Source organism: Enterobacter sp. UPMP701 (assembly GCF_053709515.1).
The window spans coordinates 114,672-345,357 of the sequence record NZ_JBSKJN010000002.1 but is presented as its reverse complement, the minus strand read 5'-3'; the positions used below and the strand labels follow the sequence as shown (position 1 = coordinate 345,357).

Genomic DNA, 230,686 nt, shown 5'->3' with positions numbered 1-230,686 from the left:
CCCATGCCGTTCAGCCGGGAAGCCGCGTCACCTGGCGCTACAAGTTTGGCGGCACGCCTGCCCAGCTGGAGGCGTATGAAAAATGGCTTCTGCCGCAGCTCAAGCCGGAGCACCGCTGGTACGGGCTGGAGCAGGATGACGGGGCGCTGGGTAAATCTCTTGAACGTTCTCAGCAGTTCCTGCTGCTGTCTGCGCTGTTAACTATGCTGCTGGCGGTGGCGGCGGTTGCCGTGGCGATGGGGCACTACTGCCGCAGCCGCTACGATCTGGTGGCGATCCTCAAAACCCTCGGGGCGGGGCGGGCACAGCTGCGCAAGCTGATCGTCGGCCAGTGGCTGATGCTGCTGGTCCTCTCTGCGCTTACCGGCGGAATAATAGGGCTGCTGTTTGAAAAACTGCTGATGGTGATGCTGAAACCGGTGCTCCCGGCCGCATTGCCCCCGGCAAGCCTCTGGCCGTGGCTGTGGGCGATGGGCGCAATGACGGTGATCTCGGTGCTGGTGGGGCTGCGACCTTATCGGCTGCTGCTCGCCACGCAGCCGCTGCGCGTGCTGCGCAACGATGTGGTGGCGAACGTCTGGCCGCTGAAGTTTTACCTTCCGGCGATCGTTGCGGTGGCGGTAGGGCTGCTGGCCTGGCTGATGGGCGGCAGCACGCTGCTGTGGGCAGTGCTGGCCGGCGCGGTGGTGCTGGCAATGCTGTGCGGCGTGCTGGGCTGGCTGCTGCTCAACGTTCTCAGAAAGCTGACGGTCAAATCGCTGCCCGTGCGGCTGGCGATCAACCGCCTGCTGCATCAGCCGTGGTCAACGCTCAGCCAGCTGTCGGCCTTTTCGCTGTCGTTTATGCTGCTGGCGCTGCTTCTCGTGCTTCGCGGGGATCTGCTGGATCGCTGGCAGCAACAGCTTCCGCCGGAAAGCCCAAACTATTTCCTGATCAACATTGCCCCTGAGCAGGTGACGCCGCTGAAGGGGTTCCTGTCGGAGCACCACATTATCCCCGAGTCGTTCTATCCCATCGTTCGCGCCCGCCTGACGCAGATCAACGGGCAGTCGACGGAGGGAAATAAAGATGAGTCGCTGAACCGCGAACTCAACCTGACCTGGCAGGAGAAGCGCCCGGATCACAACCCGATAACCGCCGGCACCTGGCCGCCGAAAGTGGGTGAAGTGTCGATGGAGGAGGGGCTGGCAACGCGCCTTAACGTGAAGCTCGGCGACAGCGTGACCTTCACCGGCGATACCCAGGATTTTACCGCCAAAGTCACCAGCCTGCGTAAAGTGGACTGGGAAAGCCTGCGGCCGAACTTTTTCTTTATCTTCCCGCCGGGCGCGCTGGACGGACAGCCGCAGAGCTGGCTGACCAGCTTCCGCTGGGAAAATGGCAACGGCATGCTGACGCAGCTTAACCGGGAATTCCCGACGGTCAGCCTGCTGGATATCGGCGCGATCCTGAAACAGGTGGGACAGGTGCTGGAGCAGGTGAGCCGCGCGCTGGAGGTGATGGTGGTGCTGGTAACGATCTGCGGCGTGCTGTTGCTGCTGGCGCAGGTGCAGGTGGGGATGCGCCAGCGTCATCAGGAGCTGGTGGTCTACCGCACGCTCGGCGCGGGTAAGCGGTTGCTGCGAATGACGCTCTGGAGCGAGTTTGCATTACTGGGGCTGGTGGCAGGGCTGGTCGCGGCGATAGGTGCAGAGACGGCGCTGGCGGTGCTACAGACAAAGGTCTTTGACTTCCCGTGGGAGCCTGACTGGCGTCTATGGTTGATCCTGCCCCTTTGCGGCGCGGGGCTGCTCTCGCTTTGCGGGGGCTGGCTTGGTACGCGGTTGTTAAAGGGCAAAGCCCTTTTCCGCCAGTTTGTGAATTGATTTAGTCTGGTGATAATTACGCGCCGGTTTTTGTGCCGGTGCGTAGCATTTAAATAGCACAAAGTGATAACGCCAGAGTGTTTAGTAGCACAAAACATTAAAAAACCGTCCACACAGCCCGATTATTTCCAGTTAATATTCACCCGCTAAATATTTAGCAGCGTGTCTATTAAGGAAAAATAATGACTATAAAAAAATCAGCGCTGGCGGCAACGATCGGCGCGGCAGTGGCATTGACTACTTTTGCATCTCAGGCAGAAATCACCGTACTTAAGCAGGATCCTCAGGCGGGTAACCCGCTGAGCCGCCTGAACTTCACCGTTGGCGGCAGTATCCGTCCTCAGTTCCAGAACATGACCGGCGACGACGGTAAAAACAGCTACAAGCGTAACGGCTTTGACGGCGGCACCCGTTTCCGTTTCGCGGCTGATTACTACCTGTTTGATGACATCAGCTGGATCAGCTACTACGAGCTGGGTGTGAACATTCCCGCGCAGTTCAACTGGGATCACCACTACGCCGACGGCGCACACGACACCACGCGTCGTATGCTCTATACCGGTCTGAAGAGCGACACCTGGGGTACGCTGACCTTCGGTCAACAGAACAGCGTTTACTATGATGTGGTGGGTGCGAAAACCGATATCTGGGACTACGACATGATCGGTCAGGCGCCGGGTAACGGTATCAATGGCGACTACGACGGTTCTTATCGTTCACGCCAGATGCTGAAATATAAGAAAACCGTGGGCGATGCCGACATCTACGCATCTTACCTGTTTGAAGACAGCGAATACCTGCCGGGTAACGGCCTGCGCTACAAGCGTAAAGGCGGCGGCTCGCTGGGTCTGGATTACCACCTGACCACCGACCTGACCTGGGGCGCAGCGTGGAACTACACCCGTGCAGATATGCGTAACCCGGACAACGGCGACAGCAAAACCTATGACCAGAACATCCTCGGTACTGCGCTGAGCTGGACGCCGGACAACTGGACCTTCTCCGCGGGCGGCGGCTGGTACCAGAACTTCCTGACCACCAAAAAAGTGTCAGTTAACGACTACTTCGCCGGTGATGCATGGGGTATTGAATACTTCGCAGGGTACAAATTCCCAGTCGGTCAGTACGCGGTGAAATCCATCCAGCCTTACTTCATGGGTGACCGCATTGAGTACGTGAACGGCCGTAACTACCAGCGCATCGACAACGGCGTGGGTATCAGCTTCCAGCTGGATTACGGTTTCCGCGTGGATTATGAACACGTGTTCACCTCCAGCACCGACAACCTGGGCGACATGAACCTGGTGCGTCTGCGTTACGACTTCTAAGCCGTTGCGGCCTGATGCCCTCACCCTGACCCTCTCCCACGGGGAGAGGGAACAAACATTAAAAACGGCAACCCGGGTTGCCGTTTTGCTTTTACCTCGCCACCCGGCTTTTTTTAGCGATTAAGCCAGTCGGCGACCTCGCCATACGTTCCGCGATAGACAATCTTCTCCGCCTTTTTTTCCAGCTGATAGCCGTACATCGGGTCGTAATAGTCCTTCAGCAGCGGTGCAAGCCAGCTGAAGTGCGCGTCAGTGCTGCCAGAACGTTGCTGTTCCAGCAGCGCGGAATCTAACAGCGCCGTAAATTCTGCAAAACGCTGTAGCCCAAGGCGACGGCGAATGGCGAACAGGCCGTGATGCAGATACTCGCTGTACTCTTTCCAGCCCGCTTCCTCGCCGTAGGCAGCAGAAAAATCGGCCCACATATGGTCGAAATACTCTTCGCGCAGGCGCTCCAGGCGGACGTCAAAGGGGTCTTCGACGACAACGACAGGGGCGTCAACCATGCGGTCGCGCAGACACTCCGGCAGGTGGTTGGAGCCAATCATCCGGCCTTCATCTTCCAGCACCCAGCGCGCGGCGTCTTTTTTTAGCAGTTCGACGGCAAGGTGATTTTCAAAGCTGGCCTGGGAAAGCTGCGGCGTGAGCGTGCGGCCAAACGACGAACCGCGATGGTGAGCCAGCCCTTCCAGATCGATACCCTGCTGATGCTGTTTCACCAGCAGGGTTTTACCATTTCCGGTGCAGCCGCCAATAAGCACCATCGGCTTTTGCGACTGCTCAATGGTCACCTGAATCGCCGTCTGACGCAGGGCCTTATAGCCGCCGCGGATCAACGGATAGTCGACGCCCGCCTCTTTCAGCCAGGCCTGTGAGATATGTGAACGCTGGCCACCTCGCGCGCAGCAGAGATAGCCCTCAGGATGGGCAAGGCTGGCTTTCCGCCAGGCGTTAATGCGTGTCTCACGCGTCTCGCCGCTCACCAGTTGATGGCCGAGCGTTAGCGCGGCCTCGGGGCCCTGGCGTTTGTAGCAGGTGCCGACGGCGGCGCGCTCGTCGTCGTTCATTAAGGGCAGATTGAGTGCGGCGGGCATCGCACCCTGGGCAAATTCGATCGGCGCGCGAACGTCGATTAAAGGGGTATCAGATGCGAGGATCGCGCGATAGTCCGTTCCATCGTTCATGGTTATTCCAGAAGAAAACTCAGCAGCAATGGGCGGGGATTGTACGCCGGGGAAGGGGAAGGTCAACTCCCCGGCGTGGATGTCTTACTTAAGCTTTGACTGTGCCCAGACAATGCCGCTCGCATATTCCGGCGGCAGGAGAGGGATCATCGCTTCGAGCGTGGCGCTCAGACGGTCGGTATCGCTGTCGTTCAGATTGAGGTGACCCACTTTACGACCCGCGCGAACCTCTTTGTCATACCAGTGCAGATGCACCAGCGGCAGCTTCAGCCAGTCATAGTTCAGATCGGTACCGATCAGGTTGATCATCACCGACGGGCTGTTCACTACCGGCTGCGGCAGCGGCAGGTCGGTGATGGCGCGCAGGTGCAGCTCGAACTGGCTGATGGACGCGCCGTTTTGCGTCCAGTGGCCGCTGTTGTGCACGCGCGGTGCAAGTTCGTTGATCAGCAGGCCGGACGGGGTGATAAAGCACTCCATCGCCATCACGCCCACGTAGCCCAGTTCGTGCATGATAGCAGAGAGCATCTCTTCCGCCTGCGCCTGCTGGTCAGCATTGGCGTGCGGGAAGGCGACGCTGGTGCGCAGAATGCCGTCCTGGTGCAGGTTATGTGTCAGCGGATAAAACACCGTGCGGCCATCGTGCCCGCGGGCGCCTACCAGCGACACTTCGCCGCTAAAGTTGATGCCCTGCTCAACGATGCATTCACCGTAGCAGTCGTCCGGCAGCTCGGCGGTGTCGTTCGCGCGCAGACGCCACTGGCCGCGGCCATCGTAGCCGCCCACGCGGCGCTTCACGATTGCCAGCTCGCCCAGCATGGCGAAAACGTCATTCCACTCGTTTTTATCAGACAGGAGCTGCCACGGCGCGGTCGGCAGACCGAGCTTGTCGAACAGCTGCTTTTGCGTCAGACGGTCGGCGATGATCGGGAACACGTCGCGGTTAACGAAGGCGTTATGTCGCGCCAGCTCGCGGGTCAGCGCGGTTTCCGGCCAGCGTTCAATTTCGGCGGTGATCACGCTCTGGTGGAACGGCACCGCTTCCGGCTCGTCGTCCAGCCCGACGGGCCAGACGGCAATTCCCAGCGGCTCACCGGCCTGACGCAGCATCCGGCCCAGCTGGCCATTACCGAGAACGCAAACCTGCTTCATGCTGCACCCCGCGGGTCCGGATTGTCCAGCACTTCGTCGGTCTGGGCTTTACGCCACTCTTCCAGACGCTGATGCAATGCTTTATCGTGCGTCGCAAGAATTTGTGCTGCCAGCAGGGCGGCGTTCGCGGCACCCGCTTTGCCAATTGCCAGCGTGCCGACAGGAATACCGCGCGGCATCTGGACGATGGAGTAAAGGCTATCAACCCCGCTTAACGCGGCGCTTTGCACCGGAACGCCCAGAACCGGCACCAGCGTTTTAGCGGCAATCATGCCCGGCAGATGTGCTGCGCCGCCCGCACCGGCAATGATCACCTCGTAACCGTTCTCTTCGGCGCTTTCGGCGAAGCTGAACAGTTTGTCCGGGGTTCGGTGCGCGGAGACCACTTCAACGTGGTGCGGAACATTCAGGATTTCAAAGATTTCGGCGGCGAACTGCATGGTAGCCCAGTCGCTTTTGGACCCCATCACGATGGCGACACGCGCCGGATTATTGCGGGAAGACATGTGTCTTAAAACTCCTGTGGTGCGAAACACACTGCTTTCGAGGGCACAGAGAATAGCATGTTATACGGGCAAGGGAAACGGTTGCGTGGCTGAGAAACAGGCGAAACGACGAGAAAACGTTAAAACGGAAAAGCGATCAGTTCGACACCTTCGGGGGTGACTTTGACCATCGAACCCTCAGTGTGCCACGCGCCTAATACCACGCGATGGGCCGGTTCACCGTTGGCAATAAGAGAATGCACGTCAGGGCGATGGGTGTGACCGTGGATCAGCCATTGAACGCCATGCTTTTCCATCACGCTCACCACGGCCTGAGGGTTGACGTCCATGATGGTCATAGATTTGCTGCTGTTGGCGGCCTTGCTGCCCGCACGCATTCTGGCGGCGATGCGGTTGCGGATAAACAGCGGCAGGCCAAGGAACACCTTTTGGATCCACGGCGTGTGGACTTTGGCGCGAAACGCCTGGTAGCCGGTATCGTCGGTGCAGAGCGTGTCGCCGTGCATGATCAGGACTCTACGGCCATAGAGGTCGAGCACCTGCTCTTCCGGCAGCAGCGTCATACCGCTCTCGCGGGCGTAGCGCTGGCCGATCAGGAAATCACGGTTGCCGTGAATGAAATAGCAGGGGACGCCGGAATCCACCAGCGTTTTAATGGCCGCAGCCATTTCACGGTGCAGCGGATTAGGATCGTCGTCGCCAATCCAGGCTTCAAAGAGGTCGCCCAGGATGTACAGCGCATCGGCGCTTTTCGCTTCACCGCGTAAAAAACGCAGAAAACCGGCGGTTATCGCCGGTTCTTCTGTTTGCAGATGCAGATCCGCAATAAAGAGTGTCGCCACCAATTACTCGCTGACGGTCACGCTTGTGATCACAACGTCTTCTTTAGGAACGTCCTGGTGCATACCGCTGCGGCCAGTAGAGACGGCTTTGATCTTGTCAACCACGTCCATACCTTCAACCACTTCTGCGAATACGCAGTAGCCCCAACCCTGCAGGCTTTCGCCGGAGAAGTTCAGGAAGTCGTTGTCAGCCACGTTGATGAAGAACTGCGCGGTGGCAGAGTGTGGTGCCTGAGTACGCGCCATTGCCAGCGTACCGCGGGTGTTTTTCAGGCCGTTGTTCGCTTCGTTTTTGATCGCTTCTTTGGTCTCTTTCTGGCGCATGCCAGGCTCGAAACCGCCGCCCTGGATCATGAAACCGTTGATCACGCGGTGGAAAATAGTGTTGTTGTAGAAACCTTCGCGGCAGTAGTCCAGGAAGTTTTTAACTGTTTCAGGCGCTTTGTCATCAAAGGTCTTGATTACGATATCGCCATGATTAGTGTGGAAAGTAACCATTTTTGCATCCTGTTCCGTTATTGTGGTACGTCGACCCGCCTTCGGGTCATATATAGGGGCTTGTTATAGCATAACCACAGGACGCGATCACCTTGCATTGTGTGCTGATCCTATTCCGAATTATGGGTATTATAGGGAACAAACAACTCACACACGTGTTTACATGGAATCTTCGATGTTAAAAATCTTTAATACAATGACGCGCCAGAAAGAGGAATTTAAACCTATCCATGCCGGGGAAGTCGGCATGTACGTGTGTGGTATTACGGTTTACGATCTCTGTCATATCGGCCATGGCCGTACCTTTGTTGCGTTCGACGTGGTCTCTCGCTACCTGCGCTTCCTGGGCTATAACCTGAAGTACGTGCGTAACATCACCGACATCGACGACAAAATCATCAAGCGCGCTAATGAAAACGGCGAAAGCTTTGTTGCGCTGGTGGACCGCATGATCGTTGAGATGCACAAAGATTTTGACGCCTTAAATATTCTGCGTCCGGACAGCGAGCCGCGCGCGACCCACCATATTCACGAAATCATCGAGATCACCGAGAAGCTGATCGCACGCGGTCACGCCTACGTGGCGGATAACGGCGACGTGATGTTCTCCGTGCCAACGGACCCAACCTACGGCGCGCTTTCCCGTCAGGATCTGGATCAGCTGCAGGCCGGTGCGCGCGTGGACGTGGTGGACGTGAAGCGTAACCCGATGGACTTCGTGCTGTGGAAAATGTCCAAAGAGGGCGAACCAAGCTGGCCATCCCCGTGGGGCGAAGGCCGTCCGGGCTGGCACATTGAATGTTCCGCGATGAACTGCAAGCAGCTGGGCAACCACTTTGACATTCACGGCGGCGGTTCGGATCTGATGTTCCCGCACCACGAAAACGAAATTGCGCAGTCCACCTGCGCCCACGGCGGCGAGTACGTGAACTACTGGATGCACTCCGGGATGGTGATGGTTGACCGCGAGAAGATGTCGAAATCGCTGGGCAACTTCTTCACCGTGCGCGACGTGCTGAAGTATTACGACGCGGAAACCGTGCGCTACTTCCTGATGTCCGGGCACTACCGCAGCCAGCTGAACTACAGCGAAGAGAACCTGAAACAGGCGCGTTCGGCGCTGGAGCGTCTGTATACCGCCCTGCGCGGGACCGACAGGTCTGTTCCTGCTGCAGGCGGCGAAGCGTTTGAAGCCCGCTTCATAGAGGTGATGAACGACGACTTTAACACCCCGGAAGCCTACTCCGTGCTGTTCGACATGGCGCGCGAAGTAAACCGCCTGAAGTCAGAAGATATGGCTGCGGCGAATGCGCTGGCGTCTCATCTGCGCAAGCTCTCTTCCGTGCTCGGCCTGCTGGAGCAGGAGCCGGACGCGTTCCTGCAGAGCGGCGCGCAGGCGGACGACGGTGAAGTGGCGGAAATTGAAGCGCTGATTAAAGCGCGTCTGGAAGCGCGTCAGGCGAAAGACTGGGCAGCGGCGGATGCGGCGCGTAACCGTCTGACCGAGATGGGCATCATTCTGGAAGATGGCCCACAGGGAACGACCTGGCGTCGTAAGTAATTTTCCCCTCACCCTAACCCTCTCCCGCAGGGAGAGGGAATTGTTAGGTTTTCTCCCTCTCCCCGTGGGAGAGGGCCGGGGTGAGGGCATCAGCGCGCACGTTTTCGCCACCACAGCAACCCCATCAGCACTACCCCCGGCAGCCACACCCACAGCAGTTCTGAAACGATCACCTGATGCCCGTACGGCGTGGTGTAGCGCGACAGCGCAAACGGCGCGACTTTAATCACCTGCCACGGCGCAAAGAAGCGTTCATCCGACCACGGCCACAGCCAGCCGACGCCTTTCCCGCCGGTGGTGATCGAATCCAGCAAACTGTGCGACAGCAATGACACGGTTAAAAACAGCCAGCAGCGGGTCAGGCTGGCCCGGAACCATCGTCGTCCAGTCAGCACGCACAGTATCGGCACCACAAAGGCGAACAGCAGGGAGTGGGTAAAGCCGCGATGGCCAAAAATATTCCCGTAGGCGACGCCGAATTTGAACGCCAGCACGTCGGCGTCCGGCAGCATGGCGAGCACGATACCGGCAAACAGCAGGCGGGGAGGGATGACCTTGGTTCCCAGACCTAAGCCCAGGCAAAGGGGAACAGCGGCGTGCGTAATAACGGTAGGCATTGTAATTTTCCATGGTAAATCATGGCAATATAGCAGCGAATTCGCTGCAGCAAACCTGTGTTAAATTCTGATTTTACGCCGACTCGCGCGCGATAAGCTGTCCGGAGAGGGTGATGCGCTGGGTTTGCAGATCCGGCTCTTTCAGCTTGCGGATAATCAGCCCCGCCGCCTGTCGCCCGGTTTCGTCACTGGCCGATGAGACGTAGGTGAAGGACGGGGAGGTGAGGTTAACGTGGAGCATATCTTCAAAACCGATCAGCGCTACCTGCTGGGTCAGGAACACGTCTTTCCCCACGGTGCGGCCCACCTGGTGAATGCCGGAAATAGAGCCGATCATCGCATCCGGCGAATGGCAAAGCAGGGCGGTGATGGAGCTGTTTTTCTCCAGCAGCTGGCGCGTCGCCATCGCGGCGGCCTGCGTATCGTCGCTGCAGGCCGGTGAATAGTCATCGCGCCAGACCAGCCCGTTTTGCGTCATTGCACTGCGAAAGCCGAGCAGGCGCTGCTCGCGGATAAGGCAGCCTTCGCGTCCGCCTATATAAGCGATTGAGCGGTGTCCGCGCTCGATAAGATAGCGCGCGGCCAGGTTCGCCGCCTGGCGATTATCGCGCATCACCAGATTGCATTTTTCATCGAGCAGAGACTGCGAGACCACCACCAGCGGCAGAGGGCACTGGCGGATCTGCTCCGGTAACGCGGCGTTACGGGTGTCGGACGCGAGATAAATAACGCCCGCGACGCCCTGCTGCTTAAACGACAGCAGGGTCCGTTCCAGGTGCTCTTTGTCGTTCAGCGGCTGGCCGAGAAAAACCATATAACCCTGCTTCTCCAGTTCCTGAACGATGCTCGCCATCACCTTGATGGAAAAGCTGTCGCTGAAGTCGCGCAGGATCAGGCCGATTAAGTTGGAGGTGTTGGCGCGGAGGTTGGCAGCGGCGACGTTATGAACATAGCCCAGCGTCGTGATGGCGGCATTGACCTTCCCGATCGTCGCCTCTGAGATTTTCCCTTTCTGGCGCAGCACCAGCGACACGGTAGAGACCGAGACGCCCGCATGCTTTGCGACATCAATGATGCTGACTTTCTTCAAAACCGCTCCCTGAAATTTACCGATTATCAGCCAGATAAGACACGTCCCCCAGCGTACAGGAGACGTGTCGTTCAGGCATCTTATTATTTGCCGATCATGGTGGACATGGTCTGGGCGATAAACTGTGCTCTGGCACCGAAAATCACCTGTATACCGTTGTCGCCGACGAAGACTACGCCGCGCGCGCCGAGCCCGTTCAGCCCGTCTCTGTCCACCGCATCGCTCTTCGCCACTTCCAGACGCAGGCGGGTGATGCAGGAGCCGACGGAGTCAATGTTCTGCGCGCCGCCCAGCAGGCCGATGATTTCGGTGGCAAGTTCGGAATCGGACTTGTCATTCGCGCTGGCGGTCACTTCCGTACGGCCCGGCGTCTTCACGTCGAAGCGACGGATCACGAAGCGGAACGTGAAGTAATAAATCAGCGCCATTGGGATACCGATGATAATGGCGCTCAGGAAGTTAGTCTGATAGCCGTTAAACGACGGCAGGATCCCGAACGACAGGTAGTCGATAAAGCCCGCCGAGAACGACTTGGCGATATGCGCATGCAGCAGATACATGGTCATGTACGCCAGGCCCGCCATGATGGCGTTGAAGACGTAAAGGATCGGCGCCACGAAGATAAAGGTGAACTCTACCGGCTCGGTGATGCCCGTCAGGAAGCAGGTGAGGGCAGCGGAGAAGAGAATACCGGCCGCGATTTTCTTATTCTTCGTGTGCGCTTCGTGGTACATCGCCAGACACGCCGCAGGCAGTGCGAACAGCATCAGCGGGAATTCACCCTGCATGAACTTACCGGCATTCTGGTAGGTGTCGCTGCTGAAGGATTTCACCCCTTCTTCCAGCATCTTGAACCAGATGGTCTGGTCGCCGTGGATCACCTGTCCCGCCTGGGTAGTGTAATCCCCGAAGGAATACCAGAAGGACGGATACCAGATGTGGTGCAGGCCGAGCGGGATCAGCGCGCGCTCGACCAGACCGAAGATAAAGGTCGAGGCCGCCTGGTTGTCGCCGTTCACCACTACGGAGAGCGCGTCGATCCCGGACTGAATGTGCTGCCAGACGTATGGCAGCAGCAGCCCCATCAGGAACGAGAGGAACGCCGTTGCAATGGCCACGAAGCGCTTACCGGAGAAAAAGCCCAGGAATTCCGGCAACTGCATGGTGTGGAAGCGGTTGTAGCACCAGGCCGCGAGGATCCCGCAGATAAGCCCGCCGAAGACGCCCATCTGCAGCGTCGGGATGCCGACCACCATGGCGTATTTCCCGCCCTGAGAGGCCATTTCCGGCGTGATGCTCAGCACGGTGCTGATGGTGATGTTGGTGACAAACACCGACACCGCTGCAGAGAGTGCCGCGATGCCGGATTCGGACGCCAGACCCACGGCGGAGCCAATAGCAAACAGCATCGGCAGGTTATCAAAGATAACCCCGCCCGCATTCATCATCAGCGGCAAGTGGAACTTATCGCCGAAGGCCAGCAGCAGGCCCGCAGCGGGAAGCAGTGAAATTGGCAGCATTAAGGCGCGACCAATCATTGATAACTTAGACAGCGATTTAACAAACCCTGATATCAGACTCATGCTGATTTCCCCCGAGTAGCGCTTTTTTTGCGCTGTTATTGTAAGTAGAACGTTTTAGTAGAACGTTCTACTTATCGTGGGGAAAGAGTGAAAAACGCGCAACTGAAATCTCACCTTTCAACAGATGAAATAGTGATTATTTGAAGTTGATCGATAATTAACCGTGATGGATGTGGGGGGATTTTTGATCCCCTCTCCCCTTTGGGGAGAGGGTTAGGGTGAGGGGAGACTCAGGCCGTAACGGTCACGCTCTGCCCTGCAAAGCTCACGGTCTGGCCCGCGACAATTTTGCAGCGCTTGCGGGTTTCCACCGCGCCGTCTACTTTCACCTGCCCGTCGGCGATAACGATTTTCGCCTGCGCGCCGCTTTCGCTCCAGCCTTCCAGCTTCAGCAGATCGCACAGCTCAACGTGGGGGTGTTTACCTAATGAAAAAGTCGCCATCTTACGCTTCCTCTACGTCGTGGTACTCTTCGCATGCCTGCAAAGTATTCTGGATCAGTGTTGCTACGGTCATCGGGCCAACGCCGCCCGGTACGGGGGTGATGTAAGAGGCGCGCGCGGCGGCATCTTCGTACACCACATCGCCGACCACTTTGCCGTTTTCCAGACGGTTAATCCCGACGTCCACGACAATCGCGCCCTCTTTGATCCACTCGCCTGGGATAAAGCCCGGCTTGCCGACCGCGACGATCAGCAGATCGGCGTTCTCGACGTGGTGACGCAGGTTTTTGGTGAAGCGGTGGGTCACGGTGGTGGTGCAGCCGGCCAGCAGCAGCTCCATGCTCATTGGACGGCCCACGATATTGGACGCGCCGATGACCACGGCGTTCAGACCGTAGGTATCGATGTTATAGCGCTCCAGCAGCGTCACGATGCCGCGCGGGGTGCAAGGGCGCAGGCGCGGCGCGCGCTGGCACAGACGACCCACGTTGTACGGGTGGAAACCGTCGACGTCTTTGTCCGGCGCGATACGCTCCAGCACCTTCACGTTGTCGATGCCCGCAGGCAGCGGCAGCTGAACCAGAATGCCGTCGATCTCTTTATCGGCATTCAGGGTGTCAATAAGTTCCAGCAGTTCCGCTTCGCTGGTGGTTTCCGGCAAATCGTAAGAGCGGGAGACGAACCCCACCTCTTCACACGCTTTGCGCTTGCTGCCGACATAAATCTGCGAGGCCGGGTTGCTGCCAACCAGCACAACGGCCAGCCCGGGGGCGCGAAATCCTGCCGCTTTACGCGCCTTCACTTTTTCAGCGACCTCAGAGCGCACCTGCTGCGCAATCGTTTTACCGTCAATAATCTTTGCTGCCATCAGAGAGAAGATTCCGTCTGTAACGTTTGAAAGGGGGGATGGCCTGTATTTTGTCAGAAGCGAGCGCCGCTGTCAGTCACCCTTTACGAGTTTTCATCCGTGAGGCGCAAAAACCCTTCTTAAGTGATGGTCAATTTCTTAGGTGGGATTAGGATGTGACCTGGCGAAATGGCAGCGTTTTGACATATTTAAAAATCGCGTCCTGAGCTACTTTGTCTCCTCCGAAATAAGCTTTCAATGAATCAATTGAACGTATTTCTTATTCCCGCTTTCACGCGGGAAGGGTTATTTACATTTTAAAGGAATAGACATGAAACTCAGCAACATTGCTTCTACTGTTATTGCTTCACTGGCCCTGGTCGCGGGTGCCGCTAATGCTGCCGATCCTGCTACGCCGGTTTCCGTAAATGGCGGTACCGTGCATTTTAAAGGTGAACTGGTTAATGCTGCTTGTTCAGTAAATACCGATTCTTCCGAGCAGACGGTTAATCTCGGCCAGTATCGTACCGCGAAATTCACCAAAGTGGGCGACACCACCTCTAATATCCCATTCAACATTGAACTGAATGATTGCGACCCGCAGGTAGCCAAAACCGCAGCGGTTGCCTTCACCGGCCAGATCGATGCGACCGACAATACCCTGCTGGCCGTGACGTCCGGTAACAACGACAACACCGCGAAAGGCGTGGGTATCGAGATCCTCGACAGCAAATCCAGCGTGCTGACCCCGGACGGCGCGACCTTCTCTGCCGCGCAGACCCTGATCGAAGGGACGAACACCCTGAAATTCACCGCGCGTTATAAATCAACGGCGGCGACCACCGCACCAGGCCAGGCGAACGCTGACGCCACTTTCGTAATGAAATACGAATAATTCCCGCGCACAGGGATGTTCAGGCCTCACGGACGAGGCCCGTCATACGCTACTGCCAGGAACGAAGGATGACAAGGACTGGACTATTACTGCTGTTAACCCTCGCGATGGCTTACCCGGCATCGGCGCATACCGTGGTGATCGAAGGTGGCAAAGTACATCTTCGCGGTGAGCTGGTGAACGGCGGCTGTGCCGTGGCGCCGGACAGCCAGAACATGCGCATCGACATGGGGCAGTACCGAACCAATTCATTTTCCGGTGTGGGCAGCTTTTCAACGGTTAACGTGCCTTTCACCGTGCGGCTGCTGGACTGCAGCGTGGATGTCTCGCGCACCGTGGGGATCCAGTTTCAGGGCGTAACGCCTGCGGAAGATCCGCAGGTTTTTCTGGCGACATCGCGGCCAGGAGAAACCCCTGCCAGCAGCGGCGTGGGGCTGGCGCTTTTTGATGAGCAGCAGCGCCAGATTATCCCCAATGCCACGGCCGTCAGCTGGTTGCCGGTGAATACCAGCGAGCTCGCGTTTCATTTTAGCGCCCGCTATCGCGCTATTTCCGAACACCTCGTGCCAGGCAATATTCAGTCAGATGTCTGGTTTACGTTGATTTATCCATAACACCTGCGAACACATTATTAAAGGTACGGTTTTGATGAAGACATTAATTAAACCAGGACTGATTTTATCGTTTATTTTAATGATGGTTTCCGCATGCGCGAATGCTTCCGGCGGTATTGCGTTGGGGGCCACGCGCGTTATTTACCCGGCGGATGCAAAGCAAACGTCGCTGGCGATCACCAACAGCAATAAACAAGAACGCTATTTAATTAACGCGTGGATCGAAAATGCCAGCGGGCAAAAAGAAAAAACTTTTGCCGTCACCCCGCCGCTGTTCGTCAGCGAGCCGAACAGTGAAAACACGCTGCGTATTATTTACGCCGGGCCCGCGCTTCCGGCCGATCGCGAATCGCTTTTTTACATGAACGTGAAGGCGATCCCGTCAGTGAACAAAGCGAAAACGGAAAACAATAACGTGCTGCAGCTGGCGATCCTCTCGCGCATCAAACTGTTTGTGCGCCCGAACAACCTGGCGATGCAGCCGGAGGAGGCGCTGTCTCAGCTGCGTTTTGAGCGCGTGGGCAACCATCTCAAAGTCAGCAACGCCTCTCCGTATTACATCACGCTGGTCAATCTGAAGCTGGGCGGGCAGACGGTAGATAACCTGATGATTGCACCAAAGAACTCGGCGCAGCAGATCCTTCCGGCCGGTGCCAGCGGTACGCTCTCCTGGCAGAGCGTAAACGACTACGGTGCCATTACACCGGCGCGTAGCGTCAACCTGTGAGCAGAGTCAGGGCGATGAAAAACCACCAGGGGCGTTACTGCCCGGTTGCACTGGCGCTGATGGCTGCGCTCTGGCCACAGGCTGGCTGGAGCGAAAGCTATTTCAACCCGGCCTTTTTGTCCGACGATACCGCCAGCGTGGCGGATTTGTCGCGCTTTGAACAAGGACACCAGCAGGCACCTGGCGTTTATCGCGTGGATATCTGGCGTAACGATGAATTTATCGGCACCCAGGACGTGCGCTTTGAGCAGGCCGAGAACACGCCGCCGGTGGCGGGCGGTTTGTCGCCCTGTATTACGCGCGCGATGCTCGATCGCTTTGGCGTCAACGTTGCGGCATTTCCCGAGCTGGCTAACGTGCAGGGCGAAACGTGCGTGCCGTTGACCACGGCGATTCCCGGCAGCGAAACGGCATTCAACTTTGCCTCGCTGCGTCTGAATGTCAGCCTGCCGCAGGTGGCGATGCAGAACAGCGCCCGTGGCTATATTCCACCAGAACAGTGGGATGAAGGCATCCCCGCCGCGCTGTTGAACTATAGCTTTACGGGCAACCGGGGAAGCGAAGACGACAGCTATTATCTGAACCTGCAGAGCGGGCTGAACTACGGCGCCTGGCGCTTACGTAACAACGGCGCATGGCGTTATACGCAGAATAACGGGCAGCGGCACAGCGAGTGGCAGAATATTGGCACCTGGGCGCAGCGCACCGTCATTCCGCTTAAAAGTGAGCTGGTGCTGGGCGACAGCAATACCGGAAATGACGTTTTCGACAGCGTCGGCTTTCGCGGCGGGCGGCTCTTCTCGTCTGACAGCATGTACCCCGACAGCCTGCAGGGCTACGCCCCGACCGTGCGTGGCATTGCGCGTACGCCCGCCAAAGTGGTGGTTCGCCAGAACGGCTACGTTATCTATCAAAGCTACGTCCAGCCGGGCGCATTTGCGATTACCGATCTTAACCCGACCTCCTCCAGCGGTGACCTGGAGGTCACGGTGGAAGAGAAGGACGGCAGCCAGCAGCGTTACACCGTGCCGTACTCCACGGTGCCGCTCCTGCAGCGCGAAGGGCGCTGGAAATATGACCTGGTGGCGGGGGATTACCGCAGCGGTAACAGCGACCAGGACACGCCGTTCTTCACTCAGGGAACCCTGATTACCGGTCTTGCCAACGGTTTTACGCTGTATGGCGGCACGCAGCTGGCATCACGTTATACCGCCGTGGCCGTCGGGGCCGGGAAAAACCTCGGGGACTGGGGGGCGGTCTCGCTCGATATCACCCACGCCCGCAGCCAGCTCGCGGACGACAGCAAACATGAGGGGCAGTCGCTGCGTTTTCTCTACGCAAAATCCCTTAACGGATTCGGCACCAACTTCCAGCTGCTGGGCTACCGCTACTCCACAAAAGGCTTTTACACCCTGGACGATGTGGCCTGGCGCTCAATGGAGGGCTATCAGTACGCCGACAGCAAGGACGATAACGATGTCCCTGATGTGCAGAGCTATCACAACCTGACGTGGAATAAAAAAGGCCGCTTCCAGCTTAACGTTTCTCAGTCCCTCGGTGACTACGGTTCGGTCTATATCTCCGGTAGCGAGCAGACCTACTGGGGAACTGACGAGACGAACCTCTGGTATCAGCTGGGCTACGCGGGAGGCGTGAAGGGGATCAACTACTCCGTCTCGTGGTCGTGGAACAAATCCGTGGGGATAGACGGTACTGACCGGATCGCGTCGTTTAACGTCTCCGTGCCGTTCAGCCTCTTTACCCGTCAGGGCTATCGCCGTGACAGCGCGATTGACCGCGCCTATGCCACCGCATCCGCCAGCCGAAACAGCGATGGCGACACAAGCTGGCAAACCGGCGTCAGTGGAACGCTGCTGGAGGACCGCAACCTGAACTACAGCGTGACTCAGGGGCATGCCAGCACCAATGGCTCAAGCGGGAGCGCCAGCGCCAACTGGCAGGCGACCTACGGCACGCTGGGCGTAGGCTACAACTACTCCCGCGATCAGCACGATCTCAACTGGCAGCTCTCCGGCGGGGTGGTCGGCCATGCCGACGGCGTGACCTTCAGCCAGCCGCTGGGCGACACCAACGTGCTGATCAAAGCGCCGGGGGCTTCGGGCGTCAGCGTGGAAAACCAGACCGGCGTGAAGACCGACTGGCGAGGCTACGCGGTGATGCCGTATGCCACCGTCTACCGCTATAACCGCGTGGCGCTGGATACCAACACCATGAGCAACAACACCGATATCGAAAATAACGTGAGCAGCGTGGTGCCGACCAAAGGCGCACTGGTCCGCGCCAGCTTTGATACCCGCATTGGCGTGCGTGCCCTGCTGACGGTGACGCGCGGCAACCAGCCTGTGCCGTTCGGCGCGGTGGTGCGTGAGACCAAAAGCGGCGTCACCAGCATGGTGGGGGATGACGGACAAATTTACCTGAGTGGGCTGCCGCTGGAGGGCGAACTTCTGGTCCAGTGGGGCGACGGGGCGCAGTCCCAGTGCCGTGCGCCGTACAGCTTGCCTGAAAAGAGCCTGCAACAGGCGATCACACTTAAGGGGATCCGCTGTGAATAAAATCCACATTTTTGCCTTGCCGCTGCTGGCGTTACTGCCTGCGACAAACGCGTTAGCGACCGTGTGCGTCAATGAAAAAGGCGTGCCGACGGAAGTGCACTACGACCTGACGGATAAATTCAACAGCTCGAATAACCAGGTCGGGCAGGTTGTGACCCTCAGCGAGAAATCGCAGTGGGTGGGGGTGAATGCCGTCTGCCCGAAGGGCACCGTCGGGAATACCACCAAACGTAGCTATGTTACCGATTACCCGATCACCGGGACCAGCGATGGCTACCAGTACCTGAAGCTTAACGACTATCTGGACGGGGCCATGAAAATCACCGACAGCTATGCGGGCGTGTTCTATCCGCCAAAAAGCTATATCCAGATGGGAAGCCACCCGAATGTCTCCAAAAACAAACCGTTTGGCGTGCAGGATTCGAGCCTTGTTTTCCGTCTCAAGGTGACGCGACGCTTTATTAACATGGTGGTGATCCCGCGAGCCACCATGTTCCGCGTTTACGTCACCACCACCTCCTCCGATCCGTTAACCACGCCGGTCTATACCATTAGCTACAGCGGAACCATTCAGGTGCCGCAAAGCTGCGCCATCAATGCCGGTAACGTGGTGGAATTTGATTTCGGTGACATTGGCGCCTCTTTGTTCAGCAAAGCGGGCGTGGGTAACAAGCCGGAGGGGGTTTCATCGCAGAGCAAAACCATTGCCATTAAATGCACCAACGTGGAGGCAAACGCCATGCTGACGATGCGCGTCGAGGCGGAAAAAGTCTCTGATAATGTGCTGGTCTCGGATAACCCGGACGTGGGCTTCATCATTGCTAACGAGAGCGGGGCGCCGCTCACGCCTAACAACCTGACGAGTAAAATCCCGTTCCGTCTCGATGACAGCGCGCAGGCGCAGGTGGGGATCCGGGTCTGGCCGGTGAGTGTGACGGGCAATAAGCCAGCGGAAGGGCGTTTCACCTCGCGCGGCTACCTGCGTGTGGATTACGACTAAGGAGCAGACATGCGAAACGGGATCCGTTTTATTACCGTAGCGCTCTTTGCGCTTTGCACTCAGGCTCGGGCGGAGACCGCATTGGGCGAAATTAACATTCGGCTCTACGGCAATATTGTCGATTTCACCTGCGTGGCAGAGGGTAACGATAGCGACAAAACGGTCACGCTGGGCACCTGGCCCACGAAGCAGCTCAACACCACGGGGAGCCGCACGCAGCCTATGCCCTTCACGCTGAAGCTGACCGGCTGTCCGCCTGGCGCGGCATCGATTACGTTTTCAGGTAAAGCAGACGGGAGCAATAACGGCTTGCTGGCGCTGAATGATGCCAGCACCGCGAGCCACGTCGCCGTGGAGATCAGGAATGCGGATAAAACGCGTCTGGCACTGCAGCAGGCCAGTCAACCGGTCACGGTTGATGCGCAGGGGAATGCGGTACTCTCGTTCTATGCCAATTATATTGCCACTGCCGATAACCCTCAGCCCGGGCGGGCCGATGCGGATGCCACGTTTATGATTAATTATAATTAGCACTGACCGCACTCCCTGCAGCTCGGATAAACTGCAGGGAGTGAATTCAGGTTATAGCAACTCGTGTGCTTTGGCGTAATCAATTAATTCCACAATGCTTTGTACGCCCAGCTTGGAGTAAATATTGGATTTGTGCGCGCTAATGGTCTTATTGCTTAACAGTAGCTGTTCAGCAATCTCTTTATTGGATAATCCATTCGCCAGGTAACGTAATACCGTGACTTCGCGATTCGATAATGGCATATCCACTGCCATCCCTTTTCCTGAACCCAGGTGGTTTATAAAGTTCAGCGTTTCCGACGGGAAAAAAGAATAGCCCATCAGGATCATCTCTACGGCATTGTAGATCTCACCCAAATCTTTTCGTTTACTGACAAAGCCATTAGCTCCGGCGCGAATCGCACGCCCCGCGTAAAATAACTCTGATTTAGATGAGAGGAACAGAACCTTAATGTCTTTATTTAAGTTCCTGATTCTCTTAAGTAAAGAGAAGGCATCTGTGCCCGTGAGTTCGATGTCAAGGATCACCAAATCAATAGGATGATTGCGAATACAGTCTAGAACTTCATGGCTATCGCCAGACTTAAGCTTGACTGTGATATTTTTATTTTTCTGTAGCAGGACTTCTATCGACATTCTGACGATAGGATGTTCGTCCATAATGATAACGGATGCCGGTTTCATTTTTAATGCCTCAGATTGTTAAAAGCGTTATGCAGAGTTTTGTAAAACTCTCGAAATGCCGGAAGGATATAAAGTGCAGATCCCTATACCGTAGTATTTCCCTGGAAAGAGCGAAAGCATCCTTGTTTACGTAATGAAAAGAACGGTGCCTCAGCGCGGTCATCTCATTTGGCTGGTGTTGGCAAAAAGGTTTTTCTTATTCAGATTTGGTACGCATCTTATTATACAGAGTAAGTTTTTTCCGAAAACCCTGTAAATTATATGTCCCTTATTGGTTTATATTATCTTCTGGATCTGAATGGCTAACTTTTTAAATTTAGCTGAAATATCCTGTTATCCCATTTACTGCATCTTTTCATCTTTATGTAATAACAAAAAATAACAGATGTCTCTTTATGTTGCTTAATTGTTAACAAGTGAGAGCGTTGTTTTGCCGCCCGAATCCTCAACAATGAGACGAAAAATTGCTCTCGCAGGCTGCCAGCCCTTCATCTGAAAGACCGCAGGATGTCCCCGTGCCGCACCATACTCATACAGGAGAAGATGCTATCCGCTTCGCTTTCCGCTCCAGGAGAGTGAAGCGAAGCTGCTTGTTTTTACATCATTATCATTTTATTAACGCCTTCTGCATTCGCTTAACGGATGGAGGAAAGTGCTGCCGTTTATTCATTCTGTGATATTTCGCGTGGTACAAGCCCATAAATTAGGAATAGTTATAAATTCGATTTTATTGTTAAAAATTAACAAGGCAGTAACAATAAAGATAAGTAAATTCCTAAAGTGCTTTAGGAAATAAGGGCTTAGGGTGTCAATTAAAACGGGCAGTCTGAGAGGTTATTAAGAAGGTGTAACAATTCCTGGCGATGGCTCAGCCCAAGCTTCAGCAGAATGCAGCTGAGACGGTAGATAATGCGGCTGTAGGGGCGATTCTGCAGAAGGGCAATCTGACGTAACGTCCTGCCTCGGGCAAGCTCCTGGAGGATGGGCCATTCGTTGCGGGAGAACCACTCTTTTTCGGAACCCAGCGGAGGGCGGGTGTCCATCAGGCTGTGCTGAAGTCCTGCGGCGTTGATCTGGCGTTCGAGCACGTGGAAAGGACCTGCCGCCCTGCAGAAGAGGCGGGTGTCATAATTATCAGCCCTGACCAACAGCCACGGCGTCAGGAAAGGGGGATACAGGCTATGCCTTCTCAGCTGGTCCAGTTTCTCCAGAAGCCCGGTGGAACGGCTTTCAACATCCACAACCAGACGGGCCGAAGGCCATTGTGTCTGGGCGCTCAGCGCATCCTCCAGCGTCGCGTAGTCGCAACAGCTGCTCAGGGGAAACTGCCCGTTGAGAAAACCGGTGCGCAGGTAATGATCCTCCGTCACCAGAATGATAAACGGGGCATCAGTTTTGCGAGGCTGGCTGATGGACTGGCTCAAAAATTCGAGTCGGTCGAAAAAGGGGGGAGCAAAAGGCGAGTGCGTAAATCCCAGCGCATCACTTCCTGTACGACGCCGCCGGTAACGGCGCACTGTCATTCGCATGGTCTCCCTCCTGGAAATGGCGTTTTAATCCTCCGGCCATGTCCAGGACGGCCAGTAATACCCCTGGCCGAGATCTGCGCCTGCCAGCAGTGCCAGGGTACGATCGCGTTCAGTCTCAATACCTTCGATGAGCACCTTCCCGGCCAGCCGAAAGCAGTGTGCAACCAGTTGCCTCAGCGCGGGTGTGGCACGCAAACGCCAGAAAGCGTTCTTATCAATTTTGATGCCGCTTAACGGTAATCGACAGGATAGAAACGGTTGCACGACGATTTCGTCAATGTCATCCAGCCAAATACGGTGCCCCTGTTCTTTTAGCTGGTGCAGGTTCTGAATAACGCTCTGCTTTTGTGCGGCAGGGAACGTCATAAAGACAGGAGAGTCGACCAGTTCGATATTCAGCGGCCCGGTTTTCAGAGCGATGAGCCGCTGAAAAGACGCGGGCTCTGTCAGGACCGTTATCGGCAGATTAATAAAAAGATTATTACCGTGCGGGGTATTTTTTAAAGCCGCAAGCTGTGCGTCGAGCAGCGTCATCGACCAGCCTGCGGACTGGTGGCGGAAAAAATCTTCGCTGCACTGGGTTTCGGACAGGATGCTAAGCACCTCCATGCCAACCTGACGCTGTGAGGAGAGGGCGACGATGGGCTCGAGTTTGATGCCGACGATGTCCTGCGAAAAAGAGTCTAACCAGGGGGGCGTATCGATCAGGTTTTGCGCTGTCACTCCATTGTCCTGTTAACTGTCAGCCTTCACGCGGCCGGGAAACCTCACGCTAGTGTGACGGGCCGACGCTCAGGAAAACAGCAGGCGTTACTTAAATGCAACTAAGCCTTTTCGCAGCGCTGAATTTTACGGTGAAACAGCAAGAAATGCTGAGAAAATAGCCGTATTTACAATCGGCTAGCGGTAATTGGCCCTGAAAACGGAAAAGGCATTGACTCACCTGTCATTGACCGTATAATTCTTCGCGTTTCACCACCGCGAAGTACACTCTTCTCAGTGCGCCCTTAGCTCAGTTGGATAGAGCAACGGCCTTCTAAGCCGTAGGTCGTAGGTTCGAATCCTACAGGGCGTGCCATTTAAAAACAGGCACTTACGTCTCGTTCTCTTCCTCCTTATTTCCCGTGTGGGACATATTTGGGACATCCCCCCCAAAAATTGAGTCAATTTGCTTCGCATGCTCAGTTAAATGGTTAGGTGCTAAGTGGGCATATCGACGGACCATTTCGATACTTTCCCAGCCACCTATTTCCTGCAGAACAGATAACGGAACGCCAGATTGAATTAACCAGCTTGCCCAGGTGTGTCTCAGGTCATGAAAACGGAAATCCTCAATACCTGCACGACGACATGCTGCATTCCATGCGCTCTGGTCATCAACCCACATATTTCTAACTGAGGGAGTCTTTTACCATCAGGACGAACACCCATTTATGATGATTGCCAATATGATCGCACAGTACCTTACAGGCGGTATCATTCAGTGCTACGCCAATAGCTCTGTTTTTCAGGGTCCACCCAGGCAACCCGACGCTGCATGTCTATCTGTCGCCATTCCATATTGATGACGTTCGAACGACGAAGGCCGGTTGCCAGCGCAAACTTAACAACCGACTTCAGCAGCTCCGGGCATTCCTCAATAAGCCTCTTCGCTTCCTCATGTTCCAGCCAGCGCACCCGCTTATTCCTTAGCCCACTACCTGGATTTGAGTTCTTTGATACACAACTTGGACTGCCTATCTTTTGAAATCCTACCACTAACCATTGGATAAGAGCAGATGGAACAAGAGTGTAAATGAGTTACAGGCATGCATAGCGCCATACCCTACCCACATGACCAACTTGTATTTCATTGTAGGTAGGGTTGTTTAGAATTACATATTCTTATTAAATCCTTTTCCGTATTTTGATAGATACACTCTACAAGGTTTCTCTATACAGTGATATGTAAGCATGGATATTAATATCGAGGCGACAAATATTAACGCGGTTCTCCATTGCTGTGATCCATCAAAAATAAAGCTTAGTTGATTAATAAGCAAGGAATGCACCAGATATAGAGAGTACGATATTTGGCCTAGATAATGAATCGGTTTAATTGATAGTGCCCTGGAAACAACATTGCTTTCATCAACGAGCGAAGGTATTATTAATGCGCACAATGCTATTATATAAACATCAACCTGCCTAAACACCAAGAACGCTGCAAGAATGAAGCATAAAGCATAGGAAATTCTTTTACTTATGACTTTCCCATTTGCAAATAAAACATATGATGTCACACCTAAAGCATAATCAGCAAGACATCTAAGTACGGATCTTAGGCCTCCCGATGCATTTACAGAAAAGGCCAGTATCTCATTGCTCACTGAAAGATAAATCAATGAAGCCAACGCCATAATTACTATTGGTATAATGAACTTTGTTTTAGATATAGTCATTAGCATTACCGGGAACAGCAAATATGCAAACATCTCAGTAGAGATTGACCATGACGAAGCAATGTAATTAAAACCAAATAATGATTGAAGCAGCAATCCATTTATCAAAAATGACAACGGACTCTCAGTTATTCCATGTTCAATGCTTGCGAGTAAGACAGATGCAACATAAAGGAATATGTATACTGGATATATCCGTATAAATCTCTTAAACATGAAGTAAGAGTAGTTTCCAGAGCCCTTTGTGGAAAATTCATTATGAACCATGCTCATAATGAAACCAGACAGGATGAAAAAGAAATCAACAGCAAGGTATCCGTTGGTTAGAAAATCATCTATGCGGCCACCAAAATTGCGCTCAACCAAATGAAATGTAACAACGTAAAAAGCAGCTACACCACGCACCCCTGTTAATGACTTTATTTCCATTGTATCACCAGTAGTATATATAACGTTAATTTAATAGGCAGAATTACCGCCTCTATTAAGAAAATCTTTTCCCAAGCCTAACGCCTGGTTTCTCTATTAGTCTGTAACAGATCCATGAAAATATTACGCTAATAACCATTCCTATTATCACAATCGGGTAGCCTCGCACCGGCTCCATCCAAACTCTATCCAGATGTCGAACTATCCACACGTAAATAATAAAGTGAGTTATATAAAGGGAGTATGATATATTTCCAAAGAAATCCAGAAATCCATTGTGCTTTATAGTGTATGTTTTATCTCTGAAGAAAAAAGACAAAAATAGCACTATTGATGGCAAGAAATACCCTTGCAGTCCGAACTCTGAAATCTGATCACTATTTACCATTAGTATGGCAATAGTAAGCAATACTCCTGAATAGAATATTAATGTTGACGATGTTATAGTTATATCAATCTTTCTAACCTTTTTGAAAAGTACCCCTAAAGCTATACCTATAGCAAATTCGAACATTATAGTACTGCTCGCCATCCTGATAAGACCATACAGTAGGATGTTTTCATCAGCTTTTGCAAACGCGGAACTACGTATTGAGAAAGAATCGTTGAATGCTATCTGTAGAAATGTTGGAATAAAAATCAGAAGTAAAATCGATATCAAAGCTCTATGTTTATGGGTAATTGATAACACCAGGACAAATAAACCATAAAATAAAAACTCATACGCCAGAGTCCAGGGCGTACCCATAGCATGAGTCCCGAACTTAGGAGCAATGCCGTCATAATTCTGGTAAATGAGAATTAGTGGCGAGAAAAACCCCCACACCCCTTGATAATCGAAGACAAAAGACATGCCAATAAGCCATGCTACAATCATTAAAGGATATATTCTGAATAGTCTCTTTATTATAAAATGGACCGGCGTATTAAGTGATTTATTTTCTGAAGAAATGTAAATTATAAATCCGCTAATAATAAAAAAGAGGTCAACACCAAACCCGCCTCTTTCAAGGTATGGTATTGGATTCCCATTTATTATCAGAAGACCAGAAAAATGGTCAACTAAAACAGCAATGCAAGCGACAGCCCTAAGGTAATGAACTGATAGAATCTTACTATTCATCCTGCATTACTCTTTATGTCGTTTAAAAAATTTATGTTTGGGTAATCCATTTGTAATAAAATGACCACCATGACGATTTCTAAAAAAATCATTACCGGATAACCGGAGCTATACCCCGTAAAAAAAGCAATAACACTCATCAGCACCACAAAGCGGACAAGATTATTAGAAATGGAGCTCAACATAGCTCACCCCTCGCGATTAATGAAATAAACAGGTCACTTCGAAATAAACTAAACATATGATTAGTCAATAAGAATTATGATGCCGCTGAGTTTAGCACCGGGAGGCAGAGAGATCACGCATTGATAAGCCTCACTCCTTTTTGTACTGTGTATGCATACAGTAAAAATCAAATGTGCATCATGGGATTCGCATCACAAGACTACGTAGAGCAACGCATATCACTTGATAATCGCATCATAACCAGGCCAGCGGCTACCTACTTCATGCGAGCCGGGGCAACGCATTATAGAGAAGTAATAATCAACGGTGCTCTGCTTGTCGTTGATGTTTCACTGACACCATGTGACGGTTCACTGCTAGTTTGCAGAATGGAAAGCGAACTGAGGATTAAGCGATATCGGAAATCGCCTAAGCCTCACCTGGAGGATTTGCAGACGGGAAGGCCGGATACTTACAGAGGGAGAGGCGAAATGGTCGAATCGAAGCCAAATTTTACGAACGCTGGAACTACTGCCTGTAAAAATGATCTAAGGCGCGAGTGAGGATAATAGTATGAAGGGAATCATATTTTCCTCTGGTCAGCCTCGAACGTTTTCATTTTTCTCTTTCAGATAAATAAAATCTTAATAAATAGAAGGCTAAGTAAGTTTTATAATTTTCTGTCTTAAGGTTTTTTTAATCTTTAATTTTTCTCTCACGCCATTCTGGATTTTTATCACTATAACCCCCGATATAAAGGAATTTTACACTTTTACGATTAAACTGGATTGATACTAATTATCATTAGCGTTTTTGTATGCTTTAATCCTTTCCCACAACGCTATGCTTCATTTTTCCCGTTGCTCTACTAAGGATATGTTCATGAATTCTCGCCTGCTGTCCTGCTTCTCGCTTGCCTTGTTGTCTTCATCACTTTTCCTTTCCACACAATCGGTTGCCGCAGATAACAACGACGGTATCGTTGTCTATAACGCGCAGCATGAAAACCTGGTGAAGTCGTGGGTTGATGGTTTTACCAAAGAAACCGGCATTAAAGTCACGCTGCGTAACGGCGATGACAGCGAGTTGGGTAACCAGTTGGTTCAGGAAGGCAGCGCATCACCGGCAGACGTATTCCTGACGGAAAACTCGCCGTCCATGGTGCTGGTGGATAATGCCAATCTGTTTGCGCCGCTGCAGGCAGAAACCCTGAAGCAGGTGCCTGCACAATATCGTCCGGCGCACGGTCGCTGGATTGGCATTGCGGCCCGCAGCACGGTGTTTGTGTATAACCCGCAGAAACTGAACGAACAGCAGCTGCCAAAATCGCTGATGGACCTGGCGAAACCCGAGTGGAAAGGCCGCTGGGCGGCATCACCGTCAGGCGCGGACTTCCAGGCCATCGTGAGCGCAATGCTGGCGCTCAAAGGCGAAAAGGCCACCCTGGAGTGGCTCAAGGCAATGAAAACCAATTTCGTTGCTTATAAAGGCAACAGCACCGTAATGAAAGCGGTCAACGCCGGTCAGATTGATGGTGGGGTGATTTATCACTACTACCGCTTTGTCGACCAGTCCAAAACCGGTGAAAACAGCAAAAACACTCAGCTCTATTACTTCAAGCACCAGGATCCGGGCGCGTTCGTAAGCCTTTCCGGCGGTGGCGTTCTGGCATCCAGCAAGCACAAAGCGCAGGCGCAGGCGTTCATCAAATACATCACTGGTAAAGAAGGTCAGGAAAGTCTGCGCACCAACAACGCTTTTGAATATGCGGTGGGTGTCAACGCGGCCTCTAACCCGAAACTGGTTCCGCTGAACGATCTCGATGCGCCGAAAGTTGAACCTTCAACGCTCAACAGTAAGAAAGTTATCGAGCTGATGACCCAGGCTGGCCTGCTGTGATTTTGAGAGTAAAGTGAACGACTTATGTCTGGTCTGAGTCTCGACATCGGCAAAAACAGCGTGCGGGAGACTGCGCGCAGGCGTCCTGCGCTGCCGATGGTTGCGTTAGCTGTTCTGTTTTCATTACTGGCGCTTCTGCCTCTGGGTTTTATCATTGCCATTGGCATTGAGACCGGCTGGGAAACCATTAAGGCGCTGGTGTTCCGCCCGCGTGTTGCCGAGCTGCTCAGCAACACGCTGTGGCTGACCGCCCTGGCAGTTCCGCTGTGTATTGTCACCGGCGTGGCAATCGCCTGGCTTACCGAGCGTACACAGCTTGCCGGGCGGAGCATCTGGTCTGCTCTGGCGGTCGCCCCGCTGGCTATCCCGGCGTTTGTACAAAGCTATGCCTGGGTGAGCGTGGTTCCGTCCATGCACGGGCTCTCTGCGGGCGTGTTCCTCTCCGTGTTAGCTTACTACCCGTTTATCTACATGCCGGTTGCAGCGGTACTGCGCCGACTCGATCCGACGCTGGAGGATGTGGCCGCATCGCTCGGCACGCCGCCTTGGCGGGTCTTTTTCCGCGTGGTGCTGCCTCAGCTTAAGCTCGCCATCTGCGGTGGCGCGCTGCTGGTGGCCCTGCACCTGCTGGCGGAATATGGCCTGTACGTCATGATCCGCTTTGATACCTTCACCACGGCAATTTACGACCAGTTCCAGTCGACCTTCAGCGGCCCGGCAGCCAATATGCTGGCGGGCGTGCTGGCCTTGTGCTGTCTGGCTATCTTAGTGCTGGAAGGCGTGACGCGCGGAAAGGCCCGCTACGCGCGCATTGGCGCCGGTGCCGCGCGTGAACAGAAGCGCTGGCCGCTGAAGCCTGCGGCGGCGGCTTTGGGGCAGCTATTTTTTCTCGTGCTGATCGTGCTGGCGCTGGGCGTGCCGTTGGGCGTCCTGTGTCGCTGGATCTGGCTCGGCGGCGTGCAAAACTGGATGAGCGCCGATCTCTGGCACTCCCTGCGCCAGACGTTAATGCTCGGCGTGGGCGGGGCGCTGCTGACGACCGCGTGCGTGATCCCGATCGCGTGGCTTGGGATCCGCTACCCGCGCCGCATCTTCCGGATGCTGGAAGGGTGCATCTATATCACCAGTTCGCTGCCGGGCATTGTCACGGCGCTGGCGCTGGTCACCGTCACCATTCATTACGCTCGTCCCATTTACCAGACGGAAATTACCCTGTTCCTGGCCTATCTGCTGATGTTTATGCCCCGCGCGCTTATCAACCTGCGGGCGGGGATTGCGCAGGCGCCGGTCGAGCTGGAAAACGTGGCGCGCAGCCTGGGCAGCACGCCCGCCAGGGCATTGTGGAGCGTCACTATGCGGCTGGCCGCGCCGGGTGCAGCGGCTGGGGCCGCGCTGGTTTTCCTCGGCGTCAGCAACGAATTGACCGCCACGCTGCTGCTCTCGCCGCTGGGAACCCGCACGCTCTCTACCGGTTTCTGGGCGCTGACCAGTGAAATTGATTACGTGGCTGCCGCGCCTTACGCGATGCTGATGATCCTGATTTCACTTCCGCTGACCGCCATTCTCTACGTTCAGTCGAAAAAAATTGCAGGGCTATGACATGCTTGAATTAACCGCCATTTCTAAATCGTTTGCTGGCGTGCAGGTGCTCGACAGCTTAAACCTGAGCGTTGCGCCGGGGAGCAGGACGGCGATTGTCGGGCCGTCCGGGTCGGGTAAAACGACGCTGCTGCGCATTCTTGCGGGGTTTGAGACGCCCGACACCGGGCGCATTGCCATGCAGGGGCAAACGCTGTTTGATGAAAACCATTTTGTTCCCGCTCACCTGCGCGGGATCGGTTTCGTGCCTCAGGAGGGCGCGCTGTTCCCGCACCTCAATGTGGCAAATAACATAGCCTGGGGGCTGAACGGTACCCGCCACGAAAAACGCCAGCGCGTTGAGGCGCTGATGGAGATGGTCTCTCTGGACAGGCAGCTTGCGACGCACTGGCCGCATGAGATTTCCGGTGGTCAGCAGCAGCGGGTAGCGCTTGCCCGCGCGCTGGCCCAGCGCCCGTCGCTGATGCTGCTGGATGAGCCGTTCTCGGCGCTGGATACCGGCCTGCGCGCCATGACGCGTAAGGCAACGGCCGACCTGCTGGCGGAAGCAGGCGTGGCCTCGATTCTGGTCACCCACGATCAGAACGAAGCGTTGTCCTTTGCCACGCAGGTTGCGGTCATGCGTTCTGGTCGTTTCACTCAGGTGGGCACGCCTTATGAGGTCTACACCCGTCCCGTTGACGAAGAGACGGCGCTGTTCCTTGGTGATGCCGTGATCCTGCCCGCTCAGCTGGCTGCCGGCTATGCCGTCTGCGCACTGGGTGAAGTACCGACGGACGACCAGCAGGCGACAGGGCAGGGCAGAATAATGATGCGCCCTGAGCAATTGCACGTGACGGCATGTGCGCCGCACGAAAGCCAGATTGCGATCCTTGACGTGGACTTCACCGGCCAGTTGTCTACGCTCACCCTTGGGTTAGCCGGGCATGAGCAGCCTGTTATCCTCAGGACCGTCAGTCAGCCCGGCTGGAACCCGGGCGCGGCGGTGCGCATTGATGTTGCAGGTATCGCGCGCGTTTTATAAATGCCACCGCCCCGAAACGGGGTGGTTGTTCCCCTTTTTTTCTACCACGCCCTCTTATGTACGCGGTTACACTTGCTAACACATAGATAATGCGTATAGTTCTCATTTGCATTGCGCCCAATACATTCTAAGGCCCGACAACGGGTCATTTTTGCGCGCACTTTAAAATGAGTTAACTATGAACAACACCATCATGCACAAAACGCTGCTGGCGCTCGCCGTTGGCGCGGCGACACATTCCGTTCACGCGGCGGAGGAAAAAAAAGAGGACACCATCGTCGTGCAGTCAGCACCCGCCAGCGACTTTAAGCCCGGCGGCGACCAGCTGGTACCGGCCTTCCTTGACGGACAGGTGGCGAACGGCGGGCGCATGGGGATGCTCGGCCAGCAGAACGCCATGGACGTGCCGTTCAACATCATTAGCTATACCTCGAAGCTGGTGGAAGATCAGCAGGCGAAAACCATTGCCGATGTGGTCGCCAACGATGCGGGCGTGCAGTTCGTTCAGGGGTACGGCAACAGCGCAGAAACCTTCCGCATTCGCGGCCTGAAATTTGACGGCGACGACATGACCTTTGGCGGCCTCTCCGGCGTGCTGCCGCGTCAGGTGGTGGATGCCCAGATGGTCGACCGCATCGAGATCTTCAAAGGCGCCAACTCGCTGATGAATGGCGCGGCAAGCTCCGGCGTGGGCGGGATGATCAACCTTGAGCCGAAACACGCGGGCGACACCCCGCAGGCGAAAGTGGGCGTGGACTACACCTCGGATTCCCAGATTGGCACTACGCTGGATGCGGGGCGTCGCTTTGGCGATAACGACCAGTTCGGCGCGCGTGTGAACCTCGTGCATCGCGAAGGGGAAACCGGCGTACCAAACGACCGCCGCCGCACCACGCTGCTCTCCACCGGCCTGGACTACAAAGGCGACCGCTTCCGTACCTCGCTGGACCTGGGCTATCAGAAAAAAACCTTCCACGGCAGCCCGACCAGCGTAAATATCTCGGCGGTGGATTTTGTGCCTGAACCGCCGAAGAACGATCGTAACTTCTCTCAGAAGTGGGCCTACAGCGATATCGAAAACGAGTTCGGGATGTGGCGCAGCGAGTACGACATCACCGATAACTGGACGGCGTATACCGGCCTTGGCGCGCAGCACGCGCACGAAGAAGGGATCTACAGCGCGCCGAAGCTGATGGACAAAAGCGGTAATGCGGTGGTCAGCCGTCTTGATACTAACCTCATCAGCGATTCCGTCAGCGGCATGGCGGGCATTCGCGGTAGCTTCACTACCGGCTTCGTCTCGCACAAGGTCAACGTCGGGTACTCCGCAATGACCAAAAACGAAAAAATCGCGTGGAAAATGTCGGCGACGAAGGATAACCCGACCACCAACATCTACCACAATACTGGCGTTGAGATGCCGGACAGCACTAACCTCAACGGCTCCGGCGGCAAATACAGCGATCCGCTGACCAGCGGACGCACCCGTACCCAGGGCTGGCTGCTGAGCGACACGCTGGGTGTGCTGGACGACAAATTGCTGTTCACCGCAGGCGCGCGCCATCAGAAAGTGGTCGTTCGCGGGTATAACAAAATTACCGGCGAAGAGAACGACGCGGACGGTTTCGACGGTAGCCGCTGGATGCCCACCTACGGCGTGGTCTACAAACCGTGGGAGGAAATTTCCCTCTACGCCAACCACACCGAAGCGCTGCAGCCGGGCAAAACCGCACCTAACACCGCTACTAACTACGGCCAGAGTACCGGCATCGTTCACTCTAAGCAGAACGAAGTGGGCGTGAAGGCGGACTTCGGGCGCGTGGGCGGCTCTCTGGCGCTGTTTGAGATCAAAATGCCGTCGGCGATCCTCGATGCTAACAATCACTACGGCCTGGATGCGGAGCAGCGTAACCGTGGCGTGGAGCTGAACGTCTTCGGCGAGCCGATGCTGGGGATGCGCCTCAACGCCAGCGCCACCTGGCTGCAGGCCGAGCTGACCAAAACCAAAAACGGCGTGAACCAGGGCAACGATGCAGTCGGTATTCCGAACTTCTACGCCGTACTGGGCGCGGAGTACGACATCAAGCCGGTTGACGGCCTGACGGCGACCGCGCGGGTGAACCACTCCGGCACCCAGTATGCCGACCTGGCGAACAGCAAAAAGCTCGACAGCTACACCACGCTGGATCTGGGCATGCGCTATCGCTTCGCGGTGAACCACAATGCAAACCAGATGACCGTGCGCGCGGGCATCGACAACGTAACCAATGAGAACTACTGGGCCAGCGTCGACGACTCCGGCACCTACATCACTCAGGGCGAACCGCGCACCTTTAAGGTCTCGGTTGGCTACGAGTTCTAAGCGTTCCACCTCGTTATCCGGGGCACGGATGCCCCCATCCTACCGTCACTGTGTTATAAAATTGTAATAAAAGCTTCTTACACTGGTCGCCAACTCTTTACCTCTTGGCCAATGACAGGAAGCCGCTATGGGCAGACCCCTCAAATCCGTTTTTAAAAAAGAACATCGCGACGACATTACTAACCGCAGCGCCAACCCGGTTTTCTCCGAGGTTGCAGAGGTGTTCCTCTCCCGCCGCCGTTTTCTCCAGATGGGCGCCGTGGCGGGGGCTGCGGTTTCATTCCCCTTTTTGATCAAACCCGAAAATGCCATTGCCGCGGTATCGAAGCCTTCCGCGCTGGCAAAAGCGGTTTCCCTGGGCTTTACCAGCATCGACGTCTCCACGGAAGACACGGTCAGAGTGCCGGAAGGCTATATTGCCCGCCCGTTCTATCGCTGGGGTGACGCGACGGGGATCAAAAACAATATGCCGGCATTTAAGCCGGACGCCAGCAACACCACGGACGAACAGGCCGTGCAGGCGGGCATGCACCACGACGGTATGGCGTGGTTTAGCCTGCCGCAGGGGGCGCAAAACCCGGAGCATGGCCTGCTGGCAATGAACCATGAATACATCGACAACGGGATGCTGTTTACCGACGGTACGGCTAACTGGAGCCTCGACAAAGCCCGCAAGGGGCAGAACGCGATGGGCGTGTCGGTGGTGGAAGTGAAAAAAACCGGCAGCGACTGGCAGGTGGTGCGCCCGTCTTCCTATGCCCGCCGCATCACCGTCAATACGCCAATGCAGCTTACCGGCCCGGCGCGTCATCAGGACTTAATGAAAACCGCCGCCGACCCGAAGGGGGAACGCGTGCTGGGCACCATGCAAAACTGCGCCAATGGCCATACGCCGTGGGGCACCTATCTCACCTGCGAGGAGAACTGGTCGGATATTTTTGTCAAAAAAGCCGATCGCAACCCGCTGGAAAAACGCTACGGCATCAGCGACAGCGATGAATCCTACCGCTGGAACGAGGTAGATGAGCGATTCAGCGTCGATAAAACCCCTAACGAACCCAACCGTTTCGGCTGGGTCGTGGAGATCGATCCGTACAACCCGACCTCCACGCCGCGCAAGCACACCGCTTTGGGCCGCTTCAAGCATGAGGGGGCCGCCGTCACGCTCGCCGCCGATAACCGCGTGGTGGTCTACATGGGGGACGATCAGAAGTTTGAGTACATCTATAAATTTGTCTCGGATAAAAAATACGATCCCGCGAACCGTGAAGCCAATATGCAGCTGCTGACCTCCGGCACGCTGTACGTCGCCAGGTTCAACGAGGACGGGAGCGGCGACTGGCTGCCGCTGATCTTCGGGCAAAACGGTCTGGATAAAAGCAACGGCTTTGAAAGCCAGGGCGACCTGCTGATTAAAACCCGCCTGGCGGCCGACGCGGTGGGGGCAACGAAGATGGATCGCCCCGAGTGGATTGCCGTCGATCCGCACGCCAGCGGCAGCGTCTACTGTACACTCACCAACAACAGCGATCGCGGTAAAGAGGGCAAGGCGCCGGTCGATGCCGCCAACCCGCGCGCCAACAACGTGTTTGGGCATATTATGCACTGGCACGAAGACGGCGCCGATCCTGCCGCCGCACGCTTTAAGTGGGATATCCTGGTTATGGCCGGGCGTACCGACGGCGACGATCCGAAGGCCAAAGGCTCCATGCAGGGCGCGGCATTCGGCAGCCCGGATGGGTTGTCATTCGATCACCAGGGCGTCCTGTGGATCCAGACCGACGTCTCCTCCAGCACCATCAATAAGAAAGCGTACGAGGGGATGGGCAATAACCAGATGGTCGCTACCATTCCGGGCACCAACGAGTATCGCCGTTTCCTGACCGGGCCGCGCGGGTGCGAAATCACCGGCATTGCGTTTACGCCGGACAACCGGACGCTGTTTATCAACATTCAGCATCCGGGGGAGGGCGGGGATGATATTACCGACCCGGCCAATCCGCGCGCTGTTTCCAACTGGCCAGATGCCAGCCCGAACGGACGTCCGCGTTCGTCAACGGTGGTGATTACCAAAGCGGACGGCGGCATCATCGGGTCGTGACGTTAATCAGCCGGGCGCATGCGCTGGCCCGGCGTTAAACTTGCTACCACCAGCATGAAGTGTTAAAACGTGCCCCTTCTAAAAAAGAGACAGGGGTAGGGCGTGAAAGACGCGTCATCCGCTTCAGGCCATGGTAGCACTGAAGCCACGTCGGATCAGAATCCGACGCTGCAACGTGGTTTGCAAAATCGACATATTCAGTTAATTGCCCTCGGCGGCGCGATCGGGACCGGGCTGTTTCTCGGCATCGGCCCCGCCATTCAAATGGCCGGTCCGGCGGTTCTGCTGGGTTACGCTATCGCGGGGATTATCGCTTTCCTGATCATGCGCCAGCTCGGCGAGATGGTCGTTGAAGAGCCGGTGTCCGGCTCCTTCGCACACTTTGCCTATAAATACTGGGGGCCGTTCGCAGGCTTCCTTTCCGGCTGGAACTACTGGGTGATGTTTGTGCTGGTGGGCATGGCAGAGCTGACCGCCGCCGGCATCTATATGCAGTACTGGCTCCCGGACGTGCCCACGTGGATTTGGGCGGCGGCCTTCTTCATCATCATTAACGCCGTTAACCTCGTCAACGTGCGCCTGTATGGCGAAACCGAGTTCTGGTTTGCGCTGATTAAGGTGCTGGCGATTATCGGCATGATCGGCTTTGGCCTGTGGCTGCTGTTCTCCGGCCACGGCGGCGAGCGAGCCACTATCGATAACCTGTGGCAGCACGGCGGCTTCCTGGCGACCGGCTGGAAGGGGCTGATCCTGTCCCTGGCGGTGATCATGTTCTCCTTCGGCGGACTGGAGCTGATTGGCATTACCGCTGCTGAAGCGCGCGACCCGCACAAAAGCATTCCGAAAGCAGTCAACCAGGTGGTGTACCGTATCCTGCTGTTCTATATCGGCTCGCTGGTGGTACTGCTGGCGCTCTACCCGTGGGTGGAAGTGAAGTCCGACAGCAGCCCGTTCGTGATGATTTTCCACGATCTGAACAGCAACGTGGTCGCTTCGGCGCTTAACTTCGTTATCCTCGTGGCGTCGCTGTCGGTCTACAACAGCGGGGTTTACTCCAACAGCCGCATGCTGTTTGGCCTCTCCGTGCAGGGTAACGCGCCGAAGTTCCTTACCCGCGTCAGCCGTCGCGGCGTGCCGATCAATTCGTTGTTCCTTTCCGGCGCTATCACCTCGCTGGTGGTGCTGATCAACTATCTGCTGCCGAAAGAGGCGTTTGGCCTGCTGATGGCGCTGGTTGTCGCCACGCTGCTGCTGAACTGGATCATGATCTGCCTGGCGCACCTGCGTTTCCGTGCGGCGATGCGCCGCAAGGGACGCGAGACGCAGTTCAAAGCGCTGCTTTACCCGGCAGGGAATTACCTCTGTATCGCCTTCCTCGGGCTGATTCTGGTGCTGATGTGCACCATGGATGAGATGCGTCTCTCGGCGATGCTGCTGCCGGTGTGGGTGGTGTTCCTGTTTATTGCGTTTAAGCTTTCGCGAAGGTAAAAGCAAAACGGCAACCTGGTTGCCGTTTTTAGTGTTTGCACCCTCTCCCTGTGGGAGAGGGCCGGGGTGAGGGCACCAGGCCGCACCAGACCAGACCGCACCCGCCTTCACGCCCGGTGGCGCAGCCGTCACCCGGCACCTTCCCTTTACCTTTATCGTGACCCCTCTCCCAATTCTGTTTCGATCCACAGGATCTTTAATTTGTAATCGATTACTTTTTGTTTGTTCTGTTTGTAATCGATTACTTTTTCCGGGTGAGGCTTATCATGGTGTCAACTGAAAGTAGTGAAAAGGCAATAGTGCAGCACCGGCTGCTGGTGCCGCGTCTGTCGCTGATGATGTTTCTGCAGTTTTTTATCTGGGGTAGCTGGTCGGTCACGCTCGGCCTGGTGATGACACAGCACAACATGTCTTTGCTGATTGGCGACGCGTTCTCCGCTGGCCCAATTGCCTCCATACTCTCGCCGTTCGTGCTCGGGATGCTGGTGGACCGCTTCTTCGCCTCGCAGAAGGTGATGGCGGTGATGCACCTCGCGGGCGCGGCGATCCTCTGGTTTGTGCCGGGGGCGTTGATTGCCGAGAACGGCGCGCTGCTGATTGGCCTGCTGTTTGGCTACACGCTCTGCTACATGCCGACCCTGGCGCTGACCAACAACATCGCGTTTCACAGCCTGGCGAACGTGGATAAAACCTTCCCGGTGGTGCGCGTGTTTGGCACCATCGGCTGGATCGTGGCGGGCATTTTCATCGGCGTCACCGGCGTGGCGTCCAGTGTCACCATCTTCCAGGTGGCGGCGATAAGCTCTGTGCTGCTGGCTCTCTACAGCCTGACGCTGCCGCATACGCCCGCCCCGGCGAAAGGCCTGCCGGTGAAGGTGCGCGATCTCTTCTGCGCGGATGCCTTTGCACTGCTCAAAACCCGCCACTTCTTCGTCTTCTCCGTCTGCGCGATGCTGATTTCCGTCCCGCTCGGCACCTACTACGCCTACACCGCCTCGTATCTGGCGGATGCCGGCATTGCCGACGTCAGCACCGCCATGTCGTTCGGGCAGATGTCGGAAATCTTCTTCATGCTGGTGATCCCGCTGCTCTTCCGCCGTCTGGGCGTGAAAGTCATGCTGTTGATCGGCATGCTGGCGTGGTTCGTACGCTATGCCATGTTCGCGCTGGGCGTGAGCGAGGAAGGGCGCATCCTGCTGTACCTCGGCATTCTGCTCCACGGCGTCTGCTACGATTTCTTCTTTGTCGTCGGCTTTATCTACACCGACCGCGTGGCGGGCGAAAAGGTGAAAGGCCAGGCGCAGAGCATGATCGTGATGTTCACCTACGGCATCGGCATGCTGCTCGGCTCGCAGATTTCCGGCGCGCTTTATAACCGCCTGGTGGCAGGACAAACCGTGCCGCAGGCGTGGGTCACATTCTGGTGGATCCCGGCGGTAGCTGCCGCGGCGATCGCGCTGATTTTCCTTCTCACGTTTAAGTATGACGATGACAAGGCGTAACGTTCAGGAGGTGGTATGAGGACAATGAAAGGACCGGGCATTTTTCTGTCGCAGTTTATTGGCACAGAAGCACCGTTTAACACCCTCGACGGGCTGGCAGGATGGGCGGCGGCGAAGGGTTACAAAGCGGTGCAGATCCCCTGCAACCATCCGCACATTTTTGATGTGGAGAAAGCCGCAGAGAGTCAGGCCTACTGCGATGAAATCGCGGGCAAGCTGGCCGCGCACGGGCTGGTTATCAGCGAACTGTCGACCCATCTGGAAGGGCAGCTTGTGGCGGTAAACCCGGTTTACAGCGAGGCGTTTGACCATTTCGCCCCTGCGTCCGTGCGCGGTAACGAGGCGGCGCGTCAGGCGTGGGCGACGGAAAAGCTGAAGCAGGCGGCGGTCGCCTCGGCCCGATTAGGCCTGAAAGCACACGCCACCTTCTCCGGCTCGCTGGCGTGGCCGTTTTTCTACCCGTGGCCGCCGCACAACGAGCAGCGTTTTCAGGAAGCGTTCAGGGAGCTGGCAACCCGCTGGCGACCGATTCTGGATATCTTCGATGAGCAGGGCGTGGACGTCTGCTTTGAGCTACATCCGGGGGAAGATCTGCACGACGGCGTGACCTTCGAGCGTTTTCTGGCGCTGGTGGATAACCATCCGCGCTGCAACATTCTTTTTGATCCGAGCCATATGCTGCTGCAGCAGATGGACTATCTGGCCTTTATCGATATCTTCCATGCGCGCATTAAAGCGTTCCACGTGAAGGACGCCGAGTTCCGCCCCAGCGGGCGCAGCGGCGTCTACGGCGGCTATCAGCCGTGGATCAACCGCGCCGGACGCTTCCGCTCGCCCGGCGACGGACAGATCGACTTTAAGGGCATTTTCAGCAAGCTGACCCAGTACGACTACGACGGCTGGGCGGTGCTGGAGTGGGAGTGCTGCCTGAAGGATGGCGATACCGGCGCGCGCGAAGGCAGCGAGTTTATCCGCCGCCACATCATTCCAGTCTCCGGGCGCGCGTTTGACGACTTCGCGGCAGGAGACAAGCATGATTAAGGTCGGCATTATCGGCAGCGGGTTTATCGGTCCGGCGCATATCGAGGCGCTCAGGCGTCTCGGGTTTGTGCAGGTGGTCGCGCTCTGCGGCGGCTCGCTCGTTAAAGCGCAGGAAAAAGCGCGCCAGCTTAACGTGCCGCACGCCTGTGCCAGCGTGGAGGAACTGCTCGCGCACCCCGATCTGCACGTGGTGCACAACTGCACGCCGAACCATCTGCACGCGGAGATTAACCGCCAGATCCTGCGCGCGGGCAAGCATGTGTTTTCCGAAAAACCGCTGTGCATGACACCGGACGAGGCGCGCGAGCTGGTGGCGCTGGCGGAGCAGGCGGGCGTGGTGCATGGCGTGAGTTTTGTCTATCGCCAGTTTGCGATGGTGCGCCAGGCGGCGAGCATGATGCGCGCGGGCAGCGTCGGGCGGCTGTTTGCCTCGCACGGTAGCTATCTGCAGGACTGGATGCTGCTGGAAACCGACTACAACTGGCGGGTGGATGCCGCGCTCGGCGGCGCATCGCGCGCGGTGGCGGATATCGGTTCCCACTGGTGCGACACGGTGCAGTTCGTCACCGGGCGGCGCATTACCGAGGTGATGGCCGATCTCGCCGTCGTCTGGCCGACGCGGAGAGCCAGCAAGGGCGGGAATCAAACCTTCTCCCACGACGAGCAGGCGGAATATGAAGACAAACCGGTCACCACCGAAGACTTTGGTTCGGTGCTGTTCCGCTTTGACGACGGCAGTAAAGGCAGCTTTAACGTTTCGCAGGTGAGTGCGGGGCGCAAAAACCGCCTGACGTTTGAGATCAACGGCAGCGAGCGGTCGGTGGCGTGGGATCAGGAGAACCCGCAGCAGCTGTGGATCGGCCAGCGCGCACAGGCGAATCAGACCCTGAGCGACGATCCCGGCCTGATGAACCCTGACGTGGCTGACAGCGCCCACTTCCCCGGCGGGCATATTGAAGGCTGGCCGGATGCCTTCAAAAATATGATGGCGCAGTTCTACCGCGCCGTGCAGGCGGGCGCGATGCCGGAAACGCCGCAGTTTGCGACCTTCCACGAGGGCGCGAACGTGATGTATATCATTGATGCGATAGTGAAAAGCCATCAGCAGCAGCGCTGGGTGCGCGTGGCGTAATGACGCGTTGCCCGGTTCGCCGGGCAACCAATTTATGGTAGCCTGCACAAAACGTTAACCGCAGGATGTGTCGTCGCTATGTCAATTCAGAAAATCGCTCAGCTTGCCGGGGTCTCCGTGGCGACGGTCTCCCGCGTGCTCAACAACAGCGACACGGTGAAGGCGAAAAACCGCGAGCGCGTCCTGCAGGCGATCCAGGAGAGCAACTACCAGCCTAACCTGCTCGCCCGTCAGCTTCGCACCGCCCGCAGCTATATGATCCTGGTGATGGTCTCGAACATCGCTAACCCGTTCTGCGCCGAGGTGGTGAAGGGCATTGAAGAAGAGGCCGAGAAAAACGGCTACCGCATTCTGCTGTGCAACTCCGGCTCGGACATTGAGCGCTCCCGCTCGGGCTTAAGCCTGCTCTCCGGCAAAATCGTCGACGGCATTATCACCATGGACGCCTTCTCAAAGCTGCCTGAACTGGCCGCGCTGATTGGCAACGCGCCGTGGGTGCAGTGCGCCGAATATGCCGATGCGGGCGCGGTCTCCTGCGTCGGCATCAATGATGTGGACGCTTCACAGCACGCCGTCAGCCAGCTGGCCGACGGTGGCCACAAACGCATCGCGATGATCAACCACGATCTCAGCTACAAATATGCCCGTCTGCGCGAGCGCGGCTACAAGAGCGTGATCCATCTGAAGGGTCTGGAGTATCAGGTGGTAGAATACGCGAGCGATCTCAGCTCGCGCGCCGGGATGGCCGCGATGCAAAATCTGCTGAAAGAGAACCCGCCGGACGCTGTGTTTGCCGTTTCCGATACCCTGGCCGCAGGCGCGCTGCGGGCCATTCAGCAGGCCGGGCTGCGCGTGCCGGAGGATATCGCGGTGGTGGGCTTTGACGGCACCGAGCTGGCGGACATGATTTCGCTGACCACCATCGAACAGCCGTCGCGGGATATCGGGCGCAAGGCGGTCGATCTGTTACTGAACAAAATCGACAACCCAGATGCGCCCACGGAAAGGGTGATGATGGACTGGCGCTTTATTTCCCGCGCCAGTACCTGATTATTTCGCGATGACGCCCGCCAGGGAGCGAATATCGTTCCCGGTTGGTGACTGGTGAATACGCAGCCCAAATTCATCCACTACCGCAAAAATATGGTCGAAAATATCCGCCTGTATCTCTTCATATTCCGCCCAGATCACCGTGTTGGTGAAGGCGTATATTTCAATTGGCAGGCCGTTGGCATCCGGCGCGAGCTGGCGCACCATTAGCGTCATATCTTTGCGAATGCGCGGGTGATTGCGCAGATATTCATTCAGGTAGGCGCGGAAGGTGCCAATATTGGTCATCTTGCGCAGGTTTAATACCGATTCCCCTTCACCGTTCTGCTGATTCCACAGGTTAATTTCCTCATGACGCGCGGCCAGATACGGCTTCAGCAGCCTCGCCTGAATCAGCTTCTGCTGCTCTTGCTCGTCAAGAAAATGAATGCTGGTGGTATCAATATTCAGGCTGCGCTTAATGCGTCGCCCGCCGGAGGCGGACATCCCGCTCCAGTTGATAAAGGCGTCGGAGACCAGCGCCCACGTCGGAATGGTGGTGATGGTGTTATCGAAGTTGCGGACTTTAACAGTGGTGAGACCAATGTCCGTCACCGTGCCGTTAGCGCCATATTTCGGCATCTCCAGCCAGTCGCCGAGCTTGAGCATATCGTTGGCGGAAAGCTGAATGCCCGCCACAAGTCCAAGTATCGGGTCTTTAAAGACCAGCATCAGAACAGCGGCCATGGCACCCAGACCGCTGATCAGAATGGCAGGTGACTGACCGATCAGCAGGGAGATAATCAGAATCCCCACCAGAATGGCGCTCACCAGCTTGATGCCCTGGAATATCCCTTTCAGCGGGAGCTGTGACGCGGTGGCCATTTTCTGCGACAGATTGAATATCACATCCAGTAGAGAGAAGAAGGAGAGCAGGGCATACACCATCACCCACAGCTTCGCGCAGGTGGTGAGCATTTCCGCCGCTTCGCTGCCTTTTTGCAGCCACAGAACCGCCTGAACATTGACGATTATCCCCTGGAGGGTAAAGGCCAGACGGTGAAATAACTTATTCTGGGTAATGATCTGCAACCATAAATGGCTGCTGGCCTGGGCGCGTTTCTCGAATGTGCGCAGCACGACTTTGTGCAGAATAAAATGAATGATGAGGGCAGTAAGAATAATAATACCAAAGATAATCACTAAAGAGGTGGTGTGATTAATTTCAATCCCTAACTCTTCAACCTGAGCAATTAATTCCTGCATAACGTCTCCTGTATTGATGCAGCCCCATAATGGCGGCTGCGGATCTATTATGCAAATTCACAGGGTTATTTGGCGGCCTCACAGACCTTCACTACCGGCAGGCAGAGACGATGACGCATGCGCAGCGTCGCCAGCGCCAGAATAACCATCAGGCCGGTTTCCACCACCAGGAAGAGGTTAATCGCCTGCGTATAATCCCCATGATAATTCTGTAGCCCGTGCAGCAAAATCGCGCCGAAAATGGCGGGGCCAAGCCCCAGCGCGGCCTGCTGCAGCGTGCTGAGAATGGCGCTCGCAGCCCCCGCGTCATCAGGCTGAATATCACGCATCCCGATGCGGTAGAAGCTGTTCACAATCAGCGCCTGCCCGTAGCCGACCAGTCCGGTCGCCGGAGCCAGCGTCAGCGCGGTGTTGTTCACGCCCCAAATCCGGAACGTCGCGATGAGCGCCAGCAGGCCGATAATCTGGATCGTCAGTCCCGTCAGCAGGATGGTACTGGTGCTGTAGCGAGCGATCAGGCGCGGGGCGAACCAGGCTGAAATAAAATAGGTCACGCCCAGGGCGATGAAGCTGTTCCCGGACTGCCATGGCGCCATCCCCAGGCCGGTCTGCATGGTCAGCGCCATGCAGAACATAAACCCGGACCAGACGCTGAAAAAGAGCATCGCAATCAGTACGCCAAAGCGAACGCTGCGAAGCGAAAGCAGGCGCGGCGGGATCAGCGGGTGAGCATCCTCACGTTCTTTTTTACGCGCGTTCAGCACCATTAAATATGCCAGTGGAATAATGGCTATCAGCGCGGCATTCAGCGGCCACGACCAGTGCCACTGCGGGCCAAGCGCCATCGGGAACAGGAGGCAGCAGAGGATCATCGCCAGCAGCACGGTGCCGGTCCAGTCGATGCGCGACGGGGTATCGCGACGGGTTTCCGGCACGTAGCGACGGCTCAGCGCCAGCACCACCAGACAAATCGGCACGTTAATAAAGAAGGCGTTACGCCAGCCCAGCCCGGCGATATCCGCCGATACCAGCCAGCCGCCGCCCATCTGGCCGACGATAAACGCAATCCCGCCGATGCCGCCGAACAGGCTAATGGCTTTAGCATGAGCGGTCCCTTTTAACGTGACGTGCAGCGTGGCCAGGATCTGCGGCATGATGAGCGCAGCCCCCGCGCCCTGAACGATGCGCGCCGCCAGCAATTGCTCAATGTTGCCCGCCATGCCGCACAGCAGCGAGGCCAGACCAAAGCTCGCTACGCCCCACATAAACAGGCGACGGCGACCTAAGTTATCCCCCAGCTTGCTGCCGAGCGCCAGACAGACGGCGAAGGCTACGCCGTAAAGGGCGACAATCAGTTCCAGCTCGGTGGCGCTGGCGTGCAGCGAGTGGGTGATGGAATCCAGCGCCACGTTGGTGATTGAGGTATCAATCAGCGGCAGCATCTGGCCGGTTAACAGCAATATCAGGCCTGCGCGGCCCGGTGAAACAACTGACGTATTCATGGGAACTCCATTGCGTCATTCATCAGATGGTCGTAGCATCAACCATCTGATAAACGGGTACCAGTTCTTGCTTATACTGGTACTGGCACTACCATGCAGGGGGATTTATGGCCTTGATGTCAGAACCCGTCACCTCACTTCAGGATGACACCCGAAAACAGCTGGGGGCATTTTTGCGCGCGCGGCGTGAAAGCCTCGATCCCCAGCGTCTCGGCCTGCCGCGCAGCGGTCGCCGCCGCACGCCGGGTCTGCGCCGGGAAGAGGTGGCGATGCTCGCGGACGTGGGCGTCACCTGGTACACCTGGCTGGAACAGGGCAGGGACGTCAACCCGTCCAGCGCGGTAATGGCCGCCATCGCGAAAGCGCTGCAGTGCACGCCAACCGAGTCCCGGCATCTTTTCGTGCTCGCCGGCCTGCCGCCGGGAGAAGCCCCGCAGGCGGTGTGCTGCGAGGGGATCAGCGAAGGCACGCGACGTCTGCTGGATACCCTGATGCCGAAACCCGCCAGTATCCAGAAACCGAATTTCGATATCGTGGCGTGGAACGACAGCTTCGGGCACCTGATGGGCGTCGATTTCAACGCGATTCCACCAGAAGACCGTAACTGTATTTACCTGTTCCTCACCCATCCGGCGTGGCGCGCGCGGCTCGGCAGGCGTGACGACGTGCTGCCGATATTTGTCTCTTATTTCCGCGCGGCGATGGCTGAGCACCGTGGCGATCCGCTGTGGGAAGCGAAGCTGGCGCGCTTCTTTGCGGTGTCTGAAGAGTTCAAAACCCTGTGGCACCAGCGCAACGACGTGCGCGGCGTGGAGAACCAGCTCAAGCTGTTTACCCATCCCGAGCTGGGGGATTTTACGCTGCAGCAGATGTACTGGTACTCCGCGCCGCGAAACGGGTCGCGGCTGCTGGTGTATCTTCCGGTGGATGAGGCAGGGGAGAGGGCGATGGCGTGGCTGGCGGCGCAGGGGAAATAAGTTTTTTGCGAGGGGCTTTCAGGTAATCAAAGCGGATCCGGTTCTTCCTGTTAAAAATGGGTAAGGTGGGACACGAAAAGCTAAATTAGCCTTTAATGCAAATTGCCTTATATGCTAATATCATCAGGGATGAAATATCGTGTTCAGACTTATCGTTCATGAGGCGGTAAGGGAAGAGATTCTCTTACTGCCTGCTGGGGTGAAGGCGAAGCTGATTCGCCAGCTTGATAAATTGCGCATAAACCCGACGGCTCTTCGGGAACCTGACAGCAAACCATTGCCGCATGGCCTGTTTGAAATAAGGACCGTTGGGCTGATCCATACCCGAGGTATCTATGTTTACCAGCGGGAAAAGACGATTTTTCTTTTGCGCGTGTTTGTTAAGAAGACGCAAAAAACGCCCTCAGCTGAACTCCGTCTGGCACTGAAACGACAACAGGAGATGTTGGATGAGCAAGAAGATTATTGACTGGGATGAACTCAGGGCTGAACTGTTAAGCGATTCAGAGGTTCAGGCTTCCTTTGATGCAGAAGAGCGCAAGGAGCGTTTGCGGGAGATGCTGGCGCAATGGCGCAATCATGCTGGCCTGACGCGCGCCCAGGTGGCGGAGCGGATGGGCGTCAGCGCACCAACGGTATCAAGAATGGAAGCGAATATTACCCGGGCGAGTCTCGATACATTAACGCGTTATGCGCTGGTGTGTGAGGTAAAGCATCCGCAGATTACGCTCTATTAATAACTTGCACGCCGGAACCCGGCGTGCAAGAAGCGATCAGCACTCAGTCACAATCGTGCTCAGCGGCAGGCGGGATTTCGGTAGCGTGGCGTTGAAATCTTCCACGCTGTGATGCCCAACCGGCACCACCACCAGGCTGGTGAAGCCTTTCTCTTTCAGGCCAAACTCTTCATCAAGGATGGCGGCGTCAAACCCTTCGATTGGCACCGCGTCCAGGCCCATCGCGCCCACGCCCAGCAGGAAGTTACCGACGTTCAGGTAAACCTGCTTCGCCATCCACTGATCGTCATCTTTCAGATCCACGCGGTGCATGTCGGCGAAATAGGTGCGGCCCTTGTGGTTCGCGGCTTTGGCTTCAGGCGTATTGAAACGGCCATCGGCTTCTTCCTGGTCGACAACGCGCTCAAGCCAGGCATCGTCCATCGCGGTTTTCGCGCAGAACACCACCACGTGAGAGGCATCCAGCATTTTGCGTTCGTTGAAGACGTAAGTGCCCGCAGCAGATTTTGCCACGCGCGCTTTCCCTTCCTCGGTGCTGGCGATAATAAAGTGCCACGGCTGGGAATTGGTGCTGGAGGGGCTGTACTGCAGCAGGGTTTTGATGTTTTCCGCTTCTTCAGCGGTCAGTTTTTTGGTTGGGTCGAACGCCTTGGTGGAGTGGCGTTTCAGGGCGACAGAAATGATATCCATAACAACTCCTGGTGATGAAATTCGCCCGCTCGCGGGCGCGAAAGGAGAGCAGATTACCGCGCGAAACGGCAAAAGATAAGTGCAATTCGAGCGCTTAAACTGTTCGGCACAGACGAACAATCAGGCCGGGCGTATCCACTTTTGATCTTTTTTCGGTAGCTTATCGACGACCAGATTCCACGAATCCGCGATCAGGTCGCTGACCAGTTCAGGCGTGATGTCCTCGGTGCCGTAGAGCGAAATCCAGTGTTTTTTATTGAGGTGATAGCCCGGTTCAACGCCACGATAAATCTGCTGGTTTAACAACGATTTTTCCGGGTCGGATTTCAGGCTTACGTGGGGGCGTCCGTGTGCGGTGGCCATCAGCATAAAAATTTTCCCGCCCACTTTAAACACGTCATACTCCGGGCCAAACGGCCAGCAGTGTTCGGTGAAAGGCATCTCCAGCGCCACGCGTTTTGCGTGTTCCTGCAGGGATTTACTGTCCATCGTTATCTTCCTGAGCAAGCCCGCGCCACATTGCCTCAAAACCCAGCGCTTTAAAATTGGCGGCACGGGACGGATCGCGGGTGGCAAATTCCATGGTGGTTTCCGCCAGCGATAAGAAAAGCGCATCGCCAAACGTTTTAAATTCATCTGACATAAACACCGGACGCACTGAACGGCGGCACAGCTCATGGAGTTCCGGGAACATCTCTTTCACTGCCTGTTCCGTTTCGGCGCTCAGCTTTTCACTGACGCCAATCTGGCGAATGGCTGCATGTGCGACAGGGTGGCGAATGCCCCAGTCCACATAGCTGTTCCAGATATTACGGGTATGCTCTTTTGGCTCGGTGATGGTTCGATCGAGGTTCGTCAGCATGGTATGGCAGAGATCCTGCTTCAGGTGCAGGTAGAGGGCATTCAGCAGATCGTCTTTAGTAGCAAAGTAGCGAAACAGAGTGCCTTCAGCGACGCCTGCGTTCCGGGCAATGAGCGCCGTTGAGGCCGCAATCCCTGACTGCGCAAACGCAGCGGTTGCTGCTTCCAGTAAGGCCTGTTTTTTATCTTCACTCTTCGGACGTGCCACTCAATTCTCCCCCTTGTCAATTGTAAAAATACGTATTGAAGCATGCGGTTCATACCGCTGCAACGCGGAATGTCAAAGATCGAAAACGTCTTGACGATATATTCATCATATCTAATAATGAGTGCTTACTCACTCATAATCAAGTTCAACCCGCGTAAACCATCGGATGGGTCGCGTACTCGGGTCAGGAAATGAAAAAGCCTCTATTCATCTGCGTGGTGTTTGTCATGATTATTGCTTCAGCTGCGAGTTTACCTTTTATTCTAAACGCCGGATTTGGTCAGCCACCGCAGGGTGAGCAGCTCTCCGGGGTAAAAGCCTCCCCGCACTATCGCGACGGGAAGTTCCACAATACGCTGCCGACGCCGGGCTTCACGGGTGAGCAAAATATGCTGGTGGCGTGGTGGCAGTTCCTGACCCGTAAAACCGAAAATGCCCGCCCGGCGCAGCCGCTACCGCTGGTGAAAACCGATCTCGCCAGCCTGCCGCTGGAGCAGGATACGCTGGTGTGGCTCGGCCACTCCTCGTGGTATATGCAGCTGGCAGGTAAACGCATCCTGATCGATCCGGTCCTTGGCAACTACGCCGCACCGTTCTCGTTCCTCAATAAAGCGTTTGCGGGGGAGTATCCGTGGCGCGCGGAGAGCATGCCCGCGATTGACCTGCTGATTATCTCGCACGATCACTACGACCATCTGGATTACGCCACCATCAGGGCGCTGCTGCCGAAGGTAAAGCGCGTGGTCACGCCGCTCGGCGTGGGTTCACATCTGCGCTACTGGGGCATGAACCCGGAGATTATCGACGAGCGGGACTGGAACCAGTCGGTGCAGATCGGCGATGCGCTGACGGTGCACGTGCTGCCCGCGCGCCATTTCTCCGGGCGCGGCATTAAGCGCGACCAGACCCTGTGGGGCAGCTTCATGTTTGTCACGCCAGAGCAGAAGGTTTACTACAGCGGTGACTCCGGCTACGGCCCGCACTTTAAGGCCATCGGCGAGCAGTTTGGCGAGGTGGATTTAGCCATCATGGAAAACGGTCAGTACGACCAGGACTGGAAGTACATCCACATGCTGCCGGATGAGACGGCGCAGGCCTCGGCGGATCTCAACGCGAAAGCGGTGGTGCCGGGGCATAACGGACGTTTCGCGCTGGCGAAGCATACGTGGAACGATCCGCTGATCCAGCTGGCGCGGGCCAGCAAGGACAAAAATTATCGGCTGCTGACGCCGGAGCTGGGCGAACCGGTCCGGGTGAGCGATAGCACCCAACAATTTCGCGAGTGGTGGGAATAATGTTGAACCGAGAAGCAGAGGGGGAGAGCAGTATGACGATTTCCGCTCAGGTCATTGATACAATTGTCGAATGGATCGATGACAACCTGCACCAGCCGTTACGTATCGAAGAGATTGCCCGCCACGCGGGATATTCGAAGTGGCATTTGCAGCGGCTGTTTATGCAGTACAAAGGTGAAAGTCTGGGACGCTACATCCGCGAACGCAAGCTGCTGCTGGCGGCACGCGATCTGCGTGAATCTGACGAACGCGTGTACGAAATCTGCCTGCGCTACGGCTTTGAATCGCAGCAGACGTTTACACGCATCTTTACCCGCACCTTCCATCAGCCGCCCGGGGCGTATCGCAAAGAAAACCACAGTCGGGCGCACTGAAAAACATCCCCTCACCCTAACCCTCTCCCCAAAGGGGAGAGGGGACTAAAAACACCCTCTCCCCTTTGGGGAGAGGGCCGGGGTGAGGGGATCAGACCGCACCATGCTTACCAGCGATAATTCACTGTCGCCGTCACCGTACGGCCAATCCCATAGAAGCACGCCGTATCGCTTGCGCATGACGCTACATATTTCGTGTCCGCCACGTTATTCACGTTAAACTGCACGCTCGCCCCTTTCAGGCTGCGGTTCATTTCGCCCAGATCGTAGCTCACCATGGCGTCATACAGATCCACCGACGGCACCTTGAAGGTGTTTTTCGCATCGCCGTAGCTGGTGCCGATGTAGCGCATCCCCACGCCTGCGGTCAGGCTCTTCAGCGCGCCGCCCGGAACGGTATAACTGGCAAACGCCGAGGCCATATGCGCAGGAATACGCGCGGGCGTTTTGCCTTCGGTGCCCGCCACCGTGGTGCTTTTGGTTTTTGCATCGGTGTAGGTGTACGAGCCAATCAGGTTGATGTTATCCATCAGCGTAGAGTGGATTTCCGCCTCAACGCCTTTTGAACGCACCTTGCCTGCGTTCTCGAACCAGCCTTCGGCGCTGTTGTAGGTCGCCACGTTGTCCTGGGTTAAATCGTACAGCGCGAGAGTCATCAGCGTGGTGTCGACCGGCTGATACTTCAGGCCAATCTCGGTATGCTCCCCGGTGGTCGGCTTGAAGGGCGTAACGCCCGGCGCGCGGTTAGTTTGCAGGTTCGGTTCAAACGAGGTGCTGTAGCTGACATACGGCGACAGGCCAGCGTCGAACGCGTACAGCAGACCGGTACGCCAGGTGAACTTGCTGTCGTTCTGCTGGGTAGCGCTGCCGTCGGTGAAGTCGCGGGTGCGCACTTCGCTCCAGTCGTAGCGTCCTGACACCAGCCACTCCCAGCGGTTCCAGCTCATCTGATCCTGCAGATACAGGCCCATCTGGTCGAGATTTTGCTGCTCGTCGCTGGCGGTTTTGAAGGTGCTTTCATCCACGTTCACTCCGTACACCGGGTTCGTCCAGTCGAGGTTATACTGTGAACCGCTCCCGCGTGCCAGCAGCTGTTTATCTTTGCTGGTCTTGTAGTCGAACCCGCCGAGCAGAGTGTGGCTGACGCTGCCGGTCTCCAGCAGGTACTCCAGCTGGTTATCCAGGCCGAACTCGTCGGTGGAGCGCTCTTCACGCTGGGCGCGACGGGTCAACACCGTGCTGTTGGCCGCGCTGTTGGCGTAAACCAGATAACGATATTTCTGCTTAATAGCGGCGTAACGCGCGTTCTGGCGGAAGGTGAGGTTGTCGGCAAACTGGTTTTCCAGCTCGTAGCCAATCATCGTCTGCTCGCGCCAGGACTGATTGTAATTCGGATCGCTGACGTTAAAGCCGCGCGGGATGTACTTCCCGTCGACGCTTTTCACCGTGCCGTACGCGGGCAGGAAGTTGCGGTAGCCCGCATCCGGATCTTTCTGGTAGCTGGTCAGCAGCGTAAAGCGGGTCTGATCGTTCGGGTACCAGGTGATGGCAGGCGCAATCGCCATCCGCGTCTCTTTATAATCATCCACCTGATTATGCTGGGTGCGGGCGATACCGTTCACGCGATACAGCACGCGGCCATCGTCGCTGAGCCTGCCACCGAAATCAAACGCGCCCTCGGCAAGGTCGTTATTGCCGGTGCGGAACTGCACGTTGCGGATGGCCTCCGCCGTCGGGCGCTTGCTGGTCATGCTGATTAACCCGCCCGGATTCACCTGTCCAAACAGCACCGAGGCCGGGCCGCGCACCAGCTCCACGCGCTCCAGCAGCCACGGATCAATCGAGCCCGTCTGGGACGAGGCGGTCGCGCCGAAGCTCAGGCCATCGAGGTATTTCGGCACATAGCTAAAGCCGCGCACGAACACCTCATCGTTACGGTTCGACGAGCCGCGGTAATCGGTAAACACGCCCGCCGAGTAGCGCAGCGCCTGGGACACGGACGTCACGTCCTGCATGTTCATCTGATCGCGGGTGATCACCGATACCGACTGCGGCGTCTTAACGATCTCCGCGCTGGTTTTTGTCGCAGAGAGGGTTTTCGTCGCCACAATCCCCTTCACGGGCGCGGTCGGTTCCTGGCTCATTCCCTGCGTCACCGTAAGGGTTTCTTCAGTGGTTTCTGCCTGCACTGCCACGCTGGATGTGACCAGACTCAGCAGCCAGAGCTGCATTATCTTATTATTTTTAAACATATTTTCTACTCGTCCTTGGTGGCTATCGCCATAAAAACACCGGTAAAACGATTTAGATGATATTGCAAATTATTACCATTTGCATTAGCGTTGGTAACAAATTTCGTCAGGGAACAAGCGGTAATGAAGAGGGTATGGAGTGGGTTGCTGGTAGGGATGGGTGCGCTGCCCGCCATGGCGGCAGCATGCGAGCAGTCCTCCCTGCGGGGAGACATTCAGGGAAAATTTGATGCCAGCGGTGAAGTCTGCTTTTTACTCCCTGAACTGGGTGAAAATTATGTTTCCGCCACGCTGAACGGCGTGACGGACGCGCGCCTGCTGAACGGGCAAAACCAAAATATCCGCACGCTGATCGAAAGCGGGCCAGCGGATGGCGAACACACGCTGCTGTTTGCCCTGCCGGTGAAGCAGGGCACCTCTCTGATGCTGCACGGTGAAGCGGGTAAGCCGTGGCGCTTTCAGTGGCGGATGAAAGAAACTTCTGCGTTACCGCGCGTACAGATGCTGACGCCTGAAAGCCCGACGCTTCAGGCGCTGGCAAAAGAGATTGCTGACGGAGGGAGTACCGACGCGTTCTGGCAGACGCAGATTCGGCAGGGAACACCGATGGTGGAGCCGGTGGACGCGGACCATAAGCGCATCACTTTCCTGTGGCGCGGCGCCAGGGATAACGTATTTATTCTCGGCTCACCGGCGGGGGATCACGATCCGCTGTTTCGCCTCGGCAACAGCGATGTCTGGTTCCGCAGCTACGTGGTGCCCGCCGACACGGTGATGCAGTACAAGCTCGCGCCCGATGTGCCGATTGTTGAGGGTTCCTCACGCGATCAACGCCGCGCGATCCTCGTCAGCGCGCAGGCCGATCCGCTTAATCCGAACACCTTTGGTCAACAGAAGGCGGATCGCTGGAATCGCTACTCGCTGCTCGATCTCAGCCCGGCGCGCTATTGCTCGGTTCAGGCCACGGCACAGCCCCTGGTGCACGGCACGCTGAGCCGCCAGAGGCTGAGCAGCAACATCCTCGGCAATGCCCGCGAAGTGACGATCTACAAACCGCGCGGTGCGCAGCCCGCGCGCTGGACGTTGATCCTGTTCGACGGGCAGATTTATCAGGACGAGTACCATTTTGCCAACGTGCTGGATGGTCTGATAGGCCGCCACCATCTCCCGCCCGTCAACGTGGTGTTTATCGATAGCCTCGATCACGCCCGACGCGGCAACGAGCTGCCGCCGAACCCGGATTTTGCCGACTTTATGGCGCACGAGCTACTGCCGCGGTTACGCGGGCAGGGCATCGCGATGCAGCGGCAGAAAACGGTGCTGGCGGGATCGAGCTACGGAGGCATTGCCTCCTCATGGGTAGCGCTGCGCTACCCGCGCCTGTTTGGCAACGTGCTGAGTCTTTCTGGATCGTACTGGTGGGCACCGAAAGGGGAAGCGCCCGGCTGGCTGACGCGCCAGTACCAGCAGTCATCGCCGTATCCGGTCCGCTTCTGGCTGCAGGCCGGAAAGTTTGAAACCACGGGGCCGGGCGGGGGGATCTATCGCACCACGCAGGATTTCGAGCGGGTATTGCGCGAAAAAGGGTACCGCGTCAGCTTCCATCCCTCATCCAGCGGCCACGACTACGCGGCCTGGTGTGAGGCGCTGATCCACGGTATGCGTGATTTTACCGGCCTACGACGCCAGTGAAAACCAGCGGCGCCAGATGAAACGCAGGACAAAGAATTCGATGGCGCCGAGCACCAAAAACCACAGACAGAACAGAATGGTGTACAGCTGATTCAGATCGACCATATGAAAGGTCTGAACCAGCTTCTGCGCCAGCACCAGACCCAGCGACGGCGCGGGTAACAGCAGGCAGGAGAGCAGGGCCATCAGCAAAATGCCCCCTGCGGTGAGCAGCGATTCTAACGGGTGTTTCATCGTAATGTTAATCGTCAGTTAAAAATGTCATTGTCCGGCATCCTGAAACGTAAAGCAATATCAGCCACGCAGGCGTAATTGAATAAAACGCAGGTATTATTTTGCGAATAAATAACAAAATACGACCCGGCATTCCTGTTAATATCGCGTTATGTAAATAAACGTCTTTATCATGAAAATAATTTTACAAACGTATAGGTGCTATATCCAATTAACGTCGCAATAACAATGGCTGCGACAATGTATAACGCCAGGCGTCGTCCGCGATAAATACCAAACATGGTTCCCCCTCGTTTAGTGTTGGTTTAGAAATATTTTGTAAAAATCAGCGCGTTGAAATAATTTTAATCAATTTTGAATAACCCAGCAGTAAATATATTGCGGTAGATCAATTTTACCCGCAAGACTTTAAAATCAATTTATTTAAGCCAGAAAGGATTTCAGGCTTCTGTTCACCGGATATTGAAGGAAAAATACGATGACCGAAAAAAAATTGTCCTCAAACGTGCCGCCTTCCGGCGGGCTGGCATACCAGCTGACCGCAGAGCAGGCGCTTACCCACGTGCAGAGCCAGGCCAGCGGTCTGGACCGTACAGAAGCGCAGGCGCGTCTTCAGAAACAGGGCCCGAACGCGTTGCCGGAGAAAAAAGGCAAGCCGGCCTGGCTGCGTTTTCTTGCGCACTTTAATGATGTCCTGATTTATGTCCTGCTGGCCGCCGCAGTATTAACGGCAGTAATGGGCCACTGGGTCGATACGCTGGTTATTTTGGGCGTGGCGGTAATCAACGCCTTAATTGGTCATATTCAGGAAAGCAACGCGGAAAAATCCCTGAAGAGTATTCGCAATATGCTCTCCAGCGAGGCGCGTGTTATTCGTAATGGCAATCATGAAACTATACCGACGACTGAAATAGTCCCGGGCGATATTATTGTATTACGCGCAGGGGATCGTATTCCGGCGGATATGCGTTTAATCGAAGCGCATAATTTACGCGTGGAAGAGGCGATTCTGACCGGTGAATCCACCGTGGTGGATAAACACACGAATCCGCTGAGCGGCGAACTGCCGTTGGGCGATCGCACCAATATGGTCTTCTCCGGGACGACCGTGAGCGCGGGCGGTGGCGTCGGCGTGGTCACTGCAACCGGTAAAGAGACGGAGCTCGGCCACATCAACCAGATGATGGCGGGCATTGAAAAACACCGCACCCCGCTGCTGGTGCAGATGGACAAGCTGGGCAAAGCGATCTTCGCCATTATACTGGTGATGATGGCCGCGCTGTTTGTCTTCAGCCTGGTGTTCCGCGAGATCCCAATGGGCGAGCTGCTGCTCTCCCTGATTAGCCTGGCGGTAGCCTCCGTACCGGAAGGTCTGCCGGCGATTATCTCCATCATTCTCTCCCTGGGCGTACAGGCGATGGCGCGCAAGCGGGCCATTATCCGCAAGCTGCCTACCGTCGAAACCCTGGGCGCGATGACCGTGGTTTGCTCGGATAAAACCGGCACCCTGACCATGAACGAGATGACGGTGAAAGCCATCATCACCGCCGACGCCTGCTACCGCGTGGACGGCAACAGCTACGAGCCGGTGGGCAACATCTACCTCGAAGGCAGCGACGAGCCGGTGCAGATCCAGCCGGGCACCGTGCTGGAGCAGTACCTGCGCACCATCGACCTGTGTAACGACAGCCAGCTGATTCAGGATGAGCGCGGCCTGTGGGGCATCACCGGCGGCCCGACCGAGGGCGCGCTGAAGGTGCTGGCGGCGAAAGCCCACCTCGAGCCTGTAATGACCACGCTGGTCAACAAGATCCCGTTCGACTCGCAGTACAAGTACATGAGCACCCACTACCAGATTGGCGGTGAGGAGCAGATTTTGATCACCGGCGCGCCGGACGTGATTTTCGCTCTGTGCGCCGAGCAGCAGACCCGCAACGGTGCGCAAGCCTTCAACCGCGAGTACTGGGAAAGCGAAATGGAGCGCTATGCGCGTCAGGGGCTGCGCATGGTTGCCGCGGCGTTTAAGCCAGCGAACGGCGAGCAGGCGCTGACGCACGATGACCTGAGCCACGGTCTGATCTTCCTCGGCATCGCCGGGATGATGGATCCGCCGCGTCCGGAAGCCATTGATGCGATTAACGCCTGCCAGCAGGCGGGGATCCGCGTGAAGATGATCACTGGGGATCACCCGCAGACGGCGATGAGCATCGGCCAGATGCTGGGGATCACCAACAGCGAGCAGGCGGTCACCGGCTACCAGCTGGAGAAGATGGACGACGCCGCGCTGGCGGAAGCGGTGGTGAAATATGACATCTTCGCCCGTACCAGCCCGGAGCATAAGCTGCGCCTGGTGAAAGCGCTGCAGGACAAAGGCGAAATCGTCGGCATGACCGGTGACGGCGTGAACGACGCCCCGGCGCTGCGTCAGGCGGACGTGGGCATCGCGATGGGCATCAAAGGCACGGAAGTGACCAAAGAGGCGGCGGACATGGTCCTGACGGACGATAACTTCGCCACCATCGCCAGCGCGGTGAAAGAGGGGCGTCGCGTATACGACAACCTGAAGAAGACCATTCTGTTCATCATGCCGACCAACCTCGCGCAGGGTCTGCTGATTGTGATTGCGCTGCTGGCGGGGAACATCATTCCGCTGACGCCGGTACTGATTTTGTGGATGAACATGGCCACCTCCGCCACGCTCTCCTTCGGTCTGGCTTTTGAGGCTGCCGAGCGTAACATCATGCGCCGTCCGCCGCGTCAGACCGGGCAGCACGTGATGGACGCCTACGCCGTCTGGCGCGTGGCCTTCGTCGGTACCATGATTGCCATCGCCGCCTTTGCGCTGGAAGCCTGGCTGGCCCCGCGCGGCCACAGCGCGGAGTTCATCCGCACCGTGCTGCTGCAGATGCTGGTCTGCGCCCAGTGGGTGTACATGATTAACTGCCGCAACACCGACGGATTCTCCCTGAACCGCGGCCTGCTGGCAAACAAAGGTATCTGGCTGGTGACGGGCGTGCTGTTCCTGCTCCAGGCGGCGATTATCTACCTGCCGTTTATGCAGATGCTGTTTGGCACCGAAGCGCTGCCGCTGCGCTACTGGTTCGTGACCCTGGCGGTGGCAGGCGCGATGTTCTTCGTCGTTGAAATTGAGAAGCGACTGACCCGCAGGTTCCGAAAGGCTGCATAACGAAAACCTTACCCCTCACCCTGCCCTCTCCCCAAAGGGGAGAGGGTATTCTAGTTCCCTCTCCCCTTTGGGGAGAGGGTTAGGGTGAGGGGAAAATACTGAGGTACTCCCATGAAACTCCCACTCCTGTTCGCGCTCCTCGCCTGCACCCTGCAACCCGCATTTGCCGCCGCCATTCCCGTTCGCGTCGCCGCCGTGGAGCAGACCGCCCACGCCGCCGAGCGTCAGATCCCAGGCCGCATCGAAGCCATTCACACCGTTGAGCTGCGCGCGCGTACGGAAGGCGTCATCATCAAAATCCACTTTCGCGACGGGCAGTACGTGAAAAAAGGCGACGTGCTGTTCGAGCTGGACGACGCCGAGCCGCGCGCCGGCCTGCGCCTGGCGCAGGCCGAGGTGAGAAGCGCCGAAGCCACGCTGCGGCAGGCGCAGCAGCAGCTGTCCCGCTTCGAAAGCCTGGGCAGCAGTAACGCCATCAGCCGCCACGACGTGGATAACGCCCGCATGCAGCGCGACGTAGCCAGCGCCGCGCTGGAGCAGGCGAAAGCCCGTCTCGACACCCGCAGCGTCACTCTCAACTACACGCGCATTATTTCACCGATTGACGGGCGCGTGGGGCACAGCAACTTTCACGTCGGCAGCCTGGTGAATCCTGCCAGCGGTGTGCTGGTGGAGGTGGTGCAGCTCGATCCCATCCGCATCGCCTTTGCGCTGGAAGAGGGCGCGTTTGCCACCAAAGCCGGACAGCATGCGGATATCCGCGCCATGAAGCAGGCCTGGCAGGCGCTGATTGACAGCAACGGCCAGCGCGTTAGCGGGGAACTCACCTCCGTGGACAACCGCATCGACCCGCGTACCGCCAGCGTGATGTTGCGCGCCGAGTTCGCCAATCCGCGCCATCAGCTTCTGCCCGGCGGCAACGTGAACGTGTATTTGCGCCCGGCCAGCGAGCAGCCGGTGCTGACCCTGCCCGCCGCTGCGGTGCAGCAGAACGGCGACGGGTTCTTTGCCTGGGTGGTTAACCCCGACGGCAAAGCCGAAATGCGTCCGCTGAAGGTCGCCGGACAGATCGGCCAGCAGTTTCAGATTGCCTCCGGCATAAAGCCCGGTGAGCGAGCGATCGCTGACGGCGCGCAGCGCGTGCAGCCCGGCGCTGCCGTTCAGATACTCAATTAAGGAGCCATCATGCTGACGTTTTTCATCAAACGCCCGCGCTTTGCGATGGTGATTGCGCTGGTCATCACCCTGCTGGGGGCCATCGCGCTGAGGATTATTCCGGTAGAGCAGTACCCGCAGATCACGCCGCCGGTGGTGAATGTGTCTGCCAGCTGGCCGGGCGCCAGCTCGTCTGACGTGGCGGAGGCCATCGCCACGCCGCTGGAGACCCAGCTGAACGGCGTGGATCACATGCTCTATATGGAGTCCACCAGTTCGGACGAGGGCAGCTATAGCCTGAACATTACCTTCGCGGCGGGCACCGATCCGGATCTCGCCGCCATCGATGTGCAGAACCGCGTTTCGCAGGCCGTGGCGCAGCTCCCGCCCGAGGCACAGCAAAACGGCGTGCAGGTGCGCAAGCGGGCCACCAACCTGATGATGGGGGTAAGTCTTTACTCGCCGAACAACACCCACACGCCGCTGTTCGTCAGCAACTACGCCAGCACCCAGGTGCGCGAGGCGCTGTCTCGCCTGCCGGGCGTCGGGCAGGTACAGATGTTTGGCGCACGGGACTACAGCATGCGCATCTGGCTGCGTCCGGACCGCATGAATGCCCTGAACGTGACCAGCGATGACGTGGCGCAGGCGCTACGCGAGCAGAACGTGCAGGGAGCGGCAGGTCAGGTCGGCACGCCGCCGGTGTTTAACGGCCAGCAGCAGACCCTGACCATCAACGGGCTGGGACGTTTAAACCAGGCCGACGACTTTGCCGACATCATCATCCGCGCCGGGGAGATGGGCCAGCTGGTGCGCCTGAAGGACGTCGCCACCATCGAGCTTGGCTCGCGCAGCTACAGCTCTGGCGCGCAGCTGAACGGGCACGACTCCGCCTACCTCGGCATCTACCCGACGCCGTCCGCTAACGCCCTGCGCGTGGCCGATGCGGTGCGCGCGGAGCTGGAACGGTTATCCACGCGCTTCCCGGACGATCTGGTCTATGAAGTCAAATTCGACACCACCTCGTTTGTGGCCGCCACCATCAAAGAGATTGGCGTCTCGCTGGCGCTGACGATGCTGGCGGTGGTGGTCGTGGTGTCTCTGTTCCTGCAAAGCTGGCGCGCGACGCTGATTGTTGCCCTCGCCATTCCGGTGTCGCTGGTGGGCACCTTTGCGGTGCTCTACACGCTCGGCTATTCCGCCAATACGCTGAGCCTGTTCGCCATCATTCTGGCGCTGACCATGGTGGTGGATGACGCCATCGTGGTGGTGGAGAGCGTCGAAACGCTGATGGCGGAAGGGCAGAGCCGCACGGCGGCGACCGCGCTGGCGTTGCGCCAGATTGCCGGGCCGGTGATTGCCACCACGCTGGTGCTGCTGGCGGTGTTTGTGCCGGTGGCGCTCCTGCCGGGGATTGTCGGCGAGCTGTACCGCCAGTTCGCGGTGACGCTTTCCACCGCAGTGACGCTTTCAAGCCTGGTGGCGCTGACCCTGACGCCCGCGCTGTGCGCGATGCTGTTGCGTCCGCGTCCGGCACAGCCCGCCGCCGTGTTCCGTGGATTCAACCGCGGACTGGACGCCACGCGCACGCTTTACACCCGGATCGTGAGCGTGTTCAACCTTCGTCCGTGGCTGGCGCTGCTGGCCACCGCGGGCGCGGCGGCCGTGGTAGCGTTCAGCTTTATGTCGATGCCAAAGGGCTTCCTGCCGCAGGAAGATCAGGGCTACTTCTTCGCCAGCGTCCAGCTGCCGGAAGCGGCCTCGCTGGAGCGCACTGAGGCGGTGATGACCACGGCGCGCGAATTAATCGCCAAAAACCCGGCGGTGGAGGACGTGATTCAGGTCTCCGGGTTTAACATTCTCAACGGCACCAGCGCCTCCAACGGCGGGTTTATCTCCATCATGCTGAAGGACTGGAGCGCGCGTCCGCCGCTGGATGAGGTGATGGGCACCCTGCAGCGCCAGCTGCTGGCCCTGCCGGAAGCGACCATCATGACCTTCGCGCCGCCAACGCTGCCGGGGCTGGGCAACGCCTCCGGCTTTGACCTGCGCATTCAGGCACAGGCGGGGCAAAGCCCGGCAGAGCTGGAGCGCGTGACGCGTGAGGTGCTGGCGAAAGCCAACCAGCACCCGCAGCTGAGCCGCGTGTTCACCACCTGGAGCAGCAACGTGCCGCAGCTGACGCTGACCGTTGACCGCGAGCGCGCCGCCCGTCTCGACGTGCCGGTGTCGCGCATCTTCAGCAGCCTGCAAACGGCCTTTGGCGGCACGCGCGCCGGGGATTTCAGCGTCAACAACCGCGTCTACCACGTAGTGATGCAGAACGAGATGCAGTGGCGCGAGCGCGCCGAGCAGATTAGCGAACTGTTCGTGCGCAGCAACAGCGGCGAGCGGGTGCGCCTGAGCAACCTGGTCACCATTACGCCGAGCGTCGGCGCGCCGTTCCTGCAGCAGTACAACCAGTTTCCGTCGGTGTCGGTGAGCGGCTCCGCGGCGGAAGGGGTGAGCAGCAGCACCGCGATGGCGGCGATGGGCGAGATTCTGGCGGAAAACCTGCCAGCCGGGTACGACTATGCCTGGAGCGGCATGTCGTATCAGGAGCAGCAGACCGGCAACCAGGCGATGTGGATCGTGCTGGCGGCGGTGGTCATGGCGTGGCTGTTCCTCGTCGCCCAGTACGAGAGCTGGACGCTGCCGGCGAGCGTGATGCTCTCGGTGCTGTTCGCCATCGGTGGGGCGCTGGTCTGGCTGTGGCTGGCGGGCTATGCCAACGACGTGTACGTGCAGATAGGTCTGGTGCTATTGATAGCCCTCGCCGCCAAGAACGCGATCCTGATCGTGGAGTTTGCCCGCGCGCGGCGCATGGACGGGATGGCGATTGTCGATGCCGCGCGGGAAGGGGCCTCGCGCCGCTTCCGCGCGGTGATGATGACCGCCGTGTCGTTCATTATCGGCGTATTGCCGATGATGCTGGCGACCGGGGCGGGTGCCCAGAGCCGCCGCATCATCGGCACCACGGTGTTCAGCGGCATGCTGGTGGCGACCGTGGTAGGGATCCTGTTTATCCCGGCGCTGTTCGTGCTGTTCCAGCGCCTGCGCGAGTGGGGCCACGGCCTTACGGACTCGTCGCCCACAGCTCGCAGTGCTTCTGAACCAGAGAAATCAGCGAGCCGCCGTCGGCGATAAACTCCCGCATGCGCTGCGCCTCGCTCTTGCCCTGCTTTAACAGCAGGGCAATTTCAGTGATTGCGCTTGTGGCACCGAGCTTCTCGGCCGACGGCGCAACCTGCTCCAGCAGCCAGGCGATATCCTCCGCCACGGTTTTGTGCTCGCCGGTGTGCACGTCCGTCAGGATCCCCTCCAGCCCGTAGCGGCACGCCTGAAAACGGTTAAAACGGTAGAGCATAAAATCCCGTTCCTGATGCTTATAAGGCCGCGTGGTCAGCAGCCAGTGGGACGTCGCCTGGATCAGCCCGGCGATGTTAATCGCGTGGCCGAGCGTCAGCGGCGTATCCATCACCCGCACCTCCACGGTGCCAAAATGCGGGCTGGGGCGGATGTCCCAGTGCAGATCCTTAATGCTGTCGATCATGCTGGTCGAACTCAGGCGACGGAACAGCCCCTCGAACTCCTGCCAGCTGTTGACCCACGGCATCTGGCCGTTATCCGGGAACCCGGAAAAAATGTTCAGCCGCGACGAGGAGAACTTCGTGTCCGTGCCCTGCATATACGGCGAGGCGGCCGCCAGGGCGATAAAGTGTGGCACGAAGCGCGACAGGCCGTGCAGCAGGTAAATCGCGTCGTCCCCGGTCCGACAGCCGACGTGTACGTGCTGGCCGAACACCGTCGCCTGCAAAATCAGGTAGCCAAAGCGTTCCAGCGTGACGTTATAGCGCTCGTCGTCGCACACCTCCTGCCGCTGCCACTTCTGGAACGGGTGCGTCCCGCCGCCGCAGATCTGGATATGCTGTTCCGCCGCCGCGCGCAGGATGCTCTGTTGCATCACCGAGAACTGCGCCGCCGCCTGGTCGATGTTCTGGCATACGCCGGTGGCGATTTCGAGCATGCTTTCGGTGATGTCGTGTTTGACCTCGCCGCCTTTGATCTCATCTTTGACGGCGGCGATAAGGGCGGAGGAGTCCTGGCTCAGGTCGTAGCCCGGCGGGTTAACCACCTGCAGTTCGAGCTCGATGCCGAGGGTGAAAGGTTCAGAGGACTTAAAATCAGGTAAAGGCATGGCGCACTCCGTTGTCTGTTGTGTGTTGAGTATAGACAACGACGTGGCGCTCACTTTACAGGGTGGTATAACTGTTAGCAGGCTTAGCGAAAAGGGGAGTTAACCATGTCTGACAATCCAGTGATTGCGCTGATTGGGCCTGGCGCAATTGGTACCACCATTGCCGCAGTGCTGCACGACGCGGGCCGCACGCCGCTGCTGTGCGGACGCACCGCGCATCCTGAACTGCGCTTGCGCGACGACGAGGGTGAAACGGTGGTGCCGGGTCCGGTATTAACCGATCCGGCCGCCATCACGCGCCCTGTCGATCTGGTATTTGTGGCGGTAAAAACGACGCAAAATGCCGACAGCGCCGGGTGGCTGCGGGCTCTGTGCGATGAAAACACCGTGGTCTGCGCGCTGCAAAACGGCGTGGAGCAGAAAGCCCAGCTGGAGCCGTGGGTCAACGGCGCGACGGTGCTGCCGTCGGTGGTCTGGTTCCCGGCGCAGCGCGAGCCGGATGCCTCCGTGTGGCTGCGCGCCAAACCGCGCCTGACGCTGCCGGACGTGCCGCAGGCGCAGCGGGTAGTGGAGGCGCTTCGCGATACGCGCTGCGCGGTTGAGCTCTCGGAAGATTTCGCTAGCGTCGCCTGGCGCAAGCTGCTGCAAAACGCGGTTGCCGGGCTGATGGTGCTGGCTAACCGCCGCGCCGGGATGTTCAGACGCGAGGATGTCAGCGAACTTTCGCTGGCCTATCTGCGCGAGGGGCTTGCCGTCGCCCGCGCCGAAGGGGCGAAGCTGGACGATGCTGTAGCCCAGGAGATTCTGGCGAACTTCCAGCGCGCGCCTGAGGACCTGGGCACGTCGATCCTTGCCGACCGTCAGGCCGATCGTCCGATGGAGTGGGATATCCGCAACGGCGTGATCCAGCGCTACGGCCGCAAACACGGTATTGCGGTGCCCATCAGTGACGTGGTGGTGCCGCTGCTGGCGGCGGGGAGCGAGGGGCCGGGTTAACGGTTACTATTTTTCCGTTCGGCAAAGTAATGGGCGGGCGTGCTGCCCATCGCTTTTCGGAACATGGTGATAAACGCATTCACGGATTCGTACCCGAGTGTTGTCGCCACGTTCTGGACGGGCACACCGCTGGCCAGCTCCCGCAGGGCAATAATCAAATGCAGCTGCTGGCGCCAGCGCCCGAAGCTCAGCCCGGTTTCGCGCTGCATCAGGCGGGCAAATGAGCGCTCGCTGAGGGCGAGCCGTTTAGCCCAGTCTTTCAGGGTGCTTCTGTCCTCCGGGTGGCTGACCAGCGCGTCGGCCATGGCGCGAATTTTGGGATCGGTTGAGACCGGCAGGCTCAGCTTCTGCTGCGGCATGCTGGCGAGCTCGTCCAGCGTGACGCGGGTCAGCCTCGCGACGTGGCTGTCGGCGGGATAATCCACGCCTTCGCGCGTCAGACGATCGACCAGCTCTTTAATCAGCGGTGAGATCGCCAGCGTGCAGCATCTTTCCGGCAGCGCCGCCGCGCCGGGTTCAATAAACAAATAGTTAAGATGCGCGTTCCAGGTCGCTTTCGCGCTGTGCGGGATCCCGCCGGGGATCCAGACGGCGCAGTCCGGCGGCACGATCCAGATGTCATTCTCCGCGTAACAGCTGACCGCACCGTATCGGGTAATAATCAGCTGGCCCTTGCGGTGGGTATGTACCGGCACTTCCGCAGCGTAATCCACGAAGTCCAGATGACGCGCCACGGCAGGAGAGGCGCTAGAGTCAGGGTCATACAGCGTAGTAGCGGATTGAGGCTTCACGATTCTGGCAACATTCAGGTATTTTTTGACAGAATAGAGTATTTAAGCGGGTCTGCAAGCCGGTAATAATCCCGGCATGAAAAACATTTTCTCTCATCCCGCGCTGCGAAACGACGCAGGGGCGCTGATCTACGCCGCGAAGAGTTTTGCCGCAGCGATGCTCGCGTATTACCTCGCGCTGTCTGTCGGCCTCGAGCGTCCCTCATGGGCGATTATTACGGTTTACATCGTATCGCAGACGTCGGTGGGGGCATCGCTCAGCAGAAGCCTCTACCGGCTGGCCGGTACGGTTGTCGGGGCCTGCACGACCGTTCTGATTGTGCCCACCTTCGCGAATACGCCGATCCTGTGCAGCGCGGTGCTGACGGGCTGGATCGCGTTCTGCCTGTGGCTCTCCCTGCTCGAGCGCACGCCCCGGGCCTACGCCTTCGTGCTGGCGGGCTACACCGCGAGCCTGATTGGCTTTCCGGCGGTGTCCGATCCCGGCGGCATCTTCAACGTCGCCATTATCCGCGTGCTGGAGATCGCGATTGGGATTTTCTGCGCGGCGCTGATCCACCGCTACGTGCTGCCCGCGCGCGCATCAGGGCTGTTTAACGCTAAATTATCCCAGACGCTACAGGCCGCTCGCGGGCGAGTGGCCGACACCTTAGCGGGTAAACCCGACGCGGCTTCCGGCCCCCTGCATCTGGCCCTTGCGCTGCAGTTCCTGCAGGGCATCAGCCACCATATTCCGTACGATTTTGCCCTCTCTGCCCCGGTGCGGCAGGCCAGAAAAGCGATCCACGATCGGCTGGCGCGGCTCGTTATCGTCAACTGTGAACTGCACGATCGCCTGCCAGCGATCGGAACCCTGCCCGCCGACGTGCAAACGCTGCTGGGCGACGTTCAAGCCTGGCTGGCCGCTGAAGGCGCGGGTGTCAGCAGTACGGCAGAGGCGCTGCGGCTCCGCTGTACGCTTCTCATCGATCGGTATGCCGCGCAGGCGCAGACGTTTGACGACGCGCTGCAGGTCAGTTTTATTCGCTACCTCTCCGAGGCCATCACCCTTCTGCAACAGTGCGAGCGCCTTTCCGGAGCCATTCGCCACGCGAAGCCGGTCTTCGGGGAGGTACAAACCCGCGCGGCAAAAGGCTACGTTTTCCACCGCGACCCCCTTACCGCAGCCCGCACGGCGCTGGGGGCTTCCGCCATCATTCTGAGCGGCTGTCTGGTCTGGATTTTCTCAGCATGGCCGGACGGCGGAACGGCGGTGTCGATACTCGGCGTCTGCTGCACGCTGTTTGGCAGCTTCGACACCCCGGCGCCGCACATCGTGAAGTACATCGTTGGCTCGTTCTGGGGCGTGCTGATAAGCCTGCTCTACAGCTTTGCGCTGCTGCCGCAGGTGAGCGATTTCCCGGTGCTGGTGGCGGTGCTTGCCCCGGCGTATCTGCTGGCCGGGTCGCTTCAGGCGCACCCGCCCACCACGTTTATGGCGATGGGGATCACCCTGACGCTGCCCATTCTGTGCGAGCTGGGTGCGCGCTACAGCGGAGACTTCGCCGTTGCGGCCAACACTGCCATTGCGCTCTTTGCCGCCACCGGCTTTGCCGTCATCAGCATGAGCCTGCTGCAAACCGTGCAGGCGGATGGCGCTATCACGCGTCTGCTGAACCTGTGCCAGCGCGACATTCGCCGCAGCGTGAAGGGTTCGCTGCGGGTTGATGAAACGCACTGGATCAACCTGATGATGGACCGCACCGCCCTGTTGCTGCCGCGTTTGCAGCGGAGTGAACATGCGCCAGAGCAGGCGCTCAATCGGCTGCTGCACGCGCTGCGTCTGGGGCTTTCGGTTATGCATTTACGCCGTGGTGACGCACCGCCCGGCAGGGAGGTTGACGCGCTTTTTCATCAGATAAACGCCGCAGACCGCCACGCTTTACGCGAGCGGATCGCCACCCTTATCGCGCACCATCTGCCTGCGGCAGATGAACATACGCGCCAGTTTGTCTTCAGGCTGGTGGATCTGCACTGTGCATTACGGGAGCCAGACCATGGTTAACGATCTCAATATCGGCGGCGTTTTTATTCCGGGGCTGCTGATGGTCGCCCTTGCGGCGCTGGTCTGCACGCTGAGCCTCGTGGCGCTTTTCTCTCTCAGCAGGCTCTACCGGCACCTGCCGTTTCGCCCGCTGCTGGACGTTTCCACCTGGATTGTCACCTTTTTCCTGCTGATGCAGGGCCTGACCGCGTTGGGGTTATTGTCATGAAATCACTGCTCTCTTTACTGGCTCGCTATGCGTTGACGTTAAGCGCGGCTGCAGCTGCCACGCTTCTGGCGTTTATAATGTGGAAACACTATGCGCAAACGCCGTGGACCCGCGACGGCCGCGTGCGGGCGGATGTGGTGCAGGTTGCGCCGGACGTCTCCGGGCCGGTCATCAGCGTGGCCGTGCGGGATAATCAGTGGGTGAACCGGGGCGATGTGCTCTACACCATCGATCCGCGCTGGCTTAAGCTGGCGGTGGTGAGCGCGCAGGCGGACGTCGAGTCGAAACGCCATGAGATGCTGATGCGCCAGGATGCGGCCCGGCGACGCACGCTGATTAAAAACGCCATCTCCAGCGAGGATTTGCAGCAAACCGGCAGCGCGGCGAACGTCGCGGCGGCCAACTATCACGGTGCGCTGGCAGCGCTGGATCTGGCAGAGCTTAATCTGGCGCACGCCACCGTTCGCTCGCCGGTTTCGGGGTACGTCACGCACCTGCGGCTTCGCCCCGGAGACTACGCGACGGCGGGGGAGACAAAGGTTGCCATCGTCGATGCCCACATCTTCTGGGTGGTGGGATACTTTGAGGAGACCAGGCTGCGCCATATTCACGTCGGGGATGCCGCGCAGGTTGTGCTGATGGGGTATGAGCCAGTCATCACGGGTCACGTGGAGAGCATTGGGCATGGGATTGGGGACAGCAACGACGAGACGGGCGGGCTGGGGCTGCCCGACGTCGAGCCTACCTACAGCTGGGTACGGCTGGCGCAGCGCGTGCCGGTGCGCATTCATATCGACAGGTTACCGGAGGGGGTTGAGCTGGTGGCGGGCCTGTCGGCGAGCGTGGCGGTGGGGCAATAATCTGGGGATAGTCAGCCTTAAACACATATGCGAAACTTACCGCTTCTGAAAATATGTGGTGGGACCCGCTCAATGTCAGAACAACATTCGCAGTGCCTGTTCAGTGAAGGACTGATCAACGTTCCTGAGGGTTATCAGGATCGTACCGTCAACGTATTCGCGCCGCCCGCTGCGGATGCGCCGGCGTTCAACATTTCCCGCGATGCCCTCAACCCCGGCGAAGCGCTTGCCGCGTATATCGATCGCCAGCTCGTCCTGATGGCAAAGCACATCAAGGGCTGGAAGCAGGGTGAGCGCATCGCCACTACGCTGGGCGACGGCCTTTCACAGGGTGAAACCGTCCATGCCAGCTACCTGCGCGACGGGAAACGCATCTGGCAGCAGCAGGCCGTGTTTAACGTCGACGGCGATAACATTCTGGTGTTCACCATGACCTGCACCCGCGCGCTGGGCGATGCCGACGGCGCGCTGTTTGGCGATCTTCTCAGGAGCTTCCGCTTCCACCATTAACTTCAGGGACCGTTGTTATGTTTGAAGCAGCACGCGTTGGTGATGATATCGGCCACTCCGGTGCGCTGGCCGGGATGATTGCCGGAACGATTGTCGGTGGCCTGATTGCCGCCGCCGGGGGCATTCTGGCGGGGGCCATGTTTATTGCGGGTCTCGGCGCTTCCTGCCTTGGCGTGGGCGTCCTGCTCGTCGGCGCCAGCCTCGCCGTGGGGTATTACACCGGGGAGCTGGCAACCGCCGCCCGGGACAGCATCGCGGACGCCGGGGCATCCAGCATGACGAAGAAAGGCGTCATCACCTCCGGCTCGCCCAACGTGTTTATCAACGGTAAACCCGCCGCGCTTGCCACCGATAGCACCGTTGACTGTTCTGACGACGGCTCGCAGCAGATGGCCGAAGGCTCTAAGCGCGTCTCCATTAACAGCCAGCCTGCCTCCCGCATCGGGGATCGCACCACCTGCGACGCGAAGGTGATGACCGGTTCGGACAACGTCATTATCGGCGGCGACCCGCAGCAAACCCTGCCCATTCAGTCTGAAGTGCCCGAGTGGCTCTACAAGGTCTCCGATCTTACCCTGCTGTTCGCCGGCCTGCTCGGCGGGTGGGGCGGTGCCGCTGGCAAAGTCGGGGCGCTCTCTAAGCTGCTGGGCAAAATCCCCGGCATAAACAAGCTGGCCCGTATCGCCTGTCGCGCCGGCACGCTGATGACCGGCGTGGCGGCAGCGGGGATCATCGCCCGCCCGGTGGATATCGTCAGCGGACAGAAGTTTCTCAGCGGGGATGATGAGCTGGACTTCGTCCTGCCTTCCCGTCTTCCGGTGCGCTGGCAGCGCTACTGGCGCAGCGGCAACCCCGGCGACAGCGTGCTGGGCCGCGGCTGGAGCCTGTTCTGGGAAAGTCGCCTGGAGACGTATCAGGACGGCCTGGTGTGGCGCGCGCCGTCCGGCGATTACGTCGCCTTCCCGAAGGTCCCGAAAGGGCTGCGCACCTACTGCGAAAGCGAAAAAAACTGGCTTGAACATCACCAGGACGACAGCTGGTCTGTGTATGACGTCAGCGGCGAGCGCTGGCACTATGCGCCGCTTAAGGATGATGTCCCGTCGCTGCTCCAGCGCATCTCTGAACCGTGCGGCAACGATATCCTCTTCGAGTGGAATGCGGATAATACCCTGCATGCCCTGACTGACAGCGCGGGCCAGCGCGTGGTCTGCCGCTACGACCGTGACAGGCTCATCGGCGCCTGGCTGGATGACGAGATCTGCCTGGTCAGTTACGCTTATGACGAACAGCGCCAGCTGGTCTCCGTGACCGGCCGGGGCGGTAGCGTGCGCCGACGCTTCCGCTGGCAGGACGGGCTGATGAGCGCCCACGAGGACGCCAACGGCCTGCTGAGCGAATATCGCTGGCGGGAGATTGACGGCCTGCCGCGCGTGGTCGGTTTCCGCCATAGCGGCGGCGAACAGTTGACGTTCGAATACGATTTTGATAACGGCACCCGCCGCGCGATCCGCGAAGACGGCGCGCAGGCGCACTGGCTGGTGGATGACGACGACAACGTCGCGCGCTTCACGGATTACGACGGCCGCCAGACGACGTTTGTTTACCGCGACGGCGAGCTCTGCGACGTTATTCTGCCCGGCGGCGCGATGCGCCGCAGCACGTGGGACAAATACGGCCGCATGACCAGCGAGACGGATCCGGCGGGCCGCCGCACGGAGTATCACTGGCATCGCCTGACCGACCGCATCACCCGCACGGTGTACCCGGACGGCACCTCTGCGCAGGCCATGTACGACCTTCGCGGTCGCCTGCTGTCGGAAACGGATCCGGCCGGTAGCACCACCGCGTATGACTATCCCGATGAAGAAGAAAACCTGCCGGAGAGCATCACCGACGCCATCGGCGGCGTGGTGCGCCTGGTCTGGAACCACCAGGGGCTGCTGACGCAGCGCACCGACTGCTCCGGCAGCGTCACCCGCTTCACCTACGACCGCTTCGGGCAGCTGATTGCCAGCGAGGATGCGGAAGGGAATATCACGCGGCGGGAGTGGAGCCGTGCCGGGCTGCTGAGCGTCGTGATCCATCCGGACGGCAGCCGCGAGTCGCTGGTGTGGAACGAACGCGGCCAGCTCACGGGCTGGCGCGACCCGCTGGAAAGCGAGGTGAGCTGGGCCTATAACGCGCTCGGCCTCCCGGTCAGCCTTACCGACCGTATTGGCCGCGTGCGCCAGTGGCGCTACGACCCGCGCGGTAACCTGCTGCGACTCGATAACGGCAACGGGGCGGAATACCGCTTCACCTACGACGCCGCGGGGCGCCCGCTCAGCGAAACGCGCCCGGACGAGACCGTGCGCCATATGGAATGGGACGCGCGAGGGTTCCTCTGCGCGCTCGAAGAAAACGGCCGGCCTGCCGCCGACGGCGGTATCGCCCGTCGCGTCCAGCAGTTCAGCTATGACGACAGCGGGCTGCTGATCGGGCTCACTCAGCGCCACGCGGAGTACCGCTACTTCCGCGATCTGAGCGGTCAGATTACCCGCATTCGCCGCACGCCAACCGCCGAAGGCGTTGCCCTGGGTATCGAAAGCGATGAGATCGCTTACCGCCACGACGCCGCCGGGCGCGTCCTGAGCGAGTCCGGCATTAACGGCGAGGTGGGCTACGAATGGGATGCCCTGAGCAACCTGACCGGCCTGACGCTGCCCGGCGAGCAAAAGCTGGCCTGGCTGCACTACGGCTCCGGCCACGTCAGCGCCATCCGCTTCGGGCAGCAGCTGGTGACCGAGTTCACCCGCGACCGCCTGCACCGGGAAGTGCGCCGCACTCAGGGCGCGCGCGAGCAGCTCCGTCAGTATGACAGTCTCGGCAGACGCACCCTGCAGCGCAGCGAATTGAGCACGGACGTGACCCTGCCGGAGCAGGCGCTACTGGAACGCCTGTATCGCTACACCGCGCGCGGTGAGCTTTCCGGCGTCAGCGACAGCCTGCGCGGTGAGGTGGACTACGGCTACGACGCTGAAGGGCGTCTGCTGAAGCACTACGAGGCCCGCCAGGGGCACAGCCGCGCGCAGTTCAGCTACGACGCCGCGGACAACCTCGCCGCCAATGACGATCCGGCACCGGTCACGGATAACCGCCTGCAGCACTGGCAGGCGCTGTTTATGAAATACGACCACTGGGGCAACCTGGTCAGCCGCCGCACCGGGCTGTATGAACAGCATTACGCCTATGACGCCGAGAACCGTCTGGTGTCCGCCCGGGGAACCGGGCCGGAAGGGCGCTTTGAGGCGCGCTATCACTACGACGCGCTGGGCCGCCGCACGCGCAAAATCGTCACTACGACGCACGGCACTACCAACACCCGCTTCCTGTGGCAGGGCTACCGCCTGCTGCAGGAGCAGCAGGAGAGCGGGCTGTGCAGCACCTATGTATACGACCCGAATGAAGCCTGGAGCCCGCTGGCGCGGGTGGATCACCTTCGTGACCAGAGCAGCGGTGAGATTTACTGGTTCAATACCGACCTGAACGGCGCGCCGCTGGAAGTGACCGACGAGCGCGGCGCGGTGCGCTGGAGCGGCCAGTACGGCAGCTTTGGCGAGGTGCGCCACCAGAGCGAAGGATTCTCAAGGGTTGTGAACCGCACGGCGATGGCACACCAGCCGCTTCGCTATGCCGGGCAGTACGCTGATGGTGAAACGGGGCTGCACTATAACCTGTTCCGCTACTACGACCCGCAGGTCGGGCGGTTTATTGTGCAGGATCCGATTGGGTTGAATGGTGGAAACTTAAATTTATATAACTATGCCCCAAACCCTCTGTTATGGATAGACCCTATGGGTCTGGCATTGAGCGGCGTTGACTTTAGTGGAAGCCCATCACTTTATCCTGTTACTGGGACACAACGAAATATCGTTGAAATTACCCTTCAAGGATCAAGGGGGCGGGATTTCACAGAAGCCTACAAACTTGCAGGCATAAGTGAAGCTGATGCAAGCGAATATACATGGCATCATCTTGATGATTTTGATCCAAAAACAGGTAAGTCAACTATGCAGTTGGTCACGACTGAGGCGCACAAAGCATCTTTCCCACATAAGGGGTCTGTATCTCAGTTCGAAAAACATTTTGGAGTGAAGTATGGCTCTCCTGAAGCTATAAAAATATCTCATAGTAAAGGATGGCTGAGAGGTCGTATTCCTAAACATTGTCAATAGGAGAGAAATGATGATTAAACTTATAGATTCTTCCCCTGCTGTATCTGCTGATGAGCTAGGCGAGATCGAAGTTTCGCTGGGCATAACTTTTCCTAATGCCTTAAAATCTTTATGGCTTATAAGTAATGGTGGCATACTGGACGAAGGTCGTCGTGTTTATCAAAGCGAACACTACGAGAATGATATAAAATATTTCCTACCTATATTACATACTAAAAGTTCGGGTATATTAACTGTTGATGATTATTATAAGGATTTAGTAATTAACAAAAAAATTCTTGCAGAAAGTTTTATACCATTCGCAATTGATGGAGGTGGGTTCCCCTATTGTGTTGGGATAAATGATGGCGCAGTATATTTTTGTGATTTGGAAAATCAGGAGGAGATCTATCTTGAGCCAAATTTTGAAAGTTTTATTGGAAAAATAATTCCTGAAGATGAAGCATGGTGATACAGGTTCTTACCCTCGTAAGAGGGTGGCTTTGTTAATCACTACTTTTTACAGGGGGCTTCATTAATGCAATGATGGAGTGCCCAATTATTACATTAATAACATATTTCCTTTTCTGCTATACGCAGATTTGTCAGTTTATTGTGCAGGCTTCGAGAGGGAAGAGAAAATGTACTTTTTATGGGGGCGAGTTTAAGAAATGATTAAATATAATCTGATCTCTAAAATAAGTATCTTTTCTGATGGTAATGTCATTGGGTGGATTGGTGGAAATATCCCTGAATTATTTTTAGATAAACTAGAGGAGATTCAGGGTTATAAGTTTTATTTGACAGTTCAGAATCCTGATGATGGGCATGAGTATATTACGATACTTATTCCTGAAGGATATGATGAAATGATTGATAACAATATCTACCCCAATTGTTCAGTAAAAGTTTTTACGCATACGTTTTCTGATGAAAGCAATAATGATGCATTTACGATAAAACACATAAATAAGGCAGTTATTGTTGGGTATGATAAGGTTGAAAGTGAAGAGTTTGACTTTATCACTAAAACCGAAGATGCAAGGTTAATACAATCGGAAGATTATTATTTTGATGCTTTGCAAAAAGATGGTTATGAATTTTTCATGCAGATAGATGAAAATTATTATCCAGATACATTGCTTGATGGTGATTACATCTTTGGTTACGGTGCTTTGTATTTGTATAAAAACATATCTGGCAGGAATATCGTAGCTGGTTTTTGGCAGTACTCGTAAAGATAAGTGATTAATAAAAGCCGGATTAATATTAATTATTTCCGGCTTATATAATACAGATGATGTTTTTATTCAGAATGCATTTACTTTCTTGTTTTTTTAATTGCTTTTACAAAATTTTTCTAATTTAATTAGTTATTACTGAGGGCTATATTTATGAATGCGTCTGATACTATTATGAATGAGATTGAAAAAGCATTAAAACAACTTATTGTCATTTGCAATAAATACTCGCTGTCAGGGAGTTTCAGCACCGTCAATGATCTGGACAATGCCTTCCCGCCCGACTTACCTCGTTCAACAGAGGTGGATTTTTTATATAAAAATTATAATCCTGAAAAGTTAAAGATTGAAACAGGCTTCACGCCAATTAAATTTCACTCAGTCAATGAACTCTTGAAGGCTCAAAGTGGTTATGAACACTTACCAGATAATTTTCTTGTTATTGGCGATGATTTAGGTGGAGGTAAACCTATAATTGCGGTTATCGGTGAAGGGAGTTCCTCTGTTTATGCAGGTTATGATGTAATTGAACCGTTTCAGATAGCTAGTAGTTTCTCTGGGTTCATATATTCTTTAGCTGAGCTTATTGATTTGGTATATGGTCAATACGATATCTTTGATATAGCAGATGATAATGACGAAGTAAAAGATGATTTTATTGATGAGCTGCGGGAAAGGATTGTGCCTCTTATTGGTAATGAAAATTTCAATGCGTTTTATAATTATTTTTATGGATAGATTTTTTCTTTAAAAGGAAACCCGCACGGTAAAATATAATTTTATAGCGAGGATATATTCTCTTTTTTATTACGGGGTATTGTAAACAAGATTTAAAAGAGTAATGCTGTGTTTTTATTCAAGTGGAATTAATCTAATGCATGAAAGAAGAGGGATTATATGCAGGCTACGCGAGTAATGGGAGAAGGATATGAACCTTACGTTGAGCAATTAGGTGACAAATTGATTTATTTATTACCTGTCGAATCGGGATTTGTCAGCTTTCATTTTGAGTTTGATATTCTTCAGATCGATCTTGACGTCCTGCTGTCCGATCATTACCGGCGGGCCGTCCTGGAAGTGACCGCACACACTTTGCTCCAGCGTTCGACGTTGAAGGGACATAAACGATTCACTCAGAACGATTTTGATAACCTTATTGCAACTACCCTTCATGTATCGCAAGAGCATCTTAGCGCATTCATTTCTGAGATTAATCGGGAGCACAATATTTCGATTGAACATTATGTTAATGACATAGTGAATAGACGCTTAACTAAAGGATGAATATACCTATCCCAGATAAGATCGATATTATTGTCAAAATCACGCTGGATCGATAGCTCTTTTCAATCTCGTGCTGCCCAAAGTGGTCAAAATCGATTTTTCGTGAGAAGCGCTCAGGTGGTTCTGTTTTTTTTCATGGAGAAGCTTTCCATAAACGCTTATCTATCGGTGTCGTCGTGATGCCTGTCTTTTACCTTGCTAAACATTTTGCCGGGAGCTGGAGGCAGGTAAGGAAACAGAATCAGGATGAGCTAGCGTATTGTCACGCTTTATCTCATTGCCTGGCGCTCTTCATTGCATCCTGCTTCCCCGGGTTGCATTGCTGTTTTGTACCGGGAAGATAAAAATGCCCCGATGGATCCGGCTCTGTTCCGCCCGGACAACCCGCTCGGCCATTAGATGAGACGGTACCATCAGAACCGCTTCCGCCATCAGAGCCATTTCCTCCATCACCACCCTTACTGCCATCAGCAGAATTTACAGCGAATGCACTGAGTAAGAGCAAACAGGCAATAGCGCGCTTATTCATCAAAACCTCCATTGTTCAACCCATAAACATTCAGGTAAATACTCCCTCGAGGTTCCCTTTCGGAACATTTCACAGGTACACCTCACGTCTGACTTTCAATATTCTCTCTGACCGCCTTCAGCGTCCTTTTACGGATCCAGCCGCTGCCCGCCCGGATTACCAGCCAGTAAGCTGTCATCCTTAGCCGAGTGCTTCTGTCCGGACAATAGACGAACGTTTCCGTACAGAGTTCATGTTGGCCTGGCGCCAGTTCCGTTATCCGATAGCGAAGTAACAGTTTCGCACTGCCCGGTGCGGCTGGCGTCTGAAAAGCACTGGCATCCAGCACGTCTTCCAGACCGAAATCAGCTCGCCAGAATTGCCCGATTAAGCCATAGCACAGCTCAGATGCTGAGCTTTTCAAAAGGGTAAAGCTGTGCAAACCAAAGTCGCCGATCGCGTTAGGCTGCGGGTTGCGCAGAAATTTCTGCGGTATTTGACGTAATGACATTAGCCGCCGAATCACGGGGTCTTGCCGGACGTCAAAGTTAGCAATCAATGGCAGAATAGTTTCAGGGTGAGCAGTATGAATGACCGTTCGATGTTTCTCATGGAATTGAAACTGGGGTAGAAAAGCGGGAACGTCCCGCCAGTGAGCAAGCGCTTTGCGGGTAACGAATCCTGGATTCAGCATCTCTCATCCTTGTCATCCTTTGAGCCCAGCCAGAGTAACAGATGCTTTGATATAGACAATTACCAGGAAAAGAGAGGGGTATCTGGCCGAAATCCTCGCCCGTCCGCAGCAGCAGAACTCCGGCCTCCCATCACCCGCCTCAATGCGCCGTAATATAAGGCTCCTTCACAAACTCAGCCAGCAGCCAGACCATATCATGCAGTAGCCCGGTGAGTTCTTTCGCCACGCTCGCAGGCAGTGTCCCACCCATCACCGCCAGCGTTAACGCCACAGCATAATCCACCTGCAACGCCGTCTCCTGCCAGCAGTCCGGCACGCAGGAAACGATCTTCTCCCCCGCGATGAGTCGTTCAACCAGATGTGGGGGCAGTTCCGTATCGCAACGTACACGGAGGCGTTTAAGCAGTTCCAGCAAGCGCTCGCAAAGTATAGAAAACGTCACGGGATCGTCAGTTTCAACCAGCACGCTCACACAGGCGGCGCAGGTGTCAGCCAGTTCGAAGAGATCTGCGGAATCGCAAAGCTGAAGATTGATGAGATGATGAACAGCGCTTTCTTCAGAGAGCGCATAAGAAAAGTTAGGTGTAGTAGCCATTTAGCATCCTCGTTGTGCAATAAAGTGTCATGTTATGCTAACGGGTTCCTACGCCCGGTTACGGATGTGCCGCAACGCAGGCACTTTACGACCGTGAAGAAGGGATGAAAAGGGATGCCCCTGAATTACATAAGGTTGCTTGCAGGTTTGCGAGGCGGCTTCCAGAAGGGCATTGCCGGGTGGCGGCTGCGCCTTACCCGGCCTACAACATCCACCAACCAAACCGACCGCTACCCCTCGCTCATCATCGCCAGAAACCGCTTCACCGTCCGCGAGCGTTCAAAGCGCCGCCAGCAGAGTGCGATATCGGTATAAAGCTCCGGCGAGCTCAGCGCATGATAGGTCACATTCGGCGGTGAAATGGCCGCCATCGATTTCGGTACCAGCGCGAACCCGCCGCCCGCGGAAACCATGCTCAGGGAGGACGAAAGCTGCGACGACTGCAGCGCGCGCTGCACGTTTATTCCGGCCCGCTCGCAGCAGCCGTAAACCCGGTCATATAGCCCCGGCGCGACTTCCTGCGGGAACAACACCACCGGCGTATCCCGAAGCTGCTCTAACGCCAGCGAATCATATGCCGCCAGCGGATGATCGCGATGCAGCGCCACCACCATCGGCTCCCGGTCGAGGATTTTTAACTCAAACACCTTGCTGCTCTCACACGGCAGGCGCACAAAAGCGATATCCAGCTCACCCTCCGCCAGCATCGTCGTCAGCGACGACATATTGGCTTCCACCTGGTGAACCTGCACCGCCATGTTCTGCACCTGAAACTGGCGAATCAGGGCGAAGATTTTGGGATGAAAAGCGTCGGAGCTGGTGATGCCAATCGACAGGCTGCCGTTCAGCCCGCGCGCGATGCCGCGGGCTTTCTCCAGCGCGGCGTCGCTCAGCGCCAGGATCTTGCAGGCGTCCTCGTAGAAGGCTTCTCCCGCTTCGGTCAGCTCCACGCCTCGCGTCAGGCGTCTGAACAGCGGCGTGCCCACTTCCTCTTCGAGCCGTTTGATCTGCTGACTAAGAGGAGGCTGTGAAATACCCAGCGCTTCGGCCGCCCTGGTGAAGTGTCGCTCGCGTGCAACGGCGACGAAATACCGCAGATAACGAAGTTCCATATCTAAAACGTCTCAAACCAGCATGGTTTCTATATTGGAACTCTCTGCTGAATCGGGTCAACATTTATTTAACCTTTATAAATAAAGTTGAAGAGGACGGGCATGATGATGCATTCATCTGCATGCGACTGTGAGGCGAGTTTATGCGAGACCCTGCGCGGGTTCTCGGCTCAGCATCCTGACAGCGTGATCTATCAGACATCGCTAATGAGCGCGCTGCTAAGCGGCGTATACGAAGGGGAGACCACCATCGCCGACCTGCTGGCACACGGTGATTTTGGTCTAGGTACCTTTAACGAGCTGGACGGCGAAATGATTGCCTTCAGCAGCCAGGTGTACCAACTGCGCGCCGACGGCAGCGCCCGGGCCGCGAAGCCGGAGCAAAAAACGCCGTTCGCGGTGATGACCTGGTTCCAGCCGCAGTACCGCAAAACCTTCGACGGGCCGGTCAGCCGTCAGCAGATACACGACGTCATCGACCAGCAAATCCCCTCCGATAACCTGTTCTGCGCGCTGCGCATCGACGGCAACTTCCGCCATGCGCATACTCGCACCGTGCCGCGCCAGACGCCGCCGTACCGGGCGATGACCGACGTGCTGGATGACCAGCCGGTGTTCCGCTTTAACCAGCGCGAAGGGGTGCTGGTCGGGTTCCGCACGCCGCAGCATATGCAGGGCATCAACGTGGCGGGCTATCACGAACACTTTATTACCGACGACCGTCAGGGCGGGGGCCACCTGCTCGACTACCAGCTGGAGAATGGCGTGCTCACCTTCGGGGAGATCCACAAGCTGATGATTGACCTGCCCGCCGACAGCGCCTTTTTACAGGCCAACCTGCACCCCAGCAACCTTGATGCGGCTATCCGCGCCGTCGAAAACTAACAGGAGTACTACCGTGAACAGTGAGAAACAGTCACGTCAGTGGGCGCACGGCGCCGATATGGTTGTCGGCCAGCTGGAAGCGCAGGGCGTGAAGCAGGTGTTCGGGATCCCCGGCGCAAAAATCGACAAGGTTTTCGACTCCCTGCTGGACTCCTCCATCGAGATTATCCCGGTGCGTCACGAGGCGAACGCGGCGTTTATGGCGGCAGCGGTAGGGCGGTTAACCGGCAAGGCTGGGGTCGCGCTGGTTACCTCCGGGCCGGGCTGTTCGAACCTGATCACCGGCATCGCCACCGCCAACAGCGAGGGTGACCCGGTGGTGGCGCTGGGCGGGGCGGTGAAGCGCGCGGATAAAGCCAAGCTGGTGCACCAGAGCATGGACACCGTAGCGATGTTCAGCCCGGTGACGAAATACGCCGTGGAGGTCAGTTCGCCGGACGCGATTGCCGAGGTGGTATCGAACGCGTTTCGCGCCGCCGAGCACGGCAGGCCGGGGGGCGCGTTCGTCAGCCTGCCGCAGGATATTGTCGACCAGCCCACCACGGGCGCGATTTTACCCGCCAGCGGTCCGGCGCTGATGGGTCCGGCGCCGGAGTCAGCGATTAACGACGTGGCGAAGCTTATCAAAAACGCCAAAAACCCGGTCATCTTACTCGGCCTGATGGCGAGCCAGCCCGCGAACAGCGCCGCACTGCGCAAGCTGCTGGAGAAAAGCCGCATTCCGGTTACCAGCACCTATCAGGCCGCCGGGGCGGTAAACCAGGAGCACTTCACCCGCTTCGCCGGACGCGTCGGCCTGTTCAACAACCAGGCCGGAGACCGGCTGCTACATCTGGCGGATCTGATTATCTGCATCGGCTACAGCCCGGTGGAATACGAGCCGTCCATGTGGAACAGCGGCGACGCGACGTTGGTGCATATTGATGTGCTGCCCGCCTACGAGGAGCGCAAGTATGTTCCCGATCTTGAACTGGTAGGGGACATCGCCGAAACGCTGAATCTGCTCGCCAGCCGCATCGACCATAAGCTCGAACTGAGCCAGCGGGCCTCCGAAATTCTGGTCGATCGCCAGCATCAGCGGGATCTGCTCGACCGCCGCGGCGCCTCGCTCAACCAGTTTGCCCTGCACCCGCTGCGCATCGTGCGGGCCATGCAGGACATTGTGAACAGCGACGTCACGCTTACCGTCGACATGGGCAGCTTCCACATCTGGATCGCCCGCTACCTCTACAGCTTCCGCGCGCGTCAGGTAATGATCTCCAACGGCCAGCAGACCATGGGCGTCGCGCTGCCGTGGGCGATCGGTGCGTGGCTGGTCAACCCGGGGCGCAAGGTGGTGTCGGTCTCCGGTGACGGCGGCTTTTTACAGTCGAGCATGGAGCTGGAAACCGCCGTGCGCCTCAACGCCAACGTGCTGCACATCATCTGGGTGGATAACGCCTACAACATGGTGGCGATCCAGGAAGAGAAAAAATACCAGCGCCTTTCCGGCGTGGAGTTCGGCCCGGTCGATTTCAAAGTCTATGCCGACGCCTTCGGCGCGAAAGGCTTTGCCGTGGAGAGCGCCGAGGCGCTGGAACCCACGCTGCGTGCGGCAATGGATGTCGACGGCCCGGCAGTGGTAGCCATTCCCGTCGACTACAGCGATAACCCGCTGCTGATGGGCCAGCTCCATCTCAGCCAGATTTTATGAATCACGATAAGGACAGAGAAATGCAAAAAGTGGCTCTCGTAACAGGCTCAGGCCAGGGGATTGGTAAAGCGATAGCGCTTCGCCTGGTGAAAGATGGCTTTGCCGTCGCCATCGCCGACTATAACGTTGAGACGGCAAGAGCCGTCGCCGATGAAATCATCCGTAACGGCGGCAACGCCGTCGCCGTGAAGGTCGATGTTTCTGATCGCGAGCAGGTATTTGCGGCGGTGGAGAAAGCGCGCACCGCGCTGGGCGGCTTTAACGTTATCGTTAACAACGCCGGGATTGCGCCGTCTACGCCCATCGAATCCATCACGCCGGACATTGTCGACAAGGTCTACAACATCAACGTAAAAGGGGTGATCTGGGGGATCCAGGCCGCGATCGACGCGTTTCGCAAAGAGGGGCACGGCGGCAAGATCATCAACGCCTGCTCCCAGGCAGGCCATACCGGCAACCCTGAACTGGCGGTCTACAGTTCCAGCAAGTTCGCGGTGCGCGGCTTAACCCAGACCGCCGCGCGGGATCTCGCGCCGCTGGGGATCACCGTTAACGCCTACTGTCCGGGCATCGTCAAAACGCCGATGTGGGCGGAAATCGACCGTCAGGTCTCCGAGGCGGCGGGTAAACCGCTCGGCTACGGGACAGAAACCTTTGCCAAACGCATTACGCTTGGCCGTTTGTCCGAGCCGGAAGATGTCGCCGCCTGCGTCTCATACCTGGCAGGACCGGATTCCGACTACATGACCGGCCAGTCGCTCTTAATTGATGGTGGAATGGTGTTTAATTAAATTCTAATAAGCTCTGACATGAGTTTTCCCCTGCACCCGTGCAGGGGCTTTTTTTTGTCTCCTCCGTCATTGTGCATTACACTGCGCGCTGCAAAACTTTAGTCATTACGATCTGACAGGCGGTAACAGCGATGAACGGTACAATCACAACGTGGTTTAAAGATAAAGGCTTTGGATTTATCAAAGATGAAAACGGCGACAACCGCTATTTTCATGTGATTAAGGTCGCGAACCCCGATCTGATTAAGAAAGACGCTGCGGTGACCTTCGAGCCAACCACCAACAACAAAGGCCTCTCCGCCTATGCGGTGAAGGTGATCCCTGAAAGCAAGCACCTCTATATTGCGGGCGAGCGCGTGAAGCTCACTTCGATCAAATCCTTCGTGGTGTTCAGCGAAGAAGAGCCCGTAGAGACGAAAATCGACAAAGAGAACGCGGTATTGTCGGTGGGGCTGCTGATGAACAGCATCAAACCGAAATCCGATAAGAAGCCGGGCGAAATGCGCACGGTGAAGAAGCTGGCGATCACTACCTTCCAGAATACGACGATGATCTTTACCGAAGATGAAATCGACATCGACGCCACGGTGAAGCTGCTCAAGTAATCTTATGCCGGGTGGCGGTTCCGCGTTACCCGGCCTGCAAATCCTCCCTTTTCGCCCGCTTTTTAACCTGCTATAACAAACTCCTTACCTTTCAGGGAGTCACCGCCGTGCCCGAAATCAATCAACATGGTCAAACCGTTAACGATACCGTTCCAGGCTGGAAAGGCGCGCGGGCGTTAACCCGCACGCCGCTGTTCGGCCAGTACTGCCGTCTGGAGCCGCTGGATGCCGATCGCCACGCGGCCGATCTCTATGAAGCCTACGCGCTGGGCGACGACAGCGACTGGACGTGGCTTGCCAGCACGCAGCCGGAAAGCGTGGAAGCCACCGCGCACTGGGTGCTCGGCAAGGTGATGGATGACGATCTGGTCCCTTTTGCGGTGATCGATTTACGCACTGAAAAAGCGGTGGGGCTGGTGAGCTATATGGCTAACGAACGGCTGCTGGGATCGGTGGAGATCGGCCACGTGACCTGGTCGCGCAAGATGAAAGGGACCCGGATGGGCACCGAAACGGTGTGGCTGCTGCTGAAAAATGCGTTTGAGCACGGTTACCGGCGCCTTGAGTGGAAGTGCGACTCCATGAACATTGCATCGCGCAACGCTGCCGAGCGGCTGGGGTTTGTCTGGGAAGGGCGGCTGCGCCAGAAGCTGGTGCGTAAAGGGCGCAACCGAGACAGCGATATGCTTTCGATTATTGACGGCGAATGGCCGCAAAGGGATGCGGAGCTACGCGCCTGGCTGGCAGCGGAGAATTTTGACGGGGAAGGACGGCAGATCAGGCGGTTAGAGGAATTTAGGCAGTAAAAGGCTTACCCCTCACCCCATCCCTCTCCCCATAGAGGAGAGGGTGTAATCGTCCCCTCTCCCCTTTGGGGAGAGGGTTAGGGTGAGGGGATACGCACTCAGCGTCGAACCGGTGCACCGTTCGCCACATAATACGCCGCCGTGCTCTTCGCCAGCGGCTCGCGCCCGCGAATGGCGTCGGCAATCTTCTCGCCAATCATGATGGTGGTGGCGTTCAGGTTGCCGGTAATAATCTGCGGCATGATCGACGCATCCACTACGCGTAAACCTTCCATCCCGTGAACGCGGCCTTCGCCGTCGACCACCGCCATCTCGTCATAGCCCATCTTGCAGGTGCCGCACGGGTGGAAGGCGGTTTCGGCGTGGTTGCGCACGAACTCGTCCAGCTGTTCGTCGGTCTGGCATTCGATGCCCGGGCTGATTTCACGACCGCGATACTTGTCCAGCGCCGGCTGGTGCATGATCTCGCGGGTGATGCGGATCGCGTCGCGGAACTCCTGCCAGTCCTGCTCGTGGGACATGTAGTTGAACAGGATCGCCGGATGCTGGTGCGGATCGCGCGACGTAATGCGCACGTGGCCGCGGCTCGGCGAGCGCATGGAGCCAACGTGGCACTGGAAGCCATGTTCTTTCACCGCGTTCGAGCCGTTGTAGTTAATCGCCACCGGCAGGAAGTGGTACTGAATGTTCGGCCACTCGAACTCTTCGCGGCTGCGGATAAACCCGCCCGCTTCGAAGTGGTTGCTCGCGCCCACGCCGGTGCCGCCAAACAGCCACTCGGCGCCAATCTTCGGCTGGTTCCACCACTGCAGGGCAGGGTAGAGGGAGACCGGCTCTTTACACTCGTACTGGAGGTACATCTCCAGGTGATCCTGCAGGTTTTCGCCCACGCCGGGCAGGTCGTGTACCAGCGGAATATCGAACTGCTTCAGCAACTCGGCATTGCCCACGCCGGAGCGCTGCAGGATCTGCGGGGAGGCAATGGCCCCTGCGCACAGCAGAACCTCTTTGTTCGCCGTCGCGTTGGACGGAATAGTGCTTTCGCCCTCCAGCCACTCGACGCCCACCGCGCGCTTGCCGTCAAAGATAATGCGATCGGTCATGGCATGGGTGCGGATAGTCAGATTCGGGCGCGGTTTTGCCTGGTCCAGATAGCCGCGCGCGGTGCTGGCGCGTCGGCCCTGCGGCGTGACCGTGCGGTCCATCGGGCCGAAGCCTTCCTGCTGATAGCCGTTGAGATCGTCGGTGCGCGGGTATCCCGCCTGCACGCCCGCCTCTACCATCGCTTCAAACAGCGGGTTCACGCCCGGTTTGGAGGTGGTGACGCTCACCGGACCGTCGCCGCCGTGGTAGTCGTTCGGCCCCACGTCTCGGGTCTCTGCCTTGCGGTAGTAGGGCAGGCAGTTGAGGTAGCTCCAGTGCTCCAGACCCGGCTCTTTGGCCCAGTGATCGAGGTCCATCGCATTACCGCGCACGTAGCACATGCCGTTGATCAGCGACGAACCGCCCAGGCCTTTACCGCGTCCGCACTCCATGCGGCGGTTGTTCATATAAGGCTCTGGCTCGGTTTCATACGCCCAGTTGTAGCGCTTGCCCTGCAACGGGAACGCCAGCGCGGCGGGCATCTGGGTACGGAAGTCAAAGCGGTAATCCGGCCCGCCCGCCTCAAGCAGCAGGACGGTGGTGTTCGGATCTTCAGTCAGTCGTGTTGCCAGTACGTTGCCAGCAGAGCCGGCCCCGATAATGATGTAGTCAAATTGCAAATAAACCTCCCGGTTAAAATATGGACTGGAATTTACCCATCTCAACCTGGATGGACTTCACCTGGGTGTAACTCTGCAGCGTCATGACGCCGTTCTCACGGCCAATGCCGGAGTGTTTGTAGCCGCCCACCGGCATCTCTGCGGCGGATTCGCCCCAGGTGTTGATCCAGCAGATGCCCGCTTCGAGTTGATGAATGGCGCCGTGGGCGCGGTTCAGATCGGCAGTGACGATGCCCGCCGCCAGACCGTAGTCGGTGTCGTTGGCGCGGCGGATCGCTTCTTCGTCAGTGTCATAGGTAAGGATGGACATCACCGGGCCGAAGATCTCCTCACGCACGATGGTCATTTCGTCGGTGCAGTCGGTGAACACGGTTGGGGCCACCCACGCACCGTTGTCAAAGCCTTCACCCTTCAGTACGTCGCCGCCGCACAGCACGCGCGCGCCTTCCTCTTTGCCTTTGGCGATGTAGCGCATCACGCTGTCGCGGTGCGGGAAGCTGACCATCGGGCCAAAGTTGGTGTTTTCATCGAACAGGTCGCCCGCGCGGATGCGGCCCACGCGCTCAACGATCTTCTGCTCAAACGCGGCTTTAAATTTCTCGGGCACGAACACGCGGGTGCCGTTGGTGCACACCTGGCCGGAGCTGAAGAAGTTCGCCATCATGGCGATGTCTGCTGCGAGATCGAGATCCGCGTCGTCAAACACTATCAGCGGGGATTTGCCGCCCAGCTCCATCGTCACCTCTTTCAGGGACGAGGCCGCCGAGTTGGCCATCACCTTTTTGCCGCTGGTGACGCCGCCGGTGAAGGAGACTTTGGCGATGCCCGGATGCTCGGTCAGGAACTGGCCGGTCTCTGCGCCCACGCCCGGCAGGACGTTAAACACGCCGTCCGGCACGCCCGCTTCGGTGTAGATCTCCGCCAGTTTCAGGGCGGTAAGCGGCGTCACTTCGCTCGGCTTGAAGATCATCGCGTTGCCCGCCGCCAGCGCCGGGGCCGATTTCCACAGGGCGATCTGGATCGGGTAGTTCCACGCGCCGATGCCCGCCACCACGCCCAGCGGTTCGCGGCGAGTGTAGACGAACGAGGTCTCGCGCAGCGGGATCTGGCTGCCTTCCAGCGCCGGGATCAGCCCCGCGTAGTACTCCAGCACATCCGCGCCGGTGACGATGTCGACGGTTGAGGTTTCAGAAAACGCTTTACCGGTGTCAAGGGTTTCCAGCTTTGCGAGCTCGTCGTTGCGCTCGCGCAGGATATCGACGGCGCGACGCAGGATGCGCGAGCGCTCCATGGCGGTCATCGCCGCCCAGATTTTTTGCCCGCGTTTTGCGCTTACCACGGCGCGGTCGACGTCTTCGCGCCCGGCCGCCTGCACGGTTGCCAGAACTTCACCGTTGGCCGGGTTGATGGTCTCGAAGGTGCGACCGCTGGTGGCGGATGTATAACCACCATTAATATAAAGCTGCTGTTCTGCCATTCGGGACATAAATTCTCCTCGGTTAGTCGGTCGGTAAATGCTGGCTGATAAAGTGGCTGGTGAGCGATTGCGCCAGGGTCTTATCCAGCGGCTTGCCGCTCAGCGCGGCGCGCAGCCACAGCCCGTCGATCAGCGCCGCCAGCCCGTAGCCCGCCTCCTGGGCCTGCTCGCGCGGCAGTTCGCGGCGAAACTCGTATACCAGGTTCGATAGCAATCGGCGGCTGCTCACCTGCTGCAGGCGGTAGAGCATCGGCTGGTGCATGCTGCTCGCCCAGAAGGCCAGCCAGGCCTTCATCGCTGCGCCGCTCACCTGGGTTTCGTCAAAATTGCCACCGACAATCGCCTGCAATCGCTGCTCCGCGCTGCCGTCCGGCAGGGCGTGCAGACGGCTTAGTACCGCGTCGCGAAGCTGGCCGGTGATGTCGCGCATGGTCGCTTCCAGCAGACCGTTTTTGTCTTTGAAATAGTGACTGATGATCCCCGTGGAAACGCCCGCCCGACGGGCGATCTGCGCGATCGTCGCGTCATGCATTCCCACTTCATTTATTGCTTCCAGCGTGGCGTCGATAAGCTGCCTGCGCCGGATCGGCTGCATCCCCACTTTGGGCATTTTTGCCACTCCATTCATCAGCGTTGGTTAACCATTAAAGCGGTTTTTGATTGGACGTTCAATATAAAATGTGTCTTAATTGTTGCGGATTTGGATTTTAATAGTTACAAAAACAGTGGGGATACTGGATGACAGACCTTTCACAAGACAGAGAAAAAGACAAAATCAACCCGGTCGTTTTTTATACTTCCGCCGGGCTGATTTTGTTGTTTTCCCTGACGACCATCTTCTTTCGTGATTTTTCTGCCGAGTGGATTGGCCGCACTCTGAACTGGGTGTCGAAGACCTTCGGCTGGTATTATCTGCTGGCGGCGACGCTCTATATTGTCTTCGTGGTCTGCATTGCCTGTTCGCGCTTTGGTTCGGTGAAGCTCGGGCCGGAGCAGTCTAAACCCGAGTTCAGCCTCCTGAGCTGGGCCGCGATGCTGTTTGCAGCGGGCATCGGCATCGACCTGATGTTCTTCTCCGTGGCGGAACCGGTCACGCAGTATATGCAGCCGCCGGAAGGGGCAGGGCAGACGATGGAGGCCGCGCGTCAGGCGATGGTCTGGACGCTGTTCCACTATGGCCTGACGGGCTGGTCGATGTACGCCCTGATGGGGATGGCGCTCGGATACTTTAGCTATCGTTATAATTTGCCCCTCACCATCCGATCCGCGCTCTACCCGATTTTTGGTAAAAAAATTAACGGCCCGATTGGCCACAGCGTCGATATCGCGGCGGTGATCGGCACCATCTTCGGTATTGCGACGACGCTCGGGATTGGCGTGGTGCAGCTCAACTACGGGCTGAGCGTGCTGTTTGATATCCCGGATTCGATGGCGGCCAAGGCGGCGCTGATTGCGCTCTCCGTCATTATCGCCACCATCTCGGTGACGTCGGGCGTGGATAAAGGCATCCGCGTGCTGTCCGAGCTGAACGTGGCGCTGGCGCTGGGGCTGATCCTGTTCGTGCTGTTTATGGGCGATACCTCGTTCCTGCTCAATGCCTTAGTGCTCAACGTAGGCGACTACGTAAACCGCTTTATGGGCATGACGCTGAACAGCTTCGCCTTTGACCGTCCGGTGGAGTGGATGAACAACTGGACGCTGTTCTTCTGGGCGTGGTGGGTGGCGTGGTCACCGTTTGTTGGCCTGTTCCTCGCGCGTATTTCACGTGGCCGCACCATCCGCCAGTTCGTGATGGGCACGCTGATTATCCCGTTCACCTTTACTCTGCTGTGGCTGTCGATTTTCGGCAACAGCGCGCTGCACGAGATCATCCACGGCAATGCGAGCTTCGCGCAGGAAGCGATGGTGCACCCGGAGCGCGGTTTCTACAGCCTGCTGGCGCAGTACCCGGCGTTTACCTTTAGCGCCTCGGTGGCGACTATCACTGGTCTGCTGTTTTACGTCACCTCGGCGGATTCCGGCGCGCTGGTGCTGGGCAACTTCACCTCGAAGCTGAAGGACATCAACAGCGACGCGCCGAACTGGTTGCGCATCTTCTGGTCCGTCGCCATCGGCCTGCTGACGCTCGGCATGCTGATGACCAACGGCATCTCGGCGCTGCAGAACACCACGGTGATCATGGGTCTGCCGTTCAGCTTCGTGATCTTCTTCGTGATGGCCGGGCTGTATAAATCGCTCAAGGTGGAAGATTACCGCCGCGAAAGCGCCAACCGCGACACCGCGCCGCGACCGCTGGGCGCGCAGGACAGGCTGAGCTGGAAGAAACGCCTTTCACGCCTGATGAACTACCCCGGCACGCGCTATACCCGACAGATGATGGAGACGGTGTGTTACCCGGCAATGCAAGAGGTGGCGCAGGAGCTGAAGCTGCGCGGTGCCTACGTGGAACTGAAAAACCTGCCGCCGGACGAGGGCGAGAACCTGGGGCACCTGGATCTGCTGGTGCACATGGGCGACGAGCAGAACTTTGTCTATCAGATCTGGCCACAGCAATATTCGGTTCCCGGCTTTACCTACCGTGCGCGCAGCGGGAAGTCGACCTACTACCGGCTGGAGACCTTCCTGCTGGAAGGGAGTCAGGGGAATGATTTGATGGATTACAGCAAGGAGCAGGTGATTACGGACATTCTGGATCAGTATGAACGGCACCTGAACTTTATCCATCTGCACAGGGAAGCGCCGGGGAATAGCGTGATGTTCCCGGATGCCTAAAGTTTGATCTGAATAAAGTGCATGAAAGTTGAGGGGCCAGATTGTTATGAATCTGGCCCTGTACTTTTCGAATAGCGCTTATTATATCTTTTACTAGAGGTGTACTATGTACGCCTTTATGTTGTTCCGAGGTATAAAATGAGCATCTTTGATGAACTTAAAACTTCGCTTGAAGAGGCGGTTGAGATCCACAGCGGAAGGAAAGCAGCTTCCAGAATAACCCGCTATGAAGTTGCAGATGTTCGCGCAATCAGAGAACAGCTCAATATTACCCAATGCGAAATGGCGAAGGCGCTTGGCACGAGCGTTGACACGATAAAAAGCTGGGAGTCCAAACGTCGCAACCCAACCGGGCTGGCGGCGAAGGTACTTAACGTGATCCGGGAGAATCCTGCATTTTATAAGGCCCTTGCCGGGCAGTAGGCAGCCCTCTTGCCGGGTGGCGCTGCGCTTACCCGGTCTACAAATCTGCTTTACCGTAGGCCTGATAAGCGAAGCGCCATCAGGCCACCCTTCATTGACATAACTTTAATGATAACTATTTTCATTTAAATATAGCCTGTGCTATACCTTATAGCACAGGCTAATTTCGCTTTGAATTTAATCACCTCAGGAGACTTCTGCGATGCATCCACGGCAAGGATTGAAGCGTCTGTTGCTCGGCGCGCTGCTCATGACCGCGACCACCACGGGCGCGCTGGCGGCTGAAAAGTTTCAGGTCATCACCACCTTTACCGTTATCGCTGATATGGCGAAAAACGTGGCGGGGGATGCCGCAGACGTCACCTCCATCACTAAACCGGGCGCGGAAATCCACGAGTACCAGCCTACGCCGGGTGATATCAAACGCGCGCAGAAGGCGCAGCTGATCCTGGCTAACGGCATGAATCTGGAACTGTGGTTCCAGCGTTTTTATCAGCACCTGAACGGCGTGCCGGAGGTGATTGTCACCAAAGGCATCACCCCGATGGGGATCAGCGAAGGGCCGTATAACGGCAAGCCCAACCCGCACGCGTGGATGTCGCCGGACAACGCCCTGATTTATGTCGATAACATCCGCGACGCGCTGGTGAAGTACGATCCGGCCAACGCCCAGACCTACCAGCGCAACGCGGAAGCCTACAAGCAGACGATCACCGCTACTCTCGAACCGCTGCGTAAGCAGGTCGCGGAAATCCCGGAAGACAAACGCTGGATGGTAACCAGCGAAGGGGCGTTCTCCTATCTGGCGCGGGATTTGGGCCTGAAGGAGCTTTACCTGTGGCCGATCAACGCCGATCAGCAGGGCACGCCCCAGCAGGTGCGCAAGGTTATCGATCTGGTGAAAAAACATCACATTCCGGCGGTGTTTAGCGAAAGCACGGTCTCGGATAAGCCCGCCCGTCAGGTGGCGCGTGAAACCGGCGCCCACTATGGCGGCGTGCTGTACGTCGACTCTCTGAGCGCGGAAAACGGCCCGGTGCCAACCTATATCGATCTGCTGAACGTCACCACCCGCACGCTGGTGCAGGGCATCCGCGACGGGATGAAGGAGTAACCATGCAGAAGGGGATTGTTGTAACCGACGTGACCGTGACCTACCGCAACGGCCACACGGCGCTGCGCGACGCGTCGTTCAGCGTGCCGGGCGGATCGATTGCCGCCCTGGTGGGGGTGAACGGTTCCGGCAAGTCCACGTTGTTCAAGGCGGTGATGGGGTTTGTGCGGGCGGCGAGCGGCACTATCTCCATTCTCGGACTACCGCCTCACCGGGCGCTGCGTCAGAACCTGGTCGCCTACGTGCCGCAGTCGGAAGAGGTCGACTGGTCGTTTCCGGTGCTCGTCGAGGACGTGGTGATGATGGGGCGCTACGGACACATGGGGTTTCTGCGTCGTCCCAAAGAATGCGATAAGCAGATCGTCACCGATGCCCTGAAGCGCGTGGATATGCTCGGGCTGCGCCATCGGCAGATTGGCGAACTGTCCGGCGGGCAGAAGAAGCGCGTGTTTCTGGCGCGGGCGATTGCCCAGCAGGGCGAAGTGATCCTGCTCGACGAGCCGTTTACCGGCGTGGACGTCAAAACCGAAGCCAGGATCATCAGCTTGCTGCGGGAGCTGCGCGACGAGGGTAAAACCATGCTGGTCTCGACGCACAATCTGGGCTCGGTCACGGAATTCTGCGATTACACGGTGATGGTCAAAGGCACCGTGCTGGCGAGCGGCCCGACGGAAACCACCTTCACCGCCGAAAATCTTGAGCACGCCTTCAGCGGCGTGCTGCGCCACGTGGTGCTCAGCGGTTCGGAAGATCGCATTATTACCGACGACGAGCGCCCCTTCGTGACGCACCGACAGGAGGCCAAATGAACGCGCTTCTCGAACCCTTCGGCTACGAGTACATGCTCAACGCGATGTGGGTCTCGGCGATGGTAGGCGGGCTGTGCGCGTTTCTCTCCTGCTATCTGATGCTCAAAGGCTGGTCGCTGATCGGCGATGCGCTGTCGCACTCCATCGTGCCAGGCGTGGCGGGTGCTTACATGCTCGGGCTGCCGTTCTCGCTGGGGGCGTTTTTATCGGGCGGGCTGGCGGCGGGCAGCATGCTGTTTCTCAACCAGCGCAGCCGTCTGAAGGAGGACGCCATTATCGGGCTGATCTTCTCCTCGTTTTTCGGGCTGGGGCTGTTTATGGTCTCGCTCAACCCGACCTCGGTGAACATTCAGACCATCGTCCTCGGCAATATTCTGGCTATCGCCCCGGAAGATATCGTCCAGCTGGCGATTATCGGCGTGGTGTCGATAGTTATCCTGCTGTTCAAATGGAAAGATCTGATGGTGACCTTTTTTGATGAGAACCACGCCCGCGCCATCGGCCTGCGTCCTGAACGCCTGAAAATTCTCTTCTTCACGCTGCTGGCGGTCTCTACCGTGGCGGCGCTGCAAACCGTCGGCGCATTTCTGGTGATCTGTCTGGTGGTCACGCCCGGCGCGACCGCGTGGCTGCTGACCGACCGTTTCCCGCGCCTGCTGATGATTGCCGTCGCCATTGGCAGCATCACCAGCTTCCTCGGCGCGTGGGCCAGCTATTACCTGGACGGCGCCACCGGCGGCATTATCGTGGTCGCCCAGACGCTGCTGTTCCTGCTGGCGTTCGTCTTTGCGCCGAAGCACGGACTGCTTGCCAGCCGTCGTCGGGCGCGGGAGGCACACCCATGTTGACGCTGCTTCTCGAACCCTTCCAGTTTGCGTTTATGAACAACGCGCTGTTGATTTCACTCCTGGTGGCCGTGCCCTGCGCGCTGCTGTCTGTTTTTCTGGTGCTGAAAGGCTGGGCGCTGATGGGCGACGCCATGAGCCACGCGGTGTTTCCCGGCGTCGTGCTGGCCTGGATGATGGGCCTGCCGCTGGCGCTGGGTGCATTCGTGGCCGGTCTGTTCTGCGCGGTCGCCACCGGATACCTGAAGGATAACAGCCGCATCAAGCAGGATACGGTCATGGGGATCGTCTTTTCCGGCATGTTCGGCGCCGGGCTGATCCTCTATATCGCCGTCAAACCCGAGGTTCATCTCGATCACATTCTGTTCGGCGATATGCTGGGCATTAACGGGATGGACATTCTGCAAAGTGGCATCGTGGCGGGGCTGATTGCGCTGGTGATTGGCCTGAAGTGGCGCGACTTTCTGCTGTTCTGCTTTGACTATCAGCAGGCGCAGGCGAGCGGGCTGCGTACCCGCTGGCTGCACTACGGCTTACTGTGTATGGTCTCGCTGACCATTGTGGCAACGCTGAAAGCGGTGGGGATTATTCTGTCGATTTCCCTGCTGATTGCGCCCGGCGCGGTGGCGGTGCTGATTACCCGACGCTTTCACATGGCGCTGCTGGTGGCGGTCGCCGTTTCAGCCCTCGTGTCGGTAAGCGGCGTGTATGCCTCGTTTTATCTCGACAGCGCGCCCGCGCCGACCATTGTGGTGCTGTTCGCAGTGGTGTTTATCGTGACGTTTGGGGTGACCAGCGTGAAGGCCCGTCGGCAGGAGGGTGCGACAGCAGGGTGATCGCCTGCTCGCCGTGCTGCAGCCAGTGCAGGGTGAAGGCAGTGCCTTCGTTAAAGCCAGCCTGTTGACGGGTCAATGCCAGCGTAATCGTCTGTGCGTCGAGCACCGTTACGCGGGCGCTGTCAAAACCCATGTAAGCCTGCACCTGTGGAAAGAGGGCCTTGAACAGGCTCTCTTTGGCGCTGAACGCCAGCGTCAGGGCGAGGGCGAACGGGTATCCAGAGCGGGAAAGCGTACGCTCTTCCTGCTCATCAATAATGCCCTCTTTGATTTCTCTGGCTTCATTTTCAGGCAGGACCGCTTCGCAATCGATGCCGATAAGCGCCGGGTATTGCGTGACGACGGCCATCGCCTGCGTGCCGCTGTGGGTGATGCTGCCGGAAACGCCCTTCGGCCAGAGCGGTTCCCCGCTGGGGCCGATGGCGGGAACAGTACGATCGTTTAATGCGTGCGCGGCGGCGATGCGGCCTGCGAGGTGGTCGGCCTTGCGTTTGCGTCCTGCGTCAGCGAGCTGTGCGTGGTGGGGGAGCCAGAGGAGATCGGCGTCGGTAAAGGTGGCGGGGTCGAAAGTGATGCGGTGGAGGGTGTGGCCGGCGAGAGAAAATGTGCTGTGGGTGGTGTGCATGGTTTTCCCCTCACCCTGACCCTCTCCCCAGAGGGGAGAGGGAAGGATTGACTTCAGTGCCTTAAAAACGCGTATTCACGCTCATGTACCAGGTGCGACCCGGTTCATTATACGTATACGCACCCGCACCGTACATATACGCACCGGTGGTGGCATTTCCGGTCGTCTGGGCATTACCCGCGCGCCACTGGCGCTTGTCGAAGACGTTGTCCACGCCGCCGGTCAGGCTGACGTTTTTGGTCACGTCCCAGGTCGCGCTCAGGCCAACGATGCTGTACGGGCTGACTTCGTCTTTCTCAGACCCGGTCACCGGCTGACCTTTGTAGTTGTACTTCTTCGGCTGCTGCTTGCCGTGCCAGGTGAAGGTCGACTGCAATGAGACATCCTGACGTACCTGCCAGCTCAGGGTGGAGTTCAGCGTGTACTCCGGGATGATCGACAGACGATCGCCGGTCTCCTTGTTCTTGCTTTGCAGCATATAGGTGATGTTGTTGGTCCAGTTGATAGTGTCGCTGACCGGCACGTTCAGGGAGCCTTCCAGACCTTCAACCACCGCCTTCGGCACGTTTTCCCACTGGTAGATATCGGTGGTGACTTTGCCAGTGGACGTCTGGCCAATCGGCGCGTAGCCCGCTTCAATCTTGTTGCGGTAGTCGTTGCGGAACCAGGTCACGCCCGCCAGCCAGCCGTCGCGTTTCCACTCCAGTCCGATCTCTTTGTTGATGCTGGTTTCCGCTTTCAGATCGTCGTTACCCATCATGTAGCAGCCCACGCCGTCGGAACTGGCGTAGCAGCCCTGGCCTTTGCTGTACAGCAGGTAGTTCGGGTTGGTCTGATACAGGCTTGGCGCTTTATAGGCGCGCGCGATGCCCATCTTCAGGGTGAAGTCATCCCCCAGACCTTGCGACAGGTTCAGGGACGGGCTCCAGTTATTGCCGACAATAGTGTGGTGATCGAAGCGCAGGGCAGGGGTCAGCATGGTGCTGTCGGTCAGCTCCATGTTGTTTTCGGCGAACAGGGAGAAGATTTCCGCTGAGGTGTACGGGCTACGGTCTTCGCTCATGCCCGGAATGGTGCCCCCCTGTTGGGTTTGCGTGAAGGAGGTGGAATCCTTCATCCGCTGCTGGTTCCACTCGGTGCCGAGCGTCAGGTTCTGGTTCACAATGAAATCAATCGGCAGGTTGATTTCGCTGTGCAGCATCACGTCGGCCAGGTCGGTATCGGTGAATTTATTGCTGTTGAACAGGCCTTCCAGACCGCCCGCCAGCCCTTCGCCCAGGCGGGAGTTGCGGGTGTGCTCGTACTGCGCCCAGTTGCTGGTGGTGATGCCGTTATCCCAGCCGCCGTTCCAGGTCACGGCGAAGTTCTGACGATAGATACGGTTAGTCTCTTTACCGTAGTTCTTCTTCACCAGCGCGTTGTCGTTGTTGGTGTTCTGCGTGTCACCCGCATACAGGTTGTTCTGGCGGCTGTAGCCCGCCTCAAACTCCAGGGACTGCATCGGCGCGAAGTCCCAGCGCACCACGCCGTTGATGTCTTTGTTTTCCACACCCTCACGGCCCGCAGGCAGGGTGTTGGCGTAGGCACCGGTACGGTCAGACTGATGGCCCTGGTTAATGTCCCAGGCGTCGGCCTGAGTTTTATCCAGGTTACCGTACATGCGGAAGCTGAAATCCCCGCCCAGCGGGCCGCTCAGGCTGAAGTTAGTGCGCCTGGTGGAACCTTCGTCTTTATGCTCTGGCGCATTCAGGTAGGTGTTCCAGGAGCCGTGCCACTGGTCGTCAAATTTTTTGGTGATGATGTTCACCACGCCGCCCGCCGCACCATTACCGTAGCGGGCAGCAGCCGGGCCACGGATCACTTCGATGCGCTCGATCATCTCCGGCGGGACCCAGCCGGTATCGCCGCGGGTATCACGCTCGCCGCGCCAGCCCAGACGGATGGAGTTGCGGCTGGTGACAGGCTTGCCGTCGATCAGGATCAGGGTGTTTTCCGGGCCCATGCCGCGAATGTCAATCTGACGGTTATTCCCGCGCTGGCCGCTGGTGGAGTTGCCGGTCAGGTTAACGCCCGGCATGGTGCGGATGATTTCCGCCACGTCGCGCGCGGGCGGGTTTTTGCGGATCTCGTCGGCGGTGATGGTCGACACGCCCGGCGCCTGCAAATTCTGCTCGGCTGCGGTGATCACCATGGTGTCTTCATGCTGCGCGGAGGCGGTGTTGTCGTCTGCCATGACGGGCAGCGCGACACCATAAATCCCTAAATTGACCAGCAAGGCCAGAGAGTGAATCTTCTTATTCATTGTACGTCCCGCTTTTATGGTTATTTAATGAGCGCGCTTCCCACAGCGCGGGCATTACGCTATTGCAAATGCAAATAGTTATCAATAATATTATCAATAAAATTTGCTCTGAAACAAAAAAGACTGTTAAACATGGGGTTATAAGGGTGACGGCGTTAACAACCGGAAGTGAAGCGTGGTGGCAGGCGAAAGACGGGCCGGAACGGGAACGTCATCAGGAAAACTATCGCGTGACATTCTGGTGGCGGGACCCGGCGGGAACGCAGAAAATGTCGACGGTTAAACGCGTCTGGCTCTACGTCACCGGCGTGACCGATCACCATCAGAATGCCCGTCCGCAGTCCCTTGAACGTATCCCGGATACCGACGTCTGGCAGTGGCAGGGCGAGTTCAGCCCGGAATGGCGCGGCAGCTATTGTTTTATCCCCTCCAACAATGAAAACGATTTTGCCAGCGCAGTGTTTGAAGGCGATCAGCCGGACCGCATGGCGCTGCGCGAAGGCTGGCGCAAACTGTTGCCGCACGCGGTGTCCGACCCGCTGAATGCCCAGAGCTGGCGCGGCGGGCGCGGGCACGCCGTCTCGGCGCTGGAGATGCCGGAGGCGCCCGTACAGCCCGGCTGGAACCATCCCGATACCCCTTACAAAAAGCCTGTCTGCATTGAGTGGCACAGCGCGCGTCTGAAGAACCGTCGCCGCGTGTGGGTTTTTACCACCGGGGATGAAAGCCCCGAGCGCCCGCTGGCGGTGCTGCTCGACGGGCAGTTCTGGGCCGAAAGCATGCCCGTCTGGCCTGCGCTGGCGTCGCTCACCCATGAAGGCAAACTGCCGCCTGCGGTCTATGTCTTAATCGACGTGATTGACACCGCACACCGCAGCCGCGAGCTGCCGTGTAACCCTGATTTCTGGCTGGCGGTGCAGGACGAACTTCTCCCGCTGGTGAAAAGCATTGCCCCGTTCAGCGACCGCGCCGACCATACCGTGGTGGCGGGCCAGAGCTTCGGCGGACTCTCTTCGCTATACGCTGGCCTCAACTGGCCGCAGCGTTTTGGCTGCATCCTCAGCCAGTCCGGATCCTACTGGTGGCCGCACCGCGGCGCGCAGCAGGACGGGCTGCTCATCGAACAACTCAAAGCGGGTGACAAAACCGCTCGCGGGCTGCGCATCGTCCTTGAGGCCGGGCGCAACGAGCCGCTTATTTTGCGCGCAAACCAGGCGATCCTCGCCGAACTACACACGCAGCAGCCGGTTTTCTGGCGTCAGGTTGACGGCGGACACGATGCGCTTTGCTGGCGCGGTGGGCTGACGCAGGGGCTGATGACCCTCTGGCAGCCGCTTATTCAATAACGGAGTCTGTATGGAATTCAGCAATCCTTTCGATAATCCGCAGGGACAGTTCGCCATTTTGCAAAATGACCAGGGGCAGTACAGCCTGTGGCCGCAGCAGTGCAAGTTGCCCGCGGGCTGGCGCGTGGTCTGCGAACCGCAATCTCAGGAGGCATGCCAGCAGTGGCTGGCGGAACAGTGGCAGACGCTTGAGCCGTCTTATTTTGCGGGGGAGCGCGCATGAACCGTCTCCCTCTTGTCGCCGCCCAGCCGGGGATCTGGATGGCAGAGCAGCTTTCCTCCCTGCCAAACGCCTGGAGCGTCGCGCACTACACCGAACTGAAAGGCGCTATCGATGCGCCATTGCTGGCAAAAGCCATCGCTGAAGGCATGATGCAGGCCGACACCCTGCGGATGCGTTTTGCCGAAGATAACGGTGAGGTGTGGCAGTGGATCGATGAGGCCATGCTCCTGCCGGAGCCGTCCATCGTGCGCGTTGACTGCCACGACGCCGCCGTGGCGCTGATGGAGGCCGATCTCAACCAGAACCTGCGCGTCGACAGCGGTCAGCCGCTGGCGTTTCACCAGCTGATTCAGGTGGGAGAAAGCCACTGGTACTGGTATCAGCGGTACCATCATCTGGTGGTAGATGGCTTCAGTTTTCCGGCCATTACCCGTCAGATCGCCGCCATTTACGCCGCGTGGAAAAAGGGTGAACCGACGCCTGCCTCCCCATTTACGCCGTTTGCCGAGGTGGTGGAGGAGTATCAGCGCTATCGCGACAGCGAGGCGTATCAGCGCGACGGTGCCTTCTGGGCCGAACAGCGCAAGCAGTTGCCTTCTCCGGTCTCGCTCTCTTCCGCGCCGCTACCGGGACGCGCCGCCACCACCGACATCCTGCGCCTGAAAATTGCGATGGACGGCCGCGCCTTCAGCCAGCTGGCGCAGGCGGCAGGGCAGGCGCAGCGTACCGATCTGGCCCTTGCGCTGGTGGCGCTGTGGCTGGGCCGCCTGACCGGACGGCTGGACTACGCCGCCGGGTTTATCTTTATGCGCCGCATGGGCTCCGCCGCGCTGACCGCGACCGGGCCGGTGCTCAATGTCCTGCCGCTGGCGGTGAATATTAACCCGCAGGAGAGCCTGCCGGCGCTGGCGCTGCGCCTGGCGAACCAGCTGAAAAAGATGCGCCGCCATCAGCGTTACGACGCCGAGCAGATCGTGCGCGACAGCGGACGTGCCGCAGGCGATGAAGCCCTGTTTGGCCCGGTGCTGAACGTCAAGGTGTTCGATTATCAGCTGAATATCGACGGCGTGGAGGCCATGACCCACACGCTGGCAACCGGCCCGGTGAACGATCTGGAGCTGGCGCTGTTCCCGGACGAGCAGGGCGGACTGAGCATTGAGATCCTCGCCAACGGGCAGCGTTACGATGCCGCGACGCTGAAGCGTCACGCGGCGCGCCTGGACGCGATGCTGACGCAGTTTGCCGCCAACCCGAACCTGCGCTGTGGCGACGTGGAAACCGTATCAGAGCAGGAGTACGCCCGGCTGGCGCGCATCAACGATACCGGGCTGGCGCTGCCGTCCACCACGCTGGCGGATCTTGTGGCGGAGCAGGCGAGCAAAACGCCGGACGCCCCCGCGCTGGCGGATGCTCATACTGAACTGAACTACCGCCAGATGCGCGGGCAGGTGGTCGCGCTGGCAAACCTGCTGCGCGCGCGCGGCGTGAAGCCGGGCGACAGCGTGGCGGTGGCGCTCCCGCGCTCGGTGTTCCTGACCCTGGCGCTGCACGGGATTGTTGAAGCAGGCGCCGCCTGGCTGCCGCTGGATACCGGTTACCCGGATGACCGTCTGCGGATGATGCTGGAGGACGCGAAGCCGTCGCTGCTCATTACCACCGACGAGCAGCTTCCGCGCTTTAACGATCTGCCGATCGCCACTTTTAGTTACAACACACTATTACCGGCCACCGATGCTGAACCTCTGCGCCTGGCGACGCCGGAGCAGACCGCGTACATCATCTTTACCTCCGGTTCGACGGGACGTCCGAAAGGGGTGATGGTCGGCCATACCGCCATCGTGAACCGCCTGAAGTGGATGCAGGATCATTATCCGCTGGACGCATCAGACGTGGTGGCGCAGAAAACACCGTGCAGCTTTGACGTGTCGGTGTGGGAGTTCTGGTGGCCGTTTATCGCCGGCGCGAAGCTGGTGATGGCCGAGCCGGACGCGCACCGCGATCCGCAGGCGATGCAGGGCTTCTTCGCAGAATATGGCGTAACCACCACCCACTTCGTGCCGTCGATGCTGGCGGCCTTTGTCGCCTCTCTGACCCCGGAAAACGCTGTGTGCTGCAAAACCCTTAAGCAGGTGTTCTGTAGCGGCGAAGCGCTGCCGACTGCGCTGTGTCGCGAGTGGGAACAGCTCACCCATGCGCCGCTGCACAACCTCTATGGCCCGACCGAAGCGGCGGTGGACGTCAGCTGGTATCCGGCGTACGGCCCCGAGCTGGCGGCGGTGGAAGGCAACAGCGTGCCTATCGGCTTCCCGGTGTGGAATACGGGGCTGCGCATTCTGGACGCGATGATGCGCCCGGTGCCGTTCGGCGTGGCGGGGGATCTCTATCTCACCGGCATTCAGCTGGCGCAGGGGTATCTGGGACGCCCCGACCTTACTGCCAGCCGCTTTATCGCCGACCCGTTTGCCCCCGGCGAGCGAATGTACCGCACCGGGGACGTTGCCCGCTGGCTGGACAACGGCGCGGTGGAATATCTGGGCCGCAGCGACGATCAGCTGAAAATCCGCGGCCAGCGCATCGAGCTGGGCGAAATCGACCGGGCGATGCTCGCGTTGCCGGATGTGGCCCAGGCGGTGGCGCACGCCTGCGTGTTCAACCAGGCGGCTGCCACGGGCGGCGATGCCCGCCAACTGGTGGGATACGTTGTCTCTGAATCCGGCTTACCGCTGGATCGCGACGCGCTGCTTGCATCACTCAAAGCCCAGCTGCCGCCGCATATGGTGCCGGTGGTGCTGCTGCAAATCAGCGCGCTGCCGTTAAGCGCCAACGGCAAACTGGATCGCAAGGCGCTGCCGCTGCCGGAGCTGACCAGCAAAACTTCCGGTCGCGCGCCCGAGACGCAAACCGAAGTCACCGTGGCGCAGGCGTTTTCTACCCTGCTGGGCTGCGTGGTGAACGATATCGAGGCCGATTTCTTTGCCCTCGGCGGCCACTCGCTGCTGGCGATGCGCCTTGCGGCTCAGCTCAGCCGTGCGTTCAGCCGCAAGGTCACGCCGGGGCAGATTATGGTCGCCTCGACGGTGAGCAAGCTTAGCGCCCTGCTGGACTCGCAGATGAGCGACGAGCAGGCGCAGCGTCTGGGGTATGAAACCGTTCTCCCGCTGCGTGAAAGCAACGGCCCCACGCTGTTCTGCTTCCATCCGGCGTCCGGCTTTGCCTGGCAGTTTAGCGTCCTGGCGCGCTACCTCAGCCCGCGCTGGTCAATCATCGGCATTCAGTCTCCCCGACCTGAGGGGCCGATGCAGCAGTGTGCGGATCTCGATGCGGTGATCGAGCATCATCTGAAGACGTTGCGTAAGCAGCAGCCGCAGGGGCCGTATTATCTGTTCGGCTATTCCCTCGGCGGCACGCTGGCGCAGGGTATTGCGGCGCGCCTGCGCGAGCAGGGTGAAGCGGTGGCGTTCCTCGGCCTGCTGGATACCTGGCCGCCGGAAACCCAGAACTGGTCGGAGAAAGAGGCCAACGGCCTCGATCCGGAGGTGCTGGCGGAGATCGAGCGGGAACGTCAGGCGTTTATTGCCGCCCAGCAGGGGCAGGGCTCCAGCGAGTTGTTTAACGCCATTGAAGGCAACTATGCGGACGCGGTGCGGCTGCTCACCACGGCGCACAGCGCGCGGTTTGACGGTAAAGCGACGCTGTTTGTTGCCGAGCGAACGCGAACCCTGGATCCGCAGGCCGCGTGGGCGCCGTGGGTGGGTGAGCTGGAGGTGTACAGCCAGGACTGCGCCCACGTGGATATTATTTCACCGCAGGCGTTTGAAAAGATTGGGCCGATGTTGAGGGAGATTTTGGGGTAACGTTAACAGCCCCTCACCCCAGCCCTCTCCCCAAAGGGGAGAGGGTGTAATCGTCCCCCTCTCCCCTTTGGGGAGAGGGTCAGGGTGAGGGGACATCAGACCGCACGCTTGCCTAACGGCACCACCAGCGGCGTGCCCGCCACCGGATCGTCAATAATCATGCAGCGCATGCCGTAGATCCGCGCGATAAACTCCGGCGTCACAATCTCTTTCGGCGCGCCCTGCGCCACAATCTCGCCGTCGCGCAAGGCAATCAGATGCGTCGCGTAGCGGCACGCCTGGTTTAAGTCGTGCAGCACCGCCGCCAGGGTATACCCCTGTGTGCGGTTCAGCTCGCTCAGCAACTCCAGCAGGTCAATCTGATGGCTGATATCGAGCCAGGTCGTCGGCTCGTCCAGCAGCATGATCGAGGTTTCCTGCGCCAGCACCATCGCGATCCACGCGCGCTGGCGCTGTCCGCCGGAGAGCGTATCGACGCTTTGCCGGGCGAGATCGGTAATGCCCGTCGCCTGCATCGCACGCTTCACGGCCTCGTCGTCCTCTTTGCGCCAGCGGGTAAACAGCGGCTGGTGCGGGTAGCGCCCGCGCGAGACCAGCTCCTGCACGGTAATATCCCCCGGCGTGGTGGCGTTTTGCGCCAGCAGACCAATTCGGCGCGCCACTTCTTTGCTGGCGAAGCGCTGGATCTGCTCCCCGTCGAGGAACACGCTGCCCTCAACCGGCGTCATCAGGCGGCTCAGCGTGCGCAGCAGTGTCGATTTGCCGCAGCCGTTTGGCCCGATAATCGCGGTGAAGTGGCCGTCCGGAATGGCGACGGATAAGTCACGGGCAATGATTTTTTTGCCGTAGCCAAGGGTGAGGTTTTCGCCGCGCAAGCGGGTGGTTGAATCTGTCATTTCTTGCGTGACTCCTGAACGAGCAAGACGATGAGGTAAATCCCGCCGAGGCTGACGGTCACTACGCCCACAGGCAGTTGATAAGGCATAAACAGCCGCTGGGCGCAGAGATCGGCGGCCAGCAGTAACAGCGCGCCGCACAGCGCCGCCTGAGTTAATCCCCAGCGCGCGGTGCCGCTAAGGCGTCGGGTAATATGCGGGGCCACGAGGGCAATAAACGAGATTGGCCCGGCGATAGCGGTAGAGGCAGCGGTCAGCAGTACGGCGACCAGCATCAGCAGCAGGCGCGAGCGCTCTACGCTCACGCCCAGCGCGCAGGCGCTGTCGTCGCCCATCTCCAGCAGGCGCATGCGCCGCACCAGCAGCAGCGCGCCGATAAACATCAGCACTATCAGCGGTGCTGCGGGCCAGGTTTTGCCCCACGTCAGGCCGTTGAGGGAACCGGAGTACCACAGCCCGGCGGAGAGCGCAGTTTCCAGCGACGCCTGCAACAAAAGCCAGGTATTAAAGGCCATCAACATGGCGCGGATGCCGATGCCGATGATGATCAGGCGGAAGGTGTCGATGCCGTTGCGCCAGGCCAGCGCCCAGATAAGCAGCGAGGTCAGAATGCCGCCTGCCATCGCCGTAAAGGTAATGGCCGTCAGATGCTGCCCGAACAGCACCATCGCTACCAGCACGCCGCTCCACGCGCCGGTATTCAGGCCCATCACGTCCGGGCTGCCCAGCGGGTTGCGCATCAGCGACTGGAATATCGCACCGCTCACCCCGAGCGCCGCGCCGACCAGAATCGCCATCGCCACGCGTGGCAGTCGCCACTCCGTCACCACCATGGTGATGTTGCGCGGCGCGCTGCCGAGCAGGGCGTTAAACACCTGAGAAAAATCGAGCGTCACCGCGCCGCTGCGCAGGCTCCAGACCGCCAGCAGCAGACTGGCGACGACCAGCAGGGCGACGCTGGTGACTAAACGGCGGGATGGAGCCATCATGCGCCACCTCCCGCCCTGCGTCGTACCAGGAAGATCAGCACCGGCGCGCCGATAAAGGCGCTGACCACCGAGACGCGCAGTTCACCCGGCACCAGCAGGCGGCCCAGTACGTCGGCAAACAGCAGCAGGGCAGGGGTCGCCAGCAGCGTGACCGGCAGCGACCAGCGGTGATCCGCCCCCACCAGCCAGCGCGCCATGTGCGGCATCATCAGGCCGATAAAGGCAATCGGCCCGACTACGGCAGTCGCGCTGCCGCACAGCACGGTGATGACAAGCAGGCCCGTCAGCTGCGTGCGCGCCACGCGGTTGCCGAGGGCGGTCGCGGTGTCGCTGCCGAGGCTCAGGCTGTTGAGCGCCCGGCTTAAACACAGCGCCACCGCGGCAGCAACGCTCGCCGGGATCACCACCACTTTTAAGGTATCAAGGGTACGGATATCCAGCGAACCGGCCTGCCAGAAGCGCAGCTGGTCATACACGTCCGGGTTGAGCAGGGCGATGCCGTTGGACAAGCCTTCCAGCACCGCCGCGAGCGCCACGCCCGCCAGGGTTAAGCGTACCGGGCTGAGCTGTCCACCGCCCTGGCTGCCGGTAAACGCCACCACCAGCGAGGCGGCCAGCGCGCCGCAGAAGGCCATCGCCAGCTGTTCAGAGGGCGACGTCAACCCGAACAGCGCCGCGCCGAGCACGATGGCAAAACTGGCACCGCTGTTCACGCCGAGAATGCCGGGGTCCGCCAGCGGGTTACGGGTGAGGGTTTGCATCAGGGCACCGGCAAGGCCGAGCGCGCCACCGGCCAGCAGTCCGGCAAGGGTGCGGGGCAGGCGGGCGTCGAGCACGATGGTGCAGTCGGCGCTCTGACAGGTGCCGGAGAGCGCATCAACGATAACGGACGCGGGCAGCGGCTTCGCGCCAACCAGCAAACTGAGTGCAATCGCAAGGATCAACAGCAGCAATAAAACGGGCACGGCTACGGCGCGCACCGCGGAAGAGGAAAACGACATAGCAACGTCCATGATGTGATAATGATAGTAATTATCGTTATCTATCTTATTTGGCTATGTTAGCATGTGCGCCCATGGAAATGGTAGACCGATACCTCAAGGCCTTGTCATGAATCAAAAATCCTGGCTGCTCAACCTCAGCCTGCTGAAAACGCACCCGGCGTATCGCGCCGTTTTTATCGCCCGCTTTATCTCCATTTTATCCCTCGGCCTGCTCGGGGTCGCCGTGCCGGTACAGATCCAGACCATGACCCACTCCAGCTGGCTGGTGGGGTTATCCGTCACCTTAACCGGCGGGGCGATGTTTATCGGCCTGATGGTGGGCGGCGTGCTGGCGGACCGCTACGAGCGTAAAAAACTGATCCTGCTGGCGCGCGGCACCTGCGGGGTGGGCTTTGTCGGGCTGTGTCTGAACGCCATGCTGCCGGAGCCGTCGCTGATGGCCATTTACGCGCTTGGCCTGTGGGACGGTTTCTTTGCCTCGCTGGGCGTGACGGCGCTGCTGGCGGCGACGCCCGCGCTGGTCGGGCGCGAGAACCTGATGCAGGCGGGGGCGATTACCATGCTCACCGTGCGTCTGGGATCGGTGATTTCGCCGATGGTCGGCGGCCTGCTGCTGGCGACCGGCAACGTGGCGTGGAACTACGGGCTGGCCGCGGCGGGGACCTTTATCACCACCCTGACGCTGCTGCGACTGCCGCTCCTGCCGCCTCCGCCGCAGCCGCGTGAGCATCCGCTGAAATCGCTGATGGCCGCGATTCGTTTCCTGTTCAGCAACCCGCTGATTGGCGGCATTGCGCTGCTCGGCGGCCTGCTGACGATGGCAAGCGCGGTGCGCGTGCTCTACCCGGCTCTGGCGGGCGAGTGGCAGATGAGCGCCTCGGAGATTGGCGTACTGTACGCCGCCATTCCGCTCGGCGCCGCGTGTGGGGCGCTGACCAGCGGCAACCTGGCGCAGAGCGCGCGTCCGGGGTTGATTATGCTGCTTGCCACGCTGGCCTCGTTTATTGCCATTGGCTTCTTCAGCCTGATGCCGGTGTGGGCGCTCGGGGTGCTGTGCCTGGTGATTTTCGGCTGGCTGAGCGCTATCAGTTCGCTTTTGCAGTACACCCTGATCCAGACCCAGACGCCGGAAGGAATGCTTGGGCGTATTAACGGCCTGTGGACGGCGCAGAACGTTACGGGCGATGCAATCGGCGCGGCGATCCTCGGTGGGCTGGGGGCGATAATGACCCCGGTGGCCTCGGCGAGCAGCAGCGGGTTTGCGTTAGCGATGGTGGGCATGATTTTGTTAGTGGCGCTGGTAGAACTGCGGCGGTTCAGGCAGGAGAGTGTGTTGAACGACGGTGCGGCCTGATGCCCTCACCTCACCCCGGCCCTCTCCCACAGGGAGAGGGAGGGAAAATGCCTACTTAAACAACGTATTCAATCTGTCTAACACCAGCATTGCGCTGTAATAATCCAGGCGGAACGTCTCGGTTCCCAATGCCCAAACCCGTTTGTTTTTCACCGACGGCAGATGGGCCAGCAGCGGATTGGCGTAAATCGCGTCCACATCTTTCTGGTCGCCCGCAAACACAAACAGTCCTTCACCGTTCAGCCCCGTCGCCAGGTTTTCCCCTCCCAGCTGGATAATGTCGTGGCGTTTGCCCTGGCTTTGCGAGGTGTGCAGCCCGGCGGGAAGGTCGGCCAGCGTAAAGCCCAACTGGTGCAGCAGCTTGCCCTGCGCGGATTCCGCGGTCCACAGGTTGGCGCTGTGCGCCGCGGCGGTATAGACAATGGCGTTCACCGGCTGCGGTGGTAGTTTCATCTGCTGTTTCACCTGGGCCAGCTGTTTATCAAAGGCAGCGATGCGCTCTGCGGCCTGTGTTTCCTGCCCGGTGATCGTCCCCAACTGGGTCAGCAGCTCCTGCCAGCTTTTGTCGTCGTAGTTAATGATAAGCGTCGGGGCGATGGCGGAGAGCTGGTCGTAGAGCGCCAGCGCGGAATCCCCGCCGGTGGCGCTGATCAAAATCAGGTCCGGCATCTGGGCCGCGGCTGCTTCGGCGCTCGGCTCGCCGATGTACAGCCGGGCAACCTTACGCTGCTTCGCGATATCGCCCCACTGACGTAAAAAGCCCTGCGCATCCGCCACGCGGTTGTTCGGCGTGGTCGCACCGCTGGCAATGACCGGCGCGTCAATCGCCAGCAGCGAGCCGGTTAAGGTCACGCTGGTGGAAACAATGCGCGTCGGTTTGCTCTCAAGCGTGTGAACGCCGCGGCTGTCGGTGACCTGGCGCGGCCAGTCGGCGGCGACCGATGAGGTTAGTCCTAAAACAAAAAGTCCTGTTAAAAGAAGGGCATTGCGGCAAACGGCAGCGATTTTCACAGAGCGGCATCCTGATTTTATTGAAGATAATGCTTCTCATTTTCATGGTTGTGGGGAGGGGATGCAAGCGTTTGTCGCACAAGTTAGTTGCCCGACGGTTGACAGCGGGGCGATGTGGGATTAGGTTAGCCGACGAAAATATAAATGATAATCATTATTGCTTCTTTTATCATTTTAAGGAGGATGATATGGACACGTCCCTGGCTGAGGAAGTTCAGCACACCGCGACCACGCTGCAATCAGACAGCTTTTTCTTTATGTCGCCTTACCGCAGTTTTACCACGTCCGGCTGTTTTGCCCGTTTTTCTGAACCCGCCGTCGGCGGAGACGATCCGGCGGGTCCTTTTCAGCAGAAATTAGCCCAGGCTTTCCGGAATGCGAAAGCCAGCGGCATTGCCCATCCGGTGATGGTAGGGGCGATCCCCTTCGATACCCGTAAACCGTCATCGCTGTTTATTCCGCAACGCTGGCAAACCTTCTCTCGCCCGGCGCGTCAGCAGTCCGCACGCTACGCCTCCGGCGCGCAGACGCTGAACGTGCAACAGCGCACCGAGATCCCGCCGCAGCCGGTTTTCGAGGAGATGGTCGCTCGCGCCGCGTCGCTCACCGCCACGCCGCAGGTGAATAAGGTGGTGCTGTCGCGCCTGATTGATATCGCCACCGACAAACAGATTAATAGCAGCGCGCTGATGGAGCGTCTTATCGCCCAGAACCCGGCGAGCTTTAACTTTCACGTACCGCTGGAAGACGGCGGCGTGCTGCTGGGCGCCAGCCCGGAACTGCTGTTGCGTAAAGAGGGTGCGCATTTTAGTTCGCTGCCGCTGGCAGGCTCCGCGCGCCGTCAGCCGGACGATGTGCTGGATCGCGAAGCGGGCACTAAGCTGCTGGCCTCCGAAAAAGACCGTCACGAGCACGACCTGGTAACCCAGGCGATGAAAACCATTCTGCAACCGCGCAGCCATCATCTGAGCATGCCGGCTTCCCCGCAGCTCATCACTACCCCGACGCTGTGGCACCTGGCGACGCCGGTTGAGGGTGACGCGCGCGAAAACGAAAACGCCCTAACGCTGGCCTGCCTGCTGCACCCGACACCAGCGCTGAGCGGCTTCCCGCATCAGGCGGCAAAAGAGCTGATTGCCGAGCTGGAGCCGTTCGATCGTGAGCTGTTCGGCGGCATTGTCGGCTGGTGCGACAGCGAAGGTAACGGCGAGTGGGTGGTAACTATCCGCTGCGCGCGGCTGCATCAAAATACCGTTCGCCTGTTTGCCGGCGCGGGCATTGTGCCTGCGTCCTCCCCGGTGGGCGAGTGGCGCGAGACGGGCGTGAAGCTCTCCACCATGCTCAACGTGTTCGGACTGCACTAAGGAAGACTCATGACCATTCCCTTTACCCGCTGGCCTGAGGATTTTGCCCGCCGCTACCGTGAAAAAGGCTACTGGCAGGATCGGCCGCTGACCCACATCCTGACGGACCATGCGGACAACGATGCGGTCGCGATAATTGACGGCGATCGCCGCATCACCTACCGCGCTTTTCATCAGTCGGTGAATAACCTGGCGTCCGCCCTTCAGGCGCAGGGGCTGCACCGCGGCGAGACCGCGCTGGTGCAGCTCGGCAACGTGGCCGAGTTCTACATCACCTTCTTCGCGCTGCTGCAAATCGGCGTCGCACCGGTCAACGCGCTCTTTAGCCATCAGCGCAGCGAACTCAACGCCTACGCGGAGCAGATCAAACCCGCCGTGCTGATTGCCGACCGCGACCACACGCTGTTCGCGGGTGATGATTTTCTCAATACCTTTGTGGATGCGCATCGCTCGGTACGCGTTGTGCTGCTACGCGGCGATAAGGGCGAACACGCGCTGGAGGCGGCGATTGCACGCCCGGCGGACAATTTCATCCCGAACCCGACGCCCGCCGACGAAGTGGCGTTCTTCCAGCTCTCCGGCGGCAGCACCGGCACGCCGAAGCTGATCCCGCGTACGCACAACGACTACGACTACAGCATCCGTCGCAGCAACGAAATCTGCGGTATCACTGCGCACACCCGTTATCTGAACGCGCTTCCCGCGGCGCATAACTACGCCATGAGCTCGCCGGGATCGTTAGGCGTTTTCACGGCGGGCGGCTGCGTGGTGCTGGCGAACGATCCGAGCGCCACGCTCTGCTTCCCGCTGATTGAACAGCATCAGATAAACGTCACCTCGCTGGTGCCGCCCGCGGTCAGCCTGTGGTTGCAGGCGATTGCCGACGGCGCGGGGAACGCGCAGCTTAAATCCCTCAGGCTGCTCCAGGTGGGCGGTGCGCGCCTTTCCGCCACGCTCGCGGCGCGCATTCCGGCTGAAATTGGCTGCCAGCTGCAACAGGTGTTCGGCATGGCGGAAGGGTTGGTGAACTACACCGCGCTCGACGACGCGCCGGAACGCATCATCAACACCCAGGGTCGCCCGATGTGCCCGGACGATGAAGTGTGGGTCGCGGATGAACAGGGTAACCCGCTGCCGCGCGGGGAGGTCGGGCGTCTGATGACGCGCGGCCCCTACACCTTCCGTGGCTATTTCAACAGCCCGGAGCACAACGCCAGCGCCTTCGACGCCGACGGCTTTTACTGCTCCGGCGATCTGATCGCCATCGACGAGCAGGGGTACATCACCGTGCAGGGGCGCGAGAAAGATCAGATCAACCGCGGCGGCGAGAAAATAGCCGCCGAAGAGATCGAAAACCTGCTGCTGCGCCATGAGGCGGTGATCCATGCCGCGCTGGTGAGTATGGAGGACAGCCTGCTGGGCGAAAAAAGCTGTGCGTACCTGGTGGTGAAGCAGCCCCTGCGCGCGGTGGAGGTGCGCCGCTTCCTGCGCGAGCAGGGCGTCGCCGAATTTAAGCTGCCGGACCGCGTGGAGAGCGTGGATGCACTTCCGCTCACGCCGGTCGGCAAAGTTGATAAGAAACAGTTGCGCCTGTGGCTTGCTGAACGCGCCCGGGGCTGAGGAACAGAGAATGTCCATTCCAAAATTAATCGCATACGCGCTGCCAACCGCCGCCGAACTGCCGACCAGTAAAGTGAACTGGGCGTTTGAGCCGGCGCGCGCCGCGCTGCTGATCCACGATATGCAGGAGTACTTCCTGAACTTCTGGGGCGAAAACAGCGCGATGATGCAGCAGGTAGTGGCGAACATCGCTAAACTGCGCGCGTACTGCAAAGAGCACAATATTCCGGTGTACTACACCGCGCAGCCGAAAGAGCAGAGCGATGAAGACCGCGCCCTGCTGAACGATATGTGGGGGCCAGGCCTGACCCGCTCGCCGGAGCAGCAGCGCATCGTCGCTGAACTGACCCCGGACGAAGCGGACACGGTGCTGGTGAAGTGGCGCTACAGCGCGTTCCACCGCTCGCCGCTGGAGCAGATGCTGAAAGAGACTGGCCGCAACCAGCTTTTGATCACCGGCGTGTACGCCCACATCGGCTGCATGACTACCGCCACCGACGCCTTTATGCGCGACATCAAACCGTTCTTTATCGCCGACGCGCTGGCGGATTTCACCCGCGACGAGCACCTGATGTCGCTGAAATACGTGGCAGGACGTTCGGGCCGCGTGGTGATGACCGACGAGCTGCTGCCGTCCGTTCCGGCAACGAAAGCCGCGCTGCGTGAGCTGATCCTGCCGCTGCTGGACGAGTCCGACGAGCCGATGGATGACGAAAACCTGATCGACTACGGTCTGGACTCGGTGCGGATGATGGCGCTGGCCGCCCGCTGGCGCAAAGTGCACGGCGACATTGATTTCGTGATGCTGGCAAAAAATCCGACCTTCGACGCCTGGTGGGCGCTGCTCTCCCGCGAGGTGAAGTGATGGGTTTTGATTTCACCGGTAAAACCGTCTGGGTCACGGGCGCGGGGAAGGGCATTGGCTATGCGACCGCGCTGGCATTTGTAGAAGCGGGCGCGCAGGTGACCGGGTTCGATCTGGCTTTTCCTCACGGCGAATATCCGTTTGCCACCGAAACGCTGGATGTGGCGGATGCGGCGCAGGTGAGTGACGTCTGCGGGCGTTTGCTTAATACACTTGAGCGCCTGGACGTTCTGGTCAACGCGGCGGGCATTCTGCGTATGGGCGCGACGGATCGGCTCTCGCAGGAGGACTGGCAGCAGACCTTTGCGGTCAACGTCGGCGGCGCGTTCAACCTGTTCCAGCAGACGATGGGCCAGTTCCGTCGTCAGCAGGGTGGGGCGATTGTGACGGTGGCCTCCGACGCGGCGCACACGCCACGCATCGGCATGAGCGCCTACGGCGCGTCGAAAGCGGCGCTGAAAAGCCTGGCGCTGACCGTCGGGCTGGAGCTGGCGGACAGCGGCGTGCGCTGTAACCTGGTGTCGCCCGGCTCAACGGACACCGACATGCAGCGCACCCTGTGGACCAGCGACGACGCGGAGCAGCAGCGCATTCGCGGCTTTGGCGAGCAGTTCAAGCTCGGCATTCCGCTCGGCAAGATTGCGCGTCCGCAGGAGATTGCTGCGACCGTGCTGTTCCTTGCGTCCGATGCCGCCAGCCATATCACCCTACAGGATATCGTGGTGGACGGCGGCTCCACGCTGGGGGCGTAATGATCTGGAAACGTCATTTATCGCCTGAAGAATTGAATGCCACCAGCGTGAACACCTTGGTGGCGCAACTGGGCATCGTCTATACCCGTCTCGGGGACGATACGCTGGAAGCGGAGATGCCGGTGGATGCACGCACCCACCAGCCGTTTGGCCTGCTGCACGGCGGTGCCTCGGCGGCGCTGGCGGAAACGCTGGGCTCGATGGCCGGGTTTCTGATGACCCGTGACGGGCAGAACGTGGTGGGGACGGAGCTGAACGCCACGCACCACCGCGCGGTCTCTCACGGTAAGGTGCGCGGCGTGTGCCAGCCGCTGCATCTGGGGCGTTCCAGCCAGAGCTGGGAGATCGTGGTATTCGACGAGCAGGGGCGGCGGTGCTGTACCTGTCGGTTGAGTACGATGGTGTTGGGCTAAGCCATTCAGCTGAAAGTGATCGGCTTAACACTGTGGTGTAAATCTCTGGTTTGACCACGCATTATTGCGTTTCAAAGTTGTTAAATTTTTCCGGTTGTTCTAGAAACAAAATGTAACATCTCACTGTTTCGCAACAACGGACAACAACTATGAACAACTCAGGGAAATACCTTACATGGGCAGGGCTCTCCGTTGTGGGAGCCTTTGCCCTGGGCTATATCGCCCTCAACCGGGGGGAACAGATCAATGCGCTCTGGATCGTGGTCGCCTCCGTCTGCATTTATCTGATCGCGTACCGTTTTTATGGCCGCTATATCGCGAAAAACGTGTTAGGGGTTGATGCCACGCGCATGACGCCTGCCGTGCGTCACAATGACGGTCTGGACTACGTGCCGACCGACAAAAAAGTGCTGTTCGGTCACCACTTCGCGGCGATTGCCGGGGCGGGCCCGCTGGTGGGGCCGGTGTTGGCGGCGCAGATGGGCTATCTGCCGGGGATGATCTGGATCCTCGCGGGGGTGGTGCTGGCGGGCGCGGTGCAGGACTTTATGGTGCTGTTCGTCTCCACCCGTCGCGACGGTCGTTCGCTGGGTGAGCTGGTGAAAGAGGAGATGGGCGCAACCGCCGGGGTGATTGCGCTGGTGGCGACCTTTATGATCATGGTGATCATCCTCGCGGTGTTGGCTATGATCGTGGTGAAAGCGCTGACCCACAGCCCGTGGGGAACCTATACCGTCGCCTTCACCATTCCGCTGGCGCTGTTTATGGGGATTTATATTCGCTACCTCCGTCCGGGGCGCATCGGTGAAGTGTCGGTGATTGGCCTGGTGTTCCTGGTTTTTGCCATTATTTCCGGCGGCTGGGTGGCGGAAAGCCCGACCTGGGCGCCGTTCTTCGACTTTACCGGCGTTCAACTGACATGGATGCTGGTGGGCTACGGCTTCGTGGCGGCGGTGCTGCCGGTGTGGCTGCTGCTGGCCCCGCGCGACTACCTCTCTACCTTCCTGAAAATCGGCACCATTGTCGGGCTGGCAATCGGCATCCTGATAATGCGCCCGACCCTGACCATGCCTGCGCTGACCAAATTCATTGACGGCACCGGCCCGGTCTGGACCGGCAACCTGTTCCCGTTCCTGTTTATCACCATCGCCTGTGGCGCGGTGTCGGGCTTCCACGCGCTGATAGCTTCTGGCACCACGCCGAAGATGCTGGCGAATGAAAATCAGGCCTGCCTGATCGGCTACGGCGGCATGCTGATGGAATCCTTCGTTGCCATCATGGCGCTGGTCTCTGCCTGCATCATCGATCCGGGCGTCTACTTTGCGATGAACAGCCCGATGGCGGTGCTGGCGCCTGCCGGAACTGTTGATGTGGTGGCATCCGCCGCGCAGGTGGTGAGCGGCTGGGGCTTTGCGATTACCCCTGAAACGTTGACGCATATCGCTAACGAGGTTGGCGAGCAGTCGATTATCTCCCGTGCGGGCGGGGCACCGACGCTGGCGGTGGGCATGGCCTACATCCTGCACGGCGCGCTGGGCGGGCTGATGGACGTCTCGTTCTGGTATCACTTCGCCATCCTGTTTGAGGCGCTGTTTATTCTGACGGCGGTAGATGCGGGAACCCGCGCGGCACGTTTTATGCTGCAGGATCTGCTGGGGGTGATCTCCCCGAATCTGAAACGTACCGATTCACTCCCGGCTAACCTGCTGGCGACGGCGCTGTGCGTGCTGGCGTGGGGCTACTTCCTGCATCAGGGCGTAGTCGATCCGCTGGGCGGGATTAACACCCTGTGGCCGCTGTTTGGTATCGCCAACCAGATGCTGGCGGGCATGGCGCTGATGCTCTGCGCGGTGGTGCTGTTCAAGATGAAGCGCCAGCGTTACGCATGGGTGGCACTGGTGCCGACCGCGTGGCTGCTGATCTGTACCCTGACCGCGGGCTGGCAGAAAGCCTTCAGCCCGGACAACAAGGTGGGCTTCCTGGCCATCGCTAACAAGTTCCAGTCGATGATCGACAGCGGCAAGATCCCGGCGCAGTACACCGAATCTCAGCTGTCGCAGCTGGTGTTTAACAACCGTCTGGACGCCGGGCTGACCATCTTCTTTATGGTGGTGGTTGTGGTGCTGGCGTTGTATTCTCTGAAAACCGCGCTGGCGGCGTTGAAAGTCGACAAACCGACGGCGAAAGAGACGCCGTATGAGCCAATGCCTGAGAACCTGGACGAGATTGTCACCCAGGCGAAAGGGGCGCATTAACATTACCAAACCCCCTCACCCCAGCCCTCTCCCCAAAGGGGAGAGGGTGTTAAAGTTCCCTCTCCCCTTTGGGGAGAGGGTCAGGGTGAGGGGAATACAAACGAGAAACTGACTATGTTCGACACCCTTTCCAAAGCCGGTAAGTACCTGGGACAGGCCGCCAAAATGATGATTGGCGTGCCGGACTACGACAACTACGTCGAGCATATGCGCGTCAATCATCCAGACCAGACGCCCATGACCTACGAAGAATTTTTCCGCGACCGCCAGGACGCCCGCTACGGTGGCAAGGGCGGGGCGAAGTGCTGTTAACCCTCTTTCGGGAGATAGAGGCTGATCTGCTCCTGCTTACAGCCGTAGATCGCCGCGAGCTTTTCACGGGTGCGCTTTTGCGGACGGGAGTCCAGCGCTTCCAGCTGCGACACGGCGGACTGGCTGATGCCCAGTTTCTCCGCCACCTCCTGCTGGGACATGCCGCGTAAAATGCGCCAGGCGGCCTGTAGGCTGACGTTTTGCCAGGTCATTATGCTGCATACTTCTCCGGGCAATTCCACGTCATCCAGACTATCGTGTTCGACTTCAATATCCTCCAGATCGTCGTCGGTTTCGTCGTCAATTTCTGACATCTGTAAGAGCATACGAAAATATTCGTGATAGGGAATAACGGCGTACTGCGTTTTCCCGTTATCGTCCTTGATTAGCTGAACAGCCATAGGTGGCACTCTCCTCATGCAGGTAAGTCGTTGAAGTTCTGCGCTTGACGGCCAAAACATAACAATGGTTATCAGGATTGTCCCGAAGCGTATAGACGATGCGGTAATCGCCTACGCGAAGCCGGAAATGATCTTCGGTCGCCGATATTTTTTTGATATCGGGCCGGGGAGCCGAGCGGTCATCCAGCTCAGTAAGCTTTACCTCAATGCGACGCTGATACCGCTCGTCAATTCTGGAAAATGCCTTTTTTGCACCATTGGACCAGACAATCTTCATCCGTACCTCCACTGTACGCCCACACAAAATATAAGGAAATAATAAGACTATTAGATAAATTCCGAATTTCTTATGGGGTACTGTAGAGCGGACATAAAACGGAAGTAAGCGGTAAAAAGCGAAACATCGAGGCGGCTCGACAAGGCCTCTGCCGGGCGACAGAGGCTTTCAGGAAATTTGCGATCAGGCGTTCAACCCGCCGTCGACATCCAGCCCTGTGCCGGAGATCTGCCCGGCCGCCGGGCTGGCGAGGAAGGTGACCGCCGCCGCGATATCTTCCGGCTGGCCGTAGTGGCCGACCGCAATCATCTGGCGCTGGGCTTCCGCCTGTTCGCCGTCTTCCGGGTTCATATCGCTGTTGGTGGGGCCGGGATGCACCAGGTTTACGGTAATGCCGCGCGGGCCCAGATCGCGCGCCAGGCCGCGGGTGAGGGAGTTAAGGGCAGACTTGGTCATCGAGTAAACGGCAATGCCCGGCATCGCCACGCGGTTTGCCAGACAGCTGCCGATGTTGATGATGCGCCCGCCGTCGGACATGTGCACCAGCGCTTCCTGAATGGCGATCACCACGCCGCGAATATTGACGTTGATAAGGGCGTCGATGTCCGCCAGGGTCATGGACTCCAGCGGGCCGCCGCGCGCGATACCCGCGTTGTTGACCAGAATATCCAGCCCGCCAAGGGAACGCGCTGCATGGGTGACGGCATCCTGAATCGCCTGCGCGCTGGCGCTGTCGGCCTGAATCGCTTCGCCGTGCCGCCCAAGCGCCTTAATTTCATCGGCGACCGCCTGGGCTTTATCGGCGGATTTTTCATACGTAATAACCACATCGGCACCGGCGCGTGCCAGCGACAGCGCAATCGCCCGACCCAGCCCACGACTGGCGCCGGTAACCAGCGCCTTTTTACCTGTTAAATCGATCTGCATGATGACCTCGTTACGAGAGTGGAGAGAATCATCATTAGGTATAGTCCGTCGGCGCGATTAACGGCTGAAGGATTCCACCTTCTCAAACGCGGCGCGCAGGATCTCAGGCGTTAACGTAACCGGCAGAAGATGAATCGACTCTACCGGACGCAGGGTGTGGACAATCACTTTATTCAGCTCGTCGCGGTTGTGGATATCGACGTCAAGCGCGCGCAACGTGGTCGGCAGGTTAAAGCGCCGGTACGCCGCCACCAGCTGCGCCAGCACGTCGTCCTGACCGAGCAGGGCGCTTTGCACCAGAATGCCGTAGGCCACCTTGGTGCCGTGCAGGTATTTTTCCGTCTGCGGCAGCACGGTTAAGCCGTTGTGCACCGCATGCGCCGCCGCCACGCGGGTGTAGCGTTCGCCCAGACCGCCGACCATCCCGCCACCGGCGATAATCGCATCCACCACGTCCCGGAACGCCTGCGTCTGTTCGCCGCGCTGCTGGTCGGCCAGCGCCTCTTCGCTGCGTGCCAGCAGCACGTCGCGGATCGCCAGCGCGCCGTTAAGGCCAAGCCGCACGGTCAGTGGCAGGTTCTCCGGCTCAGGTGCCAACATCACCGCTTCGTACCATTTCGCCAGCGTATCGCCGATCCCCGCCAGCAGGTATTCCGCAGGGGCGTTAAGGATAATCTGCGGCTCCACCAGCACCAGGAAGTTGGCGTCGTCGAAGATCTCAAACTGCAGCGCCTGCCCGGCATCGTTGTACCAGACGGAGAGCGGGGTCCACGCCGCGCAGGTGGCGGCGATAGTGGGGATGCCCACGAACGGCACCCCTAAGCGGCGCGCCACGGCCTTGACGGTATCCATCACCGCGCCGCCGCCCACGCCAATCACCACGCTGGCATCGCTGCCGGATTCGTTCACCAGATGGGTGACGTCACGCTCGCTGCAGTGGCCTTTAAACAACAGATGCTTTGCCCCCGGCGCGTTAAAGCTCTCCGGCAGGTACGGGCGCGCGCCCTCTATTGCTCGCTCGCCGTAAATCCACACCGCACGGGAAAGCTGTTCCGGGGTAAAGAACTCATTCAGATGCGCAAGGCTTCCGGGGTGAGAGAAGTAGTTCGCCGGGCCAGGCACGACGCGGATGTCGGTGTTGCTCATGGTGTTGTCCTTTTTTAGCAAGCGCTAACCCGATGTTATGTCTGGACATCCGGATGGCTAATAATATTTCGCTTTATCTTATGCCTTTTCCGTCGTTGTCAGTCAACCGGAGCTGTGAAAAATTCGATAAATCAGAAGAGTTATGAAGGATTTACGCGGATGGTTTCCAGTCGCCTTGAAATGCGCGGTATCAGCCTGGCCTTTTCCGGCTTTCAGGCGCTGTCGCGCGTGGACTTTACCCTGAACGGTGGGTCGGTGCATGCGCTGACCGGTGCTAACGGCGCGGGGAAATCGACGCTGATGGCGGTGCTGTGCGGGACGCACGACCACTATGAAGGCGAAATCAGCATCAACAACCAGCCGGTAAGCATTCGTGAGCCGCTGGACGCCAAACGGCTGGGCATCCACCTCGTGCAGCAGGAGGTGGACGTGGCGCTGATCCCGGGGTTAAGCATTGCTGAAAACATCATGCTCGACCAGCTGGCGCAGCCGGGGCACCGCTACCGCTGGCGCGACATCCGCCAGCAGGCGAGGCTGGCGCTGGCGCAGCTCGACGTTACGCTGGACGTTCGCCGCTCCATCGACAGCTGTTCGCTGGCCGAAAAGCAGCAGATTTTGCTGGCGCGCGCCTTGTCCCACCACTGTCGTTTTTTGATTCTTGACGAACCCACCGCGCCGCTGGACACGCATGAGAGCGAGCGCCTGTTTGCGGTGGTGAGACGTTTAAAGCAGCAGGGCATCGGCGTGGTATTTATCTCCCACCGCATTCACGAGTTGAAGGCCATCTGCGACACCCTGACGGTGCTGCGCGACGGCAGGCTGGTCGAGTCCGGCCCGATGGCGGATCTGAGCGGCGAAGCGATCGTCGAGAAGATGCTCGGCCACGTGCTCAGCGATATCTATCCGCCCGCGCGACCGCCGCACGGCGATGAGACGCTGCTGCGGGTGGAGGGTCTTCACGATGACGCGCTGCTGAAAGATATCTCTCTGCACTTGCGCAAGGGCGAAATTCTCGGCATTGCCGGGCTGGCGGGCGCGGGCAAAACCGAACTCTGTAAGGCGCTGTTTGGCGCCAGCAAAAGCCGCGTGGCAAACGGAGAGTTGAATCATCAATCCTGGCAGCCGCGCGACCCGGCGGATTCCGTGCTGCGCGGGCTGGCGCTGGTCCCGGAGGAGCGGCGGAAAGAGGGCATTTTTATCGACGAGCCGGTGAGTATGAACCTTGCCGTGTGCGCCGATAACAGCTTCTCGCGCTGGAGCCTGTTTGGCCATCGTCAGGCGTGGCGCTGGGCGGAAGAGGTGATTGCCCGCGTTGGCGTTCGGGCGCGCGGGCCGGGGCAGGTGCTGCGCCGCTTATCTGGCGGCAACCAGCAGAAGATCGCCATCGGCAAATGGCTGCGCAACGACGCCAGCGTGCTGATCTTTGACGAGCCGACCAAAGGCGTGGACGTAAAGGCCAAAACCGATCTGTTCCAGCTGATTGACGGCCTGGCGCGCGAGGGCAAAGGGGTGATTTACGCCTCGGGCGAATTTGCCGAACTGGTCGGGCTGTGCGACCGCATCTGCGTCCTGTGGGACGGGCGCATCGTGGCGGAAATCGCCGGGGCCGAGGCCCGTGAAGAGACACTACTTTATTACTCAACCGGAGGAACGGCGTCGTGAGCAAGGCCCTTTCAGTGAACGCGACGGCGTTTGGCCGTCAGCAGATTTTCGATTTTCTCTACAAGTGGGGCATGCTGTTAACCGTCGTCGCGCTGGTGGCCGTCTTTGGCCTGGCGTCGGACAGCTTCCTCGACCCGAACAACATCATTAACATTCTGCGCTCGATCGCCATCGTGACGGTGATTGCCGTTGGCGTGTCGATTTCATTGACCATTGGCGGGTTCGATCTCTCCGTAGGATCCACCGCGTCGCTGGCAAACGCGCTGGTGATTTCCCTTTTCGTCTGGCACGGCTTCGGCACCACGGAGTCGATTCTGATCACCCTCGCGCTCTGCACGCTGGTGGGGCTGTTTAACGCTTTTCTGATCGTCATCCTGCGTATTCCGGACATGCTCGCGACGCTGGCCAGCCTGTTTGTCATTCAGGGCGTGGCGATGACCTACAGCTACGGCGGGTCGATTACCGAAAACATGGTGCTGCCGAGCGGCGACATGGCGGAAGGGACCATTCCGGCGGCGTTCAGCCTGCTGGGGCAGGTGCCGACTATCGTGATCGTCATGCTGGTGGTGACGATTCTGGCGCAGCTGGGGCTGTCGCTCACCACTCACGGTCGTCGGATGTACGCCATTGGCGGTAACCCGGAAGCGGCGCGCCTCTCGGGGATTCGCACCACCCGCTACAAGGTGGCGGCCTACGTGATCGCCTCGCTGCTGGCGGGGCTGGGTGGGATCCTGCTGGCCTCGCGCATCGGATCGTCGCAGGTGAATGCGGGCGGCGGATACCTGATGGATGCGGTGGCGGCGGCGTGGATTGGCTTCTCGCTGGCCGGGTCCGGCAAGCCGAACGCGCTGGGCACGCTGGTCGGGGCGGTGATCCTCGGCGTGCTCTCCAACGGGCTGGTGATGCTCTCGGTGCCGTATTACGCGATGGACATTATAAAAGGGCTGGTGCTCGCGGTAGCGCTGGCGATTACCTACATACAAAAACGCTGACAACACAACGGGATAAAAAATGAAAAAGATTGCACTCTCTTTGGTGGCATTAGGGTTATTCACCGCTCTGCCTGGCTTCGCGGCCACGCCCGCACCGCTCCCGGCGGCCATTGCCAACCATGACGGCCCCATTCGCATCGCGGTGATCCGCAACCTGGGCTCGGACGACAACACCACGCAGTTTATTGCCGGGGCCATTCAGGAAGGGAAGAAGCTTGGCTTTAAGGTCAGCACCTTTTTAAGCAACGGGGACGACGCCAAATTCCAGGACTTCGTGAACCAGGCCATCAGCCAGAAATACGACGGGATTATCCTGTCTCAGGGCCGCGATCCGTACTCCACCGCGCTGGTGAAGAAGGCGGTGGACGCCGGGATTAAGGTTGCCGTGTTTGATACCGCCGTCAACGGCGAGATCCCGGGCGTGACCGTTACCCAACAGGACGATGCCTCTCTGACTAATCTCTCCTTCGGCCAGCTGGCGAAAGATTTCAACGGCAAGGCCAATATCGTCAAGCTGTGGGTAGCGGGCTTCCCGCCGATGGAGCGTCGTCAGGCGGCGTATAAAGAGCTGCAAAAACAGTACCCGGACATCAAAGAGCTGGAGTCTATCGGCGCGGTCTCCTCTGACGTGCAGGGCGATACCGCCAATAAGGTGGGTGCGATCCTCGCGAAATACCCGAAAGGCAAAATCGACGCCATCTGGGGGACCTGGGATGCCTTCAGTCAGGGCGCGTATAAGGCGCTGAAAGAGAATGGGCGCACCGAGATCAAGCTCTACAGCATCGACATCTCCAACCAGGATCTCCAGCTGATGCGCGAGCCGGGTAGCCCGTGGAAGGTGAGCGTGGCGGTAGATCCGAAGCTGATTGGCGCGACCAACGTGCGCCTGATCGCCAATAAGATTGCCGGAGAAGCGACGCCCGCCACCTACGATTTCAAGGCGGCGGCCATTCCTCAGGCGCTGCTGACCGCCCAGCCGGGCCCGGTGAACGTGGCGTCTCTGGGGAAAATCATTCCGGGCTGGGGCCAGACGGAAGATTTTATCGCGCCGTGGTTTGCGACGCTGGAAGCGAAAAATAAATGAGCATGCTCCCCACGCCAGAATACAGCCGCAATATGCGGCTGATTGGCCATAGCGACCAGGGCGGTCGTCCGGACGGTGTGCAGCTGATGGTGCATCGCGGTTTCGCGTATATCGGCCATATGGTGTCGCAGGGCTTTTCGATTGTCGACGTGCGCGACCCAAAGAACCCGAAAGCGGCAGGCTACGTGCCCGCGCCGCCCGGCACCTGGAACGTGCACCTGCAGGCGCATGACGACCTGCTGCTGGTGATCAACGCCCGGGATCTGTTTGCCGATGCGCGTTTTGCCGATGAGAAGGTCTACTACACCCGCCAGGTGGGGGAGACCGTCAGCGACGTGCAGGATAAAGGCTGGAGTGCCGGGCTTCGCGTCTTTGATATCTCCACGCCGGACAGGCCGCGCGAAATCGGCTTTTTGTCGCTGAGCGGCATCGGCATTCACCGCATCTGGTACGTTGGCGGGCGCTGGGCGTACGTGTCGGCGCTGATCGACGGCTTTACCGATTACATTTTCCTGACTATCGATCTGGCGGACCCGCGTAAGCCCGAAGTGGCGGGGCGCTGGTGGCTGCCGGGGATGAACCAGGCCGCAGGCGAACAGCCCAACTGGCCAGAGGGCAAACGCTACGCTCTGCACCACGCGATTATCGCGGGCGATACTGCCTACGGCAGCTGGCGCGACGGCGGCCTGACGCTGCTGGACGTGAAGGACCGCAGTCAGCCGAAGCTCATTAGCCACCGCAACTGGAGCCCGCCGTTTGGCGGCGGGACGCACACCGCGCTGCCGCTGCCGGATCGCTCCCTGCTGGTGGTGCTGGACGAAGCGGTGCTGGATAACCAGCAGGATGGCGAGAAGCTGATCTGGCTGTTTGATATCCGCGAGCCGTCGAACCCGGTCAGCATCTCTACCTTCCCGCAGCCGGATGAAATCGACTACGTGGCGAAAGGGGCGCATTTCGGCCCGCACAACCTGCACGAGAACCGGCCGGGGAGCTTTGTCAGCTCCACGCTGATTTTTGCCACCTATCAGAATGCGGGCGTGCGCGCGTATGACATCTCCAATCCGTATCGGCCGGTGGAAACGGGGGCGCTGGTGCCTGCCGCGCCGGAGAGAATGATGGATACGCGGCCGAATCGTCCGCAGGTGATCCAGTCGTGCGACGTGTTTGTGGATGCGCAGGGAATTATTTACAGCACAGACTATAACGGCGGGCTGTCGGTGATTGAGTATTTGGGGTGAGTGCGGTTTGATGCCCTCACCCCGGCCCTCTCCCACAGGGAGAGGGAGAAAACCAAATGCACTCAGCTGTACTGCCGCACTCGTGCCACCAGCTCTTCCGCGCTGTCGATGCGGTCGGCAATGACAATCAGCGCCTTGCCGAGCGTAATGGCGTGGCGCAGGCATTCGTGGCGCATGGCGTCATCCTGGATGGTGTCGATATCCGCCACGTGGGAAAGCCCGACGCTGCGGCGAATCAGCTCGGTGCCGCAGAAGCCAATGGCGTCATGCCAGACCTTTTTCAGAAACGCGGAGGCATAGCCCGGTGCGCTGAGCGCCGCGTCGCGCGTTTTCTCGTGTGCCAGCGCCTGGAAGCGTTCCGTGAAGGTGTTCCACAGCTCCTGAATATCAGTCAGACGCTGCTCGCGCGCGGCGGCGGCATCGCGAATGCCGAGATGACCCGGCAGGCCGCAGAAGTTCAGCAGCAGGTTGCCAATGGCGGTGCCGACGTCAAAGCCAATCGGCCCGAAATAGCCGAACTCGGCGTCGATGGCTTTCAGGCTGCCGTCGGCCACAAAAATCGAGCCACTGTGAATGTCCCCGTGCAGCAGCGCTTCGGCGTGCGAGAAGAAGCGATGCTTGAGGGAGGCCACGGCGATTTTAAGCTGGGCGTCGTCGCGCAGGGCGGCGACGTCATTTTCCAGCTCGGCCGGGTAGCTGTTGCGCGCGTGGATCTGGTACGGATCGTTGAAGAACAGATCTTCGGTGATCTCGCACATTTCCGGGTTGATGAATTTCGCCACCTGCGCTTTTTTCGCGTGCGGATGCAGGTAGAAATCGCTGGTGTGGAACAGCGCGTGCGCGAGGTATTCGCCCAGCTGGCGCGCCGCCTGGGGGTAGTAAATGTTGTTAATCAGCTCGCCGCGCCAGATGCGATGGCTGGAAAGATCTTCCATCACCATCACCGCCAGTTCCGGGTCAAAGTGGTGGATTTTCACGGTGTGCTGCGGGCTGTGCTGGTAGTGCTCGACCAGGGTTTGCGCTTCAAGACGGGCGCGGTCCAGCGTCAGCGGCCAGGACTCCCCGACGCAGCGCACGTAGGGCAGCGCCTGCTTAACGATGATGCGGCTCACGCCCGCGCTGTCGAAGATTTTGAACACCAGATTGAGGTTGCCGTCGCCGATTTCCTGCGCCTCTACCAGCGATGAAGGATCGTCAAGTCCGCCAAACTGCCTGGCATACTCCACGGCGTCCTGAGCGGTAAAGGTACGGTATTGCGACATGGCCTGCTCCTCACGAGTTTTCAAATTAAGACATGTAGACGTCTATACATCTGGATTTCATCCTGACACAATGTGCTACAACAACGCAACAGGGAATTAACGACATGCAGACATTACAGACGACCAGCCTGCGGGTGGCGGATAATCAGCTCTTTATTCTCGACCAGCAGGCGCTTCCGCAGGAGAAACGCTGGCTGGATGCCTCGACGGTCGAGGCGCTGGTCGGGCATATCCACGCCCTGCGCGTGCGCGGCGCGCCGCTGATTGGTCTCTCTGCAAGCCTGCTGCTTGCGCTGCTGGCGGAAAACGGCAAAAGCCGCGACGAGCTGGCCGCGGCGCTGGAAACCCTGCGCGCCTCCCGCCCGACGGCGGTGAACTTGATGAATAACCTCGACCGCATGAAGCAGGCGCTGTGGCAGGAAGATTTCGTTCCGGCGCTGGTGGCCGAAGCGCTGCGCCTGATTGACGAAGACAAACGGCTGTGCGACGCGATTGCGAAAGCGGGTAGCGCGCTGGTGAAGCCCGGCAGCCGTCTGCTGACCCATTGCAACACTGGCGGTCTGGCGACCGCAGGCGTCGGTACCGCATTGGGCGTAATTGCCCGCGCGCACCAGGAAGGCAACGTCAGCAACGTCTGGGTGGATGAAACCCGTCCGCTGCTGCAGGGCGGCAGGCTGACCGCGTGGGAACTCGGCGAGCTGGGCGTGCCGTATCAGCTGATTACCGACTCCATGGCCGCCAGCCTGATGGCGAAAGGGCAGGTCGACGCCGTGTGGGTGGGCGCAGACCGCATTGCGGCCAACGGCGACGTGGCGAACAAAATCGGCACCTACTCCCTGGCGGTGCTGGCAAAATTCCACGGCATTCCGTTCTACGTGGCCGCGCCGCAAACGACCCTCGATCCGGACTGCCCGAACGGCGACGCGATCCCGATTGAGCAGCGCGCCGCCAGCGAGGTGACGGGCGTCGCCGGAAGCTTTGGCGTGGTGCAGTGGGCGCCGGAAAACGCGAAGGTCTACAACCCGGCGTTTGACGTGACCCCAGCCTCGCTGATTAGCGGCTGGGTGCTGGATACGGGCGTGGTCACGCCCCACGAGGTTGCGGAAGGGAAATTTGCCTGAGTCCGACTATTCTTTAAGGGGTTCCCCTGAGAGGACAACATCGTGACGCTCGATCCTGAAACTGACTTAAAACTGGAGCGCGTGGTGGATGCACCGCGCGACCTGCTGTGGCTCTGCTGGACCACGCCGGAGCACATCAAAAACTTCTTCATTCCTGCTCCCCATAAGGTGACCGAATGCGACCTCGACCTGCGCGTGGGCGGGCGGTTCAACACCGTGTTTGAGGTGGACGGTCAGCGTATGGATAACCGCGGCGTGTTTCTTGAAATCGACCCGGGCAAAAAGCTGGTCTTTACCGACGGTTACGGGGAAGACTGGAAGCCTGCGGAGAAACCGTTTATGACGGCGATCCTGCTGCTGGAAGACGTAGGCGAGGGGAAAACCCGCTATACGGCGATTGCGCGCCATTCGACGAAAGAAATCCGCGAGCAGCATGAACAGATGGGCTTCCACGAAGGGTGGGGCATTGTGCTGGATCAGCTGGTGGGGTATGTGAAGTCTCTTAGACCCCCTCTCCCTTGAGGGAGAGGGTTGGGGTGAGGGGGGAGAATTCATTGATCATGTCGAAGACAGATTTCTCTTTTTGGTATTCCTTATTTGACGAAATATTGGCTCTCCCTTTTCATCAAAGTATCTCTCCGGCCATATCACATCGGGCGGAATGTCTAGCGCCTGTGCGATAAGCAATTCACCTTTGGGCCACGGTCGGGTAAGCGCGTTAGCCAGTGTGGATGAGGAAAGGCCAGCCTTTCGGGACAACGCAGCCAGGCTTGTTCCGTGTTTCTTTAGTGCGGCGATGATATCGGCAGGATGCCAGTTCTGATGACGCATTGTGTCCTCCTTACATGTATTTGTTACGCACTTAATTATCCTGTTTTGGGATAAAAACACAATGGGAGGATATTCGATTTCAGGATATTTGTATGGAATCGGAACAATGGCCTCAGTTTACTCGGATGAATATCAGCGTGTTATCAATGCGTTGAAGAAAGCGCGTAAGGAGAAGGGGATTACTCAGGCACAGCTTGCTGAGGCTCTGGGTAAACCGCAATCGTTTATTGCTAAAGTGGAAAGTGGTGAACGCAGGTTAGATGTGGTGGAGTTTGTGCATCTGGCGAGGCTGGTTGACGCAGATGTACAGAGGATTATCGCCAGTATTTAATTAATGCCTGAAATAGGAATGACCACCTCAGCCGTATGTTCCCCTCACCCTAACCCTCTCCCCAGAGGGGCGAGGGGATAGCTCAGTGCTCGCATTAATTTGTGGGGATCACTCATCCCACGGGGAGAGGGAGAAAAGATTATGCTAATCGCGGATACGCATCCGCGATCGCATCGCCCGTAAACTGGGCCACCCATCCCTCCGGGTTATCGAAAATACGAATCGCCGTAAAGTTCGGCTCTGAACCCATATCGAACCAGTGCGGCGTGCCCGCGGGCACGGAAATCAGGTCGTTTTTCTCGCACAGCACCTGATACACCTCATCGCCAATATGCAGGCAGAACAGCCCCGCGCCTTCCACGAAAAAGCGCACTTCGTCTTCGCCGTGGGTGTGTTCGTTCAGAAACTTCGCGCGCAGCGCCGCTTTCTGCGGGTTGTCGGCGCGCAGGCTGATCACGTCCCAGCTCTGATAGCCTTTCTCCGCCACCAGCTTGTCGATTGCATGTTGATACGCCGCGATCACGGCTTCAGGTGCGGGATCCTGGCCTAAATCGCGGTCAGCCGCCCAGCGTTCAAACCGCACGCCTTTGGCGTTGAGCTGTTGGGCAATTTCGGCGGCGTCGGTGCTGTGCCACTGGTGTTGGCTGGCGTCTTTATCGGAATAAATGGTCAGTGCGCTCATGAAGGGATCTGCTCCGGATTAATCTCGTCAAACTGGTGGACCTGATGGTGATGGCTTGCGCCGTCATCATCGCCGCGAATCAGCTGCAGGGTGCGAAAACCTGCCTGTTCAGCCGCGTCCAGCTCCTGATGGATATCGGACAGGAACAGGATCTGCGACGGGGCGATGCCCGTTTGTGCCGCAATGTTTTGATAAGACTGCACCTCGCGCTTGGCGCCGATGTGGGTATCAAAATAGCCGCTGAACAGATGAGTAATATCACCTTCGTCGCTGTAGCCAAATAACAGTTTCTGCGCGGCGACGGAGCCCGAGGAATAAACATAGAGATCAATCCCTTGCGCTTTCCACTTTTCCAGCGCAGGAAGGACGTCCGGGTAGAGGTGGCCGGTAAAGTCGCCGTTCACGTAGCCGTCGTGCCAGATGATCCCCTGCAGGGCTTTGAGCGCCGTGGATTTGCGGTCTTCGTCCATAAAGGCAAACAGGGCGTCGATAAGTTCGCTGACGCTGGCGTGCGGGCTACCGATTTCATCACGCAGGTTGTCCAGAATGGATGTGACCGGCTCGGCGTACTGCTGGGCGGTCACGAAGGCCGCCAGCCGCTCACGCGCGTAGGGGAACAAAACATCATGGACAAAACGAATATCGCTGGTGGTTCCTTCAATATCCGTCACAATCGCGCGAATCATACTCTCTCCAGGTGTCGTAAACGCATTTCGCATTCAAATAAGAACTCTAATCCTTCCAGATGACGGCGGGCTTCGGCCACGTCGCGTCCCCAGCAGGTTAAGCCATGACCGCGCAGAAGAAAACCATAATTAAGCGGGCGTTCCTGCGCGTAATGGGCGATGCGCGAGGCGAGGGCATCGATGTCCTGGTCGTTATCAAATACCGGGATGGAAACCGTATCCAGATGCGTGGTCTGTCCGGTGAGGGATTTTTGCATCTCAAAGCCGCTAATATTCAGTTCAGCCTCTTTCACCAGGCGCGACAGTACCGTGGCGTTGACCGTGTGCACGTGCAGCACGGCATTGGCCTCCGGGAACAGGCGATAAATAAGGGTGTGTAGCCCCGTTTCGGCTGATGGCTTACGACCAGACGGCGCGCGGTTGGTGGCGATCTCCACCTGCAGAAAATCCTCCGTCGTCAGGCTGCCTTTGTCTTTGCCGGATTCGCTGAGCCAGCACAGGCGTTCGTCCTGACGTACCGACATGTTGCCGCCGGTGGCGGGTGCCCAGCCTTTGGCGCCAATCCAGCGGCAGGCGTCGACCAGATGTGTGAGTTGCAGGTTGTCTGTCATTTCCTTTTACCCTCGCGGCCAGGAATATTCATATGGTTTAGACGTCTAAGCGTCTTGATTGCCAAAGACTAACATCGTGTTATAGTGGCAGCAACATAAGTATTACAAGCAGGCACAGTACAATGAGCAATAACGCATTGATTCCGCAGAGTAAACTCCCCAATCTCGGCACCACCATCTTTACGCAGATGAGCGCCCTGGCGCAGCAGCACAACGCCATTAACCTCTCGCAGGGGTTCCCGGATTTTGACGGCCCGCGCTATCTGCAGGAGCGTCTGGCGTACCACGTGGCGCAGGGGGCGAATCAATATGCGCCGATGACCGGCGTGCAGGCGTTGCGGGATGCCATTGCGGATAAAACGGCTGAGCTGTATGGCTATAAGCCCGATGCGAACAGCGACATCACGGTGACGGCCGGGGCCACCGAAGCGCTGTATGCGGCGATTACCGCGCTGGTGCGTGCGGGCGATGAAGTCATTTGTTTTGATCCGAGCTACGACAGCTACGCGCCAGCCATCGAGCTTTCCGGCGGCGTGGTGAAACGCGTGGCGCTCCAGCCACCGCATTTCCGCCCTGACTGGCAGGCGTTTGCCGCGCTGCTGAGCGATAAAACCCGCCTGGTGATCCTGAATACGCCGCACAACCCGTCGGCGACGGTGTGGCAAAAGGCCGATTTCGCCGCGCTGTGGCAGGCCATTGCCGAACGTGAGATTTATGTCCTGAGCGACGAAGTGTACGAGCACATCTGCTTTGCAGAGGAAGGGCACGCCAGCGTGCTGGCGCATCCGCAGCTTCGCGAGCGGGCAATCGCCGTGTCGTCATTTGGTAAAACCTATCATATGACCGGATGGAAAGTGGGCTATAGCGTGGCACCGGCCGCCATTAGCGCGGAGCTGCGCAAAGTGCACCAGTACCTGACCTTTGCCGTGAATACGCCTGCTCAGCTGGCGCTGGCGGACATGCTGCGTGCGGAACCTGAGCACTATCGCGAGCTGCCGCGTTTCTACCGTGAAAGACGGGATCTGTTTGTGTCTGCGCTGAGCCAAAGCCGTCTGGAGATTTTGCCTTCCGAAGGGACCTACTTCCTGCTGGCGGACTACAGCGCCATTTCCGATCTCGACGACGTTAGCTTTTGCCAGTGGCTGACAAAAGAGGTGGGGGTGGCCGCTATTCCGCTGTCGGTGTTCTGCGCCGATCCCTTCCCGCATAGGCTGATCCGTCTTTGTTTTGCGAAGCAGGAATCGACGCTGCTGGCGGCGGCAGAGCGCCTGAACAGGCTCTGATTATTTCACCGTCCAGGCTTCTGAGTAACGACGGTCTGCGAAGAGTTCCAGCAGGCCGTTGATTTGCTTGAGGCGCAACACTTCGTCGTTATCCATCCCCAGCTCCTTGCCAATCCTCTCGTCGTTCCAGCCAAGCTGAACCAGTTCACGAACAATCTCTGACATGGCGTTAATCTGGTGCCGCCCGCGTGCGCGGTTATGGCGAATGGTCGCCGCCATGCGGTTATGTTTGTCCTGCCGATCTTCGCGCAGGCAGGTGACGGGCAAGTACCCTTTGAGCTGGCGCTTTAACGACGCCCGGTTGGTGCCAATCTCATGGCGATGAAAACCATCGACAATTTCGTAGTGCTGAGATGCATTTTGCGTCACAACGATAGGTTGCGTGAATCCATCAAGCTCCAGTGATTTGCATAGTAGCCGTTTTTCCGGTGGCGCAACGTTATTGGGGTTGTAGTCGTTGGCGGTGATATCGTCCTGTTTCACCCAGAGCACGCAGTCTATAGGTTGCTCGCTAAACGGGCTGTTTTTGTGTATCGCGACTCGCAGGGCGTTAATGGCGTTTATTCGATCCTCTTCGGGAAGTGACTGCAGGTAGGTATCTATTTCGTTGATTATTCGCTGTCGCATAAAATGCCCCACTCCTTGCGTTTTGCCTTCACTCTGTCGCTGTAGCGCTGATAGTGTTTAGGTTTATTTGGGCTGAAAGAGAGCGCCCGGCACCAGTAGTCGTTATTGAGTAAAACCTTACAAATACGTCGCCACGAGGGAATATCTTTGGCGCCGATGTCACCTTCCTGCGTGTCGGGAATATCGTCCATACCTCTCTTTTGATACCAGTGAAGATACACCGCAATTTTATTGCGGTAATGCTCAGCGGTATTTTGCGGCATGCTGTCGAGCAGCAGCATGGCGTATTCGCGCCAGCAAAGATGTTCGGGTTTGAGTATTTTGCGGTGACCATAAAAGTGGTTGTCGTGACCTGCGTAAATTCCCCCGCTGCGTACCCCGCTGACGCGTTCGCACATGGCGGCCCAGCGATCGGGTTCGACCACATGGTAGAGCCAGAGTCCCTGACGCTGCTCGGGACCAAAAGGTTCGCAGATACGCATGTAGCGCGGGGGCACGCCGGCCTGGTACATCAGGTCGTAAAGTGGGTTGTAGCAGGAGCCGGTTTTTGCAAACCAGGTCCAGATATCGGCCGTTTTCCAGTCATAAAGCGGGTAGATATACCAGGCGTGCCCGCCCAGTGCGACCGTCGTCCAGGGTTTGTCATCAGAGAACCGCTGTTTACGCGCTGAAGCGATGGCCAGAAAGCGGTTATAGGATTCATCGGCGCGGATCCCAACCATGACTGCTGCAGGCCGATTTTGCGCGTACCATTCCGCAAAATCGCGGACGAAGGCTTCGAACGTCATACCCTGCTGATAAAAATCGAAATAGTGTGGATCGGTAATGGCATCTTTTGGCGGTTGACGAACCCAGTGAGTGTCGGGCGCCCAGCATTGCCATTCAGGTTGAAACTGAGACAGGGCGTTCTGGGTGGTTATCGGTAGCGCGACCCACCAGAACTGATTAATGACGTCCTGATAAAGCGCTCGCACTGTTTCAATATGCTTAATGGTTAATGAGAACTGCGCTTCCCAGTCCAAAAATAAGATATCTATTTTTCGTTTTAGCCGCCGTGCCTGCCGGGCGACAAGGTGTAGCATCACGGTAGAATCTTTTCCGCCAGAAAAGGAGACGCACACCCTTGTAAAATTGTTAAGCGTCCAGTCTATGCGTTCTACAGCGGCTTCAAGAACATTTTCCCGTAGTGGGATTTTATAGATCGACATGGTTCATCGCATCCTGCGTGGTAAATGCCTAAATGAAATTCAAGCTTATTATGAAAGTAATTTCCCTTACTTTCACGAAATCATTTTTTTCAATGTATGATTTTATTTTTCATCCTAGAAATGATTCTTAATCAGAGGACTTGGCAATACAGAGTTTATGCATTTTTTCAATGAATGTTGAAAAAACGCTGCTGTTCAGTGATGAACGACTGTAGAGCATATAAATATGTATTTCGGGCAGTGTGAACGGGGTCTCAATCTTTTTTAGTTTCAACGCCTCTTTATATGTTTCATAGATGGATACGGGAATGAAGCCTAAGAGATCGGATGAGCTAACCATGGAGATAAGCGAACTGACGGAGTCCGTGCGAAACGCAATGTTTCTTTCCGGGAAAACCTCATTGGCGCGATTCTGAAACTCTTTAACGCCCGGGTGAGCACTCCGATAAATGGTGTACTTCTCGCGGTATAACGCCTCGGTACTGGCCTGCTCGCCGAGCCTCGGATGGTCTTCCCGGCAGATCAGCACTATTGGCACCGTCGTAAAGAGGGTACACACGACTGAGTGGTTTTTTACCGGAGCTATCGTAAAGATCAGGTCCGCTTTACGGTACGCAAGCAGATCCTCCGCTGATTCCGGAGAGATAAGCATATCACGTTGTTCTACCTCGTAATCTTCCTCAGACATTAACAGCTTCATCGGTTCGAGCATATAACCAGGCGACACCATTTGAGAGCAGTAAATGACGAAGTTTTTCTTGACCCCAGAGTGATGCATCAGATTGATCGTTTGCTCAATCTGGTTGAGATTCTGTTCAAGATGGTGGTGCAGGTTGATGCCTACCGTGGTTGGTGTAATCCCCTTACCGGAACGGATAAAGAGGGGATCATTGAGCTGGTTGCGCAGGCGTTGCAGCGACTGGCTTACGGCAGAAGGCGTGATATAGAGCGTCTCGGCGGCCTTACTGATGCTGAGATGTTGGTAAATACATTCGAAAATGACTAACAGATTGAGATCGAATTTTTTAAGCTCATAGAGATTTGCCATTTTTTGTCCTGCGGATGCCGGGTTTGCTGAAGTTATCACATTACTGATAACTATAGATTGAAGTTAACCATTTACAATTTTTGTGGTTCACTGACTTAATTTTATTTTAAAATCATCTTAATATATCACGGCGTCAGATTAATGAAATAGAACTTCAAGGTTGATTAAGATAATTTTATCTTTAAAGTGTGATTGGCTTATTTGAATGACAAGCGACATTTATATATAGAGGGAAATTCATAATAAAATTAAATCTATAACCATCTGAAAGCATCTTCGACTTTGCCTATCACAGTCATAGGCAGGATTGCCACTCTTATGGATTGCTCAACGCCGGGACGGATGGTGTAATCAAAGCGCTGTTACCGCCTTGATACTCTAGGTTGTAGAGCGCAACGCAACGCCAGTTTCGGCTGGCACTGAATGTACCTGCGGGGAATTCAGGTATCAGGGCCGCCCGTTGAGGCGGCCTTTTTACTTTCAGGCTTTCCTGTAAAAGGTTCACCTTGTTGTCTTGTCGAGGTTGTAAGGTTTGGCTGATTGATTTGATAAAGCATACGCATTAGCCCCGATGAATAAAGTTGGTTACCTTACATCTCAACGAAAACACGGAGGAAGTACAGATGTCTTTGATTAATACCAAAATTAAACCTTTCAAAAACCAGGCGTTCAAAAACGGTGAGTTCATCGAAGTTACCGAGAAAGATACCGAAGGCCGCTGGAGCGTCTTCTTCTTCTATCCGGCTGACTTTACCTTCGTTTGCCCGACTGAACTGGGTGACGTAGCAGACCATTACGACGAACTGCAGAAGCTGGGCGTAGACGTTTACTCAGTGTCTACCGATACCCACTTCACCCACAAAGCATGGCACAGCAGCTCTGAAACCATCGCAAAAATCAAATACGCGATGATCGGCGACCCGACTGGCGCCCTGACCCGTAACTTCGACAACATGCGTGAAGATGAAGGCCTGGCTGACCGCGCCACCTTCGTTGTTGACCCGCAGGGCATTATCCAGGCTATCGAAGTTACCGCTGAAGGTATCGGCCGTGATGCGTCTGACCTGCTGCGTAAAGTGAAAGCTGCTCAGTACGTGGCTTCTCACCCAGGCGAAGTGTGCCCGGCGAAATGGAAAGAAGGCGAAGCGACGCTGGCTCCATCCCTGGACCTGGTCGGCAAGATCTAAGTCTGTAAAGCCTGGCGGCGCTGCGCTTGCACAGGCCTACAGTATCGTAGGCCGGGTAAACGAAGTGCCACCCGGCAATCAATGGGCGCGCCCGCGCCCATTTCATTCCAGCACCATGATGCAAGTTGCATTCAGGCCGCCCGTATAAGGCAGCTTGCATGATGACGTCTTAAGAGAGGGAAGAACAATGCTCGACACAAACATGAAAACCCAACTCAAGGCCTACCTTGAGAAACTGACCAAACCCGTTGAGCTGATTGCCACGCTGGACGACAGCGCCAAATCGGCAGAGATCAAGGAACTGCTGGCAGAGATCGCCGAGCTGTCGCCGAAAGTGACGTTTAAAGAAGATAACGCGCTGCCAGTGCGTAAGCCCTCCTTCCTGATCACCAACCCAGGCTCCGTCCAGGGACCGCGCTTTGCCGGTTCTCCGCTGGGTCACGAATTTACCTCGCTGGTGCTGGCCCTGCTGTGGACCGGTGGTCATCCGTCAAAAGAAGCGCAGGCGCTGCTGGAGCAGATCCGCGATATCGACGGTGATTTCGAGTTTGAAACCTATTACTCGCTCTCCTGCCACAACTGCCCGGACGTGGTGCAGGCGCTGAACCTGATGTCGGTGCTGAACCCGCGCATTAAGCACACGGCGATTGATGGCGGGACGTTCCAGAATGAAATCACCGATCGCAACGTGATGGGTGTTCCGGCGGTCTACATGAACGGTCAGGAGTTTGGCCAGGGCCGTATGACCCTGACGGAAATCGTGGCCAAAGTGGACACCGGCGCAGAAAAACGTGCGGCAGAAGAGCTGAATAAACGCGATGCCTACGACGTGCTGATCGTCGGTTCCGGCCCGGCGGGCGCAGCGGCGGCGGTTTACTCCGCACGTAAAGGGATCCGCACCGGCCTGATGGGCGAACGTTTTGGCGGTCAGGTGCTGGATACCGTTGACATCGAAAACTACATTTCCGTGCCGAAAACCGAAGGTCAGAAACTGGCAGGCGCACTGAAGGCGCACGTCAGCGACTACGACGTGGACGTGATCGACAGCCAGAGCGCCAGCAAGCTGGTTCCTGCTGCGGTTGAAGGCGGTTTACACCAGATTGAAACCGCATCCGGCGCGGTGCTGAAAGCGCGCAGCATTATCATTGCCACCGGCGCAAAATGGCGCAACATGAACGTCCCGGGCGAAGATCAGTACCGTACCAAAGGCGTGACCTACTGTCCGCACTGCGACGGCCCGCTGTTTAAAGGTAAACGCGTGGCGGTGATTGGCGGCGGTAACTCCGGCGTGGAAGCGGCAATCGACCTGGCGGGTATTGTTGAACATGTGACCCTGCTGGAATTTGCCCCGGAGATGAAGGCCGATCAGGTGCTGCAGGATAAAGTTCGCAGCCTGAAAAACGTCGACATCGTACTGAACGCGCAGACCACTGAAGTGAAGGGCGACGGCAGTAAAGTGACGGGGCTGGAGTACCGTGACCGCGTAAGCGGCGACGTTCACAGCGTGCAGCTTTCGGGGATCTTCGTGCAGATTGGCCTGTTACCAAACACCACCTGGCTGGAAGGCGCGATTGAGCGCAACCGCATGGGCGAGATTATCATCGATGCGAAATGTGAAACCAGTGTGAAGGGCGTGTTTGCCGCGGGCGACTGCACCACCGTGCCGTACAAGCAGATCATCATCGCGACTGGCGAAGGTGCAAAAGCGTCCCTGAGCGCGTTTGATTACCTGATCCGCACCAAAACCGCATAATAAAAGAAAGTAAGACATACCAGCAGTAGCCACCTCATCACGGGGTGGCTTTTTTATTTTTTGGTTTTTTTTATCCGCCATTCTCCTCGTTATTCACCCCTTCATGCGTTAATTACCTGCTTCGATCAAAGAAAATAATAAGCCTGCTGATAATATTTTGTCGTTTTTTGTTGATAGATATTTATATTTAACATGAATGATAAAAATATATTCACCTCTTCAATATATGGGGCGCTAACCCCGTTTGAAATAAAGGGGTTACTGTTTCGTGATTTTTTTAACGCGGCGGATATGACATCGCGATGCGCCTCGTTACGCCATTTATTCCCGGAGCGCGGAGCCTGGCAGCAGGATGAGGCGTTAGAAGTTGAGTATGACTTCAACGCCCTGTTTGTCGGCCCTGCAACGCTGCTGGCGCCGCCCTATGCCTCGGTGTATCTGGACGATGAGCCTCTGCTGATGGGAGCCACAACGCTGAGCGTACGCGAATTCCTGCGCAGTATTGGGCTTACTGTGACCGAGGAAAATAGCGTCCCCGATGATCACGTCAGCTATGAAATGGAGCTGGTGGTGACGCTCTCCGCGCATGCCAGACATTCGCCGCAATATCATGATGCACTAACCCGCTTTGTGCAGGGGCATCTTGAATTATGGCTCCCCGCGTTGATCGCAAAAATAAATGATTGCGCGAAAACATCCGCAATTAAATGTCTCGCGTTGCAGATGGCTAATTGGTTTGATGAATTAAAGACGAGAGTAATATTATGAGTATTGATAAAGGGCAGCTAAACCGGCGCTCCTTTTTAAAAGGACTGATTGCGCTGGGTACCTTCGCCGCATTACCTGGCGGACTATTATCCTCCCGATGTGCCCTGGCACAACCCCCCATTCCGTTTAACCCGAAAACGTATAAAATTTTCCGTAACGCTTGCCCGCGTAACTGCTACGACACGTGCAGCCTGAAAACCTGGGTCAAGGATGACGTGATCACCTTCGTTGACGGGGCAAGCGAGTCCACCTTTACCCACGGCGCGCCGTGTGTGAAAGGGCTGACCTACCCGCGTCGCGTCTACTCCCCGGATCGTATCAAATATCCGATGATCCAGGATGGTCGCGGCAGCGGTAAATGGCGTCGCATCTCCTGGAATGAGGCCATGCAGCGCATTGCCAGCAAGATGCTGGAGATTAAAAAGAAAGACGGCTCCATGCTCGGCCTGGCGCTGTCGAAATACTCCGGAAACCTTGGCGTCATGAGCTATGCCGTGGAGGGGATGATGTCTTCTCTCGGTTACACCACGCGCTTTGCCGGTACGCCATGCTGGCCAGCAGGGATTGACGCTCAGCACTACGACATGGGCGACATGTGGTGCAACGACCCGGAAGATCTGGTCAAAGCCAAATACATCATTATCTGGGGCGCAAACCCGGCGTGGTGCTCCATGCACACCATGAAGTACATCTATCAGGCACGTGAGAAAGGGGCGAAAGTGGTGGTTATTGATCCGCTGTTCTCGCAAACCGCCGCGAAAGCCGATTTGTACCTGCGCGTGCGTCCTGGCTCAGACGGTGCGCTGGCGCTGGGGATGGCGCGCCATCTGCTGGATACTGGCCGCATCGACCAGGAGTTTGTAAACAACTTCGCGCACGGCTTCCCGGAGTTTGAACAATATCTGCGCAGCACTATCACCGTTGAGTGGGCGTCTGAAATCTGTGGCCTGTCGGCAGAGGTGATTCGTCAGCTGGCGGAAGAATTTACTGCGGTAAAACCTGCCACCGTCTGGATTGGTTACGGGATGCAGCGCCACGTCAACGGCGGAGCGAACGTGCGCGCCATCGACGCTTTCGTTGCTCTGACCGGCAACATCGGTGTCGAAGGCGGCGGTGCCCGCTACGGTCATCTTCAGACCTGGGGTTACAACTACCACGCGATGACTCAAAAACCGCCTGCTGGCTCGGTGGGCATGGTCGGCGAAAGCGGCCCGGTAGGCGAGTTCGTCAGCGACAGCGGCGAGAAGAGCCACTATTCCGACCGCGTGCTGAACCTGAACCAGACCGCGCAGAGCATTCTTGATGCCAACGATCCGCCCATTCGTATGCTCTGGGTGGCGTGTAAGAACCCGTTTGCCCAGGACTTTGACCGCAACAAAATGGAAAAAGCCTTCAGCAAGCTGGAGATGGTGGTCTGCGTCGATCAGTTCTTCAACGAGACGGTGCAGCATGCCGATATCGTGCTGCCGGTGACCACCACCTTTGAGCACTGGAACCTTTCGTCGTCTTACTGGCATTACTGGCTTTCGGTGAATGAACCAGCCATTAAGCCGATGTACGAGTGCAAGAGCGATCTGGATATTGCCGTGCTGCTCTCGCGCACCATCAACAAAATGGAGCCGGGCTCCTGCACCTTCCCGCAGGACATTGACCAGAAAAAATGGCTCGACCTGGAGTTCAATGAGGGCATGGCGAAACAGTTCGGCATCCGCTCCTGGGACGATCTGCTGAATGGGCCAGTGAAAGCCAAAATGGTCAGCTCGGCGGCCTGGCACGATCGTAAGTTTAAAACGCCATCGGGCAAGTATGAGTTTCTCTCCGAGCTGTGTGAAAAGAACGGCCATAAAGCGCTGCCGGAGTATCTGCCTGCCGCAGAGGGCAAGCTGCCGTTCCATCTTTTTACCCCACATTTGCAGTACGGCCTCCACTCTCAGTTCGTCAACCTCGACTGGATGCAGGTCTTCTGGCCGGAGCCGTTTGTCTATATCCACCCGGCCGCCGCGAAGAAGAAGGGCATCCGTGAGCTGGCGAAAGTCCGCGTGTTCAACGAGGTGGGGGAAGTGGAACTGCGGGCGAAGATCACCACCAACGTGCCGGAAGATTTCCTGGTGATGTATGAGTCCTGGTTTAACAAGCTTAAGTACAACGTGCAGAACGTCGTGAAAGATACGCCAGCCGATATGGGCAAAATGGCAACCGGCGCGCCTGGCGCGGCGATCCACAGCCAGTTTGTTGACATTGCCCTTATCGCGAATGAAGGAGCAGACGCATGAGACGCGCATTTTTAGTGAACAGTGATAAATGTATTGGCTGCCGCGGATGCGCTATGGCCTGCAAGAGCTTTAACCAGCTTGAGCCGGATCGCTTCTGGCGCTATGTCTATCCGCTGGATAAAGAAATTTATCCGCACGAGGAGCGTGCGTTCTTCTCGCTGGCCTGTAACCACTGTGAAAACCCGGCCTGTCTGGCGGCGTGCCCGGTGGAAGCCTACACCAAACGTGATGACGGCGTGGTGGTGCATAATCCTGAGCGCTGCATCGGCTGTAAAAACTGCATCCGTAACTGCCCGTACGGCGCACCGCGCTTCAATGAAGAGACGCAAAAGGCTGAGAAGTGCAGCATGTGCTATGAACGTCTGGATATCGGTATGGCCCCGGCCTGCGTGAACGCGTGTCCGGTCGGTGCGCTGACGATTATCGATCTGGATGCCGATCCGCTGCCGAACAATGCCGTGCAGTATCCGCCGGGCTTCCCGAAGATGCCCCAGCTTAATCCGGGTACACGCTTTATTCTGGCCCGCCAGCCAAAACAGCCGGGGGATAAATAATGGAAAAGTACGAACTGCCGTTGGTGTTTTTTACCGTGCTGAGCCAGATGTCCGTCGGGATGACGCTGCTGCTGACCTGGCGCTCGCTGCGTGGTGAAGTGAATGGCAACCGTCTTCACTGGCTGATTACGGGGCTGATTCTGGGTGTTGCCTCCATTGCCGCCGTGCTGCATCTGGCGCACCCGGAACATGCTTACAACGCCTTAATTAACCTGAAACATGCCTGGCTGAGCCGCGAGATTCTGGGGGCGACCCTGTACGGTGCCATGATTGGGCTGGCCTTCCTCAGTAAAGGAAACAAAGGCGCGGCGCTGCTGGCCTCCCTGTTCGGGATCCTGCTTGTGGTGGTGCAGGGGATGACCTACGCGGCACCGGCGATGCAGGCCATTGCCAACGGCATCACCATGATGCTGTTCTTTGCGACCGTCTGGGTGATGGGCTGTGCAGCAGCACCGCTGCTCGGGCTGAAAGCATCAAACGCCGCGCTGCGTCAGGGGATTATCGCCCTGATGGCGCTGCTGATTGCCGCGCCGGTGATGTGGCTCAGCGGCGGCACCATCATGAAAATGACCGCTCACGCCTGGCTAAGCTCGCCGCTCTACCTGGGCAGCCTGCTGTGCTGCGTCGTGGGAGGCGCGTTGTCGCTGAAGCACCAGCCGATGCAGAAAGCGATATTCGCGATCCTGCTGGTGGGCGTGGTGCTCAGCCGTCTGACCTTCTTCGGTGATACCGTGAGCACTATCGTCAATATTGGTCATCTGTACTGATAAACAAAACCCCGCGAAAGCGGGGTTTTTTATGGACATTTACCGGACCACCATCACCGGAATGTGGGTGTGGCGGATCACGCTGGACGCGTTCGACCCCAGCAGATGAGTAGTAATGGAAGGGTTACGTGAACCGATCACCACCACGTCTGCGTTCAGCTCTCCGGCCAGCTCATTGACGGCATCGCGTACGCTACCGAACCGGACGTGGGTTTTAATGCGGGAAGGGTCGATGCTGAAGTGCCCGACCATGGTTTGCAGGCGCGTTTCGGCTTCGTGCTGCAAATGTTCTTCAAAGCGACGGACGTCGGCGGCAAAACGATGCAGGCTCAGGCTGGCCGAGCCCGGTAAAACATGCAGCAGATGAATGATCCCATCCTGCTGCGCGAGAAATTCCGCGTGGCGTACAGCCTTGTCGCTCAGTTCCATTTCGAAAACATCAACCGGCATAATGATTGTCTTATACATAACCGTTTCTCCTTGTTTATAAACGCTGGATACATTCAACCACAAAATGTGAATGGTTTCTGTAATCGCTTCGGCACTTTTCTTATTTCGCCAGGATAAATCTCAAAAGGCGCGTATTCTCCGGCAGACTTTCAGGGGTAGCTACCCTTTATAAACTTACTGAAACCTTTCGGAGGTCGCATGAAAGCACTCACTTACCACGGTCCGCACCATGTTCGAGTCGATAATGTCCCCGATCCCATCATTGAACAGCCCGACGATATCATCCTGCGCGTGACGGCCACGGCGATTTGCGGCTCCGATCTGCATCTCTATCGCGGAAAGATCCCCAGGGTGCAGCACGGCGATATTTTTGGACATGAATTTATGGGTGAGATCGTCGAGTGTGGTCGAGAGGTGAAGGACCTGCAAAAAGGCGATCGCGTGGTGATCCCCTTTGTTATTGCCTGCGGTGACTGCTTTTTTTGCCAGATGCAACAGTACGCGGCCTGCGAGAAAACCAATAGCGGGCAGGGTGCAGCCCTGAACAAAAAGCAAATCCCCGCGCCAGCCGCGCTGTTTGGCTATAGCCATCTCTACGGCGGCGTGCCGGGTGGACAGGCGGAATACGTGCGCGTGCCGAAAGGTAACGTCGGGCCGTTTAAGGTGCCCCAGCTGCTGTCTGATGATAAAGCACTTTTCCTGTCAGATATTCTGCCCACCGCCTGGCAGGCGGCAAAAAATGCGCAGATTGAAAAAGGCTCCAGCGTCGCCGTTTTCGGTGCCGGGCCGGTGGGGTTGTTGACGATTGCCTGCGCGCGGCTGTTAGGGGCTGAGCAGATCTTTGTTATTGACCATCACCCCTACCGGCTGCGGTTTGCCGAGGCGCGTTACGGTGCGATTCCCATCAACTTCGATGAGGATAACGATGCGGCGGAAAAAATTATTGAGCAAACGGCCGGGCAGCGGGGTGTCGATGCCGTCATTGACGCCGTCGGGTTTGAAGCCAAAGGCAGCACCACGGAGACGATTCTCAGCAACCTAAAAATCGAGGGCAGCAGCGGCAAAGCGCTGCGTCAGTGTATCGCTGCCGTTCGCCGCGGCGGTGTGGTGAGCGTTCCCGGTGTGTACGCCGGGTTTATCCATGGCTTCCTGTTTGGGGATGCCTTCGATAAGGGGCTGACGTTTAAGATGGGGCAAACGCATGTTCATGCCTGGCTGGGTGAGCTGTTACCGCTGATCGAAAAAGGGCTGCTGACGCCGGAAGAGATTGTGACCCATTATCTCCCGCTTGCTGACGCGGAACGCGCCTATAAAATCTTCGAAAAACGGGAAGAAGAGTGCCGCAAGGTTATTCTCGTGCCAGGCGCAGCAACGCCTGAGGCCGCAGAGCAGAAGGTTAAAGGTCTGGTGAATGCTTTCCCGGGTGGAGTGGTGTGAGGTCACTTACCAGTGGCATTCAAGATACAGTACCGCGATATAGCACAATTGGCTGAATATGCCCGGAAAGAGGATGCAGGTGCATCCTCTGTGCAACGCGGGTAGCGCCTGTTCAGAAGGGAATTAACGCAGGTAATCGCCCGCCGCTTCTGGCTGGTAAAGCAGTTCCAGCACTTCCAGATGGGTGGATGCGCCGCCCGGCAATTCCCAGTGGATGGTATCGCCCGTACGCAGCCCCAGCAGTGCGGCCCCCACCGGCGCAAGTACCGAAAGTTGCGCGGCGCTGTCCGTCATCTGGGCAGGGTAAACCAGCGTGCGGGTCAGCTCTTCGCCGGTAGTCAGGTTGCGGAATTTCACCTGGCTGTTCATGGTGACCACGTCGTGCGGCATCGACTCCGGCGAGCACATCTGCGCCCGGTCGAGCTCCTCGTTCAGGGCATCGGCCACCGGCAGTGAGGCAAACTCTGCTTTTTCCAGCAGCCTGTCGATACGTTCTGCGTCGAGCTCGTTGATGATGATTGTAGGTCTGGACATTTTTTACTCCATGTCGTTAATGCTGCGTCTAACGCAGAAACCAATCCAAAAGAAAACCCTCGCCGTCTGGCAGCGAGGGTTTAACTCTCCCGATGATACTGGCTGAACGCGCAAGTTTGAAGTGATGAAAGTCACATTCATGGTCCATATGAATTTTCGCTGAAATTTATTCAGTCTCAATTCCGGGCGGATTGCGTTACGCTGAATCTCCTGAACCCGGGCGCTGCGCGAAGCGCCATTCGCGACCACCCACCAACGAGAGAGCACTATGTACTTCTATCAACCGTCTCAGGGGCATGGCCTGCCGCATGACCCGCTGAACGCCATTATCGGGCCCCGTCCGATTGGCTGGATCGCCTCCTGCGACCAGGCCGGCCTGTTGAACCTCGCGCCGTATAGCTTTTTTAACTGCTTCAATTATCGCCCGCCGATCATCGGTTTTTCCAGCAACGGCTGGAAAGACAGCGTGCGTAATATTGTTGAAACAAAGGAGTTTGTCTGGAACCTGGCGACCCGGGATCTCGCGGAAGCGATGAATCAGACCTCTGCCACGCTGCCTCACGACCAGGATGAATTTACTTTTTCAGGATTAACGCCTGCTGCCAGCAAGCTGGTGAGCGCCCCCCGCGTGGCGGAAAGTCCGGTCAATTTTGAGTGCCGTCTTTCGCAGTGCATTCAGCTTACCGGAGCCGACGGTACCCCGATTGATACCTGGCTGGTGCTGGGGGAAGTGGTGGGTATTCATATTGCCGAAACGCTGCTGGAAGAGGGGATATACCAGACGGCGAAAGCGCAGCCCATCCTGCGAGCGGGTGGGCCGACGGCTTACTATGGCATCAGTGACGAACATCGCTTTGATCTGGTACGCCCGGTGGTGGGTCAGTAGCCAGCTTTGTCGATCACGAATTGCTTTCCGCAGTTACCCGGATGGGGCTGCGGGGCAAAGGATGCCGCAGACAGCGGGCCGTTAATGGTGTCTGCTTTTAGCGAAATTTGCATCTCGGTCAGATAGGCCGGATTACCGTTACAGGTCAGCTTGAAGGCTTTGATATTTTCCTTGCCCCAGCTTTTGGCAACGGCGTTGTCAAAGTCGCTACGGTTGACGGTTTTACCATAGTTTTTCGCCAGGAACTGACCGACGGCGCTGTTTTTCATTTCCTGGTTCATTCTCACCATGGTGCCGAAATAGGCATCGGGATCAAAACCAAAGCAGACGCCATGTTTGGCATATTCGTAACGTTCCAGACAGGAGTTTCCACCCGCGCCCGGCATCACCTCGTTCAGCTTCGCCGCGCCGGAAAGCGACAACCCGGTTTCGGCTGCTGCGCATTTGCGGCTGGCCTTCACTTCCGGCATGTTGGGAATGGGGCGCGTGGCGCAGCCAAAGCGCATCCATCGACGTTCATCCACGCCGCGTGCGGCAATGGATTTCGGCAGGCCGGGCCATAGCCCGTGCACGGTCAGAAAATCGGCTTTATTTTCGCTCTCTTTTTGCAGACGACATTCATCCGGCTCATTGCGGTTACGCTCGACCATGCTCTGACAAAATCCGGTTTGCCAGGAGAGAGCCAGCACGTAGCGGTCGAAATCGCCATACTGCGTGGCCCTGAGGGGCTCGGCCTGTGCTGAGAAGACACTGAGTGCAAGCGCTACTGCGCCAGACGGGATAACGATATCCTTCCTGAACATGTAATTTCCTGATTGGTTGTGCGCGATTAATTTCTCCGGGTTATTAAAGCACAAAAAGCGCCCGCAGGCGCTTATTGGACGTCAGGAATTTAACTTAGGCTGCGCCGGGCACCAGTACTTCCGTGGCGATAATCACGATAATCAGACCCACCAGCACCGGCACTGACGTGCGTTTCACCACCTCAAACGGCGAGATTTTTGCCATCCCGGCTACCGCAACCACCACACCTGAGACAGGCGAGATGGTACGACCCAGATTTGAAGCCTGGAGCATGGGAATGGAAAGATAAGCCGGGTTGATACCGGACGAGTGAGCCAGCTTCGGGATCATCTCAACGAAGGCGTAGAAAGGGGCGTTGCCGGAGCCGGTGGTCATCGCCGCCAGCATGGTGAGTACCACCAGGACCAGCATCAGGATAATACTGGCTGAACCAAATGAGGTGGCGATGGAGATCAGACTCTGGATAAAGCCGATCGTGCTCAGACCCTGGGCAAAGACACCTGCTGCAACCAACAGCATCACCACGCCAGCAAACGCATCTGCCATACCGCGATACGCGACCTCAAGGCCGGAGAAAACTTTTTGCGTGTTGAAACCGCGCACGAACTCCAGCACGGCGGCTAACAGCATGCAGATGACCAGAATAGTAATGATGTGCAGCTGTGGGCCCCATTTTCCGTCAAAAATCAGCACGCCGAGAATCGGTGTGAACGGCAGAATGGAATAGAACGCAGGCGCAGTGGTGGTGATTTCGCTGACATCCATCATTTCATGGCTGATGTTCTCTTTCTTATCGAGATAGCGCTGCCAGAAGAAGTGCGCAATGCCCATTCCCACAATGGCAACGATTGAGATCGGCAGCGTGGTCTTAAAGGCGAAGTCGATAAGCGACATCTCGGCGGCTTTTGCCGCCAGCACAACGTCGCCAGAGGTCGGGGAGAGAATAATGGCTGCCGGGGAGGCGCAGATGGCTGCCGCTGCGCCACGGCTGATGCCGACGTTCACCATCACCGGGAACAGCGTGGCCATTAAGAGTACGCCAAGACCGGTTGCCGACGAAACGGCCAGCGACATCAGGCAGGCGAGGAAATAGGCGGCGACCATCAACAGATACGGTGAGTTAATGTACTGCAGGGGCTTCGAGGCAAGCTTAACAACCATGTCGTTTGCGCCGATATGGGTCATGTAGGCCGCAAAACCGCACAGCATCATGATCATCATACCGAGATCGCCACCACGGCTCATCAGCAGGATTTTAATGTATTCAACAATATCCGTGGCGGTGTAGCCCGTGCTGGTTGCGCTGGCAGGTAAAACCTGATGACCCATTAATGCGCTGATAATTAGCAGCGTTAAGCCACCTACAAATAATACGCCTGTGGCTGAGTAACCTTTAATGATGTAGCGCGCTACACCGACAATGACGACGACCCCAATAAGGAGTTCGATAAACGTAAGCATGATTTCCCCTGTGCCTTTTTGCCCTGAGATACAAATAATTAATAAAAAAAGAAGGATGAAAATGTGCCGAATTAATGGGCTACCTTTGCTGATTAAAATCAATAAAGAGACGACTAAGAAGCAGCATAGCAGTGTTTTTGTTATGGCTCAGGCATTTATTTCATCACAACGTTGACCGCCCAAAATAACGCAGCATGTCTCTTTAATGATAACAAAATGTTAATGGTTTGTGTGGTCCGGCCTGTTGCCGCAGGGACCGGTAACGCCCTAATAGACGTACATAATATGGGTTTATTTGGGGTGGCCTGAGCTCCGCTTTAAGATTATTCCCGTAAAGAGGCCTGATATTTAGGAGTAGCGCCGATGCCGTTAAGTCTTGGTTCAACTATTTTGTGGTAAACTTTGCTTCGAATATTAAGAATGGTAATTGCATTGTGATCGTACGTAATACTTTTTTCTCTATTTTAGTGTTTATTTTTGGTCAGTTAACGTTTTCTTCTGTTGCACAGGCAGATGACAACGCGACGGATAAAGGCTGGTTCTCTACCTTTACGGATAATGTTTCGCAGACCTGGTCAGCGCCTGAACATTACGATCTCTATGTTCCGGCAATAACGTGGCACGCGCGTTTTGCTTATGACAAAGAGAAAACAGATAAGTACAACGAGCGTCCGTGGGGCGCCGGTTTCGGTCAGTCGCGCTGGGATGAAAAGGGAAACTGGCATGGGATTTACCTGATGGCCTTCAAAGATTCCTTTAACAAGTGGGAACCGATTGGCGGCTACGGCTGGGAGAAAACCTGGCGCCCGTTAGCGGATGAGAACTTCCATGTGGGTCTGGGCTACACCGCAGGGGTGACGGCGCGAGATAACTGGAACTACATTCCGATCCCGGTGCTGCTGCCTCTGGCCTCTATTGGCTATGGCCCTGCAACGTTCCAGATGACCTACATCCCGGGGACATATAACAACGGTAACGTTTACTTCGCCTGGATGCGTTTTCAGTTTTAACTGTAAAAACGGCTTGTGCTGGTGAAAAAACGCGCAGCCGTTGATTCATAAGCGATAAAAATCTACCAGTGAAAATTAACGCGACTTTAGTCACTTTTTATCAAAGATCCGCTGGACAAAAGGTCCCACAATTGATGTACTGGTAACCGACACAGCATTTGTGTCGTTTTTTAATGTAAAGGTAATTTTGATGTCTAAGATTAAAGGTAACGTTAAGTGGTTTAATGAGTCCAAAGGATTCGGTTTCATTACTCCTGAAGATGGCAGCAAAGACGTGTTCGTACACTTCTCTGCAATCCAGTCTAATGGTTTCAAAACTCTGGCTGAAGGTCAGCGCGTAGAGTTCGAAATCACTAACGGTGCCAAAGGCCCTTCTGCTGCTAACGTAATCGCTCTGTAATTCAGACGCGTCAGCAAGAATTTCAAAACCCGCTCACTGAGCGGGTTTTTTTCGTTATGAATCAGCCAATCAGGTACATTTTCAGGAAGCTGGCAACGATCAGTACGCTCACCAACACCATGCCTGCGCTCATCAGATTCTGTTTCATTCTGTCACCCTCGTTCAGTATTGCCCTCAGAGTGACAGAGAAAAATTAAGCCAACATTAACGCTCCGGCGGTTAATGTGTGCTCACAGAGGAAAATAGCCAAAATGCGATCCCCGTCATCGCGAAAGATCCGAGCATGTTGATCGCGATATTCACTAGCGCCCAGCCGATACGACCTTCCTGAAAGAGAAAGACCGTTTCTGCAGAAAAGGTTGAGAAAGTGGTCAAACCGCCGCAGAAGCCCGTAGTAATCAACACCTTCCACATAGGATCGATATGCGTCATCCGGTTAAACCAGGCCAGCCCCATGCCAATAATAAAGGCTCCGATCAGGTTGGCGGCCAGTGTCCCCATGGGAATCGCCTGATGCAGAGGGTTAAACCGCATACTCAGAAACCATCGCGCAACGCTACCCGTACCCCCACCAATAAAAACAGCTAAAAGGAGTTGTAACACGCTAAATACCTGCTATTTGATGTGTAAGAGTAGCGAGTTTAACGCTGATTATGATGAGGGGACAAATATGTATGTTGCGGTAGGGCAGTTTGCGGTCACACCTGACTGGCAGGTTAACGCACTGCAATGCGTCAACCTGATGGTACAGGCCCGGGAGAAGGGCGCGTCGCTGCTGGTGCTTCCCGAGGCGCTGCTGGCGAGGGATGATAATGACCCGGATTTATCCGTGAAGTCCGCGCAGCCGCTAGACGGCGAATTCTTACAGCAGTTGCTCGCCCAGAGCACGGGCAATACGATGACAACGATCTTAACGATCCATATTCCCTCAGCGCCGGGTCGTGCGGTGAATACGCTGGTGGCTATCCGCGGCGGCGCCATTGTTGCGCACTATGCCAAGCTTCACCTTTACGATGCGTTCAGCGTTCAGGAATCCCGGCGTGTTGATCCGGGAGAGGACGTTCCGCCGCTCATCGAGATTGACGGATTTAAGGTTGGGCTGATGACCTGCTATGACCTGCGTTTCCCGGAGCTGGCGCTGCATCTGGCGTTGCAGGGGGCTGACGTGCTGGTACTGCCTGCCGCATGGGTCAAGGGGCCGCTAAAAGAGCATCACTGGTCAACGCTGCTTGCGGCGCGCGCGCTGGATACAACCTGTTATGTTGTGGCCGCCGGAGAGTGTGGTAATAAAAACATCGGGCAGAGCAGGGTGGTGGATCCGCTGGGCGTCACGATTGCCGCTGCAGCAGAAGCGCCAGCTCTGCTGATGGCGGAGATAATTTTAGAAAGAATTGCGCTTGCGCGTCAGCAACTCCCTGTTCTTCGCAACCGACGCTTTGCGCCACCGCAATTATTGTGATGTTTTTTTCAACAATGCTTGATTCACCTTGTTACAGATTGCTATTGTGTGCACGCGCCAAATGACCGTTAATACAATCAGGTTTTTGGCGCTGAATGCAGCCTGTTTTATGTAAAGAAGGTATCTATGGGTGAGATTAGTATTACCAAACTGCTGGTGGTTGCCGCACTGGTCGTCCTGCTGTTTGGTACCAAGAAGTTACGTACGCTGGGTGGTGACCTGGGGGCTGCCATCAAAGGCTTCAAGAAAGCGATGAACGACGATGATACAGCCGCGAAGAAAAGTGCTGAGGACATCCCGGCAGAGAAGCTTTCCCACAAAGAGTAACAGCAACGCCTGAGGGCTTGCGAAAAAAAACCGGCTCATGAGGCCGGTTTTTTTGTATTACTGTAAATAGATATTACAGCACTATTTAACTTCTTCGCCTTTTGCCTGCATATCCGCATGGTAAGAGGAGCGAACAAACGGACCGCACGCTGCGTGGGTAAAGCCCATCGCCAGCGCTTCGGCTTTCATCTCGTCAAACTCATCCGGGCTCACGTAGCGCTGTACCGGAAGGTGGTGACGGCTTGGCTGCAGATACTGTCCCAGCGTCAGCATGGTCACACCGTGACGGCGAAGATCGCGCATCACTTCGATGATTTCGTCATTGGTTTCACCCAGACCGACCATCAGACCTGACTTAGTTGGGATATGCGGATGCGCTTCTTTAAAGCGCTCCAGCAGCTTCAGAGACCAGTTATAGTCGGCTCCCGGGCGTACCTGACGGTAGAGGCGCGGAACGTTCTCCAGGTTGTGGTTAAACACATCTGGTGGCGTTGCGGTCAGGATCTCCAGCGCACGGTCCATACGGCCGCGGAAGTCAGGAACCAGGGTCTCGATTTTAATGCTCGGGCTTTTCTCGCGAATGGCAGTAATACAGTCAGCGAAGTGCTGAGCACCACCGTCACGCAGATCGTCACGGTCAACGGATGTGATGACCACATAACGCAGCGCCATATCGGCGATGGTTTGCGCCAGTTTCTGGGGTTCGTTAGCATCAGGCGCGACTGGACGGCCATGAGCAACATCGCAGAACGGGCAGCGACGGGTACAGATGGCACCCAGAATCATAAATGTCGCGGTGCCATGATTGAAACATTCAGCAAGGTTCGGACAAGACGCTTCTTCACAAACGGAGTGAAGGCCATTCTTGCGCATCGCCGCTTTGATCCCCTGAATACGCGAAGAGTCGGCCGGAAGTTTGATTTTCATCCATTCCGGTTTTCTTAACAGCGCCTCGCGCTCTGTAGCCACGTTTTTAACCGGGATAAGGGCCATTTTATCGGCATCGCGGTATTTAACACCGCGTTCCATCACAATGGGTTTACTCATAGCGTGCGTGTTCCAGTTGCGAATATCGAAGGAAAGCGTTTCAATTCAAGGGAATGTTGTATTTATCAACTATTTTTGAACGAACGACAGGCAGTATATCATTGAAACGGTCGTTAAAGCAGCCTGCCAGGTCGCCAATTTGTAAAATAGTTGTTGTTTTGTGCGTTTTACCCTGCATGTGGCAGGGGCTTATGCTGGCACATTTTGTCAGAAGGCCTGGCGGATAATGCGGATGACGTTTTCCAGAACCGGATCGCGCAAACTGAGTTTATTGTAATGCAGTGAAATCTCTATAGATTCCGCATTAAGCTGGCTGAGCGGAATACTCTCCAGCGGCCAGAGTTTACGCAGCAGGTTATACAGGCGTGAAGGCATGATGCACAGCATATCGCTGCTGCCAATCAGGGAGGCGGTGGTGAACATATTGTAACTACTAAAGCTGATCTGACGTTCCGGGAAAATTTCATCAATACGCTGGCGCAGTGCATGATTCGATTGTCCTTCGGTCATGAAAGACGAGTGGTCGTAGTTGCGCAGGTTCTCAATGGTTAACGGCTCGCTAAGAACGGGATGCTGCTGGCGGCAAACCAGAACCAGGTTATCGGCATAAAGCACATTTTGCCCCAGCGCTCGGGCACTGAAGCTGCCGCTTTCAATAATCAGATCGGTCTGGAACTGGGCAAGCTGAACGTCAGGCTCGCTGAGAGGCACATTGCGCAGCAGAAGCTGCGGCGCATGCTCTTTCACGGCCTGGAAGATGGCAGGCATCACCAGCACGCCCACGGAAGGAGAGCAGCCGATGGTGATAGTTCTCTGTTTGTCATAGCTTCCGGTTAAATCCAGCGCACCGAGAATCGATTCCAGCCCCTGGCTGATGTACTCATGGAGATGCGTGGCGTAAGCCGTCGGCGTGACGCCCTGGCCCTTACGAATAAATAACGGGTCAGGAAATATAGCGCGCAGCTTTTGAATTGACTGACTTATTGCTGATGGCGTGAGATTAAGAATTTTCGCAGCGTTAACGATACCCTTATGGACATATACTGCCTCAAAAATAGTCAGTAAATTGAGATCAATATTACGTAAAGTCCGAAAAATTTGCGGCTTGTCTTCGCCACCAGGGTCATTCAGGCGTTTGGCTGGTAAATTATTATACTCCACGCTTTCACTCCGTATACATTCACAACATGAATGATAGTTGAATTTATTTATTATGCTTGTAGAGATTCGTAAAGTGTTGGTTTTGTTTCACTTGTTTATCAAAAACAAACAGTTGTGTGATTATCACTCAAGTTACTTAGCCTGTGTATGCCGTGCTGACCGGAGGCTAAATAATATGTAACGGCAATATTCGGGCGCTTCGAAAATATAGAATCTGCGGATTATTGTAAAGCGTAAAAGCGGTAAATAAACAGTGGCCCGTCAAATTATCGAGCCATTCTGTATGATATATTAAGCAGGGATATATTCGTGTGGGGGATTGTTAAGTAGCGCTAACACGTTCTTCAGCAGAACCGGACGTATATTATCTGGCGTAGCGGTATCGACCCACTGGCACATTTGCGTCATTTCCATGCCGGCGTAGCCGCAGGGGTTTATGCGCTGGAAAGGCGTAAGATCCATATTAATATTCAAGGCCAGACCGTGGAAAGAACAGCCTTTACGAATACGTAGCCCAAGAGAGCAGATCTTCATTTCGCCAACGTAGACGCCCGGCGCATCAGCACGTGGGTGCGCGTCAATACCATACTCCGCCAGCGTGTTGACGACGGTTTGTTCCAGTAACGTCACCAGCTCACGCACGCCAAGCTTTCTGCGCTTCAGATTAAGCAGGACGTACATCACCTGCTGACCAGGCCCGTGGTAAGTCACCTGACCCCCGCGATCGCTCTGGATCACCGGGATATCGCCCGTCATTAATAAATGTTCCGCTTTACCCGCCTGACCCTGTGTAAACACCGGCAGGTGTTCGACCAGCCAGATCTCATCAGGGGTTGTGTCATCGCGTGAATCGGTGAAGTCATGCATAGCCTGGGAGACAGGCTCATAAGGTTGCAGCCCGAGATGACGGACCAGAATTTTATCCTGATACAAAACTGCGTCTCCGAAGACGAGGGACAAAAGATGCGGGGGAGTATATCACAGCGGGGGAGAGGGGTTACCCGGTAAACCGGGTAACCGCAAAGGGACTACAGCACCATACGAACAATTTCGATATTGCCGAGCTCTTCGTACAGCGTTTCAACCTGCTCGATATGTGTGGCAGTGATGGTAATAGAAACCGAGTGGTAGTTGCCCTTGCTGCTTGGTTTTACTGACGGAGAGTAGTCACCCGGCGCATGGCGCTGTACCACTTCAACCACCTGATCAACCAGCTCAGGTTTCGCCAGACCCATTACTTTGTAGGTAAATGAGGTAGGGAATTCAAGCAGTTCGTTAAGTTTGGTTTTCATGTCAGCTCCGGCGTAACGTCAAAAAGAATAACTCCCACGTCGGGTGGGAGTTATCAGGATACTTAGTATATGGGGATCAAAATCACACTTTCAAGTGTTCGATTTTTAGCCAAACCAGTGATGGAACATCAATTTAATGTAATCAATGATTTTGCCGAAGAAATTGCCTTCAGGAATTTCTTCCAGCACCACGAGCGGGCGCTGATCGATCGTTTTGCCGTCCAGCTGGAAGTTGATGGTACCCACAACCTGGTTTTTCTGCAGTGGGGCGTGCAGCTCAGTTGTGTTAAGTACGTAGCTCGCTTTCAGATCTTTCATGCGGCCACGCGGAATGGTCAGATACAGATCTTTATCCACGCCCAGGGAAGCACGGTCGTTATCGCCGAACCAGACGGGCTCGGAAGCGAACTCTTTACCCGCTTTTAGCGGATTCACGGTTTCGAAGAAACGGAAGCCCCAGGTCAGCAGCTTCTTGCTTTCGGTTTCACGGCCCTTAAAGGTGCGACCGCCCATCACGGCAGAGATCAGACGCATCTGGCCTTCCGTCGCAGAGGCTACCAGGTTGTAACCGGCTTTATCGGTATGGCCTGTTTTGATGCCGTCAACGTTCAGGCTGTTATCCCACAGCAGGCCGTTACGGTTGGTCTGACGAATACCGTTGAAGGTGAACTCTTTCTCTTTATAGATGGAGTACTCGTTAGGAACGTCGCGGATCAGCGCCTGACCAATCAGCGCCATATCGCGCGCGGAGCTGTACTGACCGTCTGCATCGAGACCATGTACGGTCTGGAAATGACTGTTCTTCAGACCCAGCGCAGTCACGTAGCTGTTCATCAGGCCCACGAAGGCATCCTGACTACCGGCGGCGAAATCAGCCATGGCTACGCAGGCATCGTTACCGGACTGCAGGTTGATACCACGGATTAGCTGAGAAACCGGAACCTGCATTCCTGGTTTCAGGAACATCAGCGAGGAACCTTTGAAGACAGGGTTCCCGGTTGCCCACGCATCGTTACCGATGGTGACCAGATCCGTTTCCTTAAACTTGCCGGCTTTCATGGCCTGGCCGATAACGTAGCTGGTCATCATTTTGGTCAGACTGGCCGGGTCACGGCGGGCATCGGCATTCTGTTCTGCCAGCACTTTGCCAGAGTTGTAATCGATCAGGATGTAGGATTCCGCGTCGATTTGCGGAACGCCAGGGATCATGGTCTTGATATTCAGGTCATCAGCATGAGCTGCAGAGAGTGCAGTCGCGCAAAGGGCCGTGGTCAGCGCCATGCGCTGCACAAAACGAGCAGAAAAAGTGGTCTTCATGGTCAGAACTACGACATCCGTGATGGAATTAAAAAAAGTGCCCTACTATAGCAAATGCTATTCAGGCAGGCATCCGACTTTAAGCATGAGTTTGTGAATGTGTTTTACACAAATTGACATTTCGGATACCGCCGATTAATTACTTCGCAACAGCGATAAAGGACTGCAGCTGCGCCTCGCTCTGCAAACGCTGCTGCAGGGATGCTGCCTGCGATTTGCTGGCAAACGGCCCCATCTGAATACGCCAGACGGCACCATTCTGCTCAACGCGCCCGGGTACGCCAAACTGCTGGCTCAGACGCTGCTGGTACTGCTGGGCACGGGCCCGATCGCTGACGGCACCCACCTGAACGACAAAGCCGCCGCTGGCTGCTGCGGGCGCGCTCTGGGTCGCGACCGGAGTCGTTACAGGCGCCGGTTGTGCAGACTGCTGCGCGGCGGGGGCGGTAACCGGCGCTGGTGCCGGTTCATTGCCTTCCAGCACGCCTGAGTCTAAGGTCGTCGGTGCGCCAAGAAAGCCGCTACTCTTTACCGGTGCGCCAGTGGAATCATCGCTTTGCAGCGTGTCATTGCTGATTGGGCGAATTTCTCCCGCAGGCTGAGAAGGCTCAGCTGGAGAAGAGACGCTTCCCATGCCGCCGTCCAGATTTGGGCGATCGGGAAGGGCGTAAGTTTGTTTCGCCACCGTGGTACACGCGGTTCCTGGCCCGGAGAGCGAACCATCCTGCGCCACGATAATCGGGTCAATGCGGACTTTGGTGTTATTCGAGGTGTTCAGGCGATCGGCAGATGCGCGGGACAGTGAAATCACCCGGTCATTACCGTACGGGCCGCGGTCGTTAATACGCACGACAATCATACGGCCGTTCGCCAGGTTGGTGATACGGGCGTAGCTTGGGATCGGCAGCGTCGGGTGTGCCGCGGTCAGCTGCATTGGGTCAAATGTTTCACCCGATGCCGTCAGGTTACTGCCCGGCTCAGCATCATAAATGGCGGCAAAGCCAGCCTGGCTGAAGCGGGAAGGATCCTGCACGATTTTGTAGCTTTTGCCGTCGCGTTCGTAATCCTGATTCGCGCTGGCATTCAGCGGTTCGTAAACGGGGTCGGCGCCGCTGATTTCAACGATCGGGCCATTACACACCGCAGGCTGCGGTGGCGCGACGGTTGCCTGTTGCTGACCATCATCACTTGTGCAGGCCGCAAGTAAACTTGCCGCAATGCAGATCCCCAGCCACTGCTTACGCATTCCGATCCCCTTATTTTTATACGCTTTTTGACAACATTTTTCTGTGGGTATGGATCGACATCACGATACCAAACCCGGCCATCAACACGATCAGTGCCGAGCCTCCGTAACTCACCAGCGGTAGCGGTACGCCTACCACCGGCAGAATACCACTCACCATACCAATATTTACGAAGACATAAACGAATAAAATCAACATCAATCCACCCGCCATGACGCGGCCAAAGGTGGTTTGCGCGCGGGCGGCGATCCATAATCCTCGCATGATCAGCAGCACGTAAAGAGCCAGCAGGATCAGGATGCCAACCAGCCCCAGCTCTTCTGCCAGTACCGCAAAGATAAAATCGGTGTGGCGTTCCGGTAAAAACTCCAGCTGCGACTGGGTACCGTGCAGCCAGCCTTTACCGCGCAGGCCGCCGGAGCCAATCGCAATCTTGGACTGAATAATATGATAGCCCGCACCCAGCGGATCGGTTTCCGGATCGAGCAGCATCATGACGCGCTGACGCTGATAATCATGCATCAGGAAGAACCACAGGATAGGGATAAACGCCGCAACCAGCACCACCGCGATACCAATCAGACGCCAGCTTAAGCCTGAAAGGAACAGGACAAACAGGCCGGAGAGGGCGATAAGGATCGAGGTGCCGAGGTCAGGCTGCGCCGCAACCAGCAGCGTTGGCAGGAATATCAGCACCAGGGCAATGGCGGTATTTTTCAGCGACGGCGGACAGACGTCGCGGTTGATAAAGCGCGCCACCATCAGCGGGACCGCGATTTTGGCAATCTCCGAGGGCTGGAAACGAACAACGCCCAGATCCAGCCAACGCTGCGCCCCTTTTGAGATCGCACCGAACGCGTCAACTGCCACCAGCAAAATAATGCAAAAGATGTAGAGATAGGGCGCCCAGCCTTCATAGACGCGCGGCGGGATCTGCGCCATTACCACCATGATAACCAGCCCCATCGCGATCTGGCCGATCTTGCGCTCCATCATGCCGATGTCCTGGCCGCTGGCGCTCCAGATAACCAGGGCGCTGTAAACCAACAGAGCCAGCAGGATCAGCAGCATGGCTGGGTCGATGTGGATTTTATCCCACAGCGATTTTTTATTTGGATTATCGGTCATGATTATTGGTCCTCCGCCGCAGCGGCGGCCGGGTTTTCAGCCGGCAGCTCGGTGTTGTTATCACCCAGCATAATGTGGTCGAGGATCTGGCGCATGATGGTCCCTACCGCCGGGCCAGCGCCGCCGTTCTCCAGAATCATCGCCACCGCCACCTGCGGGTTATCGTAAGGGGCAAATGCCGTCATCAGTTTATGGTCACGCAGACGTTCGGCAATGCGGTGTGCGTTATAGGTTTCATTGGCTTTCAGACCAAAGACCTGCGCCGTACCGGATTTCGCGGCCACTTTATACGGCGTACCGGCGAAATACTTGTGTGCGGTACCATTCGGACGGTTTGCCACGCCGTACATCCCATCTTTGGCGATTTCCCAGAAGCCGGAGTGAATGTCGCCCACCGGCGCTTCATGGGGCTGGATCCATGGCACTTTTTTGCCGTCTTCAACGGTACTTTGCAGCAGATGCGGGACTTTAACCACGCCGTCGTTAATGAGGATCATCATCGCTTTGTTCATCTGAAGCGGGGTGGCCGTCCAGTAACCCTGGCCGATACCCACCGGAATGGTGTCGCCCTGATACCACGGTTTTTTAAAGCGCTTCAGCTTCCACTCACGGGTTGGCATGTTGCCTGAACGTTCTTCAGCCAGATCCACGCCGGTGTAGTGTCCGTAGCCGAATTTGCTCATCCATTCAGACAGGCGGTCAATCCCCATGTCATAGGCCACCTGATAGAAGAAGGTGTCCGCAGACTCTTCCAGAGATTTGGTGACGTTCAGATGACCGTGGCCCCATTTTTTCCAGTCGCGATAGCGTTTTTCAGAGCCGGGCAGCTGCCACCAGCCCGGGTCAAACAGGCTGGTATTGCGGTTGATGACGCCCGCACTCAGCGCTGAGACCGCCACGTACGGTTTAACCGTTGATGCGGGTGGGTAAACGCCTTGCGTGGCACGGTTCACCAGCGGGGTGTTAGGGTCATTCAGCAGGCCGGAGTAGTCTTTGCTGGAGATGCCGTCAACAAAGAGGTTCGGGTCATAGCTTGGCATGGAAACCATAGCCAGGATGCCGCCGGTGCGCGGATCGGTGACCACCACGGCGGCACGGCTGCCTGCCAGTAAGGTTTCAATATACTGCTGCAGTTTGAGATCGAGCGTCAGATAGACGTCATGTCCCGCCTGAGGAGGCACTTCTTTCAGCTGGCGGATGACGCGGCCACGGTTGTTAACCTCAACCTCTTCATAGCCGGTCTGCCCGTGCAGGACATCTTCATAGTAGCGTTCAATCCCCAGCTTGCCGATATCGTGCGTTGCGGCGTAGTTCGCCAGCTTGCCGTCTTTATCGAGGCGCTCGACGTCTTTATCGTTAATCTTGGAAACATAGCCGATCACATGCGTCAGCGCGGAGCCGTAAGGATAGTAGCGACGTTTGTACCCCTTCACTTCCACGCCGGGGAATCGGTACTGGTTCACTGCAAAGCGGGCAACCTGAACTTCCGTCAGGTTGGTTTTCACCGGAATGGAGGTGAAACGGTGAGAGCGGGCGCGCTCTTTCTTGAAGGCCGCGATATCGTCATCGTTAAGATCGACAACGCTTCTCAGCGCCTCCAGCGTATTCTGCACGTTATCGACTTTTTCCGGCATCATCTCGACTTGATAGATGGTGCGGTTTAACGCCAGCGGGGTGCCGTTACGGTCGTAGATAATGCCGCGGCTGGGCGCAATAGGCACCAGCTTAATGCGGTTTTCGTTTGAACGCGTCTGGTAATCGGTAAAGCGGACAATTTGCAGATTATAAAGGTTGGCGATCAGCACGCCGGTAAGCAGCAAAATCCCCGTAAAGGCGACCAGCGCCCGGCGCACAAACAGCGCGGACTCAGCCGTATAGTCGCGAAAAGAATTCTGTAGTTTCATCCGCTGCTTAATCTACCCTGGTCAGTCATTACTCGCGGTGATAAGGGTGGTTGGTAGTAATGCTCCACGCGCGATACAAACTTTCTGCTACCAGGACCCGCACGAGCGGGTGGGGCAGCGTCAGCGCAGAGAGTGACCAACTTTGTTCTGCTGCCGCTTTGCAGGCGGGGGATAACCCTTCTGGTCCGCCAATCAACAGACTGACGTCACGGCCATCCTGCTTCCAGCGCTCCAGTTCGTGCGCCAGTTGCGGCGTATCCCAGGGTTTACCTGGAATATCGAGGGTGACGATGCGGTTCTTGCCTGCGGCAGCCAGCATCAGTTCGCCCTCTTTATCGAGAATACGTTTGATATCCGCGTTCTTGCCGCGCTTCCCGGCGGGAATTTCCACCAGTTCGAACGGCATATCTTTAGGAAAACGACGCAGATACTCAGTAAAACCGGTTTGTACCCAGTCCGGCATTTTGGTGCCGACGGCGACCAGCTGCAACTTCACGCATTAACCCCAGAGTTTTTCCAGCTCATACAGGCGACGGCTCTCTTCCTGCATGACATGGACAATCACATCGCCGAGGTCAACAACCACCCAGTCAGCGGTCGCTTCACCTTCAACGCCAAGCGGTAACAGTCCTGCTGCGCGCGATTCCTGAACCACGTGGTCGGCAATCGAAACAACATGACGCGTAGAGGTCCCGGTGCAGATGATCATGCAGTCGGTGATACTGGATTTACCCTTAACGTCGATAGCGATGATGTCCTGACCTTTCAGGTCATCAATTTTGTCGATAACAAAATCCTGGAGTGCTTTACCCTGCAAGTTTTCCCCCTGGGTGAATGAGATTGTGCAACTATGAATTCGTAGCCAGACAGTATACCTGAACTGACGCCCTTGTCGGGACAAATGTCACCGGCCGGGCCTTTGAAGGCGGGTATCATCCCACCCTCCGCCTGAGATTGCATCGCCATTTTTGTAAAACAATTTCTGTAAAGCAATGATCGGCGGGAAAGTCTGGCAGCGGAGGATAACAGTATGGCTTAACCTGTCAAGGCAGGATGATCAATAAGCCGCTTTTTATGCCTTCCGACTATTTATCTGCGCTTTTCTGATACAAACCGTGAGTATGAATATACGCCAGCACCGGGGCGGGAAGCAGATCGTCACACGCTAAACCCTGCTGTAAGCGCTCACGAATGAGGGTGGCAGAGATATCAAACCATGGCGTCTCCGCCAGATAAATCTTCCCGGCAGGCTGATTGTGAAGATCTTCAACTTTGCCAGTGAGATGGTCTTCAAGCCACTGCTGGTACTGGGCTTCGCGCATGGTCAGCGGATAACCCGGACGGCGGCAGACGAGCAGATGGGTGTTTTCCAGAATGGTTTCATACTTATGCCACGTAGGGAAGTTGAGCAGGGAATCCTGGCCAATGATAAAGGCCAGCGGCTGGTCTGGCCCTTGCTCGGCCCGCCACTCCTGTAGCGTTTGCGATGTCCACGAAGGGGTGTCGCGACGCAATTCCCGTTCATCAAGCCTGAAGAGCGGTTTATCTGCGATAGCCAGAGCGAGCATCTCTTTTCGCTGCTCGCTGGTGGCCTCAGGCTGGGGACGGTGCGGCGGGACATTATTGGGCATGATGGTGACGCGCTGCAGACCGATCAGATTCGCCAGAATTTCCACCGGCTTCAGATGCCCGTAATGTACCGGGTCGAAAGTGCCGCCATACAGAGCCTGTAAAGAATGCATACTATCCATCAATAAAAACGTCTGCCAGCGCCTTGTGGCAGAGCAGCAGGGAAAGACTTTCCAGCTCCGCCCACACCGACTGGCCGTAATCTTGTTTTAAGGTGAGCTCCGCGCGCATCAGAAGCTGCACAGCCTGCCGCAGCTGTTCATGACTCAGGCGATTGATGGCCTCAGTGGTCATCGCCCGGCGGTTTTGCCACACCCGGTGTTTATCAAAAAGAGCGCGCAGCGGCGTATGGGCAGACTGACGTTTGAGCGTAATCAGCAGCAGCAGTTCACGCTGCAGCGTACGCAACAGAATGACGGGCTCACTGCCTTCCAGACGCAGTTGTTGCAGAATATGCAGGGCGCGTTTACTTTTCGCCGACAGCAATGCATCCACCCAGTGGAACGGCGTGAAGTGTGCGGCATCGTTAACGGCCTGCTCGACGCGTGGTAACGTCAGTTTACCGTCCGGCCAGAGCAGGGAGAGTCTGTCCAGCGCCTGTGCCAGGGCCAGCAGGTTGCCTTCATAGCAGTAGCAAAGCAGCTGATTCGCAGCATCATCCAGTTGAAGATTGTTCTGCTTTGCCCTTGCCGCCACCCATTTTGGCAGATGCGCCTGTTCAGGTGTCTGGCAGGTGACCTGCACCGCGTGGGTCGCGAGTTGGGTGAACCACGCCGCATTTTCCTGCGCTTTGGTGAGCTTGTTGCCGCGCACAATCAGCAGCAGATCGCTGTGAAGCAGGCTGACCAGCGTGGCCAGCTGTTCATTGATGGCCGCGTTAGGGCCGTTCTCCGGCAGCAGGATCTGAATAGTCTGGCGCGACGCAAAAAGGCTCATCGCCTGACAGAGTGAGAAGAGAGCATTCCAGTCGGTATTATTATCCAGCTGGACGGTATGGTGTTCATCAAAGCCCTGCGCGGCGGCGGCATGCCGCACGGCATCCAGGCTTTCCTGAAGCAATAACGGATCGTTTCCGAGCAGCAGATACGCCGCGCGCAGCCCTTCATTGAGCTGCGCGCGGAGTTGTTCAGGATACAGCCTGATCATCATTTACCCAGAGAGGTGGCAGCAGGAATCGTGCCGGTATCCGGTTTTCCAACAATGTCAGAACCTTCTCTTGTCGACGCTGCAATACCTGGCAGTCTACGGATCAGCTGTTCCGCCGCCTTATCGTACATTTCGTTGATGATAATCTGCTGTTCAGCATCTTTTGCCAGCGCCGTTTGCGGGTTATCAAAGAACGAACGGTACACTTTCGCGCTGATCGGGTAGATATCTTTACCCGGGATCAGCACTGCTGCATTGACCGTCAACACCATCTGATACTCCGCGGTACGACCATCCTGGAAGATAGACGCCGTATCCTGGCCTAGCGTCATTCCCAGCACGCGCAGGGACGGTACGTCCTGGCGCAGCGTACCTTTTTCAATAAGCTCAACGCCGTTCAGGCGCAGCTGATTACGAATGGCCCGGCTGAGTGGACCGTTTGGATCTCCGGAATCAAAGATCATTGTTTTCATCTCAGGCGGCACCGCCGTGGTATTGCGCAGGTGCCAGCCGCAACCCGCGGTGACAAGCACCGCCAGAGATAAGAGTATTGTTGCCAGTTGTCGCACGTTTCCTCCCGCGCTTAGCCAACGACCAGATTGAGCAGTTTACCCGGTACGTAAATCACTTTACGTACGGTAACGCCCTCAAGATATTTCGCAACCAGAGGTTCCTGGCCTGCGCGTTCGCGAACCTGTTCTTCGGTTGCATCAACGGCCACGGTAATTTTACCGCGCACTTTGCCGTTAACCTGTACCACAACCAGCGTGGTGTTTTCCACCATTGCCGCTTCATCTGCAACCGGCCACGGCGCGTTGTCGATATCGCCTTCGCCTTTCAGTTCCTGCCACAGGGTGAAGCTGACGTGTGGCGTGAACGGGTTCAGCATGCGAACGACGGCCAGCAGCGCTTCACGCATGATGGCACGATCCTGCTCGCCGTCCTGCGGGGCTTTCGCCAGCTTGTTCATCAGTTCCATAATAGCCGCAATTGCGGTATTGAAGGTCTGACGACGACCAATATCATCGGTCACTTTTGCAATCGTTTTATGTACATCACGACGCAGCGCCTGCTGATCTTCGCTCAACGCAGCGGCATTCAGCGCGGGAGCATCACCCTGTGCGGTGTGTTCGTACACCAGTTTCCAGACGCGTTTCAGGAAGCGGTTAGCGCCTTCCACGCCGGATTCCTGCCACTCAAGGGTCATATCAGCCGGAGAAGCAAACATCATGAACAGACGCACGGTGTCCGCGCCGTAACGCTCGACCATCACCTGCGGGTCGATACCGTTGTTTTTAGACTTGGACATCTTGCTCATGCCGGTATAAACCAGTTCATGACCATCAGCGTCTTTTGCCTTCACGATACGGCCTTTCTCGTCACGCTCAACGATCGCATCAACCGGAGAGACCCAGTTGCGCTCGCCGTTCGCGCCAACGTAGTAGAAGGCATCTGCCAGCACCATGCCCTGACACAGCAGCTGTTTAGCCGGCTCGTCAGAGTTCACCATGCCAGCATCGCGCATCAGCTTATGGAAGAAGCGGAAGTAGAGCAGGTGCATGATGGCGTGTTCGATGCCACCGATGTAGATGTCTACCGGCAGCCAATAGTTTGCCGCATCGGAATCCAGCATGCCTTCTTTATACTGCGGGCAGGTGTAGCGCGCGTAGTACCAGGACGACTCCATGAAGGTGTCGAAGGTGTCGGTTTCACGCAGCGCAGGCTGGCCATTGACAGTGGTTTTTGCCCACTCAGGATCGGCTTTGATCGGGCTGGTGATGCCGTCCATCACCACGTCTTCCGGCAGGATCACCGGCAGTTGATCTTCTGGAGTTGGCATTACGGTGCCGTCTTCCAGGGTCACCATTGGAATTGGTGCACCCCAGTAGCGCTGACGGGACACGCCCCAGTCGCGCAGACGGTAGTTAACTTTACGCTCGCCCACGCCCAGTGAGGCCAGCTTATCGGCGATGGCGTTGAAGCCTTCTTCGAAGCTCAGACCACTGAATTCGCCGGAATTGAACAGGGTGCCTTTTTCAGTCAGCGCTTGCTCGGAGAGGTCGGGTTCAGAACCATCGGCGGCCAGAATAACGGCTTTAATCGGCAGGTTGTATTTGGTGGCAAACTCGTAGTCGCGCTGATCGTGACCCGGAACGGCCATGACCGCACCTGTACCGTACTCCATCAGAACGAAGTTTGCTGCCCAGACCGGAATCGCTTCGCCAGTCAGCGGGTGCTTAGCATAGAAGCCGGTTGCAACGCCTTTTTTCTCCATCGTCGCCATGTCGGCTTCGGCCACTTTGGTGTTGCGGCATTCGTCGATGAAGGTTGCCAGTTCCGGATTGTTTTCCGCCGCTTTCTGCGCCAGCGGGTGACCTGCGGCAACGGCCAGATAGGTCGCGCCCATGAAGGTGTCCGGACGAGTGGTATACACGGTCAGGGTCTGGTCGTAGTTCTCAACGTTGAACGTAATTTCCACGCCTTCAGAACGGCCGATCCAGTTGCGCTGCATGGTCTTAACGGTGTCAGGCCAGTGATCCAGGGTATCCAGATCGTTCAGCAGCTCGTCAGCGTAAGCGGTGATTTTGATAAACCACTGTGGGATCTCTTTACGCTCAACTTTGGTGTCGCAGCGCCAGCAGCAGCCGTCGATAACCTGCTCGTTTGCCAGAACGGTCTGGTCATTCGGGCACCAGTTAACGGCAGACGTTTTCTTATACACCAGGCCTTTTTTATACAGCTCGGTGAAGAACTTCTGCTCCCAGCGGTAGTATTCTGGTGTGCAGGTAGCCAGCTCGCGGCTCCAGTCATAGCCGAAGCCCAGCATTTTGAGCTGGTTTTTCATGTACGCAATGTTGTCGTACGTCCACGGAGCCGGTGCCGTATTGTTTTTAACCGCAGCGCCTTCTGCTGGCAGGCCGAACGCATCCCAGCCGATTGGCTGCAGAACATTTTTGCCCAGCATGCGCTGGTAACGAGCGATCACATCACCGATGGTGTAGTTACGCACGTGGCCCATGTGTAGTCGACCAGAAGGATAGGGAAGCATCGACAGGCAGTAATACTTCTCTTTGCTCTCGTCTTCGGTTACTTCAAAGGTGCGCTTCTCGTCCCAGTGTTGCTGGACTTTTGATTCTATCTCTTCCGGGCGGTATTGCTCTTGCATGGCAGCCAGTGGTCCTGTTTTCAATACAGCTACAAATGTAGCCAATGGATGTGGTAATTCAGATCCGCATAGCATAGCCCAAACGCCCGCGTCAAAACAGCCTTTCGCACAAATGCACTTTGCAGGAATTTACCGGGTCTGTGCTTCACCTGACAAAGCGGCGACGAAATAAGGTCTATTATTAGAAATAGTTACTTACCCGGGAGGCAAAATGATGAACAAGGTTGCTCAATTTTACCGCGAACTGGTGGCGACACTGACGGAACGGCTGCGTAACGGCGAGCGCGATATCGACGCGCTGGTCGAACAGGCGCGAGCACGGGTGACGCAAACGGGTGAGTTAACGCGAACCGAAGTGGAGGAGGTGACCCGCGCGGTGCGCCGAGATCTGGAAGAGTTCGCGCGCAGCTACGAAGAGAGCCAGGATGAAATCGCCGACAGCGTGTTTATGCGGGTGATTAAAGAGAGCCTGTGGCAGGAGCTGGCGGATATCACCGACAAAACGCAGCTGGAGTGGCGCGAGGTATTTCAGGACTTGAACCACCACGGTGTGTACCAGAGCGGTGAAGTCGTGGGGCTGGGGAATCTGGTGTGTGAGAAATGCCATCACCATATTGCGGTGTATACGCCGGACGTGCTGCCGCTGTGCCCGAAATGTGGGCACGATCAGTTCCAGCGTCGGCCGTTTGAGCCATAGATAAAAGCGCAGGTTTGTTCCCTCTCCCACAGGGCTGAGGAATCCCCACAAATTAATGCGAGCAGCGAACAATCCCCTCGCCCCTTTGGGGAGAGGGTTAGGGTGAGGGGCATCAGGCCGCAGAATAATAAGCCAGCCTTTCCGCCAGCAAATCCACAAACGCTTCCCGGTCGATATCCACCATCAGCGTCGTATTCGGTTTATTCCCTGTCAGTGAATAGTAATCCACCACCGTCATCCCCTGCGTATATTTCCCCTGCGTCTCCACACCAACCCAACGCTCTACCGTGGTAAACATCTCTGGCTTCAGCAGCCAGGCAATGGTGCATGGGTCATGCAGCGGCGCGCCGTGGAAGCCCCATTTCTCGGCTTTGTGATACTCCATAAAGAAGTCGAGCAGCTCGGCCACGGTCGTCGCAACCGGGTTGCCCACGGCGCGAAAGCGCTCAATATCGTCTGCCATAATTTGTGCACGGTGGGTCACATCCAGCCCTGCCATTACAATCGGCAAGCCCGACTGGAAAACGATCTCCGCCGCTTCCGGGTCGACAAAGATGTTGAACTCCGCCGCAGGCGTCCAGTTACCCAGCCCCATCGCGCCGCCCATAATCACAATACGTGCAATTTTATTTTGCAGTTCAGGATGGCTGTTCAGCAGCAGCGCAACGTTGGTTTGCGGCCCGGTGGCGACCAGCGTCACCGGCACCGCGCTCTCACGCAGCACCTTCGCCATCAGCTCCACGGCGGTACAGTTTTGCGGTGCAAAGCCCGGCTCCGGCAGTGCCGGACCGTCCAGCCCGCTTTCACCGTGAACGCTGTCGGCAATGATAAGCTCGCGCATCAGCGGCTTCACGGCTCCGCCCGCGACGGGAATATCGGTGCGTTTGAGCAGCGTTAGCATGCGCAGCACGTTGCGCAGGGTTTTGTCAGGCGTCTGGTTTCCGGCGGACGAGGTGACCGCTTTCACGTCCAGTTCAGGGGAGGCAAGTGCAAGGACGAGTGCAATCGCGTCATCATGACCCGGATCGCAATCGAGAATAATAGGCTGTGCCATAGCGTTCTCCATACGTAGCGTTATTTTGTGACAAGGTTAACGCTGCAATATGACGCCGACGAGAAGCAGAGCGTGAAAGCGTGAAGCAGTGCGCAATCCGCAGATTGCGCACTGAGAAGATTAGTGCAGGATTTTAGCGAGGAAATCTTTAGCGCGTTCGGATTTCGGGTTAGCGAAGAACTCTTCTTTCGGTGAGTCTTCAACGATCTTGCCTTCGTCCATGAAGATCACACGGTTAGCCACTTTACGGGCGAAGCCCATTTCGTGCGTCACCACCATCATGGTCATCCCTTCGTGGGCCAGTTCGACCATGACGTCCAGCACTTCGTTGATCATCTCGGGATCGAGTGCCGAGGTCGGTTCGTCGAACAGCATTGCCACCGGGTCCATGCACAGCGCGCGGGCGATCGCCACACGCTGCTGCTGGCCGCCGGAAAGCTGCGCCGGGAACTTATCGGCATGCGCAGAGAGCCCCACGCGTTCCAGGAGCTTAAGCCCTTTCTCGCGCGCCGCTTTCTTATCACGCTTAAGTACTTTTACCTGCGCCAGCGTCAGGTTCTCGATAATAGAGAGGTGAGGGAACAGCTCAAAATGCTGGAACACCATGCCAACGTGAGAGCGAAGCTGGGCGAGATTGGTTTTCTTGTCGTTCACTTTCGTGCCGTTAACAACAATTTCGCCCTGCTGCACAGGTTCCAGACCATTAACCGTTTTGATCAGCGTGGACTTACCGGAACCGGACGGCCCGCACACCACCACCACGTCACCTTTTTTCACTTCGGTGGAGCAGTCGGTCAGCACCTGAAAGTGCCCATACCATTTAGAAACATTTTTCAGGGAAATCATTATACCGTCCTTTTCTTCAGCCAACTGACCAACAGCGACGCGCTTAAACTAATCACAAAATAGACCGCGCCCGCGAAGAGCACCATCTCAACCTGCGTACCGTCACGCTCACCGATGGTCGACGCGGTACGGAAGAAGTCCGCCAGGCTCAGAACATAAACCAGAGAGGTATCCTGGAACAGCACGATGCCCTGGGTCAGCAGGAGCGGAACCATGGCGCGAAACGCCTGCGGCAGAATAATCAGCTGCATAGACTGCCAGTGCGTCATGCCCAGCGCCAGCGCGGCGCTGGATTGCCCACGGGAGATACTCTGGATACCCGCGCGGATAATCTCGGAGTAGTAAGCGGCCTCAAACATCGAGAACGCCACCATGGCGGAGATCAGGCGGATATCGGTTTTTGGTGACAGTCCCAGCACGTTCTGTAAGAAGCCAGGAACAATGAGGTAAAACCATAGCAGCACCATCACCAGCGGGATGGAGCGGAAGACGTTAACGTAGGCAGTCGCAAACCAGGCGAACGGCTTAAAGCTCGACAGGCGCATTACCGCCAGCAGGGTGCCCCAGACGATACCTACGATGATAGCGATCGCGGTGATCTTTAAGGTGATTACCAGGCCATCGAGCAGGTAAGGCATGGATGGGACGATAGAACTCCAGTCAAATTCGTACATTATTTGCCCCCCAGATTACCCGGCAGGCGGATTTTGCGTTCAACCAGGTTCATCACCAGCATGATGAAAGCGTTAATCAGAACATACGCGAGCGTGATCGCAGTGAAGGATTCCCACGCGTGAGCGGAGTAATCCAGCAGCTTGCCCGCCTGCGCGGCCATATCCACCAGGCCGATAGTTGAGGCGATGGCCGAGTTTTTCACCAGGTTCATCATCTCGGAGGTCATCGGTGGAACGATAACGCGGTAGGCGTTAGGCAGCAGCACGTAGCGATAGGTTTGGGGCAGGGTCAGGCCCATTGCCAGGCCGGCGTTTTTTTGTCCGCGCGGCAATGACTGAATGGCGGCACGCACCTGCTCGCAAACGCGCGCAGCGGTAAACAGCCCCAGACACATCATGGAGGAGACAAAGAACTGTACGTTCGGATCCAGTTCCGACTTGAACCACATGCCAATATTTTCCGGCAGCAGTTCCGGGATGACCAGATACCAGGTAAAGAATTGCACGATCAGCGGAACGTTACGGAACAGTTCCACATACAGGGTGCCAATTGTTGAAAGAAAACGGTTAGGGACGGTGCGCAGAATACCGAACAAAGAACCGACAAGAAACGCGATGATCCACGCCGTTATCGATAATGCCACGGTGACCTGGAAGCCGCTCCACAGCCAGCCAAGATAGGTGGTGTTGCCGAACGGGGCTTGTTGCAGGAATATGCCCCAGTTCCAGTCTATTGACATAATAAACTCCAGAAAAAAAAGGGTAGCAGCGCTACCCTCGAAGATTGGTGAGAAGCTCATTTTTCGCGCTGAGTGGGGAACGACCTCTCGGCGTATAGTCTGTCCATGCTTCCCGACAATCGAGAGGGCAGGAGATCCCGCCCCTGTTGTTCTAATTAGTTAAGAGCCTTGTCATTTGGAGATTTGAACAGCGCTTTCATGTCGTCAGACAGTTCAAAGTTCATATTGAGATTTTTTGGTGGAATCGGGTTCTTGAACCACTTGTCGAACCATTTTTCCGCTTCACCGGAGGTCTGCACCTGGGCGATGGTGTCATCGATCAGCTTTTTGAACTGCGGATCGTCTTTACGCAGCATACAGCCGTAAGCTTCTTTGGACTGCGCGGTGCCGACGATATCCCAGTTATCTGGTTTCTTCGCCTTCGCACGTTCGCCTGCCAGCAGGGCGTCATCCATCATAAACGCCACCGCACGACCACTTTCCAGGGTGCGGAAGGAGTCGCCATGGTCTTTCGCGCTGATGATGCGCATGTCCATTTTCTTCTCGTCGTTCAGCTTATGCAGCAGCACTTCTGAAGTGGTACCGGAAGTCACAACGACCGCTTTGCCTTTCAGGTCAGCAAAATCTTTGATCTCACCGCCTTTCTTCGTCAGCAGACGGGTGCCTACGACAAAGATGGTGTCAGAGAAGGCAGCCTGTTTCTGCCGCTCGAGGTTGTTGGTGGTGGAGCCACACTCGAAATCAAAGGTGCCGTTTTGCAGCAGTGGAATACGGTTCTGTGAAGTGATTGGGATCAGCTTCACCTGCAGGTCAGGTTTGTTCAGCTTTTTCTTCACAGCTTCAACGATGGCGTTGGAGTAATCCTGTGAATAGCCCACGACTTTTTGCGTGTTGTCGTAGTAAGAGAACGGGACAGAAGATTCACGGTGACCGACCACGATTACGCCGTTTTTGGCAATCTTGTCGAGAGTGCTGCCTGCTGCCGGAGCGTCTTCAGCGTGAACCACGCCTGCGGACATTCCCATAACCAGCATTGCTGTGGCCAGTTTACGTAATTGCATACCCAACTCCTTTCTTATCAGCGCCAGTGACGCATTGATACCCATTGTGATGTTGTTATATCTCGCGCGATGCGAGTGCAGTGTTATGCAAGCTTGTTAACATTTAGTCTGGCTTAATGTAAAGATTTTGCTGCGTTATTGTTTATTTTTGCGAAGCGCGCCGCACCATTCAGAGGCAATAATCTCCCGTTGCACCGTTTCGGTGCTACTGATGATCTACGCTGGTGCGACAAGGTTGCACGTTAAGCCAAACTGCGTTTGCGTGAATAAACAAAGCAATAGGCGTGCCAGAATTGACCCTCACCCTAGCCCTCTCCCTGGAAGGGAGAGGGGAAAAGGCGGAGCTGGATAGTGAAACGGTGCATGGACTGTTCCCTCTCCCCTTGGGGGAGAGGGCCAGGGTGAGGGGTTATTTACGACGCTGACGCAGGCTCATCAGCACGGCGCCAAAGCCGAACAGCGCGGTCAAAATCCACAGCGGCCAGTTGCCGGTGCGCGCGTACGGCGTCAGCCCCGTTGTTGGCGTGACGTTGGTGGTCAGCACCTCGCGTGTGAACTGCGGGATCATGGACTGGATTTCGCCCTGCGGACCAATCACGGCGGTGATGCCGTTGTTGGTGCTGCGCAGCAGCGGACGCGCCAGCTCCAGGGAACGCATGCGCGCCATCTGGAAGTGCTGCCACGGGCCGATAGATTTACCAAACCACGCATCGTTTGAGATGGTCAGCAGATAGTCGGTATCCGGACGGAAGTTATCCCGCACCTGCTCGCCGAGGATGATTTCGTAGCAGATGGCGGCCGTCAGGGCCAGGCCGTGCGCATGCAGCTGGGGCTGAACGTACGGGCCGCGGCTGAAGGAGGACATCGGCAGGTCAAAGAACGGGGCCAGCGGGCGCAGAATCGACTCCAGCGGCACAAATTCACCGAACGGTACCAGGTGGTTCTTGTTGTACCGGTCGGTGGATTGATAGCTGTATTCGCTGTCTTTACCGAGCGTAATAATGGTGTTGTAGGTGTCGTAGCGGTTTTGCTGATTCAGACGCGCGTCAACAATGCCGGTAATCAGGGTGCTGCCGCGCGCCACCAGCAGGTCGTTCATCATGTTGAGGAACGGCTGCTGGTTGATCTCCAGATCGGGAATGGCAGACTCCGGCCAGATAATCAGCTGCGATTTACCCATCACCTCTTCGGTGGCGTTGGCGTAGATCTTCAGCGTATTCAGCAGCTCTTTCTCGTCCCACTTCATCGACTGCGGGATATTCCCCTGCACCATGGAGACCTGCATAGCGCGCTCGGGCTCAGGCGTAAACCACTGGATATAACGCAGCGGGAAGGGCAGGGCGAACAGTACCAGCGCCACTACCAGCGGCTTCCAGCCGCGCGTGACCAGCGCCAGCACCAGCAGACCGCTCACGACCATCAGCAGGAAGTTAATGGCTTCTACGCCCATGACCGGCGCCAGTCCTTTCTGCGGGCCGTCAATCTGGCTGTAGCCGAACTGCAGCCACGGGAAGCCGGTCAGGACCCAGCCGCGCAGAAACTCGGTAATCTGCCAGACAACCGGCGCGGCAATGGCAACACGCAGCCAGGTGGTTTTTGGCCACAGGCGCGAGAGAATGCCGGCAAACAGACCGGTATAGAGCGAGAGATAGGCGGCGAGCAGGACGACCAGGAAGACGTTCACCGGCCCCGGCATGCCGCCGAACTGCGCGATACTGACGTAGACCCAGTTGATGCCAGAGCCAAACAGCCCCAGCCCCCAGAAGTAACCGATGGCAGCGGCCTGTACCGGACGACGATTCAGGGTTAACCCCTGAAGCCCCATCAGGGAGAGAATGGCGGCAGGCCAGATATCGTAAGGAGAAAAAGCCAGCGTACCGCTGGCTCCGAGCAACAGCGCCAGCAGCAAACGGACGCGCTGGCGTTCAAGTAATGAGGCAAATGCCATTTACATTAATCTTCCAGTTTTGGCACCGGTGAGTCGTCCGGCGTTCTGACGTGAACCTGAATAATACGTCGGCTGTCGGCCATGGCGACTTTGAACTGGTAACCGTCAATGTCAACGGTCTCGCCGCGCGCCGGAAGATGACCAAAGGCCTGCATCACCAGCCCGCCAATGGTATCGACCTCTTCATCGCTGAAGTGGGTCCCAAACGCGTCGTTAAAGTCTTCAATCGAGGCCAGCGCGCGCACGGTCCAGGTGTGGCGGCTGAGCTGACGGAAGTCGATATCTTCTTCTTCGTCGTACTCGTCTTCGATTTCGCCCACGATCAGTTCAAGAATATCTTCGATCGTGACCAGACCTGAGACGCCGCCGAATTCATCAATAACAATCGCCATGTGGTAACGCTGAGAGCGAAACTCTTTCAGCATCCGATCCACACGTTTACTTTCCGGCACAACCACGGCCTGGCGTAACACTTTTTCCATGCTGAAGGCTTCGGCATCGCTGCGCATAAACGGCAGCAGATCTTTGGCCATCAAAATCCCTTCGATGTGATCTTTATCTTCGCTGATGACCGGGAAACGCGAGTGGGCGGATTCGATGATCACATCGAGGCACTCGTCCAGGGTCTGGTTACGTTTCAGGGTAATCATCTGCGAGCGGGGGATCATGATATCGCGGACGCGCTGGTCGGCGATGTCCATCACCCCTTCGAGCATTTCGCGCGTATCTTCGTCGATAAGGTCGTTCTGCCCGGAATCACGAATCAGCTCCAGCAGTTCATCACGGTTTTTCGGTTCGCCGTGGAAAAGCTGGTTCAGAATGAGGGAGAAAAATCCCTTTTTACTGGTTGTCGTGTCGCTACTGTGTGAATTGTCGTCGCTCATGGCGTTTGTTAAGGGTTCTCTTGTTAGTTCAACGTTAACCGCCGCGCTATGTCCCTGCGCGGCAGCATGGTAGTCAGTAACTGACTATTCTTTCTCGGCAATGTACGGATCCTCATAGCCCAGAGCAAGCATTATCTCTGTCTCGAGGGACTCCATCTCTTCCGCTTCGTCATCTTCAATGTGATCGTAGCCCAGCAGGTGCAGGCTGCCGTGTACCACCATATGCGCCCAGTGGGCCTCAAGCGGCTTTTGCTGCTCTTTGGCTTCCTGCTCAACCACCTGACGGCAGATGATCAGATCGCCCAGTAGCGGCATCTCAATGCCCGGCGGCGCTTCGAACGGGAAAGAGAGCACGTTGGTTGGCTTATCTTTCCCACGGTAGGTCAGGTTAAGCTCATGGCTTTCTGCTTCATCCACCAGGCGAATCGTAACTTCTGATTCTTCCTGAAACTGGGGGATTACTGCATCCAGCCATTTCTGAAACTGTGCCTCTTCTGGCATGCCGGAATTGTCTTCACAGGCCAGCTGTAAATCGAGGATCACCTGACTCATTTCTGTTCTTGCTCCTGCGCTTCGCGCTTACGTTCCGCGGCCTGTTCGGCCCTGCGTTTTTGATCCGCCTCTTCCCAGGCTTCATAGGCGTTAACGATGCGCGCGACCACCGGGTGGCGTACCACGTCTTCACTGTGGAAGAAGTTAAAGCTGATTTCATCGACCTCAGCCAGCACCTCAATGGCGTGACGCAGGCCAGATTTGGTGCTGCGCGGCAGGTCGATCTGGGTGACGTCACCGGTGATAACCGCTTTCGAGTTGAAGCCGATACGCGTCAGGAACATTTTCATCTGTTCGATGGTGGTGTTCTGGCTTTCATCAAGAATGATGAATGCGTCGTTGAGCGTACGGCCGCGCATGTAGGCCAGTGGTGCAACTTCTATCACGTTACGTTCGATCAGCTTCTCCACTTTCTCAAAGCCGAGCATCTCGAACAGCGCGTCGTATAGCGGACGCAGATACGGGTCGACCTTCTGGCTCAGATCGCCGGGCAGGAAGCCCAGCTTTTCACCCGCTTCAACGGCAGGGCGGGTCAGCAGGATACGACGGATCTCCTGACGCTCCAGTGCATCCACCGCAGCGGCAACCGCGAGATAGGTTTTACCCGTACCCGCCGGGCCTACGCCGAAGGTAATGTCATGGTCAAGAATGTTGGCGATGTACTGCGCCTGGTTTGGCGTACGCGGCTTGATGACGCCACGCTTGGTCTTGATATTGATTGCCTTACCGTAGTCAGGCACGCTTTCCGCGCTCTGCTCAAGCACGCGCGCCTCTTTAATGGCGAGGTGGATCTGTTCCGGCTCAATATCCTGAATTTCACCGCGCATCGGGGCGGTATCAACATACAGGCTGCGCAGAATATCTGCCGCCGCGTTGACGCAGATAGGGCGTCCGGTGAGTTTGAAATGGTTATCGCGACGATTGATTTCGATACCCAGACGTCGCTCAAGTTGTTTGATGTTGTCATCAAACGGCCCGCACAGGCTCAGCAGGCGAGCGTTGTCTGCGGGCGTTAGGCTAATTTCACGCGTATCTATGTTCAAACTGTTCCTCTTTGAGTAGTTAACTGACTCGCCGCCACACGGCGTAATAAAACGGTCATTACCGAAATTATTCACGCCACAGAATAAAGGCGCAAGCGTTGCGGATGATATTGGGGACGATGAGAGGAAATACAAGGCCTGCCGGGCAGGCAGGCCTGAAGGATCACGGCTGGTAAATGCCCACGCCAGAGTCGTTGACTTTGCGGGTGCGAGAGATTACGGACTCAGGCGTCTCTGCAATGCGCAGGCCCATTTCGTCCTCGGTGCGTACCACCTTCCCGCGCAGCGAGTTAGTGAGCACTTCAACAATCTCGACGTCCACAAATTTACCGATCATGTCCGGGGTGCCTTCGAAGTTCACCACGCGGTTATTTTCGGTTCGGCCAGACAGTTCCATGACGCTCTTACGGGAGGTGCCTTCCACCAGAATGCGCTGAACGGTGCCGAGCATACGGCGGCTCCAGGCATTGGCCTGCTGGTTGATACGCTCCTGCAGAATATACAGACGCTGCTTTTTCTCCTCTTCCGGCACATCGTCAACCATGTCGGCCGCAGGCGTGCCAGGACGCGCTGAGAAGATGAAGCTGTAGCTGACGTCAAAGTTCACTTCACCGATGAGCTTCATGGTGCGCTCGAAGTCATCAGCGGTTTCGCCAGGGAAGCCGACGATGAAGTCGGAACTGATTTGAATATCCGGGCGCGCTTCACGCAGCTTACGAATGGTGGATTTGTACTCCAGCACCGTATGCGGGCGACCCATGAGGTTCAGCACGCGGTCAGAGCCGCACTGGATCGGCAGGTGCAGGAAGCTCACCAGCTCTGGCGTATCACGGTACACGTCAATGATGTCGTCGGTAAACTCCATCGGATGGCTGGTGGTGAAACGAATGCGGTCGATGCCGTCAATTGCGGCCACCAGGCGCAGCAGTTCGGCGAAGCTGCCGGTGGTGCCGTCGTAGTTCTCGCCGCGCCACGCGTTCACGTTCTGGCCGAGCAGGTTCACTTCGCGAACGCCCTGTGCGGCAAGCTGCGCGATTTCAAACAGAATGTCGTCCGCCGGGCGGCTGACCTCTTCACCGCGGGTGTAAGGCACCACGCAGTAGGTACAGTATTTGTTGCAGCCTTCCATGATCGAGACGAAGGCGGTCGGGCCATCGGCGCGCGGCTCTGGCAGACGGTCAAATTTCTCGATCTCCGGGAAACTGACGTCAACGACCGGGCTACGGTTGCCGCGAACCTGATTGATCATCTCCGGCAGGCGATGCAGGGTCTGAGGGCCAAAGACGATATCCACATACGGGGCTCTCTGGCGGATCAGCTTACCTTCCTGCGACGCGACGCAGCCGCCCACGCCGATGATCAGGTCCGGATTTTTTCGCTTAAGAAGCTTCCAGCGGCCTAACACATGAAAGACTTTTTCCTGTGCTTTTTCACGAATTGAACAGGTGTTCAGCAGCAGCACATCGGCTTCTTTCGCATTTTCAGTCAGCTGGTATCCGTGGGTGGTATCCAGCAGATCGGCCATCTTGGATGAATCGTATTCGTTCATCTGACAGCCCCAGGTTTTTATATGGAGTTTTTTAGTCATCGACTTGCTCAGCTCAGGATTGCAAGCCGCGTATTGTAATGCTTTGGTGGGGTTGTGACCAGTATGAAGGTTGTGTGTCTCAGGACCATAAAAATCCGGTAAACTTAAGGGATTCTCCAATAAGGAAAATTGACCATGACACTCCTACACACCGAAGTTGCCGTTGTCGGCGGCGGTATGGTCGGCGGCGCGCTGGCGCTGGGGCTGGCGAAGCAGGGATTTGAGGTAACGGTAATTGAGCAGTCGGCACCGCCGACGTTCGATCCCGCCAGCAAACCGGACGTGCGCATTTCCGCCATTAGCGCGGCGTCCGTCGATCTGCTGCGCGGGCTGGGCGTCTGGGAATCGGTGCTGGCGATGCGCGCCCATCCTTACAGCCGTCTTGAAACCTGGGAGTGGGAAAATGCCCACGTCGCGTTTGATGCCGCTGAGCTGAAGCTGCCGCGCCTGGGCTATATGGTAGAAAACAACGTGCTTCAGCTGGCGCTCTGGCAGGCGCTGGAGGCGCACCCGAAGGTGACGCTGCGTGTGCCTGCATCGCTTAAGGAACTGCATCGCCATGACGACGGCTGTCTTCTGACGCTGGACAGTGGCGATGAGCTGGCCGTGAAGCTGGTAGTGGGGGCGGATGGCGCTAATTCGCAGGTCAGACAGATGGCAGGTATTGGCGTTCATGCCTGGCAGTACCAGCAGTCCTGCATGCTAATCACCGTCCAGTGCGACAATGCGCCGGGCGACAGCACCTGGCAGCACTTTACCCCGAATGGCCCGCATGCGTTTTTACCACTCTTCGATAACTGGGCGTCGCTGGTGTGGTATGACAAACCGGCGCGGGTTCGCCAGCTGCAGGGGCTGAGTATGGAGCAGTTGCAGCGCGAGATCCTGCTTCACTTCCCGAGCCGCCTTGGCAAGGTGACGCCGGTCGCGGCAGGGGCATTCCCGCTCACGCGCCGTCACGCTCTGCACTATGCCCGCGAAGGTTTAGCGCTGGTGGGGGATGCGGCGCACACCATACACCCGCTTGCAGGGCAGGGCGTGAATCTTGGATATCGTGACGTCGACGCCTTACTGGATGTATTGAGCCACGCGCGCAGCCATGCGGAAGCCTGGGCCAGCCATCAGGTGCTGAAGCGCTACCAGACGCGGCGTATGGCGGATAACTTCATCATGCAGTCGGGGATGGATCTGTTCTATGCCGGGTTCAGCAATGATCTGGCACCGGTACGCATACTGCGTAACATTGGATTGATGGCAGCGGAACGTGCCGGTGGTTTGAAACGTCAGGCCCTGAAATATGCCCTCGGACTCTAATCCTTTTTCCCTCTCCCCGTGGGAGAGGGCCAGGGTGAGGGCCCCAGACCGCACGAACAACAAAAACAAAAAAGCCCGCAGAGCGGGCTTATTTGTTTTAAGTGGCTGGGGTGCAGGGATTCGAACCCCGGAATGCTGGTATCAGAAACCAGAGCCTTACCGCTTGGCGACACCCCAATTGCGTTAAACAGAGTGCTTAACGACTTTTTAAATTGGCTGGGGTACGAGGATTCGAACCTCGGAATGCCGGAATCAGAATCCGGTGCCTTACCGCTTGGCGATACCCCAACAATTTTTTAATTACCGAAACAAATCGATAATCTTAATTTGGTGGCTACGACGGGATTCGAACCTGTGACCCCATCATTATGAGTGATGTGCTCTAACCAACTGAGCTACGTAGCCAGTACTGCAATCTTCGATGGCTGGGGTACCTGGATTCGAACCAGGGAATGCCGGTATCAAAAACCGGTGCCTTACCGCTTGGCGATACCCCAATACCGCGGAGAACCGCAAAATCGAAGAAATATGGCTGGGGTACCTGGATTCGAACCAGGGAATGCCGGTATCAAAAACCGGTGCCTTACCGCTTGGCGATACCCCATCCGTGCAACGCTTACCCGGGAATGGTGCGGGAGGCGAGACTTGAACTCGCACACCTTGCGGCGCCAGAACCTAAATCTGGTGCGTCTACCAATTTCGCCACTCCCGCAAAAAAGATGGTGGCTACGACGGGATTCGAACCTGTGACCCCATCATTATGAGTGATGTGCTCTAACCAACTGAGCTACGTAGCCATCTTTTTTCGCGTTACCTTATCGGCGTTGCGGGGCGCATTATGCGTATAGACCCTTGCAGCGTCAACACCTTTTTCAACGAAAATAGCTGGAATGTGACTGTTTGGTTAGGTTGCGAACAGCGTGGCCGAATATTCGGCAATTATTGGTTATTAATCGTTTTTCGGTGGTGAAATGTGAGGCAAAAAAAACAGGCCCTGGGGGCCTGTTTGAAATCGTAGTGATTATTTGTAGGCGGACTGGTGAACGCCAACCGCGCGTCCTGATGGATCGTTCATCGCCTTGAAAGATTCATCCCATTCAATGGCTTTCGCGGAGGAACAAGCCACTGACGGACCGCCAGGGACACATTCGGCTGCGCTCGGCACCGGGAACAGTTCCTCAAAGATCTCACGGTACAGGTACGCTTCTTTCGAGCCCGGGGTGTTGTACGGGAAGCGGAAGCTCGCAGTTTCCAGTTGCTGGTCAGAAACCTGTTTTGCCGCCACCTCTTTCAGGGTGTCAATCCAGCTGTAGCCTACACCATCGGAGAACTGCTCTTTCTGACGCCACGCCACGCTCGCCGGCAGGTAAGATTCAAAACATTCACGCAGGATATGTTTTTCCATTTTGCCGTTGCCGCACATCTTGTCCTGCGGGTTGATGCGCATCGCCACGTCGAGGAATTTCTTATCCAGGAACGGCACGCGCGCTTCCACGCCCCAGGCAGACATCGCTTTGTTAGCACGTGCGCAGTCAAACATGTGCAGCGCCTGCAGCTTACGCACGGTCTCTTCGTGCAGCTCTTTGGCGTTTGGCGCTTTGTGGAAGTACAGGTAGCCGCCAAACACTTCATCAGAGCCTTCACCGGAGAGCACCATCTTGATGCCCATCGCTTTGATCTTACGCGACATCAGGTACATCGGCGTGGAGGCACGAATGGTGGTCACGTCATAGGTCTCAATGTGATAGATCACATCGCGGATCGCATCCAGGCCTTCCTGCACGGTGAAGTGAATTTCATGGTGCACGGTGCCGAGGTGGTTCGCCACTTCCTGCGCGGCTTTCAGATCCGGTGCCCCTTCCAGCCCCACGGCGAAGGAGTGCAGCTGCGGCCACCAGGCTTCGGAGCGCTCCTGATCTTCCACGCGGCGGGCCGCGAATTTCTTGGTGATCGCGGAGATCACGGAGGAGTCCAGGCCGCCGGAGAGCAGTACGCCGTACGGGACGTCTGACATCAGGTGGCTTTTCACGGAATCTTCCAGCGCCTGACGCAGCTCGGCTTTATCCGTCACGTTGTCTTTAACCGCGTCATAATCGAACCAGTCGCGCTGATAGTACGAACGGATTTCACCGTCTTTACTCCACAGGTAGCTGCCCGCCGGGAACTCTTTAATGGTACGGCAGACCGGAACCAGGGCTTTCATTTCAGAGGCAACATAGAAGTTGCCGTGCTCATCGTGGCCCATGTACAGCGGGATAATGCCGATATGGTCACGGCCAATCAGGTAAGCGTCTTTTTCGCTGTCGTACAGGGCGAAGGCAAACATGCCCTGCAGATCGTCGAGAAACTCCGGACCTTTCTCCTGATACAGCGCCAGGATCACCTCGCAGTCAGAACCGGTCTGGAAGGCGTAACGGTCGCCATATTCAGCGCGCAGCGCCTGATGGTTATAGATTTCACCGTTTACAGCCAGCGCGTGCGTTTTTTTCTCGTTATACAGCGGCTGTGCACCGGCGTTAACGTCAACAATAGACAGACGTTCGTGAGCCAGAATCGCTTTATCGCTGGCGTAAACGCCTGACCAGTCCGGGCCGCGATGGCGCATCAGGCGGGACAGTTCGAGAGCCTTTTTACGCAGTTCGCCCGCGTCAGTTTTAATATCCAGTACGCCAAAAATTGAACACATAACCTTCTCCGTTAACCCTGTTGCATTGTGATGTTGCTTGCTTATGAAAATGCCGCAAAGGGGAAAAGGGCGCAAGGGTTTTACGGGCTCAAAAGGAAATAGTGCAATAGTGATTGCGGAATAGTGAAAAAAGAGTACGTCATTAATGCTTTTATTGATGATTATTCAATGAAAGGCGCTTTTTGTTAGATGGAGTTTTATTTGTATGAGCCGAAAATGAAAAACCACGCACTGAGGCGTGGTTCGGTATCAGATAATGTCGATTTCGTCGACGGAGGGGTAAATCCAGCTTGGCCTGAAGGGCATTGAGTCAATGTCATCAATCTGCGAGACGCCGGAAAGCACTAAGATAGTTTCCAGACCCGCCTGGAAACCGGCCAGAATATCAGTACGCAGGTTATCGCCGACAATCACGGTTTCTTCGGAGTGGGCCTGCATTTTGTTCAGCGCGGCACGGATGATCCACGGGCTTGGTTTCCCGACCACAAACGGCTGACGCCCGGAGATTTTCTCGATACCGGCGCACAGCGCGCCGCAGGCCGGATAAAAACCACGACCGTGCGTATCCGGGTTGGTGGCGATAAAGCGCGCGCCGCTGGCGACAAAGTAGGCTGCTTTATGCATCATCTCCCAGTTAAAGGAGCGCGTTTCACCGACGATGACAAAGTCCGGGTTCACATCGGTAATAGTAAAGCCTGCTTTATACAGTTCGTGGATCAGCGCGCCTTCACCGACAACATAAGCTTTTTTTCCTTCCTGACGCTTCAGAAAATCCGCCGTTGCCATCGCGGAGGTATAAAACACGCTGTCCGGGACGTCCACACCTGCCGTGGCAAAGCGGTTCGCCAGATCCTGACCGGTCTGAGAAGGGTAGTTCGTGAGAAGAACCAGAGGCATTCCTTTGTCGATGATGCGGTGAAGAAATTCCGCAGCACCCGGCACGGCAACATTGTCGTGCATCAGCACGCCGTCGATATCACAAATTACATTCTTAATGGTCATGGACAGTCCGACATCAAAAAAAGAAGGCGTTACTATAAGGTCCGATCAACTTTCCAGCAAATGCTGGAGCAGGATCCCGTTGAGCATGGCGCGCTTAACCAGCGCAAACGCGCCAATCGCCGAGCGATGGTCAAGCTTTGAACGAACCACCGGAAGATTCTGGCGGAATGCTTTCAGCGCCTGGGTGTTAATACAGCCTTCAATCGCGGGGAGCAGCACCTTTTCTGCTTCCACAATTTCTCCGGCGATCACCACTTTTTGTGGGTTAAACAGGTTGATGGCGATGGCGATGGTTTTCCCCAGATGGCGTCCAACCTGCTCGATCACTTCACAGGCCAGCGCGTCGCCTTTATTAGCGGCTTTGCAGATGGTGCCTATCATGCAGTCGTCCTGCGTGACGCGACTTTGGTAACCCTGTTCAAGCAGATGGCGAACGCGCTGTTCAATGGCCGTGTTGGCGGCGATGGTTTCAAGGCAGCCGAAGTTGCCGCAGTGGCAGCGCTCGCCGAGCGGTTCAACCTGAATGTGGCCAATCTCGCCGACGTTGCCGTTGCGACCAATAAAAATACGGCCATTGGAGATAATACCTGCGCCCGTGCCGCGGTGTACGCGCACCAGAATAGAGTCTTCGCAGTCCTGGCTCGCACCAAAGTAGTGCTCAGCCAGCGCTAAAGATCGAATATCGTGGCCGACAAAACAGGTCACCTTAAAGCGTTTCTCCAGCGCGTCGACCAGCGCCCAGTTCTCAACCTGAATATGCGGCATGTAACGAATAACACCGCTTTCCGGGTCGACCAGGCCCGGCAGGATCACCGAGATGGCGATGAGTTCGCGAATTTTACGCTGACAGCTTTCAATAAAGTGCGCGATGGTATTCAGCAGGGCGTGTTCCAGCGTCTCCTGGGTGCGCTCGGGCAGCGGGTAGTGCTCTTCCGCAATGGCTTTGCTGCTCAGATCGTAAAGCGTGAGCGTGGTGTCATGACGACCAAGCCGGACGCCAATTGCCTGAAAATTACGGGTTTCGGTAATAATGGAGATGGCGCGGCGGCCCCCGGTGGAGGCCTGCTGATCGACTTCTTTGATCAAACCGCGCTCAATGAGCTGGCGGGTAATTTTTGTCACGCTGGCGGGAGCAAGCTGGCTTTGTTCGGCTATCTGGATCCGCGAGATTGGACCGTGTTGGTCAATCAGACGATATACCGCCGCACTGTTAAGTTGTTTAACGAGATCGACATTACCGATTTGAGCTTGTCCGCCTGGTGTCATACTTTTACTTACTCAGTGACGACCTCGTTACCATTAACGATGGTCTTAATAATTTTATAATCGTGTGTGAATGCCGTCAGGTTTGCAACCATACCTGGTGCAATTCCGCCAAGCTGTTTATCCACGCCCATCGCGCGAGCAGGATAAAGGGTGGCCATACGCAGGACTTCATCAAGTGCAATCCCACAATGTTCAACCAGGTTACGCACCCCTTCAATCATGGTCAAAGAGGAGCCACTCAGCGTACCGTTTTCATCCACACACAGTCCGTTGCGGTAGTATATTGTTTTACCGGCAAAAATGAACTGCTCAATATTTGCACCTGCTGGTGCGGTGGCATCCGTCACCAGACAAAGCTTGTCACCTTTCAGCCGCTTGGCGTTGCGAATATTGGTGTAATCAACGTGCATGCCATCAGCGATAATGCCGCAATAAACGTCCGGCTCGTCCAGAATCGCCCCGACCAGACCCGGCTCACGGCCGGTAATATACGGCATAGCGTTATAAAGGTGGGTCGCAAAGGTAATGCCAGCACGGAATCCCGCTTTGGCTTCTTTCAGCGTGGCGTTTGAGTGACCCGCTGAAACGACAATCCCGGCCGCGGCCAGTTTGCTGATCACCTCTGTACCGGTCATTTCAGGCGCCAGCGTGACTTTGGTGATGACATCAGCGTTGGCACACATGTAGTCGACCAGTTCGGCGTCCGGTTTGCGAACGTAGTTCGGGTTATGTGTCCCTTTCTTCACTATGTTCAGCCACGGTCCTTCCAGGTGCAGGCCCAGCGCCTGATTCGGATGTTTTGCCAGGTATTCACGCATCACGCGGATACCTTGCTTCATCAGGTCATCACTGCTGGTGATGAGGGTAGGCAGGTAGCTGGTGCAGCCCGATTTCTCGTTGGCTTTCTGCATGATTTCCAGCGTTTCAACCGTTACCGCCTCTGCGGTATCGTTAAATTGCACACCGCCGCAGCCGTTAAGCTGTACGTCGATGAAACCGGGGGAGATCGTTGCTCCATTGAGTGAGCGCTGTTCAATCTCCGGCGGCAGTTTTGCCAGCGGACAAACACGTTCAATCAGGCCATTGGCGATAACAATCGCATGGTCATCCAGAATATCATGGCCGGTATAAATCCGACCGTGGGTTAAAGCGTACATAACGACCCCCGGTTAAAAAAGCGGCCGCCTCTTGATGAAGAGGCGGTTATTCAATTACAGACCTTTGATGTTCTCAGCTTCCAGCTCGTTGAAGTATTTCAGCGTTTTCACTTTCAGCTCCATGGTGGACGGTTCGTCACACACGACAACGGCTTTTGGATGCAACTGTAAGCAGCTGATAGTCCACATATGGTTCACGTTACCTTCAACGGCAGCCTGAAGCGCTTGCGCTTTCACCGCGCCCAGCACCAGAATCATCACTTCTTCGGCATCCAGCAGGGTGCCTACGCCAACGGTCAGGGCGTATTTTGGAACCTGGTTCACGTCACCGTCAAAGAAGCGGGAGTTTGCCACGCGGGTGTCATGGGTCAGCGTTTTAATACGGGTACGGGAAGCCAGAGAAGAGGCTGGTTCGTTAAACGCGATGTGACCATCGTTGCCCACGCCGCCCATGAACAGGTGGATTTTACCGTAAGAACGGATTTTTTCTTCATACTGACGGCATTCTGCGTCAATATCAGGCGCATTTCCATTCAGCAGGTTAATATTTTCAGCTGGGATATCAACGTGATCAAAGAAGTTGCGGTGCATAAAGCTATGGTAGCTTTCCGGATGTTCTTTTGGCAGGCCGACATATTCGTCCATGTTAAAGGTCACAACGTGTTTGAAGCTAACCTGGCCCGCTTTGTGCATTTCAACCAGAGCTTTATATGCGGTCAGGGGCGTGCCACCGGTTGGAAGACCGAGAACGAAAGGACGATCGGCTGTTGGTTTGAACGCGTTGATGCGGTTAACGATATGACGAGCAGCCCATTTTCCGACTTGTTCAGCTGTTGCCAGGGGAATCAGTCTCATTATTCACCTCTAAAGTTTAAGTAAAAGTGGGCGGATGATTAGTGCAACCTGAACTAAGCGTAACCTGGAACCTTTCAGGCCGGATCAATCCGTCTTGATTTTTTGAATGATAAAATAAGTTTTCGTCGTTAGCCAGAGAAAGGGAGGGTTTAATACGATATTTGGTGACAATAATCACAAAAAATAGGTGTTTAATTTGCGATACGAATTAATTTTTCACACACTCACACTGCCAGTGAATCATCAACTGTATCTATCGTTCGTGACACAATAAAAACATAGTTTATGCGCGAGTCTTAACAAAGGGTCTCGTAGGGGGAATAGGATGAATATTTTAGGTTTTTTCCAGCGCCTCGGTAGGGCTTTGCAGCTCCCTATCGCCGTGCTACCGGTTGCGGCATTACTGCTGCGATTCGGGCAACCCGATCTTCTTAACGTGCCGTTTATTGCCCAGGCAGGCGGCGCAATTTTTGACAACCTGGCCCTGATTTTCGCCATCGGTGTGGCGTCAAGCTGGTCAAAAGACAGCGCTGGTGCCGCGGCACTGGCAGGGGCTGTCGGTTACTTCATCCTGACGAAAGCGATGGTAACCATCAACCCTGAAATCAACATGGGTGTACTGGCAGGTATCATTACCGGTCTGGTCGGTGGCGCCGTATACAACCGCTGGGCGGGTATCAAACTGCCTGACTTCCTGAGCTTCTTCGGCGGCAAACGTTTTGTGCCGATTGCGACAGGCTTTTTCTGTCTGATCCTCGCAGCCATCTTTGGCTACGTGTGGCCACCGGTGCAGCATGCTATCCATGCGGGCGGCGAGTGGATTGTTTCAGCGGGTGCAGTGGGCTCAGGTATCTTTGGTTTTATCAACCGTCTGCTGATCCCAACCGGTCTGCATCAGGTGCTGAACACCATCGCCTGGTTCCAGATTGGTGAGTTCACCAATGCTGCGGGCACCGTATTCCACGGCGACATCAACCGCTTCTACGCGGGTGACGGCACCGCCGGTATGTTCATGTCTGGCTTCTTCCCAATCATGATGTTTGGTCTGCCAGGCGCTGCACTGGCAATGTACCTGGCTGCGCCAAAAGCGCGTCGCCCAATGGTTGGCGGCATGCTGCTGTCCGTTGCGATTACCGCGTTCCTGACCGGTGTAACCGAGCCGCTGGAATTCCTGTTCATGTTCCTGGCGCCGGTGCTGTACCTCATGCATGCGGTTCTGACCGGTATCAGCCTGTTTGTGGCGACCCTGCTGGGCATCCATGCTGGCTTCTCCTTCTCTGCAGGCGCGATCGACTACGTGTTGATGTACAACCTGCCGGCGGCAAGCAAAAACGTCTGGATGCTGGTGGTAATGGGTCTGGTCTTCTTCGTTATCTACTTCGTTCTGTTCAGCGCGGTTATTCGTATGTTTAACCTGAAAACGCCGGGCCGCGAAGATACGAAAGACGATGTCGTGACCAGTGAAGCCAACAGCAATACCGAAGAAGGTTTAACCCAGCTGGCGACCAGCTACATTGCCGCGGTCGGCGGTACCGACAACCTGAAAGCGATCGATGCCTGTATTACCCGTCTGCGTCTCACCGTGGGCGACTCTGCGCGCGTGAGCGATGCAATGTGCAAACGCCTGGGCGCGTCTGGTGTGGTGAAACTGAACAAACAAACCATCCAGGTTATCGTGGGTGCTAAAGCTGAATCTATCGGCGATGAAATGAAAAAAGTGGTCGCCCGTGGACCGGTCGCTGCCGCCTCCACGGACGGCGCGCCAGTGGCTGAAGCGCCTGTTGCAAAACCGCAGGCGGTGCCAAACGCGGTGACCATCGCTGCGCTGGTTTCTCCTGTCACCGGTGACGTGGTTGCGCTTGAGCAGGTGCCTGACGAAGCGTTCGCCAGCAAAGCGGTCGGTGACGGCGTGGCGGTGAAACCAACGGACAAAACCGTTGTGTCTCCGGCAGCCGGTACTATCGTGAAAATCTTCAACACCAACCACGCGTTCTGCCTGGAAACGGAAAAAGGCGCGGAGATCGTTGTCCATATGGGTATCGATACCGTTGCGCTGAACGGTCAGGGCTTTACTCGTCTGGTGGAAGAGGGCGCAGAAGTGGTGGCAGGCCAGCCGATTCTGGAAATGGATCTGGACTTCCTGAATGCCAACGCGCGCTCGATGATTAGCCCGGTCGTGTGCAGCAACATCGACGACTTCAGCGGTCTGGTACTCCAGGCGAAAGGTCAGGTGGTTGCGGGTCAGACACCACTGTACGAGATTAAAGGCAAGTAATCGCTCCTGAGTAGAGTCATGCCTTTAGCGGCGGGGGATATCCTCCGCCGCTTTTTTTTGCACCATTTGCCCCCATTATTTTCTTCCGGGACGTTTTAAGGGTTGTCACTACGTCCGGCTTATAAGATCATATGCCGTTATACGTTGTTTACGCTTTGAGGAATCCACGATGAGTGAGGCAGAAGCCCGCCCGAGTAACTTTATTCGTCAGATCATCGATGAAGATCTGGCCAGTGGTAAGCACACCACAGTCCATACGCGTTTCCCGCCGGAGCCGAACGGTTACCTGCACATTGGTCACGCGAAATCGATCTGCCTGAACTTTGGTATTGCGCAAGACTACCAGGGCCAGTGCAACCTGCGTTTCGATGACACCAACCCAGTAAAAGAAGACATCGAATACGTTGAGTCCATCAAAAACGACGTGCAATGGCTGGGCTTTAACTGGTCTGGCGATATCTGCTACTCCTCTGACTATTTTGATCAGCTGTATGCCTACGCGGTTGAACTGATCAACAAAGGTCTGGCGTATGTCGACGAACTGTCTGCCGATGAGATCCGCGAATACCGCGGTACGCTGACTGCGCCTGGCAAAAACAGCCCGTTCCGCGATCGCAGCGTGGAAGAGAACCTGGCGCTGTTTGAAAAAATGCGTGCCGGTGGCTTCGAAGAAGGTAAAGCGTGCCTGCGTGCCAAAATCGACATGGCATCGCCGTTCATCGTAATGCGCGATCCGGTGCTGTACCGCATCAAATTCGCAGAACACCACCAGACCGGCAACAAGTGGTGCATCTACCCGATGTACGACTTCACCCACTGCATCAGCGATGCGCTGGAAGGCATTACGCACTCGCTGTGTACGCTGGAGTTCCAGGACAACCGTCGTCTGTATGACTGGGTGCTGGATAACATCACCATTCCTGTGCATCCGCGCCAGTACGAGTTCTCTCGTCTGAATCTGGAATACACCGTGATGTCCAAGCGTAAGCTGAATCTGCTGGTGACCGACAAGCATGTTGAAGGCTGGGACGACCCGCGCATGCCAACCATCTCCGGCCTGCGCCGTCGTGGTTACACTGCCGCCTCTATTCGTGAGTTCTGCAAACGCATCGGCGTGACCAAGCAGGACAACACCATTGAAATGGCGTCTCTGGAATCCTGCATTCGTGAAGACCTCAACGAAAACGCCCCGCGCGCAATGGCCGTTATCGATCCGGTAAAGCTGGTTATCGAAAACTACCCGCAGTGCGAAAGCGAACTGGTCTCCATGCCTAACCATCCGAACAAACCGGAAATGGGAAGCCGTGATGTGCCGTTCAGCGGTGAAATCTGGATCGACCGCGCTGACTTCCGCGAAGAAGCCAACAAGCAGTACAAGCGTCTGGTGCTGGGTAAAGAAGTGCGTCTGCGTAATGCCTACGTCATCAAAGCCGAGCGCGTAGAGAAAGATGCAGAAGGGAATATCACCACCATCTTCTGTTCTTATGATGCTGAAACGCTGAGCAAAGATCCGGCGGATGGCCGCAAGGTGAAAGGCGTTATCCACTGGGTGAGCGCTTCCCACGCGCTGCCGGTTGAAATTCGTCTGTACGATCGTCTGTTCAGCGTGCCTAACCCGGGCGCAGCGGAAGACTTCCTGGCAACCATCAACCCGGAATCGCTGGTAATTAAACAGGGTTATGCGGAGCCATCGCTGAAAGCGGCTGAAGCGGGCAAAGCGTTCCAGTTCGAGCGTGAAGGTTACTTCTGCCTGGACAGCCGTTACAGCACCGCTGAAAAACCGGTATTTAACCGCACCGTAGGCCTGCGTGATACTTGGACGAAGATCGGCGAATAATATTGCTGCTCTGGTCAATGAGAAACAAACGCCGCTTATTGCGGCGTTTTTTTATTGTATGATCATATCGTTATAGCGGAGCTAAAATAGGGCTGGCTGATATTTCAGGTCAATGCGGTGCTACTTATTTTTCTAAAAAAAAGTTTGTATATTTTCACCAGAAAGGAATAAGTAGAAATTAGCGAAATTTAACGGCTTTATCCTCCAGAAATTAACGGCTTGCCCCGTCAAACCTCGCCTCGCGCTAAATGTTACAAACCACTACCAATTATGTGCACTTCGTCATAATCCTGACTTTTGCCCACTAAAAAGCATTGATAATTCGCGTCGCGAAAAATAACCTAAAGACGGTAGTTAATTCGAGGGTATTTATAACTACCCCTGACCATTTGGTCTTTTCTGTTTTTCGCCGTTTAAGGCGTTTTAATTCGTCAAAGAGGAATAATCTATGCGTACGTTCAGTGGCAAACGTAGTGCGCTGGCGCTGGCTATCGCCGGTGTGACAGCAATGTCGGGCCTGGTGGTTGCGCCAGAGGCGAAAGCGGCAGGTTTCATCGAAGATTCTACCCTTACGGGCGGTATTTATTACTGGCAGCGTGAGCGTGACCGTAAAGACGTCACTGAAGATAAATACAAAACTAACCTTTCTCATTCCACCTGGAACGCCAACCTGGATTTCCAGTCAGGCTATGCCGCCGATATGTTCGGTCTGGATATTGCCGCGTTTACCGCAATTGAAATGGCTGAAAACGGCGATAGCGGTCACCCGAACGAAATTGCGTTCTCCTCCAGCAATAAAGCTTACGATGAAGACTGGTCCGGGGATAAAAGCGGTATCAGTCTTTATAAGGCCGCAGCGAAATTTAAATACGGCCCGGTCTGGGCGCGTGGGGGCTATATTCAGCCAACCGGCCAGACGCTGTTAGCACCGCACTGGAGTTTTATGCCGGGCACCTATCAGGGTGCGGAAGCGGGGGCTAACTTTGACTATGGCGATGCGGGTGCGTTGAGCTTCTCCTATATGTGGACCAACGAGTACAAAGCGCCGTGGCACATTGAGATGGACAAGTTTTACCAGAACGATAAGAAAACCAAAGTCGATTACCTCCACTCGCTCGGCGCGAAGTACGACTTTAAAAACGACCTGGTACTGGAGGCCGCATTTGGTCAGGCAGAAGGCTATATCGATCAGTATTTTGCGAAAGCCAGCTACAAATTTGATATCGCCGGCAGCCCGCTGAGCACCAGCTACCAGTTCTACGGTACGCGCGATAAGGTCAGCGATGGTAGTGTAAATGACATTTATAACGGCACCGCGTGGCTGCAGGCGTTGACCTTCGGCTACAAGGTTGGTCAGGTTGATTTACGCCTGGAAGGAACGTGGGTGAAGGCGGAAGGGCAGCAGGGCTACTTCCTGCAACGTATGACCCCAACCTATGCCTCGTCCAACGGCCGTCTTGATATCTGGTGGGATAACCGCTCTGACTTCAACGCCGACGGCGAAAAAGCGGTCTTCTTCGGCGCAATGTATGACCTGAAAAACTGGAATCTTCCAGGCTGGGCAGTGGGTGCTTCTTACGCTTACGCCTGGGACGCAAAACCTGCCGATATGGCTACGCCGGATGCGTACTACGATCCAAACTATCGCCTGAAAGAGTCCTCTTACAGTCTGGATGCTATCTACACCCTGCAGGAAGGCCGTGCGAAAGGCACGATGTTCAAACTGCACTTCACGCAGTATGACAACCACTCCGATATCCCGAGCTACGCGGGCGGTTACGGCAACATCTTCCAGGATGAACGTGACGTGAAATTCATGGTTATCGCCCCATTCACTATCTTCTGATGAACGCACCGGCGGAGTAACTCCCGCCGGTATGGAGAGTGCACATGATGAAAAAAATCGTAATCGTCGCGCTGTTGGCATCAGGGCTGGTGGCGTGCGCGCAAACTCAGGCGCCAAAAGAGGACTCCCGTCTGAAGGAGGCGTATAGCGCCTGTATTAATAGTGCGGAAGGATCGCCGGAGAAAATTGAAGCCTGTCAGAGCGTGCTGAATGTGCTGAAGAAAGAGAAAGCGCATGAGCAGTTTGCAACACAGGAGAATATACGCGTGATGGATTACCAGGCCTGTATCCAGGCGCGTAAAACCGGTAACGATCAGGAAGTCGCGAAGCGTTGCGATAAGATCTGGAATGAGATACGCAATAACAATAAATAAGTGATTTCATGCCCGGTGGCGCTGCGCCACCGGGCTTTTTATTGCCCAAAAAAGGCAAAAAAAAGCCAACCTTTCGGCTGGCTCAGAGTATGAACGCTAACTTATTTTGCGTCGTGCGCGTGTTCATTTTCGCGGCAATCACCTTCAGCGCAGTGACCGTAAAGGTACAGGCTGTGGTTGGTCAGGCGGATGCCATGACGAGCTGCGATTTCACGCTGACGCGCTTCGATAGAATCGTCGCTGAATTCAATGACCTTGCCGCAATCGAGGCAGATCAGGTGATCGTGGTGCTGCTGCTGGGTCAGTTCGAAAACAGATTTACCGCCTTCGAAATTATGACGGGTAACAATGCCCGCGTCATCAAACTGGTTCAGCACGCGATAAACGGTGGCCAGCCCAATCTCTTCACCCATGTCGATAAGACGTTTATAGAGGTCTTCCGCACTGACATGGTGATTGTCTGGACCCTGAAGCACTTCAAGGATTTTTAACCGAGGAAGCGTTACTTTCAGGCCAGCCTTCTTTAATGCGGTATTGTTGTCAGTCATGCGGAATCTGTCCTGTTGCTAAACGATTCACTTCTGTAGGAAGTGACAGAAAATGCACCTGGGATAATGCGTCTCATTATAGAACTGCCATGGTTAAATGAAAACTGCAAGTCTCAGGCAAAGTATGCTTATAAAAATGGGGTATCACCAACAAACTTGCTCAATGGAAACCACATTTTACCAGGGAGACATTGTACAGGTCTGGACGAAAAAGTTAAAAGTTTGTAGCAATTAATTTAATCGGTTTTACCTGGAAAACGGGCGCAACCGGAGTTGCGCCGCAAGGAAATCAGGCGTTAAGGATGTCGTCCAGGTTCAGTTCTTCTCTAACCTGCTTAACCCATTTTTCAACACGCTCTGCAGTCAGTTCTGGCTGACGGTCTTCATCGATGGCCAGGCCAACGAAGTGGTCGTCATCTGCCAGACCTTTAGAGGCTTCAAAGTGGTAACTCGCCGTTGGCCAGTGGCCGACAATCGCCGCACCGCGTGGCTCAATGATGTCGCGGATGGTACCCAGCGCGTCACAGAAGTACTCGGCGTAATCTTCCTGATCGCCACAACCGAACAGGGCAACCAGCTTGCCGTTGAAGTCCACCTCTTCCAGCGTTGGGAAGAAATCATCCCAGTCGCACTGGGCTTCACCGTAGTACCAGGTAGGAATACCCAGCAGCAGGATGTCATAGCCCTCGAGATCTTCTTTGCTGCTCTTGGCGATGTCATGCACATCAGCAACGTCTTTACCGAGCTGTTTCTGAATAGTTTTTGCGATATTTTCGGTATTGCCGGTATCACTGCCGAAGAAAATGCCGATGATTGCCATGAGTAAAATAACCTCTTGAAACTTAATGGTATGGTGGCGCAAATTGTCCACGGATAAGGGCAATAATAGCAGAACAGGCAACCCTGCGGAAACCGCTATCGCGCAGGACTGCACTCTGTGCTACATGAAAAGGGCGATAAAGGGGATTTTCAGACTTATGCCTGGTTGCGCAACGTCTCTAGCTGGGCGATCAACATCTCTTCAATGAGCTCGCTGCGGCTGATATTACGCGCCTCCGCCAGTTCATTAAGCGCATCGACCGCATCGGCGTTGAGCTTCAGTTCGACACGCTTAAGCCCACGATTTTTATCGCGTTTAAGCTGATTGCGTTTATTAATACGCAGCTGTTCATCGCGCGAAAGCGGATTCGTTTTCGGTCGTCCCGGTCGACGCTCATTCGCGAACAGATCTAGTGTCGTACGGTCCGTTTGTTCTTTGGCCATGATTCTGAGACTTCGGGGGAAACACGCCGCCCTGCTAATGCCCGGGCGATAAGCGCGCCATCATACATCACCAAAAACGGCACGCCAACGACTGGAAGCCCGCAGTCTTCCAGTCGCTCTCTTTTTAATCAATTTGCAGTATCAGCGAGATAGCGGCGGATGGCGCGCAGTACGGCGTCCGGTTTTTCGGCGTGAACCCAATGCCCGGCCCCGGCAATCACGTGGGCGCGCGCCTGCGGGAACTGTGCCAGCAGCACGTCGCGGTACGCATCGGTGACGTAAGGCGAGTTGCCGCCGCGGATAAAGAGGGTAGGGTGCGGCCAGGCGGGGACGGTTTCCCAGCCCACGATATTATTGTACTGGTCCCACAGCACCGGCACGTTAAAACGCCATTGGCCGTCAACGAACGATTTCAGCAGAAACTGCACCACGCCTTCTTCATCAAGATGCTCGCGCATAACGGCCGCGGCCTGCTGACGCGTTGAAACGCCAGCTTCAGTCACCGCATTGATCGCCGCGAAAATTTCATCGTGACGGCGAACGTCGTAATTGACGGGCGCAACATCAATGACCACCAGCCCGGAAATTCGCTCAGGGGCCAGCGCAGTGAGCGCCATCACCGCTTTGCCGCCCATTGAATGCCCGATAAGCGTCGCTTTCTGGATATTATTCGCATCGAGGGTGTCCCGCAGATCCTGCGCCATGGCTGCGTAGGTCATCTCCTCCGAGCGGCCTGAAAGCCCGTGATTGCGCATATCTACCTGGAGAATATCGTGATCGGAAACCAGGTCGCGGGCCAGCACGCCCAGATTATCCAGGCTGCCAAACAGCCCGTGAACCAGCACGATGGGGGAATTATTGCTCGGCGATTGTGCAGTTTGCGCTCGGGTATTCAATTTCATGGCAAAGTTCTTTTTTTACGTATGTCAGGTTAGGGTATCATGTTGACCATTCTGCCGCCCGGCTGCAAGGTTCCAGTTTAATCTGACTTTTGCCGCCAACCTGGTTTGACGCTATCCGCTGTTGGGATTTGACCTTATAATCCCAATGACTTGTATTCAGATAAGATATCGCACTGGATTAAGATGAAAACAATCGAAGTTGATGACGAACTCTATCAGTATATTGCCAGCCAGACTCGGCATATCGGGGAGAGCGCGTCCGACATTTTACGGCGCATGCTTAAAATTTCCGCCGCTTCACAGCCTGCCACCCCAGCTTCCAAAGATGTCGTGTCTCAGCCGAGCGTTGTTGCACAAGTCAAACCTGCCGTGACGCCGGTTAAAGATAAAGTGCGCGCGATGCGCGAGCTGCTGCTCTCCGATGAATACGCGGAGCAGAAAAAGGCGGTTAACCGTTTTATGCTGGTGCTGTCTACACTTTACTCCCTGGATAACAAAGCGTTTGCTGAAGCGACCGAGTCGCTGCACGGCCGTACCCGCGTCTATTTCGCCGGTGACGAGCAGACGCTGCTGCAAAATGGCAATCAAACCAAACCTAAACATGTCCCTGGCACTCCGTACTGGGTGATCACCAATACCAATACGGGCCGCAAGTGCAGCATGATTGAACACATCATGCAGTCCATGCAGTTCCCGGCGGAATTGATTGAAAAGGTTTGCGGTACAATTTAACCCTTGCATCAGAAGGACCCGGTAATGGCAAATCACAGCCGTGCAGGCCAACCTGCACAACAAAGCGATTTGATTAACGTCGCTCAGCTGACCGCGCAGTATTACGTGCTGAAACCGGTCGTGGGCAACGCAGAACACGCAGTGAAGTTTGGTACATCTGGCCACCGCGGTAGCGCGGCGCGCCACAGCTTTAACGAACCGCACATTCTGGCCATTGCTCAGGCCATTGCGGAAGAGCGCGCTAAAAACGGCGTTACCGGTCCGTGCTACGTGGGTAAAGATACCCATGCGCTGTCTGAACCAGCGTTTATTTCCGTGCTGGAAGTGCTGGCGGCGAACGGAGTGGACGTGATTGTTCAGGAGAACAATGGTTTTACTCCAACGCCTGCGGTTTCAAACGCTATCCTCGTGCACAATAAAAAAGGCGGCGCGCTGGCGGACGGGATCGTTATTACCCCATCCCACAACCCGCCAGAAGACGGCGGCATCAAGTACAACCCGCCTAACGGTGGTCCGGCAGATACCAACGTCACCAAAGTAGTGGAAGATCGTGCAAACGCGCTGCTGGCCGACGGCCTGAAGGGCGTAAAACGTATTTCTCTTGATGAGGCGATGGCCTCCGGCCACGTGAAAGAGCAGGATCTGGTTCAGCCGTTCGTCGAAGGGCTGGCGGATATCGTCGATATGGCGGCTATCCAGAAAGCCGGTCTGAAGCTGGGCGTGGATCCGCTGGGTGGTTCCGGTATCGAATACTGGAAACGCATTGCCGAGCACTACAAGCTGGATCTGACCATCGTGAACGATCACGTCGATCAGACCTTCCGCTTTATGCACCTGGACAAAGACGGCGCGATCCGTATGGACTGCTCCTCCGAGTGCGCGATGGCGGGCCTGCTGGCGCTGCGCGACAAGTTCGACCTGGCGTTTGCCAACGACCCGGACTACGACCGTCACGGTATCGTCACCCCGGCAGGGCTGATGAACCCGAACCACTATCTGGCTGTCGCTATCAACTACCTGTTCCAGCACCGTCCGCAGTGGGGCAAAGAGGTGGCTGTCGGTAAAACGCTGGTCTCTTCCGCCATGATTGACCGTGTGGTCGACGCGCTGGGCCGCAAGCTGGTGGAAGTGCCGGTGGGCTTTAAGTGGTTTGTTGACGGTCTGCACGACGGCAGCTTCGGCTTCGGCGGTGAAGAGAGCGCAGGGGCATCCTTCCTGCGCTTCGACGGCACCCCATGGTCAACCGATAAAGACGGCATCATCATGTGCCTGCTGGCGGCGGAAATCACCGCGGTCACCGGTAAGAACCCGCAGGAACACTACAATGAGCTGGCGGCACGCTTTGGTGCGCCAAGCTATAACCGCATTCAGGCTGGCGCGACCTCTGCACAGAAAGCTGCCCTGTCCAAACTCTCCCCTGAGATGGTCAGCGCAAGCACCCTGGCAGGCGATCCGATCACCGCGCGTCTGACGGCGGCACCGGGTAACGGTGCGTCTATCGGTGGTTTGAAAGTGATGACCGAAAACGGCTGGTTCGCCGCGCGTCCATCCGGTACGGAAGATGCGTACAAAATCTATTGTGAAAGCTTCCTCGGCGCTGAGCACCGTCAGCAGATTGAGAAAGAAGCGGTAGAGATTGTCAGCGAAGTGCTGAAAAACGCATAAGTGATGTTCGGGGGCGGGATGATGCCCTCACCCCGGCCCTCTCCCACAGGGAGAGGGAGAAAACACTAAAAACGGCAACCCCTGGGTTGCCGTTTTGCTTTTACCTAACTATGTTTGTTCTTCAATTCAAATCTCGGCGACACCAGGCCGTACAGCGTCCAGCCCATAAAGGTCACCATCGCGCCGTAGAGCATCGCTTCCTGACCGGATGAGTAGAGCGCATAGAAGCTGTAAATCGCCCCAATCAACGCCACAATATTCGCCGCACGCGCTTTGCGAGGATCCACCTTCGCCACTTTCTGAATAATCACCAGCGCCGCCATCGACAGAATGTACGGAATGATGTTCGTCACCACCGCCAGGTTAACCAGCACGTTAAACTGGCTGTTCAGCGACGGGCTAATGGTCATCAGCGACAATCCGCTCTGGAAAATCACAATCGCCAGCATACCCTGCACCGGCGCATCCGCTTTGGTCACGCGGGAGAAAATTTTCGGGAAGTAGCCTTCGTCAGCCGAAGATTTAAACACCTGCGCAATGGTGAACTGCCAGCCGAGCAGCGAGCCGCAGCAGGACATGACCATCAGCCCCATGATCACTTTCCCGACTTCCGGCGTAAACATCTGCGCGAAGGCCAGCCCGAACGGTGCCGTGGAGTTAGCCAGATCCATATTCGGTACGATGCCCGCAATCACGTTGGTCGAGACGATATAGATCACCGCGGCGCCCAGCGTGCCGCCGAGGACCGCAATCGGGACGTTCTTTTCCGGATTCTCTACCACTTCCGCGTTCGCGCAGGCGGATTCCAGACCGAGGAAGGCCCACAGCGTCATGGCGATAGACGAGCCCACTGCGGTAAAGAACGGCACGTGGTGCGGGTTCCAGGAGTTGGCGTACAGCGTCGGGCTAAACCAGAACCAGCCGATAACGCACAGTCCAACAACCGGGATAATCACGCCCCAGACGGTGATGCTGCTGAGCTGTCCGGTGATGCGCGCACCGCCGAAATTCGCCACGGTGCAGATCCACAGCACGCCGATGGTCGCCAGCCCAATTTGTACCGGGCTGAGCGTCGCGCCAAACAGCTCCGTACCGTAACCGACGGCGGAAATGGCAATCGCCACGTTAGCGATCAGCAGCGACACGCCGTAGGTATAGTTCGCCATAAAGTTGCCCGACTTGCCAAAGGCATACTCGGCATAGCCGCCCATCCCGCCTGACTTACGGCTGAACATCCCGCACTTGGCAAACGCCCACGCCAGCGCCATCGAGCCGACAGCCGTCACCAGCCAGGAGATGATAGAGATGGTCCCCACCTCGGCAAGCTTGGTGGGCAACATGATTATTCCTGATCCCATCATGTTGACCATGGTGAGGATGGTCAGTTGCACCACGCCCATCTTATTGGACTTGCTCATAATTTTTCTCCTTTCAGCAGCGATGGCTGAGCGGCAGGTTGTTTAATGACGTAGCAACGCACCTGTTTGCGACCGTCACACTCCTCGACGTACACGCCCTGCAGCTCCGGCGCGAAGCCTGGCAGAAGGTTGATCCCTTCTTCCAGTGCGGCAAAGTAGCGCAGCACGGAACCGCCCCAGACTTCACCCGGCACAACGCACAGCACCCCCGGTGGGTAAGGAAGCGCGCCTTCAGCGGCAATGCGGCCTTCCGCATCGCGCAGGGAGACCAGCTCAACCTCTCCGCGCAGATAGGCATAGTTCGCCTCTTGCGGGTTCATCATCACGCGCGGGAAGTGAGACTTGCGGAACATCTCTTTCTGTAGCTGTTTCACGTTGTGGCGGGCGTACAGGTCATGCATCTCCTGACAGATCTGGCGCAGGGTGTAACCGGCGTAACGCTCCGGATGCTGTTTGTAGAGGGAGGGCAGGACGTCTTTCAGCAGCACATTACTCTCAAGCAGTTTTTCGAAGCGCACCAGCTGGGCGACCAGCTGCTGCAGTTTGCCCATATCCTCCGCAGGGGTGAGCAGGAACAGGATCGAGTTGAGGTCGCATTTTTCCGGCACGATGCCGTTTTCACGCAGGAAGTTGGCGAGGATAGTGGCGGGCACGCCGAAGTCGTCATATTCGCCGGTGCGCGCGTTAATGCCCGGCGTGGTCAGCAGCAGCTTGCACGGGTCGATAAAATACTGGTGCTCAGCGTAACCTTCAAAAGCGTGCCAGCGTTCACCCGGTACGAAATGGAAGAAGCGCAGATCGGTCGCAATCTCTGCCGTGTCCCAGCTTTCCCACGGGCGGCCATCCACCGTCTCCGGCACGAACGGACGAATAAATCGGCAGTTCTCCAGGATCAGCTTGCGCGCCTCAATGCCCGTCACCACGCAGTCCATCCACATGTTGCGACCGCTCTGACCTTCGTGCATACGGGCGTTAATGTCCAGCGCAGCGAACAGCGGATAGAACGGGCTGGTGGAGGCGTGCATCATAAAGGCATTGTTGAGCCGCTTATGCGGGACATAGCGCGGCTGGCCTTTGATATGGCTGTCTTTCTTGTGAATTTGTGAGGTCTGCGAGAAACCGGCCTGCTGTTTATGCACGGACTGGGTGACCAGGATCCCCGGATCGTTCTCGTTCAGCTCCAGCAGCAGCGGCGAGCAGTCGGCCATCATCGGGATGAACTGCTCGTAACCGACCCACGCAGAGTCAAACAGGATGTAATCACAGAGATGGCCAATCTTGTCCACCACCTGACGGGCGTTATAGATGGTGCCGTCGTAGGTACCCAGCTGGATCACCGCCAGACGGAACGGACGCGCATCGCGTGCACGGCCAGGCGCCACTTCGGCCACAAGTTCACGCAGGTAGCTCTCCTCAAAGCAGTGTGCGTCAATGCCGCCGATAAAGCCGTACGGGTTGCGCGCGGTTTCCAGATAGACCGGCGTTGCACCAGCCTGGAGGAGGGCACCGTGATGGTTAGATTTGTGGTTGTTACGATCGAACAGCACCAGGTCGCCCGGGGTGAGCAGGGCGTTAAGCACCACTTTGTTGGATGACGAGGTGCCGTTCAGCACGAAGTAGGTCTTATCGGCGTTAAACACTTTTGCCGCATGCTGCTGGGCGATGCACGGCGCGCCTTCGTGGATCAGCAGATCCCCCATCGCCACGTCGGCGTTGCACAGGTCGGAGCGGAACAACGTCTCGCCAAAGAAATCGACAAACTGATTACCGGCAGGATGACGGCGGAAGAACTGGCCGCCCTGGTGCCCCGGGCAGTCGAAGGCGCTATTGCCCTGCTTCACGTAGTCGACAAGGGCGCGGAAAAACGGCGGGCGCAGCTGGGTTTCATACTTCTGCGCGGCCGCTTCCAGCTGGCGCCCATAAAAGTCGTTGCTGGTGTCTGAATGTTCAAATACGCCATGAATGCGCGATAAATAGTCTGCCGGGATGAACTCTTCTTTGTGCGTCGCGACAAATACGGGAATGCCAAACCCGGTGGCTTCAATTTCGTCCAGTAAACCACCGGAAATATCGCTGACCGCCAGAACAATGGCGGCTACATCAATATAATCAGAAGCGCGGACATCCACCAGTTCACGCTGGGTAGTAAAGCAGTCCGGACATGCACGGCTGGCTGCGATTTTTAAACTTTTCATCTTTCTCTCTTTATTTTAGGTAATAAACGCCCCTCGATTTCTTGCAAGAAAGAAATCGATAATTTTCCGGAAAAAAAAGCAAAGCGTGGCCACTGATTAAAATCAGTAAATTGCTTTTGGATAATTAAAATTCAGTCCGTCCGGTTGCGGATGAGTCTGAATCTGATTGAATGAGCGCACGAGTTCACAGGCAATGGCCTGTAAAATAAGATGTTTCAGGATAACCTGTAAGCGAGTGCGCCAGAAGTCGAAGGACTACCGGGCATTAAAGAGGTGAAAGTCAAAGCAGTTTCGGTGGGCAAACATCATGATATGTGTTGTCCGCCTTATATGGGGCATTAAACGATTGTTGTTTTCCATGTTTCATTTTCCTTTCAGTAATTGAAAGCATGGTCATTTTATCCAGGGAAAGGGGATTAACTGTGAAGAAGATCACTATTAATCGATCATTTTAGAAATAAATAGTCGTTTTTGATGAATAGCGCAGATCAAAATTCTGATTTGTTGATAATGAGTTAATGGATTGTTCTTTAAGTGTTTGAAACAAGCAGGAATAACCCTAAAAATAATCCTCGGATTATTTGTGAAATATTTTCTGAGGTTATTTGTTATTATTTAAAAATAAAATGAATAGTTATTCAAAGCATAAACCGATAACCGATACCGGTTTCAGTTAATAAATGGCGAGGGCGCGCGGGGTCGACTTCGAGTTTCTGACGAAGATGACCCATATATATGCGTAAATAGTGACTATGCTCCACCGCGTTGGGTCCCCACACCTGACTTAACAGCTGACGCTGGGTGAGTACCTTCCCGTGATTATTAAGCAGCACGGCGAGCAGACGAAACTCGATTGGCGTGAGATGGATTTCTTCTTCACCGCGCACAATACGCCGGGCGGCCAGATCAACCCGGATATCCCCAAACGTGTAGGTCGGGTCAGCAGGCGTGGTTGCGCTGTGGCGGCGCAGGGCCACGCGCAGGCGAGCCTGTAGCTCGCCGATACCAAAAGGTTTTATCAGATAGTCGTCCGCCCCGGCATCCAGCGCCGCGATTTTATCCGTCTCTTCAGTACGGGCGGAGAGTACCAGAATCGGCATCTGGCTCCACTGACGTACCTCGCGGATAAAATCGATGCCATCACCGTCCGGCAGGCCAAGATCGAGGATCACCAGGTCCGGCTTGCGGGTCGCGGCTTCAATTAACCCCCGCTGAAGCGTACCCGCATCATGGACGCGCAGACCGTCGCCTTCCAGCGCAGCGCGCAGAAACCGGCTAATGGCGATCTCATCTTCAACAATCAGAACGTTGATCACAAATCCTCTGGTAATTCATTCAGTTCTGGCGGGGTTTCCAGTGGAAGTGTAACACAAAACCGCGCGCCGCCTTCCGGACGATTCTCTGCGGAAATGGTCCCGCCATGAACGTCAATAATCGCCTGGCAAATGGCCAGCCCCAGCCCAACGCCCGGAATAGCAGACTCTTTATTGCCGCGCGCGAATTTTTCGAAAATAGCCAATTCCTGCCCGGCAGGAATGCCCGGACCGGTATCCCAGACGTCAAGGCGAAGCGTACCATCGCCCGCCGTCGCATCTACGCCAATTTGAGCGCTGGCGCCCGCATATTTGCCGGCATTTTCCAGCAGGTTGATCAGCACCCGTTCAAACAGCGGACCGTCGACGTGAATTAAGGTCAGCGGCTCGGGCATGTTCAGCGCAATATGCCGCCCCCCGAGGCCGGGTTCGAGCATTTTCAGGGCACTGCCCACCACCTCTTCAAGCGTGAGCCACTCTTTTTTAAGGTTAAAACCGCCTGACTGGATACGCGCCATATCGAGGAGGTTATTCACCAGACGCGTGGTATTCAGCACGTGCTGGCGGATCTCGCTGGCCTGCAGGGCGTGTTTTGAACCTTCTGCCGCCAGGTCCAGCGTCAGGATTTCCGACTGGCCAAACAGGACGGTGAGCGGGGTTCGTAGATCGTGGGAGAGCGCCGCCAGCAGCGAGTTACGAATGCTTTCCCGCTCGCTCGCCAGCCGGGCCTGCTCTTCGCTGGCGGTGAGCGCCAGCCGCTCCAGCGCGCTGGCAACCAGCAGGGTGAAGGTCTCGAGCAGCCGCTGCTGTTCGGGGATCATCAGCTGGCGCAGGTTTGAGGGCTCCACAATCACCAGCCCCTGGTTTTTATCGGCACTGCGCAGCGGCAGAATTTGATAGGGCACACCGGGCAGGGTGTCGGTCCCTGCGCCCGCCGGTAACCCTTTATCAAAACTCCAGCGCGCGATGGCTTCGTCCCAGGGCGTCATGCCCGAGGCCGACGTCAGCGGGCGCAGCTTACCGTGTTCGTCCGGGAGTAAAATCAGGTTGCTGGCATGAAACGTCGAGCGAATAAACTGCTCGCTGGTCTGCACAATATCCAGCGGAGTGCGGCCCACGGCCAGCGATTTCGACATCTCATAGAGATGGCGCGTGCGCTGTTCGCGATAGCGGGCGATACGCGCCTGGTAGCGCACGCCCGCGGTCAGATTCCCGATCACCAGCCCGACGGTAAGCATTACGGCAAAAGTGAGGATGTACTGTACGTCTGAAACCGCGAGCGTCCCGCGTGGGGCAATGAAGAACAGATCGAAGCTGATGACGTTGACTACCGTCGCCAGTACCGATGGCCAGCGTCCGTAAAAGAGCGCCACTACCACCACGCCAAGGAGGTAAATCATCACCAGGTTGGCAGCATCAAAGGCAATCAGCCACTGGCTGGCAATCACCGTAATCAGGGCACAGAGCACGACGGCGACAAGGCAACCGCGAAGCTGAATGCGCCATTTATCGCTGAAGGCACGGCTGTCCGGCGTGCGGCTGGGGAGGGGAGCAGGTTTATCATCCAGCGCCACGATCACCAGGTCCAGATCCGGGGCGCGGCGGGCCAGCTTGTCGGCAAAGGATTCGCGGCTAAACCAGCGGCGATGCTGGCGTCGGCCAATGACAATTTTCCCCAGGTTATGCTCCCGCGCGTAGCGCAGAATGGCTTTATCTTCCTGAGGGTCGGAAAGGGTGGCGGTTTCGGCCCCCAGCTCCTGCGCCAGGCGCAGCGAACTCAGGATCGCGCGGCGCTGGTTTTCGGGCAGAGCGTGTAGCTGCGGCGTTTCGACATACACCGCATGCCAGACGCTGCCAAATTTTGCCGCCAGACGAGCGGCGGTGCGAACCAGTTTTTCATTGCCGCTACCGTGCCCCACGCACAGCAGAATGGCATCCCGCGTATGCCAGACGCGTTCCTGCCCCTGCAGGTCGCGCCAGGCGCGCATCTGATCGTCGACGCGGTCGGCGGTTCGCCGCAGGGCCAGTTCGCGCAGGGCAATCAGATTGCCTTTGCGGAAGAAATGTTCGATGGCGCGCTCGGCCTGGCCGGCGATGTAGACCTTGCCTTCGTGCAGGCGCTGGCGCAAATCGTCAGGGGGCAGGTCAACCAGCACCACTTCATCGGCAGAATCAAAGAACGGGTCGGGCACCGTCTCCCGCACCTGAATGCCGGTCACGCCGCTGACCACGTCGTTCAGGCTTTCGAGATGCTGAACGTTGACCGTGGTGAAAACGTCGATACCTGCCTCAAGCAGCTCTTCCACATCCTGCCAGCGCTTCGGATGGCGTGAGCCCGGCGCATTGCTGTGCGCCAGTTCGTCCATCAGGATAAGGGCAGGGCGGCGGGCGAGGGCAGCGTCAATATCAAACTCCGTGACTAACCGACCCCGGTGGCTGATGCGGCGGGGCGGCTGGGTAGCCAGCCCCTTCAGCAGCGATGCCGTCTCTTTACGCCCGTGGGTTTCCACCACGCCGATGAGAATATCAAGCCCCTGCGCCCGAAGCCGCTGGGCTTCTGTGAGCATGGCGAAGGTTTTCCCGACGCCCGCGCAGGCCCCGAAGAAAATTTTCAGTTTGCCGCGATGGGCTTCAGCCGTCTGTTCAAGCAGCCTGTCCGGATCCGGGCGCATGGGCTCGTCGGTCATTTAGTTTTTCCTTAGCGCGTCCAGCGCCAGATTCAGCTCAACAATATTTACCACGGGCATGCCGATGAAGCTGACCAGCGGCTTTTGTGTGTGCTCTGTCACCAGCTTGCTCACCTGTTCGACGGTCAGCTGACGGGCGGCGGCGACGCGCGGGATCTGCCAGGCCACGGCGGCCGGCGTCAGGCTGTAGTCCAGCCCGCTGGCCGAGGCGGTCACCAGCTCTACGGGAACGTCACGGCTGGCCTGCGGATTGGCGGCGCGCAGGGCGGCAACGCGTTCTGCTACCGCCTTATCCAGCTCAGGATTGCTGCCCGCCAGGTTGCTGCCGCCGGATGCCATCGGATTATACGGGCTTTCGGCAGTGGCGGAAGGGCGTCCCTGGAAGTAACGAGCGTCCGTGAAGTTCTGCCCAATCAGGCGCGAACCGCGGTTTTCACCGTTTTGCATAATCAGCGAGCCGTTGGCCTGATCCTGAAACCACCACTGGCCCAGCGCGGTAGTCACCAGCGGGTACAGCCCGCCGGTAATAAGAGACAGCAGAATAAACAGAAGTATAGCGGGGCGTAACATCGTCATTTGATTCACCTTTTAAACCAGGCCGAACAGCGTCAACAGCAGGTCGATAACCTTGATCCCAATGAAGGGCACTACCAGCCCGCCCAGACCGTAAATCCACAGGTTGCGGCGCAGCATGGCGGCGGCGGTCAGCGGCTTATAGCTCACCCCTTTCAGCGCCAGCGGGATCAGGAAGACAATAATCAGGGCGTTAAAAATCACCGCGCTCAGAATGGCCGATGCCGGAGAGTGCAGGTGCATCACGTTCAGCGCATTGAGTTGCGGATAGGTGGCCGCAAAGGCCGCCGGGATAATGGCGAAATACTTCGCCACGTCGTTGGCGATACTGAAGGTGGTCAGCGAACCGCGCGTCATCAGCATCTGTTTCCCGATGTGCACCACTTCAATCAGCTTGGTCGGGTTAGAGTCGAGGTCAACCATGTTGCCCGCCTCTTTTGCCGCCTGGGTGCCGGAGTTCATTGCCACCGCCACGTCGGCCTGCGCCAGCGCCGGGGCATCGTTGGTGCCGTCGCCGGTCATCGCCACCAGACGGCCTTCCGCCTGATACTGGCGGATCAGCGCCAGCTTCGCTTCCGGCGTCGCTTCGGAGAGGAAATCATCCACGCCCGCTTCGGCAGCAATGGCGGCAGCGGTCAGTCGGTTATCCCCGGTGATCATCACCGTTTTAATGCCCATTTTACGCAGCTGGGCAAAGCGCTCTTTAATACCGCCTTTGACGATATCCTTCAGGGCAATCACGCCCAGTACGTTCGAGCCTTCTGCCACAACCAGCGGCGTGGCCCCCTGACGGGCAACGCTTTCGACCAGCTTGTCCACCTCGGGCGGAAAATGGCCGTTGTTGGCTTCAATATGGCGACGAATGGCATCAACGGAGCCTTTACGGATCATGCGATCCTGAATGTTAATCCCGCTCATACGGGTTTGCGCCGTAAACGGCACGAAGGTGGCATGCAGGCTCTGCACGTCGCGCTGGCGCAGGTTAAAGCGCTGCTTGGCGAGGATCACGATGCTGCGGCCTTCCGGGGTCTCATCGGCAAGTGAAGAGAGCTGTGCGGCATCTGCCAGCGTTTTTTCATCCACGCCGGGGGCGGGTAAAAAATCTGACGCCTGGCGGTTACCGAGGGTGATGGTCCCGGTTTTGTCGAGCAGCAGTACGTCGACGTCACCCGCCGCTTCGACGGCACGTCCGCTGGTGGCAATAACGTTGGCACCCAGCATACGGCTCATACCGGCCACGCCAATGGCTGATAGCAGGCCGCCGATGGTCGTTGGGATCAGGCAGACCAGCAGCGCCACCAGCACGGTGATGGTGACCGCTGTGCCGCCGTAGGCGGAGAAGGGCCACAGCGTCGCGGTTGCCAGCAGGAAGACGATGGTCAGGGCCACCAGCAGAATGGTGAGGGCAATTTCGTTCGGCGTTTTACGACGCTGTGCGCCTTCCACCATGGCGATCATCCGGTCGAGGAAGGTTTCACCCGGGTTGACGCTGCACTGAATGACCAGCCAGTCGGAAAGAATGCGCGTCCCGCCAGTTACGGAGGCGAAATCGCCCCCGGATTCACGGATCACCGGCGCGGATTCCCCGGTGATGGCGCTTTCATCCACCGAGGCGCCACCTTCAATCACTTCCCCGTCGCATGGGATAATGTCGCCAGCTTCCACCAGCACCACATCGCCTTTACGCAGTTCATCCGCCGGAACGTGGTCCATCTGCGCGCCGTATTTCGGTTCACGTAGCTTGCGTGCGAAGGCGGTCTTCTTCACCCCTTTCAGGCTGTTGGCCTGCGCTTTACTCCGGCCTTCCGCCAGCGCTTCGGCAAAGTTGGCGAACAGTACGGTAAACCACAGCCACAGGCTGATGGCCCCGGTAAACATCGCATTCCCCGACATGTGGCCCGTGACCATGGCGATCGCCAGTACGGTGGTCAGCACGCTTCCGGCCCAGACGATAAACATCACCGGGTTGCGCCACTGCACGCGCGGGCTCAACTTTTTCACCGCATCCATGAGCGCCTGACGAACTAACGACGGTTCGAGCAGGGCCAGTTGTTTACGACTCATGACAAATACTCCGCAAAATCAGCGTAAAGAGAGAGTTTCCGCGACCGGGCCTAACGCGAGGGCGGGGATAAAGGTCAGGGCGCCGACCAGCAAAACGGTGCCCATCAGCAGGCCGATAAACAGCGCGCCGTGGGTCGGTAATGTCCCGGTGGTGGTCGGTTGAATTTTCTTATTCACCAGCGATCCGGCAATCGCCATTACCGGCACAATTACCCCGAAGCGACCCACAAACATGCAGAACGCCAGCAGGCAGTTCCAGAACGGTGAATTGGCGCTTAAGCCCGCAAAGGCGCTGCCGTTGTTGTTGGCTGCAGACGAGACGGCATACAGCACTTCGCTGAAGCCATGAATGCCAGGATTAAAGATGCCGCTGCGTCCGGCCTCGGTCATCAGCGCCAGCGCGGTGCCGAGCAGCACAAGCGCAGGGGTGACCAGAATCGCCAGCGCGGTTAACTTCATCTCGCGAACGTCGATTTTTTTACCGAGGTATTCCGGGGTGCGGCCAATCATCAGCCCGGCAATAAACACCGCCAGCAGAACGAACAGCAGCATGCCGTAAAGACCCGAGCCCACGCCGCCAAACACCACTTCGCCGATCTGCATCAGCCACATCGGGATCATCCCGCCCAGCGCGGTAAAAGAATCATGCATGGCATTGACGGCCCCGCACGATGCCGCCGTGGTGACCACCGCGTAGAGGCTGCTGGCGAGAATGCCGAAGCGGCTCTCTTTACCTTCCATATTGACCGTGCTGTTCGCCCCAAGCTGCATGAAATGGGGGTTGCCGTTCCATTCAGCCCACATCACCAGCGCCACGCAGACCACGAAAATCAGCGACATCGTCCAGAGCAGGGTACGACCCTGACGGCGATCGTTGACCACATCACCAAAGGCGAAACAGAGCGCGGCGGGGATCAGGAAGATCGCCAGCATCTGCACAAAATTGGTCAGGGCGGTCGGGTTTTCGAACGGGTGCGACGAGTTGGCGTTGAAGAAGCCGCCGCCGTTCGTTCCAAGCATTTTGATGGCTTCCTGAGATGCCACTGGCCCCATCGGCAGGAGCTGTTTTGCACCTTCCAGCGAGGTATAGGGCGCGTAAGGCAGCAGGTTTTGCAGGGTGCCCTGCTGAATAAAGAAGAGTGCGATCAGCAGCGCAATCGGCAGCAGGATCCACAGCGTAATGCGCGTCAGATCCACCCACGCGTTACCCAGCGTGCTCACTTTCTGGCGCGCAAACGCACGCGTCAGGGCGAAGATTACCGCGATACCGCTGGCCGCAGAAAGAAAGTTCTGCACGGTTAACCCGGCCATCTGGCTGAAGTAGCTGAGTGTGGTTTCACCGGCATAGGACTGCCAGTTGGTGTTGGTGACAAAGCTGACCGCCGTGTTCAGGGCAAGATGCCAGGACAGGCCCGGTAACTGTTGCGGGTTCAGCGGCAGGCTTCCTTGCATCATTAGCATGGCAAGAAGCGCAAAAAGCCCGACGATATTCAGCAGCAGAATGGCGAACAGATACTGACGCCAGTTCATCTCCCGATCGTCTATTCCCAGAACACGCCAGATCCCTTTTTCAACGCTTCCTGTGCCGGGCAGGGGAACGTTGTTGATAAGCCTGGCCAGTCCTGTACCCAGTGGCCTTGCCAGAATGAACAATACCACTAAGAAGCTGGCGATAAGTAAAAACGCCTGAGTAGCCATCAGAATGCCTCCGCATTAATCAGGGCATAGACCAGATAACCCAATAACAGGAACACCAGCACGATGCCGGCAATAAGACCTGCACTCACAATCCACCTCCGGGTGACTTTTGTTGTTGTGCTAACGGTAGGATTTACGGCGCAAAGATTTCGCAAAAATGAGGAGGGCGGGTGTAAAAAAAGTATAAAAATGGCAAAAACCACAATTTAACTATTGGTAAGTAAATCTTTAACTTTTTTGTAACTTAATTACGGCGGGAATGTAAATATTCATTAAATGGATAAAAATAAGTGGTCGGATGAGTAGTAAAATTACAAACAAAGCGATATTATTTTAGCCAGGTCACAGATTTCACATTTTCCGGAGCGTGTTTCCGGCCAACTACAGGGGAGAAAAATATGGATCTTTATAAAGAGTATCCGGCTCATATCGTGTTCATGCGTCGCGCTTTCGCCGTAGTGGCTGGCGTGCTGGCCCTGCCGGTGATGTTGTTCTGGAAAGATCGCGCACGTTTTTACAGCTATCTGCACCGCGTCTGGGCGAAAACCAGCGAGAAGCCGGTGTGGATGGATCAGGCCGAGAAAGCGACCTGCGATTTCTACTGATACGGTGTGACATCGTAGCCATAAAAAAACCGCCTACAGCAATGTGGCGGTTTTTTTGTCCCTCGGGATTCGCGGTCCGTTGGGTGGTTTTCAAGCCCTCGTCAGAGGCTTATAAGATTATCTCGGGTCCTTAAGTAATCAAACAGCAACGCCCTAAATATATTCTTAAAAACCTTTTCGATGGATTACCTTTTACGCGAGGGCCAACTACTATGCAGCGTCCCTTTCCGCCATCTCGCACATGGGCACCGGTCCCGGGAAAGGCGTCACCACAACCGTAAGTCAGGCTCTCGTCAGGGCTTGTGTCCACCGACTTATCACCGGTGGTGAACGGTGGAGCGGTTAGCTGCAGGGACCGCATAATGAAACGCTATTTTTGCATCGCGTTCATTGTCGCCAGCGCACTCGTTGTAAAGAGTGATAAACCGGATGTGTTTATTGCCTTTACCCTGATAGCGCAGGACAAGTAGCGTTAAGGCCGCCCCTGGCGGCCTTTTTTATTTCATCCCGTCTACACTTCATGGCAAAGTAGTTCAATGCATGCCTTTTTCCTTTTACGGCACGCCCTTACGGACATAATGGACAATAGCCTGGAGTTTTATGCCCACCCATCTGGTTTGGTTTCGCGCGGATTTACGCATTCACGACAACTTCGCTCTCGCGGCGGCCTGCCGCGCTAAAGATGCGAATGTGCTGGCCCTGTTTATCGCTACGCCTGAACAGTGGCGGCAGCATGGCATGGCGCCCCGGCAAGCGGCATTACTCAGCGCGTATCTGAATGACCTGCAACATTCACTGGCCGAAAAAGGCATTCCGCTGATCTATAAAGAGGCCCATGATTTTGCCGCGCAGTGCCAGACGGTGCAGGCAATCTGCCAGCAGCACGCAGTAACACATCTTTATTACAACTATCAGTACGAATTCAACGAGCAGCAGCGGGATCGTCAGCTGGAGAAAACCCTTGCGGGCGTGGTCTGTGAAGGCTTTGATGACAGCGTGATGCTCGCGCCGGGCAGCGTAATGACCGGCAGTCACGAGATGTATAAAGTTTTCACGCCGTTTAAAAATGCCTTTATCAAACGCCTGAAAGAGGGACTGCCTGAGTGCGTTACCGCCCCGGCCGTAAGAGGGGAAACGATAACGGGTCTGCCGGAGATCAGGCTGAATTATCCCCAGCAATCGTTCGATGAAACAGTATTCCCCGCCAGCGAGAAAGCGGCCATCGCCCGGTTGCGTCAGTTCTGCAAGCAGGGGGCGGCTGAATATGACGCGCGTCGGGATTTTCCCGCGATTGAAGGCACCAGCCGCTTGTCGGCCTGTTTAGCGCTGGGCGCGCTCTCTCCGCGCCAGTGTTTACATCGCCTGCTGGCGGAACAGCCTCAGGCGTTAGACGGGGGGGCAGGCGCAGTGTGGCTGAACGAACTAATCTGGCGTGAGTTTTATCGCCATCTGATGACGTATCATCCTGATTTGTGTAAACATCGGCCCTTTATTCACTGGACCGAACAGGTACAGTGGCAGTCGAATGAGAAGCTGCTTAAGGCATGGCAGCATGGGCTCACCGGCTTCCCGATTGTTGATGCGGCTATGCGGCAACTCAATGAAACCGGGTGGATGCATAACCGTCTGCGAATGATTACCGCCAGCTTCCTGGTGAAGGATCTGCTTATCGACTGGCGAACCGGAGAGCGTTATTTTATCTCTCAGCTGATCGATGGCGATCTGGCGGCGAATAACGGCGGCTGGCAGTGGGCAGCCTCCACCGGAACGGATGCGGCTCCCTATTTTCGGATCTTCAATCCGACCACGCAGGGACAACGATTTGACGCCGACGGCGAGTTTATCCGTCGCTGGCTGCCTGAACTTAAGGATGTCCCCGCCAAAGCCATTCATGAACCCTGGGTATGGGCGGATAAACAGCGTGTTACCCTGAACTATCCCCGTCCCATTGTCGACCATAAAGAGGCGCGCGTCGCCACGCTGGCGGCGTACGAAGCCGCCCGCAAAGTTTGAGAGAATGATGATGAAAAACAGTGAACTGGAACGCCTGATTAACGAAAAACTTAACGCTGCCTCCTTCAGCGACTACGGCCCGAATGGCCTGCAGGTGGAAGGTCGCGAAACGGTGCAAAAAATTATCACCGGCGTGACGGCAAGCCAGGCGCTACTGGATGAGGCGGTCCGTCAGGAAGCCGATGCGGTGATTGTCCACCATGGCTACTTCTGGAAAAACGAATCGCCGATTATCCGCGGCATGAAGCGCAATCGCCTGAAAACGCTGCTGGCGAATGACATCAACCTGTACGGTTACCACCTGCCGCTGGATGCGCATCCGGAGTTGGGCAACAACGTCCAGCTGGCGCAGCTGTTGGGGATTACCGTGATGGGTGAAATCGAGCCGCTGGTGCCGTGGGGCGAATTGTCGATGCCGGTACCAGGTCTGGAGCTGGCCTCGTGGATCGAAGCGCGTCTGGGGCGTCGTCCGCTGTGGTGCGGCGACACCGGACCCGATACCGTGAAGCGTGTGGCCTGGTGTACAGGCGGTGGCCAGGGCTTTATCGACAGCGCCGCACGCTTCGGTGTTGATGCGTTTATTACCGGCGAAGTCTCCGAGCAGACGGTTCATTCCGCTCGTGAACAGGGGCTGCATTTTTACGCGGCGGGGCACCACGCCACCGAACGCGGCGGCATCCGCGCCCTCAGCGAGTGGCTGACGGAAAACACCGATCTGGATGTGACGTTTATTGATATCCCTAATCCGGCCTGATGAGAGGTAGTTAAGTGCAGCGAGCGCGTTGTTATCTTCTGGGTGAAACCGCAGTCGTTCTGGAGCTTGAACCGCCGGTGACGCTTGCCACGCAAAAGCGTATCTGGCGTCTGGCACAGCGTCTGCCTGAAATGCCGGGCGTCGTTGAGGCTATTCCGGGTATGAATAATATCACCGTAGTGCTGCGTGATCCGCACACGGGGGCGCTGGATGCCATTGAGCGTCTGCAACGCTGGTGGGAGGAGAGCGAGGCGCTGGAGCCGGAATCGCGGACGATTGAGATCCCGGTCGTGTATGGCGGCACGAGTGGTCCCGATCTGAGCGTGGTAGCCGAACACTGTGGGCTCACGGAAAAACAGGTTGTTGAGCTGCACACCTCGGTTGATTACGTAGTCTGGTTTTTAGGATTTCAGCCGGGATTTCCGTATCTGGGCGGGTTATCGCCCCAGTTGCATACGCCGCGTCGGGCCGAACCGCGCCTGAGCGTACCGGCGGGCACGGTAGCGATTGGCGGTGAGCAAACGGGGATCTACCCGCTCGCTTCGCCGGGCGGCTGGCAGCTTATCGGGCACACGTCCACGCCGTTGTTCGAGCCCGGACAGGATGCGCCAATACTCCTGCGTCCGGGTGATACCCTGCGCTTTATCCCGCAGAAGGAGGGGGTATGTTAACGCTTATTCGCGCGGGGCTTTACACCTCCGTTCAGGATGCCGGGCGCTTTGGCATGCGTCAGTCCGGCGTGAGCTACTGCGGCGCGCTTGACCGCCCTTCGCTGGAGATTGCCAACCTGCTGGTCGGCAACGCAGGCAGCACGGCGGCGTTAGAAATTACACTGGGCCAGTGCGTGATTGAATTTGGCCAGGAGACCTGGTTTGCCTTAACCGGCGCGGGCTGTGACGCCACGCTGGACGGCAAAGCGGTGTGGACCGGCTGGCGTCTGCGGGCGAAGGCCGGGCAGAGATTGACGCTCAAACGTCCACTCCACGGCGTGCGTAGCTACCTCGCGGTAGCGGGCGGCATCGACGTGCCGGATGTGCTGGGCTCATCCAGTACCGATCAAAAAGCGGGCATCGGCGGTCATGAAGGGCGCCTGCTGCGCGACGGCGATCGTCTGACGATTAAGCCCTCCACGCGCCATTTCTCGACCACGCAGGGCGTGAAGCAACTGCTGTGGGGAAACGTGATCCGCGCCTTACCGGGGCCGGAATATCAGGAGTTTGATGAAGCCTCGAAAGAGTCTTTCTGGCGCTCGCCGTGGAAGATAAGCCCACAGAGTAACCGCATGGGTTACCGCCTGCAGGGGCAGCCGCTGACCCGCACGACGGACCGGGAGCTGCTTTCCCATGGCCTGCTGCCAGGCGTGATTCAGGTGCCGGGCAACGGTCAGCCCATCGTGCTGATGAACGACGCGCAAACCACCGGCGGTTATCCGCGGATTGCCTGCATTATCGAAGCGGATCGCTACCATCTGGCGCAAATCCCCCTCGGTCAGCCGATTCATTTCGTGCAGTGTTCGCTGGAAGAGGCGCTGAAGGCGCGGCAGGATCAGCAGCGTTATCTGGAACAGCTGGCGTGGAGGCTTGATGGTAAAGATTGATTTAAATGCGGATCTGGGGGAGGGCAGCAGCGCCGATGCGGAACTGATGACCCTGGTCTCCTCGGTCAATATCGCCTGCGGCTTTCACGCGGGCGATGCGCAGACCATGCTGGCGAGCGTGCGTAATGCCATTAAGAATGGCGTCGCGATTGGGGCTCACCCAAGCTTCCCTGACCGGGATAACTTTGGCCGCACGGCGATGGATCTGCCGCCGGAGACGGTCTACGCTCAGGTGCTCTACCAGATCGGCGCCCTGGAGGCGATAGTGCGCGCTGAGAATGGTGTGTTGCGCCACGTCAAGCCGCACGGCATGCTCTATAACCAGGCAGCGAAAGAGCTGGCGCTGGCGGACGCCATCGCCCGCGCGTTGCGGGACTGCAATCCGCAGCTGATTCTGGTAGGCCTGGCGGGCAGCGAGCTTATTCGTGCCGGAGAACGGCTGGGGCTGACGACGCGGCAGGAAGTGTTTGCCGATCGGGGATACATGCCGGACGGTAGCCTGGTTCCGCGTACGCAGGCCGGTGCGCTGATAACCGACGAAGCTAAAGCACTGGCGCAAACGCTGGAGATGGTGCGCGCTGGACGTGTCACCGCCGTGGACGGAACACCGGCGAACGTGCAGGCCGATACGGTGTGTCTACACGGCGACGGCGAGCATGCGCTCCAGTTCGCGCGCCGCCTCCGGGCGGCGTTCGCTGAAGAGGGCATTCTTGTCAGCGCAGACGAATCATAAAAGGACAATAACATGCCTGAAGGTCCGGAGATCCGCCGCGCGGCGGATAGCCTGGAGGCGGCGATAAAGGGCAAACCGTTGACAGATGTCTGGTTTGCTTTTCCTCAGCTAAAACCGTTTGAATCGCAGCTGGTGGGGCAGACGGTGACCCATATTGAAACGCGCGGCAAAGCCTTACTGACGCACTTTTCCCATAACCTGACGTTATATAGCCATAACCAGCTTTACGGCGTCTGGCGAGTGGTGGAGGCGGACGAGCAGCCGCAAACCACCCGCGTGCTGCGCGTCAGGCTGCAAACGGCCGATAAGGCGATCCTGCTGTACAGCGCGTCGGATATCGAAATGTTAACGCCGGAGCAGCTGCTTACGCACCCGTTTCTGCTGCGGGTCGGGCCGGACGTGCTGGACATGCGCCTGACGGCAAGCGATGTCAAAGCCCGGTTGTTATCAACCAAATTCCGCAATCGGCAGTTTTCCGGGCTGTTGCTCGACCAGGCCTTTCTGGCCGGGCTGGGTAACTACCTGCGGGTGGAGATCCTCTGGGAAGTCGGGCTGGCGGCGCAACATAAAGCGTCTCAGTTGAATGATGAACAGCTGGAGGCGTTATCCCACGCGCTGCTGGATATTCCGCGGCTGTCGTACAATACGCGCGGCGTGGTGGATGAGAATAAGCATCACGGGGCGCTGTTCAGGTTCAAGGTGTTTCATCGGGCGGGGAAAAAGTGCGAGCGATGCGGCGGGATAATTGAGAAGACTACGCTCTCTTCACGACCGTTTTACTGGTGCCCCCACTGCCAACGCTAACGTTATGATGAGGCGTAGGTCTTGCGATACTGCAGGGGCGTCTTTCCGATATTTTTGCGAAAGCAGGTAATAAACCAGGCGTATTCGGAGAAGCCAACCTGTGCGGCAATCTCCCGTACCGTGGCGTTGCTGTGCAGTAATAATTCGCACGCCTGGCGGATACGCCTCATCATCAAATATTCCTGAATAGTCCCGCCCGTTTCATCGTGGAATCGGCGGGACGTATGTCCACGGGAACACCCCATGGCGCTGGCGATCTCTTCCAGGGTACAGCGCTGATGAAAGCGGGTTTCGAGCCAGCGGATAATATTCGCCGAAAAGGTATTCTGCCCGGTGGCCTGCTCCTGCCAGGGGAGCAGGCTGATCAGCTGCATCACCAGAAATGCGCTGTCACTGATGCTGAACGTTTCACTTTTCATCAGCACTTCAAAGCGACCCAGTACGTTCTCAATGACGGGTTGTACGTCGTGCACATCAAAGACCCGGGCTTTTTCTCCTCGACCACACAGCTGGCGAAGCAGTTTCTGCTGACGAGGGAAATCACGCAGATAGTGGTCAATGACGGAACCGTTAAAGTGCAGTGTCGTTCGGTGGTAGATATTGCGCGCGTCCTGCTCGACGTAAACCTTGTGAAGTTTCCCCGGCGGGAAAATAAAGATCCGCCCGGGTTTGACCGTATATTGCTGATGCTCCATCAACGCAATCCCGACCCCCTGAGACACCGATAAAATTTCCACACATTGATGCCAGTGATAGTAATTCGCTGGCATATCTTTCATACGGTTAAAGTAGATCGACTTGTCGGTGAGATTGATATGTTCCAGATAACAGTTGTCTTCAGAACGCTGCATGGTGGCCTCTGAGAGCATGTGAACTAACTTAAACTTTTATCATTTTAACCAAACTTTCCCGCCAGAATTCCAGCCAATGTTGTTCATAATCACCTGCGCTGTTTGAAAATACGACAATTATCACATTTGTCTGCGTCCCTGAATCCTTATGATGCCCCGAAATCATCAAATGAAACGAGGTTTCATTATGCAAACAAGGAACGATTATTGCCGAGTCGCAGAGGGCTGGATCGCCGCTGCCACGCCCCATCTGAACCGGGAAAACACCCGTTTGCACATCGGGGAAACGGTGGCTCACTATTCGGACGATATCGCGGGCATTGAGGGCTTTGCTCGTCTGATGTGGGCGCTTGCTCCGCTATTGAGCGGGGGTGACGCGGGTGGGTATCGGGACCTGTTTTTACAGGGCATCCGATGCGGTTGCGATCCTCAGCATCCGGACTATTGGGGCGATCTGTCTGACAACGACCAGCGCTGTGTTGAAATGGCGGCGTTTGGTCTGGCGCTGGCCTTACCGGAAACGGGGATCTGGCAGGGGCTTTCCCCTGACGAGCAGGACAATCTGGAGCGCTGGCTGCGTCAGAGCGCCGATATAACCATCCCAGATAATAACTGGCATTTTTTCCCGGTGCTGGTTCAGGTTGGCCTGAAACAGGTAGGGCGCCATTACGACATGATGGTGATAGATAAGCATCTGAACGCGGTCGAACCTTTTTGGCTGGGTAACGGCTGGTATTCCGACGGCGCCGGAAAGCCACGCGATTACTACATTTCCAGCGGTTTCCATTTTTACAGTCTGCTGTACAGCCACTTTATGCAGGATGTCGATCCAACCCGTTGTCTCTGTTATCGCCAGCGGGCGCGTCAGTTTGCGGACGACTATATCCACTATTTCACCGCCGACGGCAATGCGATACCGTTTGGCCGTAGCCTGACCTACCGCTTTGTCCAGGCCGCATTCTGGAGTGCAGTGGCCTATACCGGGCTGGATGTACTGTCGCTGGAGGTTGTAAAAGGTCTGATCCTTCGCCATCTCAACTGGTGGATAGCGCAGCCCTTCACTGACAAGGAGGGCTTATTTACCCTGGGGTATACCTACCCGAACCTGGTGATGACGGAAGATTACAACAGTCCGTGCTCTCCCTGGTGGGCCTGCAAAACATTATTGATCCTTGCGTTGCCGGATGACAGCCCATTCTGGCAGGCCGAGCCCGCACCGCTGCCGGTGCGGGAAAATATCCATCAGATAAAAGAGGCCGGGCAAATCATCGTTCATGCCGACGAAAACCGGCACGTGTGGATGCTGATGTCGGGTCAATACGATCGGAATAACTTCGTCAATTTCGAGGCGAAATACAGCAAATTTGCCTATTCCAGCCACTTTGGTTTCACGCTTTCGCGGGGAAATGATGCCCTGAATCATGCGGCCTGCGATTCCATGCTAATGCTCAGCGAACAGGATAACTACTGGCGCGGACGTCGTGAATGCACCTCTGTCGAGATGACTGACGCCTGGCTCCGCAGTACCTGGCAACCCTGGTCGGATGTACTTGTTACGACCTGGCTTATCCCGCATCAACAGGGACACATCCGACTCCACCGGGTTGAAACCCTGCGCACGCTCGACAGCGTCGAGGGCGGGTTCGCCGTCAATCGTGATTTACTCGTGGAGACCAGTAAGGCTTCCCACGAGGTAACGCTCAACACTTTGTCCGGGTGTAGCCAGATTGTGGATCTGCTCTGCGAGCGTCACGCCCTGACCGTCACGACGCCCCCCAACAGCCACATTCTCCATGCCGCACCGGGCGAGATCCCCTGTCTGGGCGCATTGCTTGAACCGGGTACGCACTGGCTGGCGTGTGTCGTAACGGCCACGATGGACTTTGTCCTGCCGCCACCGATGACACTGGCTTTCGATCCCCAGAGCCAGGTTCTCACGCTGAACACGAATACCCTACACATACAATAACTGACGCACCTGGCGTGCGTGCGGAGAAAGATAACCATGAACCCTGTTCAATCAACACGTTCGGCTTACATCAAACTAAGCCTCTTCGTTTTTCTGTTTACCTTTACCTGGGCTGCCAGTTTTGGTCTTTACGCTATCTGGCTGGGGGATAAAGCCGGGCTTGATGGCATCGAAATTGGCACGGTGTTTGCCGTTAACGGCGTTTTTGCCGTCATTTTTAAGCCCATCTACGGCTATATCATGGACAAGATGGGCATGAAAAAGCATCTGCTTTACTTTGTCTGCGTCGTTTCCGCATTAATGGCTCCCTTTTTTATCTGGTGCTATCTGCCGCTGCTGGAGACCCATTTTGTCAGCGGTATGATCGTCGGGGCCTTGTTTTTCAGCCTTGGCTGGTATGCGGGGGTGGCGGCGGAAGAGTCTTATGTCGACCGTTTCAGCCGTTTATACGATATGGAGTTTGGCCGTATCCGCATGTGGGCCGCGCTGGGCTGGGCCACGGCCTCCTCATTTTCCGGTTATCTCTATAACATCTCGCCAAAAATTAACTTTGTTATCAGTAGCCTTTCCGCGCTGTGCATGCTTGCGGTGTTGCTGACGCTCAAAGTCGATCATTTCGGTCAGGAAGAGAACAACGTTCTGTCGAAAGAAAAAATCGTGATCGGCGACGTGTATAACCTGTTACGTAATAAAAAATTCTGGACCTTTGCGCTCTACATCGCCGGTGTGGCGTGGATGATGTTTATCGCTGAACAGCAGTTTTCCCGCTACTTCGTCACCTTCTTCAGCACAAAAGAAGAGGGGAATGCCATGTTTGGCTATATGAGTACAACGCAATCTGCGGCGGAGTTTTTCGGCATGATGTTAGTGCCCGCCATTATTAATCGCATTGGGGCTAAACAGGGAATGTTGCTGACCGGACTGGTGATCAGCCTTCGATTAATTGTCTCCGGCCTGACAAGCGACCCGGTCATTATCTGCCTGATCAAACCGCTGTATGGGATCGAAATCGCCCTGATTCTGGTTTCGGTCTTTAAGTACATCGCCGAGCATTTTGATAAGCGCGTCAACGCCACGATGTATCTGCTGGGGTATCAGGCGATGATCTATGTGGGCTCAATTGTGGTGGCGCCCCCGGCTGGCTATGCCTACCAGACGATTGGGTTTGAGCACACCTATCTGATTATGGGGCTGATAGCACTGGTGTTTACGGGAATTTCTGCGTTTACCCTCTGTGCGTGTTACCAGCACAAAAAGACCCCGGTCCTTCCGTCACCGGGTCAGGAAGCCCTTCACTGAAGCAACGAGAACGAGAGAATGATGTCTGAGAATATACGTAAGGAACCGATTGTCCCTTTTGTGCTGCGCCATGGTGAGCGCGCGGCGATTGCAACCAAGATCCGTAATGCCATGCCGTTAATCGTCAGCGCGGTTGAGCGGAACATGGCCTGGTTCGGACAGCGCTTTCCCGATGCGGCCTGTCGTAACGGTAAGTATCCGGTCATTGATAATCAGGAGTGGACGACCAGTTTCTGGACCGGGCAACTCTGGCTCGCGTGGGAATGGACCGGGGAAGCAAGCTATCGCAGGTTAGCTGAGCAGCATGTCCGCTCATTTGGTGAACGTATTGCCAAACGTGATTGTACAAATCACCACGATCTGGGGTTCTTATACAGTCTCTCCTGTATCGCAGGCAACAAGCTGACGGGCGACAGAGAGGCAAAATACATCGCCCTGCAGGCCGCTGAAGTGTTAATGGAGCGCTACCATCACCGCTGCGGCATTATTCAGGCGTGGGGGGAGCTGGATAACCCTGAGCAGCAGGGAAGAATGATCATCGACTGTAATATGAATTTGCCGCTGTTATATCAGGCCAGTCTTATTACCGGTGAGCCACGCTATGCTGAAGCCGCAAAAAGGCATATTGAACAGGCACGGCGCTATATTGTTCGCGAAGATGGTTCGACATTCCACACGTACTATATGGATGTCAACACCGGTGAGCCACGGTTTGGCAATACCCACCAGGGGTTCTCTGATGATTCCTGCTGGGCGCGCGGGCAGGCGTGGGGCGTGTATGGTTTCCTGCTTAATTATCTCTATACCGGTGATAAAAAGCTGCTGGAGCTGAGCCAGACCCTGGCGAACTACTTTATCAACCGCCTGCCGGACGATCTTATTTGCTACTGGGACCTGGCGTTAACGGACCCGAACAGCGAGCGTGACAGCTCTGCCAGCGCCATTCTTGCCTGTGCACTGCTGGAGCTGGTGAAACAGTTACCGGTGACCCATCCGGATCGTGAAAGCTATGAGGTGCTTGGGTTAAAAATGATTGAAAGCATGATCGATCGTTGCCTCAATCAGACGCATCAGCAGGGGGAAGGATTACTCAAACATTCTGTTTATTATTTTAAAGGTAACGTTGGCGTGAATGAATGCTGTGCCTGGGGCGATTATTTCCTGATGGAAGCCATTGCACGGGCGACCTCGTCATGGAATAGCTACTGGTAATATCTCGCTCTCCCTGTTTTCTACATTATGTCTTTTATTAGACAGGGGAGCACTTATCTCTGTAATGGCAAGGATTATATAATGAAAAGGAAAAGCGTAATACTATTAGCAGCAATAACATTTTCTTCACTGGGCGTGTGTGCAGAAAATAATAATAATATTATTGCCGCACCGGTAAAAGCGACACCGTTTACTACGGTATTTTTTGCCCCGCGTACGCAATACCGCACCGCCAGCGAAAGTTTTTTACAACGTTTAATGCTAACAGGCGTGGTTCAGGATCCGGACAGTATCCTGAAAAGCATGTACTGGAGTTTTGAAACCGATGCTGATTTAGGTAAGCACATGGATCAGTGGAAAAGTAGTTACCAGGAGGCGGAGTTCAATAAACCCTTCCCGCTCGGCGCTAGCCAGTTCTGGCTGGAGCCAGGTACCGTTTTCCATTGGGAATCGGCGGGGTCTCGCATCGATCCTTACATTGGGATTGGTTACCATTTTGATCCGACACTGGGGGCGGTGTTGCGTTATCGCTACAATCATCAGAATCATGACAGTGAAACGCGACAGGGGGATTGGGATGATTCGTCAGAGCATCGCGTGGATATTTATCTGACGAAATATTTCGCCCCTGACTTCTGGATGCAATATAACCCGACGTATTACAGTAAAACGCACTCTGATAAATTCGTGTATGCCAATGGCAAAAATCACACCTTACAGCACAACGTGGTTTTTAATTTCCATACCACGCCACGGTTCTATCCTTTCTTTGAAATTGGGTATTTGGACGAATATAAAGATGACGATGATACAAAAAGTGAATATCAACTGCGTGTGGGGTTCAAATACAATTTAAACTAATAAAAAACGCGCCCTCGGGCGCGTTTTTAGCAGGCAAAACGCATTAACGTTTAATATCTGATTTGAAATCACGCTGCTCGTAACCGGTATACAGCTGACGAGGACGAGCGATCTTCATGCCTTCGCTGTGCATTTCGTTCCAGTGTGCAATCCAGCCTACGGTACGCGCCATGGCGAAGATCACGGTGAACATGGAAGACGGAATGCCCATCGCTTTCAGAATAATGCCAGAGTAGAAATCGACGTTCGGGTAGAGTTTCTTCTCGATGAAGTACGGGTCGTTCAGCGCGATGTGTTCCAGCTCCATCGCCACTTCCAGCAGATCATCTTTCGTGCCCAGTTCTTTCAGCACTTCGTGGCAGGTTTCACGCATGACGGTCGCGCGCGGGTCGTAGTTTTTGTAAACACGGTGACCGAAGCCCATCAGGCGGAAAGAATCATTCTTGTCTTTCGCGCGACGCACGAACTCAGGAATGTGCTCAACGGAGCTGATCTCTTCCAGCATCTTCAGTGCCGCTTCGTTCGCGCCGCCGTGCGCCGGTCCCCACAGGGAGGCGATGCCCGCCGCGATACAGGCGAACGGGTTCGCGCCTGAAGAGCCTGCGGTACGGACGGTAGAGGTCGAAGCGTTCTGTTCGTGGTCAGCGTGCAGGATCAGAATACGGTCCATCGCGCGTTCCAGTACCGGGTTCACTTCATACTCTTCGCACGGCGTGGAGAACATCATGCGCAGGAAGTTACCGGCGTAGGAGAGGTCGTTGCGCGGATACACAAACGGCTGGCCGATGGAGTATTTGTAGCACATCGCCGCCATGGTAGGCATTTTGGACAGCAGGCGGAACGCCGCGATATCACGGTGACGCGGGTTATTCACGTCCAGAGAATCGTGGTAGAACGCCGCCAGCGCACCGGTAATCCCGCACATCACCGCCATCGGGTGAGAGTCACGACGGAACGCATGGAACAGACGGGTGATCTGCTCATGGATCATGGTGTGACGGGTTACGGTAGTTTTGAATTCATCGTACTGTGCCTGCGTCGGTTTTTCGCCGTTCAGCAGGATGTAGCACACTTCCAGATAGTTGGATTCGGTGGCTAACTGATCGATGGGGAAGCCGCGATGGAGCAGGATACCTTCGTCACCGTCAATGTAGGTGATTTTGGATTCGCAAGATGCGGTAGAGGTAAATCCAGGGTCAAAGGTGAAAACTCCTTTGGAACCCAGCGTACGGATATCAATAACATCCTGACCGAGCGTGCCTTTTAGCACATCCAGTTCAATAGCATCACCACCGTTGAGGGTGAGTTTTGCCTTTGTATCAGCCATTTACGGTCTCCTTAGCGCCTTATGCTTAAGACTGCGCTTTACCGGATTTGCTTTCAGCTGTTAATCACCGTTACCAGATTGTTATTTGGCTTACCGCTCAGCTCACGAGGAGTAACCAGGGTACAGAGCTATGGCGCCTTGCAGGTAAACGAATGAAATATCAGTGAAACAACAGCAAATCAGCGTTTTTGCAGTCCGAATTATTCAAACCTGTATATCACTAATAACTGTCCTGATAACTTCGGTCAATACCATCACACTGTTACATAACTATTTGTCAGGTGAAAGAGAGACCTCATAACTTTTGCGCATTATATGCCTTTTCTGATGACGTTTGTAACAATATTGTTTAACATTTGTCAAATCAGATGATTAAAAATTAAAAAGATGTTGTTATCGTGACCCTGATCACTGTTCCAGAGAAAACCCGACAAACTGTATGTAGGTTAATTGTAATGATTTTGTGAACGTCCTATACTGCCGCCAGGTCTCCGGAACACCCTGCAATCCCGAGCCACCCAGCGTTGTAATGTGTCGTTTAAGCATCTGGAAGCATTGTTTTGCATGACGCGCAGTTATAGAAAAGGAACGCTGCTTGACCCGCATCGCAGTCCGGAGGAAGGAAACAATAAGAACAGCATGTGGGCGTTATTCATGATAAGAAATGTGAAAAAACAAAGACCTGTCAATCTGGATCTGAAAACGATCCGGTTCCCCGTAACAGCAATAGCGTCCATTCTGCACCGTGTTTCAGGTGTAATTACGTTTGTGGCGGTCGGTATTCTGCTGTGGTTACTGGGCACCAGCCTCTCTTCCCCTGAAGGATTCCTCCAGGCCTCTGCCATCATGAACAGCTTCTTCGTGAAATTTATCATGTGGGGCATTCTCACCGCGCTGGCCTATCACGTTGTTGGCGGCGTACGCCACATGCTGATGGACTTTGGCTATCTGGAAGAGACTTTCGAGGCCGGGAAACGCTCCGCTAACATTTCATTTGTGATTACTGTCGTGCTTTCACTTCTCGCAGGAGTTCTCGTATGGTAAGCAACGCCTCCGCATTAGGACGCAACGGCGTACATGACTTCATTCTTGTCCGTGCTACCGCTATCGTTCTCACCCTTTACATCATCTATATGATCGGTTTCTTCGCGACCAGCGGCACGCTGACGTGGGAAATCTGGAGTGGGTTCTTCGGATCCGCCTTCACCAAAGTGTTCACCCTGCTGGCTCTGTTCTCCATCCTTATTCATGCGTGGATTGGCATGTGGCAGGTGTTGACCGATTACGTTAAACCGCTGGCGATTCGCCTCCCACTGCAGCTGGCCATTGTTGTTGCACTGGTGGTTTACGTTATTTATGGATTCGTTGTGGTGTGGGGTGTGTAATGAAACTGCCAGTCAGAGAATTTGATGCTGTTGTAATTGGTGCCGGTGGCGCAGGTATGCGTGCCGCACTGCAAATTTCCCAGAGCGGCCAGACCTGTGCGCTGCTCTCTAAAGTTTTCCCGACCCGTTCCCACACTGTGTCTGCGCAGGGCGGTATCACCGTTGCGCTGGGTAACTCCCATGAAGATAACTGGGAATGGCACATGTATGACACGGTAAAAGGTTCCGACTACATCGGTGACCAGGACGCCATCGAATATATGTGTAAAACCGGCCCGGAAGCGATTCTGGAGCTGGATCATATGGGTCTGCCATTCTCCCGTCTGGAAAATGGCACCATCTATCAGCGTCCGTTTGGCGGCCAGTCGAAAAACTTCGGCGGCGAGCAGGCGGCACGTACTGCGGCAGCGGCTGACCGTACTGGTCACGCGCTGCTGCACACGCTCTATCAGCAGAACCTGAAAAACCACACCACCATCTTCTCCGAGTGGTATGCGCTGGATCTGGTGAAAAACGCCGATGGCGCAATCGTCGGTTGTACCGCGCTGTGCATCGAAACCGGTGAAGTGGTTTACTTCAAAGCCCGCGCGACCGTGCTGGCGACCGGCGGCGCAGGCCGTATTTACCAGTCCACCACCAACGCCCACATCAACACCGGTGACGGTGTCGGTATGGCTATCCGCGCGGGCGTACCGGTGCAGGATATGGAGATGTGGCAGTTCCACCCAACCGGTATCGCCGGCGCGGGTGTTCTGGTGACGGAAGGCTGCCGTGGTGAAGGTGGCTACCTGCTGAACAAACACGGCGAGCGCTTCATGGAGCGTTATGCCCCGAATGCGAAAGACCTGGCGGGTCGTGACGTGGTGGCGCGTTCCATCATGGTCGAAATCCGTGAAGGCCGCGGCTGTGACGGCCCATGGGGTCCACACGCGAAGCTGAAGCTCGACCATCTGGGTAAAGAAGTGCTGGAATCCCGTCTGCCGGGCATTCTGGAGCTGTCCCGCACCTTCGCGCACGTCGACCCGGTGAAAGAGCCGATTCCGGTTATCCCTACCTGCCACTACATGATGGGCGGTATTCCGACCAAAGTGACCGGTCAGGCGCTGACCGTGAACGAGCAGGGCGAAGACGTGGTCATTCCTGGCCTGTTCGCGGTGGGCGAAATTGCCTGCGTATCCGTACACGGCGCAAACCGTCTGGGCGGCAACTCCCTGCTGGACCTGGTGGTGTTTGGTCGTGCGGTGGGTCTGCATCTGCAGGAATCCATAGCCGAGCAGGGCGCGCTGCGTGATGCGACCGACGACGAAATCGATGCCTCTCTTGAGCGCCTCAACCGCTGGAACGGTAACCGTAACGGCGAAGACCCGGTGGAAATCCGTAAAGCGCTGCAGGAGTGCATGCAGCACAACTTCTCGGTATTCCGCGAAGGCGACGCGATGGCCAAAGGGCTTGAGCAGCTGAAAGCGATCCGCGAGCGTCTGAAAAATGCCCGTCTGGACGATACCTCCAGCGAGTTCAACACCCAGCGCGTTGAGTGCCTGGAACTGGATAACCTGATGGAAACCGCGTTCGCGACCGCGATGTCGGCAAACTTCCGTACCGAAAGCCGTGGCGCGCATAGCCGCTTCGACTTCCCGGATCGTGATGACGAAAACTGGCTGTGCCATTCCCTGTATCTGCCAGAGTCGGAAACCATGACGCGTCGTAGCGTCAATATGGAACCGAAACTGCGTCCGGCGTTCCCGCCGAAGATTCGTACTTACTAATGCGGAGACAGGATAATGAAACTCGAATTCTCAGTTTATCGTTATAACCCGGATGTAGACGATGCTCCGCGTATGCAGGATTACACCCTCGAAGCGGAAGAAGGTCGTGACATGATGCTGCTGGATGCCTTAATCCAGCTGAAAGAAAAAGATCCTACGCTGTCGTTCCGCCGCTCCTGCCGTGAAGGGGTTTGTGGCTCTGACGGTGTGAACATGAACGGCAAAAACGGTCTGGCCTGCATCACGCCAATTTCAGCGTTGCAGCGTCCTGGCCAGAAAATTGTTATCCGTCCTCTGCCAGGCCTGCCGGTCGTGCGTGATTTGGTGGTAGACATGGGGCAATTCTATGCACAATATGAGAAGATTAAGCCTTACTTATTGAATAATGGGCAAAATCCACCCGCTCGCGAGCACTTACAGTCTCCTGAGCAGCGTGAAAAACTCGATGGGTTGTACGAGTGTATTCTCTGCGCATGCTGTTCAACGTCCTGCCCGTCGTTCTGGTGGAACCCGGACAAGTTTATCGGCCCGGCCGGTCTGCTGGCTGCCTATCGCTTCCTGATCGACAGCCGCGACACCGAAACCGACAGCCGTCTGGAAGGACTGAGTGACGCTTTCAGCGTATTCCGCTGCCATAGCATCATGAACTGCGTCAGTGTGTGTCCGAAGGGGCTGAACCCGACGCGCGCCATCGGCCATATTAAGTCGATGCTGCTGCAGCGCAGTGCGTAAGTAGTGAGAGGGGAGCGCTGTTCCCCTCACCCTAACCCTCTCCCAAAGGGAGAGGGAACAGATTGCAGGAAATCTTTAAAAACTGCCGACGACCTTCCCCCTCTCCCTGTGGGAGAGGGTCGGGGTGAGGGGAAACCCTTAAGACAGTTTCTAAAGGTTCCTTCGCGGGCCACAAAGAGCTCGCAGGTGAACCCCGGCACGTACACGTGGTGTGCGTGGTAGTTTCTACGGCGAAAGTAAGCATAAAAATGCTTAAGGGATCACGATGCAGAACGGCGCAATGAAAGCCTGGCTGGACTCTTCTTACCTCTCTGGTGCGAACCAGAGCTGGATAGAACAGCTCTATGAAGACTTCTTAACCGATCCTGACTCAGTGGACGCAAACTGGCGTTCCATGTTCCAGCAGTTGCCTGGCACAGGGGTCAAACCGGATCAATTCCATTCCAAAACACGTGATTATTTCCGTCGTCTGGCGAAGGATGCCTCACGTTACTCTTCTGCGATTTCCGACCCTGACACCAATGCGAAGCAGGTTAAAGTCCTGCAGCTCATCAACGCTTATCGCTTCCGTGGTCACCAGCATGCGAATCTCGATCCGCTGGGACTGTGGCAGCAGGAACGTGTGGCCGATCTCGATCCGGCGTATCACGATCTGACCGAGGCCGATTTCCAGGAAAGCTTTAACGTAGGTTCCTTTGCCATCGGCAAAGACACGATGAAGCTGGGCGATCTGATTGACGCGCTCAAGCAAACCTACTGCGGCTCCATCGGCGCGGAATACATGCACATTACCTCTACCGAAGAGAAACGCTGGATCCAGCAGCGTATCGAATCTGTAGCGGGCCACGCGACCTTCTCGGCCGACGAGAAGAAACGCTTCCTGAACGAACTGACCGCAGCGGAAGGCCTTGAGCGCTATCTGGGCGCGAAATTCCCGGGCGCAAAACGCTTCTCGCTGGAAGGCGGTGACGCACTGGTGCCGATGCTGAAAGAGCTGATTCGTCACGCAGGCAAGAGCGGTACCCGTGAAGTGGTACTGGGCATGGCGCACCGTGGTCGTCTGAACGTGCTGGTCAACGTGCTGGGTAAAAAACCGCAGGACCTGTTCGACGAATTCGCAGGCAAACATAAAGAACACCTCGGCACCGGCGACGTGAAGTACCACATGGGCTTCTCGTCGGATATCGAAACCGAAGGCGGTCTGGTTCACCTGGCGCTGGCGTTTAACCCGTCACACCTGGAAATCGTCAGCCCGGTGGTTATCGGCTCCGTGCGCGCGCGTCTGGATCGTCTGGACGAGCCAAGCAGCAACAAAGTGCTGCCAATCACCATTCACGGTGATGCGGCGGTCACAGGGCAGGGCGTGGTTCAGGAAACCCTGAACATGTCGAAAGCGCGTGGTTATGAAGTGGGCGGTACCGTTCGCATCGTAATTAACAACCAGGTGGGCTTCACCACCTCTAACCCGCTGGATGCGCGTTCTACCCCGTACTGCACCGACATCGGTAAGATGGTACAGGCGCCGATCTTCCACGTTAACGCGGATGACCCTGAAGCCGTTGCGTTCGTTACCCGTCTGGCGCTGGACTTCCGTAACACCTTTAAACGTGATGTGTTCATTGACCTCTTCTGCTACCGCCGTCACGGCCACAACGAAGCGGATGAGCCAAGTGCAACCCAGCCGTTGATGTACCAGAAAATCAAAAAACACCCGACGCCACGCAAAATCTATGCTGACAAGCTGGAAAGCGAAAAAGTGGCGACGCTGGAAGATGCGACCGAAATGGTCAACCTCTACCGCGACGCGCTGGACGCGGGTGAATGCGTAGTGAAAGAGCTGCGTCCAATGAACATGCACTCCTTTACCTGGTCGCCGTACCTCAACCACGAGTGGGATGAGAGCTACCCGAACAAGGTTGAGATGAAGCGCCTGCAGGAGCTGGCTAAACGCATCAGCACCGTGCCGGACGCTATCGAGATGCAGTCTCGCGTGGCGAAAATCTACGCTGACCGCCAGTCTATGGCGGCAGGCGAGAAGCTGTTCGACTGGGGCGGCGCAGAAACGCTGGCTTACGCAACGCTGGTTGACGAAGGTATTCCTGTTCGTCTGTCCGGTGAAGATGCGGGCCGTGGCACCTTCTTCCACCGTCACGCGGTTGTTCACAACCAGTCTAACGGTTCAACCTACACCCCGCTGCAGCACGTGCATAACGGTCAGGGCCAGTTCAAGGTCTGGGACTCCGTGCTGTCTGAAGAAGCGGTCCTGGCCTTCGAATACGGTTACGCCACGGCAGAACCTCGCACCCTGACCATCTGGGAAGCGCAGTTCGGTGACTTCGCCAACGGCGCGCAGGTGGTTATCGACCAGTTCATCTCCTCCGGTGAGCAGAAGTGGGGCCGTATGTGTGGCCTGGTGATGCTCCTGCCGCACGGTTATGAAGGACAGGGTCCGGAGCACTCCTCCGCGCGTCTGGAACGTTATCTGCAGCTCTGCGCCGAGCAGAACATGCAGGTTTGCGTGCCGTCCACCCCGGCTCAGGTGTACCACATGCTGCGTCGTCAGGCGCTGCGCGGTATGCGTCGTCCTTTGGTAGTGATGTCGCCGAAATCCCTGCTGCGTCATCCGCTGGCGGTGTCCAGCCTGGAAGAGCTGGCGAACGGCACCTTCCTGCCGGCCATCGGTGAAATTGACGAGCTGGATCCGCAGGCCGTGAAGCGTGTGGTGATGTGTTCTGGTAAGGTTTATTACGACCTGCTGGAACAGCGCCGCAAGAACGATCAGAAAGATGTCGCCATCGTGCGTATCGAACAGCTTTATCCGTTCCCGCATCAGGCGATGCAGGAAGTGCTGAAACAGTACGCTCACGTACATGATTTTGTCTGGTGCCAGGAAGAGCCGCTCAACCAGGGCGCATGGTACTGCAGCCAGCATCATTTCCGTGAAGTGATTCCATTTGGGTCAGCCCTGCGCTATGCAGGTCGCCCGGCCTCCGCCTCTCCGGCGGTAGGGTATATGTCCGTTCACCAGAAGCAGCAACAAGATCTGGTCAATGACGCGCTGAACGTCGATTAATTAAAGGATACAAAATGAGTAGCGTAGATATTCTTGTTCCCGACCTGCCTGAATCCGTAGCAGATGCGACCGTCGCTACCTGGCACAAAAAACCAGGCGATGCCGTTAAGCGCGATGAAGTGCTGGTAGAAATCGAAACTGACAAAGTGGTACTGGAAGTACCGGCTTCGGCGGATGGCGTTCTGGACGCGGTGCTGGAAGATGAAGGTACCACCGTCACCTCTCGTCAGATCCTGGGTCGCCTGCGTGAAGGCAACAGCGCGGGCAAAGAGTCCAGCGCGAAATCTGAAGAGAAAGCCTCTACGCCGGCTCAGCGCCAGCAGGCTTCTCTGGAAGAACAGTCTAACGACGCCCTCAGCCCGGCGATCCGTCGCCTGCTGGCTGAACACAGCCTTGACCCGGCAGCCATCAAAGGCACCGGTGTGGGCGGTCGTCTGACCCGCGAAGACATCGACAAACACCTGGCGAAAGCGCCTGCTCAGGCAGAAGCGAAAGCCCCTGCGGCAGCACCAGCAGCTCAGCCTGCTCTGGGTGCCCGCAGCGAAAAACGCGTACCAATGACGCGCCTGCGTAAGCGTGTGGCCGAGCGTCTGCTGGAAGCGAAAAACTCCACCGCGATGCTGACCACCTTCAACGAAGTGAACATGAAGCCAATCATGGACCTGCGTAAGCAGTACGGTGACGCGTTTGAAAAACGTCACGGTATCCGTCTGGGCTTTATGTCCTTCTACGTGAAGGCGGTGGTTGAAGCGCTGAAACGCTACCCGGAAGTGAACGCGTCCATCGATGGCGATGACGTGGTTTACCACAACTACTTCGACGTCAGCATGGCGGTTTCTACCCCACGCGGCCTGGTGACCCCAGTTCTGCGTGATGTGGACACCCTGGGCATGGCTGATATCGAGAAAAAAATCAAAGAGCTGGCCGTGAAAGGCCGCGACGGCAAGCTGACCGTAGACGACCTGACCGGTGGTAACTTCACCATTACCAACGGCGGCGTATTCGGTTCGCTGATGTCTACCCCGATCATTAACCCGCCGCAGAGCGCGATCCTGGGTATGCATGCCATTAAAGATCGTCCGATGGCGGTTGACGGTAAAGTGGAGATCCTGCCAATGATGTACCTGGCGCTCTCTTACGATCACCGCCTGATCGACGGCCGCGAGTCCGTAGGCTTCCTGGTTGCTATTAAAGAGCTGCTGGAAGATCCAACGCGTCTGCTGCTGGACGTCTAGTTTTTGCAGTCTTGCCCGGCGGCGCGTTGCTTGCCGGGCCTACAAAAGCACTACCTAACGATTACCTGAAGGATGGATAGAACACATGAACTTACATGAATATCAGGCCAAACAGCTGTTTGCCCGGTATGGCTTACCGGCTCCGGTGGGTTATGCCTGTACTACCCCGCGTGAAGCAGAAGAAGCCGCATCTAAAATCGGTTCCGGCCCGTGGGTAGTTAAGTGTCAGGTTCACGCTGGTGGCCGTGGTAAAGCGGGCGGTGTGAAGGTTGTTAAGAGCAAAGAAGAAATTCGTGCGTTTGCTGAACATTGGCTCGGCAAGCGTCTGGTAACCTACCAGACAGATGCGAACGGCCAGCCGGTTAACCAGATCCTGGTGGAAGCGGCGACCGACATCGCGAAAGAACTGTACCTGGGCGCGGTTGTAGACCGTAGCTCCCGTCGCGTGGTGTTCATGGCGTCTACCGAAGGCGGCGTGGAAATCGAAAAAGTGGCGGAAGAAACCCCGCACCTGATCCACAAAGTAGCTATCGATCCGCTGGCGGGCCCAATGCCTTACCAGGGGCGCGAACTGGCGTTCAAACTGGGCCTGGAAGGTAAACTGGTTCAGCAGTTCACCAAGATCTTCATGGGGCTGGCGACTATCTTCCTGGAGCGCGATCTGGCGCTGATCGAGATCAACCCGCTGGTGATCACCACTCAGGGCGACCTGATCTGCCTCGACGGCAAGCTGGGCGCTGACGGCAACGCGCTGTTCCGCCAGCCGGATCTGCGTGAAATGCGCGACCAGTCTCAGGAAGACCCGCGTGAAGCGCAGGCTGCGCAGTGGGAACTGAACTACGTCGCGCTGGATGGCAACATCGGCTGCATGGTTAACGGTGCGGGCCTGGCAATGGGCACCATGGACATCGTTAAGCTGCACGGTGGTGAGCCAGCAAACTTCCTCGACGTGGGCGGTGGCGCAACCAAAGAGCGCGTAACCGAAGCGTTTAAAATCATCCTCTCTGACGACAACGTTAAAGCGGTACTGGTTAACATCTTCGGCGGCATCGTCCGCTGTGACCTGATTGCTGACGGTATCATCGGTGCGGTAGAAGAAGTGGGTGTTAACGTTCCGGTTGTTGTACGTCTGGAAGGTAACAACGCTGAACTCGGCGCGAAAAAACTGGCTGACAGCGGCCTGAATATTATTGCAGCGAAAAGTCTGACGGATGCAGCTCAGCAGGTTGTTGCCGCAGTGGAGGGGAAATAATGTCAGTTTTAATTAATAAAGATACCAAGGTTATCTGCCAGGGCTTCACCGGTAGCCAGGGGACTTTCCACTCCGAACAGGCGATTGCCTACGGCACGCAGATGGTTGGCGGCGTAACGCCAGGTAAAGGCGGCACCACGCATCTGGGCCTGCCGGTGTTCAACACCGTGCGTGAAGCGGTAGAAGCGACGGGCGCAACCGCGACCGTGATCTACGTTCCGGCACCGTTCTGCAAAGACTCCATTCTGGAAGCGATCGACGCAGGCATCAAACTGATCATCACCATCACCGAAGGTATCCCGACGCTGGATATGCTGACCGTGAAGGTGAAGCTGGATGAAGCAGGTGTGCGCATGATCGGCCCGAACTGTCCAGGCGTAATCACCCCGGGCGAATGCAAAATCGGCATCATGCCGGGGCACATTCACAAGCCGGGTAAAGTGGGCATCGTTTCCCGTTCCGGCACCCTGACCTATGAAGCGGTTAAGCAGACCACCGATTACGGTTTCGGCCAGTCCACCTGCGTGGGCATCGGCGGTGACCCGATCCCAGGCTCTAACTTCATCGACATCCTGAAGCTGTTCCAGGAAGATCCACAGACCGAAGCGATCGTGATGATCGGTGAGATCGGTGGTAGCGCGGAAGAAGAAGCGGCTGCTTACATCAAAGAACACGTAACCAAGCCGGTTGTGGGCTACATCGCGGGTGTGACCGCGCCGAAAGGCAAGCGTATGGGTCACGCAGGCGCGATCATCGCTGGCGGTAAAGGTACGGCTGATGAGAAATTCGCAGCGCTGGAAGCCGCAGGCGTGAAAACCGTTCGCAGCCTGGCGGATATCGGCGAAGCACTGAAATCCATCATTAAGTAAGTCCTCTCTGCTCCCCGAACGGGGAGCGTTGAAGTATAAAAAAATGTCCGTTTCGACATGGTTGGCCGCTGTAAAGCGGCCTTTTTTTACATTGTGATACTGACACCGGCGAACAGGGTGAACTCCGGTAAATAGTCCCCTTTATGTGCCACGGTCCATTGCGGCTCTACAAAAGTGCTCATGACTTTATCGCCCATTGCCCAGGCACGTCCGCCGCCAAAGCCGAGTGGGATGTAATAATCATCATTTTTCATATTCAAGGTCCAGATGCCGGAGGTGCGTAAATACCAGCCTTTTGGCAACTTATAGACCACGATGGGCTGAAACGTACCCGTTTCTACGTCATCGCGTTCGCCATCCCCCGCAAAACTTGTTTGCCACTGCACCAGCGTGCCCGCCATCCATCTGGGGCTGGATTTGATGGCGATAGCGGATAACCCCGCCTGCCATTTGCCGCTTCCCAGTTCGTCTTCCGAGGCGGAAGAGGCCGTGATTAGCGGTCCGACGCCGATTTTAACCCCGTCCTGTTTAAGCAGAAAAATATCGAACAGATTGATATCACCTAACCCGGTGCTGTAGCCGCTGCCGGGCTGGGGGCGGGTAGCGAGCGGGGCGGTTATGCGCAGAATCTGCGGCACAGGCACCCAGTCGTTAGCGGCAATCGGCACGGTTGCGCGCATCAGCGTATCGTTGGTGTGCTGATCGCTACCGTAAAGCGCCGGGGTGTAATAGTCCTGAAGCGCGATTGAAGTGGAAAGATGCAGCGGATTGGTGGCTTTTTCTACTGCATCCGTCTCTTCCGCCAGGCCCAGTACTGGCAACGCGCCCAGTAGCGCGATAAACAATGTCATACAGCGCATTGACGTCGTCTCCTTACCAGAAATACTGAAGCCTGAAGGTCCACGTTGTGATGTCAGGTGAGGCATCCCGGTGTTTGGCTGTATCGGTGTAAGCGACCATTCCACCAAAGTGCGGGCTCAGCATAAAGCCGACGGAGCCGCCCAGCAGCACGTTTTCCTGCTCATCGTCCTGTAACTGACCATCAACGCGTGTTTCACCTCCTTTTGCCCAGCTTCCGTCTAATGCCAGCCACAGCGCGGGGGAAAGGGTATAGCTCCAGTGGCCTTCCAGCGTATAGAGCGGGCGCTGCTCAAGGCGGCTGTTTTGCTGATAGTCTTTATTGTCGGTGTAAAAACTTACCCAGCTGTTAAGCTCCAGCCAGGTTGGGCCAAGGGGCAAGCCAAACGCCAGTTCGGGTTTAAACGACCAGCGGTTCGCGCCGATATTGATCGTATTACTGCTGTCGTAGTCACCGGTCGGTAACGTGAGCCACATGGCGGCGCTGAGAAACATTTCAGGCTGCCAGCGGCGAAACTCTTCTTCACTTAGCGCGGGGGCACCAAACAGGTTATGGGCAAAAATAACCTGCGTATCGCCGAGATTTTCATGGCTCAGCGATCCGGTGAAATACCGGGCGTTATCGAGTGAGGCCGTCACGCTGGCGTAAGGTTGAATGATTTGTATCGCCGATATTCGCCCGTCAATATCAAAAGAGCGGGCAAAGCGCAGCAGGTAGAGATCGGCATCGACGCTCGCGCCGTCCACGGGCAGGGCGCTGTCAATGGATGTGTTGGTATGAATATTACTGTAGTAACCGAAAATCAGGTTTTTATCTTTTGGCATGTTTTGCCAGTCGCGGGCATTATCGGCGCGCACATAGACCGGCAATAAGACGAGCAGCATTCCCACTATCAAAACTATAATGGCGACCAAAAGGTTACGCTCAGAGCTTCGCATAAAGCCCTCCTGTTATTTTTAGGCGCAGGGCTCCCGCCCGCTCAAGCCGGGAGCCGTCAGAGTTTAAGGGGTGACGATATTGAACATCGGCGGGAAGACATCCAGTAGCCCGAGTAATTCGTCCAGTTTCTGCGGGTTACCCTTTAGAGATACCGTGCCA

At 56.7% G+C, this 230,686-nt stretch carries 210 protein-coding genes, 8 tRNA genes and 1 pseudogene (2 of these 219 only partly in view); 109 read left to right on the top strand and 110 right to left on the bottom strand.

Features of this window, described 5'->3' with window-relative positions:
• Both ybbP and ACWKXT_RS07155 read left to right on the top strand, forming a co-directional pair.
• On the top strand, positions 1-1,865 hold the 3' portion of the coding sequence (gene ybbP / locus ACWKXT_RS07160; RefSeq protein WP_454532066.1) for a putative ABC transporter permease subunit YbbP. The gene continues 550 nt to the left of window position 1, outside the view; only the last 1,865 of its 2,415 coding nucleotides appear in the window; its start codon lies off the left edge, out of view; the stop codon is at positions 1,863-1,865.
• Between the two features lie 182 nt (positions 1,866-2,047).
• Positions 2,048-3,193 carry a porin gene (locus tag ACWKXT_RS07155; protein WP_088544694.1) on the top strand — a complete coding sequence of 382 codons (1,146 nt, stop codon included), beginning with the start codon at positions 2,048-2,050 and terminating at the stop codon, positions 3,191-3,193.
• A 113-nt stretch (positions 3,194-3,306) separates the two neighbouring features.
• On the opposite strand, the gene mnmH is transcribed toward ACWKXT_RS07155, so the two are convergent.
• From mnmH to ppiB, 5 genes are all read right to left on the bottom strand, one after another.
• Positions 3,307-4,377: a tRNA 2-selenouridine(34) synthase MnmH gene (gene mnmH, locus ACWKXT_RS07150; RefSeq protein ID WP_454532065.1), complete on the bottom strand. Its 1,071-nt coding sequence runs from the start codon at positions 4,375-4,377 to the stop codon at positions 3,307-3,309.
• A gap of 84 nt (positions 4,378-4,461) precedes the next feature.
• Positions 4,462-5,529 carry a 5-(carboxyamino)imidazole ribonucleotide synthase gene (gene purK / locus ACWKXT_RS07145; RefSeq protein WP_454527988.1) on the bottom strand — a complete coding sequence of 356 codons (1,068 nt, stop codon included), beginning with the start codon at positions 5,527-5,529 and terminating at the stop codon, positions 4,462-4,464.
• Positions 5,526-6,035, bottom strand: a complete 510-nt coding sequence (purE, locus tag ACWKXT_RS07140; RefSeq protein WP_454532064.1) for a 5-(carboxyamino)imidazole ribonucleotide mutase — start codon at positions 6,033-6,035, stop codon at positions 5,526-5,528. The genes purK and purE overlap by 4 nt, the downstream gene beginning before the upstream one ends.
• Before the next feature lie 119 nt (positions 6,036-6,154).
• Positions 6,155-6,877, bottom strand: a complete 723-nt coding sequence (gene lpxH, locus ACWKXT_RS07135) for a UDP-2,3-diacylglucosamine diphosphatase (RefSeq protein ID WP_454532063.1) — start codon at positions 6,875-6,877, stop codon at positions 6,155-6,157.
• A gap of 3 nt (positions 6,878-6,880) precedes the next feature.
• Positions 6,881-7,375: a peptidylprolyl isomerase B gene (gene ppiB, locus ACWKXT_RS07130; RefSeq protein ID WP_000256009.1), complete on the bottom strand. Its 495-nt coding sequence runs from the start codon at positions 7,373-7,375 to the stop codon at positions 6,881-6,883.
• 175 nt (positions 7,376-7,550) lie between these two features.
• On the opposite strand from ppiB, the gene cysS reads away from it, so the two are divergent.
• Entirely contained in the window at positions 7,551-8,936 is a 1,386-nt protein-coding gene (gene cysS / locus ACWKXT_RS07125; RefSeq protein WP_454532062.1) for a cysteine--tRNA ligase, read from the top strand.
• Between the two features lie 89 nt (positions 8,937-9,025).
• On the opposite strand, the gene ACWKXT_RS07120 is transcribed toward cysS, so the two are convergent.
• The 5 genes from ACWKXT_RS07120 to folD form a co-directional block, all read right to left on the bottom strand.
• Entirely contained in the window at positions 9,026-9,553 is a 528-nt protein-coding gene (locus ACWKXT_RS07120) for a metal-dependent hydrolase (protein WP_454527985.1), read from the bottom strand.
• A 73-nt stretch (positions 9,554-9,626) separates the two neighbouring features.
• Positions 9,627-10,643, bottom strand: coding sequence for a Mal regulon transcriptional regulator MalI (gene malI, locus ACWKXT_RS07115; protein ID WP_454527984.1), 1,017 nt, complete (start codon positions 10,641-10,643; stop codon positions 9,627-9,629).
• 83 nt (positions 10,644-10,726) lie between these two features.
• A complete protein-coding gene (locus tag ACWKXT_RS07110; RefSeq protein ID WP_454527983.1) occupies positions 10,727-12,226 on the bottom strand; it encodes a PTS transporter subunit EIIC in 1,500 nt (499 codons plus the stop codon).
• Positions 12,227-12,456: 230 nt separating this feature from the next.
• Positions 12,457-12,669 (bottom strand): ribosome-associated protein YbcJ, encoded by a 213-nt coding sequence (gene ybcJ, locus ACWKXT_RS07105; RefSeq protein WP_017694378.1) that lies wholly within the window; start codon positions 12,667-12,669, stop codon positions 12,457-12,459.
• Between the two features lies 1 nt (position 12,670).
• On the bottom strand, positions 12,671-13,537 hold the full coding sequence (gene folD, locus ACWKXT_RS07100) for a bifunctional methylenetetrahydrofolate dehydrogenase/methenyltetrahydrofolate cyclohydrolase FolD (protein ID WP_116341497.1): 867 nt from the start codon (positions 13,535-13,537) through the stop codon (positions 12,671-12,673).
• Positions 13,538-13,847: 310 nt separating this feature from the next.
• Between folD and fimA the strand changes: the two genes are divergently transcribed.
• The 6 genes from fimA (at position 13,848) to sfmF (ending at position 19,859) form a co-directional block, all read left to right on the top strand.
• The gene (fimA, locus tag ACWKXT_RS07095; RefSeq protein ID WP_454532061.1) at positions 13,848-14,411 is read left to right on the top strand and encodes a type 1 fimbrial major subunit FimA; all 564 of its coding nucleotides are present in this window, start codon (positions 13,848-13,850) and stop codon (positions 14,409-14,411) included.
• A 68-nt stretch (positions 14,412-14,479) separates the two neighbouring features.
• Positions 14,480-15,025 (top strand): type 1 fimbrial protein subunit FimI, encoded by a 546-nt coding sequence (gene fimI, locus ACWKXT_RS07090; RefSeq protein WP_119915191.1) that lies wholly within the window; start codon positions 14,480-14,482, stop codon positions 15,023-15,025.
• Positions 15,026-15,059: 34 nt separating this feature from the next.
• Positions 15,060-15,752, top strand: a complete 693-nt coding sequence (gene fimC / locus ACWKXT_RS07085) for a type 1 fimbria chaperone FimC (RefSeq protein ID WP_119915190.1) — start codon at positions 15,060-15,062, stop codon at positions 15,750-15,752.
• Between the two features lie 14 nt (positions 15,753-15,766).
• Entirely contained in the window at positions 15,767-18,328 is a 2,562-nt protein-coding gene (locus tag ACWKXT_RS07080) for a fimbrial biogenesis usher protein (protein ID WP_454532060.1), read from the top strand.
• The gene (gene fimH / locus ACWKXT_RS07075; protein ID WP_454532059.1) at positions 18,321-19,328 is read left to right on the top strand and encodes a type 1 fimbria D-mannose specific adhesin FimH; all 1,008 of its coding nucleotides are present in this window, start codon (positions 18,321-18,323) and stop codon (positions 19,326-19,328) included. The genes ACWKXT_RS07080 and fimH overlap by 8 nt, the downstream gene beginning before the upstream one ends.
• A gap of 9 nt (positions 19,329-19,337) precedes the next feature.
• Entirely contained in the window at positions 19,338-19,859 is a 522-nt protein-coding gene (sfmF, locus tag ACWKXT_RS07070) for a fimbria assembly protein (RefSeq protein ID WP_454532058.1), read from the top strand.
• A gap of 51 nt (positions 19,860-19,910) precedes the next feature.
• On the opposite strand, the gene fimZ is transcribed toward sfmF, so the two are convergent.
• From fimZ to ACWKXT_RS07055, 3 genes are all read right to left on the bottom strand, one after another.
• Positions 19,911-20,543, bottom strand: coding sequence for a fimbria biosynthesis transcriptional regulator FimZ (gene fimZ / locus ACWKXT_RS07065; RefSeq protein ID WP_045328457.1), 633 nt, complete (start codon positions 20,541-20,543; stop codon positions 19,911-19,913).
• 812 nt (positions 20,544-21,355) lie between these two features.
• Positions 21,356-22,072: a helix-turn-helix transcriptional regulator gene (locus tag ACWKXT_RS07060; protein ID WP_454527978.1), complete on the bottom strand. Its 717-nt coding sequence runs from the start codon at positions 22,070-22,072 to the stop codon at positions 21,356-21,358.
• Positions 22,073-22,096: 24 nt separating this feature from the next.
• On the bottom strand, positions 22,097-22,795 hold the full coding sequence (locus ACWKXT_RS07055; protein WP_454532057.1) for an EAL domain-containing protein: 699 nt from the start codon (positions 22,793-22,795) through the stop codon (positions 22,097-22,099).
• Between the two features lie 278 nt (positions 22,796-23,073).
• On the opposite strand from ACWKXT_RS07055, the gene ACWKXT_RS07050 reads away from it, so the two are divergent.
• Positions 23,074-23,150: transfer RNA gene (locus ACWKXT_RS07050), tRNA-Arg, on the top strand.
• Positions 23,151-23,165: 15 nt separating this feature from the next.
• Here the strand turns inward: ACWKXT_RS07050 and ACWKXT_RS07045 are convergent.
• The 4 genes and pseudogenes from ACWKXT_RS07045 to ACWKXT_RS07030 all read right to left on the bottom strand — a co-directional run.
• Positions 23,166-23,764 (bottom strand): annotated as a pseudogene (locus ACWKXT_RS07045) (site-specific integrase); the annotation flags it as partial.
• A 182-nt stretch (positions 23,765-23,946) separates the two neighbouring features.
• On the bottom strand, positions 23,947-24,942 hold the full coding sequence (locus tag ACWKXT_RS07040) for an acyltransferase family protein (RefSeq protein WP_454532056.1): 996 nt from the start codon (positions 24,940-24,942) through the stop codon (positions 23,947-23,949).
• Between the two features lie 55 nt (positions 24,943-24,997).
• Entirely contained in the window at positions 24,998-26,065 is a 1,068-nt protein-coding gene (locus ACWKXT_RS07035; RefSeq protein WP_454532055.1) for an acyltransferase family protein, read from the bottom strand.
• A complete protein-coding gene (locus ACWKXT_RS07030; RefSeq protein WP_454532054.1) occupies positions 26,062-26,250 on the bottom strand; it encodes a hypothetical protein in 189 nt (62 codons plus the stop codon). Before ACWKXT_RS07030 ends, ACWKXT_RS07035 begins: the two co-directional genes overlap by 4 nt.
• A gap of 180 nt (positions 26,251-26,430) precedes the next feature.
• On the opposite strand from ACWKXT_RS07030, the gene ACWKXT_RS07025 reads away from it, so the two are divergent.
• From ACWKXT_RS07025 to ACWKXT_RS06975, 11 genes are all read left to right on the top strand, one after another.
• Complete coding sequence (locus ACWKXT_RS07025) at positions 26,431-26,793, top strand: HumD family translesion DNA polymerase (protein WP_454532053.1); 363 nt, start codon at positions 26,431-26,433, stop codon at positions 26,791-26,793.
• A gap of 319 nt (positions 26,794-27,112) precedes the next feature.
• Positions 27,113-28,129, top strand: a complete 1,017-nt coding sequence (locus ACWKXT_RS07020) for an iron ABC transporter substrate-binding protein (RefSeq protein ID WP_454532052.1) — start codon at positions 27,113-27,115, stop codon at positions 28,127-28,129.
• A 24-nt stretch (positions 28,130-28,153) separates the two neighbouring features.
• Positions 28,154-29,728 (top strand): ABC transporter permease, encoded by a 1,575-nt coding sequence (locus ACWKXT_RS07015; RefSeq protein ID WP_454527974.1) that lies wholly within the window; start codon positions 28,154-28,156, stop codon positions 29,726-29,728.
• Position 29,729: 1 nt separating this feature from the next.
• Positions 29,730-30,752 carry an ABC transporter ATP-binding protein gene (locus ACWKXT_RS07010; protein ID WP_454532051.1) on the top strand — a complete coding sequence of 341 codons (1,023 nt, stop codon included), beginning with the start codon at positions 29,730-29,732 and terminating at the stop codon, positions 30,750-30,752.
• A gap of 178 nt (positions 30,753-30,930) precedes the next feature.
• Positions 30,931-33,114 (top strand): TonB-dependent receptor, encoded by a 2,184-nt coding sequence (locus tag ACWKXT_RS07005; protein WP_454532050.1) that lies wholly within the window; start codon positions 30,931-30,933, stop codon positions 33,112-33,114.
• A gap of 127 nt (positions 33,115-33,241) precedes the next feature.
• Positions 33,242-35,215, top strand: coding sequence for a PhoX family protein (locus tag ACWKXT_RS07000; protein ID WP_454532049.1), 1,974 nt, complete (start codon positions 33,242-33,244; stop codon positions 35,213-35,215).
• Positions 35,216-35,317: 102 nt separating this feature from the next.
• Positions 35,318-36,703 (top strand): phenylalanine transporter, encoded by a 1,386-nt coding sequence (gene pheP / locus ACWKXT_RS06995; RefSeq protein WP_454532048.1) that lies wholly within the window; start codon positions 35,318-35,320, stop codon positions 36,701-36,703.
• A 266-nt stretch (positions 36,704-36,969) separates the two neighbouring features.
• A complete protein-coding gene (locus ACWKXT_RS06990) occupies positions 36,970-38,205 on the top strand; it encodes an MFS transporter (RefSeq protein WP_454532047.1) in 1,236 nt (411 codons plus the stop codon).
• A 15-nt stretch (positions 38,206-38,220) separates the two neighbouring features.
• A complete protein-coding gene (locus ACWKXT_RS06985) occupies positions 38,221-39,246 on the top strand; it encodes a sugar phosphate isomerase/epimerase family protein (protein ID WP_454532046.1) in 1,026 nt (341 codons plus the stop codon).
• The gene (locus tag ACWKXT_RS06980; RefSeq protein ID WP_454532045.1) at positions 39,239-40,378 is read left to right on the top strand and encodes a Gfo/Idh/MocA family protein; all 1,140 of its coding nucleotides are present in this window, start codon (positions 39,239-39,241) and stop codon (positions 40,376-40,378) included. Before ACWKXT_RS06985 ends, ACWKXT_RS06980 begins: the two co-directional genes overlap by 8 nt.
• 78 nt (positions 40,379-40,456) lie before the next feature.
• Positions 40,457-41,428, top strand: coding sequence for a LacI family DNA-binding transcriptional regulator (locus ACWKXT_RS06975; protein WP_454532044.1), 972 nt, complete (start codon positions 40,457-40,459; stop codon positions 41,426-41,428).
• Here ACWKXT_RS06975 and ACWKXT_RS06970 read toward each other — a convergent pair whose 3' ends face one another.
• Positions 41,429-42,673 (bottom strand): mechanosensitive ion channel family protein, encoded by a 1,245-nt coding sequence (locus tag ACWKXT_RS06970; protein ID WP_454532043.1) that lies wholly within the window; start codon positions 42,671-42,673, stop codon positions 41,429-41,431. It abuts the gene before it with no gap.
• Positions 42,674-42,738: 65 nt separating this feature from the next.
• Positions 42,739-44,175 carry an MFS transporter gene (locus ACWKXT_RS06965; RefSeq protein WP_454532042.1) on the bottom strand — a complete coding sequence of 479 codons (1,437 nt, stop codon included), beginning with the start codon at positions 44,173-44,175 and terminating at the stop codon, positions 42,739-42,741.
• Between the two features lie 107 nt (positions 44,176-44,282).
• On the opposite strand from ACWKXT_RS06965, the gene ACWKXT_RS06960 reads away from it, so the two are divergent.
• From ACWKXT_RS06960 to ACWKXT_RS06950, 3 genes are all read left to right on the top strand, one after another.
• Entirely contained in the window at positions 44,283-45,152 is an 870-nt protein-coding gene (locus tag ACWKXT_RS06960; protein ID WP_454532041.1) for a helix-turn-helix transcriptional regulator, read from the top strand.
• Between the two features lie 139 nt (positions 45,153-45,291).
• Positions 45,292-45,621 carry a type II toxin-antitoxin system RelE/ParE family toxin gene (locus ACWKXT_RS06955; RefSeq protein WP_454532040.1) on the top strand — a complete coding sequence of 110 codons (330 nt, stop codon included), beginning with the start codon at positions 45,292-45,294 and terminating at the stop codon, positions 45,619-45,621.
• Positions 45,602-45,889 (top strand): helix-turn-helix domain-containing protein, encoded by a 288-nt coding sequence (locus tag ACWKXT_RS06950; protein ID WP_454527963.1) that lies wholly within the window; start codon positions 45,602-45,604, stop codon positions 45,887-45,889. The genes ACWKXT_RS06955 and ACWKXT_RS06950 overlap by 20 nt, the downstream gene beginning before the upstream one ends.
• 36 nt (positions 45,890-45,925) lie before the next feature.
• Here ACWKXT_RS06950 and nfsB read toward each other — a convergent pair whose 3' ends face one another.
• From nfsB to ACWKXT_RS06935, 3 genes are all read right to left on the bottom strand, one after another.
• On the bottom strand, positions 45,926-46,579 hold the full coding sequence (nfsB, locus tag ACWKXT_RS06945; RefSeq protein ID WP_248237526.1) for an oxygen-insensitive NAD(P)H nitroreductase: 654 nt from the start codon (positions 46,577-46,579) through the stop codon (positions 45,926-45,928).
• Between the two features lie 120 nt (positions 46,580-46,699).
• The gene (locus tag ACWKXT_RS06940; protein WP_454527962.1) at positions 46,700-47,068 is read right to left on the bottom strand and encodes an MmcQ/YjbR family DNA-binding protein; all 369 of its coding nucleotides are present in this window, start codon (positions 47,066-47,068) and stop codon (positions 46,700-46,702) included.
• Positions 47,058-47,648 (bottom strand): TetR/AcrR family transcriptional regulator, encoded by a 591-nt coding sequence (locus ACWKXT_RS06935; RefSeq protein WP_080327983.1) that lies wholly within the window; start codon positions 47,646-47,648, stop codon positions 47,058-47,060. Before ACWKXT_RS06935 ends, ACWKXT_RS06940 begins: the two co-directional genes overlap by 11 nt.
• A gap of 191 nt (positions 47,649-47,839) precedes the next feature.
• On the opposite strand from ACWKXT_RS06935, the gene ACWKXT_RS06930 reads away from it, so the two are divergent.
• Both ACWKXT_RS06930 and ACWKXT_RS06925 read left to right on the top strand, forming a co-directional pair.
• Positions 47,840-48,943, top strand: coding sequence for a RomA family MBL fold metallo-hydrolase (locus tag ACWKXT_RS06930; protein ID WP_454532039.1), 1,104 nt, complete (start codon positions 47,840-47,842; stop codon positions 48,941-48,943).
• Positions 48,944-48,975: 32 nt separating this feature from the next.
• A complete protein-coding gene (locus tag ACWKXT_RS06925; protein WP_028012253.1) occupies positions 48,976-49,317 on the top strand; it encodes a RamA family antibiotic efflux transcriptional regulator in 342 nt (113 codons plus the stop codon).
• A 107-nt stretch (positions 49,318-49,424) separates the two neighbouring features.
• On the opposite strand, the gene ACWKXT_RS06920 is transcribed toward ACWKXT_RS06925, so the two are convergent.
• Positions 49,425-51,569 carry a TonB-dependent siderophore receptor gene (locus ACWKXT_RS06920; protein ID WP_454532038.1) on the bottom strand — a complete coding sequence of 715 codons (2,145 nt, stop codon included), beginning with the start codon at positions 51,567-51,569 and terminating at the stop codon, positions 49,425-49,427.
• 123 nt (positions 51,570-51,692) lie between these two features.
• On the opposite strand from ACWKXT_RS06920, the gene ACWKXT_RS06915 reads away from it, so the two are divergent.
• Positions 51,693-53,261, top strand: a complete 1,569-nt coding sequence (locus tag ACWKXT_RS06915) for an alpha/beta hydrolase-fold protein (RefSeq protein ID WP_454532037.1) — start codon at positions 51,693-51,695, stop codon at positions 53,259-53,261.
• On the opposite strand, the gene ACWKXT_RS06910 is transcribed toward ACWKXT_RS06915, so the two are convergent.
• Positions 53,247-53,495, bottom strand: a complete 249-nt coding sequence (locus tag ACWKXT_RS06910; RefSeq protein WP_032103885.1) for a DUF1158 domain-containing protein — start codon at positions 53,493-53,495, stop codon at positions 53,247-53,249. The two genes, ACWKXT_RS06915 and ACWKXT_RS06910, sit on opposite strands and share 15 nt — an antisense overlap.
• 478 nt (positions 53,496-53,973) lie before the next feature.
• Here ACWKXT_RS06910 and ACWKXT_RS06905 point away from each other — a divergent pair, with 478 nt between their 5' ends.
• The 3 genes from ACWKXT_RS06905 (at position 53,974) to ACWKXT_RS06895 (ending at position 61,023) form a co-directional block, all read left to right on the top strand.
• On the top strand, positions 53,974-56,682 hold the full coding sequence (locus ACWKXT_RS06905; protein WP_454532036.1) for a cation-transporting P-type ATPase: 2,709 nt from the start codon (positions 53,974-53,976) through the stop codon (positions 56,680-56,682).
• Between the two features lie 111 nt (positions 56,683-56,793).
• Positions 56,794-57,858: an efflux RND transporter periplasmic adaptor subunit gene (locus ACWKXT_RS06900; RefSeq protein ID WP_454532035.1), complete on the top strand. Its 1,065-nt coding sequence runs from the start codon at positions 56,794-56,796 to the stop codon at positions 57,856-57,858.
• A 9-nt stretch (positions 57,859-57,867) separates the two neighbouring features.
• On the top strand, positions 57,868-61,023 hold the full coding sequence (locus ACWKXT_RS06895; protein ID WP_454532034.1) for an efflux RND transporter permease subunit: 3,156 nt from the start codon (positions 57,868-57,870) through the stop codon (positions 61,021-61,023).
• Here the strand turns inward: ACWKXT_RS06895 and ACWKXT_RS06890 are convergent.
• Positions 60,953-62,074 carry a YbdK family carboxylate-amine ligase gene (locus ACWKXT_RS06890; RefSeq protein WP_454532033.1) on the bottom strand — a complete coding sequence of 374 codons (1,122 nt, stop codon included), beginning with the start codon at positions 62,072-62,074 and terminating at the stop codon, positions 60,953-60,955. The two genes, ACWKXT_RS06895 and ACWKXT_RS06890, sit on opposite strands and share 71 nt — an antisense overlap.
• Positions 62,075-62,179: 105 nt before the next feature.
• On the opposite strand from ACWKXT_RS06890, the gene ACWKXT_RS06885 reads away from it, so the two are divergent.
• On the top strand, positions 62,180-63,070 hold the full coding sequence (locus ACWKXT_RS06885; protein WP_010428325.1) for an oxidoreductase: 891 nt from the start codon (positions 62,180-62,182) through the stop codon (positions 63,068-63,070).
• Here ACWKXT_RS06885 and ACWKXT_RS06880 read toward each other — a convergent pair.
• Entirely contained in the window at positions 63,067-63,861 is a 795-nt protein-coding gene (locus ACWKXT_RS06880) for an AraC family transcriptional regulator (RefSeq protein ID WP_454527952.1), read from the bottom strand. The two genes, ACWKXT_RS06885 and ACWKXT_RS06880, sit on opposite strands and share 4 nt — an antisense overlap.
• Positions 63,862-63,937: 76 nt before the next feature.
• On the opposite strand from ACWKXT_RS06880, the gene ACWKXT_RS06875 reads away from it, so the two are divergent.
• From ACWKXT_RS06875 to ACWKXT_RS06835, 9 genes are all read left to right on the top strand, one after another.
• Positions 63,938-65,905 carry an FUSC family protein gene (locus ACWKXT_RS06875; protein WP_454532032.1) on the top strand — a complete coding sequence of 656 codons (1,968 nt, stop codon included), beginning with the start codon at positions 63,938-63,940 and terminating at the stop codon, positions 65,903-65,905.
• A complete protein-coding gene (locus ACWKXT_RS06870) occupies positions 65,898-66,113 on the top strand; it encodes a DUF1656 domain-containing protein (protein ID WP_126815811.1) in 216 nt (71 codons plus the stop codon). Before ACWKXT_RS06875 ends, ACWKXT_RS06870 begins: the two co-directional genes overlap by 8 nt.
• Positions 66,110-66,973: an efflux RND transporter periplasmic adaptor subunit gene (locus tag ACWKXT_RS06865; RefSeq protein WP_454532031.1), complete on the top strand. Its 864-nt coding sequence runs from the start codon at positions 66,110-66,112 to the stop codon at positions 66,971-66,973. The genes ACWKXT_RS06870 and ACWKXT_RS06865 overlap by 4 nt, the downstream gene beginning before the upstream one ends.
• 72 nt (positions 66,974-67,045) lie before the next feature.
• Positions 67,046-67,483: a DUF1795 domain-containing protein gene (locus ACWKXT_RS06860; protein WP_262181681.1), complete on the top strand. Its 438-nt coding sequence runs from the start codon at positions 67,046-67,048 to the stop codon at positions 67,481-67,483.
• Positions 67,484-67,500: 17 nt separating this feature from the next.
• Positions 67,501-71,697 (top strand): RHS repeat-associated core domain-containing protein, encoded by a 4,197-nt coding sequence (locus tag ACWKXT_RS06855; RefSeq protein ID WP_454532030.1) that lies wholly within the window; start codon positions 67,501-67,503, stop codon positions 71,695-71,697.
• A gap of 7 nt (positions 71,698-71,704) precedes the next feature.
• Entirely contained in the window at positions 71,705-72,148 is a 444-nt protein-coding gene (locus ACWKXT_RS06850) for an SMI1/KNR4 family protein (RefSeq protein WP_454532029.1), read from the top strand.
• A gap of 199 nt (positions 72,149-72,347) precedes the next feature.
• Positions 72,348-72,914: a hypothetical protein gene (locus ACWKXT_RS06845; protein WP_454532028.1), complete on the top strand. Its 567-nt coding sequence runs from the start codon at positions 72,348-72,350 to the stop codon at positions 72,912-72,914.
• Between the two features lie 156 nt (positions 72,915-73,070).
• Positions 73,071-73,655: a hypothetical protein gene (locus tag ACWKXT_RS06840; protein WP_454532027.1), complete on the top strand. Its 585-nt coding sequence runs from the start codon at positions 73,071-73,073 to the stop codon at positions 73,653-73,655.
• 159 nt (positions 73,656-73,814) lie between these two features.
• The gene (locus tag ACWKXT_RS06835; RefSeq protein WP_454532026.1) at positions 73,815-74,201 is read left to right on the top strand and encodes a hypothetical protein; all 387 of its coding nucleotides are present in this window, start codon (positions 73,815-73,817) and stop codon (positions 74,199-74,201) included.
• A 274-nt stretch (positions 74,202-74,475) separates the two neighbouring features.
• Here the strand turns inward: ACWKXT_RS06835 and ACWKXT_RS06830 are convergent, their stop codons facing one another.
• The 4 genes from ACWKXT_RS06830 to ACWKXT_RS06815 all read right to left on the bottom strand — a co-directional run bounded on the left by ACWKXT_RS06830 (position 74,476) and on the right by ACWKXT_RS06815 (position 77,110).
• The gene (locus tag ACWKXT_RS06830; protein ID WP_454532025.1) at positions 74,476-74,730 is read right to left on the bottom strand and encodes a hypothetical protein; all 255 of its coding nucleotides are present in this window, start codon (positions 74,728-74,730) and stop codon (positions 74,476-74,478) included.
• A gap of 82 nt (positions 74,731-74,812) precedes the next feature.
• Positions 74,813-75,403, bottom strand: a complete 591-nt coding sequence (locus ACWKXT_RS06825; RefSeq protein WP_454532024.1) for a hypothetical protein — start codon at positions 75,401-75,403, stop codon at positions 74,813-74,815.
• Positions 75,404-75,542: 139 nt separating this feature from the next.
• The gene (locus ACWKXT_RS06820) at positions 75,543-75,998 is read right to left on the bottom strand and encodes a hypothetical protein (protein WP_454532023.1); all 456 of its coding nucleotides are present in this window, start codon (positions 75,996-75,998) and stop codon (positions 75,543-75,545) included.
• A 230-nt stretch (positions 75,999-76,228) separates the two neighbouring features.
• Positions 76,229-77,110, bottom strand: coding sequence for a LysR family transcriptional regulator (locus ACWKXT_RS06815; RefSeq protein WP_454532022.1), 882 nt, complete (start codon positions 77,108-77,110; stop codon positions 76,229-76,231).
• A 105-nt stretch (positions 77,111-77,215) separates the two neighbouring features.
• Here ACWKXT_RS06815 and budA point away from each other — a divergent pair, with 105 nt between their 5' ends.
• The 5 genes from budA (at position 77,216) to ACWKXT_RS06790 (ending at position 81,890) form a co-directional block, all read left to right on the top strand.
• A complete protein-coding gene (budA, locus tag ACWKXT_RS06810; RefSeq protein WP_003858848.1) occupies positions 77,216-77,995 on the top strand; it encodes an acetolactate decarboxylase in 780 nt (259 codons plus the stop codon).
• 13 nt (positions 77,996-78,008) lie between these two features.
• On the top strand, positions 78,009-79,688 hold the full coding sequence (gene alsS / locus ACWKXT_RS06805) for an acetolactate synthase AlsS (RefSeq protein WP_454532021.1): 1,680 nt from the start codon (positions 78,009-78,011) through the stop codon (positions 79,686-79,688).
• A gap of 20 nt (positions 79,689-79,708) precedes the next feature.
• Complete coding sequence (locus ACWKXT_RS06800; protein ID WP_024906954.1) at positions 79,709-80,479, top strand: (S)-acetoin forming diacetyl reductase; 771 nt, start codon at positions 79,709-79,711, stop codon at positions 80,477-80,479.
• A 131-nt stretch (positions 80,480-80,610) separates the two neighbouring features.
• Complete coding sequence (locus ACWKXT_RS06795; protein ID WP_028012266.1) at positions 80,611-81,084, top strand: cold-shock protein; 474 nt, start codon at positions 80,611-80,613, stop codon at positions 81,082-81,084.
• Between the two features lie 107 nt (positions 81,085-81,191).
• Complete coding sequence (locus tag ACWKXT_RS06790) at positions 81,192-81,890, top strand: GNAT family N-acetyltransferase (RefSeq protein ID WP_454532020.1); 699 nt, start codon at positions 81,192-81,194, stop codon at positions 81,888-81,890.
• Between the two features lie 98 nt (positions 81,891-81,988).
• On the opposite strand, the gene betA is transcribed toward ACWKXT_RS06790, so the two are convergent.
• Genes betA through betI form a run of 3 tightly spaced genes read right to left on the bottom strand, consistent with a single transcriptional unit; the run spans position 81,989 to position 85,740 of the window.
• Positions 81,989-83,653 (bottom strand): choline dehydrogenase, encoded by a 1,665-nt coding sequence (betA, locus tag ACWKXT_RS06785; RefSeq protein WP_454532019.1) that lies wholly within the window; start codon positions 83,651-83,653, stop codon positions 81,989-81,991.
• 13 nt (positions 83,654-83,666) lie between these two features.
• A complete protein-coding gene (gene betB / locus ACWKXT_RS06780; RefSeq protein WP_454532018.1) occupies positions 83,667-85,139 on the bottom strand; it encodes a betaine-aldehyde dehydrogenase in 1,473 nt (490 codons plus the stop codon).
• A gap of 13 nt (positions 85,140-85,152) precedes the next feature.
• The gene (gene betI / locus ACWKXT_RS06775) at positions 85,153-85,740 is read right to left on the bottom strand and encodes a transcriptional regulator BetI (RefSeq protein ID WP_454532213.1); all 588 of its coding nucleotides are present in this window, start codon (positions 85,738-85,740) and stop codon (positions 85,153-85,155) included.
• Between the two features lie 128 nt (positions 85,741-85,868).
• Here betI and betT point away from each other — a divergent pair, with 128 nt between their 5' ends.
• The 6 genes from betT (at position 85,869) to ACWKXT_RS06745 (ending at position 91,929) form a co-directional block, all read left to right on the top strand.
• Positions 85,869-87,902, top strand: coding sequence for a choline BCCT transporter BetT (gene betT, locus ACWKXT_RS06770; protein ID WP_454532017.1), 2,034 nt, complete (start codon positions 85,869-85,871; stop codon positions 87,900-87,902).
• 138 nt (positions 87,903-88,040) lie between these two features.
• Entirely contained in the window at positions 88,041-88,325 is a 285-nt protein-coding gene (gene nadS, locus ACWKXT_RS06765; RefSeq protein ID WP_032652913.1) for a NadS family protein, read from the top strand.
• 202 nt (positions 88,326-88,527) lie between these two features.
• Entirely contained in the window at positions 88,528-89,439 is a 912-nt protein-coding gene (locus ACWKXT_RS06760; protein WP_454532016.1) for a metal ABC transporter substrate-binding protein, read from the top strand.
• 2 nt (positions 89,440-89,441) lie between these two features.
• Complete coding sequence (gene sitB / locus ACWKXT_RS06755; RefSeq protein ID WP_454532015.1) at positions 89,442-90,248, top strand: iron/manganese ABC transporter ATP-binding protein SitB; 807 nt, start codon at positions 89,442-89,444, stop codon at positions 90,246-90,248.
• On the top strand, positions 90,245-91,096 hold the full coding sequence (sitC, locus tag ACWKXT_RS06750) for an iron chelate uptake ABC transporter family permease subunit (RefSeq protein WP_213813025.1): 852 nt from the start codon (positions 90,245-90,247) through the stop codon (positions 91,094-91,096). The genes sitB and sitC overlap by 4 nt, the downstream gene beginning before the upstream one ends.
• The gene (locus tag ACWKXT_RS06745) at positions 91,090-91,929 is read left to right on the top strand and encodes a metal ABC transporter permease (RefSeq protein ID WP_454527934.1); all 840 of its coding nucleotides are present in this window, start codon (positions 91,090-91,092) and stop codon (positions 91,927-91,929) included. The genes sitC and ACWKXT_RS06745 overlap by 7 nt, the downstream gene beginning before the upstream one ends.
• On the opposite strand, the gene entD is transcribed toward ACWKXT_RS06745, so the two are convergent.
• Both entD and ACWKXT_RS06735 read right to left on the bottom strand, forming a co-directional pair.
• The gene (gene entD, locus ACWKXT_RS06740) at positions 91,865-92,554 is read right to left on the bottom strand and encodes an enterobactin synthase subunit EntD (protein WP_454532014.1); all 690 of its coding nucleotides are present in this window, start codon (positions 92,552-92,554) and stop codon (positions 91,865-91,867) included. The genes ACWKXT_RS06745 and entD overlap by 65 nt on opposite strands.
• Positions 92,555-92,615: 61 nt before the next feature.
• Entirely contained in the window at positions 92,616-94,856 is a 2,241-nt protein-coding gene (locus ACWKXT_RS06735; RefSeq protein WP_454532013.1) for a TonB-dependent siderophore receptor, read from the bottom strand.
• 146 nt (positions 94,857-95,002) lie between these two features.
• On the opposite strand from ACWKXT_RS06735, the gene fes reads away from it, so the two are divergent.
• From fes to entF, 3 genes are read left to right on the top strand one after another with little or no spacing between them, the layout of a single operon-like run.
• Positions 95,003-96,202 (top strand): enterochelin esterase, encoded by a 1,200-nt coding sequence (gene fes, locus ACWKXT_RS06730; RefSeq protein WP_454532012.1) that lies wholly within the window; start codon positions 95,003-95,005, stop codon positions 96,200-96,202.
• A 10-nt stretch (positions 96,203-96,212) separates the two neighbouring features.
• Complete coding sequence (locus ACWKXT_RS06725) at positions 96,213-96,425, top strand: MbtH family protein (protein ID WP_454532011.1); 213 nt, start codon at positions 96,213-96,215, stop codon at positions 96,423-96,425.
• Positions 96,422-100,279 carry an enterobactin non-ribosomal peptide synthetase EntF gene (gene entF / locus ACWKXT_RS06720; RefSeq protein WP_454532010.1) on the top strand — a complete coding sequence of 1,286 codons (3,858 nt, stop codon included), beginning with the start codon at positions 96,422-96,424 and terminating at the stop codon, positions 100,277-100,279. Before ACWKXT_RS06725 ends, entF begins: the two co-directional genes overlap by 4 nt.
• A 95-nt stretch (positions 100,280-100,374) precedes the next feature.
• On the opposite strand, the gene fepC is transcribed toward entF, so the two are convergent.
• The 3 genes from fepC to fepD are packed head-to-tail and all read right to left on the bottom strand — an operon-like array spanning position 100,375 to position 103,165.
• Positions 100,375-101,175 carry an iron-enterobactin ABC transporter ATP-binding protein gene (gene fepC, locus ACWKXT_RS06715; protein WP_454532009.1) on the bottom strand — a complete coding sequence of 267 codons (801 nt, stop codon included), beginning with the start codon at positions 101,173-101,175 and terminating at the stop codon, positions 100,375-100,377.
• Positions 101,172-102,164, bottom strand: coding sequence for an iron-enterobactin ABC transporter permease (gene fepG, locus ACWKXT_RS06710; RefSeq protein ID WP_454532008.1), 993 nt, complete (start codon positions 102,162-102,164; stop codon positions 101,172-101,174). The genes fepC and fepG overlap by 4 nt, the downstream gene beginning before the upstream one ends.
• A complete protein-coding gene (fepD, locus tag ACWKXT_RS06705) occupies positions 102,161-103,165 on the bottom strand; it encodes a Fe(3+)-siderophore ABC transporter permease (RefSeq protein ID WP_454527926.1) in 1,005 nt (334 codons plus the stop codon). The genes fepG and fepD overlap by 4 nt, the downstream gene beginning before the upstream one ends.
• A gap of 109 nt (positions 103,166-103,274) precedes the next feature.
• On the opposite strand from fepD, the gene entS reads away from it, so the two are divergent.
• On the top strand, positions 103,275-104,522 hold the full coding sequence (entS, locus tag ACWKXT_RS06700; protein ID WP_454532007.1) for an enterobactin transporter EntS: 1,248 nt from the start codon (positions 103,275-103,277) through the stop codon (positions 104,520-104,522).
• A gap of 51 nt (positions 104,523-104,573) precedes the next feature.
• Here entS and fepB read toward each other — a convergent pair whose 3' ends face one another.
• On the bottom strand, positions 104,574-105,533 hold the full coding sequence (gene fepB / locus ACWKXT_RS06695) for a Fe2+-enterobactin ABC transporter substrate-binding protein (protein WP_454532006.1): 960 nt from the start codon (positions 105,531-105,533) through the stop codon (positions 104,574-104,576).
• A 188-nt stretch (positions 105,534-105,721) separates the two neighbouring features.
• Here fepB and entC point away from each other — a divergent pair, with 188 nt between their 5' ends.
• The 7 genes from entC (at position 105,722) to ACWKXT_RS06660 (ending at position 113,114) form a co-directional block, all read left to right on the top strand.
• The gene (entC, locus tag ACWKXT_RS06690) at positions 105,722-106,897 is read left to right on the top strand and encodes an isochorismate synthase EntC (protein WP_454532005.1); all 1,176 of its coding nucleotides are present in this window, start codon (positions 105,722-105,724) and stop codon (positions 106,895-106,897) included.
• A 9-nt stretch (positions 106,898-106,906) separates the two neighbouring features.
• The gene (gene entE / locus ACWKXT_RS06685) at positions 106,907-108,517 is read left to right on the top strand and encodes a (2,3-dihydroxybenzoyl)adenylate synthase EntE (RefSeq protein ID WP_454532004.1); all 1,611 of its coding nucleotides are present in this window, start codon (positions 106,907-106,909) and stop codon (positions 108,515-108,517) included.
• 10 nt (positions 108,518-108,527) lie between these two features.
• Positions 108,528-109,382, top strand: a complete 855-nt coding sequence (locus ACWKXT_RS06680; RefSeq protein WP_454532003.1) for an isochorismatase family protein — start codon at positions 108,528-108,530, stop codon at positions 109,380-109,382.
• On the top strand, positions 109,382-110,134 hold the full coding sequence (gene entA, locus ACWKXT_RS06675; RefSeq protein WP_454532002.1) for a 2,3-dihydro-2,3-dihydroxybenzoate dehydrogenase EntA: 753 nt from the start codon (positions 109,382-109,384) through the stop codon (positions 110,132-110,134). Before ACWKXT_RS06680 ends, entA begins: the two co-directional genes overlap by 1 nt.
• The gene (entH, locus tag ACWKXT_RS06670) at positions 110,134-110,547 is read left to right on the top strand and encodes a proofreading thioesterase EntH (protein ID WP_454529658.1); all 414 of its coding nucleotides are present in this window, start codon (positions 110,134-110,136) and stop codon (positions 110,545-110,547) included. Before entA ends, entH begins: the two co-directional genes overlap by 1 nt.
• A gap of 149 nt (positions 110,548-110,696) precedes the next feature.
• Entirely contained in the window at positions 110,697-112,802 is a 2,106-nt protein-coding gene (cstA, locus tag ACWKXT_RS06665) for a pyruvate/proton symporter CstA (RefSeq protein WP_454529659.1), read from the top strand.
• 114 nt (positions 112,803-112,916) lie between these two features.
• Entirely contained in the window at positions 112,917-113,114 is a 198-nt protein-coding gene (locus tag ACWKXT_RS06660; RefSeq protein WP_006809671.1) for a YbdD/YjiX family protein, read from the top strand.
• On the opposite strand, the gene ACWKXT_RS06655 is transcribed toward ACWKXT_RS06660, so the two are convergent.
• From ACWKXT_RS06655 to ACWKXT_RS06640, 4 genes are all read right to left on the bottom strand, one after another.
• Positions 113,111-113,515: a helix-turn-helix domain-containing protein gene (locus ACWKXT_RS06655; protein WP_032670385.1), complete on the bottom strand. Its 405-nt coding sequence runs from the start codon at positions 113,513-113,515 to the stop codon at positions 113,111-113,113. The genes ACWKXT_RS06660 and ACWKXT_RS06655 overlap by 4 nt on opposite strands.
• Positions 113,487-113,792, bottom strand: a complete 306-nt coding sequence (locus ACWKXT_RS06650) for a type II toxin-antitoxin system RelE family toxin (protein ID WP_045142683.1) — start codon at positions 113,790-113,792, stop codon at positions 113,487-113,489. The genes ACWKXT_RS06655 and ACWKXT_RS06650 overlap by 29 nt, the downstream gene beginning before the upstream one ends.
• A gap of 183 nt (positions 113,793-113,975) precedes the next feature.
• Positions 113,976-114,719: an SDR family NAD(P)-dependent oxidoreductase gene (locus ACWKXT_RS06645; RefSeq protein ID WP_008500999.1), complete on the bottom strand. Its 744-nt coding sequence runs from the start codon at positions 114,717-114,719 to the stop codon at positions 113,976-113,978.
• A 57-nt stretch (positions 114,720-114,776) separates the two neighbouring features.
• Positions 114,777-115,865, bottom strand: a complete 1,089-nt coding sequence (locus ACWKXT_RS06640; protein WP_454532001.1) for an oxidoreductase — start codon at positions 115,863-115,865, stop codon at positions 114,777-114,779.
• A 159-nt stretch (positions 115,866-116,024) separates the two neighbouring features.
• On the opposite strand from ACWKXT_RS06640, the gene ACWKXT_RS06635 reads away from it, so the two are divergent.
• The 4 genes from ACWKXT_RS06635 to ACWKXT_RS06620 are packed head-to-tail and all read left to right on the top strand — an operon-like array spanning position 116,025 to position 120,841.
• Complete coding sequence (locus ACWKXT_RS06635) at positions 116,025-117,527, top strand: sugar ABC transporter ATP-binding protein (protein WP_454532000.1); 1,503 nt, start codon at positions 116,025-116,027, stop codon at positions 117,525-117,527.
• Positions 117,524-118,519, top strand: coding sequence for an ABC transporter permease (locus ACWKXT_RS06630; protein ID WP_454531999.1), 996 nt, complete (start codon positions 117,524-117,526; stop codon positions 118,517-118,519). The genes ACWKXT_RS06635 and ACWKXT_RS06630 overlap by 4 nt, the downstream gene beginning before the upstream one ends.
• A gap of 19 nt (positions 118,520-118,538) precedes the next feature.
• On the top strand, positions 118,539-119,603 hold the full coding sequence (locus tag ACWKXT_RS06625) for a sugar ABC transporter substrate-binding protein (RefSeq protein WP_454531998.1): 1,065 nt from the start codon (positions 118,539-118,541) through the stop codon (positions 119,601-119,603).
• Positions 119,600-120,841 (top strand): LVIVD repeat-containing protein, encoded by a 1,242-nt coding sequence (locus tag ACWKXT_RS06620; protein WP_454529666.1) that lies wholly within the window; start codon positions 119,600-119,602, stop codon positions 120,839-120,841. Before ACWKXT_RS06625 ends, ACWKXT_RS06620 begins: the two co-directional genes overlap by 4 nt.
• A gap of 62 nt (positions 120,842-120,903) precedes the next feature.
• Here the strand turns inward: ACWKXT_RS06620 and mtnK are convergent, their stop codons facing one another.
• Complete coding sequence (gene mtnK / locus ACWKXT_RS06615; protein WP_454531997.1) at positions 120,904-122,103, bottom strand: S-methyl-5-thioribose kinase; 1,200 nt, start codon at positions 122,101-122,103, stop codon at positions 120,904-120,906.
• A gap of 104 nt (positions 122,104-122,207) precedes the next feature.
• Here mtnK and mtnA point away from each other — a divergent pair, with 104 nt between their 5' ends.
• The gene (gene mtnA / locus ACWKXT_RS06610) at positions 122,208-123,224 is read left to right on the top strand and encodes an S-methyl-5-thioribose-1-phosphate isomerase (protein ID WP_454531996.1); all 1,017 of its coding nucleotides are present in this window, start codon (positions 122,208-122,210) and stop codon (positions 123,222-123,224) included.
• 42 nt (positions 123,225-123,266) lie between these two features.
• Positions 123,267-123,746, top strand: coding sequence for an SRPBCC family protein (locus ACWKXT_RS06605; protein ID WP_454531995.1), 480 nt, complete (start codon positions 123,267-123,269; stop codon positions 123,744-123,746).
• Positions 123,747-123,782: 36 nt separating this feature from the next.
• On the opposite strand, the gene ACWKXT_RS06600 is transcribed toward ACWKXT_RS06605, so the two are convergent.
• A complete protein-coding gene (locus ACWKXT_RS06600; RefSeq protein WP_454531994.1) occupies positions 123,783-124,055 on the bottom strand; it encodes a helix-turn-helix domain-containing protein in 273 nt (90 codons plus the stop codon).
• A gap of 106 nt (positions 124,056-124,161) precedes the next feature.
• Between ACWKXT_RS06600 and ACWKXT_RS06595 the strand changes: the two genes are divergently transcribed.
• Positions 124,162-124,386, top strand: coding sequence for a helix-turn-helix transcriptional regulator (locus ACWKXT_RS06595; protein WP_108415838.1), 225 nt, complete (start codon positions 124,162-124,164; stop codon positions 124,384-124,386).
• 139 nt (positions 124,387-124,525) lie between these two features.
• On the opposite strand, the gene ACWKXT_RS06590 is transcribed toward ACWKXT_RS06595, so the two are convergent.
• Genes ACWKXT_RS06590 through ACWKXT_RS06580 form a run of 3 tightly spaced genes read right to left on the bottom strand, consistent with a single transcriptional unit; the run spans position 124,526 to position 126,365 of the window.
• Positions 124,526-125,068: a 1,2-dihydroxy-3-keto-5-methylthiopentene dioxygenase gene (locus ACWKXT_RS06590; protein WP_454531993.1), complete on the bottom strand. Its 543-nt coding sequence runs from the start codon at positions 125,066-125,068 to the stop codon at positions 124,526-124,528.
• Complete coding sequence (gene mtnC, locus ACWKXT_RS06585; protein WP_042715233.1) at positions 125,065-125,754, bottom strand: acireductone synthase; 690 nt, start codon at positions 125,752-125,754, stop codon at positions 125,065-125,067. The genes ACWKXT_RS06590 and mtnC overlap by 4 nt, the downstream gene beginning before the upstream one ends.
• Positions 125,751-126,365 (bottom strand): methylthioribulose 1-phosphate dehydratase, encoded by a 615-nt coding sequence (locus tag ACWKXT_RS06580; RefSeq protein WP_454531992.1) that lies wholly within the window; start codon positions 126,363-126,365, stop codon positions 125,751-125,753. Before ACWKXT_RS06580 ends, mtnC begins: the two co-directional genes overlap by 4 nt.
• Positions 126,366-126,487: 122 nt before the next feature.
• On the opposite strand from ACWKXT_RS06580, the gene ACWKXT_RS06575 reads away from it, so the two are divergent.
• The gene (locus ACWKXT_RS06575; RefSeq protein ID WP_454531991.1) at positions 126,488-127,648 is read left to right on the top strand and encodes a pyridoxal phosphate-dependent aminotransferase; all 1,161 of its coding nucleotides are present in this window, start codon (positions 126,488-126,490) and stop codon (positions 127,646-127,648) included.
• On the opposite strand, the gene ACWKXT_RS06570 is transcribed toward ACWKXT_RS06575, so the two are convergent.
• From ACWKXT_RS06570 to citR, 3 genes are all read right to left on the bottom strand, one after another.
• On the bottom strand, positions 127,649-128,275 hold the full coding sequence (locus ACWKXT_RS06570) for an IbrB-like domain-containing protein (RefSeq protein WP_454528743.1): 627 nt from the start codon (positions 128,273-128,275) through the stop codon (positions 127,649-127,651). It abuts the gene before it with no gap.
• Positions 128,260-129,483: a phosphoadenosine phosphosulfate reductase gene (locus ACWKXT_RS06565; protein WP_454528744.1), complete on the bottom strand. Its 1,224-nt coding sequence runs from the start codon at positions 129,481-129,483 to the stop codon at positions 128,260-128,262. The genes ACWKXT_RS06570 and ACWKXT_RS06565 overlap by 16 nt, the downstream gene beginning before the upstream one ends.
• A gap of 127 nt (positions 129,484-129,610) precedes the next feature.
• Entirely contained in the window at positions 129,611-130,531 is a 921-nt protein-coding gene (gene citR, locus ACWKXT_RS06560) for a DNA-binding transcriptional repressor CitR (protein WP_454531990.1), read from the bottom strand.
• A 623-nt stretch (positions 130,532-131,154) separates the two neighbouring features.
• Between citR and ahpC the strand changes: the two genes are divergently transcribed.
• From ahpC to ACWKXT_RS06530, 6 genes are all read left to right on the top strand, one after another.
• Positions 131,155-131,718: an alkyl hydroperoxide reductase subunit C gene (gene ahpC / locus ACWKXT_RS06555; RefSeq protein ID WP_008501015.1), complete on the top strand. Its 564-nt coding sequence runs from the start codon at positions 131,155-131,157 to the stop codon at positions 131,716-131,718.
• Between the two features lie 187 nt (positions 131,719-131,905).
• Complete coding sequence (gene ahpF, locus ACWKXT_RS06550) at positions 131,906-133,471, top strand: alkyl hydroperoxide reductase subunit F (RefSeq protein ID WP_454528746.1); 1,566 nt, start codon at positions 131,906-131,908, stop codon at positions 133,469-133,471.
• Positions 133,472-133,663: 192 nt separating this feature from the next.
• Positions 133,664-134,239, top strand: a complete 576-nt coding sequence (locus tag ACWKXT_RS06545) for a TorD/DmsD family molecular chaperone (RefSeq protein WP_454531989.1) — start codon at positions 133,664-133,666, stop codon at positions 134,237-134,239.
• Complete coding sequence (locus ACWKXT_RS06540; protein ID WP_454531988.1) at positions 134,236-136,512, top strand: molybdopterin-dependent oxidoreductase; 2,277 nt, start codon at positions 134,236-134,238, stop codon at positions 136,510-136,512. Before ACWKXT_RS06545 ends, ACWKXT_RS06540 begins: the two co-directional genes overlap by 4 nt.
• A complete protein-coding gene (locus ACWKXT_RS06535) occupies positions 136,509-137,066 on the top strand; it encodes a 4Fe-4S dicluster domain-containing protein (RefSeq protein ID WP_080327917.1) in 558 nt (185 codons plus the stop codon). The genes ACWKXT_RS06540 and ACWKXT_RS06535 overlap by 4 nt, the downstream gene beginning before the upstream one ends.
• On the top strand, positions 137,066-137,833 hold the full coding sequence (locus tag ACWKXT_RS06530) for a dimethyl sulfoxide reductase anchor subunit family protein (protein WP_454531987.1): 768 nt from the start codon (positions 137,066-137,068) through the stop codon (positions 137,831-137,833). The genes ACWKXT_RS06535 and ACWKXT_RS06530 overlap by 1 nt, the downstream gene beginning before the upstream one ends.
• Positions 137,834-137,872: 39 nt before the next feature.
• Here the strand turns inward: ACWKXT_RS06530 and uspG are convergent, their stop codons facing one another.
• The gene (uspG, locus tag ACWKXT_RS06525) at positions 137,873-138,301 is read right to left on the bottom strand and encodes a universal stress protein UspG (RefSeq protein WP_080328170.1); all 429 of its coding nucleotides are present in this window, start codon (positions 138,299-138,301) and stop codon (positions 137,873-137,875) included.
• 180 nt (positions 138,302-138,481) lie between these two features.
• On the opposite strand from uspG, the gene ACWKXT_RS06520 reads away from it, so the two are divergent.
• Positions 138,482-139,720 (top strand): zinc-dependent alcohol dehydrogenase, encoded by a 1,239-nt coding sequence (locus tag ACWKXT_RS06520; protein ID WP_454528750.1) that lies wholly within the window; start codon positions 138,482-138,484, stop codon positions 139,718-139,720.
• 123 nt (positions 139,721-139,843) lie between these two features.
• Here ACWKXT_RS06520 and rnk read toward each other — a convergent pair whose 3' ends face one another.
• Positions 139,844-140,254 carry a nucleoside diphosphate kinase regulator gene (gene rnk / locus ACWKXT_RS06515; protein ID WP_080327914.1) on the bottom strand — a complete coding sequence of 137 codons (411 nt, stop codon included), beginning with the start codon at positions 140,252-140,254 and terminating at the stop codon, positions 139,844-139,846.
• A gap of 268 nt (positions 140,255-140,522) precedes the next feature.
• Here rnk and ACWKXT_RS06510 point away from each other — a divergent pair, with 268 nt between their 5' ends.
• Positions 140,523-141,140: a flavin reductase family protein gene (locus ACWKXT_RS06510; RefSeq protein ID WP_454528751.1), complete on the top strand. Its 618-nt coding sequence runs from the start codon at positions 140,523-140,525 to the stop codon at positions 141,138-141,140.
• Here the strand turns inward: ACWKXT_RS06510 and rna are convergent.
• The gene (rna, locus tag ACWKXT_RS06505) at positions 141,134-141,943 is read right to left on the bottom strand and encodes a ribonuclease I (protein WP_454531986.1); all 810 of its coding nucleotides are present in this window, start codon (positions 141,941-141,943) and stop codon (positions 141,134-141,136) included. The genes ACWKXT_RS06510 and rna overlap by 7 nt on opposite strands.
• A gap of 94 nt (positions 141,944-142,037) precedes the next feature.
• Positions 142,038-143,405: an anaerobic C4-dicarboxylate transporter DcuC gene (dcuC, locus tag ACWKXT_RS06500; RefSeq protein ID WP_454528753.1), complete on the bottom strand. Its 1,368-nt coding sequence runs from the start codon at positions 143,403-143,405 to the stop codon at positions 142,038-142,040.
• Between the two features lie 434 nt (positions 143,406-143,839).
• Between dcuC and pagP the strand changes: the two genes are divergently transcribed.
• Positions 143,840-144,415, top strand: a complete 576-nt coding sequence (pagP, locus tag ACWKXT_RS06495; protein WP_080327910.1) for a lipid IV(A) palmitoyltransferase PagP — start codon at positions 143,840-143,842, stop codon at positions 144,413-144,415.
• 190 nt (positions 144,416-144,605) lie between these two features.
• Complete coding sequence (gene cspE / locus ACWKXT_RS06490) at positions 144,606-144,815, top strand: transcription antiterminator/RNA stability regulator CspE (RefSeq protein WP_002439184.1); 210 nt, start codon at positions 144,606-144,608, stop codon at positions 144,813-144,815.
• 219 nt (positions 144,816-145,034) lie between these two features.
• Here the strand turns inward: cspE and crcB are convergent, their stop codons facing one another.
• On the bottom strand, positions 145,035-145,418 hold the full coding sequence (crcB, locus tag ACWKXT_RS06485; RefSeq protein WP_014882986.1) for a fluoride efflux transporter CrcB: 384 nt from the start codon (positions 145,416-145,418) through the stop codon (positions 145,035-145,037).
• Positions 145,419-145,485: 67 nt separating this feature from the next.
• On the opposite strand from crcB, the gene ACWKXT_RS06480 reads away from it, so the two are divergent.
• Positions 145,486-146,274, top strand: a complete 789-nt coding sequence (locus ACWKXT_RS06480; RefSeq protein ID WP_454531985.1) for a deaminated glutathione amidase — start codon at positions 145,486-145,488, stop codon at positions 146,272-146,274.
• Between the two features lie 126 nt (positions 146,275-146,400).
• Positions 146,401-146,601, top strand: a complete 201-nt coding sequence (gene tatE, locus ACWKXT_RS06475) for a twin-arginine translocase subunit TatE (protein WP_454531984.1) — start codon at positions 146,401-146,403, stop codon at positions 146,599-146,601.
• Positions 146,602-146,682: 81 nt separating this feature from the next.
• On the opposite strand, the gene lipA is transcribed toward tatE, so the two are convergent.
• The 14 genes from lipA to leuS all read right to left on the bottom strand — a co-directional run bounded on the left by lipA (position 146,683) and on the right by leuS (position 161,638).
• A complete protein-coding gene (gene lipA / locus ACWKXT_RS06470; protein WP_080327908.1) occupies positions 146,683-147,648 on the bottom strand; it encodes a lipoyl synthase in 966 nt (321 codons plus the stop codon).
• A 207-nt stretch (positions 147,649-147,855) separates the two neighbouring features.
• Entirely contained in the window at positions 147,856-148,809 is a 954-nt protein-coding gene (locus tag ACWKXT_RS06465; protein WP_080327907.1) for a YbeF family transcriptional regulator, read from the bottom strand.
• Between the two features lie 291 nt (positions 148,810-149,100).
• Entirely contained in the window at positions 149,101-149,742 is a 642-nt protein-coding gene (gene lipB, locus ACWKXT_RS06460) for a lipoyl(octanoyl) transferase LipB (RefSeq protein WP_454528756.1), read from the bottom strand.
• Positions 149,743-149,837: 95 nt separating this feature from the next.
• Positions 149,838-150,101 carry a DUF493 family protein YbeD gene (ybeD, locus tag ACWKXT_RS06455; protein WP_006177135.1) on the bottom strand — a complete coding sequence of 88 codons (264 nt, stop codon included), beginning with the start codon at positions 150,099-150,101 and terminating at the stop codon, positions 149,838-149,840.
• Positions 150,102-150,206: 105 nt separating this feature from the next.
• Entirely contained in the window at positions 150,207-151,418 is a 1,212-nt protein-coding gene (gene dacA, locus ACWKXT_RS06450) for a D-alanyl-D-alanine carboxypeptidase DacA (RefSeq protein WP_080327905.1), read from the bottom strand.
• A 139-nt stretch (positions 151,419-151,557) separates the two neighbouring features.
• Positions 151,558-152,664, bottom strand: a complete 1,107-nt coding sequence (gene rlpA / locus ACWKXT_RS06445) for an endolytic peptidoglycan transglycosylase RlpA (RefSeq protein WP_454531983.1) — start codon at positions 152,662-152,664, stop codon at positions 151,558-151,560.
• Positions 152,665-152,680: 16 nt separating this feature from the next.
• Positions 152,681-153,793 (bottom strand): peptidoglycan glycosyltransferase MrdB, encoded by a 1,113-nt coding sequence (gene mrdB / locus ACWKXT_RS06440; protein ID WP_013097590.1) that lies wholly within the window; start codon positions 153,791-153,793, stop codon positions 152,681-152,683.
• Between the two features lie 2 nt (positions 153,794-153,795).
• Entirely contained in the window at positions 153,796-155,697 is a 1,902-nt protein-coding gene (mrdA, locus tag ACWKXT_RS06435) for a peptidoglycan DD-transpeptidase MrdA (protein ID WP_080327903.1), read from the bottom strand.
• Positions 155,698-155,725: 28 nt separating this feature from the next.
• A complete protein-coding gene (gene rlmH / locus ACWKXT_RS06430) occupies positions 155,726-156,193 on the bottom strand; it encodes a 23S rRNA (pseudouridine(1915)-N(3))-methyltransferase RlmH (protein WP_003858701.1) in 468 nt (155 codons plus the stop codon).
• Positions 156,194-156,196: 3 nt separating this feature from the next.
• Positions 156,197-156,514, bottom strand: a complete 318-nt coding sequence (rsfS, locus tag ACWKXT_RS06425) for a ribosome silencing factor (RefSeq protein WP_003858696.1) — start codon at positions 156,512-156,514, stop codon at positions 156,197-156,199.
• 268 nt (positions 156,515-156,782) lie between these two features.
• On the bottom strand, positions 156,783-157,448 hold the full coding sequence (gene nadD, locus ACWKXT_RS06420) for a nicotinate-nucleotide adenylyltransferase (protein WP_454528758.1): 666 nt from the start codon (positions 157,446-157,448) through the stop codon (positions 156,783-156,785).
• Positions 157,441-158,472 carry a DNA polymerase III subunit delta gene (holA, locus tag ACWKXT_RS06415; protein WP_333016540.1) on the bottom strand — a complete coding sequence of 344 codons (1,032 nt, stop codon included), beginning with the start codon at positions 158,470-158,472 and terminating at the stop codon, positions 157,441-157,443. Before holA ends, nadD begins: the two co-directional genes overlap by 8 nt.
• Complete coding sequence (gene lptE / locus ACWKXT_RS06410; protein ID WP_454531982.1) at positions 158,472-159,041, bottom strand: LPS assembly lipoprotein LptE; 570 nt, start codon at positions 159,039-159,041, stop codon at positions 158,472-158,474. The genes holA and lptE overlap by 1 nt, the downstream gene beginning before the upstream one ends.
• A gap of 14 nt (positions 159,042-159,055) precedes the next feature.
• On the bottom strand, positions 159,056-161,638 hold the full coding sequence (gene leuS, locus ACWKXT_RS06405) for a leucine--tRNA ligase (protein ID WP_454531981.1): 2,583 nt from the start codon (positions 161,636-161,638) through the stop codon (positions 159,056-159,058).
• A gap of 214 nt (positions 161,639-161,852) precedes the next feature.
• Between leuS and ACWKXT_RS06400 the strand changes: the two genes are divergently transcribed.
• Complete coding sequence (locus ACWKXT_RS06400) at positions 161,853-162,335, top strand: zinc ribbon-containing protein (protein ID WP_025756340.1); 483 nt, start codon at positions 161,853-161,855, stop codon at positions 162,333-162,335.
• Between the two features lie 112 nt (positions 162,336-162,447).
• Here ACWKXT_RS06400 and rihA read toward each other — a convergent pair whose 3' ends face one another.
• From rihA to miaB, 10 genes are all read right to left on the bottom strand, one after another.
• Complete coding sequence (gene rihA / locus ACWKXT_RS06395) at positions 162,448-163,389, bottom strand: pyrimidine-specific ribonucleoside hydrolase RihA (protein WP_454531980.1); 942 nt, start codon at positions 163,387-163,389, stop codon at positions 162,448-162,450.
• A gap of 120 nt (positions 163,390-163,509) precedes the next feature.
• Positions 163,510-164,235 (bottom strand): amino acid ABC transporter ATP-binding protein, encoded by a 726-nt coding sequence (locus tag ACWKXT_RS06390; RefSeq protein ID WP_047347097.1) that lies wholly within the window; start codon positions 164,233-164,235, stop codon positions 163,510-163,512.
• Positions 164,235-164,909, bottom strand: coding sequence for a glutamate/aspartate ABC transporter permease GltK (gltK, locus tag ACWKXT_RS06385; RefSeq protein WP_454528762.1), 675 nt, complete (start codon positions 164,907-164,909; stop codon positions 164,235-164,237). The genes ACWKXT_RS06390 and gltK overlap by 1 nt, the downstream gene beginning before the upstream one ends.
• Positions 164,909-165,649: an amino acid ABC transporter permease gene (locus ACWKXT_RS06380; RefSeq protein WP_302230952.1), complete on the bottom strand. Its 741-nt coding sequence runs from the start codon at positions 165,647-165,649 to the stop codon at positions 164,909-164,911. Before ACWKXT_RS06380 ends, gltK begins: the two co-directional genes overlap by 1 nt.
• 155 nt (positions 165,650-165,804) lie before the next feature.
• Positions 165,805-166,710 carry an amino acid ABC transporter substrate-binding protein gene (locus tag ACWKXT_RS06375; RefSeq protein WP_008501049.1) on the bottom strand — a complete coding sequence of 302 codons (906 nt, stop codon included), beginning with the start codon at positions 166,708-166,710 and terminating at the stop codon, positions 165,805-165,807.
• Between the two features lie 409 nt (positions 166,711-167,119).
• Positions 167,120-168,658, bottom strand: a complete 1,539-nt coding sequence (gene lnt, locus ACWKXT_RS06370; protein ID WP_454531979.1) for an apolipoprotein N-acyltransferase — start codon at positions 168,656-168,658, stop codon at positions 167,120-167,122.
• A 5-nt stretch (positions 168,659-168,663) separates the two neighbouring features.
• Positions 168,664-169,542: a CNNM family magnesium/cobalt transport protein CorC gene (gene corC / locus ACWKXT_RS06365; protein WP_021242574.1), complete on the bottom strand. Its 879-nt coding sequence runs from the start codon at positions 169,540-169,542 to the stop codon at positions 168,664-168,666.
• Between the two features lie 84 nt (positions 169,543-169,626).
• Positions 169,627-170,094, bottom strand: a complete 468-nt coding sequence (gene ybeY / locus ACWKXT_RS06360; protein ID WP_003858677.1) for an rRNA maturation RNase YbeY — start codon at positions 170,092-170,094, stop codon at positions 169,627-169,629.
• Positions 170,091-171,137 carry a PhoH family protein gene (locus ACWKXT_RS06355; protein ID WP_454528764.1) on the bottom strand — a complete coding sequence of 349 codons (1,047 nt, stop codon included), beginning with the start codon at positions 171,135-171,137 and terminating at the stop codon, positions 170,091-170,093. The genes ybeY and ACWKXT_RS06355 overlap by 4 nt, the downstream gene beginning before the upstream one ends.
• 163 nt (positions 171,138-171,300) lie before the next feature.
• A complete protein-coding gene (miaB, locus tag ACWKXT_RS06350; RefSeq protein WP_454531978.1) occupies positions 171,301-172,725 on the bottom strand; it encodes a tRNA (N6-isopentenyl adenosine(37)-C2)-methylthiotransferase MiaB in 1,425 nt (474 codons plus the stop codon).
• Positions 172,726-172,860: 135 nt separating this feature from the next.
• Here miaB and ubiF point away from each other — a divergent pair, with 135 nt between their 5' ends.
• Positions 172,861-174,036, top strand: coding sequence for a 3-demethoxyubiquinol 3-hydroxylase (ubiF, locus tag ACWKXT_RS06345; RefSeq protein ID WP_454531977.1), 1,176 nt, complete (start codon positions 172,861-172,863; stop codon positions 174,034-174,036).
• A 102-nt stretch (positions 174,037-174,138) separates the two neighbouring features.
• Here ubiF and ACWKXT_RS06340 read toward each other — a convergent pair.
• The 12 genes from ACWKXT_RS06340 to nagB form a co-directional block, all read right to left on the bottom strand.
• Positions 174,139-174,213, bottom strand: a tRNA-Gln gene (locus ACWKXT_RS06340).
• Positions 174,214-174,249: 36 nt separating this feature from the next.
• Positions 174,250-174,324 (bottom strand) — tRNA-Gln (locus tag ACWKXT_RS06335).
• A 40-nt stretch (positions 174,325-174,364) separates the two neighbouring features.
• Positions 174,365-174,441, bottom strand: a tRNA-Met gene (locus tag ACWKXT_RS06330).
• Positions 174,442-174,458: 17 nt separating this feature from the next.
• Positions 174,459-174,533, bottom strand: a tRNA-Gln gene (locus ACWKXT_RS06325).
• Between the two features lie 32 nt (positions 174,534-174,565).
• Positions 174,566-174,640: transfer RNA gene (locus ACWKXT_RS06320), tRNA-Gln, on the bottom strand.
• A 23-nt stretch (positions 174,641-174,663) separates the two neighbouring features.
• Positions 174,664-174,748: transfer RNA gene (locus ACWKXT_RS06315), tRNA-Leu, on the bottom strand.
• An 8-nt stretch (positions 174,749-174,756) separates the two neighbouring features.
• A tRNA-Met gene (locus ACWKXT_RS06310) sits at positions 174,757-174,833 on the bottom strand.
• A 224-nt stretch (positions 174,834-175,057) separates the two neighbouring features.
• On the bottom strand, positions 175,058-176,722 hold the full coding sequence (asnB, locus tag ACWKXT_RS06305) for an asparagine synthase B (RefSeq protein WP_126345035.1): 1,665 nt from the start codon (positions 176,720-176,722) through the stop codon (positions 175,058-175,060).
• A 249-nt stretch (positions 176,723-176,971) separates the two neighbouring features.
• Positions 176,972-177,724: a ribonucleotide monophosphatase NagD gene (gene nagD, locus ACWKXT_RS06300; protein ID WP_116343890.1), complete on the bottom strand. Its 753-nt coding sequence runs from the start codon at positions 177,722-177,724 to the stop codon at positions 176,972-176,974.
• A gap of 45 nt (positions 177,725-177,769) precedes the next feature.
• Positions 177,770-178,990 (bottom strand): DNA-binding transcriptional regulator NagC, encoded by a 1,221-nt coding sequence (gene nagC, locus ACWKXT_RS06295; protein WP_454531976.1) that lies wholly within the window; start codon positions 178,988-178,990, stop codon positions 177,770-177,772.
• Positions 178,991-178,998: 8 nt separating this feature from the next.
• Entirely contained in the window at positions 178,999-180,147 is a 1,149-nt protein-coding gene (nagA, locus tag ACWKXT_RS06290; RefSeq protein WP_454531975.1) for an N-acetylglucosamine-6-phosphate deacetylase, read from the bottom strand.
• 54 nt (positions 180,148-180,201) lie between these two features.
• On the bottom strand, positions 180,202-181,002 hold the full coding sequence (gene nagB / locus ACWKXT_RS06285; protein WP_003858663.1) for a glucosamine-6-phosphate deaminase: 801 nt from the start codon (positions 181,000-181,002) through the stop codon (positions 180,202-180,204).
• A gap of 325 nt (positions 181,003-181,327) precedes the next feature.
• Between nagB and nagE the strand changes: the two genes are divergently transcribed.
• The 4 genes from nagE (at position 181,328) to chiQ (ending at position 187,334) form a co-directional block, all read left to right on the top strand.
• Positions 181,328-183,277, top strand: coding sequence for a PTS N-acetyl glucosamine transporter subunit IIABC (nagE, locus tag ACWKXT_RS06280; RefSeq protein ID WP_454528769.1), 1,950 nt, complete (start codon positions 181,328-181,330; stop codon positions 183,275-183,277).
• Between the two features lie 169 nt (positions 183,278-183,446).
• On the top strand, positions 183,447-185,114 hold the full coding sequence (gene glnS, locus ACWKXT_RS06275) for a glutamine--tRNA ligase (RefSeq protein WP_454531974.1): 1,668 nt from the start codon (positions 183,447-183,449) through the stop codon (positions 185,112-185,114).
• Positions 185,115-185,562: 448 nt separating this feature from the next.
• Complete coding sequence (chiP, locus tag ACWKXT_RS06270) at positions 185,563-186,960, top strand: chitoporin ChiP (protein WP_454531973.1); 1,398 nt, start codon at positions 185,563-185,565, stop codon at positions 186,958-186,960.
• A gap of 47 nt (positions 186,961-187,007) precedes the next feature.
• Positions 187,008-187,334, top strand: a complete 327-nt coding sequence (chiQ, locus tag ACWKXT_RS06265) for a ChiQ/YbfN family lipoprotein (protein WP_333016539.1) — start codon at positions 187,008-187,010, stop codon at positions 187,332-187,334.
• A gap of 101 nt (positions 187,335-187,435) precedes the next feature.
• Here chiQ and fur read toward each other — a convergent pair whose 3' ends face one another.
• From fur to ybfF, 4 genes are all read right to left on the bottom strand, one after another.
• The gene (gene fur / locus ACWKXT_RS06260; RefSeq protein ID WP_008501066.1) at positions 187,436-187,882 is read right to left on the bottom strand and encodes a ferric iron uptake transcriptional regulator; all 447 of its coding nucleotides are present in this window, start codon (positions 187,880-187,882) and stop codon (positions 187,436-187,438) included.
• 289 nt (positions 187,883-188,171) lie between these two features.
• A complete protein-coding gene (gene fldA / locus ACWKXT_RS06255) occupies positions 188,172-188,702 on the bottom strand; it encodes a flavodoxin FldA (protein WP_454531972.1) in 531 nt (176 codons plus the stop codon).
• 155 nt (positions 188,703-188,857) lie between these two features.
• Complete coding sequence (ybfE, locus tag ACWKXT_RS06250; protein ID WP_454528771.1) at positions 188,858-189,145, bottom strand: LexA regulated protein; 288 nt, start codon at positions 189,143-189,145, stop codon at positions 188,858-188,860.
• A 128-nt stretch (positions 189,146-189,273) separates the two neighbouring features.
• Entirely contained in the window at positions 189,274-190,047 is a 774-nt protein-coding gene (gene ybfF, locus ACWKXT_RS06245) for an esterase (protein WP_454528772.1), read from the bottom strand.
• 183 nt (positions 190,048-190,230) lie between these two features.
• On the opposite strand from ybfF, the gene seqA reads away from it, so the two are divergent.
• Positions 190,231-190,779 carry a replication initiation negative regulator SeqA gene (gene seqA, locus ACWKXT_RS06240; protein WP_454528773.1) on the top strand — a complete coding sequence of 183 codons (549 nt, stop codon included), beginning with the start codon at positions 190,231-190,233 and terminating at the stop codon, positions 190,777-190,779.
• Positions 190,780-190,803: 24 nt separating this feature from the next.
• Positions 190,804-192,444 carry a phosphoglucomutase (alpha-D-glucose-1,6-bisphosphate-dependent) gene (pgm, locus tag ACWKXT_RS06235; RefSeq protein WP_116343897.1) on the top strand — a complete coding sequence of 547 codons (1,641 nt, stop codon included), beginning with the start codon at positions 190,804-190,806 and terminating at the stop codon, positions 192,442-192,444.
• 104 nt (positions 192,445-192,548) lie between these two features.
• On the opposite strand, the gene potE is transcribed toward pgm, so the two are convergent.
• The 9 genes from potE to kdpF form a co-directional block, all read right to left on the bottom strand.
• Complete coding sequence (potE, locus tag ACWKXT_RS06230; protein ID WP_238459245.1) at positions 192,549-193,862, bottom strand: putrescine-ornithine antiporter; 1,314 nt, start codon at positions 193,860-193,862, stop codon at positions 192,549-192,551.
• The gene (gene speF / locus ACWKXT_RS06225) at positions 193,859-196,057 is read right to left on the bottom strand and encodes an ornithine decarboxylase SpeF (protein WP_454531971.1); all 2,199 of its coding nucleotides are present in this window, start codon (positions 196,055-196,057) and stop codon (positions 193,859-193,861) included. The genes potE and speF overlap by 4 nt, the downstream gene beginning before the upstream one ends.
• A gap of 255 nt (positions 196,058-196,312) precedes the next feature.
• The gene (gene speFL / locus ACWKXT_RS06220) at positions 196,313-196,417 is read right to left on the bottom strand and encodes a leader peptide SpeFL (protein ID WP_003858645.1); all 105 of its coding nucleotides are present in this window, start codon (positions 196,415-196,417) and stop codon (positions 196,313-196,315) included.
• Between the two features lie 278 nt (positions 196,418-196,695).
• Complete coding sequence (gene kdpE / locus ACWKXT_RS06215; RefSeq protein WP_008501074.1) at positions 196,696-197,373, bottom strand: two-component system response regulator KdpE; 678 nt, start codon at positions 197,371-197,373, stop codon at positions 196,696-196,698.
• Positions 197,370-200,057 carry a two-component system sensor histidine kinase KdpD gene (gene kdpD / locus ACWKXT_RS06210; RefSeq protein WP_454531970.1) on the bottom strand — a complete coding sequence of 896 codons (2,688 nt, stop codon included), beginning with the start codon at positions 200,055-200,057 and terminating at the stop codon, positions 197,370-197,372. Before kdpD ends, kdpE begins: the two co-directional genes overlap by 4 nt.
• Positions 200,058-200,633 (bottom strand): potassium-transporting ATPase subunit KdpC, encoded by a 576-nt coding sequence (kdpC, locus tag ACWKXT_RS06205; protein ID WP_454528776.1) that lies wholly within the window; start codon positions 200,631-200,633, stop codon positions 200,058-200,060. It abuts the gene before it with no gap.
• Positions 200,634-200,645: 12 nt separating this feature from the next.
• Complete coding sequence (kdpB, locus tag ACWKXT_RS06200; protein WP_454528777.1) at positions 200,646-202,694, bottom strand: potassium-transporting ATPase subunit KdpB; 2,049 nt, start codon at positions 202,692-202,694, stop codon at positions 200,646-200,648.
• An 18-nt stretch (positions 202,695-202,712) separates the two neighbouring features.
• The gene (gene kdpA / locus ACWKXT_RS06195) at positions 202,713-204,392 is read right to left on the bottom strand and encodes a potassium-transporting ATPase subunit KdpA (RefSeq protein WP_454531969.1); all 1,680 of its coding nucleotides are present in this window, start codon (positions 204,390-204,392) and stop codon (positions 202,713-202,715) included.
• Positions 204,392-204,481 carry a K(+)-transporting ATPase subunit F gene (gene kdpF / locus ACWKXT_RS06190; RefSeq protein ID WP_014069365.1) on the bottom strand — a complete coding sequence of 30 codons (90 nt, stop codon included), beginning with the start codon at positions 204,479-204,481 and terminating at the stop codon, positions 204,392-204,394. The genes kdpA and kdpF overlap by 1 nt, the downstream gene beginning before the upstream one ends.
• A 309-nt stretch (positions 204,482-204,790) precedes the next feature.
• Between kdpF and ACWKXT_RS06185 the strand changes: the two genes are divergently transcribed.
• The 7 genes from ACWKXT_RS06185 to nei all read left to right on the top strand — a co-directional run bounded on the left by ACWKXT_RS06185 (position 204,791) and on the right by nei (position 210,898).
• Positions 204,791-204,997 carry a YbfA family protein gene (locus tag ACWKXT_RS06185; RefSeq protein ID WP_013097552.1) on the top strand — a complete coding sequence of 69 codons (207 nt, stop codon included), beginning with the start codon at positions 204,791-204,793 and terminating at the stop codon, positions 204,995-204,997.
• Positions 204,998-205,597: 600 nt separating this feature from the next.
• Complete coding sequence (phrB, locus tag ACWKXT_RS06180) at positions 205,598-207,010, top strand: deoxyribodipyrimidine photo-lyase (RefSeq protein ID WP_454531968.1); 1,413 nt, start codon at positions 205,598-205,600, stop codon at positions 207,008-207,010.
• 10 nt (positions 207,011-207,020) lie between these two features.
• Complete coding sequence (locus tag ACWKXT_RS06175; protein ID WP_080328168.1) at positions 207,021-207,764, top strand: type 2 GTP cyclohydrolase I; 744 nt, start codon at positions 207,021-207,023, stop codon at positions 207,762-207,764.
• Between the two features lie 14 nt (positions 207,765-207,778).
• Positions 207,779-208,435 carry a 5-oxoprolinase subunit PxpB gene (pxpB, locus tag ACWKXT_RS06170; protein WP_454528781.1) on the top strand — a complete coding sequence of 219 codons (657 nt, stop codon included), beginning with the start codon at positions 207,779-207,781 and terminating at the stop codon, positions 208,433-208,435.
• Positions 208,429-209,361, top strand: coding sequence for a 5-oxoprolinase subunit PxpC (gene pxpC, locus ACWKXT_RS06165; RefSeq protein ID WP_454531967.1), 933 nt, complete (start codon positions 208,429-208,431; stop codon positions 209,359-209,361). The genes pxpB and pxpC overlap by 7 nt, the downstream gene beginning before the upstream one ends.
• Entirely contained in the window at positions 209,348-210,094 is a 747-nt protein-coding gene (gene pxpA, locus ACWKXT_RS06160) for a 5-oxoprolinase subunit PxpA (RefSeq protein WP_454531966.1), read from the top strand. The genes pxpC and pxpA overlap by 14 nt, the downstream gene beginning before the upstream one ends.
• 12 nt (positions 210,095-210,106) lie before the next feature.
• The gene (gene nei, locus ACWKXT_RS06155) at positions 210,107-210,898 is read left to right on the top strand and encodes an endonuclease VIII (RefSeq protein ID WP_454531965.1); all 792 of its coding nucleotides are present in this window, start codon (positions 210,107-210,109) and stop codon (positions 210,896-210,898) included.
• Positions 210,899-210,900: 2 nt separating this feature from the next.
• Here nei and ACWKXT_RS06150 read toward each other — a convergent pair whose 3' ends face one another.
• A complete protein-coding gene (locus ACWKXT_RS06150) occupies positions 210,901-211,749 on the bottom strand; it encodes a helix-turn-helix domain-containing protein (RefSeq protein ID WP_454528785.1) in 849 nt (282 codons plus the stop codon).
• A 187-nt stretch (positions 211,750-211,936) separates the two neighbouring features.
• Here ACWKXT_RS06150 and ACWKXT_RS06145 point away from each other — a divergent pair, with 187 nt between their 5' ends.
• From ACWKXT_RS06145 to ACWKXT_RS06130, 4 genes are all read left to right on the top strand, one after another.
• Positions 211,937-213,718, top strand: a complete 1,782-nt coding sequence (locus tag ACWKXT_RS06145) for a DUF2264 domain-containing protein (RefSeq protein WP_454531964.1) — start codon at positions 211,937-211,939, stop codon at positions 213,716-213,718.
• A gap of 36 nt (positions 213,719-213,754) precedes the next feature.
• The gene (locus tag ACWKXT_RS06140; RefSeq protein ID WP_454531963.1) at positions 213,755-215,017 is read left to right on the top strand and encodes an oligosaccharide MFS transporter; all 1,263 of its coding nucleotides are present in this window, start codon (positions 213,755-213,757) and stop codon (positions 215,015-215,017) included.
• 21 nt (positions 215,018-215,038) lie between these two features.
• Entirely contained in the window at positions 215,039-216,229 is a 1,191-nt protein-coding gene (locus ACWKXT_RS06135) for a glycoside hydrolase family 88 protein (protein WP_454531962.1), read from the top strand.
• Positions 216,230-216,310: 81 nt separating this feature from the next.
• Positions 216,311-217,090 (top strand): oligogalacturonate-specific porin KdgM family protein, encoded by a 780-nt coding sequence (locus ACWKXT_RS06130; RefSeq protein ID WP_454531961.1) that lies wholly within the window; start codon positions 216,311-216,313, stop codon positions 217,088-217,090.
• Positions 217,091-217,133: 43 nt separating this feature from the next.
• Here the strand turns inward: ACWKXT_RS06130 and ACWKXT_RS06125 are convergent, their stop codons facing one another.
• Positions 217,134-218,417, bottom strand: coding sequence for a citrate synthase (locus ACWKXT_RS06125; RefSeq protein ID WP_454528790.1), 1,284 nt, complete (start codon positions 218,415-218,417; stop codon positions 217,134-217,136).
• A 639-nt stretch (positions 218,418-219,056) separates the two neighbouring features.
• On the opposite strand from ACWKXT_RS06125, the gene sdhC reads away from it, so the two are divergent.
• The 8 genes from sdhC to sucD all read left to right on the top strand — a co-directional run bounded on the left by sdhC (position 219,057) and on the right by sucD (position 228,729).
• Positions 219,057-219,461, top strand: a complete 405-nt coding sequence (gene sdhC / locus ACWKXT_RS06120) for a succinate dehydrogenase cytochrome b556 subunit (RefSeq protein WP_165853329.1) — start codon at positions 219,057-219,059, stop codon at positions 219,459-219,461.
• A complete protein-coding gene (gene sdhD, locus ACWKXT_RS06115; protein WP_008501088.1) occupies positions 219,455-219,802 on the top strand; it encodes a succinate dehydrogenase membrane anchor subunit in 348 nt (115 codons plus the stop codon). Before sdhC ends, sdhD begins: the two co-directional genes overlap by 7 nt.
• On the top strand, positions 219,802-221,568 hold the full coding sequence (gene sdhA / locus ACWKXT_RS06110) for a succinate dehydrogenase flavoprotein subunit (RefSeq protein ID WP_454531960.1): 1,767 nt from the start codon (positions 219,802-219,804) through the stop codon (positions 221,566-221,568). Before sdhD ends, sdhA begins: the two co-directional genes overlap by 1 nt.
• Before the next feature lie 15 nt (positions 221,569-221,583).
• Complete coding sequence (sdhB, locus tag ACWKXT_RS06105) at positions 221,584-222,300, top strand: succinate dehydrogenase iron-sulfur subunit SdhB (RefSeq protein WP_008501090.1); 717 nt, start codon at positions 221,584-221,586, stop codon at positions 222,298-222,300.
• 265 nt (positions 222,301-222,565) lie between these two features.
• Complete coding sequence (gene sucA, locus ACWKXT_RS06100; RefSeq protein WP_454528792.1) at positions 222,566-225,373, top strand: 2-oxoglutarate dehydrogenase E1 component; 2,808 nt, start codon at positions 222,566-222,568, stop codon at positions 225,371-225,373.
• A 14-nt stretch (positions 225,374-225,387) separates the two neighbouring features.
• Complete coding sequence (odhB, locus tag ACWKXT_RS06095) at positions 225,388-226,608, top strand: 2-oxoglutarate dehydrogenase complex dihydrolipoyllysine-residue succinyltransferase (RefSeq protein ID WP_080327873.1); 1,221 nt, start codon at positions 225,388-225,390, stop codon at positions 226,606-226,608.
• 85 nt (positions 226,609-226,693) lie between these two features.
• Positions 226,694-227,860, top strand: a complete 1,167-nt coding sequence (sucC, locus tag ACWKXT_RS06090) for an ADP-forming succinate--CoA ligase subunit beta (protein ID WP_006809579.1) — start codon at positions 226,694-226,696, stop codon at positions 227,858-227,860.
• On the top strand, positions 227,860-228,729 hold the full coding sequence (gene sucD, locus ACWKXT_RS06085) for a succinate--CoA ligase subunit alpha (RefSeq protein ID WP_008501094.1): 870 nt from the start codon (positions 227,860-227,862) through the stop codon (positions 228,727-228,729). The genes sucC and sucD overlap by 1 nt, the downstream gene beginning before the upstream one ends.
• Positions 228,730-228,815: 86 nt before the next feature.
• Here sucD and ACWKXT_RS06080 read toward each other — a convergent pair whose 3' ends face one another.
• From ACWKXT_RS06080 to ACWKXT_RS06070, 3 genes are all read right to left on the bottom strand, one after another.
• Positions 228,816-229,589, bottom strand: a complete 774-nt coding sequence (locus ACWKXT_RS06080) for a hypothetical protein (protein WP_454531959.1) — start codon at positions 229,587-229,589, stop codon at positions 228,816-228,818.
• A 13-nt stretch (positions 229,590-229,602) separates the two neighbouring features.
• Complete coding sequence (locus tag ACWKXT_RS06075; RefSeq protein WP_454528794.1) at positions 229,603-230,526, bottom strand: transporter; 924 nt, start codon at positions 230,524-230,526, stop codon at positions 229,603-229,605.
• A gap of 63 nt (positions 230,527-230,589) precedes the next feature.
• Positions 230,590-230,686: the 3' end of an alkyl/aryl-sulfatase gene (locus ACWKXT_RS06070; RefSeq protein ID WP_454531958.1), read on the bottom strand. 1,859 nt of this gene lie beyond the right edge of the window; 97 of the gene's 1,956 nt are visible here — the last part of the coding sequence; the start codon falls outside the window, past its right edge — the gene reads right to left on this strand; it ends in the stop codon at positions 230,590-230,592.

Excerpts from the sequence above, each read along its gene's own strand:
- fur (WP_008501066.1), bottom strand. The coding sequence starts at position 187,882 with ATGACTGACAACAATACCGCATTAAAGAAGGCTGGCCTGAAAGTAACG.
- corC (WP_021242574.1), bottom strand. The coding sequence starts at position 169,542 with ATGAGCGACGACAATTCACACAGTAGCGACACGACAACCAGTAAAAAG.
- ACWKXT_RS06950 (WP_454527963.1), top strand. The coding sequence starts at position 45,602 with ATGAGCAAGAAGATTATTGACTGGGATGAACTCAGGGCTGAACTGTTA.
- ACWKXT_RS06080 (WP_454531959.1), bottom strand. The coding sequence starts at position 229,589 with ATGCGCTGTATGACATTGTTTATCGCGCTACTGGGCGCGTTGCCAGTA.
- lnt (WP_454531979.1), bottom strand. The coding sequence starts at position 168,658 with ATGGCATTTGCCTCATTACTTGAACGCCAGCGCGTCCGTTTGCTGCTG.
- rihA (WP_454531980.1), bottom strand. The coding sequence starts at position 163,389 with ATGGCACAGCCTATTATTCTCGATTGCGATCCGGGTCATGATGACGCG.
- ACWKXT_RS07120 (WP_454527985.1), bottom strand. The coding sequence starts at position 9,553 with ATGCCTACCGTTATTACGCACGCCGCTGTTCCCCTTTGCCTGGGCTTA.
- fepG (WP_454532008.1), bottom strand. The coding sequence starts at position 102,164 with ATGATGGCTCCATCCCGCCGTTTAGTCACCAGCGTCGCCCTGCTGGTC.
- ACWKXT_RS06595 (WP_108415838.1), top strand. The coding sequence starts at position 124,162 with ATGGCCTCAGTTTACTCGGATGAATATCAGCGTGTTATCAATGCGTTG.
- odhB (WP_080327873.1), top strand. The coding sequence starts at position 225,388 with ATGAGTAGCGTAGATATTCTTGTTCCCGACCTGCCTGAATCCGTAGCA.
- nagD (WP_116343890.1), bottom strand. The coding sequence starts at position 177,724 with ATGACCATTAAGAATGTAATTTGTGATATCGACGGCGTGCTGATGCAC.
- ACWKXT_RS06875 (WP_454532032.1), top strand. The coding sequence starts at position 63,938 with ATGAAAAACATTTTCTCTCATCCCGCGCTGCGAAACGACGCAGGGGCG.
- ACWKXT_RS06870 (WP_126815811.1), top strand. The coding sequence starts at position 65,898 with ATGGTTAACGATCTCAATATCGGCGGCGTTTTTATTCCGGGGCTGCTG.
- ACWKXT_RS06145 (WP_454531964.1), top strand. The coding sequence starts at position 211,937 with ATGCAAACAAGGAACGATTATTGCCGAGTCGCAGAGGGCTGGATCGCC.
- entH (WP_454529658.1), top strand. The coding sequence starts at position 110,134 with ATGATCTGGAAACGTCATTTATCGCCTGAAGAATTGAATGCCACCAGC.
- ACWKXT_RS06635 (WP_454532000.1), top strand. The coding sequence starts at position 116,025 with ATGGTTTCCAGTCGCCTTGAAATGCGCGGTATCAGCCTGGCCTTTTCC.
- ACWKXT_RS06930 (WP_454532039.1), top strand. The coding sequence starts at position 47,840 with ATGAAAAAGCCTCTATTCATCTGCGTGGTGTTTGTCATGATTATTGCT.
- ACWKXT_RS07025 (WP_454532053.1), top strand. The coding sequence starts at position 26,431 with ATGGGATTCGCATCACAAGACTACGTAGAGCAACGCATATCACTTGAT.
- rnk (WP_080327914.1), bottom strand. The coding sequence starts at position 140,254 with ATGTCCAGACCTACAATCATCATCAACGAGCTCGACGCAGAACGTATC.
- ACWKXT_RS06855 (WP_454532030.1), top strand. The coding sequence starts at position 67,501 with ATGTTTGAAGCAGCACGCGTTGGTGATGATATCGGCCACTCCGGTGCG.
- ACWKXT_RS06125 (WP_454528790.1), bottom strand. The coding sequence starts at position 218,417 with ATGGCTGATACAAAGGCAAAACTCACCCTCAACGGTGGTGATGCTATT.
- sucC (WP_006809579.1), top strand. The coding sequence starts at position 226,694 with ATGAACTTACATGAATATCAGGCCAAACAGCTGTTTGCCCGGTATGGC.
- chiP (WP_454531973.1), top strand. The coding sequence starts at position 185,563 with ATGCGTACGTTCAGTGGCAAACGTAGTGCGCTGGCGCTGGCTATCGCC.
- nadD (WP_454528758.1), bottom strand. The coding sequence starts at position 157,448 with ATGGATAGTATGCATTCTTTACAGGCTCTGTATGGCGGCACTTTCGAC.
- ybeY (WP_003858677.1), bottom strand. The coding sequence starts at position 170,094 with ATGAGTCAGGTGATCCTCGATTTACAGCTGGCCTGTGAAGACAATTCC.
- ACWKXT_RS07015 (WP_454527974.1), top strand. The coding sequence starts at position 28,154 with ATGTCTGGTCTGAGTCTCGACATCGGCAAAAACAGCGTGCGGGAGACT.
- ACWKXT_RS06905 (WP_454532036.1), top strand. The coding sequence starts at position 53,974 with ATGACCGAAAAAAAATTGTCCTCAAACGTGCCGCCTTCCGGCGGGCTG.
- folD (WP_116341497.1), bottom strand. The coding sequence starts at position 13,537 with ATGGCAGCAAAGATTATTGACGGTAAAACGATTGCGCAGCAGGTGCGC.
- fepC (WP_454532009.1), bottom strand. The coding sequence starts at position 101,175 with ATGACAGATTCAACCACCCGCTTGCGCGGCGAAAACCTCACCCTTGGC.
- potE (WP_238459245.1), bottom strand. The coding sequence starts at position 193,862 with ATGAGCAAGTCCAATAAGATGGGCGTGGTGCAACTGACCATCCTCACC.
- sitC (WP_213813025.1), top strand. The coding sequence starts at position 90,245 with ATGAACGCGCTTCTCGAACCCTTCGGCTACGAGTACATGCTCAACGCG.
- ybeD (WP_006177135.1), bottom strand. The coding sequence starts at position 150,101 with ATGAAAACCAAACTTAACGAACTGCTTGAATTCCCTACCTCATTTACC.
- ACWKXT_RS06900 (WP_454532035.1), top strand. The coding sequence starts at position 56,794 with ATGAAACTCCCACTCCTGTTCGCGCTCCTCGCCTGCACCCTGCAACCC.
- tatE (WP_454531984.1), top strand. The coding sequence starts at position 146,401 with ATGGGTGAGATTAGTATTACCAAACTGCTGGTGGTTGCCGCACTGGTC.
- ACWKXT_RS06795 (WP_028012266.1), top strand. The coding sequence starts at position 80,611 with ATGAACGGTACAATCACAACGTGGTTTAAAGATAAAGGCTTTGGATTT.
- ACWKXT_RS06965 (WP_454532042.1), bottom strand. The coding sequence starts at position 44,175 with ATGAATACGTCAGTTGTTTCACCGGGCCGCGCAGGCCTGATATTGCTG.
- speF (WP_454531971.1), bottom strand. The coding sequence starts at position 196,057 with ATGAAAAGTTTAAAAATCGCAGCCAGCCGTGCATGTCCGGACTGCTTT.
- ACWKXT_RS06725 (WP_454532011.1), top strand. The coding sequence starts at position 96,213 with ATGGAATTCAGCAATCCTTTCGATAATCCGCAGGGACAGTTCGCCATT.
- purK (WP_454527988.1), bottom strand. The coding sequence starts at position 5,529 with ATGAAGCAGGTTTGCGTTCTCGGTAATGGCCAGCTGGGCCGGATGCTG.
- kdpB (WP_454528777.1), bottom strand. The coding sequence starts at position 202,694 with ATGAGTCGTAAACAACTGGCCCTGCTCGAACCGTCGTTAGTTCGTCAG.
- kdpA (WP_454531969.1), bottom strand. The coding sequence starts at position 204,392 with ATGGCTACTCAGGCGTTTTTACTTATCGCCAGCTTCTTAGTGGTATTG.
- glnS (WP_454531974.1), top strand. The coding sequence starts at position 183,447 with ATGAGTGAGGCAGAAGCCCGCCCGAGTAACTTTATTCGTCAGATCATC.
- ACWKXT_RS06940 (WP_454527962.1), bottom strand. The coding sequence starts at position 47,068 with ATGGACAGTAAATCCCTGCAGGAACACGCAAAACGCGTGGCGCTGGAG.
- ACWKXT_RS06985 (WP_454532046.1), top strand. The coding sequence starts at position 38,221 with ATGAGGACAATGAAAGGACCGGGCATTTTTCTGTCGCAGTTTATTGGC.
- fepD (WP_454527926.1), bottom strand. The coding sequence starts at position 103,165 with ATGTCGTTTTCCTCTTCCGCGGTGCGCGCCGTAGCCGTGCCCGTTTTA.
- ACWKXT_RS06910 (WP_032103885.1), bottom strand. The coding sequence starts at position 53,495 with ATGAAACACCCGTTAGAATCGCTGCTCACCGCAGGGGGCATTTTGCTG.
- ubiF (WP_454531977.1), top strand. The coding sequence starts at position 172,861 with ATGACACTCCTACACACCGAAGTTGCCGTTGTCGGCGGCGGTATGGTC.
- kdpD (WP_454531970.1), bottom strand. The coding sequence starts at position 200,057 with ATGACCGACGAGCCCATGCGCCCGGATCCGGACAGGCTGCTTGAACAG.
- sfmF (WP_454532058.1), top strand. The coding sequence starts at position 19,338 with ATGCGAAACGGGATCCGTTTTATTACCGTAGCGCTCTTTGCGCTTTGC.
- asnB (WP_126345035.1), bottom strand. The coding sequence starts at position 176,722 with ATGTGTTCAATTTTTGGCGTACTGGATATTAAAACTGACGCGGGCGAA.
- ACWKXT_RS06545 (WP_454531989.1), top strand. The coding sequence starts at position 133,664 with ATGAATGATAAAAATATATTCACCTCTTCAATATATGGGGCGCTAACC.
- ACWKXT_RS06865 (WP_454532031.1), top strand. The coding sequence starts at position 66,110 with ATGAAATCACTGCTCTCTTTACTGGCTCGCTATGCGTTGACGTTAAGC.
- entF (WP_454532010.1), top strand. The coding sequence starts at position 96,422 with ATGAACCGTCTCCCTCTTGTCGCCGCCCAGCCGGGGATCTGGATGGCA.
- pxpA (WP_454531966.1), top strand. The coding sequence starts at position 209,348 with ATGGTAAAGATTGATTTAAATGCGGATCTGGGGGAGGGCAGCAGCGCC.
- ACWKXT_RS07080 (WP_454532060.1), top strand. The coding sequence starts at position 15,767 with ATGAAAAACCACCAGGGGCGTTACTGCCCGGTTGCACTGGCGCTGATG.
- nagB (WP_003858663.1), bottom strand. The coding sequence starts at position 181,002 with ATGAGACTGATTCCCCTGGCAACAGCTGAACAAGTCGGAAAATGGGCT.
- ACWKXT_RS06400 (WP_025756340.1), top strand. The coding sequence starts at position 161,853 with ATGAACAAGGTTGCTCAATTTTACCGCGAACTGGTGGCGACACTGACG.
- nagC (WP_454531976.1), bottom strand. The coding sequence starts at position 178,990 with ATGACACCAGGCGGACAAGCTCAAATCGGTAATGTCGATCTCGTTAAA.
- ACWKXT_RS06840 (WP_454532027.1), top strand. The coding sequence starts at position 73,071 with ATGAATGCGTCTGATACTATTATGAATGAGATTGAAAAAGCATTAAAA.
- ACWKXT_RS06625 (WP_454531998.1), top strand. The coding sequence starts at position 118,539 with ATGAAAAAGATTGCACTCTCTTTGGTGGCATTAGGGTTATTCACCGCT.
- mtnA (WP_454531996.1), top strand. The coding sequence starts at position 122,208 with ATGCAGACATTACAGACGACCAGCCTGCGGGTGGCGGATAATCAGCTC.
- nagA (WP_454531975.1), bottom strand. The coding sequence starts at position 180,147 with ATGTACGCTTTAACCCACGGTCGGATTTATACCGGCCATGATATTCTG.
- purE (WP_454532064.1), bottom strand. The coding sequence starts at position 6,035 with ATGTCTTCCCGCAATAATCCGGCGCGTGTCGCCATCGTGATGGGGTCC.
- ACWKXT_RS06540 (WP_454531988.1), top strand. The coding sequence starts at position 134,236 with ATGAGTATTGATAAAGGGCAGCTAAACCGGCGCTCCTTTTTAAAAGGA.
- holA (WP_333016540.1), bottom strand. The coding sequence starts at position 158,472 with ATGATCAGGCTGTATCCTGAACAACTCCGCGCGCAGCTCAATGAAGGG.
- ACWKXT_RS07010 (WP_454532051.1), top strand. The coding sequence starts at position 29,730 with ATGCTTGAATTAACCGCCATTTCTAAATCGTTTGCTGGCGTGCAGGTG.
- ACWKXT_RS06735 (WP_454532013.1), bottom strand. The coding sequence starts at position 94,856 with ATGAATAAGAAGATTCACTCTCTGGCCTTGCTGGTCAATTTAGGGATT.
- ACWKXT_RS07110 (WP_454527983.1), bottom strand. The coding sequence starts at position 12,226 with ATGAGTCTGATATCAGGGTTTGTTAAATCGCTGTCTAAGTTATCAATG.
- ACWKXT_RS06655 (WP_032670385.1), bottom strand. The coding sequence starts at position 113,515 with ATGGCTGTTCAGCTAATCAAGGACGATAACGGGAAAACGCAGTACGCC.
- ybcJ (WP_017694378.1), bottom strand. The coding sequence starts at position 12,669 with ATGGCGACTTTTTCATTAGGTAAACACCCCCACGTTGAGCTGTGCGAT.
- mrdA (WP_080327903.1), bottom strand. The coding sequence starts at position 155,697 with ATGAAACTACAGAATTCTTTTCGCGACTATACGGCTGAGTCCGCGCTG.
- ACWKXT_RS07020 (WP_454532052.1), top strand. The coding sequence starts at position 27,113 with ATGAATTCTCGCCTGCTGTCCTGCTTCTCGCTTGCCTTGTTGTCTTCA.
- ACWKXT_RS06990 (WP_454532047.1), top strand. The coding sequence starts at position 36,970 with ATGGTGTCAACTGAAAGTAGTGAAAAGGCAATAGTGCAGCACCGGCTG.
- ACWKXT_RS06390 (WP_047347097.1), bottom strand. The coding sequence starts at position 164,235 with ATGATTTCCCTGAAAAATGTTTCTAAATGGTATGGGCACTTTCAGGTG.
- uspG (WP_080328170.1), bottom strand. The coding sequence starts at position 138,301 with ATGTATAAGACAATCATTATGCCGGTTGATGTTTTCGAAATGGAACTG.
- pgm (WP_116343897.1), top strand. The coding sequence starts at position 190,804 with ATGGCAAATCACAGCCGTGCAGGCCAACCTGCACAACAAAGCGATTTG.
- ACWKXT_RS06960 (WP_454532041.1), top strand. The coding sequence starts at position 44,283 with ATGGCCTTGATGTCAGAACCCGTCACCTCACTTCAGGATGACACCCGA.
- ACWKXT_RS06815 (WP_454532022.1), bottom strand. The coding sequence starts at position 77,110 with ATGGAACTTCGTTATCTGCGGTATTTCGTCGCCGTTGCACGCGAGCGA.
- budA (WP_003858848.1), top strand. The coding sequence starts at position 77,216 with ATGATGCATTCATCTGCATGCGACTGTGAGGCGAGTTTATGCGAGACC.
- ACWKXT_RS06825 (WP_454532024.1), bottom strand. The coding sequence starts at position 75,403 with ATGCTGAATCCAGGATTCGTTACCCGCAAAGCGCTTGCTCACTGGCGG.
- citR (WP_454531990.1), bottom strand. The coding sequence starts at position 130,531 with ATGGCAAATCTCTATGAGCTTAAAAAATTCGATCTCAATCTGTTAGTC.
- fimI (WP_119915191.1), top strand. The coding sequence starts at position 14,480 with ATGACAAGGACTGGACTATTACTGCTGTTAACCCTCGCGATGGCTTAC.
- ACWKXT_RS06915 (WP_454532037.1), top strand. The coding sequence starts at position 51,693 with ATGAAGAGGGTATGGAGTGGGTTGCTGGTAGGGATGGGTGCGCTGCCC.
- sdhA (WP_454531960.1), top strand. The coding sequence starts at position 219,802 with ATGAAACTGCCAGTCAGAGAATTTGATGCTGTTGTAATTGGTGCCGGT.
- cspE (WP_002439184.1), top strand. The coding sequence starts at position 144,606 with ATGTCTAAGATTAAAGGTAACGTTAAGTGGTTTAATGAGTCCAAAGGA.
- cstA (WP_454529659.1), top strand. The coding sequence starts at position 110,697 with ATGAACAACTCAGGGAAATACCTTACATGGGCAGGGCTCTCCGTTGTG.
- nfsB (WP_248237526.1), bottom strand. The coding sequence starts at position 46,579 with ATGGATATCATTTCTGTCGCCCTGAAACGCCACTCCACCAAGGCGTTC.
- ACWKXT_RS06850 (WP_454532029.1), top strand. The coding sequence starts at position 71,705 with ATGATGATTAAACTTATAGATTCTTCCCCTGCTGTATCTGCTGATGAG.
- ACWKXT_RS06530 (WP_454531987.1), top strand. The coding sequence starts at position 137,066 with ATGGAAAAGTACGAACTGCCGTTGGTGTTTTTTACCGTGCTGAGCCAG.
- sdhB (WP_008501090.1), top strand. The coding sequence starts at position 221,584 with ATGAAACTCGAATTCTCAGTTTATCGTTATAACCCGGATGTAGACGAT.
- ACWKXT_RS07000 (WP_454532049.1), top strand. The coding sequence starts at position 33,242 with ATGGGCAGACCCCTCAAATCCGTTTTTAAAAAAGAACATCGCGACGAC.
- ACWKXT_RS06140 (WP_454531963.1), top strand. The coding sequence starts at position 213,755 with ATGAACCCTGTTCAATCAACACGTTCGGCTTACATCAAACTAAGCCTC.
- ACWKXT_RS06845 (WP_454532028.1), top strand. The coding sequence starts at position 72,348 with ATGATTAAATATAATCTGATCTCTAAAATAAGTATCTTTTCTGATGGT.
- ACWKXT_RS07035 (WP_454532055.1), bottom strand. The coding sequence starts at position 26,065 with ATGAATAGTAAGATTCTATCAGTTCATTACCTTAGGGCTGTCGCTTGC.
- nagE (WP_454528769.1), top strand. The coding sequence starts at position 181,328 with ATGAATATTTTAGGTTTTTTCCAGCGCCTCGGTAGGGCTTTGCAGCTC.
- dacA (WP_080327905.1), bottom strand. The coding sequence starts at position 151,418 with ATGAAGACCACTTTTTCTGCTCGTTTTGTGCAGCGCATGGCGCTGACC.
- leuS (WP_454531981.1), bottom strand. The coding sequence starts at position 161,638 with ATGCAAGAGCAATACCGCCCGGAAGAGATAGAATCAAAAGTCCAGCAA.
- ACWKXT_RS06760 (WP_454532016.1), top strand. The coding sequence starts at position 88,528 with ATGCATCCACGGCAAGGATTGAAGCGTCTGTTGCTCGGCGCGCTGCTC.
- fimZ (WP_045328457.1), bottom strand. The coding sequence starts at position 20,543 with ATGAAACCGGCATCCGTTATCATTATGGACGAACATCCTATCGTCAGA.
- mtnK (WP_454531997.1), bottom strand. The coding sequence starts at position 122,103 with ATGTCGCAATACCGTACCTTTACCGCTCAGGACGCCGTGGAGTATGCC.
- ACWKXT_RS06970 (WP_454532043.1), bottom strand. The coding sequence starts at position 42,673 with ATGCAGGAATTAATTGCTCAGGTTGAAGAGTTAGGGATTGAAATTAAT.
- entS (WP_454532007.1), top strand. The coding sequence starts at position 103,275 with ATGAATCAAAAATCCTGGCTGCTCAACCTCAGCCTGCTGAAAACGCAC.
- sucD (WP_008501094.1), top strand. The coding sequence starts at position 227,860 with ATGTCAGTTTTAATTAATAAAGATACCAAGGTTATCTGCCAGGGCTTC.
- ACWKXT_RS06535 (WP_080327917.1), top strand. The coding sequence starts at position 136,509 with ATGAGACGCGCATTTTTAGTGAACAGTGATAAATGTATTGGCTGCCGC.
- ACWKXT_RS06590 (WP_454531993.1), bottom strand. The coding sequence starts at position 125,068 with ATGAGCGCACTGACCATTTATTCCGATAAAGACGCCAGCCAACACCAG.
- ACWKXT_RS06575 (WP_454531991.1), top strand. The coding sequence starts at position 126,488 with ATGAGCAATAACGCATTGATTCCGCAGAGTAAACTCCCCAATCTCGGC.
- entA (WP_454532002.1), top strand. The coding sequence starts at position 109,382 with ATGGGTTTTGATTTCACCGGTAAAACCGTCTGGGTCACGGGCGCGGGG.
- ACWKXT_RS06885 (WP_010428325.1), top strand. The coding sequence starts at position 62,180 with ATGTCTGACAATCCAGTGATTGCGCTGATTGGGCCTGGCGCAATTGGT.
- ppiB (WP_000256009.1), bottom strand. The coding sequence starts at position 7,375 with ATGGTTACTTTCCACACTAATCATGGCGATATCGTAATCAAGACCTTT.
- ACWKXT_RS06835 (WP_454532026.1), top strand. The coding sequence starts at position 73,815 with ATGCAGGCTACGCGAGTAATGGGAGAAGGATATGAACCTTACGTTGAG.
- ACWKXT_RS06895 (WP_454532034.1), top strand. The coding sequence starts at position 57,868 with ATGCTGACGTTTTTCATCAAACGCCCGCGCTTTGCGATGGTGATTGCG.
- lipA (WP_080327908.1), bottom strand. The coding sequence starts at position 147,648 with ATGAGTAAACCCATTGTGATGGAACGCGGTGTTAAATACCGCGATGCC.
- ACWKXT_RS06860 (WP_262181681.1), top strand. The coding sequence starts at position 67,046 with ATGTCAGAACAACATTCGCAGTGCCTGTTCAGTGAAGGACTGATCAAC.
- nadS (WP_032652913.1), top strand. The coding sequence starts at position 88,041 with ATGAGCATCTTTGATGAACTTAAAACTTCGCTTGAAGAGGCGGTTGAG.
- kdpC (WP_454528776.1), bottom strand. The coding sequence starts at position 200,633 with ATGACGATGTTACGCCCCGCTATACTTCTGTTTATTCTGCTGTCTCTT.
- nei (WP_454531965.1), top strand. The coding sequence starts at position 210,107 with ATGCCTGAAGGTCCGGAGATCCGCCGCGCGGCGGATAGCCTGGAGGCG.
- speFL (WP_003858645.1), bottom strand. The coding sequence starts at position 196,417 with ATGGAAAACAACAATCGTTTAATGCCCCATATAAGGCGGACAACACAT.
- ACWKXT_RS06925 (WP_028012253.1), top strand. The coding sequence starts at position 48,976 with ATGACGATTTCCGCTCAGGTCATTGATACAATTGTCGAATGGATCGAT.
- rna (WP_454531986.1), bottom strand. The coding sequence starts at position 141,943 with ATGTTCAGGAAGGATATCGTTATCCCGTCTGGCGCAGTAGCGCTTGCA.
- ahpC (WP_008501015.1), top strand. The coding sequence starts at position 131,155 with ATGTCTTTGATTAATACCAAAATTAAACCTTTCAAAAACCAGGCGTTC.
- dcuC (WP_454528753.1), bottom strand. The coding sequence starts at position 143,405 with ATGCTTACGTTTATCGAACTCCTTATTGGGGTCGTCGTCATTGTCGGT.
- ACWKXT_RS07155 (WP_088544694.1), top strand. The coding sequence starts at position 2,048 with ATGACTATAAAAAAATCAGCGCTGGCGGCAACGATCGGCGCGGCAGTG.
- fimA (WP_454532061.1), top strand. The coding sequence starts at position 13,848 with ATGAAACTCAGCAACATTGCTTCTACTGTTATTGCTTCACTGGCCCTG.
- ACWKXT_RS06800 (WP_024906954.1), top strand. The coding sequence starts at position 79,709 with ATGCAAAAAGTGGCTCTCGTAACAGGCTCAGGCCAGGGGATTGGTAAA.
- ACWKXT_RS06510 (WP_454528751.1), top strand. The coding sequence starts at position 140,523 with ATGTACTTCTATCAACCGTCTCAGGGGCATGGCCTGCCGCATGACCCG.
- ACWKXT_RS06620 (WP_454529666.1), top strand. The coding sequence starts at position 119,600 with ATGAGCATGCTCCCCACGCCAGAATACAGCCGCAATATGCGGCTGATT.
- ACWKXT_RS06975 (WP_454532044.1), top strand. The coding sequence starts at position 40,457 with ATGTCAATTCAGAAAATCGCTCAGCTTGCCGGGGTCTCCGTGGCGACG.
- entC (WP_454532005.1), top strand. The coding sequence starts at position 105,722 with ATGGACACGTCCCTGGCTGAGGAAGTTCAGCACACCGCGACCACGCTG.
- rlpA (WP_454531983.1), bottom strand. The coding sequence starts at position 152,664 with ATGCGTAAGCAGTGGCTGGGGATCTGCATTGCGGCAAGTTTACTTGCG.
- ACWKXT_RS06645 (WP_008500999.1), bottom strand. The coding sequence starts at position 114,719 with ATGCAGATCGATTTAACAGGTAAAAAGGCGCTGGTTACCGGCGCCAGT.
- ACWKXT_RS07040 (WP_454532056.1), bottom strand. The coding sequence starts at position 24,942 with ATGGAAATAAAGTCATTAACAGGGGTGCGTGGTGTAGCTGCTTTTTAC.
- pxpC (WP_454531967.1), top strand. The coding sequence starts at position 208,429 with ATGTTAACGCTTATTCGCGCGGGGCTTTACACCTCCGTTCAGGATGCC.
- betB (WP_454532018.1), bottom strand. The coding sequence starts at position 85,139 with ATGTCCCGAATGGCAGAACAGCAGCTTTATATTAATGGTGGTTATACA.
- fldA (WP_454531972.1), bottom strand. The coding sequence starts at position 188,702 with ATGGCAATCATCGGCATTTTCTTCGGCAGTGATACCGGCAATACCGAA.
- ACWKXT_RS07060 (WP_454527978.1), bottom strand. The coding sequence starts at position 22,072 with ATGCGAATGACAGTGCGCCGTTACCGGCGGCGTCGTACAGGAAGTGAT.
- ACWKXT_RS06890 (WP_454532033.1), bottom strand. The coding sequence starts at position 62,074 with ATGCCTTTACCTGATTTTAAGTCCTCTGAACCTTTCACCCTCGGCATC.
- ACWKXT_RS06375 (WP_008501049.1), bottom strand. The coding sequence starts at position 166,710 with ATGCAATTACGTAAACTGGCCACAGCAATGCTGGTTATGGGAATGTCC.
- ahpF (WP_454528746.1), top strand. The coding sequence starts at position 131,906 with ATGCTCGACACAAACATGAAAACCCAACTCAAGGCCTACCTTGAGAAA.
- phrB (WP_454531968.1), top strand. The coding sequence starts at position 205,598 with ATGCCCACCCATCTGGTTTGGTTTCGCGCGGATTTACGCATTCACGAC.
- ACWKXT_RS06480 (WP_454531985.1), top strand. The coding sequence starts at position 145,486 with ATGTATGTTGCGGTAGGGCAGTTTGCGGTCACACCTGACTGGCAGGTT.
- ybfF (WP_454528772.1), bottom strand. The coding sequence starts at position 190,047 with ATGAAATTGAATACCCGAGCGCAAACTGCACAATCGCCGAGCAATAAT.
- sucA (WP_454528792.1), top strand. The coding sequence starts at position 222,566 with ATGCAGAACGGCGCAATGAAAGCCTGGCTGGACTCTTCTTACCTCTCT.
- betI (WP_454532213.1), bottom strand. The coding sequence starts at position 85,740 with ATGCCCAAAGTGGGGATGCAGCCGATCCGGCGCAGGCAGCTTATCGAC.
- ACWKXT_RS06600 (WP_454531994.1), bottom strand. The coding sequence starts at position 124,055 with ATGCGTCATCAGAACTGGCATCCTGCCGATATCATCGCCGCACTAAAG.
- miaB (WP_454531978.1), bottom strand. The coding sequence starts at position 172,725 with ATGACTAAAAAACTCCATATAAAAACCTGGGGCTGTCAGATGAACGAA.
- ACWKXT_RS06745 (WP_454527934.1), top strand. The coding sequence starts at position 91,090 with ATGTTGACGCTGCTTCTCGAACCCTTCCAGTTTGCGTTTATGAACAAC.
- ACWKXT_RS06520 (WP_454528750.1), top strand. The coding sequence starts at position 138,482 with ATGAAAGCACTCACTTACCACGGTCCGCACCATGTTCGAGTCGATAAT.
- ybfE (WP_454528771.1), bottom strand. The coding sequence starts at position 189,145 with ATGGCCAAAGAACAAACGGACCGTACGACACTAGATCTGTTCGCGAAT.
- ACWKXT_RS06135 (WP_454531962.1), top strand. The coding sequence starts at position 215,039 with ATGTCTGAGAATATACGTAAGGAACCGATTGTCCCTTTTGTGCTGCGC.
- mnmH (WP_454532065.1), bottom strand. The coding sequence starts at position 4,377 with ATGAACGATGGAACGGACTATCGCGCGATCCTCGCATCTGATACCCCT.
- mrdB (WP_013097590.1), bottom strand. The coding sequence starts at position 153,793 with ATGACCGATAATCCAAATAAAAAATCGCTGTGGGATAAAATCCACATC.
- ACWKXT_RS06150 (WP_454528785.1), bottom strand. The coding sequence starts at position 211,749 with ATGCAGCGTTCTGAAGACAACTGTTATCTGGAACATATCAATCTCACC.
- ACWKXT_RS07005 (WP_454532050.1), top strand. The coding sequence starts at position 30,931 with ATGAACAACACCATCATGCACAAAACGCTGCTGGCGCTCGCCGTTGGC.
- ACWKXT_RS06580 (WP_454531992.1), bottom strand. The coding sequence starts at position 126,365 with ATGACAGACAACCTGCAACTCACACATCTGGTCGACGCCTGCCGCTGG.
- entE (WP_454532004.1), top strand. The coding sequence starts at position 106,907 with ATGACCATTCCCTTTACCCGCTGGCCTGAGGATTTTGCCCGCCGCTAC.
- ACWKXT_RS06660 (WP_006809671.1), top strand. The coding sequence starts at position 112,917 with ATGTTCGACACCCTTTCCAAAGCCGGTAAGTACCTGGGACAGGCCGCC.
- chiQ (WP_333016539.1), top strand. The coding sequence starts at position 187,008 with ATGAAAAAAATCGTAATCGTCGCGCTGTTGGCATCAGGGCTGGTGGCG.
- ACWKXT_RS06565 (WP_454528744.1), bottom strand. The coding sequence starts at position 129,483 with ATGTCGATCTATAAAATCCCACTACGGGAAAATGTTCTTGAAGCCGCT.
- mtnC (WP_042715233.1), bottom strand. The coding sequence starts at position 125,754 with ATGATTCGCGCGATTGTGACGGATATTGAAGGAACCACCAGCGATATT.
- ACWKXT_RS06640 (WP_454532001.1), bottom strand. The coding sequence starts at position 115,865 with ATGAGCAACACCGACATCCGCGTCGTGCCTGGCCCGGCGAACTACTTC.
- entD (WP_454532014.1), bottom strand. The coding sequence starts at position 92,554 with ATGCACACCACCCACAGCACATTTTCTCTCGCCGGCCACACCCTCCAC.
- ACWKXT_RS06820 (WP_454532023.1), bottom strand. The coding sequence starts at position 75,998 with ATGGCTACTACACCTAACTTTTCTTATGCGCTCTCTGAAGAAAGCGCT.
- ACWKXT_RS06380 (WP_302230952.1), bottom strand. The coding sequence starts at position 165,649 with ATGTCAATAGACTGGAACTGGGGCATATTCCTGCAACAAGCCCCGTTC.
- ACWKXT_RS06570 (WP_454528743.1), bottom strand. The coding sequence starts at position 128,275 with ATGCGACAGCGAATAATCAACGAAATAGATACCTACCTGCAGTCACTT.
- ACWKXT_RS06075 (WP_454528794.1), bottom strand. The coding sequence starts at position 230,526 with ATGCGAAGCTCTGAGCGTAACCTTTTGGTCGCCATTATAGTTTTGATA.
- gltK (WP_454528762.1), bottom strand. The coding sequence starts at position 164,909 with ATGTACGAATTTGACTGGAGTTCTATCGTCCCATCCATGCCTTACCTG.
- ACWKXT_RS06830 (WP_454532025.1), bottom strand. The coding sequence starts at position 74,730 with ATGAATAAGCGCGCTATTGCCTGTTTGCTCTTACTCAGTGCATTCGCT.
- ACWKXT_RS06680 (WP_454532003.1), top strand. The coding sequence starts at position 108,528 with ATGTCCATTCCAAAATTAATCGCATACGCGCTGCCAACCGCCGCCGAA.
- sdhD (WP_008501088.1), top strand. The coding sequence starts at position 219,455 with ATGGTAAGCAACGCCTCCGCATTAGGACGCAACGGCGTACATGACTTC.
- cysS (WP_454532062.1), top strand. The coding sequence starts at position 7,551 with ATGTTAAAAATCTTTAATACAATGACGCGCCAGAAAGAGGAATTTAAA.
- sdhC (WP_165853329.1), top strand. The coding sequence starts at position 219,057 with ATGTGGGCGTTATTCATGATAAGAAATGTGAAAAAACAAAGACCTGTC.
- ACWKXT_RS07030 (WP_454532054.1), bottom strand. The coding sequence starts at position 26,250 with ATGTTGAGCTCCATTTCTAATAATCTTGTCCGCTTTGTGGTGCTGATG.
- sitB (WP_454532015.1), top strand. The coding sequence starts at position 89,442 with ATGCAGAAGGGGATTGTTGTAACCGACGTGACCGTGACCTACCGCAAC.
- seqA (WP_454528773.1), top strand. The coding sequence starts at position 190,231 with ATGAAAACAATCGAAGTTGATGACGAACTCTATCAGTATATTGCCAGC.
- ACWKXT_RS06650 (WP_045142683.1), bottom strand. The coding sequence starts at position 113,792 with ATGAAGATTGTCTGGTCCAATGGTGCAAAAAAGGCATTTTCCAGAATT.
- fimC (WP_119915190.1), top strand. The coding sequence starts at position 15,060 with ATGAAGACATTAATTAAACCAGGACTGATTTTATCGTTTATTTTAATG.
- ACWKXT_RS06980 (WP_454532045.1), top strand. The coding sequence starts at position 39,239 with ATGATTAAGGTCGGCATTATCGGCAGCGGGTTTATCGGTCCGGCGCAT.
- betT (WP_454532017.1), top strand. The coding sequence starts at position 85,869 with ATGACAGACCTTTCACAAGACAGAGAAAAAGACAAAATCAACCCGGTC.
- ACWKXT_RS06175 (WP_080328168.1), top strand. The coding sequence starts at position 207,021 with ATGAAAAACAGTGAACTGGAACGCCTGATTAACGAAAAACTTAACGCT.
- ACWKXT_RS06920 (WP_454532038.1), bottom strand. The coding sequence starts at position 51,569 with ATGTTTAAAAATAATAAGATAATGCAGCTCTGGCTGCTGAGTCTGGTC.
- ACWKXT_RS06130 (WP_454531961.1), top strand. The coding sequence starts at position 216,311 with ATGAAAAGGAAAAGCGTAATACTATTAGCAGCAATAACATTTTCTTCA.
- ACWKXT_RS06185 (WP_013097552.1), top strand. The coding sequence starts at position 204,791 with ATGGATCTTTATAAAGAGTATCCGGCTCATATCGTGTTCATGCGTCGC.